202 protein-coding genes and 1 pseudogene (1 of these 203 cut by a window edge) are annotated in these 230,686 nt (G+C 49.0%); 97 read left to right on the forward strand and 106 right to left on the reverse strand.

The features are described from left to right. From BGO59_RS22805 to BGO59_RS22815, 3 genes are all read right to left on the reverse strand, one after another. Positions 1–1,656: SusC/RagA family TonB-linked outer membrane protein (locus BGO59_RS22805; protein ID WP_293687053.1), on the reverse strand; the 1,656-nt coding region annotated here is incomplete at its 3' end. Between the two features lie 193 nt (positions 1,657–1,849). Continuing rightward, a complete protein-coding gene (locus BGO59_RS22810; RefSeq protein ID WP_293687055.1) occupies positions 1,850–2,977 on the reverse strand; it encodes a FecR family protein in 1,128 nt (375 codons plus the stop codon). 132 nt (positions 2,978–3,109) lie between these two features. Beyond that, positions 3,110–3,736 carry a sigma-70 family RNA polymerase sigma factor gene (locus BGO59_RS22815; RefSeq protein ID WP_293687057.1) on the reverse strand — a complete coding sequence of 209 codons (627 nt, stop codon included), beginning with the start codon at positions 3,734–3,736 and terminating at the stop codon, positions 3,110–3,112. Between the two features lie 688 nt (positions 3,737–4,424). Between BGO59_RS22815 and BGO59_RS22820 the strand changes: the two genes are divergently transcribed. Continuing rightward, a complete protein-coding gene (locus BGO59_RS22820) occupies positions 4,425–5,837 on the forward strand; it encodes a sensor histidine kinase (protein WP_293687059.1) in 1,413 nt (470 codons plus the stop codon). Between the two features lie 137 nt (positions 5,838–5,974). On the opposite strand, the gene BGO59_RS22825 is transcribed toward BGO59_RS22820, so the two are convergent. Beyond that, entirely contained in the window at positions 5,975–8,044 is a 2,070-nt protein-coding gene (locus tag BGO59_RS22825) for a tetratricopeptide repeat protein (RefSeq protein ID WP_293687061.1), read from the reverse strand. A 282-nt stretch (positions 8,045–8,326) separates the two neighbouring features. On the opposite strand from BGO59_RS22825, the gene BGO59_RS22830 reads away from it, so the two are divergent. From BGO59_RS22830 to BGO59_RS22850, 5 genes are all read left to right on the forward strand, one after another. Continuing rightward, entirely contained in the window at positions 8,327–10,033 is a 1,707-nt protein-coding gene (locus BGO59_RS22830) for a trypsin-like peptidase domain-containing protein (protein ID WP_293687063.1), read from the forward strand. A gap of 88 nt (positions 10,034–10,121) precedes the next feature. Then, complete coding sequence (locus BGO59_RS22835; RefSeq protein ID WP_293687065.1) at positions 10,122–11,336, forward strand: serine/threonine-protein kinase; 1,215 nt, start codon at positions 10,122–10,124, stop codon at positions 11,334–11,336. 13 nt (positions 11,337–11,349) lie between these two features. Beyond that, complete coding sequence (locus BGO59_RS22840) at positions 11,350–12,294, forward strand: Stp1/IreP family PP2C-type Ser/Thr phosphatase (protein WP_293687067.1); 945 nt, start codon at positions 11,350–11,352, stop codon at positions 12,292–12,294. A 20-nt stretch (positions 12,295–12,314) separates the two neighbouring features. Continuing rightward, entirely contained in the window at positions 12,315–14,117 is a 1,803-nt protein-coding gene (locus tag BGO59_RS22845) for a serine/threonine-protein kinase (RefSeq protein WP_293687068.1), read from the forward strand. Positions 14,118–14,156: 39 nt separating this feature from the next. Next, positions 14,157–14,795 carry an outer membrane beta-barrel protein gene (locus tag BGO59_RS22850; protein WP_293687070.1) on the forward strand — a complete coding sequence of 213 codons (639 nt, stop codon included), beginning with the start codon at positions 14,157–14,159 and terminating at the stop codon, positions 14,793–14,795. Between the two features lie 190 nt (positions 14,796–14,985). Here BGO59_RS22850 and BGO59_RS22855 read toward each other — a convergent pair whose 3' ends face one another. From BGO59_RS22855 to zwf, 4 genes are all read right to left on the reverse strand, one after another. Then, entirely contained in the window at positions 14,986–15,489 is a 504-nt protein-coding gene (locus BGO59_RS22855) for a methylated-DNA--[protein]-cysteine S-methyltransferase (RefSeq protein ID WP_293687072.1), read from the reverse strand. A gap of 118 nt (positions 15,490–15,607) precedes the next feature. Beyond that, a complete protein-coding gene (gene pgl / locus BGO59_RS22860; protein WP_293687074.1) occupies positions 15,608–16,336 on the reverse strand; it encodes a 6-phosphogluconolactonase in 729 nt (242 codons plus the stop codon). Positions 16,337–16,431: 95 nt separating this feature from the next. Then, on the reverse strand, positions 16,432–16,779 hold the full coding sequence (locus BGO59_RS22865; RefSeq protein WP_293687076.1) for a cupin domain-containing protein: 348 nt from the start codon (positions 16,777–16,779) through the stop codon (positions 16,432–16,434). A gap of 60 nt (positions 16,780–16,839) precedes the next feature. After that, positions 16,840–18,339: a glucose-6-phosphate dehydrogenase gene (gene zwf, locus BGO59_RS22870; RefSeq protein ID WP_293687078.1), complete on the reverse strand. Its 1,500-nt coding sequence runs from the start codon at positions 18,337–18,339 to the stop codon at positions 16,840–16,842. Between the two features lie 241 nt (positions 18,340–18,580). Here zwf and BGO59_RS22875 point away from each other — a divergent pair, with 241 nt between their 5' ends. From BGO59_RS22875 to BGO59_RS22900, 6 genes are all read left to right on the forward strand, one after another. Next, positions 18,581–19,744, forward strand: a complete 1,164-nt coding sequence (locus BGO59_RS22875) for an ATP-binding protein (protein ID WP_293687080.1) — start codon at positions 18,581–18,583, stop codon at positions 19,742–19,744. Continuing rightward, positions 19,710–20,120 carry a response regulator gene (locus BGO59_RS22880; protein WP_293687082.1) on the forward strand — a complete coding sequence of 137 codons (411 nt, stop codon included), beginning with the start codon at positions 19,710–19,712 and terminating at the stop codon, positions 20,118–20,120. Before BGO59_RS22875 ends, BGO59_RS22880 begins: the two co-directional genes overlap by 35 nt. 154 nt (positions 20,121–20,274) lie before the next feature. Next, a complete protein-coding gene (locus tag BGO59_RS22885; protein ID WP_293687084.1) occupies positions 20,275–20,709 on the forward strand; it encodes a ribose-5-phosphate isomerase in 435 nt (144 codons plus the stop codon). A gap of 103 nt (positions 20,710–20,812) precedes the next feature. Beyond that, the gene (locus tag BGO59_RS22890; RefSeq protein ID WP_293687086.1) at positions 20,813–22,576 is read left to right on the forward strand and encodes an ABC transporter ATP-binding protein; all 1,764 of its coding nucleotides are present in this window, start codon (positions 20,813–20,815) and stop codon (positions 22,574–22,576) included. 15 nt (positions 22,577–22,591) lie between these two features. Beyond that, complete coding sequence (locus tag BGO59_RS22895; protein ID WP_293687088.1) at positions 22,592–24,724, forward strand: FUSC family membrane protein; 2,133 nt, start codon at positions 22,592–22,594, stop codon at positions 24,722–24,724. A gap of 86 nt (positions 24,725–24,810) precedes the next feature. Beyond that, positions 24,811–26,784, forward strand: a complete 1,974-nt coding sequence (locus tag BGO59_RS22900; RefSeq protein WP_293687090.1) for a S9 family peptidase — start codon at positions 24,811–24,813, stop codon at positions 26,782–26,784. A 47-nt stretch (positions 26,785–26,831) separates the two neighbouring features. Here BGO59_RS22900 and BGO59_RS22905 read toward each other — a convergent pair whose 3' ends face one another. The 4 genes from BGO59_RS22905 to BGO59_RS22920 all read right to left on the reverse strand — a co-directional run bounded on the left by BGO59_RS22905 (position 26,832) and on the right by BGO59_RS22920 (position 31,237). Then, positions 26,832–27,983: a site-2 protease family protein gene (locus BGO59_RS22905; protein WP_293687092.1), complete on the reverse strand. Its 1,152-nt coding sequence runs from the start codon at positions 27,981–27,983 to the stop codon at positions 26,832–26,834. A gap of 81 nt (positions 27,984–28,064) precedes the next feature. After that, positions 28,065–28,676 (reverse strand): HAD family phosphatase, encoded by a 612-nt coding sequence (locus BGO59_RS22910; RefSeq protein WP_293687094.1) that lies wholly within the window; start codon positions 28,674–28,676, stop codon positions 28,065–28,067. A gap of 69 nt (positions 28,677–28,745) precedes the next feature. Then, positions 28,746–29,699, reverse strand: a complete 954-nt coding sequence (locus BGO59_RS22915; protein WP_293687096.1) for an acetyl-CoA carboxylase carboxyltransferase subunit alpha — start codon at positions 29,697–29,699, stop codon at positions 28,746–28,748. 107 nt (positions 29,700–29,806) lie between these two features. Further along, entirely contained in the window at positions 29,807–31,237 is a 1,431-nt protein-coding gene (locus tag BGO59_RS22920; protein WP_293687098.1) for an MBL fold metallo-hydrolase, read from the reverse strand. A 133-nt stretch (positions 31,238–31,370) separates the two neighbouring features. Between BGO59_RS22920 and dacB the strand changes: the two genes are divergently transcribed. Next, entirely contained in the window at positions 31,371–32,918 is a 1,548-nt protein-coding gene (dacB, locus tag BGO59_RS22925) for a D-alanyl-D-alanine carboxypeptidase/D-alanyl-D-alanine-endopeptidase (protein ID WP_293687100.1), read from the forward strand. A 67-nt stretch (positions 32,919–32,985) separates the two neighbouring features. Here the strand turns inward: dacB and BGO59_RS22930 are convergent, their stop codons facing one another. From BGO59_RS22930 to BGO59_RS22945, 4 genes are all read right to left on the reverse strand, one after another. Further along, positions 32,986–33,447, reverse strand: a complete 462-nt coding sequence (locus BGO59_RS22930; protein WP_293687102.1) for a response regulator — start codon at positions 33,445–33,447, stop codon at positions 32,986–32,988. Then, positions 33,398–34,846, reverse strand: a complete 1,449-nt coding sequence (locus BGO59_RS22935) for a sensor histidine kinase (RefSeq protein ID WP_293687104.1) — start codon at positions 34,844–34,846, stop codon at positions 33,398–33,400. Before BGO59_RS22935 ends, BGO59_RS22930 begins: the two co-directional genes overlap by 50 nt. A 163-nt stretch (positions 34,847–35,009) precedes the next feature. Continuing rightward, positions 35,010–35,549: an ATP-dependent protease subunit HslV gene (gene hslV / locus BGO59_RS22940; protein WP_080057510.1), complete on the reverse strand. Its 540-nt coding sequence runs from the start codon at positions 35,547–35,549 to the stop codon at positions 35,010–35,012. Between the two features lie 125 nt (positions 35,550–35,674). Further along, entirely contained in the window at positions 35,675–36,148 is a 474-nt protein-coding gene (locus tag BGO59_RS22945; protein WP_080057511.1) for an Lrp/AsnC ligand binding domain-containing protein, read from the reverse strand. Between the two features lie 549 nt (positions 36,149–36,697). On the opposite strand from BGO59_RS22945, the gene lepA reads away from it, so the two are divergent. The 5 genes from lepA to BGO59_RS22970 all read left to right on the forward strand — a co-directional run bounded on the left by lepA (position 36,698) and on the right by BGO59_RS22970 (position 42,867). Then, positions 36,698–38,485, forward strand: a complete 1,788-nt coding sequence (lepA, locus tag BGO59_RS22950) for a translation elongation factor 4 (RefSeq protein WP_293687108.1) — start codon at positions 36,698–36,700, stop codon at positions 38,483–38,485. Between the two features lie 142 nt (positions 38,486–38,627). Then, the gene (locus BGO59_RS22955) at positions 38,628–39,359 is read left to right on the forward strand and encodes an OmpA family protein (protein ID WP_293687110.1); all 732 of its coding nucleotides are present in this window, start codon (positions 38,628–38,630) and stop codon (positions 39,357–39,359) included. A gap of 86 nt (positions 39,360–39,445) precedes the next feature. After that, entirely contained in the window at positions 39,446–40,201 is a 756-nt protein-coding gene (locus tag BGO59_RS22960) for an oxygenase MpaB family protein (RefSeq protein WP_293687112.1), read from the forward strand. Between the two features lie 42 nt (positions 40,202–40,243). Next, positions 40,244–41,626 carry an L-serine ammonia-lyase gene (locus BGO59_RS22965; RefSeq protein ID WP_293687114.1) on the forward strand — a complete coding sequence of 461 codons (1,383 nt, stop codon included), beginning with the start codon at positions 40,244–40,246 and terminating at the stop codon, positions 41,624–41,626. 161 nt (positions 41,627–41,787) lie between these two features. Continuing rightward, the gene (locus BGO59_RS22970; protein WP_293687116.1) at positions 41,788–42,867 is read left to right on the forward strand and encodes an AI-2E family transporter; all 1,080 of its coding nucleotides are present in this window, start codon (positions 41,788–41,790) and stop codon (positions 42,865–42,867) included. Positions 42,868–42,937: 70 nt separating this feature from the next. Here BGO59_RS22970 and BGO59_RS22975 read toward each other — a convergent pair whose 3' ends face one another. Beyond that, on the reverse strand, positions 42,938–45,442 hold the full coding sequence (locus BGO59_RS22975; RefSeq protein ID WP_293687118.1) for a PspC domain-containing protein: 2,505 nt from the start codon (positions 45,440–45,442) through the stop codon (positions 42,938–42,940). Between the two features lie 21 nt (positions 45,443–45,463). Then, positions 45,464–45,868: a PadR family transcriptional regulator gene (locus BGO59_RS22980; RefSeq protein ID WP_080057517.1), complete on the reverse strand. Its 405-nt coding sequence runs from the start codon at positions 45,866–45,868 to the stop codon at positions 45,464–45,466. 429 nt (positions 45,869–46,297) lie between these two features. Between BGO59_RS22980 and BGO59_RS22985 the strand changes: the two genes are divergently transcribed. Continuing rightward, positions 46,298–46,687: a hypothetical protein gene (locus tag BGO59_RS22985; protein WP_293687121.1), complete on the forward strand. Its 390-nt coding sequence runs from the start codon at positions 46,298–46,300 to the stop codon at positions 46,685–46,687. A 54-nt stretch (positions 46,688–46,741) separates the two neighbouring features. Here the strand turns inward: BGO59_RS22985 and BGO59_RS22990 are convergent, their stop codons facing one another. From BGO59_RS22990 to BGO59_RS23005, 4 genes are all read right to left on the reverse strand, one after another. After that, positions 46,742–47,806 (reverse strand): alpha/beta hydrolase-fold protein, encoded by a 1,065-nt coding sequence (locus tag BGO59_RS22990; protein WP_293687123.1) that lies wholly within the window; start codon positions 47,804–47,806, stop codon positions 46,742–46,744. 80 nt (positions 47,807–47,886) lie between these two features. After that, a complete protein-coding gene (locus BGO59_RS22995; RefSeq protein ID WP_293687125.1) occupies positions 47,887–50,295 on the reverse strand; it encodes a TonB-dependent receptor in 2,409 nt (802 codons plus the stop codon). Between the two features lie 178 nt (positions 50,296–50,473). Continuing rightward, positions 50,474–50,830, reverse strand: a complete 357-nt coding sequence (locus BGO59_RS23000) for a nuclear transport factor 2 family protein (RefSeq protein ID WP_293687127.1) — start codon at positions 50,828–50,830, stop codon at positions 50,474–50,476. Between the two features lie 118 nt (positions 50,831–50,948). Then, a complete protein-coding gene (locus BGO59_RS23005; RefSeq protein WP_293687129.1) occupies positions 50,949–51,968 on the reverse strand; it encodes a proline iminopeptidase-family hydrolase in 1,020 nt (339 codons plus the stop codon). Positions 51,969–52,177: 209 nt separating this feature from the next. On the opposite strand from BGO59_RS23005, the gene BGO59_RS23010 reads away from it, so the two are divergent. Then, positions 52,178–53,020: an aspartyl protease family protein gene (locus BGO59_RS23010; protein ID WP_293687131.1), complete on the forward strand. Its 843-nt coding sequence runs from the start codon at positions 52,178–52,180 to the stop codon at positions 53,018–53,020. A gap of 38 nt (positions 53,021–53,058) precedes the next feature. On the opposite strand, the gene BGO59_RS23015 is transcribed toward BGO59_RS23010, so the two are convergent. Together BGO59_RS23015 and BGO59_RS23020 are read right to left on the reverse strand one after the other, a co-directional pair. After that, positions 53,059–53,970, reverse strand: a complete 912-nt coding sequence (locus tag BGO59_RS23015; protein WP_293687133.1) for a cation diffusion facilitator family transporter — start codon at positions 53,968–53,970, stop codon at positions 53,059–53,061. A 433-nt stretch (positions 53,971–54,403) separates the two neighbouring features. Then, positions 54,404–54,817 carry a hypothetical protein gene (locus BGO59_RS23020; protein WP_293687135.1) on the reverse strand — a complete coding sequence of 138 codons (414 nt, stop codon included), beginning with the start codon at positions 54,815–54,817 and terminating at the stop codon, positions 54,404–54,406. 163 nt (positions 54,818–54,980) lie between these two features. On the opposite strand from BGO59_RS23020, the gene BGO59_RS23025 reads away from it, so the two are divergent. Together BGO59_RS23025 and BGO59_RS23030 are read left to right on the forward strand one after the other, a co-directional pair. Beyond that, positions 54,981–59,021, forward strand: coding sequence for a C25 family cysteine peptidase (locus tag BGO59_RS23025; protein ID WP_293687137.1), 4,041 nt, complete (start codon positions 54,981–54,983; stop codon positions 59,019–59,021). Continuing rightward, positions 59,021–60,136: an acyltransferase gene (locus BGO59_RS23030; protein WP_293687139.1), complete on the forward strand. Its 1,116-nt coding sequence runs from the start codon at positions 59,021–59,023 to the stop codon at positions 60,134–60,136. The genes BGO59_RS23025 and BGO59_RS23030 overlap by 1 nt, the downstream gene beginning before the upstream one ends. A 64-nt stretch (positions 60,137–60,200) precedes the next feature. Here BGO59_RS23030 and BGO59_RS23035 read toward each other — a convergent pair whose 3' ends face one another. Next, positions 60,201–60,863, reverse strand: coding sequence for a thiamine diphosphokinase (locus BGO59_RS23035; RefSeq protein WP_293687141.1), 663 nt, complete (start codon positions 60,861–60,863; stop codon positions 60,201–60,203). Between the two features lie 147 nt (positions 60,864–61,010). Here BGO59_RS23035 and BGO59_RS23040 point away from each other — a divergent pair, with 147 nt between their 5' ends. Then, positions 61,011–62,180 (forward strand): glycosyltransferase family 87 protein, encoded by a 1,170-nt coding sequence (locus BGO59_RS23040; protein WP_293687143.1) that lies wholly within the window; start codon positions 61,011–61,013, stop codon positions 62,178–62,180. Here the strand turns inward: BGO59_RS23040 and kdsB are convergent. The 10 genes from kdsB to BGO59_RS23090 all read right to left on the reverse strand — a co-directional run bounded on the left by kdsB (position 62,166) and on the right by BGO59_RS23090 (position 69,612). Next, entirely contained in the window at positions 62,166–62,915 is a 750-nt protein-coding gene (kdsB, locus tag BGO59_RS23045) for a 3-deoxy-manno-octulosonate cytidylyltransferase (RefSeq protein ID WP_293687145.1), read from the reverse strand. The genes BGO59_RS23040 and kdsB overlap by 15 nt on opposite strands. A 109-nt stretch (positions 62,916–63,024) precedes the next feature. After that, positions 63,025–63,726: a phosphatase gene (locus BGO59_RS23050; RefSeq protein WP_293687147.1), complete on the reverse strand. Its 702-nt coding sequence runs from the start codon at positions 63,724–63,726 to the stop codon at positions 63,025–63,027. A 91-nt stretch (positions 63,727–63,817) separates the two neighbouring features. After that, complete coding sequence (kdsA, locus tag BGO59_RS23055; RefSeq protein ID WP_020600802.1) at positions 63,818–64,669, reverse strand: 3-deoxy-8-phosphooctulonate synthase; 852 nt, start codon at positions 64,667–64,669, stop codon at positions 63,818–63,820. 14 nt (positions 64,670–64,683) lie between these two features. Next, the gene (gene lspA / locus BGO59_RS23060) at positions 64,684–65,181 is read right to left on the reverse strand and encodes a signal peptidase II (protein ID WP_293687151.1); all 498 of its coding nucleotides are present in this window, start codon (positions 65,179–65,181) and stop codon (positions 64,684–64,686) included. A gap of 28 nt (positions 65,182–65,209) precedes the next feature. Next, complete coding sequence (locus tag BGO59_RS23065) at positions 65,210–66,313, reverse strand: iron-containing alcohol dehydrogenase family protein (RefSeq protein ID WP_293687153.1); 1,104 nt, start codon at positions 66,311–66,313, stop codon at positions 65,210–65,212. Next, positions 66,307–66,690, reverse strand: a complete 384-nt coding sequence (locus BGO59_RS23070) for a type II toxin-antitoxin system VapC family toxin (RefSeq protein ID WP_293687155.1) — start codon at positions 66,688–66,690, stop codon at positions 66,307–66,309. The genes BGO59_RS23065 and BGO59_RS23070 overlap by 7 nt, the downstream gene beginning before the upstream one ends. Continuing rightward, positions 66,690–66,893, reverse strand: coding sequence for a DUF2281 domain-containing protein (locus BGO59_RS23075; protein ID WP_293687157.1), 204 nt, complete (start codon positions 66,891–66,893; stop codon positions 66,690–66,692). The genes BGO59_RS23070 and BGO59_RS23075 overlap by 1 nt, the downstream gene beginning before the upstream one ends. A gap of 19 nt (positions 66,894–66,912) precedes the next feature. Further along, a complete protein-coding gene (locus BGO59_RS23080) occupies positions 66,913–68,118 on the reverse strand; it encodes a DegT/DnrJ/EryC1/StrS aminotransferase family protein (RefSeq protein WP_293687159.1) in 1,206 nt (401 codons plus the stop codon). Between the two features lie 126 nt (positions 68,119–68,244). Next, a complete protein-coding gene (locus BGO59_RS23085; protein WP_218919492.1) occupies positions 68,245–68,724 on the reverse strand; it encodes a nucleoside deaminase in 480 nt (159 codons plus the stop codon). 102 nt (positions 68,725–68,826) lie between these two features. Further along, positions 68,827–69,612, reverse strand: a complete 786-nt coding sequence (locus BGO59_RS23090) for an aminoglycoside 6-adenylyltransferase (protein ID WP_293687162.1) — start codon at positions 69,610–69,612, stop codon at positions 68,827–68,829. 211 nt (positions 69,613–69,823) lie between these two features. Between BGO59_RS23090 and BGO59_RS23095 the strand changes: the two genes are divergently transcribed. Then, positions 69,824–70,270 (forward strand): hypothetical protein, encoded by a 447-nt coding sequence (locus tag BGO59_RS23095; protein ID WP_293687164.1) that lies wholly within the window; start codon positions 69,824–69,826, stop codon positions 70,268–70,270. A gap of 23 nt (positions 70,271–70,293) precedes the next feature. Here the strand turns inward: BGO59_RS23095 and BGO59_RS23100 are convergent, their stop codons facing one another. From BGO59_RS23100 to moaC, 3 genes are read right to left on the reverse strand one after another with little or no spacing between them, the layout of a single operon-like run. Beyond that, entirely contained in the window at positions 70,294–70,896 is a 603-nt protein-coding gene (locus tag BGO59_RS23100; protein ID WP_293687166.1) for a hypothetical protein, read from the reverse strand. Between the two features lie 42 nt (positions 70,897–70,938). Beyond that, the gene (locus BGO59_RS23105) at positions 70,939–71,517 is read right to left on the reverse strand and encodes an NTP transferase domain-containing protein (protein WP_293687168.1); all 579 of its coding nucleotides are present in this window, start codon (positions 71,515–71,517) and stop codon (positions 70,939–70,941) included. Further along, on the reverse strand, positions 71,510–71,992 hold the full coding sequence (gene moaC, locus BGO59_RS23110) for a cyclic pyranopterin monophosphate synthase MoaC (protein WP_293687170.1): 483 nt from the start codon (positions 71,990–71,992) through the stop codon (positions 71,510–71,512). The genes BGO59_RS23105 and moaC overlap by 8 nt, the downstream gene beginning before the upstream one ends. A 124-nt stretch (positions 71,993–72,116) precedes the next feature. On the opposite strand from moaC, the gene BGO59_RS23115 reads away from it, so the two are divergent. Both BGO59_RS23115 and BGO59_RS23120 read left to right on the forward strand, forming a co-directional pair. Then, positions 72,117–73,328 (forward strand): molybdopterin molybdotransferase MoeA, encoded by a 1,212-nt coding sequence (locus tag BGO59_RS23115; RefSeq protein ID WP_293687172.1) that lies wholly within the window; start codon positions 72,117–72,119, stop codon positions 73,326–73,328. A gap of 233 nt (positions 73,329–73,561) precedes the next feature. Further along, positions 73,562–74,461, forward strand: coding sequence for a hypothetical protein (locus BGO59_RS23120; protein WP_293687174.1), 900 nt, complete (start codon positions 73,562–73,564; stop codon positions 74,459–74,461). Between the two features lie 81 nt (positions 74,462–74,542). On the opposite strand, the gene BGO59_RS23125 is transcribed toward BGO59_RS23120, so the two are convergent. The 4 genes from BGO59_RS23125 to BGO59_RS23140 all read right to left on the reverse strand — a co-directional run bounded on the left by BGO59_RS23125 (position 74,543) and on the right by BGO59_RS23140 (position 82,636). Next, positions 74,543–75,817: a Pycsar system effector family protein gene (locus BGO59_RS23125; RefSeq protein WP_293687176.1), complete on the reverse strand. Its 1,275-nt coding sequence runs from the start codon at positions 75,815–75,817 to the stop codon at positions 74,543–74,545. A gap of 23 nt (positions 75,818–75,840) precedes the next feature. Continuing rightward, positions 75,841–79,521 carry a BamA/TamA family outer membrane protein gene (locus tag BGO59_RS23130; protein WP_293687178.1) on the reverse strand — a complete coding sequence of 1,227 codons (3,681 nt, stop codon included), beginning with the start codon at positions 79,519–79,521 and terminating at the stop codon, positions 75,841–75,843. Positions 79,522–79,536: 15 nt separating this feature from the next. After that, positions 79,537–81,864, reverse strand: a complete 2,328-nt coding sequence (locus BGO59_RS23135) for a GAF domain-containing protein (protein WP_293687180.1) — start codon at positions 81,862–81,864, stop codon at positions 79,537–79,539. A gap of 148 nt (positions 81,865–82,012) precedes the next feature. Next, positions 82,013–82,636, reverse strand: coding sequence for a TetR/AcrR family transcriptional regulator (locus tag BGO59_RS23140; protein ID WP_293687182.1), 624 nt, complete (start codon positions 82,634–82,636; stop codon positions 82,013–82,015). 264 nt (positions 82,637–82,900) lie between these two features. On the opposite strand from BGO59_RS23140, the gene BGO59_RS23145 reads away from it, so the two are divergent. After that, positions 82,901–83,503 (forward strand): DUF4254 domain-containing protein, encoded by a 603-nt coding sequence (locus BGO59_RS23145; RefSeq protein WP_293687184.1) that lies wholly within the window; start codon positions 82,901–82,903, stop codon positions 83,501–83,503. Between the two features lie 111 nt (positions 83,504–83,614). Beyond that, the gene (locus BGO59_RS23150; protein WP_293687185.1) at positions 83,615–84,676 is read left to right on the forward strand and encodes a glycosyltransferase family 9 protein; all 1,062 of its coding nucleotides are present in this window, start codon (positions 83,615–83,617) and stop codon (positions 84,674–84,676) included. 18 nt (positions 84,677–84,694) lie between these two features. Here the strand turns inward: BGO59_RS23150 and BGO59_RS23155 are convergent, their stop codons facing one another. The 5 genes from BGO59_RS23155 to BGO59_RS23175 form a co-directional block, all read right to left on the reverse strand. Then, the gene (locus tag BGO59_RS23155) at positions 84,695–85,291 is read right to left on the reverse strand and encodes a hypothetical protein (RefSeq protein WP_293687186.1); all 597 of its coding nucleotides are present in this window, start codon (positions 85,289–85,291) and stop codon (positions 84,695–84,697) included. A gap of 106 nt (positions 85,292–85,397) precedes the next feature. Continuing rightward, on the reverse strand, positions 85,398–86,390 hold the full coding sequence (locus tag BGO59_RS23160) for a glycosyltransferase family 9 protein (RefSeq protein ID WP_293687187.1): 993 nt from the start codon (positions 86,388–86,390) through the stop codon (positions 85,398–85,400). 72 nt (positions 86,391–86,462) lie between these two features. Then, positions 86,463–87,599, reverse strand: a complete 1,137-nt coding sequence (locus tag BGO59_RS23165; RefSeq protein ID WP_293687189.1) for a DUF4249 domain-containing protein — start codon at positions 87,597–87,599, stop codon at positions 86,463–86,465. Next, positions 87,599–90,010, reverse strand: a complete 2,412-nt coding sequence (locus BGO59_RS23170) for a TonB-dependent receptor (protein ID WP_293687191.1) — start codon at positions 90,008–90,010, stop codon at positions 87,599–87,601. Before BGO59_RS23170 ends, BGO59_RS23165 begins: the two co-directional genes overlap by 1 nt. Before the next feature lie 140 nt (positions 90,011–90,150). Further along, a complete protein-coding gene (locus BGO59_RS23175) occupies positions 90,151–91,881 on the reverse strand; it encodes a helix-hairpin-helix domain-containing protein (RefSeq protein WP_293687193.1) in 1,731 nt (576 codons plus the stop codon). Between the two features lie 128 nt (positions 91,882–92,009). Between BGO59_RS23175 and BGO59_RS23180 the strand changes: the two genes are divergently transcribed. Next, positions 92,010–92,318 (forward strand): 2TM domain-containing protein, encoded by a 309-nt coding sequence (locus BGO59_RS23180; RefSeq protein ID WP_293687195.1) that lies wholly within the window; start codon positions 92,010–92,012, stop codon positions 92,316–92,318. Positions 92,319–92,428: 110 nt separating this feature from the next. Here the strand turns inward: BGO59_RS23180 and BGO59_RS23185 are convergent, their stop codons facing one another. The 4 genes from BGO59_RS23185 to BGO59_RS23200 form a co-directional block, all read right to left on the reverse strand. Continuing rightward, positions 92,429–92,995 (reverse strand): pentapeptide repeat-containing protein, encoded by a 567-nt coding sequence (locus BGO59_RS23185; protein ID WP_293687197.1) that lies wholly within the window; start codon positions 92,993–92,995, stop codon positions 92,429–92,431. Positions 92,996–93,006: 11 nt separating this feature from the next. Beyond that, positions 93,007–93,801: a thymidylate synthase gene (locus BGO59_RS23190; RefSeq protein WP_293687199.1), complete on the reverse strand. Its 795-nt coding sequence runs from the start codon at positions 93,799–93,801 to the stop codon at positions 93,007–93,009. Positions 93,802–94,101: 300 nt separating this feature from the next. Continuing rightward, complete coding sequence (locus tag BGO59_RS23195; RefSeq protein ID WP_293687201.1) at positions 94,102–94,269, reverse strand: hypothetical protein; 168 nt, start codon at positions 94,267–94,269, stop codon at positions 94,102–94,104. Between the two features lie 82 nt (positions 94,270–94,351). Then, complete coding sequence (locus BGO59_RS23200) at positions 94,352–94,813, reverse strand: OsmC family protein (RefSeq protein ID WP_293687203.1); 462 nt, start codon at positions 94,811–94,813, stop codon at positions 94,352–94,354. 61 nt (positions 94,814–94,874) lie between these two features. Between BGO59_RS23200 and BGO59_RS23205 the strand changes: the two genes are divergently transcribed. Further along, entirely contained in the window at positions 94,875–95,228 is a 354-nt protein-coding gene (locus BGO59_RS23205; protein ID WP_293687205.1) for a hypothetical protein, read from the forward strand. A 67-nt stretch (positions 95,229–95,295) separates the two neighbouring features. On the opposite strand, the gene BGO59_RS23210 is transcribed toward BGO59_RS23205, so the two are convergent. From BGO59_RS23210 to BGO59_RS23265, 12 genes are all read right to left on the reverse strand, one after another. Further along, the gene (locus BGO59_RS23210) at positions 95,296–96,795 is read right to left on the reverse strand and encodes a glycerol kinase GlpK (protein ID WP_293687207.1); all 1,500 of its coding nucleotides are present in this window, start codon (positions 96,793–96,795) and stop codon (positions 95,296–95,298) included. Between the two features lie 95 nt (positions 96,796–96,890). After that, positions 96,891–97,871, reverse strand: a complete 981-nt coding sequence (locus BGO59_RS23215; RefSeq protein ID WP_293687209.1) for a ribose ABC transporter permease — start codon at positions 97,869–97,871, stop codon at positions 96,891–96,893. A 65-nt stretch (positions 97,872–97,936) separates the two neighbouring features. After that, positions 97,937–99,460: a sugar ABC transporter ATP-binding protein gene (locus tag BGO59_RS23220; protein ID WP_293687211.1), complete on the reverse strand. Its 1,524-nt coding sequence runs from the start codon at positions 99,458–99,460 to the stop codon at positions 97,937–97,939. A 90-nt stretch (positions 99,461–99,550) separates the two neighbouring features. After that, positions 99,551–100,186, reverse strand: a complete 636-nt coding sequence (locus BGO59_RS23225; RefSeq protein ID WP_293687213.1) for a DUF2291 domain-containing protein — start codon at positions 100,184–100,186, stop codon at positions 99,551–99,553. 6 nt (positions 100,187–100,192) lie between these two features. Further along, the gene (locus BGO59_RS23230) at positions 100,193–101,161 is read right to left on the reverse strand and encodes a D-ribose ABC transporter substrate-binding protein (RefSeq protein WP_293687215.1); all 969 of its coding nucleotides are present in this window, start codon (positions 101,159–101,161) and stop codon (positions 100,193–100,195) included. Positions 101,162–101,258: 97 nt separating this feature from the next. Continuing rightward, positions 101,259–102,671, reverse strand: coding sequence for a DUF1593 domain-containing protein (locus BGO59_RS23235; protein WP_293687217.1), 1,413 nt, complete (start codon positions 102,669–102,671; stop codon positions 101,259–101,261). A 24-nt stretch (positions 102,672–102,695) separates the two neighbouring features. Next, complete coding sequence (locus BGO59_RS23240) at positions 102,696–104,135, reverse strand: DUF1593 domain-containing protein (RefSeq protein ID WP_293687218.1); 1,440 nt, start codon at positions 104,133–104,135, stop codon at positions 102,696–102,698. Positions 104,136–104,226: 91 nt separating this feature from the next. Beyond that, positions 104,227–105,192 carry a transketolase C-terminal domain-containing protein gene (locus BGO59_RS23245; RefSeq protein ID WP_293687220.1) on the reverse strand — a complete coding sequence of 322 codons (966 nt, stop codon included), beginning with the start codon at positions 105,190–105,192 and terminating at the stop codon, positions 104,227–104,229. Positions 105,193–105,303: 111 nt separating this feature from the next. After that, positions 105,304–106,281, reverse strand: coding sequence for a nucleoside hydrolase (locus BGO59_RS23250; RefSeq protein ID WP_293687222.1), 978 nt, complete (start codon positions 106,279–106,281; stop codon positions 105,304–105,306). 82 nt (positions 106,282–106,363) lie between these two features. Beyond that, the gene (locus tag BGO59_RS23255; RefSeq protein WP_293687223.1) at positions 106,364–107,173 is read right to left on the reverse strand and encodes a transketolase; all 810 of its coding nucleotides are present in this window, start codon (positions 107,171–107,173) and stop codon (positions 106,364–106,366) included. A 72-nt stretch (positions 107,174–107,245) separates the two neighbouring features. After that, the gene (locus BGO59_RS23260) at positions 107,246–108,421 is read right to left on the reverse strand and encodes an esterase (RefSeq protein ID WP_293687225.1); all 1,176 of its coding nucleotides are present in this window, start codon (positions 108,419–108,421) and stop codon (positions 107,246–107,248) included. A gap of 39 nt (positions 108,422–108,460) precedes the next feature. Beyond that, on the reverse strand, positions 108,461–109,879 hold the full coding sequence (locus BGO59_RS23265; RefSeq protein ID WP_293687227.1) for an L-fucose/L-arabinose isomerase family protein: 1,419 nt from the start codon (positions 109,877–109,879) through the stop codon (positions 108,461–108,463). Positions 109,880–110,458: 579 nt separating this feature from the next. On the opposite strand from BGO59_RS23265, the gene BGO59_RS23270 reads away from it, so the two are divergent. The 12 genes from BGO59_RS23270 (at position 110,459) to BGO59_RS23325 (ending at position 122,099) form a co-directional block, all read left to right on the forward strand. Beyond that, on the forward strand, positions 110,459–111,769 hold the full coding sequence (locus BGO59_RS23270; RefSeq protein WP_293687229.1) for a hypothetical protein: 1,311 nt from the start codon (positions 110,459–110,461) through the stop codon (positions 111,767–111,769). Between the two features lie 248 nt (positions 111,770–112,017). Continuing rightward, positions 112,018–112,836: a GrpB family protein gene (locus BGO59_RS23275; RefSeq protein WP_293687231.1), complete on the forward strand. Its 819-nt coding sequence runs from the start codon at positions 112,018–112,020 to the stop codon at positions 112,834–112,836. Positions 112,837–112,968: 132 nt separating this feature from the next. Beyond that, a complete protein-coding gene (locus BGO59_RS23280; RefSeq protein WP_293687233.1) occupies positions 112,969–113,862 on the forward strand; it encodes an SDR family oxidoreductase in 894 nt (297 codons plus the stop codon). Between the two features lie 144 nt (positions 113,863–114,006). Continuing rightward, positions 114,007–114,930 (forward strand): AraC family transcriptional regulator, encoded by a 924-nt coding sequence (locus BGO59_RS23285; RefSeq protein WP_293687235.1) that lies wholly within the window; start codon positions 114,007–114,009, stop codon positions 114,928–114,930. Positions 114,931–115,122: 192 nt separating this feature from the next. Next, on the forward strand, positions 115,123–115,899 hold the full coding sequence (locus BGO59_RS23290; RefSeq protein WP_293687237.1) for an SDR family oxidoreductase: 777 nt from the start codon (positions 115,123–115,125) through the stop codon (positions 115,897–115,899). Positions 115,900–115,904: 5 nt separating this feature from the next. Continuing rightward, a complete protein-coding gene (locus BGO59_RS23295) occupies positions 115,905–116,264 on the forward strand; it encodes a hypothetical protein (RefSeq protein ID WP_293687239.1) in 360 nt (119 codons plus the stop codon). 6 nt (positions 116,265–116,270) lie between these two features. Then, positions 116,271–117,179 (forward strand): AraC family transcriptional regulator, encoded by a 909-nt coding sequence (locus BGO59_RS23300; protein WP_293687240.1) that lies wholly within the window; start codon positions 116,271–116,273, stop codon positions 117,177–117,179. A 161-nt stretch (positions 117,180–117,340) separates the two neighbouring features. Next, positions 117,341–118,201, forward strand: coding sequence for an SDR family NAD(P)-dependent oxidoreductase (locus BGO59_RS23305; RefSeq protein ID WP_293687242.1), 861 nt, complete (start codon positions 117,341–117,343; stop codon positions 118,199–118,201). Positions 118,202–118,288: 87 nt separating this feature from the next. Next, positions 118,289–119,227, forward strand: a complete 939-nt coding sequence (locus BGO59_RS23310) for an AraC family transcriptional regulator (RefSeq protein ID WP_293687244.1) — start codon at positions 118,289–118,291, stop codon at positions 119,225–119,227. A 157-nt stretch (positions 119,228–119,384) separates the two neighbouring features. After that, positions 119,385–120,281: an AraC family transcriptional regulator gene (locus tag BGO59_RS23315; protein ID WP_293687246.1), complete on the forward strand. Its 897-nt coding sequence runs from the start codon at positions 119,385–119,387 to the stop codon at positions 120,279–120,281. A gap of 71 nt (positions 120,282–120,352) precedes the next feature. Next, entirely contained in the window at positions 120,353–121,156 is an 804-nt protein-coding gene (locus BGO59_RS23320) for an enoyl-CoA hydratase/isomerase family protein (RefSeq protein WP_293687248.1), read from the forward strand. 7 nt (positions 121,157–121,163) lie between these two features. Then, positions 121,164–122,099: an NADP-dependent oxidoreductase gene (locus BGO59_RS23325; protein WP_293687250.1), complete on the forward strand. Its 936-nt coding sequence runs from the start codon at positions 121,164–121,166 to the stop codon at positions 122,097–122,099. A 56-nt stretch (positions 122,100–122,155) separates the two neighbouring features. Here the strand turns inward: BGO59_RS23325 and BGO59_RS23330 are convergent, their stop codons facing one another. Both BGO59_RS23330 and BGO59_RS23335 read right to left on the reverse strand, forming a co-directional pair. Next, the gene (locus BGO59_RS23330; RefSeq protein ID WP_293687252.1) at positions 122,156–122,740 is read right to left on the reverse strand and encodes a TetR/AcrR family transcriptional regulator; all 585 of its coding nucleotides are present in this window, start codon (positions 122,738–122,740) and stop codon (positions 122,156–122,158) included. Between the two features lie 77 nt (positions 122,741–122,817). Further along, positions 122,818–123,576 (reverse strand): glucose 1-dehydrogenase, encoded by a 759-nt coding sequence (locus tag BGO59_RS23335; protein ID WP_293687254.1) that lies wholly within the window; start codon positions 123,574–123,576, stop codon positions 122,818–122,820. 185 nt (positions 123,577–123,761) lie between these two features. Here BGO59_RS23335 and BGO59_RS23340 point away from each other — a divergent pair, with 185 nt between their 5' ends. Further along, complete coding sequence (locus tag BGO59_RS23340) at positions 123,762–124,214, forward strand: MarR family transcriptional regulator (RefSeq protein ID WP_293687547.1); 453 nt, start codon at positions 123,762–123,764, stop codon at positions 124,212–124,214. A gap of 82 nt (positions 124,215–124,296) precedes the next feature. Then, complete coding sequence (gene ppsA, locus BGO59_RS23345; RefSeq protein WP_293687256.1) at positions 124,297–126,924, forward strand: phosphoenolpyruvate synthase; 2,628 nt, start codon at positions 124,297–124,299, stop codon at positions 126,922–126,924. A gap of 170 nt (positions 126,925–127,094) precedes the next feature. On the opposite strand, the gene BGO59_RS23350 is transcribed toward ppsA, so the two are convergent. Continuing rightward, positions 127,095–127,313, reverse strand: coding sequence for a hypothetical protein (locus tag BGO59_RS23350; protein WP_293687258.1), 219 nt, complete (start codon positions 127,311–127,313; stop codon positions 127,095–127,097). On the opposite strand from BGO59_RS23350, the gene BGO59_RS23355 reads away from it, so the two are divergent. Then, positions 127,312–129,066 (forward strand): CocE/NonD family hydrolase, encoded by a 1,755-nt coding sequence (locus tag BGO59_RS23355; protein WP_293687260.1) that lies wholly within the window; start codon positions 127,312–127,314, stop codon positions 129,064–129,066. The genes BGO59_RS23350 and BGO59_RS23355 overlap by 2 nt on opposite strands. A gap of 24 nt (positions 129,067–129,090) precedes the next feature. Here the strand turns inward: BGO59_RS23355 and BGO59_RS23360 are convergent, their stop codons facing one another. The 3 genes from BGO59_RS23360 to BGO59_RS23370 all read right to left on the reverse strand — a co-directional run bounded on the left by BGO59_RS23360 (position 129,091) and on the right by BGO59_RS23370 (position 134,939). Beyond that, a complete protein-coding gene (locus tag BGO59_RS23360) occupies positions 129,091–130,518 on the reverse strand; it encodes an efflux transporter outer membrane subunit (protein WP_293687262.1) in 1,428 nt (475 codons plus the stop codon). 3 nt (positions 130,519–130,521) lie between these two features. After that, a complete protein-coding gene (locus BGO59_RS23365; RefSeq protein WP_293687263.1) occupies positions 130,522–133,707 on the reverse strand; it encodes an efflux RND transporter permease subunit in 3,186 nt (1,061 codons plus the stop codon). Positions 133,708–133,769: 62 nt separating this feature from the next. Further along, the gene (locus BGO59_RS23370) at positions 133,770–134,939 is read right to left on the reverse strand and encodes an efflux RND transporter periplasmic adaptor subunit (RefSeq protein ID WP_293687265.1); all 1,170 of its coding nucleotides are present in this window, start codon (positions 134,937–134,939) and stop codon (positions 133,770–133,772) included. Positions 134,940–135,389: 450 nt separating this feature from the next. Here BGO59_RS23370 and BGO59_RS23375 point away from each other — a divergent pair, with 450 nt between their 5' ends. Genes BGO59_RS23375 through BGO59_RS23385 form a run of 3 tightly spaced genes read left to right on the forward strand, consistent with a single transcriptional unit; the run spans position 135,390 to position 136,757 of the window. Beyond that, on the forward strand, positions 135,390–135,713 hold the full coding sequence (locus BGO59_RS23375) for a helix-turn-helix transcriptional regulator (protein WP_293687266.1): 324 nt from the start codon (positions 135,390–135,392) through the stop codon (positions 135,711–135,713). 7 nt (positions 135,714–135,720) lie between these two features. Next, positions 135,721–136,197, forward strand: coding sequence for an SRPBCC domain-containing protein (locus BGO59_RS23380; protein WP_293687268.1), 477 nt, complete (start codon positions 135,721–135,723; stop codon positions 136,195–136,197). Then, positions 136,194–136,757, forward strand: a complete 564-nt coding sequence (locus tag BGO59_RS23385) for a DUF4256 domain-containing protein (RefSeq protein WP_293687270.1) — start codon at positions 136,194–136,196, stop codon at positions 136,755–136,757. The genes BGO59_RS23380 and BGO59_RS23385 overlap by 4 nt, the downstream gene beginning before the upstream one ends. Before the next feature lie 106 nt (positions 136,758–136,863). Here the strand turns inward: BGO59_RS23385 and BGO59_RS23390 are convergent, their stop codons facing one another. Both BGO59_RS23390 and BGO59_RS23395 read right to left on the reverse strand, forming a co-directional pair. Further along, a complete protein-coding gene (locus BGO59_RS23390) occupies positions 136,864–137,154 on the reverse strand; it encodes a hypothetical protein (RefSeq protein ID WP_293687272.1) in 291 nt (96 codons plus the stop codon). Positions 137,155–137,282: 128 nt separating this feature from the next. Next, positions 137,283–138,098: a hypothetical protein gene (locus tag BGO59_RS23395; protein ID WP_293687274.1), complete on the reverse strand. Its 816-nt coding sequence runs from the start codon at positions 138,096–138,098 to the stop codon at positions 137,283–137,285. A gap of 146 nt (positions 138,099–138,244) precedes the next feature. On the opposite strand from BGO59_RS23395, the gene BGO59_RS23400 reads away from it, so the two are divergent. Together BGO59_RS23400 and BGO59_RS23405 are read left to right on the forward strand one after the other, a co-directional pair. Continuing rightward, a complete protein-coding gene (locus tag BGO59_RS23400) occupies positions 138,245–140,356 on the forward strand; it encodes a glycoside hydrolase family 127 protein (RefSeq protein WP_293687276.1) in 2,112 nt (703 codons plus the stop codon). A 76-nt stretch (positions 140,357–140,432) separates the two neighbouring features. Beyond that, the gene (locus tag BGO59_RS23405; RefSeq protein WP_293687278.1) at positions 140,433–141,113 is read left to right on the forward strand and encodes a GNAT family N-acetyltransferase; all 681 of its coding nucleotides are present in this window, start codon (positions 140,433–140,435) and stop codon (positions 141,111–141,113) included. Between the two features lie 367 nt (positions 141,114–141,480). Here the strand turns inward: BGO59_RS23405 and BGO59_RS23410 are convergent, their stop codons facing one another. Continuing rightward, positions 141,481–142,245 carry a DeoR/GlpR family DNA-binding transcription regulator gene (locus BGO59_RS23410; RefSeq protein ID WP_365981588.1) on the reverse strand — a complete coding sequence of 255 codons (765 nt, stop codon included), beginning with the start codon at positions 142,243–142,245 and terminating at the stop codon, positions 141,481–141,483. Between the two features lie 287 nt (positions 142,246–142,532). Between BGO59_RS23410 and BGO59_RS23415 the strand changes: the two genes are divergently transcribed. The 5 genes and pseudogenes from BGO59_RS23415 to BGO59_RS23430 all read left to right on the forward strand — a co-directional run. Next, a complete protein-coding gene (locus BGO59_RS23415) occupies positions 142,533–143,273 on the forward strand; it encodes a DUF4038 domain-containing protein (protein ID WP_293687282.1) in 741 nt (246 codons plus the stop codon). After that, on the forward strand, positions 143,251–143,358 hold the full coding sequence (locus tag BGO59_RS36460) for a putative collagen-binding domain-containing protein (RefSeq protein WP_365981589.1): 108 nt from the start codon (positions 143,251–143,253) through the stop codon (positions 143,356–143,358). Before BGO59_RS23415 ends, BGO59_RS36460 begins: the two co-directional genes overlap by 23 nt. Positions 143,359–143,483: 125 nt before the next feature. Further along, positions 143,484–143,648 (forward strand): hypothetical protein, encoded by a 165-nt coding sequence (locus tag BGO59_RS23420; RefSeq protein WP_293687283.1) that lies wholly within the window; start codon positions 143,484–143,486, stop codon positions 143,646–143,648. Between the two features lie 64 nt (positions 143,649–143,712). Then, positions 143,713–144,003, forward strand: coding sequence for an L-rhamnose mutarotase (locus BGO59_RS23425; RefSeq protein WP_293687549.1), 291 nt, complete (start codon positions 143,713–143,715; stop codon positions 144,001–144,003). 113 nt (positions 144,004–144,116) lie between these two features. Continuing rightward, a pseudogene (locus tag BGO59_RS23430) lies at positions 144,117–144,230 on the forward strand (dienelactone hydrolase family protein); the annotation flags it as partial. 75 nt (positions 144,231–144,305) lie between these two features. On the opposite strand, the gene BGO59_RS23435 reads toward BGO59_RS23430, so the two are convergent. After that, the gene (locus tag BGO59_RS23435) at positions 144,306–145,691 is read right to left on the reverse strand and encodes a hypothetical protein (protein ID WP_293687285.1); all 1,386 of its coding nucleotides are present in this window, start codon (positions 145,689–145,691) and stop codon (positions 144,306–144,308) included. A gap of 390 nt (positions 145,692–146,081) precedes the next feature. On the opposite strand from BGO59_RS23435, the gene BGO59_RS23440 reads away from it, so the two are divergent. Both BGO59_RS23440 and BGO59_RS23445 read left to right on the forward strand, forming a co-directional pair. Next, positions 146,082–146,243 (forward strand): hypothetical protein, encoded by a 162-nt coding sequence (locus BGO59_RS23440; protein WP_293687288.1) that lies wholly within the window; start codon positions 146,082–146,084, stop codon positions 146,241–146,243. A 143-nt stretch (positions 146,244–146,386) separates the two neighbouring features. Then, a complete protein-coding gene (locus tag BGO59_RS23445) occupies positions 146,387–148,297 on the forward strand; it encodes a putative Ig domain-containing protein (RefSeq protein WP_293687290.1) in 1,911 nt (636 codons plus the stop codon). Between the two features lie 218 nt (positions 148,298–148,515). Here the strand turns inward: BGO59_RS23445 and BGO59_RS23450 are convergent, their stop codons facing one another. Further along, positions 148,516–149,244, reverse strand: coding sequence for a DUF1080 domain-containing protein (locus tag BGO59_RS23450; RefSeq protein ID WP_293687292.1), 729 nt, complete (start codon positions 149,242–149,244; stop codon positions 148,516–148,518). Between the two features lie 246 nt (positions 149,245–149,490). On the opposite strand from BGO59_RS23450, the gene BGO59_RS23455 reads away from it, so the two are divergent. Then, positions 149,491–149,961 carry a DoxX family protein gene (locus tag BGO59_RS23455; RefSeq protein ID WP_293687294.1) on the forward strand — a complete coding sequence of 157 codons (471 nt, stop codon included), beginning with the start codon at positions 149,491–149,493 and terminating at the stop codon, positions 149,959–149,961. A gap of 60 nt (positions 149,962–150,021) precedes the next feature. On the opposite strand, the gene BGO59_RS23460 is transcribed toward BGO59_RS23455, so the two are convergent. Continuing rightward, positions 150,022–150,192 (reverse strand): hypothetical protein, encoded by a 171-nt coding sequence (locus BGO59_RS23460; RefSeq protein WP_293687296.1) that lies wholly within the window; start codon positions 150,190–150,192, stop codon positions 150,022–150,024. Positions 150,193–150,194: 2 nt separating this feature from the next. Then, a complete protein-coding gene (locus tag BGO59_RS23465) occupies positions 150,195–150,491 on the reverse strand; it encodes a hypothetical protein (RefSeq protein WP_293687298.1) in 297 nt (98 codons plus the stop codon). Positions 150,492–150,705: 214 nt separating this feature from the next. On the opposite strand from BGO59_RS23465, the gene BGO59_RS23470 reads away from it, so the two are divergent. Next, positions 150,706–151,596, forward strand: coding sequence for an AraC family transcriptional regulator (locus tag BGO59_RS23470; protein WP_293687300.1), 891 nt, complete (start codon positions 150,706–150,708; stop codon positions 151,594–151,596). 31 nt (positions 151,597–151,627) lie between these two features. Further along, positions 151,628–153,202 carry a glycoside hydrolase family 43 protein gene (locus BGO59_RS23475; RefSeq protein WP_293687302.1) on the forward strand — a complete coding sequence of 525 codons (1,575 nt, stop codon included), beginning with the start codon at positions 151,628–151,630 and terminating at the stop codon, positions 153,200–153,202. A 293-nt stretch (positions 153,203–153,495) separates the two neighbouring features. On the opposite strand, the gene BGO59_RS23480 is transcribed toward BGO59_RS23475, so the two are convergent. Next, the gene (locus BGO59_RS23480; protein WP_293687304.1) at positions 153,496–154,713 is read right to left on the reverse strand and encodes a serine hydrolase; all 1,218 of its coding nucleotides are present in this window, start codon (positions 154,711–154,713) and stop codon (positions 153,496–153,498) included. A 271-nt stretch (positions 154,714–154,984) separates the two neighbouring features. Then, positions 154,985–155,383 (reverse strand): IS200/IS605 family transposase, encoded by a 399-nt coding sequence (gene tnpA, locus BGO59_RS23485; RefSeq protein WP_293687306.1) that lies wholly within the window; start codon positions 155,381–155,383, stop codon positions 154,985–154,987. Between the two features lie 51 nt (positions 155,384–155,434). Between tnpA and BGO59_RS23490 the strand changes: the two genes are divergently transcribed. Next, positions 155,435–156,586, forward strand: a complete 1,152-nt coding sequence (locus tag BGO59_RS23490; protein ID WP_293687308.1) for an RNA-guided endonuclease TnpB family protein — start codon at positions 155,435–155,437, stop codon at positions 156,584–156,586. Positions 156,587–156,794: 208 nt separating this feature from the next. Here BGO59_RS23490 and BGO59_RS23495 read toward each other — a convergent pair whose 3' ends face one another. The 3 genes from BGO59_RS23495 to BGO59_RS23505 all read right to left on the reverse strand — a co-directional run bounded on the left by BGO59_RS23495 (position 156,795) and on the right by BGO59_RS23505 (position 160,964). After that, a complete protein-coding gene (locus tag BGO59_RS23495) occupies positions 156,795–157,730 on the reverse strand; it encodes a dihydrodipicolinate synthase family protein (protein ID WP_293687310.1) in 936 nt (311 codons plus the stop codon). Continuing rightward, the gene (locus BGO59_RS23500) at positions 157,723–159,315 is read right to left on the reverse strand and encodes a sodium:solute symporter (protein WP_293687312.1); all 1,593 of its coding nucleotides are present in this window, start codon (positions 159,313–159,315) and stop codon (positions 157,723–157,725) included. The genes BGO59_RS23495 and BGO59_RS23500 overlap by 8 nt, the downstream gene beginning before the upstream one ends. Positions 159,316–159,395: 80 nt before the next feature. Continuing rightward, entirely contained in the window at positions 159,396–160,964 is a 1,569-nt protein-coding gene (locus tag BGO59_RS23505; protein WP_293687314.1) for a glycosyl hydrolase family 65 protein, read from the reverse strand. A 286-nt stretch (positions 160,965–161,250) separates the two neighbouring features. Here BGO59_RS23505 and BGO59_RS23510 point away from each other — a divergent pair, with 286 nt between their 5' ends. Then, complete coding sequence (locus BGO59_RS23510) at positions 161,251–163,164, forward strand: hypothetical protein (RefSeq protein ID WP_293687316.1); 1,914 nt, start codon at positions 161,251–161,253, stop codon at positions 163,162–163,164. A gap of 128 nt (positions 163,165–163,292) precedes the next feature. Here the strand turns inward: BGO59_RS23510 and BGO59_RS23515 are convergent, their stop codons facing one another. The 5 genes from BGO59_RS23515 to BGO59_RS23535 form a co-directional block, all read right to left on the reverse strand. Beyond that, positions 163,293–163,688: an RICIN domain-containing protein gene (locus BGO59_RS23515; RefSeq protein ID WP_293687317.1), complete on the reverse strand. Its 396-nt coding sequence runs from the start codon at positions 163,686–163,688 to the stop codon at positions 163,293–163,295. 3 nt (positions 163,689–163,691) lie between these two features. Further along, positions 163,692–163,862, reverse strand: a complete 171-nt coding sequence (locus BGO59_RS23520) for a hypothetical protein (protein WP_293687319.1) — start codon at positions 163,860–163,862, stop codon at positions 163,692–163,694. A 28-nt stretch (positions 163,863–163,890) separates the two neighbouring features. Beyond that, positions 163,891–164,331 carry a hypothetical protein gene (locus BGO59_RS23525; RefSeq protein ID WP_293687321.1) on the reverse strand — a complete coding sequence of 147 codons (441 nt, stop codon included), beginning with the start codon at positions 164,329–164,331 and terminating at the stop codon, positions 163,891–163,893. A gap of 96 nt (positions 164,332–164,427) precedes the next feature. After that, on the reverse strand, positions 164,428–165,807 hold the full coding sequence (locus BGO59_RS23530) for a hypothetical protein (protein WP_293687323.1): 1,380 nt from the start codon (positions 165,805–165,807) through the stop codon (positions 164,428–164,430). A gap of 399 nt (positions 165,808–166,206) precedes the next feature. Next, positions 166,207–167,331, reverse strand: a complete 1,125-nt coding sequence (locus tag BGO59_RS23535) for a glycosylase (RefSeq protein WP_293687325.1) — start codon at positions 167,329–167,331, stop codon at positions 166,207–166,209. Positions 167,332–167,857: 526 nt separating this feature from the next. On the opposite strand from BGO59_RS23535, the gene BGO59_RS23540 reads away from it, so the two are divergent. Beyond that, the gene (locus BGO59_RS23540; RefSeq protein WP_293687327.1) at positions 167,858–169,006 is read left to right on the forward strand and encodes an aldose epimerase family protein; all 1,149 of its coding nucleotides are present in this window, start codon (positions 167,858–167,860) and stop codon (positions 169,004–169,006) included. A 186-nt stretch (positions 169,007–169,192) separates the two neighbouring features. Here the strand turns inward: BGO59_RS23540 and mtgA are convergent, their stop codons facing one another. The 8 genes from mtgA to BGO59_RS23580 all read right to left on the reverse strand — a co-directional run bounded on the left by mtgA (position 169,193) and on the right by BGO59_RS23580 (position 174,586). Then, on the reverse strand, positions 169,193–170,053 hold the full coding sequence (gene mtgA, locus BGO59_RS23545; RefSeq protein ID WP_293687329.1) for a monofunctional biosynthetic peptidoglycan transglycosylase: 861 nt from the start codon (positions 170,051–170,053) through the stop codon (positions 169,193–169,195). 114 nt (positions 170,054–170,167) lie between these two features. Further along, the gene (gene hemW, locus BGO59_RS23550) at positions 170,168–171,304 is read right to left on the reverse strand and encodes a radical SAM family heme chaperone HemW (RefSeq protein WP_293687331.1); all 1,137 of its coding nucleotides are present in this window, start codon (positions 171,302–171,304) and stop codon (positions 170,168–170,170) included. Between the two features lie 84 nt (positions 171,305–171,388). Further along, positions 171,389–171,841 (reverse strand): GNAT family N-acetyltransferase, encoded by a 453-nt coding sequence (locus tag BGO59_RS23555; protein WP_293687333.1) that lies wholly within the window; start codon positions 171,839–171,841, stop codon positions 171,389–171,391. Positions 171,842–171,886: 45 nt separating this feature from the next. Beyond that, positions 171,887–172,042, reverse strand: a complete 156-nt coding sequence (locus BGO59_RS23560) for a hypothetical protein (protein WP_293687335.1) — start codon at positions 172,040–172,042, stop codon at positions 171,887–171,889. 148 nt (positions 172,043–172,190) lie between these two features. Beyond that, positions 172,191–173,006 carry a PhzF family phenazine biosynthesis protein gene (locus BGO59_RS23565; RefSeq protein ID WP_293687337.1) on the reverse strand — a complete coding sequence of 272 codons (816 nt, stop codon included), beginning with the start codon at positions 173,004–173,006 and terminating at the stop codon, positions 172,191–172,193. 35 nt (positions 173,007–173,041) lie between these two features. After that, complete coding sequence (hxpB, locus tag BGO59_RS23570; protein WP_293687339.1) at positions 173,042–173,731, reverse strand: hexitol phosphatase HxpB; 690 nt, start codon at positions 173,729–173,731, stop codon at positions 173,042–173,044. A 113-nt stretch (positions 173,732–173,844) separates the two neighbouring features. Further along, positions 173,845–174,132 (reverse strand): YciI family protein, encoded by a 288-nt coding sequence (locus tag BGO59_RS23575; RefSeq protein WP_293687341.1) that lies wholly within the window; start codon positions 174,130–174,132, stop codon positions 173,845–173,847. A 118-nt stretch (positions 174,133–174,250) separates the two neighbouring features. Then, positions 174,251–174,586, reverse strand: coding sequence for a nucleotidyltransferase domain-containing protein (locus tag BGO59_RS23580; protein WP_293687343.1), 336 nt, complete (start codon positions 174,584–174,586; stop codon positions 174,251–174,253). A gap of 73 nt (positions 174,587–174,659) precedes the next feature. On the opposite strand from BGO59_RS23580, the gene BGO59_RS23585 reads away from it, so the two are divergent. Further along, complete coding sequence (locus BGO59_RS23585) at positions 174,660–177,092, forward strand: prolyl oligopeptidase family serine peptidase (protein WP_293687345.1); 2,433 nt, start codon at positions 174,660–174,662, stop codon at positions 177,090–177,092. A gap of 74 nt (positions 177,093–177,166) precedes the next feature. Here BGO59_RS23585 and BGO59_RS23590 read toward each other — a convergent pair whose 3' ends face one another. Further along, positions 177,167–178,660, reverse strand: coding sequence for a serine hydrolase (locus BGO59_RS23590; protein WP_293687346.1), 1,494 nt, complete (start codon positions 178,658–178,660; stop codon positions 177,167–177,169). A gap of 72 nt (positions 178,661–178,732) precedes the next feature. Next, on the reverse strand, positions 178,733–179,959 hold the full coding sequence (locus BGO59_RS23595; protein ID WP_293687348.1) for an FtsX-like permease family protein: 1,227 nt from the start codon (positions 179,957–179,959) through the stop codon (positions 178,733–178,735). Between the two features lie 160 nt (positions 179,960–180,119). Between BGO59_RS23595 and BGO59_RS23600 the strand changes: the two genes are divergently transcribed. The 3 genes from BGO59_RS23600 (at position 180,120) to BGO59_RS23610 (ending at position 184,787) form a co-directional block, all read left to right on the forward strand. Next, positions 180,120–182,327: an ATP-binding protein gene (locus tag BGO59_RS23600; protein ID WP_293687350.1), complete on the forward strand. Its 2,208-nt coding sequence runs from the start codon at positions 180,120–180,122 to the stop codon at positions 182,325–182,327. A 194-nt stretch (positions 182,328–182,521) separates the two neighbouring features. Further along, on the forward strand, positions 182,522–184,054 hold the full coding sequence (gene guaA / locus BGO59_RS23605; RefSeq protein WP_293687352.1) for a glutamine-hydrolyzing GMP synthase: 1,533 nt from the start codon (positions 182,522–182,524) through the stop codon (positions 184,052–184,054). Between the two features lie 187 nt (positions 184,055–184,241). Beyond that, complete coding sequence (locus BGO59_RS23610) at positions 184,242–184,787, forward strand: DUF2911 domain-containing protein (RefSeq protein WP_293687354.1); 546 nt, start codon at positions 184,242–184,244, stop codon at positions 184,785–184,787. An 82-nt stretch (positions 184,788–184,869) separates the two neighbouring features. On the opposite strand, the gene BGO59_RS23615 is transcribed toward BGO59_RS23610, so the two are convergent. The 4 genes from BGO59_RS23615 to BGO59_RS23630 form a co-directional block, all read right to left on the reverse strand. After that, complete coding sequence (locus BGO59_RS23615; RefSeq protein ID WP_293687355.1) at positions 184,870–185,220, reverse strand: YtxH domain-containing protein; 351 nt, start codon at positions 185,218–185,220, stop codon at positions 184,870–184,872. A 258-nt stretch (positions 185,221–185,478) separates the two neighbouring features. Next, a complete protein-coding gene (glmM, locus tag BGO59_RS23620) occupies positions 185,479–186,891 on the reverse strand; it encodes a phosphoglucosamine mutase (RefSeq protein ID WP_293687357.1) in 1,413 nt (470 codons plus the stop codon). Positions 186,892–187,059: 168 nt separating this feature from the next. Then, positions 187,060–187,890 carry a transglutaminase family protein gene (locus BGO59_RS23625; protein ID WP_293687359.1) on the reverse strand — a complete coding sequence of 277 codons (831 nt, stop codon included), beginning with the start codon at positions 187,888–187,890 and terminating at the stop codon, positions 187,060–187,062. Between the two features lie 79 nt (positions 187,891–187,969). Then, positions 187,970–188,710, reverse strand: coding sequence for a peptidase (locus BGO59_RS23630; protein ID WP_026262289.1), 741 nt, complete (start codon positions 188,708–188,710; stop codon positions 187,970–187,972). 334 nt (positions 188,711–189,044) lie between these two features. Here BGO59_RS23630 and BGO59_RS23635 point away from each other — a divergent pair, with 334 nt between their 5' ends. Continuing rightward, positions 189,045–189,539, forward strand: coding sequence for a hypothetical protein (locus BGO59_RS23635; protein ID WP_026262290.1), 495 nt, complete (start codon positions 189,045–189,047; stop codon positions 189,537–189,539). A 238-nt stretch (positions 189,540–189,777) separates the two neighbouring features. Further along, positions 189,778–192,000, forward strand: a complete 2,223-nt coding sequence (locus BGO59_RS23640; RefSeq protein WP_293687361.1) for a hypothetical protein — start codon at positions 189,778–189,780, stop codon at positions 191,998–192,000. 83 nt (positions 192,001–192,083) lie between these two features. Here BGO59_RS23640 and BGO59_RS23645 read toward each other — a convergent pair whose 3' ends face one another. Next, a complete protein-coding gene (locus tag BGO59_RS23645; protein WP_293687363.1) occupies positions 192,084–192,680 on the reverse strand; it encodes an NAD(P)H-dependent oxidoreductase in 597 nt (198 codons plus the stop codon). Between the two features lie 137 nt (positions 192,681–192,817). Between BGO59_RS23645 and BGO59_RS23650 the strand changes: the two genes are divergently transcribed. After that, a complete protein-coding gene (locus tag BGO59_RS23650) occupies positions 192,818–193,129 on the forward strand; it encodes a hypothetical protein (protein WP_293687365.1) in 312 nt (103 codons plus the stop codon). Here the strand turns inward: BGO59_RS23650 and BGO59_RS23655 are convergent, their stop codons facing one another. Next, entirely contained in the window at positions 193,130–194,251 is a 1,122-nt protein-coding gene (locus BGO59_RS23655; RefSeq protein WP_293687366.1) for an aminotransferase class I/II-fold pyridoxal phosphate-dependent enzyme, read from the reverse strand. Between the two features lie 191 nt (positions 194,252–194,442). On the opposite strand from BGO59_RS23655, the gene BGO59_RS23660 reads away from it, so the two are divergent. The 15 genes from BGO59_RS23660 to BGO59_RS23730 all read left to right on the forward strand — a co-directional run bounded on the left by BGO59_RS23660 (position 194,443) and on the right by BGO59_RS23730 (position 211,276). Beyond that, the gene (locus tag BGO59_RS23660) at positions 194,443–196,080 is read left to right on the forward strand and encodes a DUF1800 domain-containing protein (protein ID WP_293687368.1); all 1,638 of its coding nucleotides are present in this window, start codon (positions 194,443–194,445) and stop codon (positions 196,078–196,080) included. 131 nt (positions 196,081–196,211) lie between these two features. After that, a complete protein-coding gene (locus tag BGO59_RS23665) occupies positions 196,212–197,840 on the forward strand; it encodes a DUF1800 domain-containing protein (protein ID WP_293687370.1) in 1,629 nt (542 codons plus the stop codon). Between the two features lie 89 nt (positions 197,841–197,929). Next, the gene (locus tag BGO59_RS23670) at positions 197,930–199,438 is read left to right on the forward strand and encodes a DUF1501 domain-containing protein (RefSeq protein WP_293687372.1); all 1,509 of its coding nucleotides are present in this window, start codon (positions 197,930–197,932) and stop codon (positions 199,436–199,438) included. A 153-nt stretch (positions 199,439–199,591) separates the two neighbouring features. Further along, positions 199,592–200,431, forward strand: a complete 840-nt coding sequence (locus tag BGO59_RS23675) for a crotonase/enoyl-CoA hydratase family protein (protein ID WP_293687374.1) — start codon at positions 199,592–199,594, stop codon at positions 200,429–200,431. Between the two features lie 84 nt (positions 200,432–200,515). Then, complete coding sequence (locus tag BGO59_RS23680; RefSeq protein ID WP_293687376.1) at positions 200,516–201,403, forward strand: SDR family oxidoreductase; 888 nt, start codon at positions 200,516–200,518, stop codon at positions 201,401–201,403. Positions 201,404–201,522: 119 nt separating this feature from the next. Continuing rightward, the gene (locus tag BGO59_RS23685) at positions 201,523–202,041 is read left to right on the forward strand and encodes a DUF4494 domain-containing protein (protein ID WP_293687378.1); all 519 of its coding nucleotides are present in this window, start codon (positions 201,523–201,525) and stop codon (positions 202,039–202,041) included. 65 nt (positions 202,042–202,106) lie between these two features. Further along, a complete protein-coding gene (locus BGO59_RS23690) occupies positions 202,107–202,940 on the forward strand; it encodes a hypothetical protein (RefSeq protein ID WP_293687380.1) in 834 nt (277 codons plus the stop codon). Between the two features lie 110 nt (positions 202,941–203,050). Beyond that, positions 203,051–203,500 (forward strand): hypothetical protein, encoded by a 450-nt coding sequence (locus BGO59_RS23695; RefSeq protein WP_293687382.1) that lies wholly within the window; start codon positions 203,051–203,053, stop codon positions 203,498–203,500. Between the two features lie 78 nt (positions 203,501–203,578). After that, on the forward strand, positions 203,579–205,924 hold the full coding sequence (locus BGO59_RS23700) for a TonB-dependent receptor (RefSeq protein ID WP_293687384.1): 2,346 nt from the start codon (positions 203,579–203,581) through the stop codon (positions 205,922–205,924). An 8-nt stretch (positions 205,925–205,932) separates the two neighbouring features. Further along, entirely contained in the window at positions 205,933–206,499 is a 567-nt protein-coding gene (locus tag BGO59_RS23705) for an AraC family transcriptional regulator (protein ID WP_293687386.1), read from the forward strand. An 81-nt stretch (positions 206,500–206,580) separates the two neighbouring features. Beyond that, the gene (locus BGO59_RS23710) at positions 206,581–207,714 is read left to right on the forward strand and encodes a glycosyltransferase family 61 protein (RefSeq protein ID WP_293687387.1); all 1,134 of its coding nucleotides are present in this window, start codon (positions 206,581–206,583) and stop codon (positions 207,712–207,714) included. A 110-nt stretch (positions 207,715–207,824) separates the two neighbouring features. After that, positions 207,825–208,175, forward strand: coding sequence for a four-helix bundle copper-binding protein (locus BGO59_RS23715; protein ID WP_293687389.1), 351 nt, complete (start codon positions 207,825–207,827; stop codon positions 208,173–208,175). A 99-nt stretch (positions 208,176–208,274) separates the two neighbouring features. Next, the gene (locus BGO59_RS23720) at positions 208,275–209,318 is read left to right on the forward strand and encodes a sialidase family protein (protein ID WP_293687391.1); all 1,044 of its coding nucleotides are present in this window, start codon (positions 208,275–208,277) and stop codon (positions 209,316–209,318) included. Between the two features lie 50 nt (positions 209,319–209,368). Then, positions 209,369–210,847 (forward strand): hypothetical protein, encoded by a 1,479-nt coding sequence (locus tag BGO59_RS23725; RefSeq protein ID WP_293687393.1) that lies wholly within the window; start codon positions 209,369–209,371, stop codon positions 210,845–210,847. Between the two features lie 63 nt (positions 210,848–210,910). Next, positions 210,911–211,276, forward strand: a complete 366-nt coding sequence (locus tag BGO59_RS23730; protein ID WP_293687394.1) for a heavy metal-associated domain-containing protein — start codon at positions 210,911–210,913, stop codon at positions 211,274–211,276. 156 nt (positions 211,277–211,432) lie between these two features. Here BGO59_RS23730 and BGO59_RS23735 read toward each other — a convergent pair whose 3' ends face one another. After that, positions 211,433–212,113: a response regulator transcription factor gene (locus BGO59_RS23735; RefSeq protein WP_293687396.1), complete on the reverse strand. Its 681-nt coding sequence runs from the start codon at positions 212,111–212,113 to the stop codon at positions 211,433–211,435. 225 nt (positions 212,114–212,338) lie between these two features. Between BGO59_RS23735 and BGO59_RS23740 the strand changes: the two genes are divergently transcribed. The 5 genes from BGO59_RS23740 (at position 212,339) to BGO59_RS23760 (ending at position 219,952) form a co-directional block, all read left to right on the forward strand. Beyond that, positions 212,339–213,715 carry a TolC family protein gene (locus BGO59_RS23740; protein ID WP_293687398.1) on the forward strand — a complete coding sequence of 459 codons (1,377 nt, stop codon included), beginning with the start codon at positions 212,339–212,341 and terminating at the stop codon, positions 213,713–213,715. A gap of 3 nt (positions 213,716–213,718) precedes the next feature. Continuing rightward, positions 213,719–214,831, forward strand: a complete 1,113-nt coding sequence (locus tag BGO59_RS23745) for an efflux RND transporter periplasmic adaptor subunit (RefSeq protein WP_293687399.1) — start codon at positions 213,719–213,721, stop codon at positions 214,829–214,831. Between the two features lie 113 nt (positions 214,832–214,944). Further along, complete coding sequence (locus BGO59_RS23750) at positions 214,945–218,091, forward strand: CusA/CzcA family heavy metal efflux RND transporter (protein WP_293687400.1); 3,147 nt, start codon at positions 214,945–214,947, stop codon at positions 218,089–218,091. A 24-nt stretch (positions 218,092–218,115) separates the two neighbouring features. Further along, positions 218,116–219,072, forward strand: a complete 957-nt coding sequence (locus BGO59_RS23755; protein ID WP_293687402.1) for a tartrate-resistant acid phosphatase type 5 family protein — start codon at positions 218,116–218,118, stop codon at positions 219,070–219,072. Positions 219,073–219,265: 193 nt separating this feature from the next. Then, positions 219,266–219,952, forward strand: coding sequence for a PHB depolymerase family esterase (locus BGO59_RS23760; RefSeq protein ID WP_293687403.1), 687 nt, complete (start codon positions 219,266–219,268; stop codon positions 219,950–219,952). Between the two features lie 4 nt (positions 219,953–219,956). Here BGO59_RS23760 and BGO59_RS23765 read toward each other — a convergent pair whose 3' ends face one another. Next, positions 219,957–221,180 (reverse strand): sialidase family protein, encoded by a 1,224-nt coding sequence (locus BGO59_RS23765; RefSeq protein ID WP_293687404.1) that lies wholly within the window; start codon positions 221,178–221,180, stop codon positions 219,957–219,959. 192 nt (positions 221,181–221,372) lie between these two features. Here BGO59_RS23765 and kynU point away from each other — a divergent pair, with 192 nt between their 5' ends. Next, complete coding sequence (gene kynU / locus BGO59_RS23770) at positions 221,373–222,641, forward strand: kynureninase (RefSeq protein ID WP_293687405.1); 1,269 nt, start codon at positions 221,373–221,375, stop codon at positions 222,639–222,641. Between the two features lie 88 nt (positions 222,642–222,729). Here the strand turns inward: kynU and queG are convergent, their stop codons facing one another. Next, positions 222,730–223,665: a tRNA epoxyqueuosine(34) reductase QueG gene (queG, locus tag BGO59_RS23775; RefSeq protein ID WP_293687407.1), complete on the reverse strand. Its 936-nt coding sequence runs from the start codon at positions 223,663–223,665 to the stop codon at positions 222,730–222,732. Positions 223,666–223,899: 234 nt separating this feature from the next. Here queG and BGO59_RS23780 point away from each other — a divergent pair, with 234 nt between their 5' ends. The 3 genes from BGO59_RS23780 (at position 223,900) to BGO59_RS23790 (ending at position 226,623) form a co-directional block, all read left to right on the forward strand. Next, the gene (locus BGO59_RS23780) at positions 223,900–224,490 is read left to right on the forward strand and encodes a nucleotide exchange factor GrpE (RefSeq protein ID WP_293687408.1); all 591 of its coding nucleotides are present in this window, start codon (positions 223,900–223,902) and stop codon (positions 224,488–224,490) included. Positions 224,491–224,587: 97 nt separating this feature from the next. Beyond that, entirely contained in the window at positions 224,588–225,748 is a 1,161-nt protein-coding gene (dnaJ, locus tag BGO59_RS23785) for a molecular chaperone DnaJ (protein ID WP_293687409.1), read from the forward strand. 233 nt (positions 225,749–225,981) lie between these two features. Next, positions 225,982–226,623, forward strand: coding sequence for a hypothetical protein (locus BGO59_RS23790; RefSeq protein ID WP_293687411.1), 642 nt, complete (start codon positions 225,982–225,984; stop codon positions 226,621–226,623). A gap of 22 nt (positions 226,624–226,645) precedes the next feature. Here BGO59_RS23790 and BGO59_RS23795 read toward each other — a convergent pair whose 3' ends face one another. Continuing rightward, a complete protein-coding gene (locus BGO59_RS23795) occupies positions 226,646–227,248 on the reverse strand; it encodes a hypothetical protein (protein ID WP_293687413.1) in 603 nt (200 codons plus the stop codon). 306 nt (positions 227,249–227,554) lie between these two features. Here BGO59_RS23795 and BGO59_RS23800 point away from each other — a divergent pair, with 306 nt between their 5' ends. From BGO59_RS23800 to BGO59_RS23810, 3 genes are all read left to right on the forward strand, one after another. Then, positions 227,555–227,731 carry a hypothetical protein gene (locus BGO59_RS23800; RefSeq protein WP_293687415.1) on the forward strand — a complete coding sequence of 59 codons (177 nt, stop codon included), beginning with the start codon at positions 227,555–227,557 and terminating at the stop codon, positions 227,729–227,731. A 609-nt stretch (positions 227,732–228,340) separates the two neighbouring features. Next, a complete protein-coding gene (locus tag BGO59_RS23805; protein WP_293687417.1) occupies positions 228,341–229,939 on the forward strand; it encodes a Na+/H+ antiporter in 1,599 nt (532 codons plus the stop codon). A 20-nt stretch (positions 229,940–229,959) separates the two neighbouring features. Beyond that, a protein-coding gene (locus BGO59_RS23810) for a winged helix DNA-binding domain-containing protein (RefSeq protein WP_293687419.1) crosses the window boundary here: on the forward strand, positions 229,960–230,686 show its 5' portion. Its footprint extends 371 nt past the window's final position; only the first 727 of its 1,098 coding nucleotides appear in the window; it begins with the start codon at positions 229,960–229,962; the stop codon falls past the right edge of the window.

Consider the following 230,686-nt stretch of genomic DNA (forward strand, 5'->3'; position numbering starts at 1 on the left):
GAGTGGGTTGCCTTCTACGGATAATTCGGGTTCATCATCCGTACCGGGCGCAAAGGGTACAACAAGGGGGCGGAACCGTAAGGCTCCCGTAATGGCCGATCCCGACTGGTCGCCATTTGAGTTTGATTGCTGGGTGGATCGGTTTTCGTTGATCGTGCCACTAAAGCTTCCAAACACTTTCAGCCTGGGCAGAACCTGCCGATCAATATTGATTCGGATTGAGCCCCGGTCAAAGGAAGAGTTCTTGATAATCCCCTGCTGGCTGAAATAATTGCCAGAGATTGAATATTTCGTTTTCTCGTCGCCCCCAGAGAACGACAGCTGATGATCTTTCGTAATACCCTGTTGAATAATAAGATCCTGCCAGAAATAATCGGTTTTCAACAGATCCGGAATTTGGGCCGACTTATAGACGGAGTCTCGCTTGCTATTGATGGCTCCTTCATTCGCATATTGGATAAAGTCAGGCGTATGGAGCACATCAATTTTCTTGGGCAGGTAACTAAAGTCCATCCGAAACGAGTAGTTGAACTGATCTCTTTTCAACTTTCCCCGCTTCGTCGTTATCAATACCACCCCATTGGCCCCGCGCGACCCATAGATGGCCGTTGACGAGGCATCTTTCAGAATTTCAATGGATTCAATGTCGTTGGGATTGATGGCAGCCAACGGATTCGTGGGAGGAACTGAGGACTCCCAGAAGCTGGTGCCGGTGTTAGGCGAAAGACTCCGTTGGTCGGTTTCCACAGGATAGCCGTCCAGAATGATGAGTGGCTGGTTGGAGCCCGTTACCGAAGTCGCCCCACGGATCAGGAAGGTCATGCCAGATCCGGGCGCACCCGAATTCTGAGTTATCTGTACCCCGGATACGCGCCCTTGTATGAGTTGATCGACCGATGTTAACGGTTTGTCTTCATTGCCTTCTACCTTCAAACTGGCTACTGAACCTGTCACATCGCTTTTCTTCAATTCGCCGTATCCAACAACCACTACCTCATCCAGTGATTTCTCATCTTCCAGGAGCGTCACATTGACCAGAATACGGTTTCCGACCGCAACTTCTTTGGGCGTGTATCCAACAAAACTGAAAACGAGCGTGGCATTGCCGTTGGGGATACTCAGGCTATATTTCCCTTTATTATTGGTCGTAGTACCCCGTGACGTTCCCTTAACGACGACACTGACGCCCGGTAATTCTTCGCCTTTTGCATCCGTAACCGACCCTGTTACGGTAATATCGGTAGCGAGGAGCGGGTCCAGTTCTTGTTCTGGCGTATCGATAAAACCCGTATCCGGTGCCCGGCTCAGCAAAATCTGGCTACCCGAAACCTCGTATTTGATCCTGAGCGGAGTTAAGATTTCGAGAAGGACGTCAGAAAGCCGCTTTTGCTGGGCCAGGATGGTGATTTTACGGGCTGACTGAATCAGCTCAGGGCTATACATAAAACTGACACCAGCTACTTTTTCAATCTTTGTCAACACCGCCGATATCGGCTGTTGTCGACTTTGCAGGGTTACCGTCCGCTCAAGCACTTCCTGAGCATGACTATCGTGGGCCAGTGCCATGCCCCCCACCAGCATGGTTATTAGGAGTTGAAGAAGACTGATCTTCATGATTTTTTTAACAAAATCACCCGGAGGTATCGTTAATTTCATACTTTTGATTGTTTTGCTGGATTCTGGAAAATTTGGCAAAATGAAACCCTGCATCCTTAACAGGACGTTCGTTTAGCTGCGACAAATGGGGCTTCGGGGTGAATGATGCTGGAACATCATTCACCTTTTTTTATGGTGTCTGATCAGGAGGAGTTCGTCTGTATGGTCATGCCAATGGTAAGGTCAGGTTCAGTTAGTTGCACGGTTTGCCGCTGACAACAATCTGGCCATCGGTCACTACGTACTTGGCCTCAATGATCGAGCAAATCCAGTTTAGTTTTGTAAAAAGAGGTTCATCCTCGAGGGTAGCCGTGATGCTGCAGGAGGCCATTACTTCTTCGTCGAAGACGATATCGACTCCGTAAGCATTTTCCAGTGTCGCAAAGACCTGGTTGATAGGCGTTCCTGAAAATTTAAAATGCTGGTTTTCAATTGGGATGGACAGTAACGTTGGCGAATCGACAAGGTTTCGGGTAAGGCGTACCTCCGATCGGTGGAACGTTGCCTGCTGATTCGGTAAAAGAACCATTCCTGTAAGCTCCCGGCTATTTTTCAGAACAGGTGCCCGCTGATCGCTCTGGGCGAAAACAGCTACTTTGCCACTCTTGACCACGACGTCTACATTGGCCTGGCTGGCAAAAGCGCGAATGCTGAAGCTGGTACCCAGCACCTTGGTTACCAGCTCATTGGCATATACGAAAAACGGTTTATTTGCATTTTTGGCCACTTCAAAGAACGCTTCACCACTCAGGTAGACTTCCCGATTGGGGCCCTTAAATTCGGGTGGGTAGCTTAAGCGGCTATTGGTGAATAAAACGACCGAGCTATGATCTGGAAGCCATACGGTCATGGGCTTACTTCGCTCATTGACGACTTCCTTTAGGACGCCCTTGTGGCGGGCAATCTGATCTGCGTAAACATAAGTCGAGACGCCCTGCTGTGTTTGCCAGAAATAAATAAGGCCAGTTCCGATAATAAGAATGATTGATGCGGCAGCAACCCAGGCCGACTGTTTTCGGTTGATCCAGCTCCAGAACGGATAAATCGTTGCAGATGATTGTTTTTCCGAGTCGACAAGCTGTTCTTTGGCTTTGGCCAATGCCAGCTCTACCCGCTGGCTGATGTAGTCATCCGAGTAAGAAACAGGCTTGTCCTGCAGGCTGATCAGAATGGTACGGGCTTCATCTACTAACGTTATACGGGTAGGGTCTGTGTTCAGCCATTGTTCCCAGTACGCGTTATCGACTTGTCCAGCACTTAATACCCAATCCCGAAAACGAGGATTTTCCAGTAAATGCTGTAATTCTACAAGGTTCTTCATAATAGCCGAAGACGCTCAATGGGCCTTCAATAGCTATTATCCGATTTGCAGCTACTGGATACTCACTTTTTTGTCTGTTTTTTTCAAAAAATAGCACGAAAGCATCAAACAAGGCAGGACTAACCCGTTGGCTTACTCAAACAGAAGAAGTATCAGCGAAAGTAATACGGGTACTGGCCAATGCTGCCGAAGCTTGATTAACGCTCGTTGCAGCAGATTGCTCACTGACTGGGGCTGAATAACCAGCAGTTGGGCAATCTCATCGACGGAAAGCCCCTGGTAATAGCGAAGGTAGAGCACCTCTCGCTGCCTTGCCGGTACTAATGATAACAAATAGTCGAAAGTGTTTTCCCCTTCCTGATTCTCTACCTGGCTGATCCCTGTGTTTTCAACCCAGCTGTCAGGTGTCGAAAAATCAGTTGTCCAGTCGGTAAGCTGTTCGGAGCCCAGCCGTTTCAAATTTTTAAATAGCTGATGCCGGAAGGCCTTCATCAGATAGAACTTCACGGATGCTGTAGGGCCAATAGAGTCGTGGTGCACCCAAAGGTGAATCAGTAAATCCTGTAGAGCATCTTCAACAAACTGGACATTAGGTGTAAATTTAAGTCCGTAGTGAATGAGTTGCCGGTAGTACGTGACGGAAATACGTGTAAAGGCCTGCTCATTTCCCGATCGAAAACTATCCCAGCAAAGCTGCTCATCATTTCTGGAAGGTCTGATACCACTTTGGTTGCCATCATGCTGCTCAGATGCTTCCATACTTTTCAAGATCATTCAGTGTCCTACAAAATAACTATCTTTTTAGAAATATACTCCTATTCTTTTGGCTTTTTCTACAGTAAAGATTCCTGTTTGTTCCCGCTTTTTGCAGGTCACAATGCCATTAACAGGCTATGTTCGTCGATTATATGCCTAGATATCTTTTCAATTTTATACACTTAGTCATAGGATCAGGGAGCTGATTTCAGACTCAATCCGGGGGCGCCGACGCTTACTTTTCCTCCTTTTAACGTCGTTTTTATTACTCCTTCGCAACCCCACAAGTTCACTTATGCTCCCGCTGAAATTACTTCAACAGTACCTGCCACTTTGTTATTATTTAGATAGAGATCACTGCTTTTCGGACGAAGCTAAGTTTTCCTGTTTTTATCAATATTGTAGTATGATCCCATTTTCGGAACTTCTATACCTCAAGTCAGTTGCCCAGAACCGTCAGCCATTATTACATCATGACCGGGGTAAACCCATGGGCGGTAGGCCCTGCACAAGAGCTTCCCCAGAAAGCTATTTTATTAATCAAAGCTGTTCATCGTATCTGGAGAATTTCTAATTAATCATTCCAAAAATTACTCCGGTTTAAATAGTGGCACCATCTCTGTAAGATTCCCCTAGAAACTTTATATTGCTGGTTATTCGACCAGATTCTGCAACAAATCAAGTTCATTTCATGCATTTTACGACCTGGAACCTGCTGTTTACAGGCATGGTCAGCTCGATTTTATTGCTTAACCTCGTGCAGTGGAATATCTACCGCGAACGGATCTATGGGTTGTATGCCGTTTATATGCTGGCCTGGCTGGTGTACTTCGGTCTTCGGCTCAACGGCATTTATGTATATACTTCACCCAGTATGCAGAATTTCGTTCGTGGCACTGCTCCCATGCTGGCGTATGTTATCTACTTCGATTTCATCGATGCACTGGTCAACCTACAGAGCACCATTCCGTTTCTGTTGAAACTGTTTCGGATTGGCCGGATTGTCATTCTAGCCTACGTCTTACTAATTGGCCTTCTGTGTTTTGGTTACTGGAATGAGGCTATCTTCAATAGTGCACACACGGTCATCCGGTTGCTCATCATTGCTTTAGCCACCTACGCCATTCCCAAAATCAATCGGCTGGAAGGCACCGTGCCCCGCTACCTGGCCCTGGGCTCTGGTTTACTTCTACTAGGAGCGATTGCCTCCATGGTTATGTCAATTGGTGAAGTGTATAAGCTGAACCCGGATTCGTTCCTATACTCGCCGTTGAGCTATCTGGAGTTTGGAATTCTTGGCGAATTGATCTGTTTTACTCTCCTTCTGGGCTACCGTCAGCGACGGGGAGCTATCCAAAGTGCCATCATCGAACAGGAGCTAGCTCGCGAACGGGAACAACACCACCGGGAGCAGGTTGAAGCCGAACTGGAGAACGAAAAACTCCAACAGCAGATGTCGGCCGTTCAAATGAAGGCCCTTCGGTCGCAGATGAACCCCCACTTTCTGTATAACTCACTGAATGCCATCCGCTTGTTCGTTCTCCAAAACGATAGCGACAATGCCGACAAGTTTCTGGTAAAGTTTTCCCGGTTGATGCGGCTGATTCTGGAAAACTCCCGCCAGGAGTGGGTGACCCTGGCCAGCGAACTCGAACAGTTGGAACTTTACCTCGAACTCGAACAGCTTCGGTTTGACAATAAGTTCGATTTTTCAGTTGAAACCGATGCGACAATTGCGCAGGAGAGCGTTTCAATTCCTCCCATGATTATTCAGCCGTATATCGAAAACTCGATCCTGCATGGTATCGCGCATAAACCCAGCAGAGGACATATACACGTCTCCGTTCGACAGAATGGAGCAGGGTTACAATGTATTGTCGAAGATGATGGGGTCGGGCGCCAGAAAGCGAGTGAGTTAAAAAGCCGAACGGTTTCGTCGCACAAAAGTGTTGGCCTGAAAGTAACCGAAGAACGGCTCCAGCTCATCAGTCAGCAGACAGGCAAGCAAAGTGCTGTAACCATCATCGATAAAGCAAGCGCAGAAAATCAACCAACTGGCACCATCGTTGCTATTCAATTGCCCCTGATGACTGTAAAAGTTTGATTAAATCTGCAGTAAAAACTATCCAATAAAAACGTTTAAAGCACATTGTCTAGAATACCTTAGAAAATGCCATAAAAATCCGTATTTCAAGCGAACAGTCAATCAGCAGAAGCAATTGATCTATGAGCGATGACATACTACGCAGCCAACGGAATTTGTACGTTTACCTGCGTGCCGCCCTGTTCGCGGTTGGCGATCTGGCAGGTGCCACCCAGCCGCTCCAGACGCGATTGAATGTTCTGTAGGCCAATACCGTTTCTCGCTTTTCCAGAAACAATACCCTGTCCATCGTCCTGAACGGTTAGGGCCAGAATTCCATTCTGACGGGCCAGCGTAATATCGGCCTGACGCGCTTTGGCATGCTTAAGAATGTTGTTGACCAGTTCGAGCGTGATGGCGTAGAGTTCATAAGCCGTTTTCCCGCGCACATCCTCCCCCGACTCTTCTACAGCTAGCTGAAACTTCGTACGATTCTGGACATTCAATGTATCGGTCAGCTTGATAAGGGCAGCCTGCAATCCCTGCTTTTCCAGAATTTCCGGCATGAGATTATGCGAGATCGCCCGAATATCGTCGTACACCTCACCCAGATGATCCAGCAACCGGTTGTGCTCTCGAAGTTGCTGATCGTCGAAGCTGTCGGTATCGAAGGCCTCAAATCGCCATTTCAGGGCCGACACTTTGGCGGCTACACTGTCGTGCAATTCACTGGCTACCCGCTTCCGTTCGATGGTCTGGCCGCGATAAAGGGCCGCTTCAATCTCTGCGTTCTTTTGCGAAAGTTCTTCATTTTTAACCTTCAACTGCCGATTCGACCAGAACACATACCCCAGAATACCCGCAGCCGCAACCAGCAGGGCAATCAGAAAATTGCGGAGTTGTTCGAGTTTATCGTTTTCCAGCGACTGAATCCGGGCTTCCTGCTCGGCCTGTTTCAGCCGAACCCCCTGCTGTTTTTTCTCAAATTCATAGGTCATGCTGGCAACCGTTGCCTTTTGCATAGCCTCTTCATTGAGCATGGTATCAGCTTCTGCCTTGTACCATTTATAATACGTAAGTGCCTTCACTGGCTGGCCCAAGTGGTCGTAGGCTTCGGCCAATTGCCGGATATATTCCGTTCGTTCGGGACGCATCTCTTTCACGCCCTTTGTCCAGTCGAGACCAACTTTAGCCGAAGCAGCCGCTTTATCGTACTGTTTTAAAGCCAGATATATCTTCCCGAAATTACTCTGCGCGTTGTGCTCAACAGCATCCTGGACATCTTCCACGGTCTTCCGATAAGTTTCCTGGGCCCGTTTGCTGTACGCTAGTGCCTTATCATACTGCTTAAGCTCAATATACAACCGTCCGGTTATGCCATAGGCTCTGGCCAGTGAAGCTGGCTGATAGGGGTCAGAGTAGGCCTTTACCAACCCTAGCATGAGCGGTAACGCTTTGGCATACTGCCCTTTGCGTTCCATAATTTCCGCCTGCCGACCCGTCAGGAAGTACTGTACCATCTGATCGTTTAATCGCTTGGCAACGGCCTTAGCTTCGGTAAAACAGGCCATAGCTTCGTCGTAGCGATTGAGTTTAATGTATACAGCCCCCAGATTGGGCAACGTCGACCGTAAGCCTTTCCAGTCCTGAATCTTCTCCTGAAGGCGTCGGGCATTCAGCCAGAGGTTAATAGCTCCTACATAGTTTCCTTCGCCCATTTTCATGATCGCCATTTCGTTGTAAGCTTGCGCTTCCCATTTCTGGTCGTGTCCCTGCTGAAATTTTTTCAACGACTGCTCCAGAAGAGTCCGCGCCTGAGGCAGCTTGTCCATGATGTTTTCATAGAGTTGCGCCCGTCGTAAATACACTTGCCCCTCCAGCGATAAATCATGAATGGTCGTAGCCATTTTCAACGCTGTGTCCAACTGAGCATGGGCCGATTTAGTATTGGACAGGTAATCAGCTTCGATTCGGGCCAGCGCGAGTCGGGCGCGGATCTCTCCTGGCTTATAAGCTACTTTTTGGGCCACCTGCATCGCCTGCATGAGTGTTTGTCGAGCTAGTGAATCGTACCCATTCCACCACAGGTTGGTTGCCAGTTCGTGCATCGTTTTTACACGATTACTATCGGCAGGCAATTTGGTTAGCTGGGTCTTTAACGAATCAATGATAGGATTCTGTGCAACAGCCATCGTACAGCTCAGGCAGAGAAAGAAGAGGTAGCGCATGGGGGAAAAGAGCGAAGGAGCGAACGAGTGAACGAGCGGATGGAGGGTGCGCGATAAGGCCAATAAGCTAGACAACTACCTCATTAGTAAAGCCTTTCCGTTCTTTCACTCGTTCGCTCTTTCACTCTTTACGTAAATCTACAGGTTTTCCTATAGATACAAAATATAGGTTTTTCTGAACGGAAATCCGGGCATTTCCCGATTTCCCACCGAGGCCCCATCCGCCAACTTTGTATCAGTCAAAACGACAACAACTTTTCACCTCAAGATAGATACGAAATCATGGCAACGATTGTAAACCGCTACGTAATCCGCCACCTCTCTGGCACCAAAGCTAATCAAGTCGAAGAGTTCGATTACAAGAAGTACAATGAACTAACCTTCGGCCGGGCGTCTACCAATGTGGTGCGGTTCGACCCCGAACGCGACGCAGCCGTCTCTCGCGAACATGGCAAAATTGTCCGGGAAGCGGGTAAAGAGTTCACCTTCACGGTCGTTGATAACAGTTCACGGAATGGAATTTTCGTCAACAAAAGCCGCATTGCTGGTTCGGCCCCGATTCAACCCGGCGACGAAATCCAGTTAGGTCAGGGAGGCCCGGTATTCCAGTTCGATCTGAACCCTCGTCCGGCTGAGCTGATGATGAGCACTCGTGTAGTCGATATTCCAACGTCTATCAAACCCACTACCGAACTGAGCCTTGCCGAAACCGTTGCGGCTGCTTCTGCAAATGACAATGATGTGGCGGTTCCACAGAAAGTAGGCCTGGGCAAACAAACGGTGGAGCGGATGATGATGACCGAGCGCCGGAAAACCAATAAGTCGGTGCTGGTAGGCGTTGCCGCTCTGCTGGTTGTCCTCTCTGGCCTAGCCTATGCATTCAAAGACAAAATCAAGCCGGAAGTTAAAACGATAACGATTCACCAGCACGACACCACGAAAATTATCGAACCCGTTAAAGATGGGCTGAGCCCCGAACAGATCGCTTCGGAAAATACGGCTAAAGTTGTGTTCATTGAATTTGGCTACAAACTGGTTCATACCACGGGCGAAGACATTTACCACGAGTATATGCCGATCAAACAACAAGATGGTTCGATCATTAACAAAGCCGTTTACATTGAAACTGCACCGGGCAAAATTGAACCGCTGCTGGGCCTGAAACGCGATGTGGCCGTTGGAAAACCCATTGCAATGGTGGGCGCCAGCGGAACCGGATTTGTGATGTCGCCACAGGGGCATATTATGACGAACCGGCACGTAGCAGCCGCCTGGAATTCATACTATAGCTTTCCACAGGATGCTTTCCCTGGTATTCTGCTGGTTCAGGGAGCCAAAGGATGGGAAATCAGTGCTCAGCCCGTTCAGGAATTCCGGTGGGTACCCGGCGAAACCCAGTTCTTCGGCAAGAAACCGATGTCGGGGAAAATCATCGATGGCGTCAACACGTACATGGATGTCACCTTCAACAAAAACGAACAGCGGTTTCCGGCGCAGGGTAAGCCCATCGTTTCGCAGAAGCATGATGTGGCCGTCATCAAGATCGACATTGGCGAATCGCTCACACCTGTAAAAGTGCTCGATGCCGATAAAACGATTGCTCCAGGTCAGCCAATAACGGTAATGGGTTACCCCGGCATCTCGCCTGATGTGTTCGTCGGTGAGTACTCGTCCGACTTCTCGAATCGTAATCCACAAATTGTGAAAGTCCCTGATGCAACGGTAACTCCCGGCTACATTGGCAAGCTGATTCGTGGTCAGGCCGCCGGTAAAGCAGCCGCTTACTACAGCGAATTTGGCGACTACTATCAATTGACCGCCAACGCAACAGGAGCAGGTAACAGCGGTGGCCCTGTATTCGACAAAAATGGCAATACAATCGGGATCTTCTCTGCCAGCACCAACAGTGGCGATGCCACACGCATCACCTTCGCTATCCCCATCAAATACGGACTGGAATTAATGGGCCGTCGGCAAGTGGTTGAATAGAAACAGTGAACAGTAAACGGCTTATGGTAGCGCAACGGCATTCGCTACCATAAGCCGAAATCAAACAACCGAAAATCCTACCAACGTCATGTCACCCACTCACTCCTTCCTAAATCGCACTGTTGCTGGCTACCGCCTGACTGAGTATGTAGGGGCCGGTGGTATGGGTGAAGTGTTCAAGGGCACTCATGGTGAAACAGGCCGACAGGCAGCCATCAAAGTGTTGTATCGGCCCGAATTTGCCGCCCGGTTCCGCAACGAAGCCCTGGTACAAGCCTCGATCTCGCATCCGAACATTGCTGCGCTGTACGATTTCAGCTTGTTAGATGATCGTCCGGCTTTGGTTATTGAATGGATTAACGGTCTGTCGCTTGATGCGCTGATTCAACGGAAAGGCCGACTGAGTAATGAAGAAGCCACCCGCATTATTAGACAAATTGCTAACGCCATGGCTTACCTGCACCAAACGGGCATTGTACACCGAGATCTGAAACCTTCCAATGTTCAGATCCAGCCCAACGGTCAGGTCAAGCTAGTCGATTTCGGGATTGCCAAAGGCCAGTACAGCCCTCAGTTAACGAAAGTAGGGTATGCCGTTGGAACCACCGAATTTATGGCCCCTGAGCAGTTCCGGGGGCAGGTCGATTCCAAATCGGATATGTGGGCACTGGGCGTTATGCTTTACGAAATGACAACCGGCCATTTACCGTTCAACTCAGCCAATCCGCTTCTGCTACGTCAACAAATCGAACGAGCACAATTCACACGCCCTCAATTACTTAACCCGACCATTTCACCCGCGCTATCCAACTTGATTTGCCAGTGTTTATCTGTAAATTCGGCCAAAAGACCGGCCGCCGATACGATTGAATCACTGCTGGATCACCCGGTTGAATCGGGCTTTATGCTCGAAAAAGCGTTGGCCCAATTCAGCCTGCCCCCCGTCGACTGGTCTTTTGCCAGTCAATCGTTTCGGTACTGGCTGGTTGCAATTGTAGCAGGGATCGGTCTAGTGGTTTGGCTGAATAGTCCGCAGAACGAGCCCGAATTAATCAATCGCCCAAAGGATACACCTGTAAAACCGCCTGTTCGGTATGAGCAGGTAAAAGTCGAAGTACTTAACGCTGATTATGAGCTTGAACTGGTTTCGCCCGACGGCAGCGTGCAATCGCAGGAGCCATTTGTGGTAAACCGAACCCCTGGTCAGCCTACACCCATTACCATTCGTTACCGGGGTGTTGAACAGCAATACACCATACCACCCCAAGTTAAAGACATTTATCAGTGTTATTTCGACCGATAGCAACGACATCAGCATGAAAAATTTCTTCAAATGGCTATTTGGGCAAGACGAGCCAACAACGATGCCGGAAACAGCCGAATCGGAACTTGAACAACCAGCTCAGGAAGCCACGCCACCAGCCCCTACGCCGTCGGCCGATGAGATCAACGCTGTGGTGGTTTCCGACCTGGGGAATGTCCGCCAGAATAATGAAGATACCGGGTTGTTTGTCCGGCTGGCCGATGAAGGGCTTCGGCGAATAAAAGGGCACCTGCTGCTAGTCGCTGACGGCATGGGTGGCCATCTGGCCGGTGAAGTGGCGAGTCAGATGGCCGCCGAAATCATAAACCGGGAATATTTTCAGCATGCCGAAACCATCGAGAAAAGCCTGGGCCGGGCGTTTCAGGTGGCCAACCGCCAGATTTTTGACGAGGCCCGACTGCACGATACGTTCCGGGGTATGGGCACCACCTGCACAGCCATCGTTGTCCACGACCACCAGATTTATTTTGCCCATGTTGGCGATAGTCGGGCTTATCTGTTCAAATCGGGTCAGTTGATTCAGTTAACCCAGGATCACACCTATATTCAGGAATTACTGCGAAAAGGCGGTATAACGCCCGAAGCCGCAGCCAGTCATCCGGAACGTAACGTACTCACCCAGGCCATGGGCACCAAAGCCGATATTCGGGTCGATCTAGGGCGCTGCATTCTCCCGTTCGATCAGGGCGATCGACTGATGCTCTGTTCCGATGGCCTGTATGAATACTGCCTGGAAGCCGATTTTATCCGCGTGTTGCAACAGGCCGACCTCCACGATGCTGCTGACGAGCTGGTGGCTATGGCCAAGAACCGGGGAGGGCATGACAACATCACGATTGTACTGGCCGAGCGCATCGACGCCGACGCAGGGGCCACCCCCAAAGAAACCCGCGAATTCGATTTACCTTTCACTCGTGATGTCGAACTTCCTCAATGACTACGACCATGCAATCTCCCATGAGAGGCCGCTTAATCCACCACTACCGCGTTGAATCGCTGCTGGGCGAGGGCGGGATGGGTACCGTTTATCAGGCCATCGATACACATCTCGAACGTCCCGTAGCCGTCAAGATGTTGCATACACACCTCGTCAGCCAGACCTCGTTTATGGAGCGCTTCCGCAACGAAGCGCTGATTCTGGCCCGGCTCAACCATCCCAACATAGCCGTCGTTTACAACTTTTTGCAGGATGGGTCGGACTATTTCATGGCCATGGAATTTGTGGAGGGCGACAGCCTGGAAGCGCTGATCCGTAAAGCAGGGGCTTTACCCGCTCCAGTAGCCGCCGAAATTGTCAGACAAGGTCTTGAGGGCCTTTCTCATGCCCACCGGAAAGGTATCTTACACCGTGATATCAAACCTGCCAATCTGATGCTGACCCCCGAAGGGACGGTAAAGCTGATGGATTTTGGCATTGCCCGCGTGATCGGCAACCAACGACTGACTCAGGTAAACCGTATTGTCGGCACGCTCGAATACATGGCTCCCGAACTAGTACAGGGAGAAGCTCCCTCAGCCGCTTCCGACATCTACGCGATGGGGATTCTCCTGTATGAATTACTTTCTGGAAAACTCCCGTTTGCCAGCCGTACCGATTATGCGCTGATGCAGGCTATCGTTCAGGAAAAACCTACTGCGCTTCGGAAGCTGAATCCACAGGTTCCCAAAGAACTGGAAGCCATTGTCCACAAAGCCCTCGATAAAAATCCAACCAAACGGTTTGCCGATGCTAAGGAGTTTCAGAAGGCGCTTCAACCGTATTATTCGCAACTGGCCATCCTCGATCCCTCCAAACTGGCCGCTTCAACGCCCGCACCAACAACCGATGTGTGGAATATCCAGCCTGTTCGGCAAACGGTACTGGCCGCAACAAAAGTAACGCCAGCCGCCACCGAGTCTGGCAGGATTCAACCAGTTATGCGCTGGGCTTCCGACAACTGGCAAACCTTACTGGCGGGTGGCCTTACGCTGGTGGCGTTTCTGTTCATTGGTCTGATCGTTTTCGACCAGACCGATAAACCACAAACCACAGCCGATCAAACGCAGACAATTGTGCCGAAAGAGGACATAAAACTGAAGCCCAAGCAACCCGAAACGACGACCGATCAACATCTGACTGAGGTTACACTAGCTCAGGAAACACCAACCACCGTTTCAGTTCCTCCACCTACACAACCCAAAACAGTAACGCCCGCTCCGGTAGAGACGAAAGAGAAAGCTCCACAACCGAAAACGGTAGCCCCAAGGCACTATATAGCCGGGCCTGTAGAGGTAAAAAAATCGGTGGCTGGATCGCCAGTTGCACCATCCGAAACGCCTGCCAATACAGCCACCCCAGTTACCAAATCCGAATCGGCCCCCGAGACAGTTGCGCCGAAAACAACGGCTCGAAAATCAATTGCCATCCGACGCCTTCGGGTCAATCTGGCGCTGGTAGAAGGGCTGTCGTCGGATGCCTCACAGGAGGGCCAATCCATTCGTTTTCGGGTTACTGAACCGGTCATTAGCGATGGCGAAGTCGTTATCCAGAGTGGGGCTACTGCCTATGGCGAAGTAAGTCGCATCAAACGAGCCGATGGCGAAATGTTCCGCAAACGAAGTTTACTGGAGTTTCGTATTAATAGCGTTGACGCCATCAATGGCAAACGAATTGCCCTCCGATCAGCCACTATCAGCGACGAAGCCAAAGGACAGGCGGTTGTGTTTCGCCCCGGCCAAACCTTCGAGGTTCGCACTGGCGACGATGTTCTGAATTTTTAGCTCTAACCATTTATTCACCTGATTTAACGCATCATCCTCATGCAATTCCTTCGCTTTTCTTGTTTACTTCTCTGCCTGAGTTTTCTTTCATTCAGCAACCTTCAGGCGCAAACCATCCGCCAGCGGTCAACTACCGAAGGGCTGAGTCTGAGTTTACAGGGGCATTACATGGGCTGGTCGTCGGATTACTTTCAATTTCTGGACGAAAATGCAGGCTCCGGGCCCGGCATTGGTGGGCGGATTGGCTATGGTCTGAACCAACGCTATGAAGTATTCGGCCAGTACGATTACACAAGCCTGAACCCGGATAAAATTGCGGGTAAATCGTTTCATTTTTCCCACCTGACGGGCGGAGTTCGTTTTAATTTCTCGGCCACTACGCGTGCCCTGCGTCCTTATGCCGAACTTGGCTATGTATACCAAACGGGCAAAGCCGATCAGGTACTCAACGTAAGTGGTGGGCGGGATAATTTGCTTTTTAAAGGCGGAGGCTTACATGTGGGCGCTGGCCTTCAATATTTTGTATCGCTTCCGGTAGCCATCACCTTAAACGGCAGCTTTCAGACCCTGGGCAAATACCCTGTCTCGTTGAATGGCTTCGATCTCAATCAAAAGGCAGATGTAACCTCATTCCGAATCTCAGCAGGGGTAGCCGTCTATTTAAGTGAATTGTTTTAGGGGTACAGCCCGTAGAGACGCCATACCTGGCGTCTCCCATGCGCCAGCTATACCTGTCATACCTGGCGTCTCCTATGCGCCAGCCATACCTGTCATACCTGGCGTCTTCTTTGGGCCAGTCATGTCTCCTGCGCGTCAACGAAACCGTAAGACCATCCGGTCAGGAGACGCCAGGTATGGCGTCTCTACGTTAGAACAGACTCAACTGCGACGATTTGGCGAAGGCTCCTTCGTGTTCCAGCAACCACTTCTTCCGCCATAGTCCACCGGCATATCCTGTTAATGATCCGTCTGAACCAATGATCCGATGACAGGGAACAACTATCCAGAGAGGATTGCGTCCGTTAGCGGCTGCTACGGCCCGAATCGCTTTTTCATCGCCAATACGTCGTGATAAGGCCAGGTAGGATTGTGTTGTCCCAAACGGTACATTGAGCAACGCCTTCCAAACCGTTTGCTGAAATTCGGTTCCTGCCGGATTCAGCAGAAAGTCAAACGATTGCCTCGTCCCGGCAAAATATTCCTGCAATTGCTGTACTGCCTGCTGAACCGGCTCAGCGATTGCCAGATCTGCCTTGTCTACCGATGCTTCTTCGGTTTGAGAGACATCAGTACAGGATATTACCGAGACGCCATCGACATCACCCGAAATGCGAACTAAACCCAGCGGTGACTCAAAAACGACGGTATTCATGGCAGATAGGCTTGTAACCCGTTGCAAATGATTGAACCGCAAGGACGCGAGGGCACAAAGAACCGTTTATTATTTTCCAATTCTTTGCGTCTTCGCGTCCTGGCGGTTCAATTTCAGTTTATTTCTTTGTTATCAATTCAGCCGCCTGGGCATCGACCAGCCAGACGAGTTCACCCTGCGTTGGTTTGATAACCTGCGATGGATATTGATCGGGGTTGTATTCACCTTCCAGTACTTCCTTAAGCGGTACCGCTTTCTTGGGCCCAGCTACCAGAAACGCTATGCAACTGGCCCGGTTCACAATAGGCGCGGTCAGCGTAAGCCGGTACATAGTCTGCTGAGTCAGGAAATAGGCTTTTGTCCAGGCCGTTTGTTCATGTACGACTTCGGTGCCGGGAAACAGGGAGAGTGTATGTCCATCGTCGCCCATACCGAGCAGTACCAGATCGAACGTTGGGCCAGATTCCCCGAAATAGTCATGTAAAACCCGGTCGTAATCGGCCGCAGCCGCATCAGGCTCCAGGTCGGTGCGCCAAACGTGTATCTGCGATTCAGGTGTGTAGACGTGACCCAGCAATGTATCATAAGCCATACCGGCATTGTTCTGTGGATCATCGATCGGTACGTAGCGTTCGTCGCCCCAGAAGACATGCAACTGTAACCACGGAATTTGCTCGACATAAGGCGATTTGGCCAGCAGTTCATGTAAGGCTTTGGGTGTGCTGCCCCCCGATAACGCAATCGTAAACCGATCCTGTTTTTTAAGTACGTCCTTGATCCGCTTTGTAATAAACTCGGCCGCTGCTTTTGCCAGATCGGCTGGATTCTTTTTTACAATCAGTTGCATAAATTAATAGTTTGGGGTCAAACACGGAGGCACAGCGAACACAGGGTTTCAGTTTCAACCGCTCTGTGTTTGCTGTGCCTCCGTGTTTAAAAGCCTTATTTACTCACGAAATCTTCGCGCATAGGCGTAAAAATATCGACCAGTACACCCGCGTCGACGCAGACAGCGCCGTGCCAGACATTCGATGGAATGTAATAGGCATCACCTTCTCGAACCGTTCGAGTTTCGTCACCGATGGTAATATCGAAAGCTCCACTGGCCACATAACTCATCTGCGTATGATGGTGGCTGTGTGGGGTACCGATACCACCCGTCTCGAAGGCTACTTTGACCATCATCAGGTTGGCATCGTAGGTCATAATTTTACGCTTCACCCCCTCGCCTACCGTTTCCCACGGTAGCGTCTGATCATCGACAAAAAGGGCAGCAAGTTGGCTGGTCATAGTAACAGTTTACAATTTTCTGTTCATAGTTCACAGTTGGCTGACGCGTGAACTGTTTACTTATTTCATCATCCAGTGAAATCCATCTTTCTCAACGAGTTGCATAGCTGCTTCGGGCCCCCATGAACCAGGCGTGTAGTTAGGAAAATCGGGCGTTTCGGACTCCCAGGCATCGAGAATGGGCGTAACGACTTTCCAGGCAGCTTCGACCTGATCGGCCCGCATAAACAGGGTGGCATCGCCCGTCATTACATCAAGTAGCAACGTCTCGTATGCTTCGGGTTCCTGACCAGCATAGGCATCTTTGTAGCTAAACACCATTTCGACTGGATCGATAGCGAGTGTCTGACCGGGCCGCTTGGCCTGGAACCGCAAGCGAATATCCATACCAGGCTGAATACCGATCGTCAGCCGATTCGACTGCCAGCTATGGGTGGCCTCGGATGGGAAAGCGTAATAGGGAGCAGGCTTGAACTGAATGGTAATGACTGTCGCTTTTTCGGGCAACGACTTCCCCGTTCGCAGGTAGAAAGGCACATCCTCCCACCGCCAGTTGTCGACAAACAGCTTGACAGCCGCAAACGTTTCGGTCGTCGAATCGGGTTTAACCCCTTCCTCCTCCCGGTAACCTGGAATCGGCTTGCCGTCTTTTTCGCCGGGACCATATTGTCCACGCACAGCCACATCTTTTACCTCTTCGGGCTTTATGCGACGAATGGCGTTCAGCACATCCACTTTTTTGTTTCGCACCTCGTTGGCATCAAACGAGATCGGTGCTTCCGTAGCGACCATGCACAAGACCTGAAGCAGGTGGTTCTGAATCATATCGCGCAGCGCACCAGAGCCTTCATAGTACCCGCCACGGCCTTCCAGCCCTACGGTTTCAGCCGCAGTAATCTGTACATAATCGACATAACGACGGTTCCAGATCGGCTCGAACAGAGAGTTGGCAAACCGAAGCGCCAGAATATTCTGAACCGTTTCCTTGCCCAGATAATGGTCGATGCGGTAAATCTGCTCTTCGGCAAACAACCCACCTAGCAAGGCATTCAATTCCTGGGCAGTCTTGAGATCACGTCCGAACGGTTTCTCAACCACAATACGAACCCGCGATTTATCCCCGCAAAGTGGAAGTTTCCCCAAATTGGTGGCAATGCCCGGCACCAGTTGAGGAGCTACGGCCAGGTAAAACACCACATTGGCCTGAACGCCCCATTCCTTCTCCCGGTCAGCGACAAAATCTGACAACTTCGTGTAGGAAGCTTTATCCCCAGCATCCATCTGAAGATACGATACCATTGGAGCAAACGACTTCCAGGCATCGTCAGGGCCATTCTTCCGCCGGGAGAACGATTGGACCCCTTCGAGCAGGCGCTCCCGAAACGACTCATCTGTATAATTACTCCGACCAAGCCCAACAACGGCGAACCGATCGGACAGGTATTTGTCGAGGTATAGATTGTAGAGAGCGGGAGTAAGTTTACGCAGGTTCAAATCGCCACTGCCGCCGAATATAAACAGTATAGTAGCAGCCGGACGCTGGTTAGTTGCAGGAATCATTAGAAAACGGATTGTTGTCTGACAGAAAGACGGTGCAAGTTACCCGCCTTCCCGTTGTCGAACAAGTTTAAATGTGTTTGCGTTGTGCAGAGCATCGGCATGACCTTTGCACTTATTCCCTCAAACCGATTCAATTAACTTTTTTGTTCATTCTGCCCTCAATTATTTAATTTACCGAAGTACCTTTAACGGTTAAAACCAAGTCTACCGTTTACGTAAACTGTACTTTTAAGGTCTTCTTATGGAGCAGGTCATTGACTTTTTCCGACGACTCACTGACTCGAGCGACTGGCCTCCCCGCTGGTTTTGCGGCAACTGGACCGATTTTCATGGCTGGCTCTATATTGGCTCCGATCTCATGATCTGGCTGGCCTATATGGTCATTCCACTCATTCTGGTTCGGTATCTGTTTGTTAAAAAAGGAGTACCACTACCCGGCGTTTTCTGGCTCTTCGGTGCGTTTATTCTACTCTGCGGGCTAACCCATCTGCTGGATGCGATCATTTTCTGGGTACCCATTTACCGGATCAGCGCCCTGGTACGCTTTCTGACGGGCCTTGTTTCCATTGCTACAGTCCTGGCGCTATTCCGGTATTTCAACGAAGCTGTGGGCCTCCGGACATCAAAAGAATACGAGCGTGAGTTATCCTTTCGGCAACAGGCCGTTCTGGAACTGACCCGATCGAACGAAGAGTTGCAGCAGTTTGCCTACGTGGCATCGCACGATTTGCAGTCGCCTTTAAAAACTATTTTCAATTACCTAAATTTATTAAACAATAAGTATACACCGCAGCTTTCTGAAGATGCCCGCAAACTGATCACCATTTCGATGAGTGCGGCCGAACGGATGCGTACCTTAATTGACGACCTGCTTGACTTTTCGCGCGTGGGTTCAAATGTAGTTTTTACACAGGTTCATCTGAATCAGATCGTAGCAGATATACTGGAAGAACAACAGGAAGAAATTCAGGCGAGTGGAGCCAAACTGGATGTTGGGCCGCTTCCTATCCTTACGGCCCATCCCACTGATCTGAAACAGGTATTTCAAAATCTGATATCGAACAGTCTGAAATATCGTAAACCGGGTGTGTCACCACAGATTACAATCCGGGCTGTTGACGAGTCGGATCAGTTCTGTTTTGCAATTCGGGACAATGGTATTGGGATTGAGCCTCAGTATTTCGATCGGGTTTTTCAGATTTTCCAACGGCTGCACGGGCGACATGAATATTCAGGCACGGGTATCGGATTAGCAACCTGTAAAAAAGTTGTCCATATTTACGGTGGGCAAATCTGGATTGAGAGTGAGCCTAACGTAGGCTCGACCTTTTTCTTTACTATTCCTAAAAACATTAAAACGACGCATCATTATGCCCAAACCGATTCGGTGCATTCTACTGGTTGACGACGACCCCGACGATAACTTTCTGCATCAAATCGTGATCGACGACTCTGGTTTGTGCGATCAGGTACGGATTACTACAACCGGTACAGAAGCTCTGCGGTACCTGACCGATACCGCCCATCCTGACTATGTACGCCCTGATTTTATTCTGACAGATATTAACCTGCCGGGCATGAATGGATTCGAGTTTCTGGAACGATATCAGCAGCTGGATGATCAACTGAAATGCCAGCATGCCGTTCTGGTGCTGACTACCTCACTCAACCCGCTCGATACCAAACGGGCAGCGCTGTTGCCAGATATTAAGGGGTATTACGCCAAGCCTCTTTCTGAGTCTATTTTACAATCAATTGTAAATCAGCACATCCGTCAATAACGCGTTGCTCCAACTTAATCAAAAGTCTTGCACTATAATGAACCTCAGAAATTCATCATAGTGCAAGACTTTTCTTCGTATGCATGCCTAAGCCATCAAACTACAGGCTAATTTTGCAGGAATACATTTACTTTTTACTAATCAAGCTTACCAGATGAAAATTGCCATTGGCTCCGATCATGCCGGTTTCCAGTACAAAGAAGCCATCAAACAAATGCTTATCGACCTGGGTCACGACGTAATCGATAAGGGAACCTATGCCGCCACGCCTTCTGTCGATTATCCCCTGTTTATCCGTCCGGTTGCCGAAGCCGTTGCCGCTGGTGAGGTCGAACGTGGTGTTGTACTGGGTGGCTCAGGCAATGGAGAAGCCATAGCCGCCAACCGGGTTCGGGGTGTTCGTTGTGGGCTATGCTGGAATGAAGAGTCGGCCCGGCTGTGTCGGCAGCATAACGATGCCAATGTGATTTCGCTGGGCGAACGGATGATGAGCCAGGAAACGGCGCTGAAGCTGGTTCAGATCTGGCTGGATACGCCATTTGAAGGTGGTCGCCACCTGGCCCGTATTCAGGAACTGGACAATTATTAATGAATACTGAACAATGTAAAATGAATAATGGATAAGTAAAGTGTGAAGAGACTCTTTCTCTCACGCCATTATTCATTTTACATTATCCAGTATTCATTCTTGTATGCGCATTCTCTGGCAGTATCTAAGGCCTTATCGGTGGTTGGCGCTGGCTGCGCTGGCACTGGCAGGTGTTGCACAGATTCTTGCTCTGGTCGATCCCATCATTTTCGGTAAAATCATTGACCAGTACGCCACCCATCCCGGTCAGAAAACTGAGTCGGAAAAAGTCAACGGCGTACTCCACTTGCTGGCTATTGCTGTTGGCGTAGCCATTCTGTCGAACATCACCAAAGCGTTTCAGGAATACTTCACCCGTCTGGTCGTTCAGCGATTCGGAACCGATATTTTCGATGCGGGGCTGCGCCAAACGCTCCGGCTATCGTACCAGGAATTTGGTGATCAAAGCAGTGGGGCTACGCTATCGACACTTCAAAAGGTTCGGACCGACACCGAGAAGTTTATCAACTCCTTCGTCAATGTGCTGTTTTCGTCCGTTGTCGGTATGGGGTTTCTGATCTGGTACGCCATCACGAAACACTGGGCGCTTATACCCGTCTTTCTGATTGGGGTATTACTCCTGGGCGGCCTGACTGGCCTGCTCAGCAAACAAATCAAAACCACGCAGCGTACTATCAATCGGGAAACGGCGCTGCTTTCGGGTGTCATTACGGAATCGCTGCGCAATATCGAACTAATAAAAAGCCTTGGTCTGACCTTTCCTGAAATTCGTCGGCTGAAAGGCTTGACAGCCCGCATTTTTGACCTGGAAATGACCAAGGTCCGTCGAGTCAGACTGCTGACGTTCTGGCAAAGTACGACGCTGAATGTGCTGAAACAGTCGGTTTTATTCACCCTTTTGTGGCTTATTTTTCGGAACGTGCTCAGCACCGGCGAGTTGATTTCCATGCAGTTCATTTCTGTCTCGATCTTCAACCCGCTACAGGATCTGGGTAACATCATTCTGGCCTATCGGGAAGCCGAAGCGGGCTTGAACAGCTTCGAAAAACTAATGGAGAAACCCATCGAGCGGAACCCGGAAGCTGCCGTCGAAGTAGGTCCTATCGAACACCTGCGCTTTGAGAATGTGGTTTTCCGGCATACAGGAGCCAATCAGAACGCGATCGATGGGGTCTCGTTCGAAGCATCATTAGGCGACACCATTGCGTTTGTTGGGCCGTCGGGCTCAGGGAAATCGACGATGGTCAAACTGCTGGTTGGCCTGTATCGACCCGTCGACGGTGACATTTATTACAACGACATTTCTACCAAAGATCTTCGATTTAACCCCATGCGTCGGCAAATTGGGTTTGTTACGCAGGAAACGCATTTATTTTCGGGCACTATCCGCGAAAACCTGGTTTTCGTCAAACCCGACGCTACCGAGGCCGACATGCTCGATGCGCTGGATAAAGCAGCCGCAGAGCATCTGTTAACCCGATCCGGGAAGGGGCTCGATACCCCCATTGGCGAAGGCGGACTGAAGATGTCGGGTGGGGAAAAACAGCGGCTGTCAATTGCGAGGGCCTTGGTTCGGCATCCCCGTCTGCTGATTTTTGACGAAGCAACTTCGGCCCTTGATTCACTGACCGAAGAAGAAATTACCGATACCGTTCGAAGCGTTTCGGCACTTCATGAGCAAATTACAATTTTAATTGCTCACCGTTTATCAACAATTATGCACGCCAACACCATTTTTGTCCTTGAAAAAGGGAAGATCGTTGAGACGGGTAGCCACGATGCATTGTTAACGCAGAAAGGTCTATATTACGCCATGTGGCGGCAACAGATTGGTGAACGCAAGTCCGATGTTGCCCCAACGATTTAACCAATTACTCACCGCATGAACAAACGCACCCGGCAGGTTAGTTACTTCTTGTCCAGTCAGTACTTTTCTGACGGGTTGCGTACTACGCTCTCTATTTTGCTGCCTTCGCTGCTGTTCATGCAGTTTGGTCAGCTTCAGACGGGCCTGGCTATGTCGCTGGGCGCTTTAAATGTCAGTATCAGCGATGCTCCGGGCCCGGTTGCCCACCGACGTAATGGCATGACCGTTACCGTTCTGTTTGCGTTTCTGGTGACGCTCATCACAGGTTTCGCCCGGATGAATTCATATAGTCTGGGGGTTGAAATTCTGCTGTTCAGTTTTTTCTTTTCCATGCTGGGCATCTATGGTAATCGGGCGACCTCGGTCGGAACGGCGGCTGTACTGATCATGATTCTGATGCTCGATCGCCCCCTTGATGCGGCCGGGGTTATCCACGAAAGCCTTTTCGTACTTATCGGTGGGCTGTGGTATACCGGAATCAGTCTATTGGCAACCCGATTACAACCGTACCGTCTGGCGCAACAGGCACTCGGCCAATGCATTCATGAGATGGCAAAGCTAATGGCCATCAAAGCCGATTTTTACACCATTTCGACCGATCTGGACGAAGACTATCGACGACTCATTACCCAGCAGGTCGTGGTGAGTGAAAAGCAGGATGCCGTTCGGGAAGTCTTGTTCAAAAGTCGTCGTATTGTAGCCGAATCGACCCGGACGGGCCGCCTGCTCTTGCTTACCTTTGTGGATGTAGTCGATCTGTACGAACAGATTACCGCCATGTACTACGACTATGCCGCCATTCGCGAACGGTTTGGTGGGTCGGGGGTGCTGGAAAAGATTGCCCGGCTGATTCGTCATTTATCCGTTTCCCTCGACCATATTGGGTTAGCCATTCAGTCGCCGGTTCCAATTCCTATGCATCAGGCCGATGATATGACCCTCGCCCTGGATCGGTTAAAACGGCGGATCGATTCGCTGGGCGATCAGGAAGGTAGTACTCTGGTTCTAAAAAAAGTGCTGGTTAGCCTGCGGAATGTCAGTCAACGATTGGCAACCTTACAGAACAACCTGGCGATGCCCGTTATTGACCCTGTTCAGGCTGATAATCTGGAATATGGTCGATTTGTATCGCACCAGGAAATTGACCTCAAATCGTTTCGGGACAATCTTACATTCGACTCGGCCGTATTCCGGCATGCCGTGCGATTATCGCTGGCGATGCTGATTGGTTTCGTCCTGACCAAGCTCCTACCCTACGGCCACCATAGCTACTGGGTGCTACTGACCATCGCCGTTATTTTAAAGCCAGCTTTTAGCCTGACCAAACAGCGAAATATCGAACGCATCATCGGTACGCTAGTCGGTGGTCTGATGGGCGTTCTGGTACTCACATTCATCCCCGACAAAACCATTCATTTCTGGTTCATGGTGCTGTTTATGCTGGGCACCTACAGTACGCAGCGAACCTACTATATTGTGATGGTGATCTGCGTCACGCCGTTTGTGCTCATCCTATTCAGCTTTCTGGGAGTCAGCCATTTAGGCGTAGCCGAAGAGCGTTTATTTGATACATTTCTGGGGGGAACGATTGCCCTGATAGCTGGGTATCTGCTCTTTCCGCAATGGGAGTCGGACCAGCTTCTAAAGCCGATGAAAGCGGTACTAAAGGCCAACATTCGGTATATTCAGCTCCTGCTCGATAGCCTGTCAGGACGCCCAATTGCGCTGGTTGATTACAAACTAGCCCGAAAAGAGGTTTACGTCACTTCAGCCAACCTGGGGTCTGCCTTCGAGCGTATGCTTTCAGAACCTAAACACAAACAACGCAACGAAAAACTGATCTACGAATTTGTTGTGCTGAACCATGTGTTATCGGCCAATGTCGCTACCATTACCTCGGCTCAACTCAACGGAGAGACCAAAACGTACCCAGCTCCGGTCTTACGCCCAGTTAAGCGGGCTCTGCATACCTTAACCGAAAGCCTGCGCCGTTTAGACTCTGCCGAAACGAAACCCGTTTCTGAGGCCATTGCACTGGACTCCGCATCGTCGGTTGCTCCCATAAACGACACATCCCTACAAGAGCAGCTCAACTTCATCCAACAAATCAGTAGTGACATAGGTAAGCTCGTTGAACGAGCGAAATGAAGCCCCCTTCAAACCTATACAAAAGTTTCTTATTTTCAGGGCGTTATCGCAGTCACTGAATAAAACTCTTTTTGACCACATTACTTATGAAACCATTCTACTCGCTTCTTTTGCTGAGCAGCCTTCTATGGGCTACCCGAACGTTGGCACAAGCACCTACGATCGATCAATCCATTTCGCTGAAAAGTGTATCAAACCCTCAGCTATCGCCCGATGGCAAATGGGTTGCTTACACCGTTACCCGAACCAACTGGGACGAAAATGCCTACGATACCGACATCTGGCTGGCCAATACCGCTACCAGTGAACGCTATCAACTGACCCGATCCAAAAAATCAAATAGTAGCCCGGCCTGGTCGCCAGATGGGAAATGGATCGCGTTCCTGTCAACCCGCGACGATAAATCTCAGCTCTACCTGATCAGCCCCTATGGTGGCGAAGCTCGTCCGCTTACGAAATTCGAAACGGGCGTTACGGCATTCAAATGGTCGCCAACGGGTAAACAGCTTATTTTCTCAGCTACCGTGCCCGATGCCAAGGCCGACAAGGATCGAAAAGACAAGTATAGCGATTACGAGGTGGTTCGGGACGATTACAAAATGGTTCACCTCTACCTGCTCGACAGCCTGGACAATGAGAAACCCATGCAGCCGAAACCGCTAACCAAAGGCATCGGCTTTTCGGTTGGCAACTTTGTGGTTTCGCCCGATGGCAGGAAGATCGCCTTCGATGCCTCGAAAAATCCAGATCTGATCAATAATCATACATCCGATTTATATGTGCTAACCCTTGGCGATACGGTAACGCACAAAATAGTATCGCTGAAAGGCCCTGATCTGGATCCTGTCTGGTCGCCGGATGGGCAGCAAATCGCCTTTATCACAGCCAACGAAAATGAGTTTTTTTTCTATAGCAACCGACTAATTGCGACAGTACCGGCAACGGGGGGCACCCCTAAGATCTTGACCAATACGTTCGATGAAAATGCCAACCTACTGGTATGGACACCGACGGGCATTTTGTTCAGTGGATATCAGAAAACAACAGCCCATCTGTTTCGACTGGAACCCGCCACGCAAAAGATCACCCGGATCACGAAGCCAGACAACCTGATTGCCACTCAGTTTTCCTTCAGCAAGGATGGCCAACAGATGGCCTTCGTAGCAGCCTTACCCAATCAATACGCTGAGGTACAGGTATCTCCTGTTCAGTCGTTTGTCCCTAAAACGCTAACGGATATGGGTAGCCAATTGGCTGCGTTCAAAACAGCCAGGCGCGAAGTGATTAGCTGGCAATCAGTCGATGGGAATACGATTGAAGGCATTCTGATTAAGCCCATTAACTTCGATCCGGCCCGTAAGTACCCCTTATTGGTGGTTATCCACGGTGGACCTACCGGCATCGACCTGCCCTCCGTCACAGCGGATCGCTACTATCCAGTTGAGCAGTTCATCGCCAAAGGTGCTCTGGTGCTTCGCCCCAACTACCGGGGCTCGGCGGGCTATGGTAGTAAATTCAGAGCCCTCAATGTAAAGAACTTAGGGCTGGGCGATTATGACGATGTGATTTCGGGTGTCGATTATTTAATCAGTAAGGGCATGGTCGATAAAGACAAAGTGGGGGCAATGGGCTGGAGTCAGGGAGGCTATATTTCGGCTTTCATCACAACGTATAGCGACCGCTTCAAAGCTACGTCGGTAGGTGCCGGTATTTCGAACTGGGCAACCTATTATCAGAATACGGACATCACGCCGTTTACGCGCCAGTATTTACAAGGTACTCCCTGGGACAATGCCGCTATTTACCAGAAAACATCCCCGATCAGTTATATCAACCGTGCCAAAACGCCTACCCTCATTCAACATGGCGAGCTGGACAAGCGCGTACCGATTGCCAATGCCTATGAACTTCGATTAGCGCTGGAAGATAAAGGAGTTCCCGTGAAAATGGTGGTCTACAAAGGCTTTGGTCATGGCATAACCAAACCCAAATCGATGCGGCAGGTGATGGAAGAAAATTACCGCTGGTTCAGCAAGTACATCTGGGGAGAAACCATGTAATCCTGCTCCTGAGCAATCCCGATTGCGGTTTATCCAACCGGGATTGCTCAGGAAATCAAAAACGGCTGTGGACTAAAACAGATTACGAAGATTAGCAGAGCTATCCAGCCGAGCACCTGCCGCTTTCCATCCAGTGGCTCTTCCAGCTCCGTTTCGGGGTGATAAACGCCCAGAAACCGACCCAATACAAACACAAATACGGTAAAACCAAAGTAGCCGTTCACGGTTGGCATCATCCATGACACAATCAATTGCCCCACCACCACACTCAGTGTAATCAGCAGGTTTGTGGTTCGGTTATCGCTGATACGGCCAAAAGCCAGATACAAGAAGATGATATACAGTGCAAAATTGCCCAATTGCGCGAAAAAGGCCTCATCGGTTGGTACGGCAAAATCGGCTGGTTTAAAGGCCCCTAATCCGGCGTAAAACGCGAACCCAATAAACAGCACAGGCGCTACCCACTGAAACCGCTTACGCCCAATCAGCGCGTACAGAATATGCCCTCCATCCAGTTGACCTATCGGAATGAGGTTGAGTGACGTAAAAAATAACGCCAGATAGCCCGCCAGTATGTATGGATAATGCACCATCTCGTACGGGTGCGGCACACGGGCCGGATCGGCAACATAGGTTTTGAAGAAATGAAATAATAGGTTATCCCCTAACCCTATAGCAGCCCCTTCCGGTAAGTTCTGGTAAGCATATAACCCATAATCGAGTCCCCATTTCTGGTATTCTGGATGGATTGTAAAAATAAATTCGGGTGGGGGCAAGTGCGTAAACCCATACCAAAGCACAACCAATGCCAGTACAAATCCGGCCAATGGCCCTGCAATTCCAATATCGAAGTATTTCCGACGGCTATTGATATAGTCCTGAATCCGAATGAAAGCACCCAGCGTACCGATGCTTTGCCCAATACCAATCCAAAGTGGAATATAAAAGGGTAACGTTACCCGTACACGATTGGCCTTGGCGGTGAAATAATGCCCAAACTCATGCACAGTCAAAATAGCCAGAAACGGTATCGAAAACTGAAACCCAGCTAGAAATTCATTCCAGCCCAGCGAAGGCATTCCTTCAGATGGAATAAAAAATCGCCCAAACATCCATTCGGCTCCCGCCAAGGTGGTGGTAATGAGCGTGATTAAAAAAAGACCTCCATGCAGGAGGTAGGTACGGGTGCGAGGGCTCATGATCGTTTATGTATGCTGTATGCTATAGGATGTATGGTTGACCGTTTGGTAGCTACATCCTATAGCATACAGCATACATACTTATATATCCTTTAAATAGTCTATAATCGTTTTAGGCGGCTGTACATGCACAGCCTGAATACCTAACGCAGCGGCTGCTTTGATGTTCGACGCATTATCGTCAAAAAAAGCAGTTTCTGAGGCAACAAGTCCTGATTCGGCTAAGACATGCTGGTAGATGTCGGGCGACGGTTTAGCCATGCCTACTTCATAGGAATAGAACACACGCTCGAAAAGATCTTCCAGCGTTGGCTGATTCAAGCCAGCCAGCACACCATTCACATGCTTGATATGGATAGGGCTGGTATTACTGAGCAGAAATAACCGATAGTCTTTTTTCAGTTCTTTAATACGCTCAACACGCTCAACGGGGAGTTCCAGCAAAACCGTATTCCAGGCTGTATCGATCACCTCATTGGCCCAACTATCGTTCTTCAGTAACTGACGAATCTGCGCTCGAAAGGCCATATCATCAATTAGCCCCGTTTCGTATCGATTGATAAAATCGTGCTGCTTCCAGATGGCCCAGACTTCATCTTCCGGTAAATTGGCCAGCATAGCAAAATTCCGAACGGGGGCCGTCAAATCAATCGGGATGATCACATCGCCGAGGTCGAAAATTAAATTTTTCACAGCTATATGACTTAAGGTTTCAACTTGACCGATTCAAAACAGTCTGTAAATCAGCCAACCCGAAACAATTTATTCAACAACGACCCCCATTTCGCAGAACTTCTCAATCCGTTGATTGATGCGCTCTTCGGGCGATAGGGCATTCAGCTCGGCCAGAGCCGACAGGATAACCTCTTTGAGGTGGTTGGCCATTGCCTGATGATCATTATGGGCTCCCCCAACAGGCTCTTCGATAATTTCATCGACCAGTTTGTTGAGCTGCATGTCACGGGCGGTCAGTTTCATGGCCTCGGCTGCCTGCTCCTTAAAGTTCCAGCTCCGCCACAAAATCGTTGAGCAGTTTTCCGGCGAGATCACCGAGTACCAGGTATTTTCAAGCATCCATACCCGGTCGCCAATGGCAATACCGAGGGCACCACCCGACGCCCCTTCGCCAATGACGATGCAGATCACCGGAACGGACAGCATGAACATCTCTTTCAGGTTCCGGGCAATGGCTTCACCCTGACCACGTTCTTCAGCTTCTAACCCCGGAAAAGCCCCCGGTGTATCGATCATGGTGATGATCGGCTTGTTGAATTTTTCGGCTAGTTTCATCAGCCGTAGAGCTTTTCGATAGCCTTCGGGGTTTGGCATACCAAAATTACGGTGCTGACGCTGCTTCGTATTCCGCCCTTTCTGCTGACCAATGATCATTACTGTCTGGCCTCCCAACTCACAAAAACCGCCCACCATGGCCGGATCGTCGCGAACCGTACGGTCGCCATGCAGCTCGATAAACTGATCGCACATGAGCGAAATGTAGTCGAGTGTATAAGGCCGATCAGGATGCCGAGACAGTTGAACCCGTTGCCAGCGTGTCAGATTCTGGAAAATCTCCTGCCGGAGTTTGTCGATACTTTGTTCCAGAATAGCCACCGCTTCACTCACATCCACGTTGCTGCTCTGAGCCAGTTTTTTCGTTTCTTCCAGCCGTGATTCGAGGTCGGCAATGGGTTTTTCAAAATCAAGATACGTTCTCATGAAGTATTAATTAGGAGCGAGGAGCGAGGAGCTAGGAGTGAGAATGCTGACGCACTTAGAAAAACATGCGTCAGCATTCTCACTCCTAGCTCCTAACTACTCACTTCTTAAAGTTCATATTTCTCTCCTTTCTTCGGAATAATCACCTGTGGGTAACCTTCTTCGGCTAGTGTGTCGCGGAAGAACTCCATACTCTCAAATTCACCATGAACCAGAAAAATCGATTTGAGCGTGTCGGGCGATTGCATTCCAACAAAATTAATCAGATCGTTTCGGTCGCCATGACCACTAAACACATCTATTTTCTCAATGTTTGCCAGCACCTGATGATCTTTCCCTTTGATACTCAGGGTCTGCTGTCCGTTTAACAGCCGCCAGCCAAGAGTTCCTTCTGCACAATAGCCAATGATCAGAATGGTGGCATAGGGGTTACTGATATTCTCGGCGACATGGTATTCGACCCGGCCACCCTGCACCATACCCGACGATGAAATGATAATGCAGGGTTCATTATAATTCGAAACGGCTTTGCTGGCTTTCGACGACTCCAGAAACTGAAAATTCTCAAAGTCGAACAGGGTCTCGTTTTCTTTGTAAAACTCCCGGGCCTCTGTGTTCAGCATACGCACGTGCTGCATGTAAATCTTGGAGCTTTCGAACGCCATCGGGCTATCCGAAAATACCTTGATGGGCGGGAAATTACGCTCGGTATACAATCGGTTGAGCGTATAGAGCAATGCCTGTGTACGACCTACACTGAACGAGGGGATAATGAGTCGACCCGGCATATCGATACAGGTCCGCTGAATAATATCGGCTAGCGTATCTTCGGGCGAGAGGTGATTATCGTGCAGGCGGTTGCCATACGTACTCTCGCAAATTAAATAATCGACTGGAGGTACAGGAGCCGGATCGACCAGCAGTGGGTAATTCTTGCGGCCAATATCGCCCGAAAAACAGATACTTTTCCGAACGCCCCCTTCTACTATATTGATCAGTATGTGAGCAGCGCCCAGCAGGTGCCCGGCCGGAATAAAGGTAACGTCGACCCCATCGGCCACCCGGAATTTTCGGTTGAAAGCAATCGGGACAACATTTTCCATCGACTCCCGAACCTGCCTATCCAGATACAAATCTTTCTGTAGCTGCAATTGGCGTTCCTTTACCCGTTGCTTTTTGCTGGCATTCAGATCATTGATGCGTTTCTGATTCAGCGAAGCTGCATCTTTGAGCAATACATTCGTGAGTGCAAAGGTTGGCTCCGTGCACAGTATTTGCCCTTCATACCCTTCCCGATACAGGTTAGGCAGATTTCCCGAATGGTCGACGTGCGCGTGTGTCAGCAGGACCAGGTTGATACTTGAAGCCTCAAACGGAAAAAATCCCGGATGAGTAACGGCGGGGGCCGTCTGACCGTTCGAACTGGATCGCTCCATGTCCGAACCACAGTCAATCAGGATGCGGTAGTCATCCTCCAGTTCCAGCAGATACATACTACCCGTTACCTGCCGGGCTGCCCCCAGAAATGATAATTTCATGCGTACAACTTTAACTTACCAGTGTTCTTTCTTACGAAGGTTTGCGAAGGTGGCTTAACGTAAACTGGATGGCTCGTATTTTGTAAGTTTGCAAAGGTAAGCAATACCCATCGAATCGCCTAACCGTTCTTAAATGCGCTTTCTTCACCGTTTTCCTGTACAGTCTGCATTTGTTATTATCGTCTGTTTGTTTGTCGGTTACACCCCGTCGAGCGCACAGACGCGCCCCAGGCAAACCATCGATTCACTGGCAACGCAAAAACTGCTGGCTCAGGTAGAAGCTTTTCAGGCCAGCCCAACTACTCGATTCGGGACAATTGCGTTATCAGTCCGGCGGGTACGGGACAGCGAAGAACTCATTGGCTACAATGCTCGGCTTAGTTTACCTTCGGCCTCCACACTCAAGCTCATCACCACTGCCACGGCATTGGCCGTACTAGGTCCAAATTATACCTACACGACAACCCTCGAATACGATGGCACGATCAAAGACAGTGTACTGACGGGTAATCTCTACCTGCGCGGCACTGGCGACCCATCGCTGGGGAGTTGGCGATTTCCTGGCTATTCCGATGTAACAGCGCTCGTAACAAGTTGGAGCGAAGCTGTCAAAGCTGCGGGGATTCAACGAATAGAGGGCATGGTGGTCGGCGATGCCAGTCTGTACGACGACATTACTACACCTGATACCTGGCCCTTTGGCGACCTGGGCAATTATTACGGGGCCAGTCTCAGTGCGCTGAATATCAATGAAAATTTATACCGTGTATTTTTCAGACCGGGCAAATCCGTCAAGGCACCGGCAAATGTTCTACGCACCGACCCGCCTGTACCATACATTGCTTTTCGAAATACAGTCTCAACCGACGCGGCCAATACAGGCGATCAGGTCAATATTTATGGGGTACCGTTTATGAACCAGCAGTGGCTAACGGGCAAAGTACCTCTCGGCGAGCCAGGTAACGAGTTCAGTGTTAAAGGAGCCCTGCCCGACCCGGCCTACTTTGCAGCTTATGCCTTGCACAACCAGCTTGTTCAGAACAACATTACGGTCAGCCGCCCACCTCTTTCGATTGGCGGGGGCTTGCCAACAACGATACCGATTGGTGCCAAACGCACCGTGATCAACCAGTATAAATCACCCACTTTACCCCAACTGATCCAGCAAACTAACTTCCAGAGTATAAACCTGTATGCTGAGGCCCTCCTGCGAACAACAGCGTTAGCGGTCAATAAACACGTACGAACAACAGAAGAAAGTGTAGAAGCCATTACGTCGTTCTGGAAAGCCAAAGGGGTCAATCTGGATGGCTTCCGCATTCGCGATGGCAGTGGTTTATCGACTGTTGGTGCGCTCACGGCTGATAATATGACTGGTATTCTAAGCGCTATGGGCCGCGATAAAAACTTTCCGCAATTCTACGAGACCATCCCGATTGTAGGGCAAACTGGCACCGTCCGAAGCCTGGCTCGTGGAACGGCAGCCGCTGGAAACATCCGGGCTAAAAGCGGTTCCATTGAGGGTGTCCGGGCCTATGCGGGGTATTTTACAGCCGTCGATGGCGAGCCCATGACCTTCTGCATTCTGGTGAACAAATTCACACCTGGCCAAAGCCGCGCCGTCACCAATGAGCTGGAAAAGATCTTTGTCAGTCTGGTCGGATTGAAAGGAGGAGACTAATGTGGAAACTGTCTAAACTCGTGCATTATAACCTAATCAGTCAGCATTTAAACAGCTCCACTATTTACTAAAACTCAGGATGCTCGCAAAAGGTAACGATACTGAACCAGTATTGGCCAATAGCTTTAGTGACTTCACTCAGACGCTGAAACGTCGAAGGCTTGGTAATGAAGCTATTGGCCCCATTAAAATACGACGTTTCGATATCTTCTTTAGCGTCCGAAGTTGTCAGGACAATGATTGGAATATGCTTGAACTGGTCGCTTGATTTAATTTCACGCAACACTTCACGCCCATCTTTACGGGGCATATTCAAGTCCAGCAAAATCAGCTCAGGGATCGAGTGCGTCGATCCGGTATACCGACCGCTATAGTTCAGAAAATCCAGCAAGTCCTCCCCGTCTTCAGCAAACGAAATACGACTAGCTGGGTAATGCTGATGAAAAGCTTCACGTGTTAAATAACGATCATCTTCGTCGTCATCGACCAGCAGTATATGAATAGGTTTCGGCTGAAGTTGGTCTGTCATAATGTTGTAGTAATTGGCTTTCTGGTAAAACAACCACAAATGTGGTGCCCTCGTTTGGTTGACTCCGTGCTGTGATAAAGCCGTGATGGCGCATAACAACCCGTTTACAAATGGCTAGCCCGATACCAGTACCTTCGAAAGCGGTTTTGCCATGCAATCGTTGAAAAACTTTAAAGATGTGATCTAAATATTTCTCCTCAAACCCTATCCCGTTGTCTTCAATGGTGATTTCAAAATACGGCCTGCCCGGAATTAATTCAGAATACGCTTCCCCGTAAATTGGCTGCGCCATGATCCGAAGCAGCGGCCTAACATCGGGTCTGGTAAATTTAAGGGCATTCGAAATTAAATTATTAAAAAGATGGTCCATTTGGCTAGGAACGGCCTGAATCGTGGGCAATTCGCCTACGTCAAGTTGCACATTCAAGCCTTTGATCCGCAACTCCTGATCGTCGAGAATTCGCTGCACAATATCGGCCAGCGATACGGCTCTGAATCCCTCCTGATGGTTTGATATCCGTGAGAAATTCAATAAATCCTTTATCAGTTTCGACATACGTTCGGCCGAATTTGAAATCTTGCTCATAAACATCAGGCTATCCGCATCGAACAAACTGCTATAGCGATCCGTAATCAGATTGGCAAAGGACTGAATTTTCCGTAGCGGCTCCTGCAAATCGTGACTGGCCACGAATGCAAATCGTTCCAGTTCTTCATTCGATGTTTCGAGTTGCCGGATTTGCCCTTTTAGTTGATTCTCATACTCGCGAAGCTGATCTTCTGTTTCCTGACGACGAATCAGTTCCTGCTCCAGCAATCGATATGAGATCACCAACGCCATGAATGTTAGCAACGACAGCAAAAAAATTACAGTCAACGTGTTTCGAAACGAACGGACGGCCAGGTTATTCCGCATCTCCATCAACGACTGCTCTGTCTCGACCATGATCGACACATGCTGCCGAATGATATTCATAAGCCGCTTGTTTTGCGCACTAATGGCCAGGTTCGTCTTATCGGCAATGCTCGTTGCTATTCGAACCTGCGTAGCCGCCAGCTTATCGCTGATTAGCTCAGCCAGCACTTGTTGACGGTGTTGTTGGAGTCGATTATCGGTACTTAACTCTTTCAGCTTTTTAAGTTCAACTGGTAATTGACTAACCGCCTTATGGTAGGGCTGCAAATAGGACGTATCGTTGGTAATCAGGTAGCCACGCGAACCCGTTTCCAGGTCTTTAACCAGCGATAGAATCCGTTCAAGCGTGCCCGTCACTTCGTAGGTATGCCGAACCCGCTGCGTATCCTCGCCATGCTTGTTGTAGCTATAAAACGAGATGATAAACCCCGACGCAATCAATACCATAGCTATGATGAATCCCAGGGCTATTCGCCGGTTCATAGGTCTGGGTCCAAACTGTGGTGCAATCTTCATAACGTCAGAATTCTCGTGCAGCAAATGTAAGGAATAGGGCCAGAATTAGTGAAACTATAGACATATATCGATGTATTATGAATACATGGCCACGCTTCGCTTGTTTTACACTCCACTGGTTTTACTATCCTTATAACGATTCAACCACCAAATTATGGTTTGTATAAATACATACATCGGCTGCAATGTGCAGGCTTTCCCGAACCATCTCCTCGGCAGATAGGTCTGAAGCATGCTTTTTCAGCGCAATAGCTGCCGATTGAGCGTACATACCACCGGAACCAATGGCTGCAATATCGCTATCGGGTTCGATTACATCGCCTGTGCCCGATACGATGAGCAGATCATCTTTCGAGGCCACAATAAGCATAGCTTCAAGCTTTCGCAAATAACGGTCTGTACGCCAGTCTTTTGCCAGTTCAATAGCTGCCCGCTTCAGATTACCTCCGTAGGCATTCAATTTTTCTTCAAAGCGCTCGATAAGTGTAAATGCATCAGCGGTTGACCCGGCAAAACCCGCCAGCACTTTCCCCCCCATCAATACCCGAACTTTTCGGACATTACTCTTGGCAATGGTATTTCCCATCGTAGCCTGCCCATCGGCACCCAGGGCCACATGACCATTGTGCCGAATGCCAACTACGGTTGTTGCATGAATTGTAGGTTGCATAAATTAACTTGTATTGGTGGGTATAACACACGTGAAGCCGTTTAGGGTTCACAGCTTGGAGCAAGGAGCGTGGAGCTGGAGCAGGGAAGCACTTTTCCTGCTCCAAGCTCCACGCTCCTTGCCCGTCACTCTTCCGAAAACGGGATTGAGCGGTTAATGCTCTCTTCGAGTGAGATAAAGGTTTCCGTACGCTGTACTCCACTCACCTTCTGAATTTTATCGTGAAGTACTTCCCGCAGATGCTGGGTATCACGACAAACGATTTTAGCGAATATGCTGTAAATACCCGTTGTATAATGCACATTGACGACTTCAGGAATTTTTTCCAATTGCCTAGATACATCTTCGTACAATGAGCTTTTATCCAGATAAATGCCCAGAAAGGCACTGATATCCCAACCTAGTTTGGCGTGATCGATCACCAATTGTGAACCACGGACAATACCCATTTGCCGAAGTTTGTTCATCCGAACATGCACCGTTCCACCCGATACGAAGATTCGTTTTCCAATTTCGGTATACGGCATATTGGCATCCTGCATTAGCAGGCTCAATATTTTCAGATCAGTATTATCAATTTCTAAATTTTTTTCCGCCATTTCAATTTATTTTTCGATGAAGTGCAACAAATCTACTCCATTTTTAAACGAATTATAAATTTTAAGAAATTTTTATGTGAAATTTGCAACAAATATCAACTATTGCTTAACTTTGCAATGTCAAGTTGATCGAGCGGGGTCACACGCCGATCTTCTTGATAACTTTTCTCACACTGTAGGATGTCGAAATTGGCAGACGTGCCCTCCTGTCTCGGGGGTGGTGATAAAGGATAAACGCAGCATAATGCCGCCTGCAAAGGCGACTGGGGTTGACCACCAGAGATTGTACTGTAGCTAACTGCACCGTGGGCGGTTCGAGTCCCCCTCCTACAGCATTTGGTTTTTAGTTTGTTGATGAAGTGTAATTGAACACGCCGGCTCCTGGATGAGACCGGCGTTTGTTTTTTATGCGTATTTTTGCCGTTTAAACGTGGTATACGGTTTACAGATTTCGGTTTTACACTGACGTACATCATCCCTGGCGTCAGTCAGGTTTGCGCCAGTTCACTGAAAGCCGTAGACTCCAAACCTCAAACAGGATTTTCCTACGTGAAACACATCCGTAATTTTTGCATTATTGCTCATATCGACCACGGCAAAAGCACCCTGGCCGACCGATTGTTAGAATTTACCAAGACAGTAGGCGCCCGCGATATGCAGGCTCAACTGCTCGATGATATGGATCTGGAACGAGAGCGCGGTATTACCATCAAGAGCCATGCTATCCAGATGGAATATATGCACAAGGGTGAGCTTTACACCCTGAACCTGATCGATACACCAGGGCACGTTGACTTTTCCTATGAGGTTTCGCGATCCATTGCCGCCTGCGAAGGTGCTTTGCTCCTGGTCGATGCATCGCAGGGAACCGAGGCTCAAACGATCTCCAATCTCTATCTGGCCCTGAATAACGATCTGGTTATTATCCCTGTCCTGAACAAGATCGACCTTCCGGGAGCTATGCCCGAAGAAATTAAGGACGAGATGGTTGACCTGTTGGGTTGCGATCGGGACGACATTATTCCGGCATCGGGTAAAGAAGGCATTGGTGTTCCTGAAATTCTGGCCGCTATAGTCGAGCGGATTCCAGCCCCAACCGGCGATCCTGACGGAGCCTTACAGGCACTGATTTTCGATTCCCATTTCAATTCCTACCGTGGTATTGAAGTTATTTTCCGGGTTAAGAACGGACGGATTCGGAAAGGCGACAAGGTTAAATTTATGAATACCGGCAAAGAATATATTGCCGACGAGGTAGGCACACTCGGGTTGGATCAGGTACCTAAACCTGTGATCGAATGTGGCGATGTAGGCTACCTCATCTCAGGAATTAAAGTAGCCAAAGAAGTAAAAGTCGGCGATACCGTTACCACCGTCGACAACCCAGCCAGTTCGGCCATTCAAGGTTTTTCGGAAGTGAAGCCAATGGTATTTGCGGGTATTTATCCGGTTGAAACCAGTGAGTTCGAAGACCTCCGCGATGCCATGGAGAAGCTCCAGCTCAATGATGCTGCTCTTGTATGGGAACCCGAAACATCGGCGGCTTTGGGTTTTGGTTTCCGTTGTGGCTTCCTGGGGATGCTTCATATGGAAATTGTGCAGGAGCGTCTGGAGCGTGAATTCGACATGACGGTCATCACTACTGTGCCCTCGGTGCGCTTCGAGGTAATGACGACCAAAGGGGAGGATATTCAGGTATCGGCCCCCGCTGATATGCCCGACCCAAACCTCATCGACTATATTGAAGAGCCATTTATCCGGGCGCAGATCATTACGAAGGCCGAGTATGTGGGTGGTATCATGAGCCTGTGTATGGATAAGCGGAGTATACTTAAAAACCAGGTATACCTTACCGCCGAACGGGTTGAACTCCAGTTCGAGATGCCACTGGCCGAAGTCGTATTCGACTTTTTCGATAAGCTCAAAACGATCTCGCGCGGGTATGCTTCGCTCGACTATGAGTTTATGGACAACCGGGAATCGGACATGGTCAAGCTCGATGTTATGCTCAACGGCGATAAAGTCGATGCCCTCTCGGCCATCGTGCACCGCTCGAAGTCGTACGAATGGGGTAAAAAACTGTGCGAAAAACTCAAGGAATTAATTCCTCGCCAACAGTTCGAAATCGCGATTCAGGCGGCTATTGGCCAGAAAATCATTGCTCGCGAAACCCTGAGCGCCCTGCGCAAAGACGTACTGGCCAAGTGTTATGGTGGCGATATTTCCCGAAAACGTAAACTGCTCGAAAAGCAGAAAAAAGGGAAGAAACGCATGCGTCAGGTCGGCAACGTCGAAATCCCGCAGGAAGCGTTTATGGCTGTTCTGAAAATCAACTAATAAAAAAGCCAGCTCATTACTGAGCTGGCTTTTTTATTATCAAAACAGTCAGCCTATAGATACACTATCGACAGTTTAGATACTTAACAAAAGCGGCATTTTTTTTGCGTTGTGGTTACACAATTGAACAACCATAACCCAAATGCGTGCTTTACTGTCTTTATTCTTAGTCCTGGCGTTTGTGTCAACAACATACAGCCAGAACCTGGCTGTTGCCCGAACCCAGAAAACGCTGTTCACCATTTCGGCAGTTGATGAGAAAACATCCCAGGAAATTCCGGCTCAGTTTACCATTCAGGCGAAACAGGCCAAGAAAAAGTTTGTGGGAAAAAGCGTAGCTGATGGAAAGCCATTTGCCTTCGTACTCACCCGTACCGACACCCTGAATGTAATAGCCAGTTCGCCCGGTTATTACGAAGCCGAAGAACTCATGGTCGTTTCGTGCGATACCTGTACCGATTACGGCTATGTGATCCGACTGGAAAAAGAAGAACCCAAGCCGGATAGTATATTCCGAAATTTACAGGTCAATCAGGCTTTTCGGCTCGACAACGTGTATTTCGATCAGAGTAGCTATGTTCTTCGACCAGAATCGTACCCTCAATTAAATAAGCTCATCAAGACACTGGTTTCGACACCCAAGCTAGTTATTGAAATTGCAGGCCATACCGATAACGTTGGTGATCGACGGCTGAACCAGGCCCTTTCCGAAAATCGAGCCAAGATTATTACTAATTACCTGGTACGTAATGGCATCCCGGAAAACCGTCTTCGCCATAATGGATATGGGGATACACACCCGGCGGCTCCCAACGATACGGAAGAGAATAAACGAAAGAACCGTCGCGTCGAATTTGTTGTATTAGCTATGTAAGTAGGTCATTCTTTGTCATAAATTGCCAGTGAACTGTTTACAGTGAACAACAAGGTGATTCTGAATGACCACGAAATGGCTTTCCGATGACGTATTTCGTAAAACCTGGTTCTATCGTTCGTCAGATATGGGGCGATGCCGATGTAATCTTGCTTGTGTTTGCCGGATCGGCGGCTGAGTTCGCCCTCAACCGAGCTGTCGACTGGTTATTTTATACCGGGAAACTGCCTGCTGACCCAATTGGCCGCTTATTTTCAACCGTGCGCTATGCGCAGGAGATTGTATTTACTCCTGATGAAAAAGCTCGCCAGGCTATTGCCCGAATGGGGTCTATTCATCAGGGAATTGAGCAAAAACGAGGCTATCAGATTCCGGCCTGGGCCTACCGCGACGTGCTCTATATGCTCATCGACTATTCGCAGCGTGCTTTCGAATTATTGAAACGTCCGCTTACTGATACTGAGCGCGAAGAACTATTTACCACCTTTCGGGAAGTAGGTGCCGGTATGGGCGTTCCTGATTTACCAACCACGTATACCGACTGGCAGAAAGATAGGGACTTGCATCTGAACCGTGACCTGGTTCATAGTGAGTTTACGGATCGGCTGTTTCAGCGGTACCGGGAAGAGCTGGGAAACTGGCGCTACGATCTACTCCGACAGGTACAGGGTATTCTGGTTCCTAAACAGGTCCGTCAGTTGCTCGCACTACCCCAGAAGCCTCTCCTTACTTATTCACTGGGGCTATACGGCCTTCTCAATGCGATTGGCTTACGCTCATTTGTGCAGCGGGTTCTTTTGCCAACCGACTATTTGCAGCAGATTCGCGCATTGGATAAATAGAGTACGGTGTACCGTAAACCGAAACTAAACCCTTCATCAACAATGCCCTCCTCGCCTATTACTACATCTGTATTCGATCTGTTCAAAGTTGGGCCGGGGCCATCCAGTTCGCATACCATTGGTCCTATGAAGGCCGCCTTCGATTTTAGGCAGCGACTCGCGCAACTCCCATCCGATAGTCAACAACGGGCCGATACGATTCAAATTCATCTCTACGGCTCATTGAGTGCAACCGGCAAAGGGCATGGTACCGACCGGGCTATTGTGGCGGGTTTGCTTGGCTGGCAACCCGAAACGACCGATCCCGATGCTTTGCTAAAGCTCTTACGGGACGACTCGGTCACGTATTCTGTATCAGTTGGCGCCCAAACGATTGGTATTGGCTCAAAAGATATTTTCTTTCATAAGAAACGCTATGATTCGCCTTATGCCAATACCATGGTACTGAAGTTGGTATCGGACGAGGAAATACTAGCCGAGGAAGAATATTATTCCATTGGAGGAGGGTTTATCCTACGAAAAGGGGAGCCAGACGCTGTCGCGAGTCCGCAGTCGGTCCCCTACCCATACGGGACTATGGCCGAGCTGAAAGCACAGCTTACCAGCCAACAGATAGATTTAGATGAACTGTTGCTGGCCAACGAAATGGCCGTTACAGGGCGTAGTCGTGCAGAGGTCAATCAGCGACTCGACCAGATTCTGGACTTTATGCACAAAGCCGTACGGCGTGGGCTGCGCCACAAGGGTACGTTGCCGGGCTCGATCAGACTGAGCCGTAAAGCGCCGATTCTGTTCAATCAGGCGAAGGAAATGAGCCAGTCTTCCGATAGTTTCCTGATTTTCCTAAATGCGTATTGTCTGGCCGCATCGGAAGAAAATGCAGCTGGTGGCATCGTCGTTACAGCCCCGACTTCAGGCGCATCGGGCGTAATTCCGGGATTGACGTATTTAGCCAAGCATCATTTTCATTACGACAAAGCTACCTTACGAGCGGGTATGCTGGCGGCAGCCGCCATTGGCTTTCTGGTCAAGCACAACGCCAGTATTTCGGGAGCCGAAATGGGTTGCATGGGTGAAATCGGTACGGCTTCGGCCATGGGGGCTGCTTTCCTGACCCGTTGTGCACAGGACAAGGCCAATATTGGCCCGATTGAAGCGGCTGCCGAAATTGCCATCGAACATCACCTCGGCATGACCTGTGACCCAATAGGCGGCTATGTTCAGATTCCGTGCATCGAACGCAATGCAATGGGCGCCGTAAAAGCGTATAATGCGTATTTGCTAGCCACGTCGGGAGCGGCTTCGTTCCAGAAAATCTCGCTCGATGCGGTCATCAAAGTCATGAAAGCTACCGGCCGCGATATGTCGACCAAATACAAAGAGACCTCCGAAGCCGGTTTAGCCCTCAGCGCGACAGAGTGTTAAACAGAGGAGAAAAGCAGGAAGGGAAGAAGGCAGGAAAGGGTTGAGGCTATTCATTCTTTCCTCCTTTCTTCCCTTCCTGCTTTTCTCCTTCCAAAACATTTCCACACCTTTAACATGTTTTTAATGACATACCGTCAACGTATACGGTACCATTCTCTGAAATGAATTCAATTTATACACCCCAACAGCAACGCATTTTATTGATTGCAAGCCTGCTCATTATTGCTGGCTTCATTCTGTTTGGCTTAAGCGGATATACAACGGCTTTCCTGGGAGCAGGCATTTTATATGTAGTTTTCCGCCCCTGGTTTACGGCACTGGCTATTAAACGGAACTGGAACCGATCACTAGTGGCTTCCCTCCTGATTGTTTTTTCGTTAGTGGTCATCATTATGCCCTTCCTGACGCTTAGCCTATTGCTGATCGACCGCATTCAGTATTATAGTCAGCATACTGAAGTGATTCTGAATCTGGTAAAAAAACTTGAAGAGCTTACGGGTTATAAAATTACCAGCCAGCAGAATATTCAGACAATTCTTCGACAGGGCGGTACCTATGCAAGCCGACTGTTGCCATCCATAGCGGGTGGAGCGCTCGATTTTATCGTGATCATCGGCCTGATGCTCTTTACCCTGTATTTCATGTTTGTGCAACAGGAATCGTTTCAGAAAGGCCTCCAGAAATACTTGCCCTTTAAGCGGGATACACAAAAAGAGTTGGCAGAGTCACTTAAAAACAACGTGAATGCCAATGTACTGGGGCAAGCACTGGTTAGTCTGGTTCAGGGAGTTCTGACGGGCCTGACCCTCTGGATTTTCGGCGTACCTGACTCCCTCTTTTGGGGTACCGTTGCCTTTTTTATGGCGTTTATCCCGGTTCTGGGCACACCGCTGGTCTGGGCTCCTGCCGGTCTGATCCAGTTATCGCAGGGCAATACGGGTCAGGGTGTAGGCATTTTGCTGGTTGGTGTGATCGTCATTATCAACATCGACAATCTGCTTCGTATCATGCTCGCCAAACGGATGGGCGATATCCATCCGCTCGTTACACTGGCAGGTATCGTACTCGGCGTTCCTATCTTCGGCATTATCGGTCTGGTCATCGGCCCTCTACTCGTCTCCTATTTCATCGTACTGATTCAGGTGTTCGAACGAGAGAATAAGAAGCAGGAAAAAGAAGCCGCCCTAGCCGAAGAACGCCTGGAGAAGGCCGCAGAAAAGAGTGAAAGAGCGAAAGAGTGAAAGAGCGAAAGAGCGAAAGAGCGAAAGCAGACTTACGTCAGCTCACTCTTTCGCTCTTTCACTCTTTATTTTACTGCCGCGTCACCTTACTAGCTCCTGAAGTTTCGGAATCGAGGGAACCAACATGACCCAGATCCGCGTGGCTGGCCCCGTTAGCATCAACAGAGGCTCGATCGATGTTCATTCCAGTAGCTTCCAGTTTGCAGGCTCCGCTCAGCTCGGCATCCAGTTGGTTGGCATGTCCGTGCAGTACGGTATTGGAAGCCCCCGACATATCGAGATCCAGTTTATCCACTTCACCATCGAATACGGTACGACAGGCCCCGCTCATACCGATGGTCAAATGGCCGTACCGCTCGAATCCGGTCAGACTGGCTTTCGATGCCCCTGACAACTGTAGTTCATCGATCGCCTTGGGAAGCGTGATAGTCAATCCTATGCGCTTACGATTATTCCAGTCGAATATACCGCGCCGATCAATGAATACTTTTAAGGTATTCCCCTCTACTTTGACGGTAACATCCTCTAGATCTTTTTCACGACCATCAGCCACCACTTTGTAAGTATCCCCCTTTCGGAAACGTACGACAAATGCCCCACCGACATCGACTTTCGAAAAATCACTGACGTTGAACTGTCGGGTATGATCGCCGATATGGTCGAAATCGTCCCCTAGTTCACTGGCAACGGCATTCTGTACATCTTCCGTCAGATCGGTCACGTCGTTGTCTTCATCATTAGCATCACGATCTTTTTCCCGTGGGTAGTTGATGCAAACCAATCCTTCAACTTTGGTGAACTTCCAGATACTCGATTCCATCCGATCAAACTCTTTTCCGCCAAACTCATTACGGATAAATCGGGCAAACTCGCGGGTCATTCGGAATGGCTTCTCGTAAGGCACCAACAGTTCCATGTCCAGATCCTGACCCCGGAAACGGGATTTGGGCGCTAACTCAATGGTTTCATCGAAACGAACTGTCGAATCCTTAATGGTATATACATACCGGATCTGGCGGGCGTTGGCCTGGGCATCGGTCCGAGAACGGCCCTGGGCTCGGAAATACTGCACCAGATTCAATGTAGTGCCTTCGTATCCTTTTAATTCAATAGATGGTCGCCAATTATCGTCGTTTTCCACATCGTTCATCGCGAAGGTCGGAATAGCCGCCGGAACGTTCAATACCTTGGTTTCTTCAACCGTACCCCGGCGCTGGAAGCTGCTGAACAAAGGGGTTACAGTGCCGCCAAAGATGACCAGACTCACCAGCCAGACACCCGCCAGAGTCAGGGCTGTACGGCTGCTCAACACACTACGCATTACAATCAGCATGATCCCAAGTATGGCCAATCCAAAAGCAGGAATAAACCCGACCAGAAAAGCCGCCAGCACCATGGGGGCCGTAATGTCATCCCGAATCATATCGATAGGCAGGTTACCCAGATGAGCGCCCGATTCAAACCCGATGAACGCTCCTGCTACCGCCAGACAGCCGATCATCAAGGCAAAGGCAAGAATCAGCATGAGTACGCCCGCAAAAATCCGAATGACAGCCACAACCGCATTCAGAAACGGCCCTAAAGCACTACCCAGTCCACCGATAATGGTTGCGATAGCCCGGAACGGAAACAGCAAAATACGAGTCAGTGTACTTTCGTTATTCGGCGATTCGTTGATATTCAGGTTCTGCTTAATGCTGTGCTCGATATTCGACAGCGTAATGGGTTGCCCCTGCATTTCCATCTTTTCGGTAAGCGTATTGGCTTGCGGAGCAATCATCCAAAGAACGATGTAAAGCAGAAACCCAACGCCAAACAGGATAATGCCCAGCACAAAAAGCAATCGGATAATTCCGGTATCGACGCCGAAGTAGGCCGCAATCCCTGATGCTACCCCGCCCAGTACTTTATCTTCGGGGTTCCGAAAGAATTTCTTGACGGTTTTATCATCTTCAATCGTGCTAACCCCCGGCAGAGCAATCCACATAGCAATGTATACAATCAGGGTAAAGCTCGAAACACCGGCTCCGAATTCATGACCGAGTGGGGGCAAGGCCAAAAACAAGGTCAGAAAAATCAGGCGTACCCATACAACGTCGATGTTGAAGTAATGCGCCAGACCGGCACACACCCCACCCAGGGTTTTCCGGCGTAGATCACGCACCAGCCGACGTGGTTCAAGAGATGGGCTTGGAGCGAAGGGCTTAGGGTCTTGCGCAGTGCTCTGACTTCCTGTGTTTTTGGGCCCCTGCCCCATGCTGCTAGCCGAGTTACGTCCGCCAGTGGTTACGAGAACTTCCTCCTCCTCCACAGCTTCGAAATCGGCAACGGTACCCATGGCAGCCACGAGTTCGTTGACATCTTCCAGTGAAACAGCCTGCTTATCAGCCGCTTTCAATTTCACCAGCAGCTTTTCGGCAATTCGATTTTCGATGTCGGTCACGATTTCCTGGCTATCCTCGTAGGTGGAAAAGTACTGCTGTACCGACGTGAGGTAATTTTTAAGCTTGTCGTAGCCATCCTCTTCAATATGGAAGATGACGCCACTAATATTAATACTTATTGTCTTTTTCATGGCTATTGAGAAGAGAATAGGTTAAGCGTTGGCAGATGGAGTGGTTGGATCGGATGGTAGAACAGGCGACGCACCATTAGCCGGTTTCTTGTGCTGCTCCGCTTTCCCAACAATGGCATTGACTGATTCGGCCAGTTCCTGCCAGGTTTCGTTGAGGGCATCCAGCGAAGAGCGACCCAGCTCGGTCAGGATATAATATTTACGAGGGGGCCCTGACGTCGACTCTACCCATTTGTAATCGAGCAGACCGGCATTTTTCAATCGGGTTAGCAGTGGGTACAGGGTACCTTCCACAACCATGATTCGGGCGGAGGTCAGCTCGTCGAGCATATCGGAGGCATAGACTTCGCCCCGCGATATGATGTGCAAGATGCAGAACTCCAGGATGCCCTTCCGCATTTGCACTTGAGCGTTTTCAATATTCATTGGTATATAGAATTTCGTTAATTTCTTAATTCAAAGGTAGTAAAAGGTACTATGCGATGCAAGGTACTTTGCTTTTTTTCAGATGCGATACTGGACCAGTGGTAAAAAAGACGGGCTGAATGGTTATTTTATTCGTATTCTTTTTACAGCATTCAGAATCGTTACAGGTAAAATACATTCATTGCAGACATTCCACCAACCTCACGCCTGATACATTCATGACAAACTCTACCAGTTCTTACTATTCTACCAAGAAACGCATTATCGGATCGTATTAAATGGGGAGCATACTCGTGTGCGGAATAGTCGATCAAGCGATACTTTCTTAAACTAATAACCGTAGAGGCAGTTATTTCATTAAGAAACAAAAACATAGCCTGTTCCAGGAGATAGAAACAGTTGTCTGTTCCTAGTCAACATTGCATGATCATGACCGATAAAACACTAAAAAAAGTAGCCCGAATTGCCCTGGGAGGTAGTTTGATAGCCGCCGGTATAAGCCACCTTACAGTTGCCCGCAAGGAATTTCAAGCCCAGGTGCCTGATCCGATCCCTTTACCGAAAGACGATACCGTTGTGTACTCGGGCATTGCCGAAATTGCCTTAGGAAGCAGTCTTATCCTGGCCAACAAAGCCCGTCAGAAAGCAATCGGAAAAATAGCCGCTACATTTTTTACCGCTGTTTTTCCTGGTAATATCTCCCAGTACGTCAATAAACGGAGTGCGTTTGGTCTGGATACCGACACAAAGCGATTTGCCCGCTTATTTTTTCAGCCGGTACTGGTGTATTGGGCGCTGAAAAGTACAAATAATGTGTAATCGCAACGATCGGTTGTTAGAGCCTAACTAGCTTCATCGCCAGCATTCAGGCAATTACTTTTTTGCGGATAAATGCTTCGAAAAGAAAGGAAGCATTTTCTGCTCGATTCGCTCGGCAATGCGATTGATGTGATCGCCTTCATATTCTTCGTACGTGTGCGTGATCTGATAACTAGTCAGGATCTGATCCAGGACCTTATTACTGGCGGCAATGCTCTGGTCACGATTGCCCGCATCGAAGGCCAGCGCATTCAGCTGCTTTATATTCATGATGTACTGGTCGATCATGGCTAGAGGGGCATTAGCGGCCCATTTAGCGGCAACAGCGGGCTGGGGTTGGCCGTTTTCAATCGGCAGATCAATAAAAAACGGCGATTTAGTTGGATTGGGCGACCAGGCTGCCGCCGACGCAAACATAGCCTGCGTGCCAAAATCAGCCTTCGCAACATCATCGGGTGTTTTTATCGCTTCGATTTTGGTAATCAGTTCGGGAGTGAACGTCCGATTCGGATTGGCCGTCATGCAACACGGGCTTAGCAGGTACAGGCTCGAAAAGATTTCCGGGTGCTTTTGCCCAATTCGTATGGTACCATATCCACCCATGGAATGCCCTGCTAATCCACGACTGGCTGCTTTCGGGATGGTCCGGTAATGCTGGTCAATGTAACTGACCAATTCTTTCGCCACAAAATCCTCCCAGTTACCTGTCGTTACCGAGTTGGAGTACATGCTTCCCCGATAGCGAGTGTAAGCATTGGGCGTAACGATGATCATTTCCTGTGCCTGCCCACTGGTAAATACCTTATCGACTACTGTTGGCAAGTTGATCCAGTGCTTGGTTACACCGTACCATTGACCATCGTTGTCGGTAAAGCCATGCAGAAAATACACAACCGGATACCGTCGTTTCGACTCTTTTTTATAGCTGGGAGGTAAGTAAATCGATACGTCCCGGTCGGGCGAATCCCCTTCCAGGTTGCCCTCCAGACCTTTCCCATGTACCTTAATACGCTCTACAGTACCTTGTAAGGTAGTCTGGCCGTAAACTTGTGTACAGACGATCAGACCAAATAGGCTCGCGAAAACCCAGAAATAATTAACAAACCGGACTCGATTCATGAGAGGGATTTAGGCTAGTTTATGTATCTAACCAAAGACTAAACCCCTCTTTTTTTAACTAATAAGGTTCTGAGCGTTCCTTAATTATTACCATCTCCGCCTTTCTTATCGTCGTTACTAATCCGCTTTTTCTGGCGCTGGCTGCTGGACATTTTCCCGAATTCATATTTCAGGTTCAGCCGCCAGCCCCGACGATACATGGATATATCCTGAGTTTGAACAAAATTGGGCCCTACGAAGTCATTCCGCCAGCTAATGGTTTCGTTGAATGGGTTATCGTAGCCAAAGCCAATAGTGCCTTTCTTTTTCAGGACTTCCTTCTGCACCACGATGTTGTAGAAGCCAAAGCCGCCGTATGAACCTTGCAGGTTTACCCGCGCCGAATTGTAAAAGCCGAAGAACTGAGCTTTGATTCCTTTCCCGAAATCAACGGAGGAGTTCAGATTGATCCGATACATCCAGTCTGCGTTGCGGGTTTTCAGTTCAGCGCTTTCCAGCACATTGTAGAACACGTTGAGCGATCCGTTCACCGACCACTGCTTCGTTAGTTTTGTGTTGGCACTCAGGTTAAAGCCATAGGCTGAGTTCTGGGCCACATTCTGAAAAATCTGCTTCAAAACCCCCTGATCATCAACTGTGTTGATGCTTTCGATAGCGTTGTTGGTCTGCCGCAGAAATGCCGACAGGTTAAGGCTTGTTTGCTTGATGGAAATGCTGTAATTGGCTTCTACGGAGTGGGTTAACTCCGGCTTTAGATACGGGTTGCCCCCATACAGGTTTTTCGAGTCGGATTGATTGACGTAGGGATTCAGGTAGTAAAATTGTGGTCGCTGTATCCGTTGCGAATAATTGAACCGGATTTGCTGCTCCTTTTTGAGCGACCGCGACAGACTGACGCTGGGGATGAAATTGCCATATGTGCTCGAAAAAGGGGCAGTACCATTCAGGAAATTGGCCTGAATAAAGGTATGCTCGTAACGGGCTCCCAGGTTGATTCCCCAGTTCTTCTTAGGGGTTCGGCTGTACACGACATAACCCGCTACCACCTGTTGGGCGTAATCGAATACATTGGCCAGCGATGGCTGATCCGAAAAGTTGGTCGAACCGTCAACGGCATTGGCTATACGATAGTCGCTGAGGATCTGTCGAAAGATGGTTTTGGTGCCCAGTTCGAGTTTACTGATGCTATCGAGCGGATTCGTAAAATCGAGCTGAATCGTCCCTTCTTTATTGTTATTGATGTTGTAGCTTTTCTCGCGATAATAAACGGTATTCTCCCGGTTTAACAGATTCGACCAATAGTCACTGTCTTCCCCTTCAAAGGAGTACATCATCAGGAAGTTGAGTTCCTTTTTGGGCTTTTTGAACAGCCGTGTATAGTCAAGGTTCAGTGTGGCACCCGCCCAGTCGTAGGTACGGCTCATATCCCGATGAAAATACTGGCTGATAACGCCCTGGCGGCTTTCTTCAAAGTCAATGTTAAAGCCATTGGTGTTATCACCATTGTAGTAGTTTATGCCAGCCCCCATCCGGTTCAGCGAATCAATGTCCCAATCGGCATTGAAATTGGCATAGACGTTTTGACCATTGCCGATGACCCATTGTGGCTGGCGTTGATTCGTGGTCACGCCTTCGGCGGAGAATGACCGCAGTAATTCAATGTATCGCTTATTTTTCCAGTCGCTGTATCCCCCATTGGCCGACAGGCTGAGGTTCTTCATGCGGTGGTTGATGCTGGCATTCTGCCAGTTGTTCCACTGACTGAAATTGGGGCTAATAGAGCCATTGGTCCCCTGCAAACTGTTTTTCTTTGTAATGATGTTAATGATACCAGCTGTTCCTTCGGCATCGTATTTAGCTGATGGCGACGTAATTACTTCGACCTGCTTGATAATATCGGCTGGTATCTGCTTCAACGCATCGGATATACTCCGGGCAACTATACTCGATGGTTTGTTATTGATCAGAACCTTGATGTTGGAGCTTCCCCGTAGTTGTACGTTCCCCTCAATATCGACGGCTATCGACGGAATTTTCTTCAGCACATCGGTCGCATCGCCCCCTTTCACGCTGATGTCTTTTTCGGCGTTATAAACCATCCGATCCGATTTTTCCTCAAACAGAGATTTTTGCTCCGTCACGGTTACTTCGGCCAGTTTCTGTACGGCCTGGCTCAGTTTGATCACACCTACGTCCAGATCCTGCCCAGCCACAACGTTAATCCCCTCAACGATTTTGGGCGTATACCCAACAAATGTAAACTGAAGGCCATACTTGCCAGCCGAAGCCTTTGTGAACACGAACTTACCACTGGCATCGGCCGTAGCGCCATCGACAATTTTACCCTCTTTCAGCAGGGCAACCGTAGCAAATTCAACGGGTTTATTCGCTGCTGAGTCGAGTAGCGAGCCCGAAATTTTGGTTTGTTGAGCCAACAAGATTCCTGTACTCGACGCAAGCGCGAGCAGCGTAAGTAAAAACGATTTCATAGGATATGTCGATTAACGACGAGGTCTTTTGTGTAAGGAGTGCTGAGAGAGGTTGCTGTGCATTAAAGTCACATTAAAGACGACTGAGCAGGCAAAACGTTGCAACCGTTTTCATTTTTTCTATAAAATAAAAAAGCCGCTGGCTGTCCAGCGGCTATAGTAACTAACACAAATACAGCTAGATGCGTTGAATATCCATCCGTTTAATCAGGCCATTTTCAAATTCATAGATATGCTGTATCTGTTCATCGGCCAGCGTATGTCCTGCATAATCGCCAACTACCTGATGCACATCGACAGTCACCCGCCCATCGTCATCGGTTGTACAGCGCTGGGGTTCCACATGCGGATTGAGCTCCTCCCATTGCTGTGTCCAATAAGCTCGTATGGCGTCATGCCCAATCACTCGCCCCCCTTTCCAGCCGTTGGGCCAATCAATGTCCGGGTGCATGGTAGCCAGGGCAGCATCAATTGCCCGTGCATTAAACGCTGCATAGGCAGCTATCAGAACTAAACGATGGTCAAAATCAGCCATATACGAGGAAGTCGATTGTCCTCGTAAAGATCACCTCTCCTCACTATAGATGCGTGTCGGTTTACGTTGAGATTTTCTCGGAAATAACGCAGATTACCAGGCATATCCTAAAGGAGAATTAAAAACGGCCTGCATCCACATCATGAATAAACTGGATTACGCCAGTCATAAATACCTTCTGATCATCCCACATGGATAGATGGCTTCCGTTGGGGCAATACAGGTAACGCCCTTTTTTGACCAGCTTGCTTTGTTCTTCCATCGCCTTGGGGTCCATGGTATCATGTTTAGCTCCAATCATCAACGTCGGAATGGTGATTTCGTGCAATCGATTTTTTATGTCCCACTTTGCCAAGCGCCCACTGATACCAAACTCGCTTGGTCCCTGCATCAGGGTATACACGTAATTGTTGGCGTGTTTCATAGTTCGGTTGAGCCCATCTGGCAATTCGGCCAATCGGCATAAATGTTCGTGATAGAAATTCGGAATCAGCAGTTCCATATAACGCGGATTCGCGAAATCCTTTTTGGCTTCGATGGCCCGAACTTCGGCCAATACCTCGGGTTTCATTTGCTTGGCCAGTACATCCTCCGCGTATTTTCCATACTCGGTGGCACTGGCCATCATATTGGCTACCAGCAATGCTTTCAGGTTTTTCTGGTATTTCAGCGCATATTCCATGCCCAGAAGCCCACCCCATGAATTGCCTAGTATATAAAAGTTGGTACTATCGGCCCCAATAGCCTGACGCACCTGTTCCACCTCTTCAACAAACCGTTCGGTTGTCCAGAGTCGGTCGTCTTTAGGCTGATCGCTGTAGTAGGACCCCAGCTGATCGTATTCATAAAATTCAAACCCTTCCCGGCCAAAAAATGTCTCGAAACATTCCATGTACTCATGGGTCATGGCGGGGCCACCGTGTAGCAGCAGAATTTTTAATTTCGGATTGTTGCCGAACCGTTTTGTCCAGACCTTGAAATCGCCTACAGGCGTTTTAATAGGAATCAGTCTTACCCCGCCTGATTCAAGTGAATCACCGTATGTAAAATAGTTAGCGACTGAGGGCGATGTTGCTGTATTGGTCGATTGGCAGGAAAGGAGAACGCTAATGGCAAAAAAGAGATAGAGTAGACGCATAGATTTGACAGGATAAGGCAACCAGAATCAGTTGATTAGCCCAAGATAGCTGATTCCTTTCGATTATCTGAATACACGGCCTATGGCGACCCTAAAACTGAGTCCTCCAGCCTGATTTACTCCAACTGATTTCGTAGTTTTATATGCGTTCGACTCCAATTCACGTTTTGACGTAAACCACTGTACCTATCGAGTTCCCGATTATTTATATGCATCCTAAACGTTTACGCCGGTTCTTTACGCTGCTTTTTACTGTTTTTTCACTAGTTCCTCTTATCGGCTTAGCGCAATCTACAGGGCAGCCCCTTCCCATTATCATTCAGGATAATCTGATCTATGTTCAGGTACGGGTCAATGGGCGAGGTCCCTATAATTTCATGCTCAATTCGGGCATAAGCGGGCTGGGACATATTGATCAGCAGTTGGCAAAAGAACTGAATCTGAACATCGTTGGCTTTCAGGAAAACCGGGAAGGGACACAGATTAAACGCGAATTTCTGGTAGCGGTCGATAAGCTCAGCATAGGTCAGGTAACCCATACCAACCTGAAACTGACCGTTCGCAACGACAATGAACACGCGCATCAACTCCCAATTAGCGGAGTAATTGGGCGAGACTTCTTCAGTCGTTACCTTATTACAGTCGATGGGCCAAACCAGCGGTTGCGTATATCCCAGGATACACTGGCCAGTAAAAACAAAGGGGTCGTTCGCTACACAAATCCGTTTCTTGTTCTGGGGAAACTGGGTCCGCGAGAGGTGTTGTTTAATCTGGATGTAGGCTCGGCCTTACCCCTGCTAGTCCCTAAGGGCTTGTTAATGGGTATTCGCTATACCGACACCGCTAACCAGCGAACGGTTACCCAGGCTAACTCCACCTTTACACTACAGGAAGCCGTTATTCATGATGAACTGACTGTGGGAGGAATTTTGCTGAAGGATCAAACGATTTACTATTCCGATAAAGCGCATCAGATTAACGTGGGCGTCGATTTTTTAAAGAATCATACCGTTTCATTCGACCAGCGTAAAAAGCTGATTCGCCTTGAATAAGGTAAACCTGATCAATCGCCACCGCAGATTTGAAACGCTTAAGCCGAAGCAGGCAAGGCAACGGGCTGTATATACGCATGTTTGATAGCCGGAAAGTGCGCCTGTATTGAGTGGTGTACACGAACAATGGTTTTGTTGATATCGTCGGTTGTCAGTTCGGGTTGAAAAGCCACGCCTTGCACCAGCGTAATTTCTTCGGGCCCCAGGTAGATTGTGGCGATGTTAACCACTTTCTGCACGGCTACATCTGACTCTGTAATGGCAATCAATTGCTGTCGGGTATCCGCATCAACCCCTTCACCCAGCAACAGACTCTTGCTTTCGCGGGCCAGTACACCGGCTACCATCACCAGCAGCAGACCAATCAGAATCGAGGCTGTTCCATCCAGATACGGATTTTGCAAGGTATGCCCCAGAAAGACCCCCAGAAATGCGATAATCAGCCCCAGCACATCAGATACATCTTCGAACAGTACCGTAAACGTAGCCGAGTCTTTACTGTCTTTTACGGCTGCCCAGAACGGCTGCGAACCGCGTTGTGCATTAAATGCCCGCAGCGCCGTCAGCATCGAATAGCCATCCAGCGCAAAGGCCACACCCAGTACGATGTAGTTCCAAAAAGGATCGCGAATCAGTTCTGGATGTTGTAAATGGGTAATGCCCTCATAGAGCGAAACGCCCCCACCCACGGCGAAAATCAGCAGGGCCACTACGTACGACCAGAAATATTGTTCCCGGCCATAGCCAAACGGACGTTTCTGATCGGGAGGTCGCTGACTACGGGCAAGTCCCAGCAGCAAAAGTAACTCATTGAGGGTATCGACCAGCGAGTGAATTCCTTCCGAAATCATGGCCGAGCTACCCGTTACACCAGCCGCTACGAATTTGGTTGCGGCAATACCCAGATTAGCCGCCAGTGCGGTATAGAGTGGGGTTTTCGATGAAGCCATGTCAGTAAAACTACTGTTTTGTAAGGATGTTCAACAGAATATTCTTTTGTATTCTGGTCTCAACCTCTACCATAAATAAATTCCCGAAAAAACCTGAAAAAACCCTGCCACGACCAAATAATGATTGATCGCAACAGGGTCAATTAGTGAATAGTGAGTGGTCGTGCTTAGCCTAGTAGATGCCAGAGCTCCCGAACACAGATGCCAACTAATGTTGTGGCAACAATCAGGGCAGGCAACAGAGAGAGTTGTATCGAATCGTGTTTCATAGCCAGAGTTATTAAGCGTGTATCTACTAGACGCCGAAACCAAAAGAAGTCACGCCCAAAACAAGTAATTCTACCTAACTAATGGAATAAATAAATTATACGGGCAGTTTAGTGAACCTCTGGCAGATTTTAACCGACATGATTTACATGATACACCCTGTTTCTTATTTGGGCTTTTCCTCTTTAGCCTGCAAACTTCCCTGAACAATAGGCTCTGGTTTAGATTTCGGTGTCGTATAGCGCACCAGGGTAGCCGTTGGGTACGACGACCGGGGTGGGCGTCTGATCACGAGTTGATAAGAACGGGTACCAATCACCAGATTTGAATAGGCCATTTCACCCGACTCCTGCATCAAACTCCAGTTGGCAATTGGCTCTTTGCTTAGCAAGGCCTCATCTTCGGCCGCCAGGCTGGCATACACGGTGTCGGGCACAAAATGTTTGCCGGAAACACTTTCAATAACCGAGACAATCGAAGGCGGTGCTGTAGCCGTCGATTTGTTTTGTGCACTGGCCAACGGCAGACTCAGTAAGCACAGACTCAATAGTCCATATAGTACTTTAACTAGTTGTGTCATCGTATTGCAGTTGTTGTTCTTTAGATAAACTAAACTGAGGGCCGTTGGTTAGTTCACCACCCGGTCACGGGCTTCATCTCCTACATTAAGTAGCCATTATTCGAAAAAGTATGATACTTACCAACCCGTGTATTCGTCTAATACAGATTCTGCCGGTTGTATCATGTTTCGCTTATTCATTTACCTCATCGTTGTCTTCCTGATTGGCTCGTCATTTCCTATAAAAGCACAGGCTATTGACCCCAACCTTACCCAGTGGATTTCCTACGACCAGACTTATTATAAAATTCCAGTAGCTGAGCCGGGCATTTATCGCCTTACGGCCGCCGAATTAGTCCGAGCTGGAATTCCCGTACATCAACTCGATCCGACCACCATACAGCTTTTTCACCGGGGTATCGAACAGGCCATTTTCGTAGAAGGTGAAGCCGATCATCGGTTCGATCCCACCGACTTTCTGGAATTTTATGGGCAGCAAAATGATGGTGCTCAGGATTCGCTGCTCTATCGACCCCATTCTGCTCAGCCCCATCGCTATTACAGTTTATTCAATGACACCACGACCTATTTCCTAACCTGGCGACTGAATGGGAAGACTGGCAAACGCATGGCCATCCAGACCGATACTACCGCTACTGGCCTGGCACCGGAAGCCTATCATTGGGCCGAAGAACTGCGTCTGTTCACATCCGACTATCCTGGCTGGGCAGCTGGGTTACCTGGCAAAACGGAGTATAGTTATTACGAAGCGGGTGAAGGCTATACGGGTCCGAGACAGCAGAAAAATCAACCTTATTTCATACCCTTCCAGCTAACAGACCCTGCACGATATGGCCCTAATCCACAAGTCGATGTTCTGGTCGTTGGCCGGGAAGTGTCCAACCATTGGGTAACCTGTTTGATTGGCTCAACAGCCGACCATCAGCAACTTCAGGACAGTGTTCGTTTTTCTGGTTACGCGAATGCTCATTTGCAGTTTCGTATAGACTGGTCAGCCATTGATACCAACGGCGACGTAATGGTGTCGACCGTTTCAGGCAACGAAACCACGGCCAGCGATGCGTATTCAGTATCGTACATCCGGCTTCGGTATCCACAACAACTTACGGCCAACAGCCAGTCATTCAAGCGTTTCGAACTTCAACCCAATTTCACTGGACGATCGCTACTTACCATCAGCGATGTGCTGCCCAATACAAGTTTCTGGGATATTACCGACCCAGATATGCCCATCCGGTTGCGAGTACTAAGTGATTCTTCTACATCTCTCCGGCTGGTTGTTTTGGGTACTACCCGCCCCCGAATCTTGCTGAGTACCACCGCTCGAAAATCAATAGTAGGCTTGTATCGGGTTACTTTCACCGACTGGTCAGGCCGAAAGCCATCCTACGTGATTATCAGCCATGAATCATTGATGAAACCCGCTTCCAGCACAGCTGGTGATACGCCGTCGAATGCCGTTCGGGCTTATGCGGCTTACCGAGCTTCAAAAGCGGGGGGTAGTTTCGATACGCTGACGGTCACCATGCAGCAACTCATCGACCAATACAGCTATGGGGAGCGCCATCCGTTGTCGATTCGACGTTTTATCCGCCAATTTCTTCATGCAAACACCGTCAATCCTTATCTGCTGTTGATGGGTCGGGGACGCAGCACACCCGGTATTCGAAAAGACCCACAGCAAGCGATGATCGACATGGTTATGACGGCTGGTTACCCTGGCTCTGATACCTGGTTCAGCGCCGAACTGATACCTGAAGAACCTAATCTACCGGCTATTCCGACTGGCCGAATCAATGCTTCTACTCCTCAGGAGGTTATGAACTATCTGGCCAAAGTGAAGGAATACGAAAACCCTTCCAGCGAACAATTATGGCGTAAGCACATGCTGCATCTGAGCGGGGGCCTGTCTCCGAACGAACTCAGTCTGTTTCGTCAGCTCGTCGATGCGTATCGGACTCAGGCAGTTGGTCCTGCACTAGGTGCTTTCGTGACCACCGTTTCCAAACGAAGCGACCAGCCTGTTGAAATACCTGGCATAGCCAAAACTGTAAATAATGGTGTTGGGTTAGTTACCTTTTTCGGCCATTCGGGCCTGGACGTTACCGATCTGGATATTGGCTTTTGCTCAAACGAAGCGCTTGGCTATCGGAACAAAGGCAAATACCCGCTCCTGCTCGTCAACGGTTGCGCTATCGGAAACATTTTCTATGGTCGTCCAACACTGTCAACGGATTGGGTACTGACCGCCGATCGGGGAGCGATTGCCGCCCTTGCGCATAGTCACCTTGGTACAGTCGACGCACTGCATCAGTACACATCGACGTTTTATAACCTCCTGACCGATAGCATACAGCTCAACAAATCCATTGGATTACTCCAGTTAGAAACCATTCGCCGGGTGTTGGCGCAAACCACCGATGGGCAGGCATTGGCGACCTGTCAGCAGATGGTTTTGCAGGGCGACCCAGCCATTCGTCTGTTCCCGTTCTCTACTCCCGACTACGTCCTGAACAACAATAGCCTGACTGTAGAAGCGCCCACTGGTCAACCTTTGACTCTACTCAGCGATTCAATTCAAATTCGCGTGGTGGTTGACAACATTGGCCAATTTCGCCCCGGATTACTGCCTTTTCGGGTGCGTCGATGGGTAAATGGGCAGGAAACGGGCGTATTCAACCTGACCCTGGTCCATACCATCGCCTATCGGGACACCTTAACCCTGACCCTTCCAACGGATCGGACAGCCGAAGGAGTGAACCGCTTTGAGGTAACCATCAATCCAATTGGCCTGCCAGCCACGCAACCGGAAAGCGATCATACGAATAATCAGGCCCAGATCGAGCTTACCCTTATCAGTCCAAAACCGGTGCTGATTTATCCGCCACTCAGTGCTACGCTGACCAAAACATCGGTTCAGCTAACGGCTCAATACATCCGTGATGGACCACACCGCTTCGAGCTGGAACTGGATAGCACAGCTCAGTTCGATAGTCCTTTTCGCACAACCCAACTCCTGACAGCCCATCAATTCATCAGCTATTCAACCGTTCTGCCCAATCGACCAAACGTAACCTATTTCTGGCGGGTACGGCTGTCCGACAATCCAGGGCCTCCTTCCGATACAACGGCCTGGTCTGTCGGCTCGTTTGTATATGCGCCTTTTACCTCATCAACTGGTTTACCCGAAGGACAGCTTCAGGCCATTTCCCAATTGCCCGCCGATAGTCAGCAAGGCGACATCGTTTCAATTCCCGTCCAGCTTACGAACCTGAGCCCTTATCCTTTTTCCGACTCACTTGTCGTACAGCAAACCGTTTATGCAACTGCCTTATCGACACCACAACTGACCCAATGGCGCATCGAACCGCCAACGCAGACCGATACGGTTCGCTTTTCGATCACGATCCCGACCGAACACCTGCCGGGCAGGAACCGGGTACGGCTAACTGTAAATCCACATCTCCAACCCGAATACTCATACCTGAACAACACGCTCGATCTGTCACTGACTGTCAATCCTGATGTATTGAGCCCACTGCTCGAAGTTGCTTTCGATGGTGCCCGTATTGCCGATGGAGCCGTTGTTTCGTCTCACCCTATCCTTGACATTCTGGTAGCGGACGATAATCGATCCCTTATACGACGGGATACGACGGGGCTGGATATATACCTGCAAAAACCCGGAAAGAACGCACCCTTTGTACGGCTTAACTGGCACAACATCATTCGGCAATCGATGGAGAAAGGCAATATCTTTCGGCTTCAGTATCCGTTACCACCACTTACCGATGGTTTGCATCACCTGACTGTCACGGCCCGCGATGCGGTCGGTAATGCAGCCGTTCCCTATCAGGTTGGTTTCCGGGTCGAAACCGAAACGTTACTGGATCAACTCTCGGTATCGCCCAACCCATTCCAGCATCAGGTTGTGTTCAGTTTTGTACTCACGGGAAAACAAGCCCCCAGCACAATGACGCTTACTATTACCGATCTGAACGGGCAGCTTGTTCGAACCCTATCCCCTACTGCCCGAATTGGGCTGAATCAACTGGTTTGGGACGGTCGGGATGAAACGGGCACCCTGCTCCCAGCCGGTATATATCTCTACCAGCTTACGGTGCTGGATACCCAGGGTGAAGCCTGGCCAGTAGCTGATCGCGAAAGAGGGCATCTACGTGGTCGAATTGTATTTATCCGCTAATGAAGCCAACCATCCATGGCCAGACTACCAGTATGACCCGCCACTACGTTCCTGCCCTAACCGGTTTGCGGGCTGTAGCAGCTTATATGGTCTTTTTTCACCACCACAATCCGATGCCGCCCAATACAGCCGCCTATCATCTTATCAATCAGGGCTATACGGGCGTAGCCATCTTTTTTGTACTTAGCGGTTTCCTGATTTACCACCACTATGCCGATAGCTATTTCTCTGACCAAAACTGGTCATGGCGTACGTATGTAGGGAACCGCTTTGCTCGTATTTTCCCGCTGTACATCCTGCTCTACTTGCTGACTCTGGCGGTAAAAGTTCTAGACGAACAACCTATCAGCCGGCCTGTTGTACTACTGAATACTAGCCTACTAAAAGGTTTTTTTGACACCTATAAGTTTACGGGTATTGCTCAAAGCTGGAGCCTGACGGTTGAACTTTGCTTCTATCTTTCGGCTCCTTTTTTGTTCACCGCCCTTAACCGATTCGGCCCTTTCTGGCTTACCCTAAGTCTGGTCGGCAGTGGGTTGATTCTCTGGCAAACATTGGGGCAATCGGTCTTGTTGAATGCACAAGCATCAGGATTTTTCGATAGTCTGCCTTTCGTCCAATTTTATACCTTCTTCGGGCGAGCTTTCGAGTTTGTGGTGGGTATGTGGCTGGCTCAACGGTGGCATCAAAACCAATTGCCTAACCTAACGAATGCGACGTTTCTGGGCTTCTTGGTACTAGTTGGTTGTCTGTTCTGGCAAGCGGCCCTATCCATTTTTACCACGCAGGCCAATAGCTTATTCTGGAGTGAACTCATTGTTTACAATTACCTTCTCCCCATCGGAATCGGCCTGTTTTTCATAGGCGTATTGACTCACCCATCCGGCACCAGCCGATTCCTATCCAATTCATTTTTACAAACAGCCGGTAAAAGCTCGTATGCATTCTTTCTCATTCATAATGGAGTGGTAGCGAATGGTCTACAAAAAATAGGAATCAGCAACGTATGGATACTGTTCGTGTTGCTGATCGGAATAAGCTATGGCTTATACAACTATCTTGAACGACCCGTGTACAACTGGCTAAAGAAAGAAATTGAGCGATTGAGTGAATGAGTAATTGAGCGAATTATCCGGCAGGTTTTCGCTCAATCACTCATTCACTCAATCGCTCAATCAATTAGTCCCAACACTCCATTATCAGCAGATCGCCGGTTTGCGCTTCGATGCGAACAAAGCCATCTTGAGCCGCTTCGTTGCTGCTGCTGGTAAAGTAGCCAAGCTGGAGCGTTGCATCCTGAAGGTTGTATTTGAGGCCATCGGACGTAAAGCCGGTTACGGTGCCAACTGGAATCAATGAAATAGGCGTTCCGGCTTCATACCATTTTTCAAATTGGCCGACTAGCGGAAAAATTCGGGAGTGGTCGTCGAGGATCGTGATCCGAATCTGGTCTTTGTACCGCACGATATTGGTCATGTTCGTGAGTGTATGATCGGCCCGACGACCCGTTGCCCAGATGATATTGACAGCCGGATAGCCCCGTTCGATCAGAAATTCAATACCTTTATCGAGGTCCGTTTTATTCTGGTCGGGCGTATGAACGATTTCCAGCGGATACTGCTCCGCCATAATTGCTTCCAGATCCAGCCCCCGGTCAAAATCCCCCAGCAGCACATCGACCTTAATGCCCAGCTCGAATACGCGCCAGATAGCCCGGTCGAGCACCACGACCGTCGGGCTCCACTCTAAAAGCTGCCCAATCAGTTCGGGCTGGCAGGCTTCGCCATTGGCAATCAATAGAGCCGGTTCCTGTTTTTCGCGAACGATATGATGTGATGACATAACTGGGCAAATATAGTTTACCGTATACGGCTTTCGATGTGCTGACGCATCATTGAACTGGCATTAGCTCAATGAATACTGAATACCGTAAACTGTAAACCGAAAACCACTTATCCTGTTTAATTTTACAGAACGTAAACAGTCCCGATGTTGCAACGCGTTTTTCAATTTCTGACCTTACCCCGACTGATGGGGTTATTTATCGTCCTGTTTTGTTTGGTTGCCCTCCAGAACTACCTACTTGGGTATGGCAATTATAACAACTACCTGATGTTTGCCCGCCCGTTCGACAACCTGCTTAAAGACAGAAGTATCTACGGCCTTCATCCGCATCTCTATTTCGACAATTATAAATACAGCCCAACATTTGCCTGGCTGATGGGGCCGTTTTATTATATGCCCGATCTGTTGGGTATGACCCTCTGGAATTTACTGAACACAGTTGCACTGCTCGCGGGTGTCTGGTATTACCTATCCGACGAAAAAGACCCTGATCGCCAGCGCCGTACCGCCTTACTGATCATCCTTCTGGAAGCACTCATTACGGCTCAGAATCTGCAAAGCAACAACCTCATTGTCGGCGCCATACTCCTGGGGCTTTATCATTTGCGTAACGAACGGGTTTGGCAGGCGGCCTTTTTCTTCGTGCTGTGCGGCTTCATCAAGTTTTACGGGGCTGCGGCTGCGGGCTTCTTTCTCTTTTACCCAAAAAAGCCACAGTTCATTTTAGCGATGCTAGGCTGGACACTAGTATTTGCCATTGCCCCGGTAACGATGATCCCATTCGACCATCTGCTGGCCGAATATAAAGAATGGTTTAGTGTCATCGTTGTTAGTAAATTGGGACTACAGGTATCGGTGATGGGGATTGCCGAAGCCTGGTTTGGCATGGCGAAAACGGACAGCAACTACCGTATCATCGAACTGATTGGTGCTACGCTGTTTCTGCTACCCTTTTTGCGATTTGGCCTCTGGTCGGATCGACTATTCCAGCGTCGGATGGTGGCCTACTTCCTGTTGTTTATGATTGTATTCAACAAAATGGCCGAGTCGCCAACCTATGTCATGGCCGTAACGGGTGTGGCGCTGTGGTGGGTAACCCTTAGCGAACCTGCTCAGTTAGATAAAATCCTGCTGGCACTGGTCATTATTTTTACCTCTCTTTCGCCAACCGATATTTTCCCACAGGTTGTCCAAAAGCAGTTTTTCCAGCCGTACAACATTAAAGCGATTCCTTGCCTACTGGTATGGGCACGGATTCAGTACCAGATCTGGACGCAACCCAATTCTGCTCATCGCACCTTACAGACCACCTAGAATCTTCTCAATATCGGCTGGGCTATCGACACTGGGCGTTTGATAGGTTGTTGCGACGAGTTTGATACGGTAACCAGCTTCCAGCCACCGCAATTGTTCCAGTGATTCGGCTTTCTCCAGGGGCGACGGGGGCAATTGAGTGATTTTAGCCAGAATATCAGCCCGGTATGCGTATAAACCTACATGTCGGTGATATGCGTGATGCAAATGCCACTGGTCAGGTTCAATATCCCACAGATATGGAATGGGTAACCGACTGAAGTAGAGCACTTCATTCTGCCCATTGACGACAATTTTGGCTTCTTTGGGATCATGCAGTATAGCGGCCGAATCGACAGTAGCCATCTGCGTTGCCAATTCAACCGATCCGTCCAGAATAGCAGCCAGTTCGTCAATTTGTGCCGGATCAATGAAGGGTTCATCACCCTGAATATTGATGATATAATCGTTCTCGCTCGGCTCAAGCCCCTCGGCAACCAACCGGTCGTAGGCTTCCCAGCAACGGTCGGTTCCGCTAGGGTGATCGGTGCGGGTCAAAACTACCTCTTCCCCTAACCGACGCACCGCTTCCGCAATCCGTTCATCGTCGGTGGCGACAACTACTTTGCTTAATGAAGTTGCCTTTTTTGCCTGCTCCAGCACCCGCTGAATCATGGATTTACCGCCAATATCGGCCAAGGGTTTTCCGGGAAACCGGGTAGAAGCATAACGAGCGGGGATGATGCCGATAATCATTATAAAGAGTGAAAGAGTGAAAGAGTGAAAGAGCGACGGGAGATTCACCGAGTTTTAGTTGATTCTCTCTGTGTATCTTCGTGTTTCTTTGCGCATCTCCGTGTTATCATTATTTAGGCTCGGGCCCATTCGAGCCCACTATCCAGTACGTAGGTTCGATGGCCTGGCGTTGTTGGTAATACGCATCATAAACCGGCTTATAGCGGAGTCGTTCGGCCATCACGGTTTCAAATTGACCTAATAAACCCAGCAGTAATTCGCTGCTCTCGCGCACGGCAAACTGACCACTTTGACTACCCGTCACATAGTCGGCAAGACCGTTTCGGATGACATACTCCATAAACAACGGATTGGCGTCCCGCCGAATCATGATCCGAACCCCTGCTACTTCGGCTACGGACAGGTCGAGGGCATCATCGAAGAAAAAGGCTACTTCCGATGGCTTGAGCTGGTGCTGATCCAGCAAATGATGCAATACGTCGATCTTGTGCTTGGCCTGCGCGTAGTAGGCATGAAAATGTTCCCGACGCACAAGCATTTCGGCCAGATCGTTCGTTACCCCCGTAATGACAGCGGCAACGGGTAATTGCTGGTTATGCTGCAACCAAAGGCCAAACCGGAGCAGGTTCGTACCCATTGAATCGACTTCGCTGAACGAACTGCTACCCGATGCGGTCTTAATCCCGTTATTAAACACACCGTCCCAGTCGAACACGATGGCCTTCACCGATAGAAGTTTCTTCGCAATCTGGTCGGCAGGCGTAACAAATTTTCCACCCAGGGCGGTAAAGGCAGTTTCGATTTCAGTCATTCATTGTGGTGTCGGGTTCTCAAACCCGACACTATTGCTGACGCGAGTGGTGTCGGGTTTGAGAACCCGACACCACTCACTTTATAGATTATTACGCCAATTCTGGCAGTGTATTCCGGTATTTAACTTCAACGGCATGGAGTTCGAGCAGGGGCTTCAGGAACTCTTCCAGGTATCGGATGTCGAGTTGGCTGGCTGCGTCGCAAAGGGCTTCGGATGGGCAGGTATGCGTTTCCACAAACAGGCCATCAACACCCGCAGCGACACCTGCACGAGCCAATACAGGCAGGTATTCACGAGCGCCCCCTTTGGCATCGGCCGAAGGAATACCATACTTCCGAATAGCATGGGTTACGTCGAATACTACCGGATAATTGGTGCGCGCCATGTGATAAAAACTACGTGGATCGACTACCAGATCGTTATAGCCAAACGTGTAACCGCGCTCGGTCAGGATGATTTGGTCGTTGCCCGAATCCTCAATTTTTTTGACCGGGTGTTTCATATTTTCCGGTGCCAGAAACTGTCCGTGTTTGATATTAACCACCCGTCCGGTTTTAGCAGCCGCCGTAACCAGCATGGTTTGCATACATAGGTAAGCCGGAATCTGAATCACATCGACCACTTCGGCAACCGGAGCACACTGGTCCGGATAATGAACGTCGGTCAGCAGCGGAAAACCGAACTGCTCTTTTACTTTAGCCAGCACCTGAATCCCTTTTTCCAGACCAGGGCCATTATAATAGTTCAGGCTGGAGCGATTGTCCTTCTGAAACGATGATTTATAAATGATTTTGATACCGACCCGCTCCTGAATTTCGCGGAGTTGTTCGGCAACAGTCATCATGATTTTTTCGTCTTCGATTACGCAGGGACCACTGATGAGAAATAGGTCATCAGTCCCGCACTCGATGTCGCCAACGCGAACGATTTTTTGTGACATTTTTTTCTGTCGTTTTAAGTAAACTGGCTCTTATCCTTCTTCAGGAAAGCATCCAATAAAATAAGTCCGGCTCCCACCATGACCGATACGTCAGCCATGTTGAAAATACCGGTTTGCAACAAACCCAAACGGATATGCAAGAAGTCGGTTACCGAACCGTAAGCTGCCCGGTCGATGAGATTGCCAATACCTCCTCCTATAATAAAGCTGGCTCCCAGCGCCAGAAGCCGGGTAGCCTTTGCCGAAAGAATCAGATAAGCAAACCCCACCAAAAGCGCCAATATCGGCAGTATCAGTAATAGAATGTTCTTAATCAGCGGAGGCCATGTGTTACCTAAACTTAAAAACGCGCCCGTATTCTCAACGTTAGTCAATGTCAGATGACGTTGTACCAACGAGATACGTTCGCCATAACTTACCTTGTCGCGTACGATGGTTTTCGATACCTGATCGCAGCCGATATTGACCGAAACGGTAAGAATAATGAGGAAGATTCGGATTGCGTTTTTCATGCTTAGTAGTAACCAGAATACCTTCTATTTACAGCCGACGGAACAAATCTTTCAGCAGATCGATGGTAATAACCTCCTGCCAGTTGTCGCCGATCGCGTGTAACCACATATGCGGCAGGTTGTACGATACATGCGCCATTTTCGTAATGGTGTCGTCGTCCCAGTCTTTTGCCAGCCCTTGTGGAAGGTCGATCTGGTGATAGGCTACCATCTGCTTGAACTCGGCCACGCCCTCTGGATAATAGTCTTCCAGATGATTCATGATCAGGCAATTGGCATAACAATGGCGAGTTCCCAGAATTTTCGACAGGCCATAGCTCAGTGCATGACACACGCCCACTTCCGAATAGGTCAGGCTCAATCCACCCATCAGGGAGGCTACCATCAGCTTGTCATCGTTTTCGGGGGTCTGGCCTGAGCTTTCTCCCAGATACACCTCCCGGCACAGCTTCATGGCCTGCTCGGCATAGGCGTGCGAATAGGCATTATTCATCCGACCGTTTTCCGACTCTACGCAGTGGATATAGGTATCCATACCCGTGTAAAACCACCAGTTGCGCGGCACCGTCACAATGAGTTCAGGGTCGAGAACAACCTGATTAAATACCGTCCATTCACATTTGAGACCGAGTTTTTTTACCGGTCCCGTCAAGACAGCCGTCATCGACACCTCAGCCCCAGTACCCGAAATAGTTGGTACGCCAACGTGGTAAATACCCGGCTTTTTGATCAGGTTCAGACCCTGATACAGCGTAGAAGACCCTTCGTTGGTAAACATCAGCGACAGGGCTTTGGCAATGTCCATGATGCTACCACCTCCAATGCCTACTACACCCGAAGGAAGACCTTTCTTAGCCAGAATTTCGTCGCGGAGCTGGTCGATCTGGTCGGTGGTTGGCTCATGCTCTTCAACACTGATGTAATAGGTCAGGTCTTCAGGATGTGCCGGAACCCGTTCCTGGAGCGGTTTGCCTTCGAAATACTTATCGACCAGAAAAACGAAATAGTGTTCATTTTCGGCCCGGTGCGGAGCCAGAATGTCATCGAGTTGGGAAAAGCTCCCCCGACCAAACACGGTCTTTTCGATGCCTTTAAAATTTTTATGCGTGGTTTGTGTCTGTGCAGTTACCATATTATACGTAAGCCATATGTACTAAAAACAGAGTCTCTTGTAGCAATAGATATATTTTCGGATAAAGCCTGTGCTATAATGAGCCTGTCGAAAGGGTCTTTATGATGATAAGGTAATCCTTGAAGTTGTACTAAATGCTCCAATTCTATTGGCATTACCCAAAACCGATTACGATCCAAAAAACTAAACAGTTCGGTTATTGGCGAATCAATCTCCAATTTCCCAATACCCATCTTGATCGTAATCTCCCACAAGCTGGCAATGCTAATAAAACACAAGTTATCAGGATTGCTTATTATTCGTCGAAGACTGTCTGGTAAAGATTCATCTCCGCTATAAAACCAGAGCAGCGTGTGCGTGTCCAGCAACAACCTCATTACATATATTCATTAAACTCGTCCAATGGCTCATCAAAGTCTTTAGCCAATCGCACCTTACCTTTTGCATAACCGAATTCCCGCTCTTTTATAGCTGAAGTTCGTTGGGATTTCGTTCGCAAAAACGCAACAAAATCTTCTACTTCCTGACGCAGTTCGGGAGGCAGAGCCGTTATTTCCGTTAGTAAGGCTGTTGTTGACATTTGTGGTGCTTGTTAAAAATTACGCTTCTACCAGTGTTGCTTTCCGAACGGCGGCTTCAATGACAGCGGCTAGCTTTTCTACTTCGTCTGTGGTCCACGATGCCCGAATACCGAACGAAATCAACCGGCCAATAACGGCCTGCGCACGCGGAATGTCGAGGTTTTTATAATCCTGAGGGGCACCGAACTTCTCAACTGCCAATGCCGATGCGGTCCGCATTTCCTTGATATGATCCCACTGATTGATGAAGTGATACATATTGACGAACCAGTAATTGAACCCACCAACACCAGCCGCATTCAGCTCGGCAACGGTACGCTGGGCCGACTGCGTATCTTCCAGAAACAGGTTCAAGAACGTAGCCGAATCGCCGTCAGCGTCAGGAATACGGGCAAACGATACCCCCGGCACATTCGCCAGCCGTTCCATCAACCGCTTTTTGTGGGTGTTGTTTTTCTGGACGATTTCAGGGACCCGACGGGTTTGTACCAGACCTACAGCCGCATGCAGTTCGCTGATCCGGTAGTTGAAGCCCAGAATCGGGTGCTGCTCCATACCCCTATTGGTGCCAATGTGGTCGTGTCCATGATCGGAATAGGAATCAGCGTGTTTATAGGCCGTTTCGTCGTTGGTAACCATAATACCCCCTTCGCCTGCCGTTGCGATTTTGAAGAAATCGAACGAATACGCGCCCGTTTTACCCCAAAGCCCTGTCGAAACACCTTTAAACGATGCACCCATCGCCTGACCAGCATCTTCAACGAGTACCAGATTATGTTCAGTAATAACAGCCATGATCGCATCCATATCGGCCATTTGTCCGCACATATGGACCAGGCAAACGGCTTTGGTCTTAGGGGTGATGGCTTTACGAATCCCATCGGCACTCAGGCAAAGCGTTTCGTCGATGTCGGCAAAAACCGGTAAGGCACCAATCATCAGAACCGCTTCGACGGTAGCGATGTAGGTAAAGGGCGGCACAATGACCTCGTCACCTGCACCAATCCCAGCGGCTGCCAATGCACAGAGTACGGCCGTTGAGCCACTCGATACCGCATGAGCATATTTCGCCCCTACGACCTTAGAAACCTCGGCCTCAAATTCGCGGGCTTTGTAGATATTGTTCCGCTGCGCTTCGTGATTATACCGAAACAGGATGCCGGTCTCGAGCACATCGTTGATTTCCTTGCGCTCAGCCGCTCCAAAAAATTCCATTCCTGGCATGACGTAGTCTATTTTTTTACAAAAGTACAGCTTTTTCTCTCTGACAGGATTTACCGGATGAACAGGATTTAAGCTAGACCAATAAATCCTGTTCATCCGGTAAATCCTGTCGAAAAAATTCACGTATCAATAGGGCATCCGTTTCTCCAGAGCCACCCACTCCCGAAACACCTGTCCGGCTTCGTTGCGCAGCAGTTGTTGCATCGGGATGTGGCGCTCTTCGTGCTTTTTTTCCAACTCTTTGTAAATAAACGAATCATCGAAACCAGCGTCGGCCGCATCGGTATGCTCGGCTGCATACACAATCCGACTGGGTCGGGCCCAGTAAATAGCCCCCAGGCACATGGGGCAGGGTTCGCAAGAGGCATAGAGTGTACAGCCATCCAGTTGAAACGAATCCAGATTCTGGCAGGCATCACGGATGGCCACTACTTCGGCATGAGCCGTTGGGTCGTTGGTTGAGGTAACCCGATTGCAGCCTTTCCCAACAATTTCACCATCCCGAACAATCACGCAACCAAATGGTCCTCCCTGATTGCTGTTCATACCTTCGCGGGCCAGCTGGATAGCCTCGCGCAAAAAACGTTCGTCCTCAATTGTTGTCATATACGGGTCATTCATTGTTATTGAGTGGTCATTCATTATCATTCACAGCCTCAACAATAAATGATTACTGTATGGCGGCTTACTGACAATGAATGACAAATTTTAAAGGGCAGCAAGATACTTGGTAACAGCCAGTTGGGCAGCACTGTTTTTACGAAACGTGTCGGGTGCCAGTGCATCGCGCAGGGATTCATACATATACATTACCTCCCACAAACTACTCAACAGTGTCATTCGGTCGGGCATCGAAACCGTTTTACGCAGTCGGGTTAACTCATCGGTTCCGAACGTTGTTTCAGCCCGACGAACCCCTCGTGGTAAACTGGCATTTTTCAGATGAAGCAGCGGCCCGATGACGGCATTTCGAACAAAGGCAAGAAAATCAATAGCTTCGAAATACTCCCCGCGACCCACTTTCAGGGCAGCATAATGGGCCCAAATCCAGAAACGATCTTCGGCCCACTGAAAATCAAAAGGCGGATAATGAGCCGTAGTTTGTTCCATAATTGATGTCAGCATGCCGTCCTTTTCCCAAAGAATTGTCGGGTTTTCAACGCGGTGATGGAACTCGTCGGGGGTTAGGAATTTAATATCAACATGCAACAAGGCCGACTCATAGAGGGCGATCAACAAACGGGGTTCGCCTACGTGGTCGCCCCGAAAGGAAGCCAGCATCGATCCGAATCGGGCAGCAACGACCTGCATGTTGGCCAGTTCAGGCGCAATTTGCTGGTTACTGACCAGAACCAGATCGAGGTCGGAGTAGGCGTCCAGCTCACCCGATGCCCAGGAACCGCCAACGGCTAGTCCAACGGCATCGGGGTCCTGCTGAATGACGGTAATGGCGTTTGTAAGGAATGACTGAAAGGGTTGTAACGGTACCTGCATAAAGTAGTGGCGCCGAGCTACCGGTGCGATTAGTAAATTACCGCAGAACGATCAGTACAGGGGATTGGTTCGGGTTTATGCTCCTATTTCATCGGCTCAATCCAAAACAGAGAAATTGAGCCGCAACAATTGGATTCACAAGTACATTACGAAGTCAGCAATACATACTTTACAATTCCGTTATTGGCTCAAAACCCCTTCACACGTAGCTATGCGACCCTTATTAATCGTTTTTATGCTGGTATCTCTGAACAGCCTGCCACAACGTACACTAGCACAGGCCATAGCTGACCCTCCCGTTCAGTTTACTATTCTGGCCGATGGAAAACCCGTTGGGCCAACCAGTAAAGTCCCAATTTCTTCACAAACCATTACCCTCACCTGCCAGCTTACGCCAGAGGCTCATCGGCAACACCCAGAGCTAGATTCCAACGTGATCATTAAAAATGCTGTCATCAATCGAGTGCGGGGCACAACACGAGTCGGTTTTTTGAACTGGTCAGGTTCAGGTAATGATTTATCTATCGCCTTTGCTCCTGCTGAAGCTCCGGGCGACCGATACATTATTCAACTAGAGGATGCCCGCATTCAATACAAGAATGGTACAAGTATGAGGTTGCAAAAACCCATCTTTTATACCATCTCGTTTCGGGATTAATGCGAGGATTATCAATACCCTGTTTACCGAATCGGCCACATCAATCCGACACCCGATGGACTTGATGAGAGCAATAAACGCTCCTGCTTGTCGCCCCTTTTTTTGAAGATCAGGTAATTGACCAGATCGAAAGCCAGCAGAAATCCACCCTGCACCATGATGGACTTCCCGTAACCTCGCAGTTGGTCGGCCTGGTCGGGTCGGGTTTCTGCCCGTTCACGCAGATAAGCTCCGCCAATCACGTAAGCTACATCGAGTCCGGTATTGAGCAGCAAAATCTGTTTCATGGTTTCGTGTTTCCGAACTGCATCGCTCAGCGTTTCATTGCCTTTTTGAGGCCTGCGGGAGCCTAGCAAACCTACTCCGGCAATACCGAGGTTAACCAGATTCCAATACACGTTCATCCGGTGAAAATACTTCGTTTCGCCCGATGTTTGTCCAGCGGCAATACTGCCAACAGCTATGTTTGCGAGCGCATACCCGCCTAATGTAAGGCCAAGTGTTTTCTGATGCTGAATCCGTTCATTCGAAAATACCTGCAAATCAACGGCATTCGATTGGGCCGTAGCCGGAATGCCCAGCAGCACCGAGCCAGCGGCCAGGAGAAAATGGCGAAATATGGTCATAGCGAATTGGTTTGATTATCTGTTTTTCGACAAACCAATTGTTTATAGTCCAAGTTTTTGGCGCTCTTCAGGATTATTAATATTTGTCAGTTCGCGAAGGTCAGGTGCCGTCAACAGAAGAATATCATTCTGGAGAAGAATCTGGCGAGGGGAATAAGCCCCTTCAGCAACAGCCTGATGCAAAACAGGGCCAAAAGCAGGTTCGTAAATACCCAACAGCGGTTCAGGCAACTGACCATCTGAATCGTAAAATACGGTAGCCAGTTTGGCCGGATTTCGCCCTTTCACCAGTGCATCAATGGATTTAGGCGATACAAGTGGCATGTCGCAAGCTACGACAAACCAGGCAGCCTGTGGATCATAGGCAAACGCCGACAAAATACCGTTAATCGGCCCCGGCAGATCATACCGATCCACTAGCCGAAGCTGAAGTTGCCCAGCCACCTCCAGTTCGGCTTCCTGCGTGCTATTCACCGACCAGAATACCACGCTGCAATACGGTCGGAGCAATTCGGTTAAATGATCGCGCTGGGATTTTCCGTGATAGATCAACTGCGATTTATCCGTACCCATACGCGTGCTACGCCCGCCCGTCAGGATGAGTCCATTGATTTTACTCACGTCGAAAGTCTCGTTTACCGCCCGTTTTTTCCATGAGCTTGGTTTCTTTGATCACAATGTCGTGCGAGAAGGCTTTACACATATCATAGATTGTCAAAGCCGCTACCGATGCTCCAACCAGCGCTTCCATCTCAACCCCGGTTTTGCCCTCGGTCGACACCAGACAGTCTACAATGGCATCAGTCCCTTCGGTGGTTACGGTAATCTGGCAATTGTCGAGCCCCAGTGAATGACAGAGCGGGATTAGGTCATCGGTCCGTTTAGCAGCCATCGTTCCAGCAATAATCGCCGTTTGAAAAACAGGACCTTTTTTGGTCGTAATCTCCGTTCCATTCGAGCCTGACGGAGCCAGATGCTGCATAATATCAGGTCCAAGTGCCACAACACTGCGGGCACGGGCCGTTCGACGCGAAACGGTTTTACCGCCCACATCAACCATAGCGGGATTTCCTTCGGCGTTAAGGTGCGAAAACATAACTGTACGAGTAATGAACAATGGACAATGACTAATGGGTAATGTAAAGGTACAAAGAGAGGAACCGTATTAGGTATTTTCATTGTACATTGTCCATTATTCATTACCCATTAGTCATTCAGTTATGTTTTCTGTTGCCGAAGCCTTTGCCGTTACTCAACAACACCTGCTTACGCTGCCTACTGAGGCTATTTCCCTAAACGATTCGTTAGGCCGTGTGCTGCGCGAACCGGTGTATGCCGACCGTGACTTCCCACCGTTCAATCGTGTGTCGATGGATGGCATTGGGATTGCATATGCCGCTTATGCTTCTGGTCAGCGAACCTTTACGATTATTGGACAACAATTTGCTGGTCAGCCTCAGCAAACTCTCGCTGACTCAACAGCCTGTCTGGAAGTGATGACGGGCGCCATGCTACCTGCGGGAATCGATACGATTGTTCGGTATGAAGACATAACGGTTGCCAACGGTCAGGCTACCATTACAATTGACGATGTAGTGTTAGGTCAGCACGTCCATGCTCAGGCTATCGACCGACAGGCGGGTGATGAATTGCTGCCTACGGGCACTCGGCTGAGTCCATCCGCCATTGCTGTAGCCGCTTCGGTGGGCCAATCAACCATTGTGGTTTCCGCATTACCCCGCGTGGCGCTCATATCAACAGGCGATGAACTAGTCGATGTGGGTGACACACCCCTCCCCCATCAGATTCGCCGGTCGAATACCTACATGCTGCGAGCGGCCCTTATGTCAGTGGGTATTTCGGCTACCCTGCATCACATTGTCGATGATGAATACCAGTTACAGACAGCCATTCAGGCGTTATTGGTACAAAATGATGTTCTGATTCTGAGCGGGGGCGTGTCGGCTGGGAAAGCCGATTTTGTACCAGATGTACTGGCGCGACTGGGTATTCAGAAGCATTTCCATAAGATTGAACAACGACCGGGAAAGCCACTCTGGTTTGGAACCTCTTCAGCCGATACGGCCTATCCGAATCGAACCGTTTTTGCGCTTCCCGGCAACCCGGTTTCGACCGTTTTATGTGCGTATCGGTATGTGATACCCTACCTAAGGGCATCGCTCGGACTAGGCCCGGCTCCTGCACACTATGCCCAGCTCACTCAACCCGTTGTTTTCAAACCGGCTATCACCTATTTCCTGCCTGTCCGGCTTATCTCTGAACCTGACGGACGAACACTGGCTCACCCCCTACCCGGCTCCGGCTCTGCCGATTTTGCGAATCTGTTAGCCGCTGATGGCTTCATGGAGCTTCCTGCCGACCGATCGGAATTTGGGGTTGGTGAAGCCTTTCAGGTATGGCCAACGGTTTAAAACAGCACTGCATCTGATGCGCTATTGATCAAACTGAATGACCTTGTATGGCTTTTATGTCATAATAGGCAATCGTCAAACTATCCAATTTCCCCCGCTAGTTATTCAGTCAGCGCTACCCGTTGTTGACTGAAGCTGGCAGGCCGCCCACCGATCCCTCTACCTTTGTTGTGTTCAATCGATACAATGGTTGACAACCATTCACTAATTCTATTTCAAACACAACAAATCCAATGAATTCCGCTTTTAAGATTACCCTGTGTGCTGTAAGTTTTGCCGTAAGTACCAGTCTGGTTTCCTGCCAAAAAGATGCCCTCCCTACCCCTGTAGGCCCAGAAGTAACCAATACCCATGCCGGGTCCGATGTCGCTGTACAAAGTAACTTGCTGGCAGCTACCAAGAAATATACGCTGGTAAAAGAAGGACCGTATGAGCTATCATATAACGCCGATGGTAAGATTGTAAAAGTTAAACGCAGCAACTTTTACACGGACTATGAGCACAGTGTAAGCCCCGCTTACGTAAAAGCTACCAGCTATTCGACCAACAGTGGTGTACCGGTAAAATACAAAGTCAATGTGATCAGCCTCAATCCCGATTACACTGCCAACACGGGTTGGGTCCGCTTTTACGACAACACCGGCGCCGTTTCAATGGAGTATTATGTAGATTATGACTTTGTGAACCAGCACCTGGTTAAATACCGGGAAGATGGCGGTTCAGCCCGCTCTACTGAATTCACTTACGATGGCGATGGCGAACTATCGATGGTGACGCAGAAGTTCAACGGAACGATTGAGTATCAAAATCTATACAGCTATACGGGATATGGCCCTATGCAGACGGACTACCATCCTCAGAACCCATTGCATACCACATTCGACAGCAACCTTGACCAGGGCACCGAGTTATTGTTCCTCCCCATTTTCGGAAAATTTCACAAACATCTGGTTCAGAGTATCAGCCGTATTCAGAGCAGCCCCTATAAAGTTCTATTCAACTACCGATACAAATACACACTAAACGCCGATGGCCGAGTTACTGAACGCGAACGGTGGGACCAAACCATCAACCAGAAATTAACCACCGACTCCTACCAATACATCGTCGAACTGCTGGTTGGCCGGATGTAGTTGTAAATCGAGATAAGCCATTTTTCCGTGATGTCAGCTTCCCGAGGGTTTGCAACCTTCGGGAAGTTTTATGTTTTGCTTTTACTTTTTAATGAAAAACACAACCAGAAAGGCCAGAATGGAAATGATAAAGCCAAACATGAATATGTTGTAGGCCACCCGAAGTAGTTTATATTTTCTAGCCAGCACTAGCCCCAGGTAATAAATGTCGCGGGCCATTGAGTTGTAGAGATAGGTACTGTCGTTCATTAACTGCTGGATACCCCATTCATACTCGCCTAAACTCATCTGGTAGAAATTACCGAAAAATAGCAGATTCCCCTTGCCCTGCTCAATGTCGCTGTGGCTAAAGGTACCATGACTGACGTTGGGCCGGGTAGTCAGGATAGCAAACACGATGGTTAGTACCGACGTAATCAAAAATAAAGTGGTAGGAACCATCAAATATGGGTTTTCCTCGATCCGGCGCGGCAATATCGACACAAGTACCGATACCATGATCGAGTTTACCGAAATCATAATATTGGCCTTGCTATCGGCAATTTCGCTCAGGCGCATGTGATTAGTCGAGGTGGTTCGAAACATGGTTTCGATGCCACGCTCTGAACGTTTATCCTTCTCTTTTTTCTTTTCCTTTGGCTCCTTCCAACTCAATGGGTCTGACATTGGCGGTTCAACCGTATCAGAAGCAGGTTTCTCAGCAACAACGGTATGTTCTTTGGGGCTATTTTTCTCCTGCTTAGCCTCTTTTCCGGTGGCCTTTTCGGCTTGCTTTTCCAGCAATTGACGAAGGTTCTCAGCCTGGCCGGCCGCCAGTTTCTCCTGGGCATAGTCAGTAAAGTAGCGATGACTTTCGAGTAAGGAAATGTTCTGTTGCCGCCAAACTTTCCCCGAAATCTCCAGACCCGTCCGGTTTTCCTGCTCTTTCCGAAGTCGTTTCTGGTAATCAGGATAATCTTCGCTACCCAAGTGAAACAGATCGGCATCACACAGGATTTCCTCCAGACGATTGGTAGGCGATTGCGGCATTTTAGTAGCCCGAATACAGGCCTGAACATTCCTGATAATCTCCGTCGAAACACCCAGCTTTGTTAAAAAATCAGCGGCTAATCCGACGCTTCGTTCTTCATGCCCACCAGATGGCCCGGTCAGATTCCCCAGGTCATGTAACCAGGCCGCTACCATAACCGTCGTATAGTCCGACTCAGACAATTTATAAAATCGGGCCATTTGATCGACAGCCTGTACGACCTCCTGCGTATGTTCCCGATTGTGATAGGTAAAATCGGGGCTTAGGTGATCGACAAAAAATTGAATAGCGTAGGTTTCGGTCTGTGTTAAGAGGTCAGGAAGCATTGGGTTGCAGTTTTTCAGTGAAATCAGAATCGGAAACCAAGCGACACGTAAGGTAAGGTTGATTCATCGGAAAAACCAACGGATGCCGTTATCGTAAGTAATTGAGCTGGATTCATATAGAGCCCTGCTCCATAGCCGTCATGCCAGCGATGCGACGATTCTCCGTTGAGCCATACCCGACCTACATCATTGAACGCCAGTAAGCCTACACTGGCTGGAAACAGAAAGGACCGAAAACTAAACAGCTTCAGCCGGGCTTCGATGTTATGATAGATCAGGTGATTTCCCGCAAATCGATACGTCCGAAACCCGCGAAGGTTGTCTTGGCCACCCAGGTAGAGCAACTGGTAAAAAGCAGGGTTTCCGTACGTCAGTCCGCCACCAATTCGGTTGGAAATGACAAACCGGGCGGCTGGGCTGAAACTGGTATAGATGCTTAGATCGGTGCGGAATTGCAACAGGTTATTGCTTTTTTCGTCGAACCCCTGCAAAGCCAGGACCGTCGTGTTCCAGTGCAGGCCCCGCGAAGGTTGTACAGGGTTATTCCGGTTGTTGATCAATAGTCCAGCCTGTAGCCCTACGTAGCTCTCCTGCTGCAGAAAACGTTCCTGAGGAGGCAAATCGGCCAGGTACTTCTCAATAAATCGACCGCCATTATCGCCTTGGTTAAGGCTGAAATGCTGAAAAACAGGACCAACCGACAATTCCATATGGTTGCCGGTTTGGGGTTTTAGCAAGGCCGCAATATTAATCAGATCGTAGCGAGTACGGTAATACCGGATCGAATGACTTTTGTCGTAGGCCGTTTCGTTGCCAGGGCCGAAAAAGTTGGTTACGTTGTCGGGAGCTTTCGAAAAGGCACTGAGCCATAGATCATTTTTGCCGATCAGGTCTGTAAAAATACCGTCGTATTTGATCGACATGGCTTCGGTAGCCAGTGAACGGGTTATCATCAGGCGGTTCATGGCCGCATAAGGCGCTTTACGAAACCCCTGTTTGGTCCACTGAACCCCTGCCCCCAGAATCAGGCCATCGTCCGGGTTAAAACCGATCGTTGCTAACGGAGCCACCCGATCATACTTGAAAGCATGCGAGTCGTACTGGTTTACGGCCTTATCCGTCGAACGGCGGTCGATCAGCTTACCCGCTTCGGGCAGTACATTGGCTTCGGTACGTACGTCATAGATATGTGGTTTTCCCGGCTGCCCTTCTACGGTAAACACATCTTCGCCTTTGCCGCCGATAAGCCGCACCCGAATATGAGCAGGCTGGGTGCCAACGACCTCGAACCGATCATCGCCTTTACGACCGTACAACCGAACCTCATCCGTTACCCGTCCATCAAACTCCCGACGATACAGTGGCGAATCGTCTACCCCATTTCGGGTGATTTTGAAGATGGAAACCGTCAGCTTATTGTCGGGCAGGTGTTCGATGCGGAACAGTTCGGCCTTATCCGAACCGGGAATATCGACTACTTTGGCTAAAAAGCGATAATAGGTTAGCCCTTCTTTCAGAAGCCATTCCCGCCGACTTTTCAGCGTTTCCAGCAATTTCTGTCCAGTTTTTTTCTGAGATGCTTCGGGCAACTGCCGGATAGCCTGTTCCAGTACCTCGTCCGTTAAGGCATCGTGCAGTTTCTTTAGCTCCACCGTCCAATCTTGTTCGGTCAGGCTGTGTAAAAATAACCGGTCGAAATAGCGGCCATTAAACATAAACCCATTTACATTTGGCAGCTTAGCGGTAAACCCCTGAAACTTAGGCTGTATCCAGGGTAGTGAGCCAATCGTTGGCAGGAGTCCGTTTGCCCGAAAAAACACCTGGTCACGGTCGCGGGGGATGGGGTAATAGAGCTTACCTTTATCCTGTTTTCGACTTCCCCAGCGCCATTGATCTTCGTGACGGTCCCAGTCGCCCATGAACAAATCGAGCATCCGCGCCCGCAGTACCGCCTTCTCATCGACCCGATTGTCATTATCGTTTTCCAGTGCGTCCAATACTTTGGGCGTACTGACCGACTTACTATCGCCAGGATTTCGCTCTTCGAACAGGAAAACACCATTCCCAAAATCAGCCTGATAAATACCCAGAGCAGGATCGTCGGGTAGATACACCACACGAGGATTGGCATGGGGAACCCCAGCCGCCTGCGCCAGAATGGGGACAGCTAAGGGCGCGAATGGATAACCCGCCGATATTTCGTCTTGTAAGACATCTTTGGCAATGGTCTGCTGCAGGATACGAGGAAGTGCTTTTGCCGGGTCCTTCTGAATACTTCGTAATACCCACTCCCGGCCAATAGAGTCCTCGATTCGTAGCGATTTGGTTTGGAAACCTCCCCCACGCTGTAAAATTTTGAATCCGCCCATCGTGCGCCTGATATCGAAAACCGGCAACTTCACGGTCGAAGCCCACTCCGTCCGGTAATTCGTACCCAGCAACCAACGATGGACGCGTCCAACACGTTCGTATTCAGGCGCAATGGCTACTTGTACGCTATCGGGCCAGTTGGGTCGTTGCCCATTTGCTGTTACGGTATCGACTTTCGTTGGAACTGTAAACAACGTAGCGGTATGCGCTTCAGTAGCCTTTGCCTGTTCATCGACGGTATAAAAAGTAGCGTTCAGCCTGCCATTAGCCAGTAAGTCCAGTACGACATACCCCCAATCGCTGCTGACAAACTGAGCTAGCTTACCCTGCTTTACGCGTTCACGATTTATGCCTGATCCACTCACAATGTAGTTTCGCGACCCATCCACAATATGCTGTAAAGCATGATCATGCCCGGCTACGAACACCACATTTGGCGCAGGAGCCATTGCCCGCTCAAACGCTTTCACCATCAGTTGATAGCTGGGGTTGGGAAGGTCCTGAATATTACCGAACACACCCCGCACCAACGGATAAATGGAGCCGATTACGGGTAAGGGAATATACAACCCCGACGAGAACTCGGTGAGCGGAAAAATGTGCTGTTTCAGCGTATAGTAGCCACCGTGAATACCATAGCTGCGCATGGGATGGTGCGTTGCCAGAATGATTCCCTTGCCCTTGTTCCGGTAGGCAATATCCGACAGGCGGGCCAACACTTCGTCCTCACTTTTGCAGGCGCAATCCGACTCAACCCCCGGTTTGGCATACGGATGCAGCCACCATTGCGTATCGACCACCACCAGCACCAGATTAGCCCCCAGAGGGATTTCTTCCGGTCCGGGACAACCGCCCGATGGTACCATTCGGATGGTAGGCACCTGTAAACTATCGAGCCATTCGCCCTGCCGTTTGATACGCTCCCAACCATCCGGCCGCCCCTTCGACCAGTCGTGATTGCCGGGAATAAAAAGTACGTTTCCAGCTTTACCCAATCCAGGCCGGGCCAATCCAGGCCGGGCCTGATACGCCAGTACAGCGACAAGTGAATCATAACCGGGACTGCCTTTCTCGGGAAGACCGTAGGTATACACATTATCGCCCAGATATAGCAGCGTTGTGCGGGAATCGTTCAGGTTATAGCGGCTGGATACGGCATCCACGACCGGATTTTTACCGTTTCGTAAACGACCGGCATCGCCAATCAGGATCACCCGCTGCCGGATCGAATCGCCAGCAGGGGTTGTCTTTACCTGTGCGTACGTTGCAATAACACTACTACAAAGGCATAGCAAACCCATCAGCCCATACCCTGCTTTTTGTACTCGTTTCATGGTTCTGGCCTGTTGTTACGCCTTGTAATTGATACCCACCCGAAGCGCTTTCAGGTTAAATACGCCCTGCATGGGTTGCAGATTGAGGAATTCTATCTCTGGCTTCAAGTCGCCACTCGCCTGTAACCGTTCGATTTGTGCGATGTAATCACCAATTTCAGAGATATGGCTATAGACCAGCGCGATGGTGTCGGGTTGGGTCAGCCGTTGGCCGGTCCCTTCTACCAAGGCTTTATCGATTCGCTTTTTAACAACCTCATACCGAATGCTATAGGATCCTTCCACATCAAATCGGCGTTCATCCTGCCGAAAACCAATATCGACCGGGTGCGCATGCGCCAGAATGAGTTGCGTCGTTTTCAGCGGTAAAGGTAACTCAGGAAGTAGCTTCTGCGTCAGACGGGCCGTTTTTACCATCGATGACAATTGCCATTCGATCAACTGCCGATGAATCGGACGTGCAAACGGTTTATCGGGGGCAATAGACTGACCTATATAGATCGTATACTCAGTGCCATCAGTACGATAGCGCTCAAAGTAGTGCGGATAAATTGTCTGTAGCTGTTTTTCTTCCTGATTAATATAGTCGTTTACAGTTGCGTTGAGTTTATCCATCGTCAGCTCATACCGTTTCAACGCCCGGTTGAATAACCCGGTCAAGGGATCGATTTGCGCAAAATAAGCTTCCAGATCAGGCAATAATGGATGATGCTCCAGCATAAGCTGACGCAGATACGGATTTATGGTATTGACCAAAAAGAGACCTATCTCCTGCTCATCCTCAGCAGCCATCCCCTCTTGTAGCCGTTTCTGACAGGCATAGTTTTCGAGCCGGAGTTGTTCGGGGCGCTCCTGCTGAGGAGGGAAATGGGCGTGCATAAAAATAGCCTCCACCGCCAGCAACTGATCGGCTAAATCCTTCCGAACCGACTTGTGCCGCTCAACCGACGAATTCCGAATATCGACTGCCCCGTAGAGCGGATAGACCTGTTCGAACCGTACGGGTGTCAGTTGCTCCGTCGAATCGCCCGATCGGCTGCGTCGTAGTTCTTCCCAGGCTTCTTTATAAAACCGCCACTCGACAGCAGGTTGCAACGACGTGAACTTCGTCCGAACCAACTGCTCAATTTCAGCCTTGAACTGATTTAGTTGATAGCGGAGCAGTTCCTGCACCAGCGGCTTAATGCGCTCGATGATCTTCAACACTTTATCGTCAAAGGCATCCGGCTGCGAACTGGCCATTTCCAGAATCCCCAGCTCTTCGTTGGCCATCACGATGGGGTATACCAGCAAACTCCGAATATTCCGTTCGGTCAATGCCTTAGTCTCCGCTTCGGGCAATCCCTGCAAACCCGCAAATACATACGGCACCGGATTCTTCATTAGTTTAGCCGCCAGCGCCTGCGTATCCGGATCGTTAAACTCATCCATCACATTGACCGCATTGCGCATAAAAATGCTGCGTTTTTTCCCTTCAGGATGTTGGACAAAATGTCCGTTTATTTGCGGCAGCGGCATCAGACTAATCTGCAAATCCGGTCGGCCACACAGATTCCGCATCGCCGTTTCGAACCGACGGTAAATCACTGGCTCCGTATCCGACTGAAGGTGTACAAACACATCCTCCAACTGCCGGATGGTTTCCGTTTCGGTGATGTCTTCGATTCGAAAAAAGGAAAATCCTTCGAATATAAATCGGTCCAGCGGCAGGGCATCGTCCCCTTGTGGCAACGGTCCTAGTCCGTTCGCAAAATCAACCCAGGCCGATTTTAAGGGCGGTAATTCCCCTTCGATGCGCGGTTCGAAAAACGACGCGTCGACCTCCATCTGGTAATAACGCATCAAGCTGTCCTGCTCTTTTTCAAAATGCATGGTCGGCCCGCAGGCTTCATTGGTTTTGATTCCGTAACACCTGTCGAGAATGAGTTGATAGAGGTAAAATTTCTTTTTCTCCCACTGAATCTGATCAGGCGCTTTGTGAAGAAAATCAGGCGTCTTTCTAATCAACGCTTCAAAAGCCGATGAATAGTAAAAAAACGTGAGCGGCAACGGGAGTCCAAACGCAAAGGGAATTGGTCGGGTCTGCGAGAGCGGGAGCATTGCCATACTCACCAACTGAAATAACTCCGTTAACTGCACTTCGCTCAATCGAAGCTCCGGTGAGTCGGTCAGCGCATCTGCCGCCATAAATCGGTCGATCAGATATGTATACAACCGGGATAACTCCGTAGCGGAGGAAAATTTTTGTTGCTGTGCTTTCAGAAACGCCACAAAGGGTCGAAACGAAAGCCGAAAATCAACCGGCAGATCAACAACCGGCGGAATGGTAAAAATTGCTTCCATAGAGGATGTATGGTTACGAACCAGACGTTTGTACACACTAGCCGGGTTCGGTTCATTGACTGAGTTGGCGCTAAACCCGTCTGATCGTATACGACGACAGCATTCAGCCTTGGCAATTCATAGATACATGTGGATTATGCACTAAAAATCAGACGCTTTCAAATGCAAATAAGTAATTAGTAATCATGTCGATAACTATGCCTTTGTGCCGATTGGCAAAAGCATCGAACGCTTCTTCGCTCATGTGCCAGATTCGGATATGCATCGCCTTACTGATGAATAGGAACTGAATATTAGACACAATCATCACCATGAGGTGCATAGCTTCGATAGAGCGAATGTGCCCAAGTGCCGCTTCCCGGCGAAGCTGTTCATCAAATACGGATTGCTGAAATTGCTTTCGGGCTTCCACGGCATTCGCCATACGTTCGGGATTCCGATGAATCTCGTTCATGACAAAAATGCAGAGACTGGGGTTGCTCTTCATCAGTTGAAAATCATGCTCCACTAGCTCAGTAATTTTCTCACGCAAGCCAATCGGCTTGTTCAGAATGCAGAACATGCCTTCGAAAAACAACTGGATCAGTTCATCGAAAATGCTGATAAATAGCTTTTCCTTGCTACGGAAATAATAGTTAGTCAGCGCGATATTGATACCGGCAGCTTCGGCAATGTCCCTTGAGGTAGTACCGTCAAACCCTTTCTCCAGAAAGACCTGGCGGGCCGCTTCCCGAATTCGCTCTTCCGTATTTTTTGAGGGGCTACAACGCATAATCGTACTAGTTTTTAGGTCAGGACAAGGGAGTTAAGCATTTTAAATCCTGTTTTAAACAAACGTTTAAATTTTAAGGAAAGGTTCACTCCCGCTAGGCTATCAGGGATCGATGGTCGATTTCACCCGCAAACGGCACATTGACTCCCCATAAGTCCTCAGGGGTAATTGTAGCTCGTTGTGCTGGGTTGTTCGGGTATGCCTGTCGTCTGCTGCTGGGCATAACCCACGAAAAGCTGTATCTTTGCAAATGATTGATTGCTTATGAACGCCACTTTTGCTACTACCATTTTTCGCCAGAGTATTCAGGACTATCACCTGACCGATCAGGTCGATACGCCTATCAACAACCCCTATTCATCCAACGATGTCGCGCATTTGCTATATCAGAAAAACTGGATCGATACCGTCCAATGGCATCTTGAAGACATCATTCGCAGCCCAACGATAAGCCCGAGCGAGTTAGTAGCGATTAAACGCCGAATCGACCAGTCGAATCAGGATCGTACGGACACAGTAGAACTCATCGATAGCTGGTTCTCAGCACGTTTTGCTGGCATTACTCCCAAATCGTCGGCCCGAATGAATTCTGAAACACCGGCCTGGCTCCTTGACCGCATGTCGATTCTCCAATTGAAGCTTTACCACTTCAACGAGCAAGTCGACCGTCCGGACGTATCAGAAGAGCATCGCCAGAAAGCACAACAGAAACTGACTGTGCTCCTTGAACAGGAAGGTGATCTGGCCCGCTGCTTCGACGAGCTTCTGGAAGATATTCAGAACGGCGATCGGTATATGAAAGTGTACCGGCAAATGAAAATGTACAACGACCCGACGCTGAATCCGATCTTATACGGACAAGCGTAAGGTATAGGATGTATGCTAGAGGGTATATGATGTAAGTCGGATGAGCATGACTTGATACTGGTTCATACATCATACTTCATACATCCTGTACCATATAGCCTATACTATACATTGAAAAAGAGTCTGCTCCTGCTTCGGTTTTCGGCTATGGGTGATGTAGCCTTACTAACCCCTGTCATTCAAGCGTTTACATCACGCTATCCCGACGTAGGCATTACCCTGGTGACTCGGCAGAAGTTTGCCGTTTTTTTTGCCCAGTTTCCGAACGTACGTGTGGTTGGGGCTGATTTCGATGGCCGACATAAGGGGTTGAAAGGTCTGGTTCAACTATTTACTGAACTCCGTGCGCTAGGGCCGTTCGATACCTTGGTCGATGCCCATCAGAATTTACGATCTGGTGTCCTGAAGGCTCTTTTCCAGGCAGTTGGTACGCCCTCGGCAACCATCGATAAAGGGCGAAGCGAAAAAAAGGAACTGACTCGAAAGGAAGGAAAAATACGTCGTCAACTTCTACATACTGTTGAACGCTACGCCCAGGTTTTCGACATAGCCGGATTTACTCTCCAACCTGCAAAACCATTCCGATTCCAACTCGTAGCCTCTGCCAGCGACGAACTGGCCTCGTTTCTGGCCCAACAATCGATTCAGTCTGGCACACGCTGGTTAGGTATTGCGCCTTTTGCACAACACGAACAAAAGATGTGGCCATTCGAACGGTTGGCTCCTTTGCTCAACCAACTGTATACAGACACACCGGTTACTGTTTTTCTGTTTGGAGGTGGCTCACAGGAAATCACCCAACTGGAAACACTACAGCAACAATACCCACAAGCCATTCTGGTAGCTGGTAAACTTGGTCTGGCGGCTGAGCTAATGCTTATCCAACGATTGAACGGGATGCTATGCATGGATTCGGGCAATATGCACCTGGCGGCCCTAAGCGGTGTACCCGTCCTGTCAATCTGGGGCGCTACGCATCCTGATGCGGGTTTTGGCCCCTGGGGGCAGGGGGATGACGCCATTCTGCAAGTTTCTACCGAAATACTTCCCTGCCGACCCTGTTCTGTTTTTGGCAATAAGCCCTGCTGGCGTGGCGATTTAGCCTGCCTCCACATGATTGCCGTAGAGACAGTGGCCGATCGGGTAAAACAGATGCTTAATCAGGAAAAATGATTGACCCTAACATATCCGCTAAGGAAGTTTCTCACGTAAAATTTGTAAAATCAACGCCTGGCCCATTTTAAGTTCGGCTATTTCCTGACGCATTTCGTTTTGATTAGCTTCAAACTGACCAAAGCGGGTATTCACCTCATCAAAGCGAGCATTTACTTCGCCAAAGTGAGTATCCACTTCGTTAAACCGAGCATCTACTCCGTCAAACCGAGTATCTACTCCATTAAAACGAGCATCTACTCCGTCAAAACGAGCATCTACTCCGTCAAAACGAGCATCTACTCCATCAAAACGAGTACTCACTTCATTAAATCGGGTATCTACCCACTCAAACTGTTGTTTTGTAGTTACTGTTAGATTAGCAATCGCTCTGGCTGTTCTATCACTAGCTACTTTAAGAACAGCTACGTCGCTATCAATCCTGCTGACTGTACTATCAAGCCGCACGACCGTATCAACAACTTGAACCAGTGTCTCTTTAGTTAAATTAAGTTCAGCTTTCGTATCGATAACCAGATCAATAATCTTTCCATTCGATTCAATTAATCGATCCACTTTCTGGATAACTTCAGCCAGTTCAGGTTCAATCTGATCAAGTCTTTTTTCAGGCGTCATAGGGTGATTAGGTATATTAATCCTATACTTTAAGATTAATGCCTTAAATATAGACAATAAATACAAAATCGCCTACAAAAGGCTGCTTATCATGAATCTTTTCATCTCAAAAATTCTTCTTTATCCGCAGTTCTTTTACTTCGAAATCGAACGAAAGGTTATTCATACACTTGAAGTGCTTCATAGGGCAAGTGCCCGAGCTACCCGTTGTGCAGGGACGACAGGGCAGGCCAAGCGTTTCGAGCCGAACGTGCGGAGTTTTATATGGATAATAGCCAAATTGAGGAGTGGTGCCACCCCAAATTGAGTACACTTTTTTACGAAAGGCAGCCGCTATGTGCATCAGTCCCGTATCATGGCTAAACACAACCCGCGCCCGCTGAATAAGCGACGCTGATTGGTTCAGGTTGTAATGACCACAGGCGTTATAAATCTGCCGTTCACCAATCGCCTTTACGATCTGGTCACCAATTTTACGATCGTTTTTATCGCCCAGTAGAACAATGGGATAATTGATTTTCAGGCACAATTCAATCATCCGTAACACAGGCAGCCGACACGTTGGGCTCTGTCCACCAATAGCATACGCAACAAAGTCGTGCTGATGCGTTTCGGGAAGCCAGTCGATTTCGACCTCATCCTTGTACGGGATAAAGTAATTCAGCCCCCGACCATCATTCTCAACACCAAGTGGCAGAACGGTGGCCATATACCGATCTACGATGTGTTGCTCCGTCATGGCGTTGATCTTCCATCGCACATACAACCACTGTCGGAACGTCTGCTTTTCAACACTAAAGGAACGACACCCTACAGCTACCTTGATCAGGCTGGTCAGGAACGTATTTTGCAGGTCGATTATATAATCGAATTGCTCAGCCCGCAGCTCCCGAATCAGCGCGTACAGGTTTCCATCGTAATAATGATGACCAGTAAGGTAGGGGTTGTAATCGATAATAGCTTGATACGACTGTCTTGTACAAAAATGCAGGTCCACCTGAGAGAGCTGGCGCTTCAGACAACGCACAACAGGACTCGTCAGCACAACATCGCCGATTGAAGAAAGCTGCAAAATTAGTAGTTTAACCGGGCGCGTCATGCTGTTGTCATTTGCACAAAAATATCTGATTTACACGAAGTCACCAAACCGGTTGCTAAGTCAGATATGGCCCTAAAATTGCCACCAGCGCGGCTGATTAGGCGTCCGGTATAAACTATTTTCGCATACTACACAGTTCGAAGGAATAGGGATATTGACTGGCGGATCGGCGTCGGGAGGCCCTTGCCCATTGCTTCTGTCAATATTGACATACTGTTCCGAAAGTCCGGTAGCACCGAAGTATCCATACACTATGGTCGTCGGATCATTCACGCAATGCAGATTACTGGGAGCCGAGGCAGGAGCTGCATCAAACAAACCACCCGTATTATTCACCAGACCGCGAACACTCTTCCAGAAATCATACGCCCCCTTACTCAACGATTGCTGCTGGATTTCCAGATAATACTTACTTTTTGATTTATACGGCACGCGCATAATAAACTGCCGACTGATGGACTGCCCGTTAATATTGGCATCTGAAATCACATTAATACAATTGTAACAGCGGGTAATGTCCCAGCAATTTGAGCAACAGCCCAAGCCCGTTACAGTATTCGTATTGGGCACTTCTCGCTTGTAACAGACGGCCGTGAATTCATAATGAGTCCAGTCCCACCGATAGAAGTTCCCCGCAGCTTCCGGGTCTTTTGTGTCCAGGTATACATTCCACCCCTGTCGTTTTGCCAGACTGCTCGTTCCGGGTTCAACTGTATACTCGTAATATACTTTCTGAATGGGTGGTGCTGCCGTCAGCACTTCAGGCTCCGATTCGTATTTTTTTCCTGATTTTGTTTGAATGGTTAGTTTATAACTACGCCCTACTACCCCCTTGATACCCGTCGCCGATGTCACATAGACCCCGCCCGAGCTTTGCTCTTTCAGCACCTCCTGATTACCCTGATTATCCGAAATGGTTACCGTAGCGCCCGTTTCGAGTAGGTTCAGGCTTTTATACGAATAATCGGCCGTTCGGGTCAATTTAACCGAGTAAGGCCCTGGCTGATCGGTAATTTGCCCCTCCACAACAAGCGAAGCCGGTATACTGACCGCATCGGGCTGGAACTCTGTTACGCAGGAAGCCACAAATACCAGCCAAAAGAAAGAGCGAAAGAGTGACTGAGTGAACGAGCGAACGGCTGACGCACCAGCAAAAACCATTCGCTCGTTTACCATCCGTTGCCGCACTCGTTTAGTGAATCGTTTCATCAGAATTTGAAATTATAGGTCAGAGATGGAAACGCGGTGCCGAAAATGGATAGTTTATACGCATCACTGGCCGAAGCTGGACTTAGCTTATAAAAAATGGAATAGGCATTTTTATGGGCGTATACATTATATACCGAAAACACCCAGCTACTCTGATTCCGCTTTTTCTTGTCCGGGTTTTGCTCAAACGTCATGGAGAAATCAAGGCGGTGATAATCTGGTACGCGCTGCTGATTTCGATCCAGGTATATTGGAACCTGTACGCCACCGATTCGGGAAATTGCTGCGGGTTGCGTGGTTGGACGTCCAGTGCTGTACGTAAAATTGAGCGACATACTGAACCAGGCTGTCGGGCGATGCGTGGCCAGAATGTTGATCGTATGCGGTTTATCGTAATTGGCTGGATACGGATTGCCGTTGTTCACCCGTTCGCTGGCAAAAGGGCTGTCCATCGTGAGGAAGGTCCGGGCAAAGGTGTAGCTCATAAAGCCTGTCCAGCGCCCCTTATTTTTCCGTAACAGCCCTTCCAATCCATATGCGTGACCACTTCCCTGCACAATCTGGGTTTCAACCGCCTGGGCCAGTTGAAGTTCGGCCCCATCCCGATAGTCGATGGCATTGGTCAGCGTCTTGTAATACACCTCTCCCGAAACTTCGAACGCATTGTCGGGTGTATTCCGAAAATACCCCAGCGACCATTGATCAGCAATGACAGGTTTGGTATACAGATCGCTCAGGTGCCAGCGCGACGTAGGCAGGGCGGCTGTTGTATTGGTTACCTGCTGAATATATTGTCGTAAACGGCTATAGCCCGCTTTTATTGATTTTCCCTCGCCTACCGACCACCGTAATGCCAGCCGAGGCTCCAGCCCGCCCATTGTATTATAAATTTTACCAGCCCCGTATGTCTTTGTCGACGTTACAGTCTCGTCCTGACGCGGGCCATTTTCCTGGTACGTTCGTACGGTAGCCGGTCCTCGATTCAGCAAGGTAGAATACCGCAACCCGGCAATGAGCGATACGTCGGCATTCAGCTTCCATTCGTCCTGAATGTAAGCGGCTAGTTCATAGGCCTGTTCCTGGGCTATATCGATCGGCAAAATGTTGGAGTACGGCCCCGGAATTCGGGTATTGGGCTGGATGGAATAGTCAATAGCACTAATCCCTCCCTGCCACTGATGGGTCTCATTCAGTGTATAGGTCAGATCTGATTTGATTTGCCGATGCCAAACGCCCGATTTTAAATCAAACGCGTTGGCCGAATCGGGTACCGACAAATCGGCCTTGTAGTGGCTAAAAATGACCGATGTAGCCAGGTTCAGTTGCTTACTCATAAAGTAATTCCAGCGAACCGAGCCAGTCATTGTCTGGTAATTGAACTTCGTTGACGACGCATTGATCTCCTGACCCGATAGCGAATCGGATGCTAGTTTGAACACATCTGTACTGACATAGCCCGTAAATGTGATCGTATTTTTCTCGCTGGGCTGGTACTTAAGCTTGGTCGTTACATCGTAGAAATTAGCCGTTGTGCCGCGTAAATTGGGGGGAGCCAGCTTAAAAAGGAAGTCGTTGAACGAGGCCCGGACGGCAGCCAGAAATGAGAGTTTATTCTTGACAATAGGCCCTTCTACGCCCAGACGGCTCGAAATAAGACCAATACCGCCATTGATTCCCCACTTCTGCGCATCCGGCTCTTTGATTTTCACATCCAGCACCGACGAGGCCCGGCCACCATAGGCTGCCGCAACCCCTCCCCGATTCAGCGTTACGTCGCGCACGACGTCGGGGTTAAACACTGAGAAGAATCCCATCAAATGCCCTGAATTGAATACCGGGGCATCATCGAACAAAATCAGGTTCTGATCCGTACTTCCTCCACGCACGTTGAAACCAGGCGCTCCCTCACCCACGGTTGTGACCCCAGGTAGCAGCAGCAGACTTCGCACAACATCGACCTCACCCATCAGTGGCGGAATTCGTCGAATGCTTCGGATGGTCAACTGCGAGACTCCCATTTCAACCTTTCGCACATTCCGGTCGGGGGCTTCGCTCGTCACGACGACCTCCTCCAGATCTTTGGAGTCATCATCCATCATTACTTCGCGAAAAAGGGTACTATTCAGCACGATTGTATCCTGACGCGATCGGTAGCCTACATGGGAAAACCGCAGAACGTACTTGCCAGGTGGAAGTTGTACGGTGTAGAATCCATCTTTAGCGGTCACATACCCTTTCGATACATTCAGTACAACGATGTTTACCCCCTGAATGGGTTTGCTGGTTTTGGCATCCTTAACATAACCCGTAGCTGAAAAGGTTGCTGAAGCGCTATTGGTGTTTGGCCTTTGCTGGGCAAAAGCCCCGTTGAGTACACAATAGAAAACGAACAGTACAGGTAATAACCGCATAGAGCCGGGTTTAGGATGCGCAGGATAGAATCAGATTAGTTATCGGGGAACCTTACAAACATAAAGAGCTAATTCGCTGGATTTACCCTCTTTACGTTCTTATTAACTGATAATTAATCCTAATCGATCCTGCCTTTCTCCTACTTACGCAACCGCTCCCGACGCCGTTGCAGGTAGTCGGTCATTTCCTGAAGGGTAAGCGCATTAAATGTCATAGCTTTCGTCAGGCCACCTTTTCGACCAACGGCGACACCGTAATGCATATCCAAGAGACCGGCCAGATCATGTGCGTCGGGGTTGATACTTAACATCACTCCCTGCTGCATGGCGTAGTCGATCCAGCGCCAGTCGATGTCGAGTCGGTAGGGGCTTGCGTTGATTTCAATAACAACGTTATGCTCGGCACAGGCATCAATGATGGCCCGGTGATCGATGGGATACCCTTCGCGGGCAAGCAGCAGACGACCTGTCGGGTGGCCCAGAATGGTTGTGTATGGATTTTCGATAGCCTTCAATAAACGCGTGGTGGCTTTTTCGAGCGACATGGTCAGGGTCTGGTGTACCGAAGCGACGACATAATCAAATGTAGCCAGGGTAGCGTCGTCGTAATCGAGTGAGCCATCGCCCAGAATATCGGATTCGATACCTTTGAAAATGTGAAAGTCAGCCCCAAAACCGGCGTTTAGCTGATCAATTTCGGCCTGCTGTTGTCGAACCCGATCAGCATCGAGGCCATTGGCGTACGAAGCCGTTTTGGAATGATCGGCAATACCAAAATAAGTCAGACCTAATTCACGGCAATAGGCAGCCATATCGGCTACCGACTGCTTGCCATCCGACCAGGTACTGTGATTATGAAGGGTTCCACGCAGATCATCCCAGGTTACTAACTCATCGCTCTGATGGTTAGCCGCCCAGCGAAACGCAAAGGCATCCTCCCGCATCTCAGGGACGATATAAGGCAATCCAGCACGGGCGTAAATAGCTTTCTCCAGTTCATCCGTTGTGCCCGTTGCGACTTCCGATAATACGCTGGAATAGGCCACCTGCAACAGCGATGCGCCCCCTGCCCCAACCTGCTGCAAATGCGATTCGGTAGCCGTTTGAATAAACAACTGCCGGTTCATCTGCTCGGCCGGATATAGGAGTAGCTCAACCTGCACATCAAAACCAGCGAGCTTTCCCCGCCAAACGAATGGCGACGACTCCTGTTGATTCTGCTCCAGATTAGGGAGGCTTTGCAGAGTCAGCATGGCCGAAAGCGGATCATTGGTTTGCACAAGCAGTTGCACGGTATCCACCTCCTGCGCTTTCCGACGTACCTGCCCACTGATTTCAACCCGCTCAAAATGGGCCGATAGCTGGTCATCTAATAGCTTTGCGATCAGGGCCGCTTTATCCATCCTGACCTTTCCCTGTTGTTCCTGTAAGAATTCCAGAGCCGCCAGAATTTTCTCCTGCGTACTGGCTCCAAAACCTTTTATTTTAGCAATCTCGCCATTCTCCCCCGCCCGTTGCAAGTCACGCAGGTTATCGATGCCCAATTCGCGCCAGAGCGTTCGTACCTTCTTAACACCCAGGCCTTTAATGCGAAACATATCCAAGACCCCTTCCGGTGTTTGGGCCAGCAATTCGTCTAGCTCTGTCAGACGGCCCGTTTCGGCAATTTCCCGGATTTTCTGGGCGACTGATTTGCCCACTCCCTGCAATTTGACCAACTCCTCAACGGGTAAATTGGCTAAATCGGCGGTCGATTTATCAAGATTGAACGCGGCTGTCTGATACGACCGGGTTTTAAATGCATCGCGGTCATGGAGTTCCATTAATCGGCCCGTCAGTTCGAGCAGATCAACGATTTCGGAATTAGTCATACAAAAAGGGCAATTTACTCCGCAAGTTAGGCAATCGGTCAGATTTCAGCAGCGCTCCGGACATGGCCAGCCTACCTTTACCCCATCAAAACCAATTAACCGATTCAACCTTAGGTCACTAATAAGTTATGGAACCGACTCAATCTAAATCCGAATACGATCCTTACCTGTGGAAACAAGCCAAAGCCCGCGCTGGTTTTCAGATGCATCTGCGTTCTTATTTCATCATCAATGCCGGATTATGGCTAATCTGGATTGTCAGTAATGTTACGATCCAGTCGTTTACGCGCTTTAGTTACCTATTCCCCTGGCCTATTTTCCCGATGCTGGGTTGGGGCATTGGCCTTGCCTCCCACTATTTCCATGTGTATCATGGTGGCAGCGAACGGTCGATGGTTGAAAAAGAATACCAGAAACTAGTACGGCAACAGGGGTAATAGTTACCGGACGCTCAAGAAGGTATCTGAATGAGTAAGGGCAGGTTTAAGAACCTGACTCCACGATGTGAGTCGAACTACACGTTAAGGGTTCGACTCACTTGTGTTGTTCACTGGTTAATCACCAGGCCATACTTTGTGAGCAGCCCCGGCAGATTGTGTAGTGAGAAACGCGCCTTTTTGAGTTTATTTTCTTCGGGGTCAATCACCAGATTGTATGAACTGGAAAAATCAGTCTGTGTCAGATCATTACCTTCGAACTTGGTCAGCTCCAGATTACAGTTTGTGAAGGCAGTTCCGGTCAATTCACAGTTTAGAAAAAAGGCTTCCCGTATCGAGCAATCGATAAACGAAGCCTTTTTTAATTTTCGGTTCAGAAAAACGGTGTAATCGAGTTGACACGCCTGAAAATCGACATGAAAACCAAATGGATTGCACACTCCGAAATCAACGTGAGCAAGCTGACAATTCGAGAACCGAACTTCGTAGAGCTTTGTGTTTTTCAATTGAACCCGCGTCAGGTTACAGGCTTCAAACCGACAATCAACAAAGCTGGCATTGTTGAGCATGGCCTGGGTCAAATCCAGCTTTCTGAACGTACACTGCTCAAACTCATGTCCAGACCACTGTTCAATCACCTTTGTCAGTGGGTCGAAAATCTGATCGTAGTATTCCATTTACCCGAATGCTAAACGGCTACCGGAGCTTTAATCGCTGGATAAGGATTGTAGTTTTCGAGTGTAAAATCGCCGTAACTGAAGTCGAAAATAGACCTTATGTCGGGGTTCAGGCGCATGGTTGGTAACGGACGAGGCTCACGGGAAAGCTGCGTTTCGACCTGCTCCAGATGGTTCAGGTATAGGTGCGTATCTCCGCCTGTCCAGATAAATTCGTGGGCAATATAACCGCACTCCTGCGCGATCATCATGGTCAGCAGGGCGTAGCTGGCGATATTAAAAGGGACACCTAGAAAGACGTCGGCACTACGCTGATAAAGCTGGCAGGAAAGCCTCCCATCGGCTACGTAAAACTGCATCAGCAAGTGGCAGGGGGGTAAAGCCATACTCGGTACGTCGGCGGGATTCCAGGCCGAAATAATCATCCGTCGGGAATCGGGTGAGTTTTTAAGTTGCTTCAGCACTTCCTGCAACTGATCGATGACTCGTCCGTCGGGAGCGGCCCAGCTTCGCCATTGTTTGCCATAAACAGGCCCCAGGTCGCCATTTTCGTCGGCCCATTCATCCCAGATCGATACACCATTGTCTTTCAGGTACTTGATATTCGTATCTCCTTTGATGAACCAGAGCAGTTCATGAATAATGGATTTGGTATGAACCTTTTTAGTGGTCAGGAGTGGGAAGCCATCTTCCAGATTGAAACGCATCTGATAGCCAAATACGCTGATCGTGCCGGTGCCGGTACGGTCTGTTTTGCGCGTGCCATGCTGAAGAATATGGCGAAGGAGGTCGTGATACTGTTGCATAATCAAAAGTCGGAAGTCGGAAGGGATAAGTCAACCGTTAGGCAAAAATAAACCCCTCAACCAACGAAGGCGAGGGGTTTATTTTTAGGCATTGGCTGCGCGTCATTCGGTCATTACAGTTTGAGCGAACAATCGTTAGTTTAGGCTTGTGCTTTTTTCATGCAGCAGGCATAGAGTGAGGGCAGATTCTCAAATCTGCCCTGGTGAGGTTTCTCAAAACCGAACGGTTGGTCTGGCTCGGTTTTGAGAAACCTCACCAGGCAGGTTGTAAGAACCTGCCGCCACGAATGAAAACAGTTCTTAGGCTTGTGCTTTTTTCATGCAGCAGGCATGGCTGCCTTTTTCGCAGGATTTTTCGCAGTTTTCTGATTTCGCCTTTTTGGCTTTTTTCTCTTTACGAATTTCTCCGGCGAACGAAACAGTAGTCAGGGTGGTCAGCAGGGCCAACCCGAGCAGGGCTTTTTTCATGGTCAATGTAGTTTAGCAGGGTTTTTATGCGATAACGCATCTTTCCCAATTTTATGCAAAAACTACGCCATTGCGTTGAAAATCATTCCTGAATATCGAAAGAGTAAGTAATATCGGCAGACGGGCGAAACTGAGCTGTTGCGGAGCAATACTTATCCATCGACAGGTCGATTGCCCGTTTTACCTTGTCTGTATCAAGTTTGCCCTTCAATAAGTACGTAATATGTATTTTGCGGAATGGAGCTGGATGGGCATCTTTTTCACGCATCCCATCGACCTTCAGCCGGAAATCTTCGATCACATACTTTTGTTTTTGCAGAATCAAAATGACATCGATAGCGGTACAGCCAGCCAGTCCCATCAGCAGCATTTCCATTGGTCGGGCCCCGGCATTATGTCCGCCAATATCGGTAGCCGCATCCATATGCTGGGCAACTCCCGATTTGCCGATGGCTTCAAAATGGAAAGCATCATCGACGCGCACCAGTTCGATCTGCATTGTGTTAAATTCCTGAGTAGCAGTAACGGGTTGTGAATCAAGCATTGTCTTTTTTGCGTTTATAAGCTAAACTGTTTATATTCACCATCTCAAAGTAAATAAAACCATGTCCGAAAAATTCACCGACGATCTTTTCGATCTTAAAAACGACCGCCGGTTAAGCGTTTACTTGTACCGGGCAGGGTTCGGCGCCTGGTTACTTTATATTGTTTCGGGAGCACGATTTATGCAATCGGTGAGTATGTACCGAACAGATTTCGGCGTGTTCTCGTTCTTTCTGATGGTCATGGGTTTGTCGGCTTCCATGATTTATGATTACCATCATCACCGGAACGAGTTCGATCAGAAGAAAAAATGGCTGGCCATCAGTTATTTAGTCCTGGCGGCACTCGTCTATTTTTTCATCCTACACAACGAGCCTATCAATCTGGATCATCTTTTCGGGAAAGGTTTATTTTAGATAGAACACGGATTGTTGTGATGATTATGATTTACACAGATCATACGAATCATAAAACAGTGTTTTATTACGCCTTGAGAGCAGCCTGCCAGCCCGCATACGCTTTTTCTACAGCCGACCGTTCGACATTGGGCGTTATGGAAACTTTACCCGCGTTTAATGTCTGTAAATGATCGAGGCTTTTAAACAGTCCGGTTTTCAGGCCAGCCAGATAAGCCGCTCCCAAAGCCGATACGTCAGGCATGTCGCGGTTGACAACCGGCTTCCCAAGCAAATCGGCCAAAAACTGTACAACAAACTGATTGGCACTAATTCCACCGTGTACCATTAGTTCGTCTAACGGTATTCCGGTATCCTGCTCCATAGCTACGAGCACATCCTTGATCTGATAGGGAATGGATTCCAGGGCCGCTCTGACTACATGATTTTTCGTTGAACCGAAAGTCAGCCCGGAGATCGACGCTTTGCGGGTCATTTGCCAGTGAGGAGCCCCTAAACCGCTAAAGGCTGGAACAATATAAACGCCACCATTGTCGGGTACAGCCGTTGCCATCTCTTCCGTTTCGCGGCTCTCCGCAAAAAGTCCCAGGCTGTTCTTAAGCCATTCAATGGTAGCGCCACAGGTCACGATCACTCCTTCCAGAGCATAGTCTACCGAACGTCGGCCCGGCCGCTCTTCAGTGCTCCAGCAAATGGTCGTGACCATACCCTGTTGCGATGTAATAGGCTCCTCTCCAATATTCATCATGATCGAGCAGCCCGTTCCTAAAGTAGCTTTTGCCGTTCCCGGTGCAAAACAACCTTCGCCAAAGGCGGCCGCGTGTGAGTCACCAATCAGGCTGGTAATGGGTAAGGTTTGATCGAATAACCCGTTGAAATTCGATTCTCCGAAAAAGGTCGAAGACGGTTTGGGTTCAGGCAGATTTAGTGTCGAGAGCCCAAACGCAGCGAGCAGTTCCTGATCCCAGCTTAACGTTTTTAGGTTAAAAAACAGTGTGCGGGATGCATTGGTATAATCGGTAAGGTAGTGCTGGCCATTGGTCAGTTTATAAAGCAGCCACGTATCGACCGTACCAAAGTACGCTTTTCCGGCATCGACGGCCTGCCGAACCTTCTCGTCATTCTCGTATAGCCAGATCAACTTGGTTCCCGAAAAATACGGGTCGATGAATAGCCCGGTTTTTTCCTGAATGCGTTGCTCAAGCCCTTCTGCTTTCAATCGCTCACAGATTTGAATAGAGCGTTTACACTGCCAGACAATGGCATTATGGAACGGAACGCCTGTTTCATCCCAAACGACAAATGTTTCGCGCTGATTCGAAATACCACAGGCGCCAATAGCCTTCAGATCACCGCCTTCAGCCGCGAAACTTCCGATGCATTTTCCCACCGAAATCAGTACGTTTCGGACTAGCTCTTCCGGGTCCTGCTCAACGAATCCATCACCAAAATAGCTGGTTATCAACGGCTCCGAAGCCCGTGCGGCTACCTGCCCGTTCTGGTCAAATAAAAGCGTTTTGGTGCTGCTCGTCCCCTGGTCAATGGCAAGAATGTAGGAATTGGTCATTTAACTTAATGAATAATGGATAATGAATAACGCAAAATGAATAATGGAGCGAATAGATGGATTCCCTAATCACATTATCCATTGTTCATTTTACATTATTCATTTTTCTCTGTTCGTTTATCAATGATTACGGCCAGTAGGATGACGAATCCTTTTACCACCTGTTGCCAGAAAGGCGATACGTTCAGAAGGACCAGGCCGTTGTTCAGCACACCGATGATAATAGCCCCCTGCACCGTACCGAGTATGCTACCCCGTCCGCCAGAGAGGGATGTACCCCCGATGACAACAGCCGCTATCGAATCGAGTTCATAACTAGTTCCGGCGTTAGGCTGAGCCGAATCCAGTCGTGAAGTGACGAGCAGGCCCCCAATAGCCGCTAGTCCTCCGGCAATGGTATACACGGCCATTTTGATCCTGTCGATATTCACGCCCGACAACCGGGCTGCGCTTTCGCTACCACCGATGGCATAGATGTAGCGACCCAACCGGGTTTTATTGGTGACCAGAACGGCCATAGCGACAATAAGGCCCGATAACCAGACCGGAACCGGGATGCCTAAAAACCAGCCCGTTCCCAGGAAGGTAAACGAGTCGCCAAGTCCTGTGATTGGAAACCCTTCCGTCCAGAGCATCGTCAGGCCACGGGCAATGGTCAGCATCGCCAGTGTGGCCACAAAGGGCGGCAATTTAAAGCGTGTAATAGCCCAGCCATTGAACCAACCCAGCGCCGAACCCGTCAGGATACCAGCCAGCATTGCTCCCAATAAGGTAAAACCAATGTATAAATTGGCCGACGGAATAGGAATACCGTTGCGCAGAAGGCCAGCCGTAATCGCCCCCGACAGAGCCAAAACGGAACCTACCGACAGGTCAATACCGGCTGTCAGCACCACCAGCGTCATACCCGTTGAGATGCATACATTGACGGAAATCTGCCGGAGCACATTCCAGAAATTGGCCACAGTCAGAAACTTATCCGATAGCAGACTGATCCCCAGGCAGAGAATGAACAGCGCAATCAGCGATTGAAATCGCGTTAGGAAAGGTCGATAGGTAGTTGCGGTTAGGTGCATAAGTTAAAGGGAGAAAGAGTGAATGAGTGAAAGAGTGATTGGGCGAAATGACTTTATTCGCTCAATCACTCTTTCACTCTTTCGCTCATTGATTTTGGTATCGCAGCCTTCAGAATCACATCTTCAGTGGCTTCGCTGACAGCTATCTCGGCAGTTAAAATACCTTCGCTCATAACCAGAACGCGATCCGAAATAGCCAGGATTTCGGGCAGTTCCGACGAAACCACCAGAATCCCCATGCCTTCATCGGCCAGTTGCAGAATGAGCTTATAAATTTCGTTTTTGGCATTTACGTCGATACCCCGTGTGGGTTCATCGAGCATCAGCAACTTTGGATTTGTCGCCAGCCACTTCGAAAGCACAATTTTCTGCTGATTGCCACCGCTCAGGTTTTTGGCCGTCTGCTTTTCTGAAGGCGTTTTAATTTTCAGATCGGCTACGTATTTCTTTGCCAGTGTGGTTTCTTTAACCTGACTCAGCAAACCAGCGTGTTCAATTTTTTCGAGGACTGTCAGGCTGATGTTGGTTTGCACGTCCATGCCCAGCACCAGGCCATCCTTTTTACGGTCTTCCGGCACCAACGCCATACCCGAACGGATTGCATCAGCCGGAGTTTTCGGCAGAATCGACTTTCCATCGAGGTATACCGCTCCCGAACAACGCTTTGGATGAAGCCCGAAAAGGGATTCCAATAGCTCCGTCCGCCCGGCCCCCATCAACCCAAACAGTCCGACCACCTCACCCCGCCTTACGCTGAACGAGATGTTTTTGAGCTGATTTTCCTGCACGCGGACCGGGTGTTTCAGGCACAGGTTTTCGACCGACAGCAATGATTGAAAAGCATGACCCGTCGTTCTCCGGCGAATCGTGTTAATGTCGCGACCCACCATCTTCCGAATGAGTGTATCATGGTCAATGCCCTGCATACTACCCGATTCAATGGATTTACCGTCACGCAAAACAACGTATTGGTCAGCAATGGTAAATAGTTCGTCTAGTTTATGCGAGATATAAACAATGGCTTTGTTTTCCTTCCTCAGATCGTCGATAATCGTGAACAGAACCGCTACCTCGCTCTCGCTGATCGCCGACGTCGGCTCATCCATAATGATCACGTCCGACTCAACGAGCAACGCTTTTGCCATTTCGACTACCTGCTGCTGACCCACTTTCAGTTCAGACACCCGTGTTTCAGGATCGATTGGCAGTTTGAGTCTGGCCAGTAATTCCTGCGTTTTGATCCGCATCGCGTTCTTGTCTAGCGTACCCCAGCGCGTGGTGATTTCGCGGCCCAGAAAGATATTTTCCGTGATAGTAAGATACGGAATCAGATTCAGTTCCTGATGGATAATAGCAATACCACAAGCCTGCGCATCGCGGATGGAGCTGAACCGAACAGGCTCCCCATTGAACCGAATTTGTCCTTCGTAATCCGGGTAAACGCCCGAAAGAATTTTCATCAGCGTGGATTTCCCGGCTCCGTTCTCACCGATTACGGCGGTTACTGCGCCTGCCCGAAACTCCAGACAAACCCCGTCCAGCGCCGTTACGCCCGCAAATCGTTTGGTGATATTTTCGGCTATTAACATGGGGTAGCTTTTTTGTCATTGATGGTCATTTGATAGTCATTGGTTTTTTTTTGAGCCCCAGTGTTAGTGACTATGAATGACAATTAATGCCTATCTAATGACCTCTACTGAAATCGGAATCACCTCTATAGTCTCCAGATGCAAATGCGCTTTGTTTAGCTCGATGGCACCGACGAAGTTGATTGTTGCGCCCGGTTTGGCGTTAGCTTTCAGCGGTGGCACCACCTTGTTTCGAATAATCGTATTCAGTTCGGCCGATACATTGTTGAGATCCATTGTATTATCAAATTCCGTAATCTGGATCAGGCCGGAGGCATCGCGAACGGCATTTCCGAAAATGTACTCCGTCGCCAGCTTAACCGATTCACCTGAGGGCAGTAAGATGGTAATGTCGTTGTCGCCAACGGCTGTTACGTTGCCCGTCCCTTTCACCAGAAAATAGCGGATGTTGCCAATGCCCAGCGCGTGCGAGTGGGTGTTGAATGCCTTCTCCTTGTCGGTTTTTAACAATGAAAGAAGCGCGTCGAACTCAGTAGCTTTTGCTGTTGCGGGTAGGAGCTTGTTGGTCCAGAATGCACTGGCGTAGGAAGCCGCATCAAATGGCTGACCAGCATTGGGTCCTGCCGATGCCTTTACTTCGTCCAGTCGTTTGAAATAAACCGAGTTATAAGCCACAACCGCCAGCAGGACGAGCAGCATGGTGTATTTCAGTGTGTTTTTCGGCATTGTTGGTCAGGATTTTTTAGTGGCCGGATAATCCTTGATATTCCCCTGATCAATCAACTCAACGGCCACGGGGATCTTTTTAGCGAAGTCGCGTTTACCCTTGAAGTACGCATCGGCAAACTGAGCGGCTGTTTTAGCCATCGTCTGGGGCGATTGCAATCCGGTTGCCTTGATCTTTCCATCGCGGATGGAGTTCATCACATCGTCGGCCCCGTCGAAGCCAAACACACCCACATCGTTCGCTTTGCCAGCCGCTACCAACGCCTGATACGCACCCATAGCCATCGCATCGTTTCCGCAAAAAACCGCATTGATGTCGGGATGCGCCTGAAGAATGGACTCCAGCACCTCCATTGCCTTATTCCGGTCGAAATCGGCGCTTTGCTGGGCCACCATCTTAAAATTCCTGTACTGATCAACCACACTATGAAAGCCTTTCGAACGGTTCCAGGTGTTGTTGTCGCCCACTAATCCCAGAATCTCAACGTAGTTGATCGGTGTGTTAGACGCTTTGGCGCGTAAGGTCTGAACGAAGTACTTGCCGATAGCCACGCAGCCCGAATAGTTGTCGGACAGAATCTGGCAGGTTGCCGCCCTGGGCGAATTGACTTCCCGGTCCATACAGAACACGGGGATACCGGCTTCAATGGCTTTGCGTGCGTTGACAATGGAGCCGTCGGAATCGGTTGGATTCAAGAGAATAGCGTTGAAACCCGACACGATGGCGTTCTCAAAGTGATCGCTTTCGAGGGCCGTGTTGTTCTGCGAATCGAAGATTTTGGTTTCGTAACCCAACGCTTTGGCTTCAGCAGCCGCTGTTTCGGCCAGCACCACAAACCACGGATTATTGAGTGTTGACACGATGACGGCTACCTTCTTCGGGCCATTAGCGTCCGTTTTACTCGTACAGCTTCCTGCCAGTAGCAGCAGGAGTAGCAGGACGAATAAGCGACTGTATGTGAGTAAATTATTCATATAGTTTAGTTTTTTTGTCATTCCGACGATAGGAGGAATCTCAGGTCTGAGTAATAGTCAAGTTTGAGCTTCCTCCTATCGTCGGAATGACAAAATACTACGGCATTACTGTTACGATAACGCGCTGATAGCGAGTCAGTGACGGTGTTCCGGTGTCGGTCACAGCCAGGATGACATGAAACGTTTCGGGCTTCGTCACGGTCGGCGCTATGATGAAGGCATTTTTTTTCCGTTTATCCTGTATCTCCAACGCCCGACTACTTTCGAACGTACCTGGTTCCCGGTAATAAATCCATTCGTAGGTCAGCGTATTGCCATCGGGGTCGGAAGAGCCGTCGGCGCTCAGCATGACTTTCTCACCGCTTTTTGCCTGTACCTGATTTGGATGACCTAATTTGGCAATGGGTGGATGATTGGCCTCTTTGTAGGGCTTGATGGTCCAGTCGATGCGGGCAGCAAAATCGTGTTGATACGCTTTCCGCCACCGCCAGATCGTCGCTTTATTGCTGGTGTACCAACCACTGTCGACACCCATCACTTCATCCTCGGCATCGGACCAGAACGGACGAGTTTCGGGTTCGTAAAACCACTTGCGCATACGGGGGGTATAGAACTCGTAGCGGCCACCCCAACTACCATAATTCGGATGTTCAGGATCACTTAAGCCATTGTCGATCAGAAACAAAAACGTCGGCGTATCGCCTTCCATCAGGAATTTTGTAAACGGATGTTCGGCTCCCAACGGCCCGTGATTTTTACGGATGTTTTCGTCAAGCCAGGGGTTATCGACCAGACTGAAATCTGCGCCCTGGAACCGCCCGTGAAACTTATCGCCACTGATCCCGCTCCACGTTGCCTGATGATAGGCTCCCCCGGCATGAAAACCGGGGCTGGCAATGTAAAACAGATTCGGAAAGGTCTTCCGAAGCCAGGGCCCCGTATCGTCCTGGTCGGAAATGGTATAAACCCGGAGCTTGGCCACAAATTTCTCGACATCGTCGGGTGCACGCGTTTGCCGTACTTTCCAGAGCGCCTGCGCCAGACAGTTGGCCCCTCCCCAAACCGGAATCCAGACGGGCCGATCATCTTTTTTATCGACAACCGAAATAATCCAGTCCGAGCCTTCCGAATCTTTCCCCGGCCCAACGGCACCCATGCCAAAATTAGGATAGCCCGACTTGATGATGCTGGTCAGATACTGCGTTTCGGGATAGCCTTTTTCGTGCAGCAATAAATTCGACCGGACCTTCCCGTAGGCCGTTACAATCTGCCGGATACGCTCTGGCGCCACCCGATCTTTCTGATGAACCGAGGTAGTGGCTATCAGACCCTCTACATCCCATTGATTGGAATACGTCAGGAAACGAACCATCGACTGGGCATCATCGGGTTCATTTTCGATATCCGTCAGCACCAGTACCCGTAATTTTTGCCCGGCTTGTTGAGCCTGACTCGGCACAGTTGGCAGCCCGAGCAGCAGGAGCCATATAACTAGATAAGCAGGTTTCATGGGTTTATTCGTATTGGGTTCACGCTACGGAACAACGGTAACAATGACTCGCTTGTACCGCGTTAAGGCGGGTGTGCCTTTGTCGGTCACTTTCAGGATGAAATGAATGGTTTGCGGACTGGTCACTTTGGGAGCGATTGGCCGGGCCTCGTAGATGTTCGTGACAAAATTTTCGTACAAAATAACCCCCTGGTACGTTCCCACTTCGGGGTATTGCATCCAGCGAAAACTCATCGAATCGCCGTCGGGGTCGGTAGAGTCGGATGCCCGCAGGTAAAACATCTCTCCCGATTTCACGGTCAGATTTTCGGGATGCGACAAACGGGGCACAGGTGGGTGATTCGCTTCCTGATACGATTTGGTACACCAGTCCATCCGGGCCGCAAAATCATTCTGAAATTCAGTACGCCAACGCCAGATGGTAGCCATCGTGCTTTTTGCTGGCTTTGGCCCACTGGTCGAAGGAGCCGCCATAAAGGTTCTTGGGGTTAAGACCGAATCGGATGCATTGGTCCAGATGGGGCGCGTTTCAGGCTCCTCAGCCGGAGCACTGGCGGGCTTGTTCCGACTGGGCACTAGGTTAGGCTGTTGCAGAATATAGCGTCCTCCCCAGCCACCCCAGTCGGGATGCTCTGGTGCATTCAGTCCATTAGGAATCAGGCCCAGAAAAGAGGGCGTATCCCCTTCCATGCCAAAGGCCACGTCGGGATACATCGCCCCCAAGGGACCATGCCCTTGTTGAATATTTTCGGCTATCCACGCATCACTGACATATTCCGGGCGCGTACCGGGTTCGTTGGTGTTGATACCGCGCCAGGTAGCAAATTCATACCCATAACCGGGACTGACGACATAGAACACGCTCGGAAAGGTCTTACGAATCCAGGGGCCACTATCGTCCTGATCCGAAATAGTATATACGCGAAGTTTGCGGTAAAGCCGTTCCGCCTGCTCTGGCGTTCGGCTCTTCTGAATCGTCCAGAGGGCCTGGGCTAGCGTGTTGACGCCCCCCCATGCCGACACCCATAGTGGGCGGCTGTCGGGTTTTTCCAGTTGCCGGATAATCCACGACGACCCTTCGGAGTCTTTACCGTCGCCCACTCCACCCATGCCATACACGGGCAATCCTTTCTTGATAAGCGTTTTGAGCACCTGCGCCGTTGGGTAACCCGGTTCATGTTTCAGCAAATTGGGCTGCACCTTTCCATAGGCATCCACAATCCGATGAATGGTTTCGGGAGCCACCCGTTTTTGCAGGTGAATGGAGGTTGTCGCTACCAGTCCTTCAATGTCCAGTTGATTGGCATAGGTGAGCAGGCGAACCAGAGACTCCGAATCATCCGGCTCATTTTCAATGTCGGTCAGAATCAGTACCCGCTGTTTATTTTCCGGTGACTGGCCATGGCTAGACGAAGGTAAACTCGCCAACAGGCATAGAGTGATTAAACAAAGAATATGTTTCATGTATGGTTTAGGATAATTTGTAGAGACGCCATACCTGGCGTCTCCTGACCGGATGGTTGCTGTCGCCAATGAGACGCCAGGTATGGCGTCTCTACAGATCCAGCAAGATCTGTGCTTCGTTCGCAATGCCTTCTTCGGATAGGCCGTAGTGATTGAAAATCTCAATCTGCGAGCCAGTAACCGTGTATTCATCGGGGATACCCATGATTCTGAATCGATTACAAAAACCGTTCTGGATCAGAAACGACGCACAGGCTTCCCCTAACCCACCAAATACGCTATGTTCTTCCACCGTCAGGATGGGGCATCCTTTGGCCGCAACTGTCGCCAGCAGGTCATAGTCCAGTGGTTTGATGGTGTGCATACTGATCACCGTTGTCTTAATGCCGTGCAGGGCTTCCAGCTTATGAGCTGCCAGCAGAGCCGGATAGACCGTTTCACCCGTTGCGATCAGTACCAGATCGTCGCCCTCGCTGATGATTCGCCCTCTACCAAATTCAAATTCCTGATTCGCTTCCGACAGTAAGGGCATGGGCTTTTTGCCAAATCGAATGTAAATCGGATGGTCGAGTTCGGCCGCTTGCCGGATCGCCTGTTCGGTCTCGAAATTATCGGCAGGAGCCACAATGATCAGGTTATGAACGGCCCGCAAAGCCGCAAAATCGTGCAGGCTGTGGTGGGTCGATCCCAATGCACCATAACTCACCCCAGCGCTGATACCGATCAGTTTTACCGGATTATCGGAGTAGGCCACGTCGGTTTTGATCTGCTCGAACGACCGTGCCGTTAGAAAACAGGCAGGCGAAACGGCAAATACCGTCTTACCCGTCGATGCCAGACCAGCGGCAACGCCCACCAGGTTTTGTTCAGCAATGCCAATTTCGATATGCTGCGTCGGGTACTTCTGCCCAAACGGCACCAGTTTACCCGAACCTCGCGAATCGCTGGTCACCACCAGAATTTGCCGGTCGGTACTAGCCAGTTCCTGAAGCGTATTCGAAAATACATCCAGATTGGCAAGGGCTCTTTGATCGACTATAGTACTTACTTCTCCCATGGTTGTATTTTATTTCTCACTGCAAGGGCACAAAGAATTGGTTGTTAAGACTTTATACCCTGGCGTCTTTGCGTCCTCGCGGTTAATTGAACGTAACTTAGCCTTCTGTCACTAATGGCTGTTCATCAGTTCGAGCTTGGCGAAAAAATCTGCGAACATCAGGTTCGTATCCAGTTGGGTATACACCCGAATCGGCCTACCAGCGTGGTTGTGAGCGTAGATTCCGGCCTGATTGATGCGGGGTGCCTGCCGAACGACGTACTGACTCGACGAAGGATCGGGCTCAAACGACGACTGTAGCGCTGTAAGCAGCACCAGCGGACTATCGCCCAGAATATAGGTTTCCCCAATGTTGATAAACCGCTGAATGCGCGCCATCAGCGTCTCCAGTGTTTCACTCAGATAAGCGCCAATTTTGCCGTGTGGCTTCACCTTCGTCAGCAATTGGGCATACGACAATAGGCACTGTCGATACACATTTCGCGGGATTTGCCACAAACGCAATGCCGACCGATTAAATACGGCTCGTGCTGCTGCCTGATCGATGTTCAGGTTGTACTCAACTTCCGAATAACCCGGTGGCGGAAGGGCCAGATCGCTGTATTCAGGGCCACCAATCCAGATGAGTGTCAGTTTGTCGGCAATTCGTGGATCGGTCAGGGCAGCCGACGCGATTTCGGTCAGTCCAGCTCCGCAAACCACGTAAAGTGGCGTTTTGGTATCGGTCCGTAAGGCTTCCTGAATGATGAAATTGACGGCGTCGTTTTTAACGGGCGTGCTATCGTTCACCATCGCCGTATTCGACCCGGCAAAGACAGGAATAGCCTTCGTTACGTTCATAGCCTGTAGGACTTCCTTCGCTTTTTTAGCCGCATTATCGGCCTGTGTTTTCGAGCGATCGAACCCATCGTTCACATGGAGATGCGAGCCGATAATAGCCCGAATTTCTACCGATGGCGACATCAGCAAATGAGCTAGTTGAAACAGCCCGTCGGGATCACCACTAAAATCATTGTCCACAATGACCCGCATCCGAGGCTCCACGCCCGCCAATCCCTTCGATTGCCCGAAGGCAGTGAATGAGAGCATTAGGCTGAGGCAAAACAGAAAGCTCCTTATTTCTATTTTTTTCATTGATTTTATTTGACAAATCGCTCTTTCGCTCAATCATTCATTCACTCAATTCCACCAGCGCCTGTTCGTACTGTTCTTTATTGGGTACACCGTGATGCCATTTTAGCTGGTTTTCCATGTAGCTGACCCCCTTCCCTTTTACGGTATGGGCAATGATCACACTGGGCTTGCCGGGTTCGAAGGGTAACGCATTGAACGCGTCGATCAGTTGGCCGAAATCATGCCCGTCAATTTCCCGGACAGCCCAGCCAAACGCATCAAATTTTTTGTCGAGGGGATCGGTGCTACACACGTCGGCAGTAGGCGCCGTAATCTGTAATCCATTTTTATCGACGATGGCGCAGAGGTTATCAAGCTTATACTGAGCCGCCAGCAGGGCCGCTTCCCAGTTTGACCCTTCGGGTAATTCCCCATCACCCAGCAACGTAAACACCCGAAATGGTTTCGCATCCAGCTTAGCCGAGATGGCCGTACCAACACTCAGCGACAGCCCATGCCCCAGCGATCCTGTATTCTGCTCAATACCGGCAATTTTTTTTGTTGGGTGACCGATATAGTGCGATTTGTAGCGGCAAAGCGTTTCCAGATCCGATTCGGGAAAGAAACCCCGGTCGGCCAGAACCACGTAGAGAGCCTCAACCGTATGCCCTTTGCTCTGAATATATCGATCACGGTCGGGCGATTTAGCCGTTTCGGGGCTAACATTCAGAACGTTGTTGTAAAGCACATTCAGGATGTCGATGCAGGATAAACTACCACCTGTGTGACCGGCATTTGCTCCAACAATATATTTCAGTATTGTTCGGCGGTATTGCGCCGACTTCTGCGCTAATTCACTGACAGTCATACCTATTAAAATCACATATTTCGTACCGTATTAATCACCCGATGATCGCTGTGGCGCTGGTATCTTATTGGGCTATTTGAAGAGCTTAGGCGCTAATTCCGTTAGATACAGCCGCCAGTTCACCCATGTATGACCACCTTCACTTTCCCGATAGGTATAGGGTAAGCCGATCTGATCGTACAAGGCCCGTAGCTTTGTGACGCTAGCATACAGGAAGTCATCTTTCCCACAGCCAATCCAGTAGAGTTTGGGTTTAGCCTGTTTCAGCGCGTTGAGTTGTTTGATGTGCTCCTCCTTATTGTAGTTCCGGGCATTTGGCCCATCGAAAAGACCCATGCTCATCACACCGATGTAGCTGAACGTACCGGGGTTGGCATTGGTAATCTGCTGTGTATGATACCCGCCCATCGACAGACCAGCAATCGCGCGGTGTGCCGGGTCTGCGATCACCCGATAGTTTGCTTCAACGAATGGAATCACATCCTTCATCAGACTGGCTTCAAACTTTCCACTGGTCATCGCCTGAACACCCGACGGACTATTGGTAGCCGCGTTGGCAAAAGCGGGTCGCTCGCCCGGAGCAGCCGCCACACTGGGCACGCCATTCGTTATCACCACAATCATCGGTTCTGCCTTGCCAGCCGCGATCAGGTTATCCAGAATATAATTGGTCCTCCCCCGGCTAACCCATCCCTCTTCGTCACCACCGGCCCCATGAAACAGATACAGCACCGGATATTTTTTTCCACTTTTCTCATAGCCGGGTGGGGTGTAAATCTCCATCCGTCGATCCATCCCTATTGTCGGCGAGGGGTACCAGACGGCCGACAAAACCCCATGCGGCACCGGCTGTACATCATAGAGTTGCGTTAGCGGTCCTGGCAACATCAACCGACTTTCGATATACGAGCCGTCGCGGGTAGCAATGGTATTGACAGGGTCGAGAATAGGAATCCCATCGACAATAAAGCGGTACTCATACATATCGGCCGGCAGTGGCCCCACCTTCGTTTCGAACAGACTCGAATCTTTAGGCGTCATCTCGATGGTATTTCGTAAATCCTTCAGCCAGGTTCCAAACAAGCGGACCGATTTGGCATTGGGTGCTTTAATGCGGAAAATCACCGAGTTATCGGGGAGTATTTCGGGCGACACTACGGGAGTTGGGCGTTGCTGCGCCCACGAACCAGCAATCAGCCCAACGTACATCAGGCCGATCAGCGCAATAAGGGTTAGAGTAGGTTTCATTGTATAGCGGTTAAGAGGGTAGACATCAGGCAAGTACGATCAATGCTTGTATACGTCCCAGCCCATGTAGTTGTGCATGGCTTCCTCCAGAATTCCGGCAGTTTTGGACGCATTCATGACGACATGGTGTTCGAACCCATTCCGACAGACGTACTGCATCAGCCCTTGCAGGTTATCGATCTGCGCCACCGCCCGGTTGCCGAACGTGTTCAACGGGTCGTTGGTCAGAACACCTTCGCCAATATAGGCTTTCATTACCCCTTTCGGGTCATCGGTGCTGATGCGTCCGAAGGTCAACGGGTTAGCGGGTGTACGACCGGCCAGCGCACCATAGGTGTTTTCTTCGCCTACGGTTGTACCGAGAATGGGGGCCGTACTGATTTCAATGTCGGGCAGAAACGACTTGGCCCAGTTGCCGCAGTGGAACAGTACACACTTATTTTCGTCGTCAGCATAGTTGTTGTTCCAGTCGACCAGGGCGCTGGGTGAACCCGAAGCCAGTTGCATGGCGTACATGCTGAGTGTACCCGTTACATCGACCTCACAGGCACTAGGAAGCATGTTCTCGCTCATGATGCTCATGCTGGTACAGACGTTACAACCGTAGTTTTGTTGAAGCGAGGTCCAGCACTGAATGGCCGTAGCGTCCAGGGCGTGTTCCTGCATGAAATCGTTCAGTACGACGTCCAGTTTGGCAATCTGTACCAGTTTATCGTCGGGTGTGCGGCCTGTGGGCGTATAGGCTTTGATGGCGTCGAGCCGATCTTTTACTGACTGATCGGCAGCCGTCAGTTTATTAGCGTTGCCCAGAATCTGAGACAGGTCTATGGTCACCACCGAAATCCCGTTGCGCTGGAGGATTTTTTCGCTGTACCGAACCGTATTGAAGGCCCCCGGTCGTGCGCCCACAGCGCCAATCCGAACATTCCGAAGCCCTTTTACGACCCGGCATACCGCCATAAAGTTTTTCAGGTCGGCTTCAAAACTAGGGTCGGATGGGTGGACAACGTGCTTGGTAGTCAGCGAGTAGTTGATCCCGAATTGGTAAAGGTTGTTACAAACTGAAATTTTGCCGCACCATGCATCCCGCCGACGGGCTACATCCATCCGGTTGAGGTCGTCAGGATAAGCCTGTATCAATACCGGCACATCCAGCCGGGCAAGTTTCAGGGTTTCGGCTACCCCCTTTTCATCGCCAAAGTTAGGCAGCACCACCAGCACGCCCATGATCTCATCGGCATGTTTTCGGAACAGTTCAGCACAGCGCTGGGCTTCCTGAAACGTCTCAACCCCACCCAGCTTGGTTGCTGATTCGTCCAGCATAATGGGATTGACGCCTACTTTCTGAAACACATCCAGCAGATCGGAGCGACACTCGCCAACGAGTTTGTCGGGAAAGAAGTCGCGGTTTCCAATGATAACACCTAAAGAGATGGGAGTACCTGTTTTTACGCTCATGGTAGATTCAAAAATTCATTGGCCGATGTAGTTAAGAATCTAAAAATCTGAACCCGACGAAGCCAAACAAAATTAAAAGCAAAAAATAAAAAACAAAAGAAATAATTCGAAAATATAGAGAAATTAACTACTAGATCTTTTCCACGAATTGTCAGAACCAATAGGTAATGAAAGCTTTATCGTAAATCGAGAGATATTACGTAAGCTTTATACAGCCCCTATTCACTAGTACTAAAGCAATTATTCTCTATAACCTACCTTTATCTTAAGCAAAAAAGAGTGAAACAACTTTCGTTTACTTTCTAAAAGACACCTACTTTTTCTTTCTATTTCGATTCTATCGCGCTCTGTATGAAAAGGGATTTCGATTATCGGTCTGCTTTTTGTTCCTGCGTTTACCCAATCCAGACCCAACGGCAAACAAGCTGAATGTCAGCCAACCAACCCAATTCAATCCAGCAAACAGCCAATTGGCGTTTATAATCATACAGTTGATACAGGTCGTTCTGAACGAAGGCCGATTCGGGAAGCAATTTTGTCCTGTCAATCGACACAAAACCCCTTACTGGCTTCTTCCTCATGAACCGATTTCGCCTACTTCCTCTGCTACTCACCGGCCTGCTGGCCTGTAGTGAACCCAATACCAATGTTACACCAACCGATCCATCTCCAGATAACCCATCAGGTTCTGCGGGCGGGCTACAGACTGAAGTAGGTGCTCCCACTGGTGCAGCCATTTCGCAAACTATTGGCCCGGATGGCGGTACCCTAACCACCTCCGATGGTAGCCTAAAACTGACTATTCCGGCCGGTGCCCTCGCTTCCTCGATCACCATTACCGCACAGCCCGTTGAAAACAAAGCTCCCGGTGGCACGGGCACAGCCTACGCACTGAGCGTAGTGGCCGCACAGGGTCGGCTGAATGCCGAGGCCCCGTTACTGACCGAAGCCCAACTAACCTTAACCTACACCGCTGACGATATCGACGGATCGGCCCCCGAAGCCCTGGGTATAGCCTATCAGGATAAGAACGGAATATGGCAGGGACAGCGCAAAGTAAAACTCGATCAAACGCATAAGACTGTAACCGTGCCCATCGATCGCCTGGCGCCGTATGCCTTCTACGAGCAGTTTGAGCTTCACACCAACAAACGCGTGCTGGCACCAGGAGAGCAGGCGCAGCTAACCGTCTATTATCAGGAAGGCGCTGAAGACAATCCTGACGTAGCGTTGGTGCCACTTACTCCCTTAAAAATCGTGTCGGCCAGTCGGCTGGTGCGCTGGACAATCAATGGCGTAACGGATGGAACCGCCCAGGGCGACAACTATGGGAACGTGGGCCAGATTACTGAAGACCGGACCCAGGCCAAAGCAAGTTACGACGCCCCCATCCGCGAGCCAGATACTAATCCAGTAATGATCGGAGCCGAACTGGATGTACACCCCTTCGGACGGGTCACCGTACTACGATCCATCCGGGTAGAATCGGCGGCACGCTTAACTGTGGGCGGTGCCACAGACAACAACCCGAATGTTGCGCTCACCATCATGGGCAACAAGCTCATGGGTACCCTTGTATCGGCCTCCCCCACGGCACGCCCATTTGTCTCCTTCATCATCGACGATTTTCGTGGAAAAGGCACCTACAGCTTCCCTAAAGACGGACCGAATCAAACCACAGCATCTGGCGCATCGGGCGAGGGCTACGCGCATGGCTACTATAAACCATATAGCACAGAATGGGTGTCGGGCAATATCCTGTTAACCATTACCGAATACAGTGGTGCCGGAAAACCCATACGCGGTACCTTAGCGGGCACTTACTACAAAGAACTAACCCCGATCGCTGTATCGGCCCGATTCCAGGGTGTTCCCTCACTCATTCCTTAGGCGGTAGAAGCCAATCGCTGATAAACGACCGGGGACAGGAGCATTTTACAGCCAGTTAAAAGCTGTAAAGTAGCTCCTCAGCCACCAAATTACCGATGTATGAATCATTTACTCCCGATACGAATAGACTTTATGATGCCTGCTTTGTAGTTGGGTATTGAGTCTATTGGCGTCAAAATGTTCTTACATTTACGTATAGTGGTTGGCCTACCAGACGACTTGATAAATCAGGAATAACCAATAAGAGCATGGAATTAATCAAGCTGCAACAACACGATGACCAATGGGCGGCAATTTTCAAGGTAGAGCAACAGAAACTTTTCAATGTATTGGCGCATCACGTCGCTGAAATCCATCACGTAGGTAGTACAGCCGTACCAGACTTACTGGCAAAACCGATTATTGACATCGCTATTGAAGCCAACACATTTCCTCCCTCACAGGCCATCATTGACCAGCTTGCTACAATCGACTATGAATACAAAGGCGAAGCAGGTATTGAAGGGCGTCATTGGTTCATAAAAGGGCATCCAAGAACATTCAATCTTCACTATTGCGCAATACGGTCGGAGGTGGTGACGAATCAACTAAAACTGCGAGATAAACTAATCGAGAACGAATCGTTTCGAAGAGACTATGAACGCATAAAGCTCGAAAACCTGACAAATAAAGACATCGACAGTTCGGACTATGCGTTAGCAAAATCAGATTTCATTCAAAAGGTAATTACTTCTAACATGGCTATACTGGATACTGGTGAACTAATCCGAACGGTGACGACCAACTACGCGAATTTCCTGGTAGCCGAGGTGAATGACCACGTCGTTAGATTAAGCGTGATGACCGAGCCTTATTTCTGGCATTACCATCCCAACTCCGACGAGACCTTTATGACAGTGGAGGGCGTTTTAATCATTGAACTGGAAACCGAAACGATTGAGTTGTTACCCGGCCAGCTCGTTACGATTCCTAAAAACGTTGCCCACCGAACCCTACCCAAGGGCGAACGGTCGGTCAACATCACATTCGAACATAGCCAGATTGAAACGGTACGGATTGACCACTAAGCAGTTAGGCTGACGCTTTTACCAACAGGGAATTACGAGCCATTTTTTCGGTTACAACAACCTGCGTTTCGGCTACGCCTTCCGAACGACGATGACTGAACTTTGTGACACCAAAAAGCAAAGAACAGTACCATGAACGTATTCGTAACAGGCGCAACCGGATTCATTGGATCGGCCGTCGTAAAAGAATTAATGGCCGCCGGGCATCAGGTAACGGGACTTGCCCGTTCGGAAGCAGCCGCTCAGAAACTCCTATCGCTCGGCGTGACACCCCACCCCGGCGACCTAACCGATCTGGATAGCCTGAAAGCCGGAGCCACAGCGGCAGATGGCATCATTCATTTAGGCTTTATCCACGATTTTACGCGATTTGCGGAAGTATGTGCGATCGATAAGACAGCTATCGAGACGATGGGGCAGGCACTACTGGGCACCGAAAAGCCGTTTGTGGTCACCTCCGGCACAGCCGTAATCAATGGCAACCAATTGCTGACCGAAGAGATGCGTTTGCAGGGACCTACGCACAATCCGCGTACGGCTACTGAACTAGCCGTAGATGCCGTGGCTGCTCAGGGGATTCGCGTATCGGTGGTGAGGCTGTCTCCCTCGGTGCATGGCGACGGCGATGTGTACGGATTCATCCCTATTTTGATTAACCTGGCCCGCGAAAACGGTAAAGTAGCTGTAATCAACGGAGGGACCAACGTGTGGCCAGGTGTACACAGACTGGATGCCGCCCGGCTCTATCGCTTGGCGCTGGAAAAAACAGCCCCCAGCGGCACCCGATACCATGCCGTGGCCGATCAGGGGGTATCAACGCGCCAGATCGCGGAGGCCATTTCGGCAAAACTCAACTTGCCTGTGGTATCATTAACGATTGAAGAAGCGCCAGCCTATTTCAACTGGTTCCAGCATTTCGCGTCGTTCAACAATCCATCGTCCAGTGCCATCACGCAGGCCATGCTGGATTGGCACCCCACCCATCCGAGCCTGATGGACGACTTGCAGGGCGATGTGTATTTTTAATGAACAATGGATAATGAATAATGTGTAATGGAGCGCAGGCAAGCTTCCAATTATTAACGCATTATACATTTCCATTACACATTATCCATTGTTCATTGTTCATTGTTCATTATGCATTATCCATTCACTTGCTATCTTTAAGCTATGAATAGCCTAGGGCCTCACCGGATCAAGACCGTTACCGAGTTTCACCAGTTGCGGGAGCTATCGAAACCGAAGCATCCACTTATCAGTGTGGTTCATTTTGACGTGTTCAAAAAACGGCAGGGAAAAGGTGTTGAACACCTGCTATTCGACTTTTACGCCATTTCGCTGAAGCGGGGCATGAACCATACCTACAAATATGGCCAGCAAACGTATCAGTATGATTTCAACGATGGCGTGATGTTCTTCATGGCACCGAATCAGGTGTTCAGCGTTCAGTTCGACGAAGATACCCGAGGACCGTCTGGCTGGATGCTCCTGATCCATCCCGATTTCCTATGGAATACGTCGCTGGCATCGACCATAAAGAAGTACGCCTTTTTCGATTACACGGTCAACGAAGCGTTGTTTTTGTCGGAAGCGGAAGAGCAGAAAATGAACCAGATCATCCGCATCATTGACGACGAATACCAGGACCGGATCGACGCGTTTAGTCAGTCCATCATTGTGTCGCAACTGGAAACGCTGCTGCACTACTCCGACCGCTTCTACCAGCGGCAGTTTATTACCCGCCAAAAGGTAAACCACGAAATTCTGGAACGGCTGGAAATCATCCTGAACGAGTACATCAACAGCGAAAAGCTCATGCTGCACGGGCTTCCTTCGGTGCAGTATATTGCGGAGAATCTGCACGTTTCACCCGGCTACCTGCGTAGTCTGCTGAAACAACTGACCGGCCAGTCGACGCAGCAAATGATCCACGAAAAACTCATTGAGAAAGCGAAGGAAAAACTCTCTACCACCCAACTATCGATATCAGAAATCGCCTACGAGTTGGGTTTCGAGCAGCCGCAGTCCTTCAGCCGCCTATTCAAAAGCAAGACCCACCAAAGCCCATTGGAATTTCGGGAGCGGTTTAACTAAGGTTTCCCAGGCGCGCTACTCCCTTACCGTGCGAAGACCAATAGACATTTAATTGGCATTGGCACTGAATACGATCTCTGCCACAGGATCTCAAATTCACCATTTCACTTTTGACTACAGCAAAAGTCGCTTTGGCTACGTCGTTGTCTGGGTGCGTGCAGACCTTTGTCTCATCAACCAATAGGGCAGAAAATGGACTTAAAAAACAGTACCGTACTCATTACGGGTGGTACCAGTGGTATCGGTCTGGAACTGGTGAAACAACTGACCGACCAGGGCGCAACCCTCATCATCACGGGCCGCAATCCTGACGCTTTACTCCGAACAAAAGCTCAGTTCCCCAACATACAAACGTTTCAGAGCGATGTCAGTAACCCACAAGACATTGAGCAATTGTATAACGAGGTAACCAAACAATTTCCGGCCCTCAACATCATCGTCAACAATGCGGGAGCCATGCGACTGATTGACCTGCAAGACCGTTCGATGGATCTGGAAAATATTACCCGCGAAATCGATACCAACCTGTCGGGAACGATCCAGATGGTACATCAATTTCTCCCTCATTTGCTGAAACAAACATCAGCGGCCATCGTCAACGTTTCGTCGGGCATTGCCTTTATGTCCTATTCGTCGGCTCCCGTTTATAGTGCGACCAAAGCTGGCGTTCGGGCCTACACCCAAGCGCTACGATTGCAGTTGGAGGATACGAATGTAAAGGTGTTTGAAATGATACCGCCGGGTGTAAACACCAACCTACAAAATGACTGGGCCGTACAGCCTAATCCAGCTATGATGATGGATGTAGATAAGATGGTACATGTGGTGGTGAACGCGTTAAAAAACGATACCTTAGAGATCAAACCGTTTCTAATTAACGTAATCAAGGCAATGAGCCGGATTGCGCCCGGCCTGATGATCAAATTCGGCCACCGGGAATTTGCAAAGCTTAAAACACAAACCAACTGATAGTCATGGTAAAAAATATCATTTCCTTAGTCTTACTGGCCGTGTCGGTCGTGCTGGCATTCAAACACGGCTGGGACACGTTCAATTACCGCAACCACCCCGAATCACTGAAAATGATGAATGAGCTGGGCATCAACGAATCGGTGATTCCGTTCTTCGGGGCCTTAACGATTCTGATAGGGGTGCTACTACTCATTCCGCAAACCTTTTTCCTGGGTAATGTACTGAATGCCATGTCGATCGTGCTTATTATGGCATTAGCGGTGAGAGCCGGTCATTTCAGCATGGCCTTGATGGAAATTCCGTTTTTGATTATGCCGCTGGTCATGATCTGGCTGCGCTATCCATTCGTCAAAAACGCCTGATACGATATGACACCCCTGAAAATAAAAACCATAACCGAAGCTCACCGTATTTTGGGGTTACCCGCTCCCGAACACCCCCTCATCAGCCTGTTGAACTACGCCGATTTGAAGATGCCTGACTATACCAGCGAGCTGAGTGCACTGTTCGACTTCTATTATATATCGCTGAAAAAAGGGTTTACGAATAAACTCTTTTACGGGCAACAGACCTACGACTTCGATGAAGGTATGCTCTATTTTGTAGCTCCCAACCAGATTCTGCGCGGTGCCGGTCCCGAACCGGACGATGACCTTTCGGGTTGGGTTTTGCTCATCCATCCCGATTTTTTGTGGGGCACGTCCCTGGCGAAGACCATCAGGAAGTATGATTTTTTTAGCTATACCGTACACGAAGCGTTGTTTCTGTCCGAAAAAGAGAAATCGATCGTAAATGGCATTGTCGCAAACATTCAGACGGAGTATCGCAACAACATCGACACCTTCAGTCAGAACATTATCATTTCGCACCTTGAAACCTTACTCAACTACGCTGAACGCTTTTATCAACGGCAATTCCTGACCCGAAAAAAGTCGAACCACCAGGTACTCGACCGATTGGAGCAACTAATGACGGATTATTTCCATAACGAAGCGTTACTGTCCAAAGGGTTACCTACCGTGCAGTACATCTCCGACAATCTGAACATTTCGCAAAGCTATCTGAGAGGGTTACTGAAAACCTTAACCGGACTAAGTACGCAGCAATACATTCACGAGAAACTGATCGAAAAAGCCAAAGAAAAGCTCTCCACGACCAGCCTATCCGTCAGTGAAATCGCTTATGAACTAGGCTTCGAGCACCCACAATCGTTCAGTAAGCTGTTTAAAGACAAAACCAGCCAAACTCCGCTGGCATTCCGGGAACAGTTTAACTGATGGTCGTCTGCAATTGATATCGCGGGCGAGCCTTTTGATGATTCGCAAATCGACACAGAAGCTAACCCGCAAATCGACTACAACGAACCGCATTTAGACTACATCCGCCCACAGGCCCCCTGCTGACCTTTGTACCGTAGTTCATTTAACGAGAAGCAATCATGGTACAACAAGAGAAAAATGCAGTCGGTGGCGGCAATAAAGCAGAAAAAGTATGGTTCATCACCGGATCTTCCAGAGGGTTTGGGCGGGTATGGACCGAATCGGCTCTGCAACGGGGGGATAAGGTAGCGGCCACCGCCCGAAATGTTGAAAGCCTGGCCGACCTGAACGAGAAATACGGTGATCGTGTGTTGACATTAGCTTTAGACGTGACCAACGCTGACCAGGTTAAATCGGCCGTTGACACAGCACATGCCCATTTTGGCAGGCTGGATATTGTTTTCAATAATGCCGGTTATTCGCTGATCGGAACCATTGAAGAGGCCTCCGCCGATAACATACGGGCGCTGTACGAGACGAATGTGCTAGGACCCGTTTCGGTTATTCAGGCCGCCTTGCCTCTGTTACGCCAACAGAGTAAAGGGCATATTCTGGGTACGTCCAGTTCGTTAGGGCATCTCACCTACCCGGTCATTGGCTACTACTGTTCTTCGAAATGGGCGTTCGAAGCCATTCACGAAAGTCTGGCAGCGGAGGTCAAGCAATTTGGCATCGACGTGACCATTATTGAACCCGGAGCCTATGCCACGGAGTTTGGTAGTCAGGACTCGTTGAAGTTTGCGGAAGGTATGCCCGTTTACGATGACTTTAAAGCGGCCTTCTTCGGCAACCTTCGGGGGTTGGAGCGCGGTAATCCTGAAGCCACACCCGAAGCGATCTTCAGCGTAGTCGATACCCCAAATCCGCCGTTGCGGCTGTTCCTGGGAAGTCATACGTTACCGGAAGTTCGCAACGCGTATGCCCAACGCATGGCAACCTGGGAAGCCTGGGCAAGTATTTCGAATGCGGCACAAGGGTAATTATGTTCTAATTTTTTTGTCATCCCTCCTGCCGCACCGGCGGACCGGTCGGGATGACAGAATACTACTCGTTATTCCGTTGTGTTTATGAAAAAAACAGAAACCGCCCCCATACGATTTGAATCACTGTCCGAAGCCTCAAAAGCGACCGGGCTTCCGGCTCCACTACATCCCCTGATCACCCTTTTTAACGGTGTCGATAAGCCAATGGAAGGGCCTGTACCCCTGCCCAGACACGTGCTGAGCTTTTACAAAATCTCGTTTCGGCCTTATTTGGGAGGTATCCTGCGGTATGGCCAGACCCATTTTGATTACAACGAGGGCGGATTATTCTTTGCGGCTCCCAACCAGCTTATCGGCAGTAGCGACGATGAAACCAGCAATGATGCGAAAAGGTGTACCAATCAGCAGATTTCGTTGCTGATCCATCCCGATTTTTTACTCAACTATCCGCTTGCCGAAAAAATCAGGCAGTATACTTTTTTCTCGTACTCTGTTCAGGAAGCCCTCCACCTGTCGGACAAGGAAAAAGAGGTTATTCTGGCCCTTTTCCGAAATCTGGAAGAAGAATTAAACAACCGGCTCGACGAGTTCAGTCAGGATGTGATCATCTCCCAGATCGAGCTGTTGCTAAGTTATGCCCATCGCTTTTATAAACGGCAATTCATCACCCGAAAGCCTGTCCACCATACGGTATTAGAAAATCTGGAGGTGTTGCTGAACAATTATTTTGATGGGCTCAACTCACTGGAAAAGGGTATTCCAACAGTTCAATACTTCGCCGACCAGCTGAACCTCTCTCCTGGCTATTTAAGTGATTTGCTACGTTCGCTAACCGGCCTGAACACCCAGCAACTGATCCACGAAAAACTCATCGAAAAAGCGAAGGAAAAGCTCTCCACGACCAACCTGTCCGTCAGCGAAATCGCTTACGAACTTGGTTTCGAACACCCTCAATCGTTCAGCAAACTATTCAAGGAAAAGACCCGGCAAACACCGCTGTCGTTTCGGGAACAGTTTAATTGATGAGTTGCTTGCGAAGGAGTTGGGCAATCAAGCAGAAAGTGATCAGAAACCAATACCTGTTTTAACTTGCAATTGAATTAGCATGGTTGAGTACAGTCACGCTAAGCCCCCCCCTTCAGAGGTAAAATACCTTATTTAAGAATCTGTCACTTTGCCCATGAACGTATTCAACGACCTGACCGCTTACAATAAATACCTGAACCTCGCCGAACCGCTTCATCCGCTGATGGACAGTCGAGTTTGCAAACAGGCTATTCCGAACTTCCCGCCATCCAGCAACGAGATACAGGTCAATCTTTATAAGATTTCGCTAAAGAAAAATTTCACTGGCGATATCAAATACGGTAAGGCCAGCTACAAAACCGATAACGGATTAATGCTTTTGAGCGAACCGGGCCAGGTCGTATCCTGGGATGCGCTTACCTTCTGGGACGGCTACGCCTTTGTGTTCCATCCCGACCTCATCAAAAAACATTCAGTAGCTACCAAGATCACCCAGTACAAGTATTTCAGCTACGAAATTAATGATGCGCTGTTTATGACAGCTGAGGAAGAACAGACGATTACCTGGCTGTTCACTAAAATCCATTACGAACTGGTCGATAACAAAAACAAGACAAATGAAGATATTATTCTGTCGCTATTAAACGTCATTCTCACCTATGCTGATCTCTATTATAAGCGGCAGTTCAGCGAAACGGAAAGCCATCAGACGTCAGTTTCTTCGAAAGTTAAAATGCTCTTACAGCGTCACTACAATGACCTATCAAAACCTGTAGCAAACCTGCCAAGTGTTTCGTCCATTGCCAGAGAGCTCCATCTGTCACCCAATTACCTTACAGATCTGGTTCGGACCGAAACCGGGAAAAGTACCATCCAGCTAATCCACGACTATATACTTGAACAGGCCGAAATTTTACTACTACAAACAAATCTGAATGTGAGCGACATAGCGTACCAACTCGGGTTTGAGAACGTACCGTACTTTTCGAAGTTATTCAAAAAAAACAAAGGTTTTTCTCCTACTGAAATCAGGAATCAGGGAAATGGATAAGCCTTTCCGGGCTTTGTGTTACTGGTCAAAAAAGTTGTCAATCAATTTTGTGCCCACAACATGCACGAATTATGATTTTCACAACGAACAAAGTAAGCGACGCCTACTGGAAGGTCATCATTAATAATCCACCTATCAATTTATTTGATGCCGAGTTTTCCCGACAATTGGCTGTATTGATGGACGAACTGGAAGCCAGTGAAGACCTGAAGGTTGTTGTTTTTGAAACAGCTAATCCTGACTTTTTTGTCGCCCACATTGAGCTACTACATGCCGCTGATTTTCCGAAAGGAATTGGTAAAACTGGCCTCCCGGTAGCTTGGCCCGACCTTGCCAAACGATTAGAACAGGCCCCATTTGTTAGCATAGCCTCTATTCGGGGGAGGGCCAGAGCCATAGGCAGTGAGTTTGTTCAGGCTTTTGATATTCGATTCGCCAGTAAAGAAAAAACGATTTTATCTCAGCCAGAGATTGGTATTGGCTCATTTCCCGGCGGAGGTGGGCTAGAACGGCTACATCTATTAACGGGCAAAGCCCGAGCCCTGGAAATTATTCTGAGTGGCGATGATTATGATGCAGAAACTGCAGCGTTGTATGGGTGGATAAATCGGGCAATACCAGACAATGAGTTGGATAGCTTCGTAGACAACTTTGCCAAACGAATTGCCTCTTTCGACAGGCAGGCCATTGTTTCGGTCAAGTCCATCATGAACCAACGAGCACCTCTACCCCAAAATGAACATATACTGGATACTCAGCAACGTTTCTTTGCCGCCCTCGGCTGGCAAGAAAGCCAGGAACGGGTAAAATCGCTGTTTGGCAAGGGCTTACAACAATATAGCGATGTGGAACTGAACCTGGGCCGTTATCTCTAAATCGACAATGAAAGCAATACGCTTAAAAGCACCCGGAGACACCACTCAACTGGAACAGATAGAACTCGAGAAACCAAAGATCAGCACTGGGGACGTGCTCATACGGATCAAAGCGATTAGCATCAATCCTATTGATGTGAAAACACGAGCAGGCCATGGTTTATACGGGATGATCAAAGACCAGAATCCGCTCATTATCGGTTGGGATATTTCCGGCGAAGTGGTCGAAACACAGTCAGAATTGTTTACTGTAGGCGATCAGGTGTTCGGCATGATCAACTTCCCTGGTCATGGGAAAGCCTATGCAGAGTATGTGTCAGCACCGGCCTCGCAGCTCGCTCTAAAACCCACGACGATTTCCCATGAAGAAGCCGCAGCAACTACATTGACGGCACTTACAGCCTGGCAGGCTTTGGTAAAAAAAGCGCAGGTGAAAGTTGGTCAAAAGGTACTTATCCATGCGGCATCAGGAGGAGTTGGCCATCTGGCGGTTCAGCTAGCCAAGCACCTGGGCGCTTATGTTACGGGTACGTCGTCGGGAGCCAACAAAGATTTTGTGCTAAGCCTTGGAGCCGATACACACATTGACTACCAGAATTACGACTGGGACAATACTCTGGACGAATTCGATTTCGTACTCGATACGATAGGCGGAGATAACCTCAATCGGTCTATAGATGCGACAAAAAAAGGCGGTACTATTATCAGTATATCTACCAGTATAAGCGATGTAGCCGCAGAAAAGGCGAAGCAAAAAGGGGTTAATGCTTCCTTTATGCTGGTCCAGTCAAATGGCGATGATATGCATCAGGTAGCTTCACTACTGAAGAGCGGGGCAATCCATAGTACCCTTTTCAGGACATTTCCTTTCGTAGAAATGGCGGCAGCGAATCGGCTGGTTGAAAGTGGCCGAACGGTCGGCAAGATAGTGGTAACAGTTTGAAAATAAGCCCCATACGATTTAACTAATACTCATTCGACTAAGGTATCGAATGAGTATTATATTTTCAAGGCAGCCAGACTCACATCGACAATATCTTCGAACATGCGTTTGTCCGTATCAAACTTAACGGTAACGCGTAACCCGTTCAGGGCGTTAAAAACAAACCTCGCTAACGACTGAGCCGAATGTCTGGTGGAGAATAAACCCCGCTCCTGCCCTAGGGTTATAGCCTGCGTAATGGTCTTTTCTGTATCGACCATAATGCCCTGTACAATCGATGCAATTTCTGGATCGGTGGGAGCCATCTCTACGGCCGAATTGACCATAAAACATCCTTTTGAACAGGCATCGTTCAGGGCATCTTCTTTAACCGTGGTAAACACATCCCGGATATATTGCTCCATATCGTTGGCCGACGCCAGCCCGTTGAGTACGGGATCGATCCGCTCTTCCCGGTATAATTTCAGGGCTTTTACAAACAGCGAATGTTTGTCGCCAAACGTATCGTACAAGCTCGAACGGCTGATGTTCAGCCCGTCTACTAAATCCTGCGCCGACGTGGCGTTATAGCCCTTTTCCCAAAACAAATTCATGGCTTTGTTCAGGATAAGCGCTTCGTCAAACAATTTTGTTCTTGCCATAAAAAACCTTTGTGAAGAAAATCCTCTTCACAAAGGTATAACACCGGAACGATCGTTCCAGTTTATGGTAAAAAAATTTACACTCTAAACGGCTCATTAACAGAAGCGGCTCCATCAATCACGTATTCACTACCCGAAATAAAGGAGGCATCGTCGGAAGCCAGGAAAACCGCCAGTTTTGCCACTTCGGCTGGATGGCCGTAGCGTTTAAACGGCATTTTGTTTTTGGTAAACGCAATCATATCTGCCGTAAAAGTCCCGTTTCCTTTATGGAAGATTTCGGTTTCGGTCATAGCTGGGGCAATGGTATTGACCCGGATTTTTCGGGGAGCCAACTCGATGGCGGCCGTTCGGCTGTACGCGGTGAGCGCGGCTTTACTGGCTGCGTATACCGTCGTTCCCATACCAACGACAAATGCGCTAACGGAGGTGATATTGATAACGGAAGCGCCTTCGGCCAGGATGGGGATAAACTTCTCGACGGTGAAAATAGCCCCTTTCAGGTTAATGTTGGCAATATAGTCGAAGCCTTTTTCGGTAATCTGGCCTACTGGCTCCATAAAATTAACCCCGGCGTTAACGACCAGTACATCGACCCGACCATACCGTGCCTTTACCGTTTCGACCAGTGCTTCCGTGTCGCTGATGCTGGACGCGTCCGAAAGAATACCGATGGCCTTGTCACCTAGTTTTTTTACCGCTTCATCAATGGCCTGCTGGTTACGTCCGGTGATAATGACGTTGGCTCCTTCTGCAATAAATTGTTGGGCGGTGGCAAAACCGATCCCCGAATTTCCGCCGGTAATCACGGCGATCTTATTACTTAGTCTACTCATTTTTTCATCAATTTAGGTCCAATACTGGAACAATCGTTCCGCAAACATAGTCATAACGGAACGATTGTTCCAAATAAATTTAAAAAAATCAGGCGCCCAATCGATAAGCTCTTGCACATGAGTAGTGAATTTTCAATTTATCCAATTATCTTTGTTTCTAAGATATTCAGATACTAAGATATATGATGCTTAATGATGCTGTTAAAACCACAAGAAAACTTAGCCAGCTATACGCCTTCACCTCTATTCAGATGCACGAAGCCGTGGCCCGTAAGGCTGGAATTTCGGGTACTGACCATAAATACCTGGGCTTCCTGATCGAAAAAGGGCAGATGACAGCGGGGGAACTGGCGACGTTGACGGGTCTGACAACGGGAGCTGTTACGGGCTTGATCGATCGATTTGAAAAGAAAGGGCTGGTAAGCCGCAAGTTTGCCGCCGACGATCGACGGAAGGTTTTCATTATACCCAACACGGAAACGATCATGGCGTTGCTGGAACCCCTTTACCGAGACTTCCGCAGCCAGTCGCAACAGCTTCTGGCTTCCTTTTCGGACGAGGAGCGTGCCATCATTGACACCTATTTTACAAAAGCGATTGCCCTGATGAATGAAATGATTGACTTGTTGAATGATTGACTTGTCGATTGACAGAGTGAAACATATACAGTATTCCATACAACCATTCAACAATTCAACCATTCAATCATTCGACCCTTACATGAACCATTACACCATTGATTTTCAACATATAGACAGAACAAAGCTCAACGTTGTCGGGGGCAAAGGGGCTAACCTGGGAGAGTTGTCTCGGATGCCGGGCATAAACGTACCCGCAGGCTTTTGCATAACGACGGAAGCCTATAACGAGCTTGTGGCACAGAACGAAACTGCCCATTCACTGCTCAGCCAACTGGCGCTTCTATCCATCGACAAGCGGAATGAGATCAGTGCACTCAGCGCCCAACTCCGCGCGGCTATTGAAGCCATTCCCATTCCCCAGGCTCTGGCCGGAGCGATTACGGAACACCTCAAAACGTATGGTGAACAGGAGGCTTATGCGGTACGGTCCAGCGCCACCGCCGAGGATTTGCCTACCGCTTCCTTTGCCGGTCAGCAGGATACGTATCTTAATATCATTGGTGCGGAAGCCATTCTACGGCATATGAGTAAATGCTGGGCATCGCTGTTCACCGAGCGGGCCGTAACCTACCGCATTCAGCATGGCTTCGACCACCGCAACATCCGGCTGGCGGTGGTGGTTCAGAAGATGGTTTTTCCGCAGACAGCGGGCATTCTGTTTACGGCCGATCCGGTTTCGGGTAATCGTAAGATCGTATCCATCGACGCCAGTTTCGGACTTGGTGAAGCCTTGGTCGCGGGTCTGGTCAATGCTGATACGTATAAAGTGCGTAATGGCGAAGTGATCGAGAAAAAAATCCCGGCTAAGAAACTGGCTATTTATGCTGCCGAAAAGGGGGGCACAATCGAAAAAGCCGTTGAAGCAGAGCAACAATACCAGTCAGCGCTAACGGACGAGCAGGTTTTGCAGTTAGAACGCATCGGCCGTACAGTTGAAGCCCATTTCGGCCAGTCGCAGGACATCGAATGGTGTCTAGTAGACCAGTCGGTTTACGTTGTCCAGAGTCGGCCCATCACGACTTTGTTTCCCCTCCCGGAAGTGGCTGATAAAGCCCCCCATGTGTATGTATCGGTTGGACACCAGCAAATGATGACCGATGCCATGAAGCCGTTAGGCATAGCTATGTGGCAACTGACGGCGGGCCGACCGATGCCCACGGCGGGTGGACGGATTTTCGTGGATGTGGCCGATGATCTGGCATCGCCTGTCAAACGACACATGCTGGTTAATGTATTAGGCAAATCGGACCCGCTTATCAGAGACGCGTTTATGACCCTGCTGGAGCGTGGCGATTTCATCAAATCGGTGCCAGAGCAGCCGGAAGCGGTTCCAGCCCAAAGTCCTCCAGGCCCACCGCCCGTCGATTACCAAACCCTGGCCGACTACGATCCGGCTATTGTTTCGGAATTGATCGGTCGCAGTGAAACAGCCATAGCGGAACTAAAACAGGCGATTCAATCAAAATCGGGCACAGACCTGATCGATTTTATTCAGGAAACAACCCAACAGTCGAAACGAGGTGCGGCTGATTCGCAAAGTTTCGGGGTTATCATGACAGGCATGAACGCGGCCTCCTGGCTCAACGAACATATGGAGATGTGGTTGGGTGAAAAAGCCGTAGCCGACACACTGACGCAATCGGTGCCGAACAATATCACATCCGAAATGGGACTGGCCTTGCTGGATGTGGCCGATGCCATTCGCCCTTATCCTGACGTAATTGCCTATTTACAACGGGGTAACCTTGCGCAGGAACAAGACGCTCATTTCCTGGATGAGCTGGCTACGGTGGCCGGTGGACCAGAAGCCCGTAACGCCATCAACATTTTTCTGACCAGATACGGCATGCGATGTGCCGGAGAAATCGACATTACGAGACCCCGATGGAGCGAAAAACCGGCTACGCTTATCCCGCTGATTCTAAGCAACATCAAAAACTTTGAACCGGGCGAAAGTAGTCGGCGGTTTGAGCGGGGGTTGCGGGAAGCGATGGCCAAAAAACAGGAGATTCTGGCCCGGCTGAAGCAATTACCGGATGGCGACGAGAAAGTGAACGAAACGAGCCGCATGATCGACCTGGTTCGTAACCTGGCCGGGTATCGGGAGTATCCTAAATACGGCATCGTCAGTCGCTATTTCGTTTTTAAACAGGCGCTGTTAAAAGAAGCCGGGCGACTCGTGCAGGCGGGCGTTCTTCACGAAAAAGAAGACCTGTTTTACCTCAGATTGGACGAACTCCGCGAAGTCATCCGCACCCATACGCTGGGCTATGACCTGATCAATCAGCGAAAAGACGACTACAAACGCTTTGAAAAACTAACACCTCCACGGGTGATGACATCCGACGGTGAAATCATTACGGGTCAGTACAAACGCGACAATCTCCCGGCCGATGCTATTGTCGGATTACCCGTTTCGGCGGGCGTGATTGAGGGACGGGCGCGGGTCATTCTGAAGATGGAAGATGCCGAGCTGGAAGAAGGCGATATTCTCGTCACGCCCTTTACCGACCCGAGCTGGACACCCCTGTTTGTCGCCATCAAAGGGCTGGTTACTGAAGTCGGTGGCCTGATGACCCACGGAGCCGTTATAGCCCGTGAGTATGGCTTACCCGCCGTTGTGGGCATCGATCAGGCAACGAAGTTGATCAAAGATGAGCAACGAATCCGGCTAAACGGCACCGAGGGGTATATTGAAATCCTGTAAGCCGGAGAGGGTATAAGTCTTTTTGAAAGCTGAACCTGTTTTAATTTTTTTGCGATAGACGTTTTTGTCATTGCGACGCAGGAGCAATCTTCGGACACTCATAAAAGCTACTATTCCGAAGATTGCTCCTGCGTCGCAATGACAAAAAACACACTTGCTGTAGCCCAGTTTCAGAAAGTTAATCCAGGTTCGCTGTTAAAACCTTCCATAATCAAATCATAATGAATGTTTTTATCTTCCCGGCGGACCGGTCGGGATGAAAAAAAGACATTGATAAAACGTTTCTCCCATTTAGCCTGCTTTTGCAGCTTCTTATCCAAAAACGCGTCCTTGTATCGTGTCATTGGCTGGTAACGGCTGATAATACGATACAACGAATCGTCAATCATGCGAATAATCCGTAAACGCCTTCTTTACCTCTCGCTTCTGTTTTTATCGTCCTTCATCAGCATTGCCCAACAAACAGTCAGCACAAAAGCCAATGACGCAACCAGCCCATACGACATTCAGGATAACGTATTGATTACTACCCAGGATGGAGCCAGCATATCGGCAATGGTTGTCCGAAAGAAAGGCGTAACCGAGCCCCTGCCCGTCGTCCTACAGTTTACGATTTATGTACGGGATAAAGGACGAGACATGAAGTCGTTGAAAGAGTCGGCCGACCGGGGGTATGTGGGCGTCATTGCCTATACCCGCGGAAAACGGTTTAGTCCCAACGCCATCTATCCGTATGAACATGAAGCAACCGACACCTACGACGTAATCGACTGGATTAGCCGACAGCCCTGGTGCAACGGCAGCGTCGGTATGTTTGGCGGCAGCTATAACGGTTTCTCGCAATGGGCAGCCTGCAAAAAACTACACCCTGCCCTTAAAACCATCGTACCGTATGTAGCCAACCGGCCGGGCATGGGGTTGCCGATGGAGAACAACGTATTCGTCAATCCTAATTACGAATGGTCGTTCTATGTAGGCAACAACAAATACCTCGACACCCTGGTCGGCAATGACCGGAAGCGGTTCCGAAAAATGATGTTCGACTGGTGGCAAAGTGGTGTGGCTTACAACAGGATGGATAGCCTCGACGGAACGCCCAACAAGTGGTTTCAGCGCTGGATCAGCCACCCCAACTTCGACCGCTACTGGCAGAAAATGGCACCCTACGAACGTGATTTTGCCAGCATAAACATCCCCATTCTGGCTTTCGACGGCTACTATAACGACTCCCAGAATTCGAGTCTGTATTACCTGCGGGAGCTTCAGAAGTATGCCCCCCAAACACCCTGTTACCTGGTCATTGGTCCTTACGGCCATTTTGGAACACAGATTGGTGGCGAGCGCGTAATCAATGGCTATTCGGTCGATTCGGTTGCGTTGTTCGACATCAAAAAAATAACCTATCAGTGGTTCGACCACATCCTGAAACAGGGACCAAAGCCTGAAATGCTGGCCGATAAAATCAATTACGAAGTGATGGGTGCCAATAGCTGGCGTAGTGCGCCTTCGCTCGACAAGATGCACAATGCCTACTTAACCTTTTACCTGACCGACCAGAAAACAGGCGATTTTTATGCCTTACGCCCTACGAAGCCCGCTAAAACAGGCTATTTGTCGCAGCAGGTTGATTTCGCAGACCGGCAAACCAGCACTAACAACTACTACCCCGACCCCATTTCGCGGAAAGAGATCGACACCAGCAATGGGTTTGTTTTCATCAGCGAACCGTTGTCGGAGTCGATGCTCATCAATGGCTCCTTTCTGGCCCAACTGAATATCAGCATCAACAAAAAGGATGTAGACCTTGGCGTTACACTTTACGAACTGACTCCGGCTGGCGATTACTTTCACCTGTCGTATTACATCGGTCGGGCGAGTTATGCAAACGACATCACCAAACGAACCTTGCTGACACCTAATGCCCAAACGACCATTGACGTATCAAACACGCACCTGGTCAGTAAACAACTGAGCAAAGGCAGTCGGCTGGTGGTGGCGATCAACGTCAACAAAAATCCCTTTTCGCAACTGAACTATGGGACCGGCAACGACGTAAGCACGGAGTCCATACACGATGCCAAAGAGCCGCTACGAATAAACTGGTACACGAACAGCTACATCCGCATACCAGTCTGGCGATGATGTTCGTCTGCGCGAATGGCGACTTTACCGCCACCCGCCACCCAAAGATCGGTAGACGTCGACCATGGCACTAAGCCGCTGTCGTTTGATATCGGCTACGGCCAGCTCGGCCTGAAGGGCATTGCTCTGGGCCGTGATGACTTCCAGATAGGTTGCCATTCCACTTTTGAACAGTAGTTTGGCATTGTTGATGGCCCCCTGCAAGGTTTGGGCACGTGCCGTGGCAATCCGTTCCTGCTCCTGTACTTTCTCGTGCCGCACCAGCGCGTTCGATACGTCGGTGACGGCCGTATTCAAACTCTGCCGAAACTGAACCAATGCGGCCTCCCGCTGAATCTGACTCACTTCCAGTTGGGTTCGAAGCTGACGACGCTGGAATATGGGTTGTACCAGACCAGCCGCCAGGTTATAGAACAGGGAGTTGGGTAGTGCAAACCAGTTGCTGGCCTGAAAGGAATTTAGACCAGCACTACCGGTGATAGTCAGAGCGGGATACAGACTCGCTTCGGCCACACCAGCCCGGGCATTGGCAGCCACCAGGCTCAATTCACTCACCCGAACATCGGGTCGGTTGGCCAGCAACTGGGCCGGTACGCCCGTCAGCAACGTATCCGCCACCGGGTAGGTGGCGAGTCGGCTGCTACGGGCAATGGTGCCGGGCCAGTCGCCCAGTAGTTGCCGGATTCCGTTCTGTTCAATCGCCAGCGCCTGTTCCAGCTGCGACCGAAGCAGATCGGCATTCTGACGCTGGGCTTCGGCCTGTTGCACCGCCAATTCGGTTACGTCGCCCGACTGTTTCTGAAGTCGGATCAGCCGCACAATGGAATCCCCCAGGGCAACGTTCCGCTTTGCAATCTCCAGTTGAGCGTCGAGCAGCAAGACGTTGAAGTAGCCCGTTGCTACGCTGGCTACCAGATTCGTACGCACCGCTTTGGCCGCTTCTTCGGTTTGCAGGAATTGGGCCCGTGTGGCTTCATTCTGCCGCCGGATGCGTCCCCAGATGTCGGCCTCCCAGGATAACGCCAGGTTGGCCGAGTAGTCTTCCAGATGCCGGGTACCAATAAAATTTTCCAGGCTCAGACCGTTCAGGCTGTTACGCGAGGGCGTAACGGTCGATGCAGCTACTTGCCCGTTGACGGCAGGTAACAGCGCATAGCGTGTCTGCCGAACATAGGCCTGATTTTCCTCGATTCGTTTGATAGCTACCTGTAAATCGAAGTTGTTCGTCAGCGCCGTGCTGATCAGGTTCTGCAAGTCGGTATCCCGAAAAAACTGCCGCCAAGGCATCAGCGCTACGCTGGACGTGTCGACCAATGGGCGCTCTGCGTATTGTTCCGGTAGCTGAACGGTCGGGCGTCGGTAGTTCTGCCCTACTTTACAGCCCGAAACGAGCAGGGTAAGTATGAGTATGCCAATGAAAAGGCGAGACGACGAAAAATAAGGTCGTGTCATGATTTAATTACGAGTTATGGGGTGGCTGGCGAAGGCTTCTTCGGCCAGCGCTTTGCGTTCTTCGGGCGTTTTAGGCCGTTTGATCTTCTCCTGAATCCCCTGAAAAATGACAAACAGCACAGGAATGATAAACAGCCCCAGCAGAACGCCGGTCAGCATTCCCCCCGCCGTACCGATGCTAATTGAGTGATTTCCCTTGGCCGATGCGCCCGTGGCTCCCATCAGCGGAATCAGACCGACGATAAACGCAAACGAAGTCATCAGAATCGGGCGTAGCCGTAGCCGGGCCGCATCGAGCGCCGATGCCAGCAGACCCATCCCCGCCTGTCGGCGCTGGGTGGCGTATTCAACAATCAGAATCGCATTTTTCGCCAGCAACCCAATAAGCATAATCAGACCGACCTGCACGTAAATGTTGTTGTCGATACCTGCCAGATTGATAAACAGGAACACGCCCAGAATCCCCGTCGGAATGGAGAGCAGCACCGCCCAGGGCAATACGTAGCTTTCGTACTGAGCCGCCAGCAGAAAATAGACAAAGACCAGGCTAAGCCCGAAAATCAGACTCGACTGACCACCAGCCGCAATTTCTTCCCGCGTCATGCCCGTCCACTCGTAGGTGTAGCCCACGGGTAGTTTGGTCTTCGCCACTTCCTCCACCGCCCGGATGGCATCGCCCGTGCTGTAGCCCGGCTTAGCCTGTCCGTTGATGGCCACCGAAGTGAAGAGGTTGTTACGGGTGATGGCTTCGGGTCCGTATACGCGTTTCAACCTAGCCACCGTCGTCATGGGGACCATCTGACCAACGGAGTTTTTCACGTAAATACTGTTCAGCGACGCCGGATCGGCCCGATACGGCGCGTCGGCCTGGGCAATAACGCGGTAGAATTTACCAAATCGGTTGAAGTCCGACGCGAACGAACTACCGTAGTATACCTGCATCGTTTGCAGAATATCATTGGTCGAAATGCCGAGCTGCTTGGCTTTCTTCACGTCCAGTTCCAGTTCGAACTGGGGCGTCTGCGTGTCGAAGGTCGTGAAAGCAGCTGCGATTTCGGGGCGTTTTTGCAGTTCTTCGATGAAGGCATTGGCCGTCGCGCTGAGCTTGTCGAGCTTACCGCCAGTCCGATCCTGCAACAGCAATTCAAACCCATCCACGTTACTGAAACCCGGCACCGTAGGCATGGTAAACACATCGACCCGGCCTTCTTCCACACCCGCTACCTGCCTGCTCACCGTATCGACCACCTGCTGCAACTCTTTCACGGCACCCCGCTCTTCATACGGTTTCATCTTGACGAATCCGGCCGCATAGGACGGACTTGCCGAGTTGGCGATCATGTTGAATCCGCTGATTTCAATATGCTGCTCAACGGCCTGCGTTTTGTGCAGAATCCCTTCAATTTTATCGGCCACTTTCTGCGTTCGCTGTAGGGATGCCCCCGCCGGAAGCTTCAGCGAATACGCGATGAACCCCTGATCTTCGGAAGGAATAAAACCCGTAGGCGTGGTCCGCATCAGGAAAACGGTTAGGGCCGTTACCAGCGCCAATCCGCTTAACCCAACCCATTTATTCTGAATCAGAAACCGCAGGCTACCCACGTATTTGTTTGTCAGCGATGCAAAACCCGCGTTGAAGGCATCGAAGAAGCGGTTCAGAAATCCTTTTTTCGGATGATGCGTATCGTCGCCATGCGGATTTTTCAGCAGTAGGGCGCATAAAGCCGGACTCAGCGTTAGCGCATTGACCGCCGAAATCAGAATGGCGATGGCTAGCGTGAATGCAAACTGCTGGTAGAAAACCCCTGCCGGACCGTTCATAAACCCGACTGGCACGAACACGGCGGCCATGACCAGCGTAATAGAGACGATAGCTCCCGAAATTTCCTGCATGGACTGGAGCGTGGCCGACCGGGCCGACTGCCGACTCTTTTCCATTTTGGCGTGAACCGCTTCAACCACGACAATCGCATCATCGACCACAATCCCAATGGCCAGCACCAGCGCGAAGAGCGTCAGCAGGTTGATCGTAAAGCCGAACAGTTGCATGAAAAAGAACGTACCGATAATGGCCACCGGCACCGCAATGGCCGGAATGAGCGTTGAACGGAAGTCCTGCAAAAACAGAAACACCACGATGAACACCAGAATAAACGCTTCGATCAGTGTGTGCGTCACCTGGTCGATGGATTCGTCCAGAAACGTTTTGGTGCTATAGCCAATGGTGTAGTTGATCCCTTTAGGAAACGCCCCGGCGGCTTTGTCCATGATTGCCAGAATAGCCACCTGGATGTCGTTGGCATTCGATCCCGCCATCTGGTTGATGGCGATTCCGACACTGGGTTTCCCATTCACCCTGGTATCACCACTGTACGTAAACGACCCAAATTCAATCCGTGCTACGTCCTTGAGCTGCACCATCGACCCATCGGCGTTGGCTTTCAGGATAATGTTTTCGTACTGCTCCGGCTGGTTGAGTTTACCCTTGTATTTAATGACGTACTCAAAAGCTTCCTCACTTTTCTCCCCGATTTTACCGGGGGCTGCTTCCAGATTCTGCTCCCGAATGGCGCCAATAACCTCCTGGGGCGACAAACCGAGCGCCACCAGCCGATCTGGCTTTAGCCAGATTCGCATGGAGTAATCCTTCACACCGAAGACCATCACCTGCCCTACCCCATTCACCCGCTGTAACTCTGGAATCAGGTTAATTTTGGCATAGTTCTGCAAAAACGTTTCGTCATAAACGGCCGCATTGCTGTTCAGGTTGAGGATCATGATCATGCTGTTCTGCTGTTTCTGCGTCGAAATACCAGCCTGAATCACTTCGGTAGGCAGCAGACTCGTCGCTTTGGCAACCCGGTTCTGCACGTTTACAGCAGCCAGGTCGGGGTTGGTGCCCAGCTTGAAATAAATGTTGATCGCCACCGACCCATCGTTACCCGACGACGACGTCATATAGGTCATGTTTTCGACCCCGTTGATAGCCTCTTCGAGCGGTGTCGCCACGGAGCGGGCCACCACTTCGGCATTGGCACCGGGATACGATGCGGCTACCTGCACACTGGGTGGGGCGATTTCGGGAAACTGCGTGACGGGTAGTGTCACCAGAGAAATCCCTCCCAGAATGACCAGCAATATGGAAATAACTGTGGCCAGAACCGGGCGTTCGATGAATAATTTAAGCATAGTTTTACCAGAAACGGGCCAATTAGATCAGGTTGATCAGCCCGATGAATGGATCTGAATTCTTACAGTGAACGACTGACCAGACTATCGCTGGCAATCAGTCGGGGCGTGATAGCATCGCCATCGCGAAGTCGATCGATTCCCTCCCGCACAATGCGCTCGCCCGGCCGAATCCCGTTGTCGATCAGGTAGAAATTGCCGCTCTTCCCGGCAATCTGGAGCGGTTTGCTCACCACCTTGTTACTGTCGGCAACGGCAAACACAAACACACGGTCCTGCCGCTCGAAGGTTGCTTCCTGTGGTACGACCACCGCCGACGGGTGTTGCTCGGGAATGCGGACACGACCCGTAATGCCCGACCGCAGAAGACCCTGCGCATTCGGAAACACGGCGCGGAAGCTAATGGCCCCCATCGTTTTGTCGAACTGCCCGGATACCATTTCGATCCGGCCTTTCTGTCCGTAGGCTTTGCCGTCGGCCAGCACCAGCTCAACCGGGGGCAACTTCCGAATCTTATCGGCCAGACTTCCGCCCGCAGCCTGCCGGGTAAACCGCAGGAAATCAACTTCGCCCATCGAGAAATACGCGTAGATGTCGTGAACATCCGACACCGTCGTCAGGGGCAGCGCTTCCGAACGCCCTACCAGGCTCCCCGCTTTATAGGGCAACCGACCAATAAACCCACTGGCTGGCGACGTAATGAGTGTGCGGTTCAGGTTAACATTGGCGTTCCCCACCATCGAGCGGGCCTGTTCGACATTGGCTTTCGCAGCCGCATAGGCCGACTGCGCGGCTTTGAGCTGCACATCCGACACAACGTTGTTTTCGACCAGGGGGGTCAGCCGGGCCACTTCCAGCGCGGCTTTATCCAGATTAGCCTTGGCCGCCAGTAAGGTGGCATCGGCATTGCCAACCTGCTGCTGGTAGGTGCGGGTATCGATGCGGAACAGAGGCTGGCCTTTCCGAACGGCAGCACCTTCATCGACGTATATTTTTTCCAGATACCCTTCCACCTGTGGCCGGATATCGACATTAACGCGCCCTTCCAGCGTAGCCGAAAATTCCTGATACGTCGTTACCGAGGCCGTTCTGACCTGCACGACTGGCAGGGTCGGAATCTGCGTGGGAGCTGACGTTTCATTCGTTGAGGAACCACAACCAAACTGGCTCATAACCAGTATCAACGCCAGATAACGCGACGATTGCTTGTGGATAGTTTTAGTAACTTTCATCAGATTGTAAAACAGTGGTTGATGGGTGGTTTTTGATAGGCTGTCAAAAACTACCCGTCAACTGGGAACAGCAATTTGGCCTGAACTATTCCAGCCACATTAAAAATTAATTAAATCACAACCCACGCTTACTGTAGGTCGGCGGGGATCTAGTCCATAAATGACTGATCATCTGAGAACAAAATACGCTCCTATCTTCGTGATAAAACGACTAAAAATGACCAACCTCTTTTTTTCGATGACCAATTCGGTTGGTCACTTTGGCCTGAAAACTGGATTATTGTCGTTGAAGCTCCCGAGGAAACCGGCAGAAATCTTCCTTACGACTTAACGTATCAACCGTTGCCCCTGACAACCCAGCAGATAGCCGAGGAACAAACGCAAAATCGTTACCCAACTATTTGTGTAGTCAAATAACTACATGTATATTTGTAGTCAAATAGCTACACGATGAATTTACGACGAGATGTATTTCAGGCCATAGCCGACCCGACCCGACGGGCAATCCTGCTGCTGGTAGCCTCGCAGGCGATGACAGCCGGTGCCATTGCCGCCAACTTCGATACGGCCCGGCCAACCGTTTCCAAACACCTGCACATTCTTACCGAATGTGAATTACTGCGTCAGGAGCAGGCAGGGCGGGAAATCTACTACCATTTAAATCCCAAAAAGATGAAAGAAATAGCGGATTTTATCGAGCCGTTCCGCCAGATGTGGGATGATCGATTCAACAAACTGGAAGCCATCATGAAGAACTATCAAGCCAACCAATAGAAACCACATGGAGCCAAAAACCAAAGTCCATGCCGAAGCAGGCAAACAGGAGTTAGTGATCACACGGGAGTTTGACCTGCCGCTCGAACTAGTATTTAAAGCGCATGTAGAACCCGACCTGGTGGAGCAATGGATGGGGACGAAAGTGCTGAAACTGGAACCTAAAAAACACGGTAGCTGGCAATTCGAAACCACTGACCCCATAGGGAATAAACACGGCTTCAACGGAGTTTTTCACGAGTTTGTCCCGAACCGGAAAATCACCCGAACCTTCGAAATGGAGAGTGCCCCCTTTGGCGCTCAGCTTGAGTTTCTGGCGTTTGACGAACTCTCACCGACTACCAGCCAACTAACGATGCATGTCATATACCGATCCGTCGGGATCAGAGATCAGGTATTACAACTGCCCTTTGCCAAAGGCATCAATATGGCTCACAATCGCTTACAGGACACCGTAAACAAGTTGATCACTAACTCCTTATGAACAATAAACAGCAATTATCGCCCGATCAGCAGACTGAACTCCTCAATACGTTAAACGTGCGTTTTGCAAAAAATAGTAATCGTCATACAGGCCTTGATTGGACAGCCGTACTGGCAAAGCTGGAAGCAGCTCCCGAAAAACTTTGGTCGCTGTATGAAATGGAGCGTACGGGTGGTGAGCCAGATGTGGTCGGTCAGGATACGGGCACGGGTGAGTACATTTTTTTCGATTGTTCGCCCGAAACCCCTAAAGGTCGCCGGAGTGTTTGCTTTGATCGGGAAGCACTGGACTCCAGAAAAGAAAACAAACCAGCCAACACCGCTCTGGATATGGCGGTGGAAATGGGCGTTGAACTGTTGACAGAAGAGCAGTATCGGCTGCTACAGACACTCGGAAAGTTCGACCTGAAAACATCGAGCTGGATCGCTACCCCTCCGGCCATCCGAAAACTGGGCGGAGCACTCTTTTGCGACCGTCGCTACGATACGGTTTTTGTGTACCACAATGGCGCCGAATCCTATTATGGCGTTCGGGGTTTCCGGGGCTCGCTTCGGGTTTAGGGCTTAATTAAACCGCAAGGACGCTAAAGCCGCTAAGAAGTATCATAACTCTCTTTGCGTCTATAGAGTCCTTGCGGTTTTAGAAACCAAGTTTATATTTCTTCCACTAACTCCCGGCAATCGGGCTTCCGAAAATACCGACGGCCAGTTCGATCCAGATCAGCACCAGCGCCAGCAGAATGGCACCGCAGAGGGCAAGTCGGTATTCGCGTTTGCGTACCGTTCGCAAAACCAGCTCACACATCAACCCAGTACCGAGCAGCAGCGTACCCGCTACGATAAAATCAAAAAGGCTCCAGTTCACCTCATTCGTAAACTGCATGGCAATAAAGGGAATCGATAATAGAATAACTACTGCCCCCAAAATCCCGGTAAGTCTTGTGTTCTGAGTGATCATGTCTGTACTGTTTTAAAGTCTGGAAGCAAATTTACCAAAGAACTTTGTATTACAAAGTAAATAGATAAAAAAATGATTTATCTCTCGCAAGTGTATATACTGTATTCCCATGAGTACACCATTCATACTTACTTAGCATTCGTTAACCTTTGCTGTATATCGTTCACAAATTCGACGGAGACGCCTGCAATATCGGCAACTTCCTCAAGTGATAGGGATAGCTTAGTAAGCAGATTTTTTACAACCCGCTCTTCAGCTTTCTCTTCACCTTTGTCGAATCCACGCAAATAGAGGACATCCCTTTCTTCGCTGATAAACTTGGCAATACTATCCATAGTTGTCTTTAATACAAGCTCTAAATTACGTAATTGGGCTAATACCCGCAATTGACTGAAGTATCTCCTCAACGAAAAATCACCTTTAGCTGTTTCTTCAATACGTTCAATGATACTTTTCAGAACTGCTTCTGGACTACTAGTGTTAAAATTGGCTAACACGGCTAAAAGGATTTCTTCCGGTTTATTCGCTTTTAGGAAAAGCCGGTAATCGATCTGGATAAATGAAATCAGAGGAAAACGGAATCGCAGAACGTCTACATCTAGCTGGGTTGGCATTTGCGGTTGATTTGCTCCAAGAAAGATTACGAACTGCCGAACAGCAGTTTTATATTTTCTCACCAGCATAATAAAATATTCAGCCATTCGGTAAACCATCTCTGGCTCATCTACTAGCTGAAATTCGATGTGAAGTACGAATGTAGTCCCGTGCACATCAGTAATCTTTTTTAGGACATCAGGCTTGCGTTCTTTAGTATGCTGAATATCGTCTGGCAACTCCTCAAGTTCAACGGCGGTGATACCAAGAATGGTATCCATCAAACTTGGCAGCACAGCTTCTATATTCTCCCTGAAAATCTTGTCATATTGATTCACCTGCTTAGCCATGTAACAAAAATAACTAAAAAGAATAGTTATTTCCTGAATAACCCGAGATTCGTTTACATGCTAACATGCTATAACCAACGGAGAAAATCGCATAGTTAACAGTGGATTATTACTATTAATTTTGTCTTTTATGCAATCCGTCTGTCATGAGCGCCTGCCGATTCCTGATCCGATATACGTTACTAGCTACTGCGGTGGCATCACTTTCACCCGTGTGGGGCCAAACGAACGCCTTGGTCAATACGTCGAAAAGTTCGTTTGCCCGGCTGGAAAGTACAGACCTCAACGCCGTAAAATGGACAACCGGTTTCTGGGCCGACCGCTTTGCCGTTTGTCGCGATTCGATGGTGCCGCATCTGTGGGATACGTATACCAATCCGAACGTAAGTCATGCCTTCCGCAATTTTGAAATAGCCGCTGGTCTGGAATCGGGGAACTTCAAAGGGCCATCGTTTCACGACGGGGATTTCTACAAAACGCTGGAGTCGGTGGCGAGTATGTATGCACTCACGAAGGATAAAAAGCTGGACGAGCAGATGGATAGGGCCATTGCCGTAATCGCCAAAGCACAGGCCCCCGATGGCTACGTATACACCAAAGCGATCATCCAGCAAAAGAAGACCGGCGAATCCACGCTGGGCGAATCCACGCCGGGCGAATCCACGCCGGGCGAATCCACGCTGGGCGAGAAAAAGATGTCCGATGGGGCAGCCTTCCGCGATAAGCTTAGCTTTGAAGCCTACAACTTCGGTCATCTGATGACAGCCGCCTGTGTGCATTACCGCGCAACGGGCAAAACCTCCCTCCTGAACATTGCTAAAAAAGCTACTGATTTTCTGATTGGGTTTTACGATACGGCTACCCCCGAACAGGCCCGCAATGCCATTTGCCCGTCGCATTATATGGGCATTACCGAAATGTACCGGACAACCCACGACCCACGCTACCTGACACTCGCCAAAAAGCTGATCGACATTCGGGGCCTGACCGAAGGCACCGACGATAACTCCGACCGGGTTCCGTTTCGGCAAATGAAAAAAGTGATCGGACATGCCGTTCGGGCCAATTACCTGTTTGCCGGAGCCGCCGATGTCTTTGCCGAAACCGGCGACAGCACGCTACTGGCTACGCTCGATCTGATGTGGAACGATGTCGTAAATCGGAAAATGTATGTAACGGGTGGCTGCGGGGCGCTATACGACGGTGTTTCGCCGGAAGGAACGTCGTATAAACCTGATACAGTCCAAAAAATTCATCAGGCTTATGGCAAGGCGTATCAGTTACCCAACCATTCGGCCCATAACGAAACCTGCGCCAACATCGGCAACCTGCTCTGGAATTACCGGATGCTTCAGATTACGGGTCAGGCCAAATATGCCGACGTGATGGAACTGGAGTTATACAACGCTATCCTGTCGGGCGTAAACCTGGGCGGTACGACGTTTTTCTATACGAATCCGCTCAGTGCGTCAGACGATTATCCCTATCAGCTGCGCTGGATGGGCGGTCGGCAGTCGTATATCCGACTCTCGAACTGCTGTCCACCAAACACGGTACGGACAATGGCCGAAGTGAGCAGCTATGCCTACAGCATTTCAGATAAAGGACTGTGGGTAAACCTCTTTGGCGGTAGCCAGTTGACGGCCACACTGAAGGACGGTGCCCCTATTCGCCTGACACAAACGACCAATTACCCCTGGGATGGTGTCATTAGCCTTCAACTGGAACAGGCTCCGGCAAAACCCTTCTCTGTTTTTGTCCGGATTCCAGGCTGGTGTCAGGGGGCCACCATCAAGATAAATGGCGTAACCGTCTCAACGCCTATCCGTTCGGGCGAATATGCCGAGATCAACCGTGTCTGGAAAGCCGGGGACAAGCTCGACATTAACCTACCGATGCCCGTAAAACTGATCGAATCGAATCCGCTGGTTGAGGAAAACCGTAATCAGGTAGCCGTTAAGCGTGGCCCCCTCGTCTACTGTCTGGAATCGGTCGACAATCCAAAAACGAAGTTGACGAGCGTAGCCCTATCGCTGAGAAATACCTTAAAACCTATACCCATCACGATCAAGAATAGTCCGCTGCTGGCACTGGAAGGCGATGCCAGCCTTTTGACTGAAAGCAACTGGACTAACCAGCTCTACCGGGAGGTCTCCGAAAAAGCACCGGCCTCCACGCGCGTACGACTGATTCCGTACTACGCCTGGGCCAACCGGGGCCATTCGGAAATGGAAGTCTGGATTCCGTTTATTCGATAATCTGAACGGTTCAAAACGCATTCGGGAACATGTTTACGCCTAAAATTGCTTCTCTTCTAGATAGCCGTAGCAATTGATGGAGCATGTATTAGACAATCCCGCCTGGAACGCCCTGGTATCGGGCAACAAACACTTAGGTGATGGTACAGACAACGTAAAGTACTTTATGCCTGAGGTATCGCCGTTCGTTGCCCTGCAAGAAAACACAGCACAGAATCTTCACCTGCTCGATGCGGCAATTCCCTTTAACAGTCCGATTGGGTTTATTACGACAATTCAATTACCCATTCCTACCCCCTGGACGCTTTTGCAGCGGGTAGATGGCTTACAGATGGTTTACGATTCCGTTGCCGAAAAGCCCCAAACCAACCTGCCGATCAGACCCTTGACAAGCGCGGATGTTCCCGACATGCTTGCCCTGACTCAGTTAACCCGCCCCGGCCCCTTCTCAACCCGGACAATCGAATTCGGCCATTATGAAGGAATCTTCGACGAAGATAAACTAGTGGCTATGACCGGACAGCGATTGAATCCGTTCAACTATGCTGAAGTCAGTGCCGTCTGTACTCATCCCGACCATCTGGGCAAGGGCTACGCCCGGCAACTGATCTCGAATCAGCTCTACCGAATCCAGCAGAGCGATGGTGTTCCTTTCCTGCATGTGCGCTCCGATAACAAGCGGGCTATCCAGATTTACGAAGCAATGGGTTTCAAGGTCAGGACTGAAATTTATTTCTGCTTTATCAAACGCAGCTAAACGAATAACCAAGTGCTAACTTTTTAGAGCGAAATTCGCCCAGCACTTTGTGTATACATCGTCTCTACCTGGATAAACAGTGCCGAATTAACAATAATAAACACGATAGAATACCAAAATCCATAATGGGGCGTAAGTAAATGAGCGGAACTAGTTTAGAGTATGCAGCAAGGACGTTTCTCCATACCCTATTCCGCTACTATGCTACAACTTCCAGAAAAAATGATGGAGATGACGAATCTCACCAAAAGAATATCGACTGGCTGTTTGAGTAAGCTGTTTTCTGACAGGATTTACAGGATGAACAGGATTCTTCTGGGCATATAATCCTGTTCATCCTGTAAATCCTGTCAGAAAAACGTACTCCCTAGGTAGCAATAATCAGCTCGATTTCGTTGTCGTGAAACACCTGCTTGTGTTTCTCTTCGATACCCGCATCTGTAATAATGTAATCGATCAGCGACAAAGCACCCAGACTGGCGAAAGCGCTTTTACCGATCTTGGTCGAATCAGCGACTAGATAGGTCGTGTCGGCCGCGTCGATCATCGCTTTTTTGACGACCAGATCACTGATACTCGGATAGGTCAGACCCGATTTGAGGGAGATACCTGCCGTAGCCAAAAACAACTTCTGCACATTGATTCCCTTGAAGAAATCGGCGGCTTTCTGCCCGGTCAGCGACAAGGTAGGCGGCTTAAACTCGCCCCCGGTCATAATCACCTCGATACCGGGTTCGGCTCCCAGAATCAGCGCAATATTCAGGGCGTTGGTAATGACTGTCAGGTTTTTGTAGCCCCGCAGCTTTTTAGCGATCTCGGTCGTTGTCGAACCGGAGTCCAGAATGATGCTGTCGCCACTTTCGATAAACTCCAGGCATTTGTTGGCAATGGCTTCTTTCTTATCAATATTCTCCTGGTTGCCGAGCGAAAACGTACGCACCTGATCTTCGACGTTTTTCAGATAAGCACCCCCATGTTCTTTAATGACCAGACCGTCTTTTTCCAGTTTCTCCAGGTCCTGACGAATCGTCACTTCGGTCACTTTGAAGATCCGGGCCAGGTCGACCACCTTGGCAGATCCGTCTTCCTTTAACAGTTCGAGTATTTTATCCCGGCGTTGGTTCGGCAGCATACTGACTTCTTTCATATCGAAAACAATCAAAAGTAAAGAAAAGAATCATTCCCTTCGGCAATCTGGTGAGGCCATCGACACAAGCTCAGTGCATTAGTCCTGTTCCTTCGTCTATCAATGAACCATAGCCACCCACTCTAAACCGAAAACGGCTAATCGGAACGCATCAGGCACGTTGCTAAAATCATACAAACCGCCGAAAAAATCATACAAGTTACCGGACTGGAAAATCTCATTCTTTGTACATGCTAAACCCACTGGTTAAAACCCTGTTTCCTGTATACCTTATGTTGGTCCTCTTTCTGACCTGTGGTTACCCAGGGGAAGCCCAAAAAATCGATTCGCCTAAACTTTCTGTCTCCCAAAATGGCCGATTTCTGGCCATTGGTACTAACAAACCCTTTTTCTGGTTGGGCGATACGGGCTGGCTGTTGTTTACCCGACTGACGCGCGACGAAACCGAACAGTATCTCGAAAACCGAAAGCAGAAAGGCTTCAACGTTGTGCAGGTCATGGTTTTGCATACGCTGGCAGCCGCCAATGTCTATGGCGATTCGGCCCTCATCAATAAAAACATCGCAACCCCGAAACTCACTGATGGGGCCTCTTTCAGTGACGCGACCCAATACGATTTCTGGGACCATGTTGATTTTGTAGTCAACAAAGCTGCTGAAAAGGGCATATATATAGCGATGGTGCCGCTTTGGGGCAACAATGTCAAGAGCAAACTGGTCGATCAGCAACGGGCGAAAACCTTCGCCGAGTTCCTCGCAAAACGCTACCAAAACCGACCGAACATCATCTGGCTAAACGGGGGCGACATCAAAGGCAGCGACTTACTGGAAGTGTGGAAAACCATCGGCCAAACCCTCAATCGGATCGACACAACTCACCTGATCACCTTTCATCCACGCGGTCGTTCATCGTCGTCGGAGTGGTTTCATAATGAACCCTGGATGTCCCGACCAGTCGCTCATCGCCAATCAGGACAATCGGTACGAGTATCTGGTCGCCAGTCGCGGCCCTGATTACGCGCTGGTTTATACGTACACTGGGCACACCATCAGGCTGAACATGGGCAAACTGCCAGGCAATACGATAGCGGCTTCGTAGTACAGCCCCCACGACGGGTAAACAACTGCCATAAGCTCCTGCACGAAAGAGATGTATCTATTCAGTTCATAAACTGGCTAACGAGGGACTGCATTCACTGATCGCTGGAGCGGTTTATTCCGCTGATGGAACACGAACAGACAACGGTAATCATCTGGACACCCGAACTGTTTTACGACGACGTAGCCGACCAGTTCGTGATTAGCTGGGCTTCTACCATTCTCGGCCGATTCAAACGCGGCCCAACCCCAACGGTCAAAACCTATTATTATCTGTTTCCACGAATTTAACCGGAGTCGATGTTCAACAGGCCCTATAGCCGGTGAGTAGACTCATACGATTCTTACGGCCAATCTGGTTGCTGACCCCAGGCTCCTAAATGAATACCTGGATTACCACGCCACACAGTTTGAGAAATGGTCGAAGGTGTCGGACGGGTTCTTCAATGCACAGTTTCAGCAGCTGCTGTTATACCGAAACGGTCGGCAACTGATGCTGGTAATCAGCATTCGGAAGCATAAAAGTCTGGATAAACTTAATACCAAAACCACCGAAAACAATCCACGTGTCGATGGCTGGAACACCCGCATGAAGAAATACCAAGAAGGCATTTCCGGTACGAGCCCAGGAGAAGTTTGGGTGTAATTAAAGATACTACCTGAGTAAGGCCTTTATCCGATCCGACAAAGCAAAGACAATAAACTTGCCTATTATTCCGGCCCGACGCTTCAAATCGTAGAATTCAGGCTGGCAATTTCTACGTTCATGCCAATCACGGTTTTCATAACGACACAACTCCACGTTATGACAATGCAGCAGCTGAGTTAGCCAGGAAACGTACGATTGCCTTTTTCAACGCAAAATCAACATAACATTAAGTATAATGATTAAAGCAGGGCTGAAGGCTTTAAAAAGCAACAGCCCTGCTTTAATTAACCATAACCCCGTTACTTGACGGTTATAGACAGTGTACAGGTCTGCCCGCCAAAACTGAGCGCAAAATTGGCCGTACCCGCTGCTGATGGTGTTCCAGTGATGGTATAGACAATAGTCCCATCCCCTTTAGCCAGACTACCTGATACCAAAGTTGCATTCAGGCCTGTCACACCAGTCGATGCGATAGCAGTGCCCGCGGCATACGATCCTCCATTGCCACCTATATAGGGCACCGTAGCGGTCGCGGTATAAGCTGTACCACTAACGGCAGAAGCAGAAAGCACGGCTGATCCGCAAGTAAGACCAGAAACCGCTGGTGATACGGTAGTCGAACCGGGTGAAGTGACAGGTAGAGACACCGTACAGGTCTGTCCGCCAAAACTGATAGCGAAATTGGCCGTACCCGCGGCTGATGGCGTTCCCGTGATGTTATAGACGATACTTCCATCACCACTGGCCAGTTTACCTGATACCAAGGTCGCATTCAGGCCTGTCACACCGCTTGATGCGATGGCAGTGCCTGCGGCATACGCTCCTCCATTGCCACTTGTATAGGGCACCGTAGCGGTAGCGGTGTAAGAAGTGCCGCTAACGGCAGAAGCCGAAAATACGGCTGATCCGCAGGTAAGGCCAGAAACCGCTGGTGATACGGTAGTCGAACCGGGTGAAGCGACGGGTAGAGACACCGTACAGGTCTGTCCGCCAAAATTGATAGCAAAATTGGCCGTACCCGCTGCTGATGGCGTTCCCGTGATGTTATAGACAATACTCCCATCCCCTTTGGCCAGATTGCCTGATAGTAAGGTTGCATTCAGGCCTGTCACACCGCTTGATGCGATGGCAGTGCCCGCGGCATACGATCCTCCATTGCCACCTGTATAGGGCACCGTAACGGTCGCAGTATAAGAAGTGCCGCTAACGGCAGTAGCAGAAAACGTGGCTGATCCGCAGGTAAGGCCAGAAACAGCTGGTGATACAGTAGTCGAACCGGGTGCAGTGACGGGTAGAGACAGTGTGCAGGTCTGCCCACCAAAATTGAGCGCAAAATTGGCCGTGCCAGTTCCCGATGGTGTTCCGGTGATAGTATAGACGATACTTCCATCCCCATTGGCCAGATTACCTGATACTAAGGTCGCATTCAGACCTGTCACACCGCTTGATGCGATGGCACTGCCCGTGGCATAAGAGGCCCCATTGCCACCCCTATAGGGCACCGTAGCGGTAGCGGTGTAAGAAGTACCGCTAACGGCAGAGGCAGAAAACGTGGCTGATCCGCAGGTAAGGCCAGAAATTGACGCCGAACTGGGCGTTAAGTCAGTGTCTGTTTTTTTGCACGAGATCACCGTCACGAGCCCCAGCAGAAGGGCTATCAAAATTGATAAATACGTGGTTCTCATTTTTACAATCTGGTAATATGATTAGTTATTAGTACGATGAGATAAACTCCATTTTGGCAAAAGTGTTAGACACCTTGTTTACCCACTGAGGTGCTTTTGGAGCCTAGGTAAGTAGACAGCTTGCTTTAGTTTGCGAGATGAGCTGACCCTCTTGTCCCATTAAACCCCTGAATATCATTGACACAACCTCATACGTTTAGCGAACACGTTCCTCAATCGAGTAGCAGACCGCAACGCAACTAATTCAAGATTGTAGAATGATTTGCTAAGAACCTACAAGGTCTTTGAGAGCTTGTAGGTTTATTTTTGTTCTACTTATGAAACGTACCCGTCTTCTGCTCCCTGCACTTTTCTTAGAAAGAAGCCGCTCGTTTTTTTGTCGATTTTCGGGTGAAAGACCCGAAGACTGGCTGGCTAATCAGCACCCCATCGAACTCACCCGAACATGGTGGACTACTGGCGGGTCCAACGATGGCTCACCAGATCATTCGTGATCTGTTTAAAAACTGCATAGCAGCCAGCGAACTCTTGAAGACAATGGATGGCAGATAGTAATCTTCGAAGTAACTGAAACTATTCGGTTAAGGCTATGATATATAATTAAAATACTTACTTCCTAGAGTACGTATAGGTAAATATTCAGATTGTTAATCTTTTGGGATTGCTCTAGTTACAATTTTTACACCTATTAGCATATGAAAACAAATATACCACGCTATTACTTCCGAATTTTTAAGGCAAACACGACCATTTTTATTAGCCTATTTTTTCTATTAACTCTTGGGGGGCATTATTATTTAGGTGCTACCCCTACACACATCCATAACGAAGAAGACAGTATATTACTGAATACACTTACTGATGCTAGCCTATCAAGTGAAATAGGTGTGCTCGAGAATATGCCTCCCGTTGTTGTAAGTGGAGGGCTAACTTCTCCAATTAAAGTTACAGTAGGTGTTGCCGTTACCATTGCTACTGCCTACGCATTTAATGACCCCGAAGGGCATCCATTAACCTACATATCCAGTCCTTTACCGACTGGATTAAGTATTAATGCTGCTACGGGTGTTATCTCGGGGACTCCTACAACTCCTTCATATAAAGCAGGGATTACAGTAGGTGCTGTAGACGATGCAGGAGCCACTGCGTACAGTGGCTTTTATATGACTGTTAGCAACCCTTTGCAAAGTGTAATAGCGACACCACAATCGGCTACAGTAGGAATACCTTTTTCAACTACAACAGCCTATGCATTTTATGGAGGAGATTTACCTGCCTATAATAAATATAGCTCTTATAGCTTACCCACTGGATTAACTATCAACGACATTACAGGAGTTATATCGGGTACGCCTACCACTCGGGGCTTGTTTGGGGTTACTATAGTAGCCCGCGACTTATATGGAGAAGAATCTTACCAAGGTTTTTATTTAAATATTCAAGGTAATCCATCTATCAACGAACCACCGGGAGTAGTTGGAAGCGGATTGATTTCCCCCCAATCCGTCAGCATTGGTCAAGGCCTTTCAATTCCTAGTGCCTATGCGTTTACTGACCCGGAAGGACACGCCTTAACGTATTCGTCCAGTAGCCTACCTCAAGGGTTAACCTTGAATACTGTTACAGGCGTTATATCCGGTACACTTACTACCATGGGCCGCTTCGGTATTACGATTGGCGCTACAGATGATGGAGGTTCAACAGTATATAGTGGCTTTTATCTATTAGCGGGTTTAGATCCATCAGTTAACCTTCCCCCAATAGTGGTTGGCAGTGGTATACAATCGCCACAATCAACTACGCTAGGCACAGCCGTTTCAATTCCTACTGCTTATGCATTTTCAGATCCTGAAGGTAGGCCTTTGGTTTATTCTTCCAGCAGCCTCCCTGCCGGCTTGACCCTTAACACAAGTACAGGGATTATTTCAGGGACAGCTGTTAATGGGGGCACAGCAGGTATTACGATTGGCGCTACAGATGATGGAGGTTCAACAGTATATAGTGGCTTTTATTTTAACGTTAATGAGCCTCCTTATGTAGTCGGCACCGGCCTAACTTCTCCTATACGATTAACTTTAGGTGTATCGGTAACTATAGCAACCGCTTACGCTTTTAATGATCCAGAAGGGGCAACACTACAGTATTCGGCCTCTAACACCATTCCAACCGGATTAAGTATCAATCCGGCTACAGGCGTTATTTCGGGCACGCCCACAATCCCTACTCCGCGAGCTGGTGTCACCATAGCTGCTACTGACCCGGAAGGAGCCTCTGCCTATAGTGGTTTTTATATAACGGTGAGTGGCCCTGAAGGTGGACGCTTAAGTGAGCAGTCGCTCAACGACTTGGGAGATTATTTACAGGTAAAAGTGCTAAGTAACCCTACAACATCCGAACAAATAGAACTGGAGATTCGAGGAGCTGATGGCCAGCCTGTAATGTTACGTAGTTTTAATGCTCAAGGCACGCTACTCAGCGATTACTCACTTAACAAAGCTGGTTTTGTAGAACAGCAACGGATCCATATAGGATCGGTAGCCGGATTGTATTACCTACAGGTCAGTACGGCCAATCAACAAAAGGTTATAAGAGTTTTAAAGAACTAGTTTATACTATCTACAGATCGTTATGCCTGATGAATACAAAAACGGTTAACGTTATAAAGCACTAATTGAGAGAGAAATGTAGCAATAGAATCTATCTCGCTCCAGGCTATTATTAGTTTGAGACAGTTGTCTATTCTGAAGCTGACGCATAAACGTTACCCCCGAAATAATTGATTTCGGGGGTAACGGCACATTTGTCTTTAAAATACCAGAATCCTCTAAAGCGTTCTCAGCTTAATATTACGGAACCAGACACTCGTATTCCAATCCTGAAGACCAATGCGTCCGCTGTATTTGCCTTTGCCAACAGGGGCATCTTTCAGCTTACTGGCGGCCATCCGCTTTTTCCAGTCGGCACTGGTCAGGTCGTGTTCCTGCACCACATACCCATTGATCGTGACGGTCAGTTTATTTTTTTTCAGCATCACCTCCACTTTATTCCAGGTCCCTAGCGGTTGAGGCTCCTGAATACGGACATCAGCGATGCCAAAGAGGTCGCCGGAGTTGTGCGGATGTTCTACCGCTTTCTGATACAACACATCATCGCCCACCTGCACCTCCAGACCCGTGTTATAGATCTTCTCGTTCTTAGGCGCTTCCTCGACGAAGAAAAAGAAACCACTATTGGTGTACTTCTCAATTTTATACTCCGCCTTAAAGGCAAAATCGCCGGATATAACAGCATCAGTGACTAAATCGCCACCGTCGCGAACCGTACCAGTTGCCGTTTTGGGCACATCCAGATGCAAAACGCCCTGTTCTACTTTCCAGGAAGACGGCACACCTTTACCATTGTATTTATGCCAGCCTTTGAGATCCTGGCCATCAAAAAGCAGCTTCCATCCCTCTTTTTTCTCCTGTGCCGACAAGGTATTAAGCGACTGGGCCTGCACACCAGCAAAAGCCAGCATCAGGAGCAAACTGCAAACAGATCTTTTCAAAAACATAGTGATTAGGATTGAATCTACATAAGCCAATCGCCCGACGAAACTCCTCATTCCACACTCGTTTTCACCTCGTCCACCTAACCTACTATACCAGCTGAAACAGGCCATCGAATTATGATTTTGCGGCTAAACTTTACGGACTAAATTATGCCGCAAACGACCCATTTATTGCCGTTTTTACCCCCCATTGATCAGCCCGAAAAGCGGTAAATTTGATCTATCAAATCAACCAAACAACAACGACAAATGACACACATCCAGATTAACACTACCAATCGGAAAGCCCTTAAAAAGACGAATATCCTATACTGGATACTAACTGGTTTATTTGCATTTGTAATGGCAGGCTCGGCCATTCCCAACATCATGGTCAATCCCATGTCGGTGCAGGGGTTTCATGAAATGGGGTATCCAACCTACATCATTCCGTTTCTGGGTTGGGCTAAGTTGCTGGGTGTGGTGGCGATTCTGGTTCCGGGCTTTCCTAGGCTTAAAGAATGGGCGTATGCCGGACTCATCTTTGATTTGCTGGGGGCTACGTATTCCGTCGCGAATAGCGGTAAAGAGCTTGTCCAGTGGGCGCCGATTTTTATTTTTGTGGCGCTGGGCTTTGGTTCGTATTATGCCTATCACAAAAAACGGAAAGTTTTGGCACTCCAGCATCCTGCGGCAACTCAGCGCGATTTCCAACGCAACGACCCTGCTCAGGTAGCCTAAGCTCCATATATTTTTCAAGCATGTATGCCCGTAGTCTGATTGGCTACGGGCATTTCTATTTTATACAAAGGCAGCAGCCGCATCTTTCAGTACCGGTATCTGATCCTCTTCCGATACGTCAAGCGCGTTGAAATCATCGCCCGAGCGAACCACATTGTCGATGACATACAAGGGTTGCAGCGTACCGCTGGTTCGCAATGCGTTCCTCCCATTCTTTGCTGGCTTTTCCATGTCTATTCCAGGTCGCGATATTGCTGCACGATGGTTTGCTGCACATGGGCTGTTTTGTTCACATCGGTCAGGCCCAGCGAAGCCACTATTTTAGCAGCCCGTTCATTCAATACACGTGTATAGGCAGCTTCTTTTTCCTCGCTCGTCTGCTCCTGTCCTACAGCCAACCCCACGCTTAAGAAGGCAATCAGGGTGCCCAATAAGGTATTTTGCAGCCCAGAACGTAGTGCAAAAAACAGGCTTTTCGACGCTGGCTGACCTAACATTCGACAACTGCCTAGCTGAGCAAAATCCTTCATGAGAGAGTCTGTAGAAACTGGCAAAAACACGGTTAAACAATACTTTTCTATAACACGATACAAAAATAGGCTACGACCAGGGGTAACAACTGTATTTTTTCGCCAATTTATTGTAGGAAATTATCATAGAGAAAATGTGAATAATTTGGATTATTTCGTTTAGGTTTGTAATCAGGTTCCCGCCAACCTATGTAATGAAGCGCCTTCTCTTGCCATGAAACCTCTATTTCGAAAAGTAACGGCCAACCTCGAAACGTCGTACACGGTTCGGCACGACGTTTTACCGCATTTCAAGAACATCTGGCATTACCACCCTGAACTCGAACTACACTATATTATCAAGGGCGAAGGGGTGCGGTTTATTGGGGATAAGATCAGCAACTTTTCACCGGGGGAGATTGTGCTGGTCGGCGAAAACTTACCGCATACCTGGCGAAGCAGTGATGAGTATTTTCAAAACGATCCCGATCTACATATTGAAATCATCGTCATTCACTTTTTGCCCAATTGCTTGGGTGAGCATCTGCTGAAACTTCCCGAGGCCTACCTGCTGCCCCGGCTTTTTGAAAAGGCAAAAAGTGGTATGGTCATCAATGGAAAAGCGAATACCAAACTGGCCGAACTGATGCAGCAGGCCATCGATGCTACGAATCTGGATAAGATTCTGATTTTGTTTTCGATCCTGAAAACACTGGCTGAAACCGAAGAATACGAACCGATTGTGAATGGTCAGGCTGCTTTTTACCAATCGAACGAAACCGATACGCTTCGCCTAAACAAAGTGTGCAACTACACGCTTACTAACTACCGGAAAGACATTACCCTGGATGAAATTTCGTCCATCAGCAACCTGAGTGTCACTTCGTTTTGTCGCTATTTTAAGCTGATGACCAATAAAACGTACTACGATTTTCTGATTGAAATACGCATCAGTCATGCCTGCCGGGCACTGATTGACGATAAAATACCGACGGAAGTCATCTGCTTTGACTGCGGCTTCAACAACGTGTCGAATTTTTACCGCCATTTCAAGAAAGTTACCGGTCTGACACCCCTGGAATACAAGCGTCAGTATTTGAAAAAAGGCCGTATGGCAGTTGCCTAACCTAACAAAGCTGCATTTTTTAAACCTATCTATGCCCTCCCTTTTCGTACGAATCGTGCTGTGTTTACTGATTTCGGTACACAGTCTGGCTCAGTCCACAAAACCTTCGGGAATAACAACTACATACCGCAATCCGGTTATTCCGGGCGATTTTGCCGATCCATCCATCATTCGCGTTGGGGATACGTATTATGCCGTTGGCACCTCGTCGGAATGGGGGCCTGCTTTTCCAATCTATACGTCAAAAGACCTGGTCAACTGGACGTACGTTGGCCCTGTTTTTCATAAACTCCCGTCTTGGACCATGGGCAGTTTCTGGGCTCCCGAACTTGTCTATCGGCAGGGCACTTACTATGTTTATTATACAGCCCGCCGAAAGTCGGACAAGCACTCGTTTATAGGCGTAGCTACGGCCCGCAACCTACGAAGCGGCTTTACCGATCATGGGCTGCTACTGGAATGGACAAGCGAAGCCATTGACCCATTTATCATTGAAGATAAGGGTAAACCGTATATAACCTGGAAAGCCTACGGCCTCGATAAGGGCAAAGCCATTGAATTGCTGGGCGCGGAATTATCGGCCGATGGCTTAAAAGTAATCGGCCAGCACTTTTCCTTATTAACGGCTGACCGTTCGGGTTGGGAAGCGGGCGGCATGGAAGGCCAGGCTATTTTCAAACGGGGTATGTATTACTACATGACCTATTCAGGGAACACCTGCTGCGGAACTGGCTGTAACTATCAGGTTGGTCTGGCCCGTGCGGTGAACCTGCGAGGCCCTTGGGAGAAATTTTCCGGCAACCCGGTTTTGGTGAGTGACGACACCTGGAAATGCCCCGGCCATGGAACGGTAGTGACCACGCCCGATAATCGGTATGTCTATCTGCACCATGCGTATAACGGAACAGACTTTACGTTTACCGGTCGTCAGGGTGTGTTGAGTGAGCTGGTCTGGAACGACAAAACGCAGTGGCCCACCTTTCGGTATGGTACTACCGTTCCGGCACAGGCCGAAGCCTTCGGTGGCGCTTCCCAGAAACCTATTTCTCCGCAAACCGTTCACTTTACCAACCCAGGCGCTGCTCTTCCCTGGGTTTGGGATGTCAGTCAGACCGAACCTCCGACTACGATTCAGGCTGGTCAACTACAGCTTTCTAGCGTATCGACCAGCCCAACGGGAAGTTTTCTGGGGCTGGTCATTCAAAAAGGTACGTATACGTTTTCGGCCGACATAACTCCGCAGCCCGGTATTCTGCAAAGCATTTGTGTGTATGGCGATGCGAACAATTCGCTAGGTTTTGGCATTCGCAACGATTCGCTCGAATTGTGGCAGGTGAAAGACGGCGTTCGACAAGTATTGAAAAACCATCGCTTAACCGAAAACGTATCGGAATCGGACATTACCTTGCAGGTACACAGCCATGTTGGGCAATATTATACTTATAGCTGGCAAACCTCCGGTGGAAAGCCGCAACAGATAACGACCAATCCCGTCAACGGCTCCTTTCTTCCCCGTTGGGACCGTGCCCCCCGTATCGGTATCAGCGTGTCAGGGCCTCCGCATACGCACAGCCTGATTCGGACTGTATCGCTAACCTATCCCTGACATTGATCAATCTCTATACACTATAAAGCACCGTATATATTGTGACAAGGACGAAATACAAAATGCCCCGAAGGAATTTATTTGGTGTTCTTTCAAAAGAGCGTTTTCCTGAGATTGGATGAAGTTTAACTAGGTAAGACGTCTCTTCTGCTCACTGTCGTTTAATAGAGTGGCTGGCTAAATACATCTATAGCTTACTCATCAGTTGGTTGTACTGACATCAAATTCTTTTGTTTTTGACTCCACCAGAATCTGTGTGTGGCATTGCTCAATAAGCTGAAGAATTTACTCGACTAGTGGCCACTCAATTTAAGGGCATACTTCTTGAGGATGCTTTTAAATTCGGCCATATCAGTAGATGCATTACACAGAAACACAATGCCAACCTCATGGTTGAATTCAATCAAACTGGAAACGCCTGGGTCACTACCCGGGTGACCAATAAAACCGTCCGGGTAAAGCTCCCAGAATACCCCGTTATTATACTTAGTTACATCGTAATTGCCAATTTTATCCCTGTTCGTGAAAAAAGGCCTTACCATTCTTTGCACCATTTTCTTCGGTAAAATACGGGATGAGTTGTTTAGAGACTTAATCATTTCTTGCACAAACTGACTTAATTCCCCAGCGGATGTGACCAGTCCACCGTCAGGATAGGTGACTGAAGTGTAAAAAGGAAATGCCAGATCGGCATTATAGTAGGGTATAGCTCGGCTACGTAGTGTTTTAGGATTGATAAACCAATCGGATTGGCTCATTTTTAAGGGCGCAAAAATGTATTTATGCGTAAAATCCGAAAAACTCATCTTCGCCTTTGTTTCAATTAAATAGGCTGCCAAGGCGGAGCCAATATTACTGTAGCTATAGTATGTTCCTGGTTTTTGGTTTAAGAAATTACGGGTAGAATAGAGGTTTCCCTGGGTGGACAGATAGCTAACCATAAACTCATGTAATGTTGTATCGGTTAAGTCACCGCCCAAATCGGCTTCTTTGATGAGTGCGATTGAAGATGCGTCTGTATGGTCGGTAATTACGAACCGATAGGTCTTAGCATAAACGCTGTCATTATCAGTAATTCCCGAAGTATGAGTGACTAAGTGTTTAATACGAATGGTTTCAGCCGGAAAATACGGGTTATAAATGGTAAATGGCAGTAGTTTGTTGATATCCGATTCTAAATTAAAATAGCCCAGTTGAATCGCTTTTATTAAGGCTAACGAGATAAACGCCTTACTGACGGAGGCAATGTTGATGGTGGTGTTCAAGTCGAACGGTTTTTGGTTTTTGATATCCGCATACCCCAGCGACTTTTGATAAAGTATCCTCTTACTATTTAGAATTGTCACCGCACATCCGGGAATAGCTGATTGTTCAAAACGAGCCGTTAAGTCTCGGTCTAAACTGTCCAAATACTTGTGCTGTCCTGTTGCTTTTGTAGCTAGTCCTAAAACGGAAACAAATACGAGCAGGATAAAGAGAATTTTAGGTAAACTGGAGGTTGATCCGTTCATAGTTCTAGTCAGCTTCAGGCATTTTGACCAAGCAACAATCGGCGAGTTGCTCCCAAGTAGCCAAACGAACATTTAGTTACCCACTAACGCTCTTGTTTGCGTGGGTCTACTCTACTGATGCCTAATCTAATCCAAGGGTTGTCGGCTTGAGCGGAGCTTAACAAATTTTAACGGATGATACTTGGGTAGCTGTACTAACGACTCATTAAAGGCCCGGTTTTACGATATAAAAGCGGCTAATGCTCCCGGCTTTAGCCGGGGGATACAGCCGCTAATTGTTTTTCTGGTCCTGAATATACCGTTTGATGGTTTCTTCTGAGATATGCCCAACCGATTCAGCATAATACGAACGAGTCCACAAGGTAGGCAATCTGGTACGAAGGCTGATATATTCCTGCCTGAGTATTCGGCTTGTATAGCCCTTGATTTGTCCGGCAATGTTGTGTACGCTATCGATTGGCCGGGCCTCTACAAACAAATGTACATGGTCTGGCATCACTTCCATTTCATGTACCGTCAACCCCATCGCAAACGCTTTTTCCATAATCAGTTCTTTGAGCCTGACTTCAATGTCTGGTATCAGCACCTTGCGCCGGTATTTGGTACACCAAATAATATGATACTTGAGATTGTGGACAACGTGCGACGAATAAGAATATCTGTCTGCCATTTTTATAATTATTTATTAGGCAAATATATATCTATTTTGTAGATTCGCCTAATGATTCAGGTCAAGACATACCGTTACAAACTGGCCCCTAATTTGTCCCAACAGAGGGCATTAGGCCAATGGCTTGGTGCGTGTCGATACGTCTATAACCTGTCGTTGTCCTACAAAAAGACCTTATGGGAGCAATATAAAATCAGTATTGGCAAGAACGACATTCAGAAAGAGTTAGCAAGCATTGCTAAAGATACCGACTGGTTAGGCTGTGTGCATTCTCAAGTGTTGCAGGAAGTCACTGACCGCGTATTCAATGCGTTTGATGGTTTCTTTAACCGGGCCGCCGGGCGGCCGGGCAAGGGCTTTCCAAAGTTCGCCCGGAAGGGTCAATATCAGTCGTTTAGCTTTAAACAGGGCGTTAAAATCAACAATACCCATGTACAGTTGCCCAAATTCGGCAAGATAAAATACCGCAACAGTCGAGATTGCACGGGAACAATAAAACGGGCAACGGTTCGTGAATGTGCTGACGGTTGGTATGTGTGTCTGTGTGTAGAAACGGACATTGAATCACTACCTATCAATCAGAACAGCATTGGTATTGATGTAGGTATCAAATCGCTTCTTGTTACTTCAGACGGCGAAACGATTGATAACCCCAAACATCTCTACAAAGCGGAGAAAAAGTTAAAGAGACTACAACGAAGCGTTAGCCGCAAAAAGAAGGGCAGTGCTAACAGGAAGAAAGCGGTAAAAAAGTTAGCGCGTCAGCATCAGAAAGTAGCCAATACCCGGAACGATTTTCAGCATAAAGTAACGACTCGGCTCATTCGTGAAAACCAAGCGATTGCCTGTGAATCGTTGCAGATTCAAAATATGTTAGCCAATCACAATCTGGCAAAGTCCATCTCGGATGCTGGTTGGTATAGCCTAACCCAAATGCTTGAGTATAAAGCGAAATGGTATGGTCGAACGTTTGAGAAAGTGTCTGCCCGGCATACTTCGCAAGACTGTTCAGCGTGTGGCTACCGTAATACCGAACTAACGCTTGCGGTTAGGTTGTGGACGTGTCCGAGTTGTGGCAATATCCACGACCGTGACCAGAATGCGGCCCAGAATATCAAGAAAAAGGCGGTAGGGCATACCGTGTCAGCTTGGGAAGTATACACGCCGGTTGCGGTGGTAGCCCAAGAATCTCCCGGGCTTTAGCCGGGAGAGTGTCAAAAACGTATGATGTTGGTCGTACGTTTGTAAAATGAGATTTGGGTAACCTATAAATGTTAGTTTATAGTGGGACATGAAAAGTCTTTAAATGACAATGCCCACGACATGACTAAGTAACGACGAAGGACAATATTGTTAACAGCCTCTCTTTCTTAAAGATGCCTTGTGACCATTAAAGAGAAAGGGCAGTAGCTTACAAAACCTCCAACGCCAGTTTATCCTGCAAGCGGGTATAATCGGCCAATAAGCCTTCCACTTGTTTAGCGATTTCGGGCGTAAATGTGCCTACCTCACGACGGGTATAGGTCGATATGTCGAAGCCACGCAGTTGCAGGAAGTATTTCGACACGGTTGGGTACACGTTATGAATCACATCCATACTGTCGATCAGAAACTGCTGTACCTCCCCTACTTCCTGCTGTAAATCCGTGTGATTATAATGCTGGCACAACCAGACAATCAGCTCAGGGAAGAAGTTGCCCTGAATGCAGGAAAGTCCGGCCGAACCGGCCTTGAGCGATTCGACGGCATGAACCATATAAGCATCGTACAACCCGAAACCAGGTCGGTTGGCCAGTCGTATCTTCTCCCGGATCTGATCAATGTCCAGGCAGGTATCTTTATGGTAGATCACCCGACCCGTATCGACAAACAGCTTCAACTGCTCAGGCGAAATCAGGCGTTTATACGGTACCGGACACTCGTAAAAGCCAACCGGAACCGTATCCGTTTGATCCAGCAATTGAAAAACGCGGTCGTTGAACACGTCATCCGAATCGGTTTGTTCGGCTAGTAGCCCCGTAATCAGGATAACGGCATCCGTCCCTTTATCGGCAACCTGCTTCACAAAATCAGCTTGCTGAGCAATAGGTCCACCAAATGTACCCGTAGCCACAACAGGCACTCGACCATTGGTTACCTTGATGACGTGTTCGATGATCTGAAGCCGCTCCTGCTCGCTCAGTTCAAACATTTCGCTCGACAGGCAATTGGCAAACAACCCAGCGGCACCGGCTTGTAAGTATAGCTCCGTCAGTCGGGTAAGCGAGTCGAAATCAATAGCGCCACTGTCCGTGAACGGCGTGAGCATTACAGGGATAAAGCCCTTTTGCGAAGTTTTGTTAGTCATTGGTAAATACACTGGCCTCTTTGGTTTGCTCCGAAGGTCGGCCTTTAAGTTTAGTCAGTACAACACCCACCAGGAAAATAGTGAGCGTACCGACGACAATAATCATGTTGCTGTGTAATGGATTGCGAAGGTATCCGTACTCGTCGGGTAGCTTGGGCGAAAACGTCAGCCAGACAATGACGAGTACCCCGATCACGACGGCTGTCAACGCTTCTGCACTCTTCGTTTGTCGACTGATTAGCCCTAGCAGAAAGAGACCCAGCATACCAGCCGCAAAAATACCCGATAATGTCCACCAGGTATCCAGAATGCTTTTCACACCGATCATAGCCAGTCCGGCGGTCAAGCCAAATACACCTACCACAACCGTGGAAATGTGTAACAACCGAAGCTGTTTCTGGCTCGATGGATTCGAATTAATGTACCGCTTGTAAATATCTTCGGTAAAGACGGTGGCCGATGCATTCATCCCCGAACTGATGGTACTCATCGCTGCCGACAGAATGGCCGAAATAATGAGCCCCATCAGGCCAACTGGCACATTGGTAACCATGAAATTAGGCATCACCTTATCGCCATAGTCGGCAGGTTGCAGCGTCGATGCCAGTTGGTTCACTTCAGCAGCCGATGCACCGGCTGGTAATCGTTCAAGTGCGACATTATGCCGAATGACCTCAAGGAGCTGAGGGTACTGCTGATAATAGCCAAACAGGCAGGCACCAATGATAAAAAACAGCAGCGAAGCCGGTACATACAACCAAACGCAGAGCCAAAGCGATTTCGACGCTTCTTTCTCCGATGCCGTCGTATGGTAGCGCTGGATGTAGTTCTGGTCCATGCCAAAATTGTTCAGGTTGATGAAGAAGCCATAGAACAGCACGACCCAGAATGTCGATTGCGTAAAATCGGGGGAGAGACTACCCAGGCTGAATTTGTCGTGCGCTTTACCGATCTCGATAATGGATGAAATGCCCCCCGGCATCGCCTGCACAATGAGGTACATAATCAGCAAAGCCCCAAACGTTTTGATGACGCCCTGCACAACTTCGGTCCAGATCACGGCTTCCATTCCACCCATCACGGTGTAAATGATGATACAAACGCCCATCACCACCATAATGGTCTGCATCGAATACCCCGTAAGCGCCTGTAAACTCAACGCAATACCCAGAAAGATCGACCCCATCCGCGCCAGTTGGGTCAGCAGGAAACAGACGACGGCATAAGTTCGCGCCCATGAACCAAACCGATGCTCGAAATGCGTGTAGGCCGACACTTCGCCCGAACGCCTATAAAACGGAATAAAATACCGGGATGCCACAAAAGCCGCCAGCGGCATGGATAAACTGAATACAAACGAATTCCAGTTACCCCCGAAGGCTTTGCCCGGCACACCCAGAAACGTATTGCTGCTCAAGAACGTCGCGTAGATGGATAAGCCAGTAGCCCAGCCCGGTATTAAGCCGGAAGCGGTCGTAAACTGGTCGGCATTCTTGTTCTTTCGGGAGAAATACACGCCCACCAGCACCATGGCTACGAGGTACACAGCAATAACGCCAAGGTCGATCAGGGGTAAGTTTTTCATAGTTTTTTCTGGCATCCCAACGCAATCGGAATGGCAAGGTAAGGGTGTCTATTCAAAAATCCTTTCTCAGGCAGGGTCTTTTAAAACCTTCGGACCGCCACCGGAGCCAGTGTATTGCTTTTAAATACTTGTTTTCCGTTCGAAAGGACTATGAATCCCTTGCCTTTTCCGTAATGCTTCCCGGTTTTGTCGTACAGAATAGTCAGTATCTTTCCGTGATACAATACGTTGTCCAGACAAAACCAGTCCCATTTGCCCTCAGGAATGAGGGGATGAATTTCCAGAACGTTATCTGAACGGGGCTTGAGACCGATCAAATCGTTGATGATCAGATCAGCAAAGCCCGAATGGTTATAGAATTTACTCCGTGGATTGTCGCCTTTCAACCATTCTCCGGTCTTCTCGTCCTGATACTCACCCAGATAAATCGCTCCGTTCATTGTATGGGAGCGAGCATATTTCAGCAGTTCATCGTAAAACCCCGACTTGTTCATGCGCCCCTGATTTTTATAATCCGTCAGCAGGTTCGACAGTCCTTTCAGCGTTTGTGTAGTCGCAAATGGCCACACCGCCCCATCCCATTCGCAGCCATGCCCCGACCCATGCGTACGAAATCCTGGATGCCTGCGTTCAGCGGTCGTAATTCCCCAGGGAGCGTCGAAGCCACTTGTATCCGTTAGCTGATCCCATTGTCGGGCATAGTCCGATGTATCGTCGGGTAAATTAAAATACCAGGGAATAAAGCCAATGGCCTCACGTGCGTTAGCAAAAGCCCCATTCGGATACCTGACCTCGAAAAAATGAGCTTCTTTATTCCACAGGCTATCGAGCGTCAGCTTTTTCAGTTCAGTGGCCTGTTGCTCATACCGACGCTGAAGCGTATCGTTTTTAACCAGAGCGGCCATGGCTGCCAGAGCTTTGGCATTGCCATACATGTAGCTGTTGATGGTTGGGCGACGATTTTTGTCTTTCCGCGAGCCACTGATGGATTCTTCCATCGCATCGCGCACATCGAACTGCCAGAACAGGCCGCTGGGCAACTGTTTTTCCTGCTGCCATTTCCGATAATCGGCATCGAGTGTCAGCAGGTTTTTCTGAACAAACGGCTTGTCGAGGTTGACCAGATAACGTTTATACACTGCATCATCGACCCAGCTGCTGAATGCGTGAAACCGCTGCACTGTATGTTTAGGGTCGACGTACAACCAGAACGAAATATAGTCATCGATGTATTCCGGCGTATGTAGCCAGCGCCCTTCGTAAATATGATGACCAAGGGCGCTGCTGATGGCATTATACTTTCCCGCATGGTTCATCTTGGTGATGAACTCTGTGAAAATGAACCCTTCCGGTGTTTCTTTCAGGTGCTTCCGAAACGCCCACCAACGATAATAGTAGATCGTATTCAGGGCTGAGTCCGGGCAGTCGAACAGGGGGATATTTTTCGACAGCCACTCAAACGACTGATCGTTGGGCACGTAATTTTTGACAGCCTCCTCCTGATCGACTGTGTTGAAATAGTTGACGTATTGCTTCAGTTTATGAGTTGTCAGCACTTTAGCCGACTGAGCCTCCGCCCAATTGGCAGTCAGACAGGTCAGTAGCCATAAACAAGGTACGATTAAACAACGTTTATGGAGTGAGTTCATGCACTATAAAGCATATCGAAACGGGCCGTATCGGAAGAAAATTCAAAATTAATTAGAATAAACCGCTACGGAATATGCTATTTTCACAAGCCATTATAGGATGTTAGCGTGTTTGAGAAACGCATGAGCGAACAGTTCGTCTGCAATTGTATCGCGGATAGGCAATGGACTAAAGAGAGTTGGAGTCTTAAAAACATATTTTTATTAAGCCGTAAATTAGTTTACAATAAAATTTACAGTTTATCAAATTTTGACAATACGATCATTAATGGGACTGTAATGCGTCATGAATAAAGTGGAAATAATAGTAAATATTGCTCTTACCGAAGAATATGATAAACCAGCTACTATTGACTTGATCAATAAATATAAAGCTAACTGTATCGAACTTGCTAATGCTGTCATTGATGATCTTGATAATCATGAAGAATTAGATCCTTCGATTAAAAAAATTATCATTACTGATAATTACGAAACGGCTGTACAAGAGCAAGCTAATCTATGGAATCTCAGGACATATTATCATACTATAGGCAGAGGTTATCGCGGTGTTGGTAAAGTCGTCTATAATGAGCAAGAAAATAGACCAGAACGTTATATTTTTATTCCTAGCCACCTAGGAACCGAACAAATTTTCCCACTTGTTCTATACGGACTTGCCCTTGAGGTTTATTCAACGAGTATATTACCCAAACGGCTTCAATCTATCCGATTAATTAACCTCCCTTGGACTTTTCATAGCCATATAGAAGCTACTTTGCCAAGGTGGATTAAAACCTATTGGACACGCAGCAAAATTGCGGAGCGATTTGATCGTGAATTATTCGTTTATCGATCACCCGACGACTGCTACTCTGCTTTCTCACGTGATCTCAAAAAATTCCTTTTTGAGTATAATTGCTATATAGGTGACGGACAATCAGATAATACGCAAAGAATAGGTATATTTTGGGAGAAGCTTTTCATGTCAACCGAATTCTTAATTGCAGGATTATTAGAAGCGGCTCCTTACTATGATGGTGATTTACCATTTACAAATCCCGAGATTGCTCCCATTTTGAATAATATTGTTATAGAAGCAAAAATTCTTACTCAGGCTATATCACATCAAGAGCCATACTCAATTGAAAAGCTCAAATTAGGTCTACACGAATTCTATAAGCAACTCGGTATAAATATTATAGAGCATCCTTCTGCTATTGAAATTCGTCTGGTAAAGAATCCAAAACGTTACCCCAAGAGTGATATAGTAGATGTGGAGCCACGTTTCGTCTGCTTCATGGATATTCTTGGCTTTTCGGCAATGGTTGATGAGTACGACCAAGATTCATCATCTAATGTCCTTCAGAAACTTCAAACTGCTTTCAAAGAAGCTCTCCTAGTATTAACCTCGTATTCACAGTTTCAGAACATAGATGAAGATGAATCGGAAATTGAACATTTAGAATATCGCGTTTTCTCAGATTGCATTTGTATATCACTACCTTATTTTGACAATGAAGTCAATTACACTACGAATCTAACGCTGCTACTCACCTATGCACGAGGACTTCAAACCGCCTTAATGACCAAGGGGGTATTTACACGCGGTGGAATTGCATCTGGCCCATATTATATGGATGATAACATTTTGTTTTCTAAGGCAATGATCCGAGCATATATTATTGAAAGTAAAGAGGCTATTTATCCAAGAATTGTACTTGATAAAGCTATCATTGAGAAATTAAGTACTTACTCAGCTACATCGCTATATCTTCAATCAGTCTTAGCCTTACTAGCTAAAGACACTAGTGGCATTATATTTCTCAATCCGTTCAATTCTTCACAGAACTCTGTTAATCAGTTTAAGCATTCAATGGATAGTATTCAGACTTCACTAAATAATATCGCTGATATAGATGACGGATTTTCCAAAATAGAAGATAGTGTCATCCAAAATATAAGGGACTGGAGCCTTTCTCTTGTTGAGAATAATATTGATACTGAAGCTGACAAAATGCTTAATGAAGTTATACGAAGAGAAATACAACACCAGCGTTGGAGGTTAGAAATCCAAAAAAGTGAAGTATCTGTTGATTCTAATGCTTTTAAAAACATTGAAAAATCTTTATCGAAATACAATTGGTTAGAAAGTTTTATGAATTGGGCTACTGGCACATCTTTGACCAATTCTGCCGAATTTGAGTATTGCAAATTTTAGAAGGCAAAACACTCGTCAGCGACGTAAAACAAACTATTAAGCGGCCTTAAAGGTATTTTTTGCGTCATAGACCCGGACCTCAGACATCCGCGATTCAATCGCGGACAAGCTGAAGAGCAGTTTATAGTTTATATCTGCGGGTCCTGCTCGTAGATAGTCCACAACTGCGCTTGCGATGCAGATTTTTTAGCCAGTATAATTCGGGAGTTAACAGACCCTTTACTATCGACGGGCGTGATGTACAGGTCTGACCCTTTGAGTTTGATACGATAGGTGTCTTTTCCGGCGGAGATAAATTCATATTCCTGGTTGTCCTGTGAAGACACCAGCGGCTGCTGTTCCAGGTTAGCTCCCTCACATACCTTCCCGCTTTCAGGCTGCAACGTTTTGCTGGTGAACAAATTACGGAGTTGATAGGTATCGCCCTCTACATGCACGAAATCCCAGGTAACGCATTTCCAATTCACGGGCGAATAGGCAACGATGGGCGTTCCATCTGCTTTTCGGGCATCCTGAACCCGCAACAACTACCCAGTCTGAACATTTTTGATAGCATAGTGCCCCCGAATTGACGGCGGAAAGGCACTACCAAGACCCATATACAGGTCGATCAGAAGCAGGAAAATGAGTTTGTTTTTCATCTTGAGGAGCGTACCGTTTGTGTAACTTTCCGAATCGGCATGGTTTGCACAACGCATAATGCTTCGGAAAGTTACACAAACTTCGCTATTTGGTAAGCGTCAGATGCTCATTTTCAGCGGGATTACTATTATCCAGCTTGATGGCCGACGAATTGGCATCCATAATGGTCCAGGTCTTACTCAACTTGTCATAAGGCGTTTTTATACCAAAGCTGAGCGTTACCGTTTTAGAATCGGCGGGTGTCCCATAGTAGCTGTTTCCGCCCCACGACCAGGAACCTACGGTCGTCTGCCCACCTTGTGTTGCGGTAGCTTTTCCATCACTGGTGAAATTAATGCTGATGCTTCCCAGCGCTTTCAGTTTATCTTCGGTTCCCTGTACATAAGAACTAATTACCCAGGTACCGGGTGCCAGTATCTGAGGAAATGTAGTAGCCGTCGTGGCAGGCGCTACATCATCCGTACTTTTCTTACAACCCACAGTCAACGTCACAACCAGCAGCAGAGCAAACAGAATCGGTTTCATAGTAGCGTACAATTTTGAGGTGAATGATGCTACTAATACGAAAAAGTAGTGTGGCAGGTTGCGTTGATGCTACAATCGCGGACGAGCAACGACTCTTTAGTTTTCAGGAATGTACCAGAATGGAATCTGATAATACGGCTGGGACTTATTGACCGAATCGGGTACGGTGATGCGAAGTAGATTCCGGCCGGCTTTCAACCCACTGGTCATTAAAACGGTAGTCAGTCCGCGCTGCCCGTTGTCGGCACGTTGGGTGAACAGGAAACCCGGAGCCCGATAGAGCGAGTCATTTACATAGACACCAAAATACGACTCCAGTGATTTCAGATACCAGGCAGCCCGCTTCTCGCGTTTTTCTTTCTTCGACAGACTAGCCGGCCATTGAGGTTCTTTGAATCGCTTCGTTAGTTCGCTATCCAGCAGTTTGGGATAACTGACAAACAACCGAATATAGGGCTCACGAATTACGTCGGACTGGATACGGGCCTGATCGATCAGTTGATCGGCTGTTCGTAAATTATCGAATGCATTTGCATCAACTAGTCGGTTTGGGTCACGCGTCGACATAAACGACCGACTATCAAACACGTCGGTTGCATTCCTGACCTGAACAAGTTGGCCTGTCATAAATACGATTTCTATGAGCAAACCCAGACCGATTATCCATACATATCGTTTTTGCAGGATGTTTTGCGGAATCTGGCTGGTGAAGGTAAGGCTGATGTACTGCGCCGGTCGATACAGGCCCAGGAATACAATGGAAAATCCTTCGCTCATCCGAAAGACAATCGGCGCGAATCGATCGTCATTACGAAACCGAGGTAAATTAAGAATAGTATATACAATGATAAATACTGACACAAGAGTCGCCAGTGACCAGCCTACTACTGTACGAACGGTTTCATACAGATGATCAGGTACCAGCAGTTGCAGGCTAGCCTCAACCAGGACAAAAATTGCGTAAAAACCAGTAATGCCAAATAAGAAAAATACCAAACTGAAGGCCAGCGCAAAAACAACATTGCATCGCTTATCCAGCCGGATTATGTAGTCGGATAACGTACCCATTTCGCCAGCCAATCGTTGCTGGGCATACCGGCTCAGCTTATAGATGCGATCATACCGAATGCCATCTGGATAAACAGCCAGCAGCCCCACGAGCCCAATCCAGAAAGCCCGCATAACAAAATTGGCCAGAAAAGCGCCAAACAATACGTAACAGGCCCCTTTCATGATCCCAAACATTTCTGCGGGCATCATCTCATGAATTAAATCGGCATCGGTCATCAGGTTATACCGATAATAGGTCAGTGCACTTTCCAGTAGATCGGGCAGGCTGAGCGTAGCAAACATAGCGGCTCCTGAAACAATTAATTCCAAGTTCCAGCTCTGGGCCGTTAACTCACGAAGCTTATCCTGAATCTCCGGTTCAGCAGACGGTTGGGGTTCTATGGGAGTTTCATCGGGAAGGGTCATATTCCTAACACGGTGGTTTATCGGCAAAATAGCGCTTTTCGCCAATTCTTCGCACCGTTGGTTCGCAATTGTATCCTAGTCGAACCATAAAAAAATAATCCCCTGATTTGTAACCATTCAGACTATCTATCTAATGAATTAGCAATGTCCAGATAACGATCATCTGTTACCCATGAACGATTCGTAGCCTAAGCTTACGTAAAAGCCTTACGTTCATGAATCTTCAGGAAAAATTCACGGCAACCAATTTCATAAATGAATATTTATCAATATTTGATTACTAAATGTACTTTTGGAGCGCGTTTAAGGCCTGCCCAAACAGCTTCCTATGACGAAACTATTCAAGCCCGGTCGGTTGCTACTAACCAACACGTGCGGTTTTTCAGAACCGCTTATACATCATAGCTTTTTCTTCGGAGGGGACGCGACAAACTCTTTATTACTTTTCCCCAAATCGACAGACGTAGCCACGGCAATGCCACGCTGATCGGCTTTGTTGACAGCACAATAGAAGTGGTATACAATACCTTTATGCTTAACGACGAATGACTTATGGGCGTATAAGTCATCATACGGTCCCGACGGCTCAATCAGATTAGCCCCCGTCCAGTCGGTCCAGTTGACTAGATCGGTCGATACGGCAAAACGGTTAAATGCCCCCTTTCGATCCTCCCAAAACGCGCCGAAATAGAACATAACATACAGGTCACCCATTTTCTGAATCACCGCATCGCCCGTAATTCCGGCCGAATGCATCAGCACGGGTTCTTTATGGAAGCGTTGCCAATTCAGCATATCGTCGGAAACGGCCATACCAATCCGCTCATATCCACGGTATTTCGGCACTCCGGTCGTATCGCCGTTGGCATTGTAGTACATCACAAACCGATAGCCCGTTTTTTTCTGCTGATCCTCAATGATTGTACTTTTGTACAACTTCCGATTCTCCCACCAGCGCGTATCCGGGTCTTTAGCGGTCAATACGGGTTTAGGATTCCGTTGCCATTCATGCGCTTTTGTAGGGTCATCTGAAGTATAGGCAATGCCAATCGACAGGTCACCAGCTTCGTACCCTTTGCCATTGCCTCCGATGTACGACATCCAGTAGTTGCCGTTGTATTTGTTCAGGGCATAACTGCCACCCCATTTCAGGTCCTGCAACGCGTTATAGCCTGCCTTCTGATTAGCGTCCCAGCGAGTGGTTTTGGTTGTATCCGAAAACGACATAAGCCGACCGAGCGTATCCCAATGCAGCAGGTCGTTGCTTTTGGCCAGCCAGGTTTCGTAGCCGCGACCGTCGTAGATCAGGTAAGTCATATACCACTGGTTGCCTTTCTGAAAGATTGTTGGGCAGTCCATTTTATGCTCATTATCGGCGGGGGTCATCACCAGCCCGTATTTGAATGGGGTTTTCACCTCGTTATACACATGTTGCATCTGCATATCGGATACGCGGCTGATCTGCGCAAACAGCGATGTAGGGAGAAGACAAAAAAGTACAATTCGGATGTTTAGGAACGTCATAGCAGCTTATAGATAAACCACTCAGCCACTTCATTCAGCCGAATGGTTATCCAAGAGTACAAAACTATCCGTGATAAAGACTATAGGTATCTATAATTTCCCCGAAAGATTGTCTGATGTTAGCGTGTGCAGCATCAGCCTGCCTAAAAAATGCATTTCAAATAGGTCATGTTGGCACCGAAGTTATTCCTAACAAACAGAATTTTAAACAATCTGAACATTACCAGCGCCTGGCAAATAGCCATATTGCATATTAATCTCAAAATAAATCTAAAAACGCGCCCAATGTCTATATCATTTTCTCGGCAATGTATAGGATATTATCATCCTCTATTAAATTCACGTAATCTCTCTGCTTAAATGCTACAATTGTGTTGTTAGTATGCTAAACAAGTTGCGTTTCCTGACCTTAAAACTCCTATCCCTCCTGTATCTCACACGCTTTATCGGGTAAAATGAAGCCTTTCCTGACTTATGGGTAGTAGGTCTGTATCTTTACATCGACCTGCCTAAACCACCCGTTTACATGAAACGTGTTCTCTTTTTGTTAGCTGGATCGCTTTTTTTTAGTAGTATGACGCCTGGATTCTCCACCAACACAACAACTGAGCCTCCCAAAGCCGGTATTGAAAAAACACGCTTCGGTACGTTTCCCGACGGGCGCGAAGCTGATCTGTTTACGCTTCGGAATGCTACTGGCATGACCGTCAAAATTACCAATTATGGCGGCTATATCGTGTCGATTGCCACGCCTGATAAATCGGGAAAACTGGACGACATAACATTGGGGGTTCCTACTTTCGATGATTACATAAAAGGAACACCCAGCTTAGGGCCGATTATTGGCCGGTATGGTAATCGGATTGCCAACGGAAAATTTACCCTGGATGGCCAGGAGTATACATTAGCCCAGAACAACAATGGCAACCACATTCATGGTGGGCCTACTGGTTTTGATAAGCGGCTCTGGAAAGCGACGCCTAAGGATGGGGCCGAACCTGCCGTTGTGCTGGAATACACCGCAAAGGATGGCGAAGAAGGGTATCCAGGGAATCTGGCGGTTACGGTAACTTACACGTTACAAAAAGATAACGGTCTTCGGATCGACTACAAAGCGACAACCGATAAACCCACGGTGTTTAACCCAACGAATCACGCGTATTTCAACCTGAGCGGTATGAAACATGATGTGATGAATCATGTGCTGATGGTAGCCGCCAACAACGTGCTGGCAACCGATCCTAAACAGATTCCGACGGGAGAGATAGTACCCGTTGCCGGTACGCCGTTCGACTTTACAAAGCCAACCCCCATCGGCGAACGCATCAACGATACCACCAATATTCAGATCAAATACGGCAAAGGATATGACCATTGCTGGGTATTCACCGATCAGTCAAAAAAACTAAAGCTGGGCGCTACGTTATATGACCCTACTACCGGGCGTTTTATGGAAACGTTTACGACTGAACCGGCAGTACAGGTGTATACGGCTAACAACCTGAACGGCAAACTGCAAAACAAAGATGGAGTGCCACTGAGCCGTCGGTTTGGGGTATGTCTGGAAACCCAGCACTTCCCCGATTCGCCTAACCATTCGAATTTCCCCAGTACCGTTCTGCGGCCTGGCCAGACGTTTTCCAGTACAACCGTGTATCGCTTCTCGGTAAAATGACCACAAGCATCAAGCTATTCCCTTTTCTAAAACTTCCTATTTGAAGCTTTTTTGGTTCGTGGTGGCAGGCTCTTACAACCTGCCACCACGAACAGAACCTGCCCTCACCCTACCTGAGCAAAACGCTGTAAGTTGATTAACGCAAACAACTTTTTAGGTTTTAGAAAAGGGAACAGGCTGAGATAATCACAAATTCCGAATATACTTCTGCCCACCCAAGTAGCGCATCTGACGGGCAATCTGACGGGTTCTTCGCTGAACGTAATTAGAGGGGTGAGCAATCGAAAACTTACGCGGATTGGGCAATACGGCCGCTATCCGGGCGGCTTCATCACGCGAAAGAGATGCCGCTGCATGATGGTAAAAGCGTTCTGATGCGGCCTCAACGCCAAACGTCATGGGTCCGGTTTCAGCCACATTCAGGTACACTTCCAGAATCCGCTTTTTACCCCAGATTAGCTCAATCAGTACTGTAAAGTAGACTTCAAGCCCTTTTCGAATGTAGCTGCGCCCGTTCCAGAGAAATACATTTTTGGCGACCTGCTGCGAAATGGTACTGGCTCCCCGTGGGCGTTTGCGGGTTTTGTTTTCTTTAATTGCATCCTGGATTTCATCGAAATCAAAGCCCCAATGAGTCGGAAACGCCTGATCTTCCGACGATACAACCGCCAATGCCGCTTCCTTGCTGATTTCGTCGTAGGAACGCCATTTTTTGTAAATATGACTGCTATGGGTGGTACTATCGCCCTCCATCCAGCGCGAAACCATCAGAGGGGTTACCACAACCGGAACGTATTTCAAGGAAATAACATAACCCAGCGAACCAAAGAAAATCCATAGGAACGCTTTCAGGCAAAACCAGTACGCACGTTCCAGAAAAGGTCGTTCGCGGATAAATTGACGGGTTTGCCCCCAACGCGACGAATCCTGCTGATTCGACCGACGGGAACGGCGGGTTTCCGGTTGTGGACTAGGTTGATTGACTTTAGGTCGTGGTATTCGGGGACCACTATCACGGAATCTATTGACAGGTTGCTGAGGATTCATAGGTGTAGGCGCATTCCGCGAAAATACTAGTAAGGCTGGTGGAAACCCGTTCTTTTTAGCGAATAAAACCAAAATCCCCGAAAAAGCGAGGCCCTACGGCACGACACACTCCCCTTACTCCACAAATAAAGTTGCAGCAACCCGATCGGCAAACAACTTGCCCGCCTGGGTCAGACGCAGCCAATCGCCCTCGCGGATAAGCCAGCCCGATGCGTACATGGCCGACAACTCATCAGCCTGTTGACAGGTAAAATCCATTCCCAGCAATTTGTTCAATTCAGTTAGTGAGCAGCCCCACTGAGTCCGTAATCCAGTCAGCAGATAGTCGTTTACCTGATCAGCAATGGTTAGTTCTTCACGTTCAGCAGGGATTTGCCCCTGCTGAATGACAGCGATATAACGTGCATTGTTGGCAATATTGTATTGCCTCGAAAAACCATTGTAGGAATGGGCACTAGGACCTACGCCCAGATAGGGCTTACGTTGCCAATAGGCGGTATTATGCCGGGCATATTGAACGACACCTTCCTGATCGGCACGGGCAAAATTCGAGATTTCGTAATGTTCGTATCCGGTCTGAATCAATGCCTGAGTCAACTCCTCAAACTGATCGGCAGCCAACGCTTCATCGGCCGGGGGTAGTTTTCCTTTCTGTTGCCAGCGCCCAAAAGCAGTGTCGGGTTCAATGGTCAGGGCATAAGCCGAGAGATGTGGTATGTTCAAGGCCAGCATCTTTTCCATATCCTGTTTCCAGCACGATTCATGGCGGTTCGGTATCCCATAAATCAAATCAACACTCAGGTTTTCAAACCCCACTTCTCGGGCCAGTCCAACGCAATTTTCAGCTTCCGTTGCCGAATGAGCGCGGTTCATCCAGCGAAGTGTTGCCTCGTCAAATGTCTGAATGCCAATACTCAACCGATTTACGTATCGACGGAGCATCGCTAATTTTTCGCGACTCAGATCATCCGGATTAGCCTCTAGCGTTATTTCCGCGTTGGGTGCTATGACAAACTGATTGTTGATCGTCTCAAAAAGCTGAGCCAGTTCATTCTCCGTCAGGATTGAGGGCGTTCCACCACCCAAATAAACCGTTTCCAGAACCGAGGTTGGCAAATACGCTTTCTGAAGGCGGATTTCAGTGCAAATGGCCTCAACCAAAGCTGGTTTCAGGCGCATGCTCGTACTAAAATGGAAGTCGCAGTAGTGGCAGGCCTGCTTACAAAACGGTATGTGCAAATAAAGGTGCATCGCTCTTAGAGACAACAAAACGGGGAGTTGGGTTCAAAAGAGAGAGGAAGAGGGCAATCAGAAACGACAACTTCGCTTCTCCTTTTATAACTTTTTCTCCAGCACAATCGCCAGTCCACGCTTTCCCTGCGTGACGCCAATGATGTCGAAGCCAACGTGTATGTTCAGGCTAAGCATGGAACGCCACTGATTGTAAGTCTGCGTTCGGATGGTATGGTACTTCTGGGTTCGGCACCACTCGTGTTGCCGGCGCATCAGTTCTGACGCAATACCGTGCCCTCTGAAATCGAGATGAACCCCACCGAGCCAGCTATAGTAGTGACCCTTCTTCCGTTCATAGCCCAGTTTACACCCAACAACCCGACCATCAGCCAGGGCTAGTTGCATTTGCAACCCTGTTCGGGATTGCTGATACGTCAGTTCAGCGAGTAGTTTGGAGCGGGATCGATTGGAAAAAACAACGGTAAGCAGATCGATCAGTGACGACAGGAGAGGTTCCTGGGGAAGCTCAGAAACGGATGTATACTGTATGTCCATCCGGCGAAGATGGACAAAAGACCCTATCGGGCAAAATCGGCCGGATCAGTCCGGGCACTTTTTACAGCGTTTGCCCTTCTTATATTTCTTGCAGCATTTCTTCAACACACACTCATAGCCCACAAAAGGGTTGGTCTGAATCAGTGTTTTAGCATCGTTCGAAGCAAGGGTATAATCAGTAGCCAGCAAATCCGTACTCATGAATCATTGTTGTTTTCTGCCACAAAGGTAAGCTTGTTTAGATTTATTACAAATTAAAATAATTGATTTCTTTTAAAAGCAATAGCCCGAAGGCGTTGGTGCTTTCGGGCTATGGATTCGTAATTAATGAATTGAAGAGCAGACTATTTTAGTGATGAATTTCTCCAGTCATATACAACTGTACCTGTCCGGAAATATCGACCCGAACGGGGTTCGTACCATCATCATTGAGTTTACACCGAATGTAGCCCCCTCGCTTTGACAACTGACGGGCCGATAGCTCCGTTTTCCCTAATCGCTCGGCCCAGTACGGCATAAGCGTCGTATAGGCAGATCCCGTTACCGGATCTTCGTCGATACCTGCCTGTGGACCAAAAAAGCGGGCTACAAAATCAATCCCAGAATCCTCATTGGCGGGTGCGGTCACAATGACTCCCCGCGCGGGTACGGTATTCATTTCCCGAAAATCAGGTTCCAGCGCTTCGATCTGCTCCTGCGTTTTGTATACCAGCATGTAATCAGTTTTGCCTTTGTAAATTTCCAGCGGTCTTTCCTTTACACTACTGATCAAGGCAGGCGGTTGGAGGTTAGCTTTGTGAACCACATCGGCCGGGAAATCGAGCGTTAACCAGCCATCCTCGCTCCGGCACACTTTCAGCATACCCGATCGGGACGTAAAAAATACCTGATCACCTAGTCCGGTATTTTCCAGGAAAAATAACACATACCCCGTAGCAAGGGTAGCATGCCCGCACAGGTCGACTTCGATAGTGGGCGTGAACCAGCGAATATGATACGTGTCTTTCTGATCGGTTTTTACATAAAATGCGGTTTCTGCCAGGTTATTTTCCGTCGCGATTTGCTGTAGTCGTTCGTCAGGAAGCCAATCGGTCAACGGTATAACAGCCGCTGGATTACCGGCAAACAATTGATCGGTAAACGCGTCAAGTTGATAAATACGCATGAGGGTTTAGGGATGTGCCAGGCACTATTAACACGTTAGGAATAGTTTTCTGTGGTTTGTAGGGTATCAAATAGGGTTGCCGAAAATTCCGTCAGTGAAGGTAGAATTACATCGGCTATTGCAAATTTAGGGTCGTTCAACTCAAAGGCTCCGGGCACTGCTATCGTTCGCATTCCTGCACTATGAGCCGATTTCAGCCCATTGCCTGAATCTTCAAAAGCCAGACAGTCGGCGGGTAATACCCCCAGCTTTCGGGCCGTTCCCAAATATACATCAGGAGCCGGTTTATTACGCGCTTCCAGCGTAGCCGAATGCCAGAGTGTGAGCGATTGGCGGATACCTAGTCGGTCGACAACCACTTCAATCAGACTCATGGGCGATGCTGAAGCAATGGCCGTTGGTATGCCCTGATGAGCGAAAAAATTCAGCGTTTCAACAGCCCCCGGCATTGGCTCAGCCATGTGCGCAATTCGCTCATGAACCCCTTCGGTAATGGCGTCGGCCAGTTCCTGAAACCCTCGCCCTGGTGCTGCCGGATCAGCCCACGGACGGCGGGCAAACCAGTAATGTACCACATCCAGAATGGGCAATCCGGTCGTTTGTTTGCACTCTTCGTCGGTCAGGTATAGCCCAACCGTGGCAAATACCTCACGTTCCATAGCTCGCCAGTGGGGTTCCGAATCCACCAGAAGGCCATCCATATCAAATATTGCTGCCTGTATCAAAATAGGTTGTAAGTCATTAAGTGGATGAATAATGTAAAATGAGCAATTAACAATTGAACATCAGTTAGGGAATCACATTATCCATTGTTCATCTTAAATTATCCATTATTCATTTACACACTCGCCTGACGGAAGGGTTTTATATCGATAGTTTCCCAAACGCCCTGCACAATATACGGGTCATTTTGCAAGTAATCATCCAGTCGGTCCTGCGATTCGAGATTTAGCAAAAGCATCGAACCAATCATTTTTCCGTCGGGATCGAGCAGGGCACCGCCCAAAATGAACTCTCCTTTTTCTTTCAGTTGACGAACGTACTCAAAATGAGCCGGACGGGCGGCCATCCGCCGATCCAGCGCGTCGGGGTCGGTATGGTCGTATGCGTGAACAACGTATTGCATAAGTGTTATGAATGTATTGACCAGCTAGGACTGGATTAAGCTAATGGGTTTGCTGTAAAATAAGCGATCGTTAATTCATAGAAGGTCCGGGCATCATCTAACAGGAGTTTTGCTTCTTTCATACCAATACTCCTTCTCTGCGAGCATTTTGATACACAGACCCAAACGATTGTTGATACCGCTTAACGGAAGCGGGTAAAACCGATACTGCCTTACCATACCGAAGAATAAAATCCATCGTAATATCACTTAATCGGAATAGCTCGGCATATGTATTTACGGTTTCGTCGTTCAGTAGTACCATCAGGTCAATGTCCGACTCCTCGTCGTAGTCGCCCCTGGCATACGAACCATACAACACCACATCATGCAGACGGTCGCCGTACAGCGTCTGCAGCGAGGTTTTAAACTCCCTCACGATGGGTTCTATGACCGGATTAATGCGCGTTTTCACGCCGAAAAGTAAGCGATTCGCCCTTTTCTTCCTAATTTCAGGCTTTCCCTTCATCTGCTTACGCTATTTTTTCATGAAACACCTCTTTTACTGGCCACTCACACTTCTTACGGCATCGGCGCTTGCCCAATCAGCGCCCAAAGCGTCGGGAACGCCGGAGCTTCCGCAACTCACCGTCGAAACCATTATGCAGGACCCTAAAAATTGGGTCGGCACATCCCCTTCCAATCCATTCTGGTCCGAAGACTCGCAGACACTTTACTTTAACTGGAACCCTGAAAAAGCAAAAAGTGATTCGCTCTACAAGGTAACGTTCACACCAACCACCAAAGGCAAAGTACTGACAGCCTCAAAACCTGTAAAGGTTAGCCCAGCCGAGCGTCGGGCGCTGCCCACGCCACCTGTAGCCGCCTACAACCGGGCGTATACCCAACGACTGTTCGAACGGCAGGGCGATTTGTATGTACTCGACGTAAAAACGGGTGCCATCCGGCAACTGACGAATACGGTTGAGGTCGAAAATGATCCGAACTTTTCAGGAGACGAACAACGGGCGGTCTTCCGTCGTAGCAACAACCTCTTCAGCATCGATCTGAAAACGGGCCAACTGGACCAGCTAACCGACTTCCGGCCCGGCTCGAAAAAACCCGACCCCAAACCTACCGACGAAGAGAAATTTCTGAAACAGGACGCGTTACGACTTTCGACAGTGCTGACGGAACGAAAGGAGAAGAAGGACGAAGGCGAACGGATCAGCAAAGCCGACCGTCCTAAACGCCCGAAGGAGATTTACCTGGAAGAACGACAATTACTCAGCCCGCAACTCAGCCCCGATGGACGGTTTATTACGTATCGGCTTTCCAAAAGTGCGTCGAATGCTAAAACCGCTCAGGTTCCTAATTACGTGACCGAATCGGGCTACACCGAAGAAATTGCGGCTCGTACCAAAGTAGGGGCTCCAGCCGCTACGCAGGAGTTTTTTGTTTACGACCGCATAAAAGATACCATACGAACTGTCAGCCTGAAAGCGATTCCCGGAATTTATGACCAACCCGCCTATCTGAAAACGACGGCAAAATCCAAAGCCGATACCAGCAGGAAAATACGCCCAGTAACCATGACTAGTGTGCTTTGGTCGGATGATGGCAAACTGGCTGTAGTAACCGCCCGGTCGTTTGATAATAAAGATCGCTGGATCATGCGGCTCGACTTGGAAACCCAGAAACTCACCGTTCTGGATCGGCAGCACGACGATGCCTGGATTGGCGGTCCGGGTATTCAGGGCTTCGGCCCATCGGCTGGTAACATGAACTTTCTGGCCGACAATCAAACGATCTGGTTCCAGTCGGAAGCAGACGGCTATTCGCACATCTACACGGTTAATATACTGACGGGCGAGAAAAAGCAACTGACATCGGGAAAGTTTGAAGTACAGCAGGTGCAGTTATCGAAAGACAAAAAATACTTTTTCCTGCAAACCAACGAAGTCCATCCTGGCGAACAGCATTATTACCGGATGGCCGTTACGGGTGGTGAACGGGTAAAACTCACCACTATGCCGGGAGCCAACGACGTAACCCTGGCCCCTAATGAAACCCGGATGGCCATTCGCTACTCGTCGAGCAATCAGCCCTGGGAGCTTTACGTAACCGATATCAAGGCTGATGTAAAAAAGGGAGATATTGGGAAAGACGCGCTCAAACTGACCGACTCCCCTACCGCCGATTTCAAAAAATATCCCTGGCGCGAACCGGCACTGGTAACCATTCCCGCCCGCGATGGCCAAACGATTTATGCCCGACTATATAAACCGACAAAGCCGAGTGGGAAAGCGGTTGTGTTTGTACATGGCGCAGGGTATTTACAGAATGCGCATAAATGGTGGAGCCAGTATTTCCGCGAATACATGTTCCATAACTTACTCACTGACAAGGGGTATACGGTACTGGATATTGACTATCGGGCCAGCGCTGGCTACGGTCGTGACTGGCGAACGGGCATCTATCGGCACATGGGTGGTAAGGATTTAGATGACCATGTCGATGCAGCCAAATGGCTGGTGCAGAACCATGGTGTGGATGCGAACCGAATTGGGATTTATGGCGGATCGTATGGCGGGTTTATTACGCTGATGGCGATGTTTACCACACCCGATGTGTTCAAAGCCGGTGCCGCGCTCCGTCCCGTAACCGACTGGGCGGCCTATAACCACGGGTATACGGCTAACATCCTGAATGAACCCCAATCAGATTCGCTTTCGTATCGCCTGTCGTCGCCCATTAATTTTGCCGAAGGGCTGAAAAACTACCTGCTCATCTGCCACGGTATGGTCGATGTAAACGTTCATTTTCAGGACACTGTCCGGCTCATTCAGCGACTAATCGAGCTTCGAAAAGAGAATTGGGAAGTAGCCGCTTATCCTGTCGAAGATCACGGTTTTGTGGAGCCTACCAGTTGGATGGACGAATACAAGCGTATTCTGAAATTGTTCGAAGAGCGATTATAAATTGAACCCATAGACGCAGAGCGCACAGAGGAAATATAAATTTTCTGTGCGCTCTGCGTCTATGGGTTAAATACTTATTTCATCATCCGTTCCAGCATTTTTTTTCCGTTCTGATTATCAGGATTGAGGGCAACGGATTTCTGGTACATGCTGATGGCTTCTTCTTTTTTCCCGTTCTTCAACAGCGCTTCTCCGAGACTATCGTAGGCATTCCAGCTATCAGGGTATTGGTTTACGATGAGTTTAAATACTGCCAGCGCTTCCTTCGGTTTTCCCTGACCATTCAGGAGTCGATAACCCCAATCGTTCAGATCGTTCTCGGTTGGCTGAAAACCCGCATTTGTTCGTTTCAGCTCGGCAAAGGTGGCTGGTGCCTGATCGAAGCCCCGTTTCTCCAGTTGCATACGCAAAGCCGTAATCGGATCCGACAAAGGGATTGCCGGATTAAAGAAACCAGCCAGTTCATCCACAAACTCCTCGGGATACGAGCCTGCCAGATTCGTCAAAACCACAATGGCCAGATCATCATCGGGATACACGCACATAGCCGAACGTCCTCCTCCTGTAATCAGAACAGCATCATGCTTAGGCCGTGGCTTCACCGTCCAGCCAAGCGCCCACTGAGTAGGGTTTCCGTTATTGTAAGAACCTGGCGTCCAGAGCGTTTTTAAGGCTTCTTTTGTTTTCAGCAATTTGCCCTGTTGCAATACTATAATCCAGCGGGCCATATCTTCGGCAGTACTGTTCATACCCGAAGCGGTTCGGCGCATGGGCGGGAATTCCGCATAATTGGTAATCAGTTTTTCTTCGCCCAGCGATTTACCGTCCAGACTAGTCACATACCGATACGATTGCACCATACCCGGAATAACATCGCGTGAATCACCAAAAACAGTACCAGGCATATCGGCTACATCGAACTGACGTTCTTTGAATACCTGGGCAAAGGGTTTGCCCCGAAATTTGTCAATAATTTTACCAAGCAGCAGATAGTTGGTTTGATTGTAGCTAAACTGCGTTCCGGTTGGAAAATCCATCGGGAAGGTCTGAATTTTAGCAAAAGCCGCTTCTTCTGTGCCAACGCCTTCCAGCCCATATGTGCCGGGATTGAGTAGTCGGTTGATGTCGGGCAGACCCGAAACGTGGGTCAATAGCTGACGAATCGTGACGGGTCGCCAGGATTGAGGAAGGCTATCCAGATACCGGGATACCGGGGCCGAAAGGTCTATTTTCCCTTCTTCCACAAGTTGCATGATCGCCACACCTGTAAACGCTTTGGTACAGGAGTTGATCGGGAAAATACTTCGATTAGTAACAGGTACGTCATCCTGCACATTCGCCATACCATACGACTTCGACAGCACCAGCTTCCCATGCTGAACCACCGCTGCCTGTAGCCCGGTTATCCGACGTTCGCTTAGTTTTTTCCGCAGAAAGGCATCGACCTCACTGGGTGTTTTGGATGTTCTTTCCTTCGCTGGCCCCTGCTGACCGAAGGTCTGTGCATAAACCAATACAATTAAATAAGCTGCCCATACAGCCCATGTCTGCTTCCTTTGTACGTGCATAAACGTTCCGTTTCGCTGGAAACTTCAACGAGTCGCGAAGGTTACAGCGAAACGGAAACCCTGGGAACAGGCTTATTTTTTAAAGGCCAGTGCTTTTACCGGCTGAATCCGGTTAATGATAAATGTCGGGAACCAGAGCACCAGTGCAATCAGCAAGATGGTTCCGCCATTCAAGGCCAGAATAGTCGGCCAGTCCCACACAATGGGCACGTAATTCATGAAGTAATTTTTAGGGTCGAGTGGAATCAGTTTGAAGCGGTCCTGTAGGTAGCAAAGCCCCAACCCGACTACGTTGCCGATTAGCAGCCCCCAGCTAACCATGTTGAGCCCAACAAATACAAACATGCGTCGTATGAGCGGATTAGCGGCTCCCAGCGCTTTCAACAGACCAATCATAGGTGTTCGCTCCATCATCAGCACCAGCAACACCGAAATCATATTGAACGAAGCAATGAACGTAATCAGGCTCAGCAGAATAACCATATTTCGGTCGAGCAGAAGCATCCAGTCGAACAAGGGTCGGTATTGGTCGGTTACGCGCGTCAGGCGCATATCGGGCGACAGGGCTTGAAAAACGTTGGCGGCCGTCTGGTCGAGTCGGGCAAAATCATTAACAAAGATCTCGTAACTACCCACGGAATCGGGTCCCCAGCGATTCAGCCGCTGAATGAGCCGGATATCACCCAGGGCAATGGTTTTATCGACTTCTTCCAAGCCGGTATCATAAATACCAACTACAGTCATTTTTCGGGCACGGGGCGCATTGCCCAGAAAATACAACGGCACACTTTCGCCCACACTTACGCCCAGTTGGTTGGCCATGTACTGACTCAGCAACAGTTGAGTTGATCCGGAACCGGTATCGGCCCCAACAACGGGTATCTTTCCAGCGACCAGCGATCCCTGAAACAGATTCCAGTCGTAATCCCGACCTACGCCTTTCAGAATCACCCCACTCAACTCCTCTTTAGTTTTGAGGATACCCGCCTTCAGCGCTACCGCCTGAATATGCCGAACACCCGGAATTTTCGTACTGTCGTCGTACAGCCTGGAGCGTAGAGGCAGGGCCGTTTCTTCGTACGACATATTATTGGTGAATTTACTCACGCCCAGATGCGCCCCAAACAGAAAAATCTTCTGCTGAATCGTATGTTTAAACCCATAAAGGACCGCAAAGGCTACAATCAGAATGGCTAACCCCAGCGCAATACTGCCAATGCCGATTCGAGTAACCGTAGCCGAAAAACTGCCCTCGGGCGCGTGGCGAACCTTACGGGCTAAAAAAACAGGGACGTTCAAGTTGAGTGGTTCGCCGTTTGTCGATAATTGTTCATTGTAGGTCGTATAAAAAAGATGTTTTTAGCCGTGAATCCTACCGATAAACTGACTACTATTGACTAGCGACTGTTATTTTGTTCTACAACGTAAAAGTAAGAGTTTTACAGTGATTAACTGGCCAATGATTACAATCGATACGACACATCAGCCAATTTGGACAACGAATCGACTACGTACCCATACTCTATCTCTGCTATTGGTGCTGTCTATGTTGGGGGCACTGACCACGTATGCTCAATCGGTAACCCGAATCGACAGCCTGCCCGCAGATGGATTGTCGCTCGTGAAGGGCTGGCGCTGGCATACCGGCGATAACCCGGCCTGGGCTAATACCTCGTTCGATGACAGCCGATGGGATACCATCCGGCCAGGACGTCCGATAACGCGCCTGGACAACGTCAAAAACCATCCTCTTGGCTGGCTGCGCTATACCTTCACGCTTAATACAGATACGCTGCCTGTTTCTCTGGCAGCTACGCTCAATCAGGCCGGGGCTTCGGACATCTATATAGACGGGTCACGATGGCAACAACTGGGGCGTGTCGGGTCAACCTATCAGACTCAGCGGTCTTATACGCCATCCGATCATGCGATCTACCTTCTGCCCCCCTTAGCTCCCGGTCGTCATGTACTGGCTGTACGGCTTTCGCAGCTATCGCCCCCCTGGTATTCGCCTAAGTTCCTTTATTTTACCCTGCCTGTTTTCCGAATTACGTTGTTCGAAGCGCAGCACCTGGCCACGAGTCAGTTTAACCGACTGTATACCCAGGCGCTTGGCAATTACCTGCTGGTCGGTATCTTCTTCATGCTGGCGGTTATCCACTTTCTTTATTATTACTACCGCCGAAAGCGGGTCAATCTGGTATTCGGGCTAACCATGCTTTCAGGGGCCTTCTGCATTACACTAGTCGAATTGCTGGGCCTCATCACTGATCCATCAATTGGCGAATGGCTTATTGTAAGCCAGGGCTTACTCGTATCCCTCTTTATGCTGATGCTCCTGATCACCTATTACGTCTACCTGGATCAGCCCTTACCCTGGTTTTTAGTCATTGAGGGTATTTTGCTGATTACCCCCCGGTGTATAATGTCCTTATCGTCATCCTGGCAAGTCGCCAGCATTTTATCCATTCTGGCCATTACTGGGCTATTTGCCGATGGCATACGGGTCAGCATCAATGCCATTCGGGCCAAACAAATAAATGCCCGGTTCATGCTCAGTAGTATTCTTGTCATGCTGGTCATCCTGCTGCTGGGTGGCTTTATAAGCTGGTGGTTATCGATCCACTTCCCAGCTTATAATGCAATTTTGTCAGCCATGACGAATCTGCTTTTCTTCCTGACACTACCGATCACATTTGCTATCATACTAGCCCGTGAACATGCCCAGACGAACAAAACGCTGGAAGAACGACTGGTACAGGTGCAACAGCTATCTGCCGAAAAAGAAAATATTCTGACCCAGCAAAACGAAACCCTCGAACAACAGGTGACCCAGCGCACATCTGAACTGACGCAATCGTTGACCGAACTTCGCGAGACACAGCAACAGCTAATTCAACGCGAAAAAATGGCTAGCCTGGGCGAGCTTACAGCGGGTATAGCCCACGAAATACAAAACCCTCTCAACTTCGTCAATAACTTTGCCGAGGTATCGGGCGAGTTACTGGTCGAACTTCGGGACGAACAACAAAAAGGGGCGAACCGCGACCTGACACTGGAAGAAGAACTGCTGGACGATCTGACGGGTAATCTGCAAAAGATTCGGCAACACGGTAGTCGGGCAGCAAGTATTATCAAAGGCATGCTGGGTCATGCCCGCACCAGTACTGGTCAGCGGGAGCCAACCGACCTGAATACCCTCTGTAACGAATACCTTCGGTTGGCCTATCATGGCCTCCTGGCAACAGACAAGCAGTTTAACGCCCAACTGGAAACTCATTTCGACCCCAATCTGAAAGAGGTAACTGTAGTGCCTCAGGATATGGGACGCGTACTACTCAATTTATTCAGCAATGCGTTCCATGCCGTTCGCGAAAAAGCGACTAAGGCTACTGGAGCATACCAGCCAACCGTCGTTGTACGTACGTATCAGGAAGATACTGGGATCAGAATCACAATTCATGACAATGGTACGGGCATCCCCGATCAGGTCCGGGCTAAAGTATTCAATCCTTTTTTTACGACCAAACCTACCGGGCAGGGAACTGGCTTAGGCTTATCACTCAGTTACGACATCGTCACCAAAGGGCATGCTGGCTCGCTAACCTTCGATACGGTCCCCGACCAGGGAACAACATTTACCATTTGGCTACCCATCAAACAGTAGCTGGCCGGTTAGTAGCTCCAAGAGCCGCAGACGTTCTAAACATCCTATTTCACGGTGTCGGTTATTAGTAACCGACACCACCGCCAAACCATAGTGCCGCCACTACAGTGTCTAAAGCCTTAATCGCTTTTTGTGGTGAAAATTGAGTTGGTCAAACGAAAAATGCTCTAACTTTGCATTTTAGAGACCAATTCATGGCCACCGAACAAATTCTGATTCTGGATTTTGGTTCGCAATACACCCAACTCATTGCCCGCCGGGTGCGCGAACTGAACGTTTACTGCGAAATCCATCCGTATAATCACATTCCCACAATCACGGCTGACGTCAAGGGCATTATTCTTTCAGGTAGTCCATCATCCGTTCGTGATATCGATGCACCTGAAGTTCATCTGGCAGCTTTTCGGCATAAACTCCCCATTTTAGGGGTATGCTATGGTGCTCAGTTACTGGCGCATACCAGCGGGGGCGAAGTACAGCCTTCTTCCATTCGCGAATATGGTCGGGCCAAACTCGGTACAGTCGATACCGAAAGTCCACTGCTAAAAGGTATTGACCAGCATTCGCAGGTCTGGATGTCGCATGCCGACACCATCACCAGCGTTCCCGATAATTTCACCATCATTGCTTCAACCGATACCGTTCGGGTAGCGGCTTTCCATATTGAGGGCGAGCCTACGTACGGGATTCAGTTCCACCCCGAAGTGACGCACTCGTTACAGGGCAAAACCTTGCTTCACAACTTTGTTGTCGACATTTGCGGCTGTGCCCAGAACTGGACATCTGAGTCGTTTGTCGAAAGTACAGTAGCCCAGCTAAAGCAAAAGCTAGGGAACGACAAAGTCGTGCTGGGCCTGTCGGGTGGAGTTGACTCGTCGGTTGCCGCCATGCTGATTCACCAGGCTATTGGCAGCAATCTCTACTGTATTTTTGTCGATAACGGTGTACTGCGGAAAGACGAATTCGAAACGGTACTCGAATCGTACAAAACGCTGGGGCTTAACGTGAAAGGCGTCGATGCCAAAGACCGATTCTATACCGCGCTGGAGGGCCTGACCGACCCCGAAGCCAAGCGGAAAGCCATTGGCAAAACCTTTATTGATGTATTTGACCATGAAGCGCACCTGATTGAAGGGGTTTCGTGGCTGGGACAAGGGACTATTTACCCGGACGTGATCGAATCCGTATCCGTAAAAGGTCCTTCGGCTACCATCAAATCGCACCATAATGTGGGCGGCCTCCCCGATTTCATGAAGCTCAAAGTCGTGGAACCGTTAAATACCCTTTTCAAAGACGAAGTGCGGTCCGTTGGTCGAACACTCGGTCTACCCGATTTCATTCTTGGGCGCCACCCATTCCCCGGACCAGGGTTGGCGATACGGATTCTGGGTGATATCACACCTGAAAAAGTAGCGATTCTGCAACAGGTCGATGCCCTGTTCATCGACGGTCTGAAGCGCGAAGGGCTGTACGACAAGGTATGGCAGGCGGGTGCGATTCTGCTGCCAGTTCAATCGGTTGGGGTTATGGGCGATGAGCGTACGTACGAGCGTGTCGTTGCCCTACGGGCTGTAACCTCTGTCGATGGAATGACCGCCGACTGGGCGCATCTGCCTTACGAATTTCTGGCCGATATATCGAACGAAATCATTAACCGGGTAAAGGGGGTTAACCGTGTGGTGTATGATATTTCCTCCAAACCGCCTGCAACCATCGAGTGGGAATAAATGGACTAAACCGCCAGGACGCTAAGGCGCAAAGAATAAATGAATGTTTTTTTGTCTCCTGGCGTCCCTGCTGGTTGGTATCCGGTTCATAATTAACATTTCTCGCAAACGCCCGACTTACTGATCGGGCGTTTTATTTTAGAAAAAATGCATACTTTCGCCCGCAATTCTAACCTTTTGTTTCTGTATGAAAACCTTACAAATGACTCGGGTTCTGGCCCTCACGCTAGCCGGTGTATGTATGACTATGATCAGCTTCGCACAAGGCGACAAAGCCAGCCGCCCCAGCCCTCCCGCTACCGCCAGCGGCAAAATTGGAGGAGCAACAATTACCATCAACTATGGCAGCCCATCGGTGAAAGGAAGAAATGTGTGGGACCCCGCTGGAACGCTGGCCCCATATGGTAAAGTATGGCGGGCCGGTGCCAACGAAGCCACCATCTTCGAAACCGATAAAGACATCAAAGTAGAAGGTAAAACCTTAGCTGCCGGCAAATACAGCCTGTTTGCCACGCCAGGCGAAAAAGAGTGGAAAATTATTTTCAACTCACAAACCGGACAATGGGGCATCAAACGGGGTGGTGAAGCCAACCGCGACCCAGCCAACGACGTGCTGACGGTAGACGTTAAGCCCAAGAAAACGGCCATGACCGAAAAACTGGTCTATGAGGTAAATGGCAAGGGGGTTGATCTGAAATGGGATACCGTCGATGTTCCCATCTCGATCAAATAACCCTATTACTGACCTACATGCAGAAAGGACCTGAACAGTTGTTCAGGTCCTTTCTGCATGTAGGTCGATACACGTTCGGCTTTTAGTCAATTTTCAGCGCTTCCTGAGCCCGATCGATTCCTTCTTCGGCTGAGTTAGCAGCCCTGTCGACGGTGTTGTTGAACGCTCTTTTTGCCTGGCCTGCTTTAGCCTGTCCATCCTCTTTGTATTTGTCGAATATCTGTTCAGCCTCGTTGGCGTACTGATTGGCAGAATTGCTTGCTTTCCCAACCACTCGGTCGACCTGAGATTTTACCTGATCAACACCATCTTCCCATTGACGTTGTAAATCGTCCATTCCCTGCGATAGTTTTTCGCGTGTTTCTTTTCCGCTGCGGGGGGCTGTCAGATAACCAATGGCCAGACCTGCTAATACTCCTCTTAGAAAGCTCATATTCGTGTTTGTTTTCAGTTTTGATTAACGATTGGTGATTCTTTTAAAAAAAGTATGCCATTTCATCTACCTGACCCCTAACCAACTGGCTATCAATAACAAATTTCTTTTTCCGCAGGTACAGGCATCCCTAATTACATAAGTTATGAGTATTTTTTTCTACAGGATAGGGCAAACAAAGGGCCACTAGTTTCCTAGTGGCCCGGCAATAAAAGAGAGATATATGCCTGAAAATCGGTCTGACTGCTGCGGTAGTGCTTACCGATTCTCAGCGATGACCTCCCGAATGTCGCTAATGATCTTACCAGCCAGGTAGTCGGCCGTGGCTAGCGTATCTGATTCGGAGTAAATTCGGATAATAGGCTCTGTGTTGGATTTACGCAAGTGTACCCACTCTTTATTAAACTCGATTTTCACCCCATCGATAGTATTGATCGGATTTCGGGCATATTTGGCCTGGATGCGATCAAGGACAGCATCGACGTTTATATCGGGGGTAAGCTCAATCTTATTTTTCGAGATATAATAATTGGGATACGTCCGCCGGAGAATAGAGGCCAGTTTACCCGACTTGGCCAGATGGGTCAGGAACAGCGCAACCCCTACCAGTGCATCACGGCCATAATGGAGGTCTGGGTAAATAATGCCCCCATTGCCTTCGCCCCCAATTACAGCGTCTTTTTCTTTCATCATGTCTACCACGTTCACCTCTCCAACAGCCGATGCAAAATGCTGCCCACTATATTTCTGAGTGACATCCCGCAAAGCGATTGTACTCGACATATTCGACACGGTATTGCTCGACCGGGGGCTTCCTGCTGGATTATTTTTCAGGACATAATCTGCAACGGCTACCAGCGTATATTCTTCGCCAAAGGGGGAACCATCTTCGCAAATCAGGGCCAACCGATCAACATCGGGGTCGACAACAATGCCGAGATCTGCTTTACCTTTCTGCATTTCCTTGATGATATCCCGGAGATTCTCTGGTAATGGTTCAGGATTATGGGCAAAATTTCCGGTTGGTTCGCAGTGCAGTTTGGTCACCTGTTCGACACCCAAAGCTTCCAGCAACATCGGAACGGCCAGACCACCCGTTGAGTTAACGGCATCCACCACAATACGGAAGTTCCGGGCGGCAATCGCTTCCTTATCGACTAACGGTAAAGCCAGAATCTGATCGATATGTTTCTGAAGCCAGGTCGAATCGGCCCGGTACTGGCCTAACTTTCGTACCTCGGCAAAATCGAACGACTCAGCTTCGGCAATGGCTAAGACCTCGGCTCCGTCCTGTGCCGAAATAAACTCACCGGCTTCATTGAGTAGTTTAAGGGCGTTCCACTGAATGGGGTTATGGCTGGCGGTTAAGATAATACCTCCCGAAGCCACTTCGCCAGGTACCGCCAGTTCGACAGTGGGTGTCGTAGATAGGCCCAGGTCAATTACGTTAAGTCCAAGTCCCTGCAAGGTAGCAGCCACCAATTTAGAAATCATTTCGCCCGACAGCCGACCATCCCGGCCAATGACCACCGTCTGACGGTCGGGGTTACGCTGTCGCAGCCACTGCCCAAAGGCGGCTGTAAATTTAACTACATCTAAAGGTGTCAGGCCTTCTCCACTTTGTCCTCCAATCGTTCCTCGAATGCCGGAAATAGACTTTATTAATGCCACGTGACGGGTTGGATAATTGTTTTGGTTAAATTGTAAAAATAGTTGATCGTGGTCAGTCGTCGATTACTTACCATTACTTATTTAATAGTAAGTTGTCAATTTCCGATAAAGAGCCGGGTTTAGTAGTAACCACGTACCTGTATAAACGAAAGACCCTACGTGACTAGTTTAGATGAATGTCAATTCTGATCGTAAAGTAGAATTAGCCCGTCCCATAAACGTACCGCTGATTGGCGCTGCCAGCTCGGGTTTGGCCGTTGATGTCAGAAAAACATGCCGATTCACAACCAGTGTGCCTTCGGTCGGGTCGAAACCACGCCAGCCTGCTCCGGGCAGATATGCTTCAGCCCAGGCATGAAGCTGATGCTCCTGCTGAGGGTTTCCCAGCAGATAGCCACTTACAAAGCGGGAAGCTATTCCTAAACTCCGGCAGGCTGCCATAAACAGGGTCGTATAATCACGACAGGAGCCCTTCCGTTGGCGCAGCGTTTGTTCGGGTGGTAATGGCAGACCTTCTTCACGAACTTCATAGGTAAATTTCCAGATCGTCTGATTAAGCGCCATCAAAAACGCTGTGGTCTGCCAGTTGGCCTGCGCTGCTAATTCTCTGGCCCAGCTTTCGACCTGCTCTGTTACACCCAGTTTGTCCAGGTACGGACGCAGTAATTCGTCTTCTGCTTTAGGGTACTGGAAAGGAACCTGCTGGGTATCAAAGGGGAACAATACAAAATCGAACGAGTTGAATTCGTCGGATTCCAGTTCCATTTCAACAGTTACCCGCAAATGTGAGGTCAAATGACTGAAGTACACGACCTGCTGTACATTACCTTCTACATCCACATTACGGACAATGCGTGCTGGTTCGGGATCAATCTGCAAGGTGTACGCTAGTAGCCGCTGATATGGATACATACGCGGATACAGGTACAGCGTTTGTGGTCCTAATGCCACAGGTGCATCGTATGTATACTCAGATTCGTGCCGGACGTGCAGACGCATGGGAATGTATATAGGGTGTATGACGTATCATGTATGATTCTGACGGAGAAAATTTACAGCCTATATCCTACAATTAACCTCATACATTTTTTACGGCGCGAACTTTTTCAAAGATGGGGTCCATCCAGTAGGAAGGCAGTTTCCGGACGGAGTTGCTCAGCAGGGCGCTCCACTGGTGTGATATTTCGTCCATATCTTCCTTATCGAGCCGGTATTCCGTCATGTGGAAGCTGTTTTTAGGATAGATCACCACATCGAGCGGATAATCGACATCGTTGGCACTAACCCGCGTGGCATCGAAAGCCAGAAAGCCAATTTTAAGCGCATCCTGCATGCTGGACTCATACGACAGGTTTCGGAATAACAACGGCTTGCCATAGCCCGAATTGCCAATAATTTTAAACGGCGATCCCTGATCTACCTCTACCCAGTTACCCTCGGGATACAGCAAGAACAACTTGTGTTCGGTGTCATCTTCAAGTTGGCCACCCACAATAGCATTCAGATTGAAATTCAGCCCGTTAGCAATAATCGACGCTTTATCCTCCTGGGCTACGCGTTTCACCTGCTCACCGAATGCATTAACGGCTTTGTAGAGTTTATTGAATGACCTATCCTGTTCAGTAAGCACTTCACTAAAATAGGTAATGGCTTTATCACGGACAGATCGTAGCCCCGAAGTCATGATAAACAGGGAGTGATTCTCAACTTCATGAACTGAGATTTTTCGGTTCGAGGACACTTCCGTACCCGAAGTCAATCGTCTGTCGGCAATAGCAACCAGGCCCGACGCCACCTTAACACCTAAGCAATACGTCATTCTATACAGTGGGAAAAGCAAATCGTAAACCCGACAAATATACAGGTTACCCTAATTTTTGTTCGATTTACAGGTCGGTTTTTCTTCAAAAAGAAGGTAGGATGTCGACAGGCGCTCTTGTTTCACCAGATTCGGCAGATGTACTCAGCTTTACATTTTAGGTTCCCGCCTGTTATAGCCAGCAACTACTAACCCCATACCCATGTATCTATAGCCGAAGCGTGGACAATTATTGGCCGAACTTCAAAGGGTTTTTGGGAAAAAAGGTTTGTTTTTGGGAAACGTTTGTGTTACTTTGGCAAGCGAAGGTGATATTCCCTTTGCCCATTTTGCAATGAACTTTGACGACGAAGACGACGACGATAGCTTTCTGGATTGGGATGGCTTCGATGAGGATTATGACCCGGAAGAGGCTCGTGCCGAAATGGAAGCAGAGAACCGACGCATCAAGAATCTGCCTATTCTGCGGAAAGCCAACGAATTGATGGAACTCACACAGGCTATTGTGGAAACCATCAACAAGGAGGACGATGTGCTGATGATGCATGAACAGATGCTGGCCAATGCAATGATGCTGGCCCCCAAAATTGTTGGAGCCGAAGGGGGCGATTTATACACCCTTCGTATGGAAAATGCCGTCATCATCAAAATGCATGCCCGCGAACTGTTGGCGCAAACATCTTACTGCAAAGCTGAAAAGCTAGCGGCAACCGCTTATTTGAACCTGCTTCGGGACGAAATTGAACAGTTTCGCATCCTCTTTGTAGAATGGGTGAATAGTTTCGATAAGGACAATGATGCCCCAGATGATTGGGGACTCTTTTACTAACGCTTGTTGAGAACGTAAACCTCCTAGTCAGACACGCCCAGCTTCGTGACATATAGTCTCGCCTGGAAGCTTCCACAGGATAAATTGCTGTTGATCCCATCTGAATACTGATCCCACAATATAGGTTTCGTAACTGAACAAACTATCTTTGTTTGTGAGGCTATGATACCTAATTATGATCTATTCTATACGCCCTTTTTCTTCGTTTCCAGTACACCCCAGTCGATTGATCCTATGTATGCTCATAGGACTTATTTTCTGGTCCCCTGCCTGGGCCAATGATCTGACCACTGCCAATGCCCCGACCGATCTGGTCGTGACGGTAAGCGGAACGGCATCCGTTTGCGCTGGCACCAGTACAACCCTCACCGCGTCAGGCTGTCCAACAGCAGGTACCGTTCGCTGGTCAACAACGCAAACGGGAGCTAGTATCGTTGTTGCTCCTCAACAGACAACTTCCTATACGGCCATTTGTCAGGTAGCAGGCTCAGGTAGTACCACCGCCGTAACCACAACTACTGCCGTAGGAACCGTTCGGGTTTACCGCCCTATCGTCATTTCATTTGACTACCGCCCCCCCTCCTGCAATAACCTGCTGGACGGTGGTATCGTGATCAATGGAAGCGGTGGCGTTGGTTTGCTACAGTATCAACTTGGCGATTTCCCTTTCCAGACGTTCAATGCCTTTGGCCCCTTCAAAGCAGGTACTTATCCGGTTGTGGTAAAAGATTCGGCTGGCTGTATGCTAAAAACAACCGCAGAATTACCGCAGCCTCCTCCCTTAACGGCAAACGTCATGGTCGCCAATGCTAAATGTGTGGGCAGTCGGGATGGTCAATTGGTGGCAGTAGCATCAGGGGGCGTCGGCGATTATCGCTACGCACTTCAGGGAACTCCCCCACAGGAAAGTAATGCCTTCTATGGACTTAAAGCTGATTCTACGTACACGTTGATCGTATCGGATAAAAATAACTGTGTCTTATACAAACCTGTTTATATTGGCCAGCCTACTCCTTTTTCCATCAAACTGACGCCCGCACCAACACGCTGCACGGGCTCGATCGATGGAAGCATCAGCGTTTCGGCAACAGGAGGCTTATCGCCTTATCAATATCAACTTGGCACTGGAACCTTCCAATCGGGCACTCAATTTACAGGGCTAGCAGCTACCAGCTATGATATAACGGTAATGGATGCGAACGGCTGTAAGGGCAAACAAAGTGTATCTGTTCCGCAACCAGCGCCCCTCGTTCTTAAAGCAACAGCACGACCTGTTCTGTGTTCAGGTCCCAACACTGGAGCCATTGCTATAACACCGTCTGGTGGAACCGGAACCGTTCTTTATCAGGCCACCAGTAGTTCTACCCCTCAGAATACCAGTGTCCTGACGGGGCTTGCAACTGGCGTCTACACTGTAGTAGGCACCGACGCGAATGGCTGCACGGGTATCGTATCTGTAACAATTGGCAACATTACACCCGTAAAAATACAGGCTACGCCCATACCCGCTACATGTTGCACCTGCCCAACGGGGGGGGTTAAACTAGCAGCTACAGGTGGAACAGGTACAGGGCTGCGTTTTCAGATACTTGGGCAGGCCTTACAAACCAGTAGCCAGATTAATAACCTGACCCCCAGCCCGTATCGGGTTCGGGTAGTCGACGATGGTGGATGTAGTGACACCACAACAGCTATTGTCACGGATGGAGGAGCCCTGACTCTATCGACAGGTACGTTAAAAAATGTAAGTTGTCCGGGTTTACGCAATGGCGAAGCGACCGTGCAGGTGGCCGGTGGAGCCAAACCGTTTACGTATTTCTGGACAACAGAACGCCTGGACACATTAAAGCCCTACACAGCTACCCAGATCAATTTACCGGAAGGGACCTACACGGTCAGCGTTCGGGACAGCAATCGCTGTACAACCTCTACCTTGTTTGTCACAATAAAAGCACAGAATCCGACACCTGCTAAACCAATTATCAGTTCGGTATCCAATAGCAGTCTGGTTGTCAATCAAACGAGTGGCATCCAATGGTATTTGCAAACGGGAACGAATTCGGCAACTGCCATTTCGAATGCAACCAGTGCTACGCTGGTCCCCTACGCAAGTGGCCTGTATACGGTAATTGTAACGATCAATGGCTGTGCTTCTCCCCCATCTGATGCATTAAACTTTGTGCTGACGGCCCTGGATGAGCCTACTGCCAATTTAACGGTACGAATAGTGCCGAATCCTGTGGTTGACATCCTGCGTCTGGAGATTGAGCAGTTGGAACGATCGGCTATTCAGATTCACCTGCTCGATGCAGCAGGACGAGCGATTCGAATGTATCAGATACCGGCTTTCAGCGGTAAAAAACTGGTTGAGTGGCCCATTGATGGTATAGCCACGGGTACATACCTGCTAAAAGCAACGACCGAATCACGCCAGTCGTTAATGCGGGTAGCTGTAGAATGAAATGGCCCACAAACGCATCGTCAGGCTAATAGGGAGGGATTTAACAAGCGAGCCGCCGAGATTATCTCGGCGGCTCGTCGTTTCTATTTCTCAATTAAAGTGGGACTCGTCCATCGCTGTGCTACATTCAGCGTATAGTCGACAAAGGCCCGCACGGTTCGCTGATAGACCTCATGCCCAATAAAATAGCCGTGTTCGTCCAGATTGATCGCCGTTTCGTGCGACTCGTACAACTTGGGCGATACAATCGAATAGCTGTTGGTAAAGCTGATAATTTTGTTCACCACGGTAGTCATATCCAGCGCAGGCTGTCGGCCACCGCGTCCGTTCGAAACGCCCACCATGGCAAACACCTTATTATCGAATAAGTGCTTGAAAGCAGGGCCACCCAACTGATGAATCGTGTTGGTTGCCTGTGGCGGAGCGGTCCAGTTATACTCAGGCATGGCAAAAATCACCAAGTCGGCATCCTCCCAGTTGCTGATGAGTTTCTCCTGAAATGGTGTCAGTTCATCTTTTTTGACTACACCCTGCCCCACAAATGGGATGTCGTATTCCTCAAAATCTATAATCGAAACCTCGTGGTCACCTTCTTCGGCCAACAGATGGCGAAGGTAGGTCACAAAGCGCAACGAATTACTGTTCTTGCGCGACGAGGTGGCTATAAGCGCAATTTTCATCGTAGTGAGCTAATTCAATTCGTCTAGAGAACCCCGACACTGTTGCTTTAGTTCGTACTCTTTTGTGGGGCATATTGCAACGCTACTGGTAGGTATGGAGTCTATTCAATAGTGTATGAATCAAATTACTATCAGCCATGAAACTCGTCGGCATCCTCACCCTGTTCAGCATAACCTGCGCGATGGCTCAGGTACCAACCACTCGAATCCGAAATGATTCGGTACCTTCTGTTTTCCCTCCCGACCTTATGCCAAATGTGCTGCCGAATAATTCATTTTACCGGCATCCCATGGACCCCAAAAACGTTGTGCGAGCCACCCTGGATAATATGCCGATAAAAGTGCCCGACTCGTCTACATCCTACACAATCCAGCTTAAGAATCTGGACACTAAAAAGCTGTATTACTGGAATCCCGGCACTCAACCCATTCCCAAAAAACGGCGGTAATTAGTAGCCCAGAGCCTGAGCCAGATCGGCCAGCAAATCGTCGGCATGTTCAAGACCGACAGAAATACGTAACAGATTTTTCGGCGTTATCGAGTTTGGCCCTTCGGCTGTGGCCCGATGCTCGATCAACGATTCAACACCACCCAGGCTTGTGGCTCGCGTAAACAGCTTTAGCTTCCCGATGAAGCGAAGCGCTTCGTCGGCTCCACCCTTTACCTGCACCGACAGCATAGCTCCGGGGCCTTTCATCTGTTGCTGAATCACTGACCGTTGTGGGTGATTTTCCAGACCAGGATAATGTACGCTCTCAACCGCCGAATGATTTACCAGGAACTCCGCAATACGCTGTGCGGTAGCACTTTGGGCACGCACCCGTACACCCAACGTTTTGATTCCCCGACTAACCAGCCAGCAATCGAATGGAGATGGCACAGCACCCGACAAACCCTGTAACAGCCGCACGCGCTGGGTAAACTCATTCTCTTCCTTAAAAATCAACGCTCCGCCCAGCACATCGCTATGGCCACTCAAATATTTTGTAGTCGAGTGCATGACAACATCACAGCCTAGCTCAATAGGTCGCTGAAGAACGGGGGTCGCCCAGGTATTGTCGCATACGCAAATCGCCCCAACTTCGTGAGCCAGTTGACTAATTAATTGCAAATCGGCAATATCGAGCATGGGGTTAGAAGGCGTTTCGCACCAGATCACACGGGTATTTTCGTGGATCGACGAGCGTACGGCCCCCAGATCACGCATATCTACACGCGTATAGGTAAGCCCCCACGGATGAAACACCTGTTCGAGCAGGGCGGGAGTGCCATAATACGCATCAGTCGATAACAATACGTGATCACCGGGGCTGAGCGCCTGAAACAAGGTCATTGTAGCGGCCTGTCCCGAACCAAATGCCATACCGACAGCTCCCCCTTCGAGGGTTGCAAGGGCTTTTTCCAAAGCCTCGCGCGTTGGGTTGTTTGGGCGGGTATAGATGAAACTACCCGGTAACTCATTGGCTTCGTTTCGAGCGTAGGTTGTCGACAAATGAATCGGTGGCACAACTACCCCGGTAATTGGGTCGGGCTGATGGGTAGCGCGGAGGGCGAGTGTATCGAAGTGCATAACTGATGAATTTTAAAGTAAACGGTCAACGGCAAACCAAATACGGTTGACTAAGCCTACCAAACCGTAAAAACGGCTCATTTTTTGTTATCGAAATTGCAGGTTTCTGCTGGTTCTTTTGCCATCAGTGCTTAAATTGTTTATCTCTCCTAACCCACTATGCTAGCTTTTCACTGGAACAGATGGATTAGATGCCTTCTCTGGCGACGTACACAACTCCGCTTACGGCTCAAACAGCCGCTCATTTGCTTCGGCGGGCAACCTTTGGGCCAACTCAGGCCGAAATTACCAGCTTTACTGGTCTGACGGCTATACAGGCTGTACAGCAGCTTATTGCCAATGCTACGTATTCGCCTGCCCCACCCGTTGATCTGGACGAGAATCAGCCAACAGCCGGGCAGACTTATCTGGATAAGCCGTTTAATCACAACCGAAACTTCGATTTCGGCCACTATTTGAGTTGCTGGTGGCTGGGGCTCATGGCCTCTCAAACCGCCCCACTCAGCCTGCTCGATAAGTTGACGCTGTTCTGGCAAAACCATTTCGTAACGACCCGGTCAACCGTTGGCGATTATCGGTTTCTGAATCAGTACCTGCTGTTGCTACGCAATAATGCCCTGGGAAACTTTCGGGATTTGGTTATTCAGGTTACCAAAGATCCGGCCATGCTGCGCTACCTGAATGGGAATGAGAACATTGTAGGACACCCTAATGAGAATTATGCCCGCGAACTTCAGGAGCTATTTACGGTTGGCGTTTTTGACTTCGCTGGGAATAAGAACTATACCGAAGATGACGTAAAAGCAGCCGCTAAAGTGCTGACCGGCTGGGAATACACAAACTACGAAGTTGACAATTCGACCAGTTTTACGACCATCTTTAATCTGGCCAACCACGATAGTACAAACAAAACCTTTTCGGCCAATTACAACAATACGGTAATTGTAGGTCGATCAGCCAACCCATCCCCTACGGTTACGGCAGGTGATGCCGAACTCAGCGATCTAATCAATATGCTGTTGAGTCACCCAGCGTCGGCCCGATTCATTTGCCGGAAACTATATCGGTGGTACGTCAACCCCAACGTTACACAGGCCGTTGAAGATGATATTATCATCCCACTCGCGCAGCTTTTCGTCTCCAATAATTTTGCCATTCAACCAGTCATCGAAAAACTGCTGACGAGTCAGGCATTTTTCGATACATCAACCATTGGTGCGCTGGTAAAGTCGCCAGTCGATCTGGCCGTTGGCTCGATGCGGTTCTTTAACCAGCCTGTTCCGGCGCTGCCAACGCATTATGTTGGTTTTCGGAATTATACCGATTTTATGTTCTACCGCATGCAGGACATGCTGATGCCTTTGCTGGATCAACCCTCGGTATTCGGCTATGAGCCTTATTACGATACTGGCTACACCAAAATCTGGATCAATACCACTACCATCGGTTATCGCTATGAGTATACGGATGCCTATGTGTTAAGGTATCTGCAGGTTGAACCCACGTATCTGATGGGGATTGATGTGCTGGCCTGGGCGACGGCACTCCAGCCAAACTTTTCGGATGTAGCTGGAACCCCTGCCATTTCCTGCGCCGATGTCCAGACCGGCTTTTCAACGAACCTGTTCGCCATTGATTTAAAGCAATCTCAAAAAGACTTTTTAATTGACACGATTATGATGCAGGGCCTGCCACGTACGTCCTGGACATTCCAATGGAACGCATACCGAACCAATATAAATGATGGAGGAGCCCGGTATGAGGTTCGCTCTCGTTTAGAGAATCTGATGAAGTATATGCTTCGGATGGCCGAGTACCATATTTGTTAATGCCTGCTTGTTTTAATAGGCAGCCCTATTGTATACCATCCAACAAATAAGTAAACTTGTTATTTTCCAGACGATTAAAGCTTACCCAAAATCAGTCCTGATCGTCTTCAAACGTAACACACTCATCGTAAATGCCTTACCTGGAGCCGTATACAATCCTGCTAACAGCCAAAACGGCTGCCCACTTGCTTCGGCGGGCAACCTTCGGGCCAACGCAGACCGAAATTACCAGTTTTACGGGCTTAACGGCTACGCAGGCAGTTCAGCAGCTTATCAGCAACGCCAATTACTCGCCACCGCCCCCCGTTGACCTGGATAGTAATAAAGCCACTGCTGGGCAGACGTACCTCGATAAACCGTTCAACGGTGACCGAAATTTTGATTTTGGCCATTATTTACGGTATTGGTGGTTAGGCCTCATGGCCTCCCAAACAGCCCCACCGAGCCTGCTTGATAAACTAACCCTGTTCTGGCAGAACCATTTCGTAACAACCCGCGAAGTTGTCGATGACTATCGCTTTGTCAATCAGTATATGCTCCTGCTGCGTAACAATGCTCTGGGAAATTTCCGTACGCTGGTCACTCAGATCAGTAAGGATCCGGCAATGCTACGCTACCTGAATGGCAACGAAAACGAGGTTGGCAAACCCAACGAGAATTATGCCCGTGAACTTCAGGAACTGTTTACAGTAGGCGCATTCGACTTTGCCGGAAATAAAAATTATACCGAAGACGATGTAAAAGCAGCCGCCCGGGTACTTACGGGCTGGAAGTACACCAATTATTGGGTGGTTGGCTCTACCAGTTTCGGCACGACATTTACTCTGTCGAAACACGACAAAACCAATAAAACTTTTTCGGCACAGTACAACAATACCACCATTACAGGTCGATCGACAACAACGGCGGGTGACGATGAACTAGCTGACCTGGTGACTATGCTGCTGAATCACCCACAAACGTCACGGTTTATCTGCCGGAAACTATATCGGTGGTATGTCAATCCTAACGTTACTCAGACCATCGAGGATAACGTCATTATTCCACTGGCCCAGTTTTTTGCCAGTCCATCAAATAACTACGCCATTCAGCCGGTCATTGTCAAGCTGCTAACCAGTCAGGTTTTTTTCGATGATGCCAATCGCGGATCACTGGTAAAATCGCCGGTCGACCTGGCTGTTGGGGCCATGCGTTTCTTCAATCAGCCTGTTCCGGATATGACAACCGATTATGCCGCCTTTAAGGTGTACTGCGATTTCATGTTCTGGCGTATGCGGGACATGCAGATGGCATTGGTCGATCAGCCGTCCGTTTTTGGGTATGACGCCTATTATCAGACCGGCTATTCGAAAATATGGATGAACACCACTACGCTGGCACTTCGGAGCGATTATACCGATGCCTATATCTGGCGCTGGCTCCAGGTAAAACCGAACTATAAAATGGGAATCGACCTCCTGGGTTGGGTTACATCACTTCAACCCAACTTTTCAGATGTAACCGGAACCCCTGCCATTTCCTGCGCTGATGTTCAGGCTGCCTTTTCCAAAAATCTGTTTGCTCTTGATCTCTTTCCGTCGCAGACCAACTTTTTGATCGACACCATCATGATGCAGGGCATTCCGCGTTCGTCCTGGATAGTTGAGTGGAACAATTATCGCTCAACGCCAACGAACACGAACCGAAAAAATGCAGTGCTGTATCGATTACAGAATTTAATGAAATACATGCTCCGCATGGCTGAATATCAACTCTTTTAATCCTGAATGAGTGAATGATAGAATGAGTGACTAAAACCTTAGGCCAATGATTCACTCGTTCACTCATTCGCTCTTTCACTCTTTGATCAATGAAACGTAGAGACTTTTTGGCAGCAGCCTCCGCAAGTCTGGTGCCTGTAATGCTGGATGGGTTTGGGCTGAAAGCCATGACGAGCCAATCGGCACTGGTTCAATCCCTGTTGCATACAGGAGCCCTGGCTACCGACCGGGTCCTGGTAATCGTGTATCTCAATGGCGGGAATGACGGCCTGAACACCGTGATTCCACGGGATCAGTACTCGCTTTATACAGGCTTACGAAGCAACATCGCCATTCCCGAAAGTGTCGTACTGGCATTAGATGGAAATCCGGCAACTGGCCTGCATCCGGCCATGACCGGCATGCGCGATCTGTATAATACCGGTAAGCTCTCCATTATCCACTCGGTTTCGTATCCCAACCCCGATCAGTCGCACTACCGCGCTACCGACATCTGGATGACCGCCGTCGACGCCAACGTTACCTCGGATTCAGGCTGGGCGGGGCGTTACCTCGAGAATCGGTTCCCTGGCTATCCCGTTGGCTATCCGAATGCGCAGATGGAGGACCCACTGGCGATTCAGATCGGCTATCTGACCTCAACGGCCTTGTTGGGTAGCCAGCAATCCATGGGTATCGCCCTTAGCGACCCCAATAGTTTTTACCAGTTGGTTGGGTCGGGAGGCACACCATCGCCTGATGATCTGCCCTGTTGCGATGCCGGTGAATTGATTGCGTTTATCCGGCAGCAACAGGTTCTGTCGGTTGGCTATGCGACCGAAATCAAGGCAGCGGCCGATGCAGGTCAAAACATGGCTACTTATCCCGATGCATCGGCTAAAAACTCACTGGCCGACCAGTTGAAAATCGTTGCCCGGCTAATTCACGGCGGTCTGAAAACGAAAATCTATTTTGTCTCGCTCAGTGGATTCGATACCCATTCTACTCAGGTCGACCCAACCAACGTACTGATCGGAACCCATGCCGACTTACTGGGTAAAGTATCGACGGCCATCAGTGCTTTTCAACAGGATTTAAAGTTGCAGGGCATTGAAGACAAAGTGGTTGGCATGACATTCTCCGAGTTTGGGCGACGGGCCAATTCCAACAATTCGCGCGGCACCGATCACGGCGTAGCGGCTCCCATGTTCGTTTTCGGCAGTAATCTCAAGCACCGTACCTTTGGTCAAAACCCCGACCTTGCCAATCTGACGGGTCAGACTGGCAACAAAGACATCACAATGCAGATCGATTTCCGGCGGGTTTATACCGACATCCTCAACGACTGGTTCGGTACCGCTTCCACCACCACAAACTCATTGCTTTTCCATCCGTTCCCCACCATATCGCTTTTCTCAGACACCGTCGAAACGGTAGCATCGGGCAACTGGCAGGACAAATCGATATGGACCGTTGGGCGCGTTCCGTTTGCCAACGAATACGTAAAAGTAAACGCTGGGCATACGGTCACGATCAGCCAAAATACGTCCGTCAAAAATATTCGTCTGGATGGCAAACTGGTCTATACCGGGCCTTATTCGGTTCAGGTTGCCGGCTGAGAATTTGTTCGTCAACCAAAAGGACTGTTGTGTTTCATTGAGCAATTCTGCTACCTTTACATCAACAGTATGCAAGCATACTAATTAGATTATTGTCTAATCCGTTCTTTTATGGTCACTAGAAAGAACGACTAGCCACTCAGCCTAAGCTCTATGGAACAAACCTATCAGTCACTATCCTTCGCACAGACCGATGGCGTGATGACCATTTCTTTACTTGGCCCTGGCAAAGGCAATGCAATGGGGCCTGAGTTTTGGGAAGAACTGCCCAGAGCTATGGACGAGCTAAACCGGATGTCCAACGTTCGGTGTATTGTATTTCGCGGCAGTGGCGACCACTTCAGCTATGGCCTCAATGTGATGCAGATGCTGCCGCGAATTGGCAAAATGACTACCGGCACCATACTGGCCCACCAGCGGGTCGACCTGATGGCGCAGATTCGGCACATGCAGTCGGGGTTTCAAAAAATGCATGAGTCGCCCAAACCCGTTATTGCGGCTGTGCATGGCTGGTGTATTGGCGGTGGCTTAAATATGATCGCAGCAGCCGATATCCGGCTATGCTCCCGCGATGCTAAATTCAGCCTCCGGGAAGTGAAACTGGCCATTACGCCCGATATTGGCGGTCTACAGTTTCTCCCCCAGATCATCGGTCAGGGCTTTACCCGCGAAATGGCCTTTACCGGAGCCGACTACGACGCGGCCTTTGCCGAACGGACTGGCCTGGTCAATCATGTTTACGATACGCCCGATCAGCTTTTTGAAGCCGCCGACAAACTAGCCCATCAAATAGCCGATAATCCGGCAACAGCCGTACAGGGAGCCAAACAAGTCCTGAATTACAGCCTCAATAAATCCATTGAAGACGGTTTGCAGTATGTGGCCGTCTGGAACTCCAGCCAACTCCAATCGACCGATTTTTCGGAAGCCATGCAAGCCACACAGGAAAAACGCAAAGCCGAATTCAACAAGAAAATAGACAGAGGATACTAAATGAGTAAATGATTGAATTGTTGAATGATTGAATGGGGTTCCTTCGATTATTCAATCATTCACTCATTCAACAATTCAATCATTATGACAACAGGCATGCTGCGCGATGATGCGCTTAAGGGAAAAACGATTATTGTTACCGGGGGAGGAACGGGACTGGGTAAGTCCATCAGTCGGTATCTGCTTCAGCTTGGGGCGAACATCACCATTTGTAGCCGTCGCCAGTCCGTGATCGATGAAACGGCGAAGGAATTAATGGACGAGACAGGCGGGCAAGTTCTGGCAGTTCCCTGTGATGTCCGGAATACAGCCGACATTGAAGCCGTCCTCGCAAAAACGATTGAGAAGTTTGGTAAAGTCGATGGGTTACTGAATAATTCGGCTGGTAATTTCATCAGTCCGACAGAGCGCCTGTCGTATAAAGCCTTCGATACTATTGTCGATATTGTGCTGCGCGGAACGTATTATTTTACCCTGGCCGTAGGCAAATACTGGATTGAAAACAACATTCCGGGAACGGTACTGAACATCTCAACAACTTACGCCACAACGGGTTCGGGCTATGTCGTTCCTTCGGCGGTAGCCAAGGGCGGAGCGCTTATCATGACCAAATCGCTGGCAGCCGAATGGGGTAAATACGGCATTCGCCTGAATGCCATTGCCCCTGGTCCGTTCCCGACCAAAGGTGCCTGGGACCGGCTTTTCCCGGAACCGTTGATGAAGATGATGGACCCCGTCAGCCGTATCCCGCTCAAACGCGTGGGCGAACATGGCGAACTGGCGAATCTGGCGGCCTACCTGTTGTCCGACTATTCGGGTTTTATCACTGGCGAGTGCATCACCATCGACGGAGGGGAGGTACTGGCAGCCGGGGAATTCAATCACCTCGAAGCCGTCTCGTCGGAACAGTGGGATATGATCGAGCAATCCATCAAACAGGCCAATCGAGATAGTAAACGGGCGAAAGAGTGAGCTGAAGAAAAGGCGGCCGATACCCGGAAATTCACTCGTTCATTCTTTCACTCTTTCGCCATTTTTCGGCACTTTTGCGGCCTCAAAAACGTTATCCTTACAGATCAAAATCTTAAAAAATGCCTAACTGGTTTCTAGGAAAAATCCGCTATCAGCAGCCCATCGACGACTCGAACGTCGGAAGCCGAAACGAAGAATTTATCAAGCAAAAGACGGTTACCGAAGCCTATCTGGTCGACGCCGTTAGCTACACGGATGCCGAAACCCGGCTTTATCAGGAGATTGCGGCCAACACCCCTGAGTTTGACATTACCAACATCTCGCGCATGAAACTGGCCGATGTGTTTCACCACGACGATGGTAGTGAAACCTGGTATAAAGTGAAAGCGATGTTCATCACCGACGACGAGAAAACGGGCAAACAGAAGAAAACGCCTAGTGTGATGCTCGTTAATGCCGACACACCCAAACAGGCCTATGAGCGGGTTGAACAAAGCCTGAAAACAGCGCTTGACCCATTCGAAATTACGGACGTGAACATTACCAAGATTCTGGAAATTTTCCCCTATAACGAAGAGGAAAAGCGTAACCTGCGTCCCTTAAGTGACGTCATAAGCCCTGAGCCAGAAACGGTTTAGGGTATCATTACAACCCCATACCGGTCAGTAGGGTCTTAGCCATAAAGAACGTCCATAGTACACCGATGAAACGACCTTTATTGCTGGTAGCCTTATTGGCCGGTATTGTTTTTGGGTGCCAGGAAGACACCAACATCGCGGCTGTTGCCAACGACGGCCTGAGCCTCTATTGGGACCATGAAATCTTTGGCGAAGAGGGCCGTCGATTTCGATTTGAATTTTCCAGCCAGAAAGCCCTCTCCGAACAATACCAGTTGGTTTTTCAAAAAACCATTACCGGCAACGTCATCACAGTCAGACTAACCAATACAACTAGTCAGGGGCCATGTCAGCCTTTTCCGGGAGACAAACCAAGCTGTATTTCCAAAGGCGGATTTTCTATTCCGGAAACAGACCTTCCTCCCGGCCCATACACCATCAATCTGATTACGCCCTCCTTTACAGAAAGTGGTCAACTAACCATTACCTCCGAAAAAGCAGTATTGGACCTGGGAGCGAACAAACAATTTACGAGTTCAATCGAACAAGTTTTCCCAATACCCCGTCAACTCCTTTTTGGCTCAATCGTTTATACAGGTTCCGATAAAACCCAGGCAGCTAACAACCTTATCGCCTACTTATCGACCCTTGGTGTAACTCCTGTTACCTTACCAGATCATCCCTACCGACACCTCAGCCGTGAGGCTTTGCATTTAGCTACCAAAGACTGGCCTGAAGATAATCACATGATATCGCTGCTCTATTCGATGAAGCGAAGTTTCCGGGATATTGTTGGTGATCTGAAACGGTACGTCGATCAAACAGGCCAGCCTTTGTCCATCTATCTGTATTCCAGTTTGGGCGGTGAAGTACGATTGGGTACGACAGATCCGCTTTTCATCTATGGGTCTGACCAATAGACCCTCTCAGGCGTTATTTTATAGAATAAAGACTGAGAATTACAGAATTTCGACCGTTGACAGATAATCACTTGCCTTGAATAGGTTCTATTGTAGATATTTGTGCCACGATGAAACGCACTCTGTTCAAATGGTTCAACTTACTGATGGCCTGCATCGTGCTGCTGAGCAGTACGGGGTTTGGGCTGGTTGAACATTCGTGCCAGATGCGTGGTAAGAAAAGAACAATGGTGGTTGCCTTTAGCGAGGTAAAAACCAAGCAGGGTTGCTCAGCCGATCAACAGTTGGTATCGACCAATGAACCAACTGTCAAAAAAATGGAATGCTGCCAGGACGATCAGCATTACGAAAATGTAGACATCTCGTCGTCGTTAAGCCAACTGGTTGCCAAGTTTGTTAAAACCCTCACTGAAACCATCTTTCACGGTGTAGCTACCGTTCTGGCCTGGCTTTTCAATTGGGTATTCGCGGGCAATTCATCGTCGGTTTCGGCATTCCCCTCTCCTCCTTCTCTTTCCGGGCGCGACATTCTCACGCTCGTTCGTTGCCTGCTTATTTGAGCTTGTTGATGCATGAATCATGGCTTGTGTCTTTTTGGCATTGGCCTGTTGTCCTGTTTTCAATAAATCAACGAACGCATGAAAGCCTTGTTCACCGGAATGATGCTGGTTATTAGTGGGTTACTACCCTCTTATCAGACAGAGGCCCAGACCGCACCTTCCCAATCGTCAACTATAGATTCCTCAAAAACACAACTTGTTCGGGGGCGCGTCAGTGAACTCGTCAATAGCAAAACCATACCGTTAGTGGGTGCCACTGTCATATGGGCAGGCACCTCTTCGGGTAGTGTAACCGACACCGACGGTCATTTCCAACTCCCAATTCATACCAACTCGAAGCAATTGGTTATCAGCTATGTCGGCTACCGCCCTGATACGCTTCTGGTAACCAATCCCGCGACACACCTGGACGTAACCCTTCGCAGCGAACGCACCTTGCAGGAAGTAACGGTATCCGGAGCACCGGGTCAGATTGACCGGATCAATCCGATTCAGACGGAGTTTATCAATCAGCGGACGCTGGCGAAAGCGGCCTGCTGCAATCTGTCGGAAAGTTTCGAAACCAACGCATCGGTAAGCGTGTCGTACAGCGATGCCGTTACCGGAGCGAAGCAAATTCAGTTTCTGGGCCTGGGTGGCCAGTACGTGCAAACCAATGTCGAAAATATTCCGAACGTTCGGGGCCTGGCAACCACCTTCGGCCTCAACTACATTCCGGGCACCTGGATTACGAGCATCGATGTGGGTAAAGGAGCCGGTTCGGTAGTCAATGGCTACGAGTCGATGAGCGGACAAATGAACGTCGAACTTCAGAAACCAGACGACAAGCAAACGCTTTTTCTGAACGGCTATATCAATAGTTTTGGCCGGGTCGAAGGAAACATCAACTGGTCGAAACCGCTGGTCAACAAACGAAACAGCTATAACTATCTCTGGCCGGGTCAAAAAGATCGGAGCGTCTCTGATCCGAAATGGAGTATGGGCGTGCTGGGACATGCGAGTACACTCCGTAATGAAATTGACCAGAACAATGACGGATTCCGCGATTTACCGCTCTACACCCAGGTCAATGTCATTAACCGCTATAAATACAACGGGGAGAAATATATGGCCCAGTTTGGGGTAAAGGCCCTTTATGAAGACCGCGATGGTGGCCAGTTGTCGTCATTTGGCGATACCCGTTATCGGTTTTTGAACACGACCAAACGGCTGGAATTTTTCTCAAAAACGGCAAAGTTATATCTCGACAAGCCATATAAGGGGCTTGGTCTTATTCTGAACGGAGTGCATCATGAGCAATCGGCCCGGTTTGGCTTTGCGCCTTATGAGGGTCGCCAGCAAACATTTTATGCCAACCTGATTTATCAGAGTATCATCGGCAATACCAACAATGCGTTCAAAGCGGGATTAAGCTATCTGCTCGATGATTATTCCGAACACTACAAAACCATTCAGACGGCCCGAACCGAGTCGGTGCCGGGAGCATTTGTCGAGTACACCTATACGTATCCCGAAAAGCTTACGCTGGTATTGGGCGGTCGACTCGACTTTCATAACCTGTTCGGTACCCAGCTTACACCACGCGCCCATCTGAAATACAATCCTAGCCAGCACATCACTTTCCGAGCATCGGCGGGCCGGGGATTTCGCGCAGCTAATCCATTTGCCGAAAACTTTGGGTATCTGGTTAGTTCACGGGCTGTATACCTGAACCAGCCTTTACAGTTTGAATCGTCATGGAATTATGGCGTTAGTCTGACGAATGATTTTCAGGTACTTGGCAAAAAAGCGTCGCTGGTGCTGGATTACCATCGGACCGATTTCCAGAACCAGCTTATCGTCGACATTGAACACCCCGGCAAACTCTATTTTTACAACCTTGCCGAAGCGGGCGGAAAAGCCCGTTCGTTTGCCAACAGTTTTCAGGCTGAGTTGAACGTACAGCCTGCCAGGCGGTTCGAGGTAAAAGCAGCCTACCGTCTGTTTGATGTGGAGCAAAGCATGGGTGGGCCTTTTGGTGAAGAACGACTGTTACCCAAAATGATGATTAGCCGCGAGCGCGTTTTGCTCAATGCGGGATATGCACTGCCATTCGACAAATGGAAATTCGACGCTACGCTTCAATGGAACGGTCCACGCCGGATCCCCTATCTGCGCGACGGTTATGTTCATACCAGCTATCAGAATATGCCTGTCGATATGGCGCCCAGCTTTTACAACCTCAATGCCCAGCTCAGCCGCGCTTTCCGCAGCGGTTGGGAAATCTACCTGGGTGGCGAAAACCTGACGGGCTTCCGGCAACTTAATCCGATTGTGGCCGCGAATGATCCCTTCGGCCCTCGTTTCGATGCCGGGTCGCAGGTGTGGGGGCCTATCACGGGCCGTATGGTGTACGCAGGCTTCCGTTTTAAACCTCAACCCTGACCTGGACCATGACACTAACCATTCGAAATATGGTGTGCGATCGTTGTAAGCGGGTTGTACGCGAAGAGCTGGAAGCCCTGGGCCTGACGGTGGCCCGGGTAGAGCTGGGAGAAGTTGACGTAGCCGAAATCCCTCCCAGGCTCACCCTGGATACTGTCCGCCAGACGTTACAGGCCAACGGCTTCGATCTGGTCGATGATAAAAAGCAGTCGCTGGTGGAGCACATCAAGATTCTGCTGATCAACGAAATCCAGCACCTGAAAAATGAGCGGCTGGCCTCAGAAAATTATTCGACATTTCTGGAGCGCAAGCTAGGCTATGAATACTCGTACCTGAGTGGCCTGTTTTCTACCAGCGAAGGGCACACTCTGGAAAAGTACATCATTGCCCTCAAAATCGAAAAAGTTAAAGAATGGCTTCGCTACGACGAACTGACACTCAGCGAAATAGCCTGGCGATTAGGGTATAGCAGTGTGCAGCATCTTTCGAATCAGTTCAGGCAGGTAACCGGGCAAACACCGGGTCAATTTCGGAAAGCGACTTATGTAGAACGACGTAACCTCGATTCGATTTGAGAGTCAAAATAACAGTTGAGGAGCATCTGCGTTTCGCATCGACCTCAGATAATCGTCGTTATTCAACCCAACCATAACGTTATGAAAAGCCGAGTTAAAGCCCTGATCAGCCGGTTGATTGAGTGGGTGTTACGCGTGCGCGGAATCCGGATTCTAACCAAAGAGCAAACCGAAGTTTTTCTAAAGCCATACCGGATCGCCAATCATCCGTCTGATCACATTCGCCTAACCAACGTTCCTAATGCGATCAATCCATCACAGTTAATTTTCCACCAATCTGACGCGATCACGGAGCCAGCCCAGGTTTGGGATTACAGTCAGACTAACCAGAAAATCCAGCTATTCCCGTATGGCAGCGCTTTAGTCAATCGTAATCTGCTCTGTACCAATTTTGGAAATCACCACCTGTTGGAAAATCTCCTTAGCTGGCGGAGTCGGAAACCATATTCTACCAAAACGGTCATCACTCCCTGGAGCCATTATCTGGATGGTATTGCGTATGGTGGTTATTATGATTTTGTGGTACTGGTAGCTGCTCAACTGTGCCGAATCAAAGACGCCCTGCCGGAGCCCGTATTTTCTGAAGCCATCGTTTCATATCCACTGTTCAATACGCCGTATGAACGGGAATACCTGAGCCTGATCGGTGTCGGAAACGACCAGCTTATCGACAGCAGCCACTATGCAGTTGAAGCGGATCGGTTTATTAGCGGCAATAATGGCCACTGGTTTTACCCGAATGTAGCGGACATTTTAGCCCTAAAAAGACAGGTTGAAGCCCAGCTAAAACCCGTTCGAAACGAACGCAACCGCATTTACATCAGTCGTTCGGGCAGACGTCGGATTGTTAATGAGTCCGACCTGATTTCCATGCTCAAAGGCTACGGATTCGTCATTGTTGACGACCAGCCCCGACCCGTAGCCGAACAGGTTGCGCTTTATAAAAATGCATCCTTTATTATAGGGCCTCACGGGGCTTCGTTCACTAATATTATCTGGTGCGAACCCGGCACGCATCTCTTTGAATTGTTTTCGCCTAGCTATGCCCCACCGCACTTCCAGTATCTGGCATCTGTACTACAAATAAACTACTCCGCTTATTATGAGGGCAATACAGGAGTAAATCAACACGCAGAGCTGGAAGGAAATATCCAGGTATCGGTCGATGAAGTAGAACGTTGCCTGAGCCAATTGCTTCGTAACGAATATGCCTGATCAGGTGTATTCTGCACATCTTACCCGGAATTTTGTAAAAACTCTATCGATTGTCCGTAGTTATTTTGACAGACCAATGGTGGTCGACCAACATATAGCTCAACATGACTATGGAAACGATGCAACACACTCACGTAGACACCTGTTTCGACTGCGCCGAAGCCTGCGAACGCTGTGCCACTGCCTGCCTGGAAATGGGCGACAAAGATGGGCGCGGCCACGACATGACCGCCTGTATTAAGCTCTGCCGGGACTGCGCCGATATTTGTACGCTTTGCGGCCGACTGGATGCCCGCGGCTCTGATTTCGCACGCGATTTCATGGCACTCTGCGCCGAAGTATGCGATGCCTGTGCCGAAGAATGTGAAAAACATGCCAGTCATGTTGCGCATTGCAAAGCCTGTGCTGAAGCCTGCCGTAAATGCGCAGAAGAGTGTCGGTCGATGTCGGCCAATGCGTAACCAATCATGCCGGGATTCTTTTGATTCTGTGGATTCGATTGGTTTACCAGCAAATCGTTACCACCATAAAATTCACTGAATTCAAAGAATCCGGCCTTTATGTTACCTTATCTGTTTACCCTTTTATCGATTGCCAACTGGCTGCTAATTTCTGAATCGGTTTCCGAAAAAAAGGTCGGTACAGGCCGACATCCATCAGCCGCAGCGGATCTGTCCGGAATGGTGCATGTGGTGTATGGTCGTGGTGAAAACCTCTATTACTCAACCACCCAAACCGGCGATCAATTTACGCCCGCCATTCGGGTCGATAGTCTACCCGGACTACAACTTGGTGCTTCACGTGGTCCACAGATTGCCGCTTCGACTAAATCAGTAGTGATTCTGGCGATCGATAAACCGGGAAATATCTGGGCCTATACGTTAGACCGGACTTCGGGCCAATGGCACAAACGCGTCCCCGTAAACGATGCGCCCGACATAGCCAAGGAAGGGTTTTTAGGGCTGACAGCCGAACCGGATAACAGCTATATGGCCGCCTGGCTCGACCTGAGAGGCAATAAGCGGAATAAGCTGGTCGGTGCGCGGTCAGTCGATGGCGGAAAGTCCTGGTCGGCCAATAAGGTATTATATGAATCGCCGGATGGGACAATCTGCGAATGTTGTCAGGTTTCGGTCGTTAGTCATGGAAAGCAGGTAGCTATCATGTTCCGTAACTTCCTCAACGGCTTCCGGGATATGTATCTACTGCAATCGACGGATGGCGGTCAAACCTTTGGCAAAGCCAAAAAATTAGGCAAAGGCACCTGGAAACTGGCTGCCTGCCCTATGGATGGCGGTGGGTTGTCGGTCGACCAAGCCGGTCATTTATCAACCGTCTGGCGACGGGCCGATACCTTGTATACAGCCCGGCCTGGGCAACCCGAAACGGAACTAACAACGGGAAAAAACGCAAAAATTGCCAGTACGTCCCACGGTGATTACCTGGTTTTTCAAAAGGCTGAACAGCTCTGGGCTGTTACACCTCAGCAAAAACAACCTGTAGCACTTGGGCCGGGAGCTTACGCCAAGCTCGCTCAGCTTAACAACAACCGTGTCTTGTGTATCTGGGAGCACGATGGTAATGTATGGGCAAAGATTCTCTGATTTTAGCGAGGTGATTAAGAACTATTGCCTTTGCTTTTACGACATACGTTATGAATAAGTTTATTTTCCTGATTCTGCTAGGTGCTCTAGCCGAACAAGCTTTTGCGCAACAGCAACACGAAGGCATGCCCATGACCAACAAATCGAAAGCGGACACAACCAAACCGATGGATCATTCGATGCATGAGATGGCCAAACCTCATCACGGAACTATGGATATGAGCGGCAGCGACATGCTGAACCATGGGCTTACCATGGATACAACCATGGGCATGACCCATTCCCTTTCACGCCATTTGCCCATGAATCGGAACGGGTCGGGTACCTCCTGGCATCCCGACAATACGCCGATGTACGCGTACATGACCCATCCATCACCCAGCGGTTGGAGCTATATGCTGCACTATGCGGTCTATCTACGCTACACCAGGCAGAATGCGAATAATGACGATAAACGAGGAGCTGGTCAACAATTTGGCGCACCGAACTGGTTCATGGGTATGGCTCAACGTAAAGTGGGCCAACGAGGCTTGTTTCAGATTCGGGCCATGATCTCACTCGATCCTCTAACAGTTGGTAATGGCGGTTATCCACTCCTTTTTCAAACGGGCGAAAGTTACAAGGGTCAGCCCCTGATCGATAAACAGCACCCGCACGATCTGGTTTCTGAGTTATCCGTCAGCTATAGCCATGCCTTCAGCAAAGACATTGATCTGTATGGATACGTTGGGTATCCCGGCGAACCCGCTCTGGGCCCTCCAGCCTTTATGCACCGGATTTCGGCCTTTAATTTGCCCGACGCTCCCCTAAGTCATCACTGGCAGGATGCTACGCATATTTTGTTCGGCGTGGCAACGGTCGGCTTCCGCTACAAATGGGCCAAACTGGAAGGCTCCACGTTTACGGGCCGGGAACCCGATGAAAACCGATATAATTTCGACAAACCCCGATTCGATAGCTATTCGTACCGACTATCCATCAATCCATCCCCGTCGTTGGCGTTACAGTTTTCTCAGGGATTTCTGCATAGCCCGGAAGACTTACATCCCAACGAAAACGTGACCCGCACTACGGCATCCATTTTGCATAGCAAAGGATTAGGTCCTGATCGCTACATAACATCGGCGTTTGTCTGGGGACGTAATACACATGACGGAGAGGGTGATAACTCCTTTCTGGCCGAGAGTAGTTTGCAACTGAAACGTATTGCTCTGTACGGCCGCTACGAAAATGTTGGAAAAACAGCAGAGGAGTTAGGCATTATTGATCCGGGTTTCAGTGGTATTCCCGCTCACACACCACTGGTTATAAACAACCTAACACTCGGCTTGAACTACCGAATAACCCGGCAACTTAATTCCGATCTGGTTCTGGGTGCGCAGGTAACTGGCAGTGTACCCGACAAATGGCTTCGGCCTTTATATGGTAAAACACCAATCTCCGGTGAAATTTATCTTCGTTTATCACCCAGCCTGATGACCATGCAGGGGATGAGCAGGATGCGTCACCGGCCAATGCAAAGAATGTAAGCCGTTTTGGCACCAAAGCCGTTAAATTTTCGTTTTCAATTCACTATAAACCAATTAAATACCATGATTCGTAGCCTGTTTCTAGCCGCCCTGACCTCACTTCTGCTCGTAGGTAACTCCTTTGCCAGCTCGCCTACCCGCGACGATAAGGAGAAAGAAGTAAAAATTAAAACTTCTGCCATCTGCGGTATGTGCAAAGCCCGTATCGAACGAAATCTATCATTCGAGAAAGGCGTCAAAGAAGCAGATCTGGATGTTAAAACGAAGGTTGTTACGATCAAATACAATCCTGCCAAAACGGATATTACCAAACTTAAATCGGTGATTAGTAAAACCGGTTACGATGCCGATGAAGTGGTAGCCGATGAAGCCGGGTACAACAAACTGCCAAGCTGCTGCAAAAAAGGTGGCGGCATGGATCATCAGTAACTGTAAGGTGGGCGGAAGCCCGCCATTCTCAGCCCCGGCGCGGGTTTCCACCCGCGTTACAAGTAAAAGCTCGGAATCAGATATTCCGAGCTTTTTACTTGGGCAAACCTGACGGCTGTCGATTAGACCGATTTAGTTAGGCGCTCCACGCAGGCATTATAAATCTGGCTTTAACAGATAGCCCAGCCCTATGAAGGTGTGAATCAGTTTATGATCGAACTCCCGATCAACCTTATTCCGCAAATAATTAATATATACTTCTACCTTATTGGAATTATGACGTTCGGTCATATTCCAGGCTTTCTCCAGAATCTGTGTCTTCGTCACCACACGCCCGGCATTTTCGATCAGGTATTCGAGAAGCTGGAACTCACGTACGGTGAGTTTAATTCGTTTATTATCCCGATAGGCCGCTTTTTCAGCAATATTCAATTCAAGATTATCAACGCGAAGGATCCTGGGGCCCGTAAAGCCACCTATCCGCCGTCGGTATAAGGCAAAAATGCGGGCCTGAAGCTCAGAGCTTTCTACCGACTTGACTACATAATCATCAGCCCCGGCATTAAGTCCTCTTACCTTACTGGCCGTATCGTTTTGATTAGACAGCAGCAATACCGGCGTAGAGTCGTTCTCCTGACGCAACCGCCTGACCAATTCAACACCATCTATTCCAGCGATCTGTGTATCGAGCAAAATCAGATCGAACTGAGCGTGTAGCGCCTGCGAAAATCCGAGTAAGCCATTACGGGCCAGTTGAATTGTATGTTGGTGATCGGGTAAGATCCGGGTCAGGAATTCAAGATAAGCAGGATCATCCTGGATGAGTAAAATAGTCATAAGTCACATAGCCTTACCGTACGTTTTGAGCCCGTACGTTTCTTGATTTGGCTACAAAAGACTCCGTTCGGCTTTAAAGCGATTTTAAAAGGCTATTAAATCTTCTTTAAAAAATTAAGTAGTAATACGTTGCTCACCTAAGCGGGAGTCGTATAAGTAAAGTTGTCGTTTTTTTAAGCAGATATTAATGATGGTTTAAGCGGCCCTTAACCAGAGCAGTGCTATTTGCAGCCCAAGCCAGTCGATTTTCTGGCCCTACTTTCCGTTTATTTTATGCCGAGTCCTCGATCCATTCGCTTTCACTATTATCTGGCCTTACTAGCCTGTCTAAGTATATTTCCATACGTAAATGCTCAGTCATTGAGCACTCCACCAGCCACCGATACCACCCGGCAAAGCCTTCCACAACTGGAACAGCAATTTCTGGAACGTAATTTTCAACTCCTTGCCCAGCGGTATCAGATCGACATGGCCGATGCCGCTATTACCCAGGCGGGCCTTCGCCCCAACCCTAACCTATGGTTTCAGGGTAATCTGTATAATCCACAAACCCATAAAGTACTACCTTTTGGCCGACCTTCGCAGGCCGATATTGATGCCGGAGTTTTTAACAGCGGCTACTACGCCGTGCAGCTACAACAGGTGATTTTGCTGGCCGGTAAACGCAGCAAACTGGTTGCGCTGGCCGAGAGCAACAAAGCGTTAACAAAGCTGGCTTTCCGTGATCTGATGCGGACACTTCATTACCAGTTATATACCACCTATGCCAACCTGTATTATGATTTACAGACACTTCGCCTGTTCGACGATGAGGTAACAAGGCAGCAGCGGTTGCTCGAATCGTATCGAATTGCCCTTCAATCGGGAGGGGTGGCTCCTTATGAAGTGACTCGGCTGGAAGTTGCCATCCGGGATTTGCAGGCCAATATCGCCAATTACCGAACCCAGATTGCTGATGAACAGGCAACCCTGCGCGTACTTCTTCGCCAGCCGGCCAATACCTTCATTCTGCCGACAGGGCTCCCCGATCGTCAACTGACGCTGCCCCCACTAGCCATAGCCCTGGATTCGGCCCAAACCAACAGACCCGACATTGGCCTTTCGCAGGAACAAATCAACAATGCACAGCGTAGCCTGGCGTTGGAAAAGGCCCGCCGGACACCCGACCTCACAACTGGACTCCTGTTTGAAAAATACGGAAACGCATATATTAATTTTCTGGGCTTTCAGGCATCGATGGACTTACCCCTTCTGAACCGCAATCAGGGGGCTATTCGGTCGGCCGAAACAACGTTGAAAGCAGCCTCCGGCGGCCTGGAGAACCAGCAGGTTGTGGTGCAGAGCGATGTATTGAATGCCTACGACAAGCTGAATACCTACTATCAGCAGTTCACCTCCCGCCCAGCCGGGTATCTGGACCGGATTCAGAATATTTCGATTGAAGCGACCAAAGCCTATAACGCCCGGACCATTGGCCTGCTGGATTATCTGGATAAGATCCGAACCTATCAACAGGCGCAACTCAACAACATCAATCTGCTAAATAACCTATTCAATACCCAGCAATTGCTCAACTACACTACCAATACCCGGTTCTTTTAGTCTATGAAAACATTCATTCAAGTTATGGCGCTTGGGCTACTCGTCGCTGCCTGCGGTCATAAAAATACAGAAGACGAAAAACTGCCTACCTCCAGTGCCGATTCATCCAGTAGTTACCTGACCGATTCGGTTCGCCAAATGAGCCCGGAAGATGAACTGACGCTGAATGGTACGGTTACGTTCGATCAGGATAATGTGGTACGCGTATTCCCGCTGGTGAGCGGAAACGTCGAAAAAACAAATGCATCGCTGGGAGCCTTTGTACAAAAAGGACAGGATCTTGCCTTGATTCGCTCTGGTGATATTTCGACGTATACGAATAACTATCAGGCCGACAAGTCGGATCTGGAAGTTGCGCAGCAGCAACTGAAAAATGTGTCGGCCCAGTTCAAATCAGGCTTTGCCTCGGAAACCGATCTTCTGACCGCCAAAAACAACGTCAAAAAAGCAGAAGACGAGTTGAGCAAATCGGCCAACATTTTACGCGTCTATGGCGGAACCTCGGGGAACACCAACGGAGCCAGTCAACCCTATTTCACCGTCAAGGCGCCAATTGCTGGCTATATCGTCGAAAAGAACGTCAACACGGGCCAGGATTTACGATCCGATAACCAGAACCCGCTCTATACCATCTCCAGCTTACAACAGATATGGGTACTGGCCAATGTGTATGAGCAGGATATTCCCGACATCAAGCAGGGACAACCCGTTGATATTCAAGTATTGGCATATCCCGACAAAGTATTTAAAGGCGTTATCAGCAACGTGAGCAGCGTACTCGACGAGCAGGCACGGGTGCTGAAAGTCCGTATTGTTCTGCCCAATAAAGACGGGCTGCTCAAACCCGACATGTTTGCCACGATCCACGTCCATCTACCCAATTCGAGTGGTGGAAATGGGGGAAAATCGCTGGCTGTTCCGCAAAAAGCCGTCGTCTTCGACCGTGACCATTATTACGTGATTGTACAGACCGGCAAAGACAAATATGAAGCCCGCGAGGTGACTGTCCTGAAAAACACCACCCGCTACGCTTTTATCGAAGGTGGCAACCTGAAACCGGGCGACATCGTCGTCACCGAAGGCAGCTTACTCCTCTACAACGATTTAACGGACTAAATCCAATGAGCGAAAGAGTGAAAGAGCGAAAGAGCGATTAGCTGGCGCATGCATATTTCACCAGTCCGGCGACCGCTCTTTCGCTCTTTCACTCTTTCACTCTTTCACTCACCATGAACAAGTTCATTCGTAGTATCATCACGTTCGCGCTGACCAATCGGTTTGCTATCTTTTTTGGGATTGCCCTGATTATCGTAGGTGGCGTTGTTTCGTTTCTGAATACTCCCGTCGAGACGTTTCCCGACGTGACCAATACCAACGTCATTGTCATTACCCAGTGGCCGGGCCGCTCGGCCGAAGAGGTGGAGCGCTTTGTGACGCTGCCACTCGAAACCGAACTAAACTCGGTTCCCCGCAAAAGCACGCTTCGGTCGGTATCCTTGTTCGGCCTGTCGGTTGTGACGATGATTTTCGAAGATGGCGTCGACAACTTTACAGCGCAAACCAACGTAGCCAACCGAATTGCCGACGTGGATTTGCCCGATGGTGTTTCGGCCGAGATCGAGCCGCCTTACGGACCAACCGGCGAAATTTATCGGTTCACGCTGGAGAGTAAAACCAAAGACGTTACCGAACTCAAAACCATACAGGACTGGGTCATCGAACGGCAGATCAAAAGCGTACCGGGTATTGCCGATGTAGTGAGTTTTGGGGGCAAGGTCAAAACGATTGAGGTGAGCCTGAACCCTACCCTGCTGGCAAATTACGGGTTTACCGCCCTCGACGTAGATGATGCCATTAAATCCAGCAATATCAACGTAGGTGGCGATGTGATCAAACAGGGAAACCAGTCGCTGGTTGTTCGGGGCATTGGCTTACTGACCAAACCCGAAGATGTAGCCGGCATTATTATCGACAACGTAAATGGTGTACCGATAAAAGTTCGGGATGTGGCCACGGTGAAAGAAGGTTTTCAGCCCCGACTGGGTATTGTAGGGCGCGACAAGCAGGATGATGTGGTAGAATGTATCGTTGTGATGCGGAAAGGCGAGAATCCCAACGATGTGATTCCGGCCCTGAAGGCAAAGATTGACGAGCTGAACACGAAAATCCTGCCGAAAGATGTCAAAATCAAGACCTTCTACGACCGCACCACGCTCAACAATTATACACTGCATACGGTGGGCGAAAATGTGCTGACGGGTATTTTCCTGGTGACGCTCATCCTGCTAATCTTCCTGGCCGACTGGCGTACAACGCTCACTGTAGCCATTGTGATTCCGCTGGCCCTGCTGTTTGCCTTTATCTGCCTCCGGGCCCGTGGCATGACGGCTAACCTGCTCAGTATCGGCGCCCTGGACTTTGGCATCATCATCGACGGAGCTGTGGTAATGGTCGAAGGGCTCTTTGTTATGCTGGCCCATAATGCCGAAAAAATGGGCATGATGAAATTTAACAAGCGAGCAAAACTGAGCTGGATCACCCAAAATGCAACGGAGTTGGGCAAATCCATTTTCACGTCCAAAATCATCATTATTACGGCCCTGCTTCCCATTTTCACCTTCCAGAAAGTAGAAGGCAAGCTGTTTAGTCCCTTAGCCTGGACCATTGGTTTTGCCCTGACCGGGTCGCTGATCGTTAGTCTTACCCTGATTCCTCTCCTCTGTAGCCTGTTGTTGAACAAAAACGTTCGCGAACGGCACAATCCTGTCGTAACGGGTCTGGAGAGAGCGTATGTTCCGGCCCTAAACTGGGCTATTCGAAAACCCGCAGCGATTATTTCAATTGCTATTGGGGCACTCGCTTTTTCGCTTTACCTGTTTCTGTTTCACATTGGCTCGGAGTTTCTACCGCAGTTGAATGAAGGGTCGATTTATGTGCGGGCCAGCCTCCCCTACTCGGTTGCGCTGGACGAAAGCTATGCCTATACCCGTAAGTTCCGGGCCATTTTTGAGGAGTTCCCCGAGGTTCGGGGCGTCATTTCGCAAACGGGCCGACCGAACGACGGCACTGACCCCACTGGATTTTTCAACAATGAATTTTTCGTTGATCTCTATCCGAAAGAAGAATGGAAACGGGATATTACCAAAGACGAACTTATCGCTCAGATGCAGCAGAAACTAGCTCGCTTCCGGGGTATTTCGTTCAACTTCTCGCAGCCCATTTCCGACAATGTTGAAGAAGCCGTGTCGGGGGTGAAAGGATCGATGGCGATCAAGATTATTGGCCAGGATTTAGATGTGCTTGATAAAGAAGCCACTAAAGTGTTCAACGTAATGAAAACCGTGCGGGGGGTTAGTGATTTGGGTGTCTTTCGTAACCTGGGCCAGCCGGAGTTCCGCATTCTGCTCGATCCGCAGAAACTGGCGCTGTACAACGTACCGACCGATGTGGCCCAGTCTGTCATTGAAACCGCTATCGGCGGCAAAACCGTGACCCAGTTCTACGAGGGCGAACGCCATTTCGACATAAAAGTGCGCTACGACGAACGGTTTCGGTATTCGCCCGAACTAATTGAGAACTTGCTGGTCCCTACGCGTTCGGGTAGTAAAATTCCCCTGAAAGAGTTGGCGTACATTGGCACTCGTTCGGGACCCGCGTTTGTTTACCGAGAAAACAACGCCCGGTTCATTGCCATCAAGTTTTCGGTGCGGGATCGCGACCTGGGCAGTACCATTGCCGAAGCACAGAAAAAAGTGGGCCAGCAGGTCAAACTTCCCGAAGGTTTTCAAATGCGCTGGGCGGGTGAATTCGAGAACCAGACCCGGGCCGAGCGCCAGTTGGCCATTGTGGTTCCGATTAGTATCACCATCATTTTTCTGATTCTGCTATTCACGTTTGGCAGCGCGCTGGATGCGGCCCTGATTATTCTGAACGTACCCTTTGCCCTGATTGGCGGTATGCTCGCCCTTTGGCTGACGGGCATTAACTTCAGCATTTCGGCTGGGGTGGGTTTCATCTGTTTGTTTGGCGTATCGGTGCAGGATGGGGTTATTTTGATTAACCGCTTCAAGGAAAACCTGCACAATAAACTGCCCATCAGTGAGGCCATTCGGGAAGGAGCCTTGACCAGGGTACGCCCGGTGGTGATGACAGCACTCATGGCGTCGCTTGGCCTGTTGCCAGCCGCCTTATCGACCGGCATTGGCTCCGAGACGCAGAAACCACTGGCGACCGTTATGATTGGTGGACTAATAACCTGTACGATTTTGTCGCTGCTGATCCTGCCGGTTACCTATGAGCTGATTCATAGCCGACGTGCCCGGAAAGAACTGGCTCGCCATGAGTCGAAAAAGGTCCAAATACCTCATCACCCGTAAGCACTACCCCACATCGATTTCGTTATGCTTTATCCAACGCGCCTTACCAGAATGATCGGGTACGCCCTTGTTTGCGGTGTGATCGCCTGCCGGGGAACCGAAACCCTGAACTCTACCAATTCGAACCAAACAGCATTAAATCTGCTGGTAATCGGCGATTGGGGTGTTCAGGGGCAGTTACACCAACAGGCAGTAGCCGATCAGATGGAGCAATACGCCAGGGTTACTCATCCCCAGTTTATTATTTCGACTGGGGATAACTTCTATCCCTATGGCGTTACCAGTGTGAACGATAGCCTGTGGAAGCAGTCGTTCGAACGGGTGTATACTGGCCCAGACCTCCAGATTCCATTTAAGGCTATCCTGGGCAATCATGATTATGAGCAGACGGCTAATCCGGCAGCACAACTTGCGTATTCGAAACGAAGCCCCCGCTGGCAAATGCCGTCTCGCTATTACACGGAAGTGGTTGCTGTAGATAACAAAACAAATCTGCGATTGATCTACCTGGATACCAATCCGTTCATCAAGGAATACCAGCAGAATCAGGCTGCGTATTCAGACCTGGCCAAACAGGATACCCAGCGGCAGTTGACCTGGCTCGATAGTACGCTAAGCCATTCGCCCGAACCCTGGAAAATCGTGATTGGGCACCACCCTCTCTACTCCGTCGGACTGGACCATGGCGATCAACCTGAGTTGCAGACTCTGCTACTACCCATGTTAACAAAGTATGGTGTTCAGCTATACCTCTGTGGTCATACCCATACCCTTCAGCACCTATCGCCCGGTGGACCAACCGATTTTGTTATTTCGGGTGGAGGGGGAGCCCCGCTCGGAAGCGTTACAACTGGATCGTCGGCCCGGTTTGCGACAGCTCAGGGTGGTTTTGCGGCTCTCTCCATTACCGCCGATAGTCTGAATCTACGTTTTATTAATTCGTCGGGGAGCCAGCTTTACCAACTAAAACGTGGGCGATAAATGGCTTTGCAGACGCTAATAAGCACACTAAATCAACCATCTTTGTGCATTGGCGATTAAGTAGATGTTGTTTGTGGTGTCAGGTTCTCAAACCTGACGCGATCGGTTTTGAGAAACACCCCCAAGGGCAAGTTTGAGAATCTGCATTCGCACTAACTGACCGCTGTAAATTGACTAACGCAAACAACGTCTTGTGAAATTATTCCTACTCTCCCTGTGCTTTTGTCTGTCGGGTCTCTGTTTTCAAACGCAAAGTCTTGCCCAAACCAAGTCTCGAGAACACTATAAGTACCTCCTCTACGTACCGAAAACCTACGCCACCGATCAGGCAGCGTATCCATTGGTTATTTACTTACATGGTGGTTCGCACCGGGGAGACGACCTGGCCAAATTGAAAGCCTATGGCTTACCTAACCAAGTTGAAAAAGGACAGGATTTTCCGTTTATCATCGCTTCGCCCCAATGTCCGGATGGTAAATTCTGGTCGACCGACAACTGGTTTGAGCCGCTGTATGACGAACTAAAAGCGAAATACCGTATCGACCCTAAACGGGTATACCTTACGGGTATCAGCATGGGTGGGTATGGAACCTGGCAAACCGCCGTAGCCTATCCCGACCGATTTGCAGCCATTGTTCCCTTATGCGGTGGTTGCGACGACTCGACCCAGATTTGCCGTATCAAACAGATTCCGGTCTGGACATTTCATGGTACAGCCGACGATATCATCCCTATCAGCGAAACCGAACGTCTGGTAAAGCGACTGGAACAGTGCGGTGGACAGGTAAAGTTCACCCGATTAGAGGCCGAAGGACATGGGATTCAATATCTCTATGGCGACAAATCCATCTATGAATGGTTGCTGAAACAGCACAAATAGCTGATCATTTCAACACAACAAAATCGGTAATTCCCTCTAGTAAGGGCCTCCATTCGGCAGGTGTACGGTAAGTTCTGAAATTTTTGACTCGGTGAAAAGTCAGGAAGTTGGAATTATGCTGATTATCGGCCCCGCCCATGCCATCGTCAAAAGCCGTCCGTGATGCAACGATAATATCGTTCCCATCGAATTGCCAGTCCAGGTACTGAAAACCAGTCGTCTCAATATCAGGATGGTATAGGATGATGCCGTGAATAGTCCAGGTTTCCAGATTGGGTGATGATAGCATTACCTGTGCATTACGGGCTCTTTCCCGCCTGAACGTCCGGTGGTTCGGTAATACATAGTTTGTGAAGGTAAAATACCGTTTGGTTTTCGGGTCGAACCGAATATTGAATTTCTTGCAGGCGCCGGGCAACTTTATAAAGGTCACAGTACTTGAATCGGCCGTTTGTCCATCGTCGCTTACCCGGTACATGGCTGCCTGATCGTCTTCCAGATTATTGACCCGAAGTAGATTCCAGATTTCACCTTTGGGGTTCATCACTACGTTACCTTCCAGCCAGGCATTACCCGGTCCCCAGGCCGATTTATTGTAGATCAGTCGGGGTGTAAATGCCCAGCTTTTCGGATCGAGCAGATCAGCATCTACAGGTGCAGAAGCCACAAAGCTTTGAAAATTTCCCCAGCTCGTTACGGGTACATTTCGCTCCATCCCTTTCCAGACACGTCCCTTAAATACCTGAACCGGCACCGACGCACAGTGATACCCATCTTCTTCGTTCAAAATCCCTTCGTCAACCCGGCTCCAGTTCCGTCCGCCATCCATCGAGCGTCGTATCGACATCCTGCCATACTCTCGGGTGGTGCCGAAAAGATACAAGGCGCCTTTGTTGATAAACAGGCTTGCCCACCACAGGCTGTCCAATTCAGCAATTTTCTGCCAGCTTTTGCCCCGGTCTGTCGACTCAAATACATGCGTATGCTGAGGGGTAGGCCCTTTGCCGAAAATATCGTGCGACGCGATGTAGTTTCCATTGGGCAAAATAACGAGGCTAGGCGAGCCAATAAAATTACGGGTCGATTTAGGCAAATGATCGATGACGACGCCCGGCACTTGCGAAAAATTCTGTGCCCAGGCACTTAGTATAACCCCTATCCAGAACAGCCAAATACACCCCAGTTGCTTGAAGCAGGCTAGTCTAAAAACAACCCGTTGATCGTTCATGCTTACTTTAACAGTTACTCTATTAATTCAATATAAGCCTACTTACTGCCCAATGTCTCAAAAAGCTATCTTTTGGAAAGAAATACCCAAATCAACGCCTACCCAATGTTCTGTTGATAGTAGATTAGATGGCTAGTAAAACAACAGACGTGAGTTAGTGATTAATTAATTTCGCACGACATCTCCAGCATCATGACCTACGACCGATCACTCACTTTTGCTCAACAACTCGATCAGAATGACCCGCTGCGTCACTTCCGGGAGCGTTTTCATATACCCCAACGGAACGGAAAGCCGTTGACTTATCTGTGCGGTAACTCATTAGGCCTACAGCCCAAAAGCGCCAGAGCCGCCCTGGAACAGGAATTAGCTACGTGGCAACATCTCGGTGTTGAAGGCTGGTTTGATAAACCGGAAAGCGGGGAACAACCGTGGCTTGGCTACCATACCACCTGCAAAGAAGCCTTGTCAGAACTAGTTGGGGCCGAACCTTCAGAGGTTTGTCCCATGAACGCCCTGACCGTCAACTTACATCTGCTGCTGACTTCCTTTTACCGACCGACCGGAAAGAAAGTCAAAATATTGACCATCAAAGGTGATTTTCCATCCGACCAATATGCACTAGAAACCCACATTAAGCACCGAGGGCTTTCGGTTGATGATGTTTTAGTTGAAATCGCTCCACACCCCGACGACAACCTCATCCATACGACCGATATTCAGAGAGCCATCATTGAACAGGCCGATTCGCTGGCCCTGATCTGGATGAGTGGCCTGAATTACTATACGGGTCAGGTCTATAACATGGCAACTCTAGCCGAAACGGCCCAAAAACATTGCATCCCCATTGGTTTCGATCTGGCCCATGCTATTGGTAACATACCGCTGCGGCTACACGACTGGGGTGTTGATTTTGCGACCTGGTGCTCGTATAAATACCTGAATGGCGGCCCCGGTGCAGTATCCGGCGTATTTATTCACCAGAAACACCACGAGCAGAACTTACCCCGACTGGCGGGTTGGTGGGGCTACCGGGAAGATCGGCGTTTCGAAATGACACCCGGTTTTCTGCCAGAGCACGGGGCTGATGGCTGGCAGGTAAGTACGCCCAATATTCTGGCGCTGGCGCTGCATCGGGCGGCTATTTCCATCACGGCAGAAGCAGGCATAGCAGCCCTCCGGCAAAAAAGCGAACACCTGACAGGCTATCTCGAATATCTATTAACACCCTTCAACGACATCCTTATCCTTACCCCCGACGATCCGAATCAACGCGGTTGCCAGCTTTCGTTACTGGTCCGGAAACAGGGAAAAAGTTTATTCAACTATCTAACCGAGCAGGGCATTATCGGCGACTGGCGTGAACCCGATTGCATTCGGCTGGCTCCTACTCCTTTGTACAATACCTTCGAAGATGTCTGGCGGGTTGGGGATGTATTAGCCCGCTTCTTTCAACAATAGCCTCGCCCGGGCGGCCCCGACGGATTGTTATGATTCTTATGATTTACACCGATCTTAATGAATCATAACAATCATAAAGATCTGTATTCTATTCACCTTGATTGAAGGCAATATTCCGCTTCAGCCCCTCTAATTTCGTCCGCTTTACGGCCGACCGACGGAAGATTTCCCGGAACACTTCTTCCGTGATTTCCTCCCAATCGGGCTTGGTGAAGGCAGATAATTCAGGATGTAGCTCAAAAGCAGGGGTCTGGTGTGGCCGGGCAAATCGATTCCAGGGGCAGACATCCTGACAGATATCACAGCCGAAAATCCAGTTGTCAAATTTCCCCCGCACCTCTTCGGGAATGGCCTCTTTCAGTTCAATCGTAAAGTAGGAAATGCACTTACTCCCGTCTACCACATAGGGGGCCACGATAGCATCCGTCGGGCAAGCATCAATGCAACGCGTGCAGGTACCGCAATAATCTGTGATGGGGCCGTCGGGCTCCAGTTCGAGGTCCAGAATTAGTTCACCAATAAAAAAGAACGAGCCAATCTCCCGATTAATCAGATTCGTGTGTTTACCAATCCAGCCTAAACCCGCACGTTTAGCCCAGGCTTTGTCCATCACCGGGGCCGAATCAACAAAAACCCGGCCATTTACCGCACCAATTTCTTCCTCAATAAAGGCTAGCAAGTCTTTCAGTTTGTCTTTAATAACGAAATGGTAATCGGTGCCATACGCATATTTCGACAGCTTGAAATCGTCGTCACCTTCGGGCAGACGTTGTTCGGGGTAATAGTTGAGTAGCACCGTGATGACTGACTTGGCCCCATCGACCAGTAATCGCGGGTCAAGTCGTTTATCGAAATGATTGGCCATGTAATTCATCTGGCCCTGCATCCCGTTTTTAAGCCAGGCTTCCAGCCGGGGCGCTTCCTCTTCCAGAAAGTCCGCTTTAGACACCCCACAAAAGTCAAAGCCTATTTCGGCCGCTTTCACTTTAATGCGTTGCGTATAGGCACGGGAGGGAGAATGCATTGAATTGTAGTATGAAGACTGACAATGGACTGTTGCCACTTACACAGTAAAACGAGATTCGGCACTTTTTAAATCCTGTGAATCGCTCAAATCTTGAAAATCCCGGTGCAAAATCATGACAGATTAAAAAATGACGGTGCAGAAATTGTGTCAACTTGGCAGAAAATACCGATTTGGCCGGGCTTTTGCGCATCTTTGCATATGAATTTCTGGAAGCGAAATAGAAGCTCATCAATGGAAAATAAAGACATTTTGGACGAACAAGCGTCTATGGATACCCCACAGCCTGACAACCTGACAAACGAAGAAGCGGTAACGGTCAATGGTGGAGAAACCGAAGACCCCAAACAGACGGCTCCAGCCGACGATTTTATTGCTGAAACCAACCGAATTGGCAGCGAATTAGCCGAACTGAAAGATAAATACCTGCGTTTATACGCTGATTTCGAGAACTTCCGCCGTCGTACAGCCAAGGAAAAGCTTGATCTGATCGGCAACGCCAACGAAAGTGTATTGCAGTCGATGATTCCTGTTGTCGATGATTTCGAACGGGCTTTGCAATCGATCGATAAGACCGACGATGTTGCTGCTGTCAAAGAAGGCGTATCGTTGATTTATAACAAGTTATTCAAGACCCTTGAAAGCAAAGGCCTGAAACCGATGGTCTCAAAAGGCGAGCCGTTCAATGCCGACCTGCACGAGTCCGTTACGCAATTTCCTGCCCCGAGCGAAGACCTTAAAGGTAAGGTGATCGACGAAATCGAAAAAGGATATTACCTGAATGACAAAGTCATCCGGTTCGCAAAAGTGATTGTAGGCAGTTAAAATCAATGATTGAATGACTGAATGGTTGAATGATTGAATAGGGTATAGATTAACTATTCAATCATTCAATCATTCAGTCATTCAATCATTCAAAGATATGGCAACGAAGCGCGATTATTACGAAATTCTGGGCGTCGATAAGAACGTCTCATCGGAAGACCTTAAGAAGGCCTATCGGAAAATGGCTATCAAATACCATCCCGATAAAAACCCCGATGATCCCACCGCTGAAGAGAAATTTAAGGAAGCTGCCGAGGCCTACGATGTGCTGAACGATCCCCAGAAGCGGGCTCGTTATGACCAGTTTGGGCATGCGGGTATGGGTGGTGCGGCCGGTGGATATGGCGCTGGTGGGCCAACTATGGAAGATATTTTCAGCCAGTTTGGCGACGTTTTCGGCGACGATTCTCCGTTTGGCAGCTTTTTCCGTGGAGCTAACGGTGGAGGAGGCCGTCAACGCGTTCGTCGTGGTTCCGACCTTCGCATCAAGCTAAAGCTGAACCTACAGGAAGTAGCCAATGGCGTTGAAAAGAAAATTAAGGTAAAACGCCATGTAACCTGTAACACCTGTGGCGGCAATGGCTCTAAAAATGGTACGGCGGTTCAAACCTGTTCGACCTGCCAGGGCACAGGCCAAACTCGCAAAGTGGTCAACACAATGCTGGGTCAGATGGTGTCTACCAGTACCTGCCCCACCTGTAATGGCGAAGGTAAAATTGTAACTGACCGTTGTGACGCCTGTTTTGGCGAAGGGCGCGTGTTGCAGGAAGATGTTATCCCGATCAAAATTCCGGCGGGTGTTGCCGAAGGTATTCAGCTATCGGTGGGTGGCAAAGGTAACGTTCCGCCACGCGGTGGTGTTGCTGGCGATCTGCTGATCGTGATTGAGGAAGAAGAAGATGCAGACCTGAAACGTGATGGCAACAACGTTGTGTTCGACCTATATGTCAGCTTCATCGATGCAGCCATCGGTACCAGTGTGGAAGTGCCAACGATTGATGGCAAAGCCCGCATTACCCTCGATCCGGGTACACAAAGTGGTAAAATCCTACGTCTGAAAGGAAAGGGAATTAAAGAACTCAATGGCTATGGCCGAGGGGACGAACTGGTTCATGTAAATGTCTGGACGCCCAAAACGCTTTCCTCCGAAGAACGGTCGATTCTGGAGAAGTTGCGCAACTCGCCCAATTTCCAGCCCAAACCCAACAAAAACGAAAAAGGGTTCTTCGATAAGATGAAAGACTTTTTTCATGGTTGATTACCAGCCAATCTGATACATAACAAAGGATCAAATTAGCCCCGAAAGGGGCTTTTTTGTTGCCCTTATTACTCCGCCAATAAAACATTGAGGCTCACTGCATGCCACCAAAGCACTTATGATTTTACCACAAATGAAAATAGTTACACTATTACTTGAAACAAAGGCTATTCCGCTTATATTCAGGCCGAAAAGATAACACCAGAGGTAATCATACGCCTAATAACCTTGTCATGAAAAAAGCTTTACTTTTCTGCCTCATTCAATGGTCTGTCTTAACGGCTTCCGGCCAATATTTACCTGTCAGAAATTCGTTTCGAGTGGGTATGAATATGATGACTTTGGGAGGTATCGATGCGATCGGCTTACACTACCAGGCCCGGTATGCCAGACATCTGGCCTCTGATCGATTGTTGCTAGCCCTCTCGGCTGGCTACTTCCAACGAAACAACCGAGAATCTATAGCCTCAGACCTCTATGCCGATAGCGACCAAAAGCAGCGGCTTACCACCGATTTTAGCGTTTTAGTTGATCTGTTACCCTCCAGCCGATCTGCATTACGTATAGGAGGTGGACTTTCGTACTGGTACCGTTCCGACAAGCTGATAACCGCCAGAAACTACAGCTGGTCCACCACCAGTGGTTATTATGACTTTCAAACCAGTTGGAGTGACGAAAAGGAATGGAACTTGGGCTATCACTTAACCCTGGAATACGAGACGCGGTTAAGCCCTCAATTGGCGCTTAATGGCCAGATTGGCTGGGCCAATTTCACGCGAGATCGACTCCGGCGCAATGGGGGCATATTTTCAGGAAACACGATTCCCGTTTTCCAGAGCGCACAGGCTGGCCTGGGGCTGAGTTATCTCTTTTAACGTGAGTCAGCACTAAATGAGATCACTTTATCATCGGCACAGAAGGCAGCCTGAACTGGGCTACCTCAGCAGATAAAGCCGTTCTGTTTTGTTTTAGGGAAGCAACAAACAAACTGGTATCAGAGCCATAACTACGTTGACAAACACCGAATAAAAGAACTCCCTGCTGGCCCGAAGCACTCGTAAACGGTTTATACCGATATACATTTCGTTCAACAATCTGCAGCGATCGGCCGTCGGGAGCGGGTTGGCTCATGACAAAGTCGAGTAAGATTTCTCCTGTTGCTGGCTGTTTGCTAAGCTGATACTTCACTAGGGGATTGGGCCCATTCTGCTGGTTAATTTCGGCTATTTTCGACGCTACCACCTGATTGAGGTCAACATGGCCGGTCACAACATCCAGCATAAGCATTGTTTTGAATGCGTTCGGATTCTCGCCTTTGCTAAGATATTCCTGCTTGTAGAAAGTCGAATTGGGGTGTGAACTCCAAGTCAGATGGTAAGGAACCCCTTTAAACAGAATCGGGCCAGGCACCTGTAAGTAGTTAGCAGGACCCGGCTGCGCTTGTGCCGGTGACCCCAGTAGGAACAGACTGGCAGCCAGTAATGAAAGATACGTGTTCATGTGTATGTCGTGTAGCCGACCTTGTATGGGGCCGTTTTAATGGCCCAAAAGTGGTAGTCTGGCTGTTGGTGAACAAGCCAGAATTTGTAACGAGCCTCAAAATGCCAACGATAGGCTGTTCCTCGACAATAACACGTAGCCGATTTGATCAGGCCAAATGGGTCAGCTTAGACTGTTCGATTCCCTAAGACACCATTTAGTAAATTTACGATAAAACAGATCGATACTAGAGTGACATCGATAAAACAGAAAAGTCTAATTCAGTAACATACGCAATTAGATACTAGAAAACCTATCAGCTATATTATGAATTACCAGACCAAACCCACTATTCAGGAAGTTATCGATCAGGCTAAATATTATTTTGACCAGGGAATTAGCCAGTCCGAAGCAATCCGGCTAGCTATTGCCGCCAGCACGCCCGGTTACTATACCAAACCTACTTCGAAGCCCGTGTTAGGCTACGTAGCTCGACCCAATTAAGAAGTAAGCCTTTACAGTATAGATCATCTACCTAGCTCCTATTTATTCCATCTTCTGACACACCCTCCCTGCGAATCATTACCAAATCAGAAGTACCATATTAATTGGGTTTGGATACCAAAGCTGTAAGATCTATACTGTGAGTAGGTATAAAAAGAATCATTAGCTGGCCGACAGAACGAGTAGCTGGCGGTGGGCTCAACCAAGATTGCTAATCCTGAATTAATTCGGTAATTTAACCCTATACCGACTACCCCCTCCGTGGTGATAGGGCATTCCGTGAACGTTTTACTCTTCGCCAAAATAGCCCCAACTGAAAAATAGGGAGATAATCGAGAGTCGGTTAACCGATGACTCAACAGAATCGGGAATTGCCAACCCTTGCTGATAAAGGGAGTATACTCACCATAAGGGCCTTGTGGACTTTTAATCATTCGGAAGCACAGGATTTTGAATGAATGCCTGGTCAGTTTGGGCCTTCTTATACATCAAGTTTTCGTACGAACGAATTGGTTATTGTAAAGCCGTTTCGGATTTGTTTTCTTTACTGATCAAGTTGAATCGACATGCGCTCAGGTTCAGCCAACTCCGTTATGTACGTATAGGCTTATGCACCAAACACTATTTCTTTGTATCTCGCTACTTCTCGCTGTCTCGCTACTGGTTATGGTTGGCCAGCGATTACACATCCCCACCCCTATTTTTCTGGTAATTAGTGGCCTGATCGTCAGCCTGATTCCCGGTATTCCACGCATTGAGATCGACCCTGAGCTTATTTTTATGATCTTCCTGCCGCCTTTGCTTTACGAAGCGGCCTGGTTCACGTCGTGGAAGGAGTTCTGGCGATGGCGACGGATCATTATTGTACTCGCCTTTGGTCTGGTCATCGTTACGGCCTTCGCCGTGGCTTACGTTTCGAGTGCTACGATGCCTGGTTTCACACTGGCGATGGGCTTTCTGCTCGGCGGTATCATCTCCCCCCCCGATGCCGTTGCCGCTACTTCGGTTTTAAAGAATATCAAGGTATCCAAAACCACGATTAGCATTCTAGAAGGCGAAAGTCTGGTTAACGATGCGGCCAGCCTGGTGGTATTTCGGTTTGCACTGGCTGCGGTTTTATCAGGAACCTTCGTATGGCAGAGTGCCTCCGTCGATTTCGTGCTGGTAACTTTACTGGGTATTGCTGTTGGATTAGGAGTAGCCTGCGTCTTTTACGCCATTCATCGCTGGTTACCAACTACTACCCGAATCAGTATTTTGCTAACCTTCATGGCGCCGTATATCATGTACATCGTTGCCGAAGAGTTCCACGTATCGGGGGTTATGGCGGTTGTCAGCGGAGGACTATTTCTGTCCAATCAGAGCCATGTCATTCTCAATCACAGCTCACGTATTCAGGGTACGGGTATGTGGGCCACCGTAGTTTTTGCCCTGAATGGTATTGTGTTTATTCTGATTGGCCTTGAGTTGCCTGTGATTATCAACGGACTTGACGGCTATTCGAAAACCGAAGCCATTTTATATGCCCTGATGATTACCGGAGTCATCATTGTTACGCGAATGGTATTTACCATTGCGTCCTCCTACTTCACCCAGTTTATTGGCCGGTACATTACCGTAGCCCGGCGTAATCCTGGCTTACGTGGGCCAATTGTTCTGGGTTGGGCCGGTATGCGTGGGGTTGTATCCTTAGCCTCTGCCCTATCCATTCCGTTGACATTACCCGACAACACACCATTTCCCCATCGGAATCTGATTCTGTTCATTACATTCGTCGTCATTCTGGTAACACTTGTCTTTCAGGGTTTAACCTTACCGTTTGTTATTCGCCTGGTAAAGCTTACAGACACCGACGAGGGTTTATCGGAAGATATGCAGGAATCAAAAATTCGCCTGAAAGTATTGAAAGTTGCCTTAAACCATCTCCGTGAAAACTATGCCGATCAGCTAAGTACCAATGAGTTGGTAGAAAATCTTAAGAATAGTATTGAAAGCGAACTCCACCAGACCAAACGGCACCTGGACTCGGTGGAAAACGATGGGGAGTCTCTGACCGAATATAACCAGATCATGGCCGATATTATCAGCGTAAAACGTGACGAACTCCACCGACTGCGTAATGTCCAGGAATTCGACGATGAAATTATTCGTAAAGAAGAGGCCCGGATTGATCTGGACGAAGAAAAAATCAATCACCCTATTCATTAATCCTTCTGCTCCATCCTCACATGCAGTTGTCCGACGTAGCCCACTACCGATTACATAACCAGCTGATTGCCCAACCAGCTCATACAACGATCAGCGCATTGGTGAGCTGGATGGGCGCTATGCAGGCGCAGGATGCTCATATGGTGAAATGGGCCATTGGCGTCAGATCTCCCGGTGTGACTGAAAGCCAGGTTGCAGCCGCATTGGATGCAGGAGCATTGATTCGGACGCATTTACTTCGGCCAACCTGGCATATTGTGGCCGCCGAAGATATTCACTGGCTGCTGGCTCTATCTGCTCCCCATGTGAAAGCGTCTATCCGATCAAGACTTAAGGAACTGGAAATCACAACCGACGTTCTGACGACATGTTATTCCATTCTTGAAAAAGCTTTATCGGAGCAGGTTCATTTGACCCGCCCGGAGCTGATGCTTGAACTCCAACAGGCAGGTATACCAACCGATAATAACCGATCGTCACATCTGATGATACTCGCTGAACTCGATGGCATCGTTTGCAATGGAATGACCAAAGGGAACCAGCTCACCTATGCCCTACTTCAGGAGCGTGTGCCCAAGCCCCAACCCCTACAACGGGAAGAAGCGCTGTTGAAATTGGCTCGTACTTACTTCTCCAGCCATGGGCCAGCTACGTTGTCCGATTTTGTCTGGTGGTCGGGCCTACCGATTACAGATGCCCGACGCGCCCTGTTGGCAATTCAATCGGACTTTGTTTCGGAAAACATCG

The sequence above is a fragment of the Spirosoma sp. 48-14 genome, assembly GCF_001898575.1.
Lineage (GTDB): Bacteria > Bacteroidota > Bacteroidia > Cytophagales > Spirosomataceae > Spirosoma.

What these genes read in the sequence shown, in the direction of transcription:
- BGO59_RS22810 (WP_293687055.1), bottom strand. Translation starts at nt 2,977, where the DNA reads ATGAAGAACCTTGTAGAATTACAGCATTTACTGGAAAATCCTCGTTTT.
- BGO59_RS22815 (WP_293687057.1), bottom strand. Translation starts at nt 3,736, where the DNA reads ATGGAAGCATCTGAGCAGCATGATGGCAACCAAAGTGGTATCAGACCT.
- BGO59_RS22820 (WP_293687059.1), top strand. Translation starts at nt 4,425, where the DNA reads ATGCATTTTACGACCTGGAACCTGCTGTTTACAGGCATGGTCAGCTCG.
- BGO59_RS22825 (WP_293687061.1), bottom strand. Translation starts at nt 8,044, where the DNA reads ATGCGCTACCTCTTCTTTCTCTGCCTGAGCTGTACGATGGCTGTTGCA.
- BGO59_RS22830 (WP_293687063.1), top strand. Translation starts at nt 8,327, where the DNA reads ATGGCAACGATTGTAAACCGCTACGTAATCCGCCACCTCTCTGGCACC.
- BGO59_RS22835 (WP_293687065.1), top strand. Translation starts at nt 10,122, where the DNA reads ATGTCACCCACTCACTCCTTCCTAAATCGCACTGTTGCTGGCTACCGC.
- BGO59_RS22840 (WP_293687067.1), top strand. Translation starts at nt 11,350, where the DNA reads ATGAAAAATTTCTTCAAATGGCTATTTGGGCAAGACGAGCCAACAACG.
- BGO59_RS22845 (WP_293687068.1), top strand. Translation starts at nt 12,315, where the DNA reads ATGAGAGGCCGCTTAATCCACCACTACCGCGTTGAATCGCTGCTGGGC.
- BGO59_RS22850 (WP_293687070.1), top strand. Translation starts at nt 14,157, where the DNA reads ATGCAATTCCTTCGCTTTTCTTGTTTACTTCTCTGCCTGAGTTTTCTT.
- BGO59_RS22855 (WP_293687072.1), bottom strand. Translation starts at nt 15,489, where the DNA reads ATGAATACCGTCGTTTTTGAGTCACCGCTGGGTTTAGTTCGCATTTCG.
- pgl (WP_293687074.1), bottom strand. Translation starts at nt 16,336, where the DNA reads ATGCAACTGATTGTAAAAAAGAATCCAGCCGATCTGGCAAAAGCAGCG.
- BGO59_RS22865 (WP_293687076.1), bottom strand. Translation starts at nt 16,779, where the DNA reads ATGACCAGCCAACTTGCTGCCCTTTTTGTCGATGATCAGACGCTACCG.
- zwf (WP_293687078.1), bottom strand. Translation starts at nt 18,339, where the DNA reads ATGATTCCTGCAACTAACCAGCGTCCGGCTGCTACTATACTGTTTATA.
- BGO59_RS22875 (WP_293687080.1), top strand. Translation starts at nt 18,581, where the DNA reads ATGGAGCAGGTCATTGACTTTTTCCGACGACTCACTGACTCGAGCGAC.
- BGO59_RS22880 (WP_293687082.1), top strand. Translation starts at nt 19,710, where the DNA reads ATGCCCAAACCGATTCGGTGCATTCTACTGGTTGACGACGACCCCGAC.
- BGO59_RS22885 (WP_293687084.1), top strand. Translation starts at nt 20,275, where the DNA reads ATGAAAATTGCCATTGGCTCCGATCATGCCGGTTTCCAGTACAAAGAA.
- BGO59_RS22890 (WP_293687086.1), top strand. Translation starts at nt 20,813, where the DNA reads ATGCGCATTCTCTGGCAGTATCTAAGGCCTTATCGGTGGTTGGCGCTG.
- BGO59_RS22895 (WP_293687088.1), top strand. Translation starts at nt 22,592, where the DNA reads ATGAACAAACGCACCCGGCAGGTTAGTTACTTCTTGTCCAGTCAGTAC.
- BGO59_RS22900 (WP_293687090.1), top strand. Translation starts at nt 24,811, where the DNA reads ATGAAACCATTCTACTCGCTTCTTTTGCTGAGCAGCCTTCTATGGGCT.
- BGO59_RS22905 (WP_293687092.1), bottom strand. Translation starts at nt 27,983, where the DNA reads ATGAGCCCTCGCACCCGTACCTACCTCCTGCATGGAGGTCTTTTTTTA.
- BGO59_RS22915 (WP_293687096.1), bottom strand. Translation starts at nt 29,699, where the DNA reads ATGAGAACGTATCTTGATTTTGAAAAACCCATTGCCGACCTCGAATCA.
- BGO59_RS22920 (WP_293687098.1), bottom strand. Translation starts at nt 31,237, where the DNA reads ATGAAATTATCATTTCTGGGGGCAGCCCGGCAGGTAACGGGTAGTATG.
- dacB (WP_293687100.1), top strand. Translation starts at nt 31,371, where the DNA reads ATGCGCTTTCTTCACCGTTTTCCTGTACAGTCTGCATTTGTTATTATC.
- BGO59_RS22930 (WP_293687102.1), bottom strand. Translation starts at nt 33,447, where the DNA reads ATGACAGACCAACTTCAGCCGAAACCTATTCATATACTGCTGGTCGAT.
- BGO59_RS22935 (WP_293687104.1), bottom strand. Translation starts at nt 34,846, where the DNA reads ATGAACCGGCGAATAGCCCTGGGATTCATCATAGCTATGGTATTGATT.
- hslV (WP_080057510.1), bottom strand. Translation starts at nt 35,549, where the DNA reads ATGCAACCTACAATTCATGCAACAACCGTAGTTGGCATTCGGCACAAT.
- BGO59_RS22945 (WP_080057511.1), bottom strand. Translation starts at nt 36,148, where the DNA reads ATGGCGGAAAAAAATTTAGAAATTGATAATACTGATCTGAAAATATTG.
- BGO59_RS22955 (WP_293687110.1), top strand. Translation starts at nt 38,628, where the DNA reads ATGCGTGCTTTACTGTCTTTATTCTTAGTCCTGGCGTTTGTGTCAACA.
- BGO59_RS22960 (WP_293687112.1), top strand. Translation starts at nt 39,446, where the DNA reads ATGACGTATTTCGTAAAACCTGGTTCTATCGTTCGTCAGATATGGGGC.
- BGO59_RS22965 (WP_293687114.1), top strand. Translation starts at nt 40,244, where the DNA reads ATGCCCTCCTCGCCTATTACTACATCTGTATTCGATCTGTTCAAAGTT.
- BGO59_RS22970 (WP_293687116.1), top strand. Translation starts at nt 41,788, where the DNA reads ATGAATTCAATTTATACACCCCAACAGCAACGCATTTTATTGATTGCA.
- BGO59_RS22975 (WP_293687118.1), bottom strand. Translation starts at nt 45,442, where the DNA reads ATGAAAAAGACAATAAGTATTAATATTAGTGGCGTCATCTTCCATATT.
- BGO59_RS22980 (WP_080057517.1), bottom strand. Translation starts at nt 45,868, where the DNA reads ATGAATATTGAAAACGCTCAAGTGCAAATGCGGAAGGGCATCCTGGAG.
- BGO59_RS22985 (WP_293687121.1), top strand. Translation starts at nt 46,298, where the DNA reads ATGACCGATAAAACACTAAAAAAAGTAGCCCGAATTGCCCTGGGAGGT.
- BGO59_RS22990 (WP_293687123.1), bottom strand. Translation starts at nt 47,806, where the DNA reads ATGAATCGAGTCCGGTTTGTTAATTATTTCTGGGTTTTCGCGAGCCTA.
- BGO59_RS22995 (WP_293687125.1), bottom strand. Translation starts at nt 50,295, where the DNA reads ATGAAATCGTTTTTACTTACGCTGCTCGCGCTTGCGTCGAGTACAGGA.
- BGO59_RS23000 (WP_293687127.1), bottom strand. Translation starts at nt 50,830, where the DNA reads ATGGCTGATTTTGACCATCGTTTAGTTCTGATAGCTGCCTATGCAGCG.
- BGO59_RS23005 (WP_293687129.1), bottom strand. Translation starts at nt 51,968, where the DNA reads ATGCGTCTACTCTATCTCTTTTTTGCCATTAGCGTTCTCCTTTCCTGC.
- BGO59_RS23010 (WP_293687131.1), top strand. Translation starts at nt 52,178, where the DNA reads ATGCATCCTAAACGTTTACGCCGGTTCTTTACGCTGCTTTTTACTGTT.
- BGO59_RS23015 (WP_293687133.1), bottom strand. Translation starts at nt 53,970, where the DNA reads ATGGCTTCATCGAAAACCCCACTCTATACCGCACTGGCGGCTAATCTG.
- BGO59_RS23020 (WP_293687135.1), bottom strand. Translation starts at nt 54,817, where the DNA reads ATGACACAACTAGTTAAAGTACTATATGGACTATTGAGTCTGTGCTTA.
- BGO59_RS23025 (WP_293687137.1), top strand. Translation starts at nt 54,981, where the DNA reads ATGTTTCGCTTATTCATTTACCTCATCGTTGTCTTCCTGATTGGCTCG.
- BGO59_RS23030 (WP_293687139.1), top strand. Translation starts at nt 59,021, where the DNA reads ATGAAGCCAACCATCCATGGCCAGACTACCAGTATGACCCGCCACTAC.
- BGO59_RS23035 (WP_293687141.1), bottom strand. Translation starts at nt 60,863, where the DNA reads ATGTCATCACATCATATCGTTCGCGAAAAACAGGAACCGGCTCTATTG.
- BGO59_RS23040 (WP_293687143.1), top strand. Translation starts at nt 61,011, where the DNA reads ATGTTGCAACGCGTTTTTCAATTTCTGACCTTACCCCGACTGATGGGG.
- kdsB (WP_293687145.1), bottom strand. Translation starts at nt 62,915, where the DNA reads ATGATTATCGGCATCATCCCCGCTCGTTATGCTTCTACCCGGTTTCCC.
- BGO59_RS23050 (WP_293687147.1), bottom strand. Translation starts at nt 63,726, where the DNA reads ATGACTGAAATCGAAACTGCCTTTACCGCCCTGGGTGGAAAATTTGTT.
- kdsA (WP_020600802.1), bottom strand. Translation starts at nt 64,669, where the DNA reads ATGTCACAAAAAATCGTTCGCGTTGGCGACATCGAGTGCGGGACTGAT.
- lspA (WP_293687151.1), bottom strand. Translation starts at nt 65,181, where the DNA reads ATGAAAAACGCAATCCGAATCTTCCTCATTATTCTTACCGTTTCGGTC.
- BGO59_RS23065 (WP_293687153.1), bottom strand. Translation starts at nt 66,313, where the DNA reads ATGGTAACTGCACAGACACAAACCACGCATAAAAATTTTAAAGGCATC.
- BGO59_RS23070 (WP_293687155.1), bottom strand. Translation starts at nt 66,690, where the DNA reads ATGAGGTTGTTGCTGGACACGCACACGCTGCTCTGGTTTTATAGCGGA.
- BGO59_RS23075 (WP_293687157.1), bottom strand. Translation starts at nt 66,893, where the DNA reads ATGTCAACAACAGCCTTACTAACGGAAATAACGGCTCTGCCTCCCGAA.
- BGO59_RS23080 (WP_293687159.1), bottom strand. Translation starts at nt 68,118, where the DNA reads ATGCCAGGAATGGAATTTTTTGGAGCGGCTGAGCGCAAGGAAATCAAC.
- BGO59_RS23085 (WP_218919492.1), bottom strand. Translation starts at nt 68,724, where the DNA reads ATGACAACAATTGAGGACGAACGTTTTTTGCGCGAGGCTATCCAGCTG.
- BGO59_RS23090 (WP_293687162.1), bottom strand. Translation starts at nt 69,612, where the DNA reads ATGCAGGTACCGTTACAACCCTTTCAGTCATTCCTTACAAACGCCATT.
- BGO59_RS23095 (WP_293687164.1), top strand. Translation starts at nt 69,824, where the DNA reads ATGCGACCCTTATTAATCGTTTTTATGCTGGTATCTCTGAACAGCCTG.
- BGO59_RS23100 (WP_293687166.1), bottom strand. Translation starts at nt 70,896, where the DNA reads ATGACCATATTTCGCCATTTTCTCCTGGCCGCTGGCTCGGTGCTGCTG.
- moaC (WP_293687170.1), bottom strand. Translation starts at nt 71,992, where the DNA reads ATGTTTTCGCACCTTAACGCCGAAGGAAATCCCGCTATGGTTGATGTG.
- BGO59_RS23115 (WP_293687172.1), top strand. Translation starts at nt 72,117, where the DNA reads ATGTTTTCTGTTGCCGAAGCCTTTGCCGTTACTCAACAACACCTGCTT.
- BGO59_RS23120 (WP_293687174.1), top strand. Translation starts at nt 73,562, where the DNA reads ATGAATTCCGCTTTTAAGATTACCCTGTGTGCTGTAAGTTTTGCCGTA.
- BGO59_RS23125 (WP_293687176.1), bottom strand. Translation starts at nt 75,817, where the DNA reads ATGCTTCCTGACCTCTTAACACAGACCGAAACCTACGCTATTCAATTT.
- BGO59_RS23130 (WP_293687178.1), bottom strand. Translation starts at nt 79,521, where the DNA reads ATGAAACGAGTACAAAAAGCAGGGTATGGGCTGATGGGTTTGCTATGC.
- BGO59_RS23135 (WP_293687180.1), bottom strand. Translation starts at nt 81,864, where the DNA reads ATGGAAGCAATTTTTACCATTCCGCCGGTTGTTGATCTGCCGGTTGAT.
- BGO59_RS23140 (WP_293687182.1), bottom strand. Translation starts at nt 82,636, where the DNA reads ATGCGTTGTAGCCCCTCAAAAAATACGGAAGAGCGAATTCGGGAAGCG.
- BGO59_RS23145 (WP_293687184.1), top strand. Translation starts at nt 82,901, where the DNA reads ATGAACGCCACTTTTGCTACTACCATTTTTCGCCAGAGTATTCAGGAC.
- BGO59_RS23155 (WP_293687186.1), bottom strand. Translation starts at nt 85,291, where the DNA reads ATGACGCCTGAAAAAAGACTTGATCAGATTGAACCTGAACTGGCTGAA.
- BGO59_RS23160 (WP_293687187.1), bottom strand. Translation starts at nt 86,390, where the DNA reads ATGACGCGCCCGGTTAAACTACTAATTTTGCAGCTTTCTTCAATCGGC.
- BGO59_RS23165 (WP_293687189.1), bottom strand. Translation starts at nt 87,599, where the DNA reads ATGAAACGATTCACTAAACGAGTGCGGCAACGGATGGTAAACGAGCGA.
- BGO59_RS23170 (WP_293687191.1), bottom strand. Translation starts at nt 90,010, where the DNA reads ATGCGGTTATTACCTGTACTGTTCGTTTTCTATTGTGTACTCAACGGG.
- BGO59_RS23175 (WP_293687193.1), bottom strand. Translation starts at nt 91,881, where the DNA reads ATGACTAATTCCGAAATCGTTGATCTGCTCGAACTGACGGGCCGATTA.
- BGO59_RS23180 (WP_293687195.1), top strand. Translation starts at nt 92,010, where the DNA reads ATGGAACCGACTCAATCTAAATCCGAATACGATCCTTACCTGTGGAAA.
- BGO59_RS23185 (WP_293687197.1), bottom strand. Translation starts at nt 92,995, where the DNA reads ATGGAATACTACGATCAGATTTTCGACCCACTGACAAAGGTGATTGAA.
- BGO59_RS23190 (WP_293687199.1), bottom strand. Translation starts at nt 93,801, where the DNA reads ATGCAACAGTATCACGACCTCCTTCGCCATATTCTTCAGCATGGCACG.
- BGO59_RS23195 (WP_293687201.1), bottom strand. Translation starts at nt 94,269, where the DNA reads ATGAAAAAAGCCCTGCTCGGGTTGGCCCTGCTGACCACCCTGACTACT.
- BGO59_RS23200 (WP_293687203.1), bottom strand. Translation starts at nt 94,813, where the DNA reads ATGCTTGATTCACAACCCGTTACTGCTACTCAGGAATTTAACACAATG.
- BGO59_RS23205 (WP_293687205.1), top strand. Translation starts at nt 94,875, where the DNA reads ATGTCCGAAAAATTCACCGACGATCTTTTCGATCTTAAAAACGACCGC.
- BGO59_RS23210 (WP_293687207.1), bottom strand. Translation starts at nt 96,795, where the DNA reads ATGACCAATTCCTACATTCTTGCCATTGACCAGGGGACGAGCAGCACC.
- BGO59_RS23215 (WP_293687209.1), bottom strand. Translation starts at nt 97,871, where the DNA reads ATGCACCTAACCGCAACTACCTATCGACCTTTCCTAACGCGATTTCAA.
- BGO59_RS23220 (WP_293687211.1), bottom strand. Translation starts at nt 99,460, where the DNA reads ATGTTAATAGCCGAAAATATCACCAAACGATTTGCGGGCGTAACGGCG.
- BGO59_RS23225 (WP_293687213.1), bottom strand. Translation starts at nt 100,186, where the DNA reads ATGCCGAAAAACACACTGAAATACACCATGCTGCTCGTCCTGCTGGCG.
- BGO59_RS23230 (WP_293687215.1), bottom strand. Translation starts at nt 101,161, where the DNA reads ATGAATAATTTACTCACATACAGTCGCTTATTCGTCCTGCTACTCCTG.
- BGO59_RS23235 (WP_293687217.1), bottom strand. Translation starts at nt 102,671, where the DNA reads ATGAAACCTGCTTATCTAGTTATATGGCTCCTGCTGCTCGGGCTGCCA.
- BGO59_RS23240 (WP_293687218.1), bottom strand. Translation starts at nt 104,135, where the DNA reads ATGAAACATATTCTTTGTTTAATCACTCTATGCCTGTTGGCGAGTTTA.
- BGO59_RS23245 (WP_293687220.1), bottom strand. Translation starts at nt 105,192, where the DNA reads ATGGGAGAAGTAAGTACTATAGTCGATCAAAGAGCCCTTGCCAATCTG.
- BGO59_RS23250 (WP_293687222.1), bottom strand. Translation starts at nt 106,281, where the DNA reads ATGCTCTCATTCACTGCCTTCGGGCAATCGAAGGGATTGGCGGGCGTG.
- BGO59_RS23255 (WP_293687223.1), bottom strand. Translation starts at nt 107,173, where the DNA reads ATGACTGTCAGTGAATTAGCGCAGAAGTCGGCGCAATACCGCCGAACA.
- BGO59_RS23260 (WP_293687225.1), bottom strand. Translation starts at nt 108,421, where the DNA reads ATGAAACCTACTCTAACCCTTATTGCGCTGATCGGCCTGATGTACGTT.
- BGO59_RS23265 (WP_293687227.1), bottom strand. Translation starts at nt 109,879, where the DNA reads ATGAGCGTAAAAACAGGTACTCCCATCTCTTTAGGTGTTATCATTGGA.
- BGO59_RS23270 (WP_293687229.1), top strand. Translation starts at nt 110,459, where the DNA reads ATGAACCGATTTCGCCTACTTCCTCTGCTACTCACCGGCCTGCTGGCC.
- BGO59_RS23275 (WP_293687231.1), top strand. Translation starts at nt 112,018, where the DNA reads ATGGAATTAATCAAGCTGCAACAACACGATGACCAATGGGCGGCAATT.
- BGO59_RS23280 (WP_293687233.1), top strand. Translation starts at nt 112,969, where the DNA reads ATGAACGTATTCGTAACAGGCGCAACCGGATTCATTGGATCGGCCGTC.
- BGO59_RS23285 (WP_293687235.1), top strand. Translation starts at nt 114,007, where the DNA reads ATGAATAGCCTAGGGCCTCACCGGATCAAGACCGTTACCGAGTTTCAC.
- BGO59_RS23290 (WP_293687237.1), top strand. Translation starts at nt 115,123, where the DNA reads ATGGACTTAAAAAACAGTACCGTACTCATTACGGGTGGTACCAGTGGT.
- BGO59_RS23295 (WP_293687239.1), top strand. Translation starts at nt 115,905, where the DNA reads ATGGTAAAAAATATCATTTCCTTAGTCTTACTGGCCGTGTCGGTCGTG.
- BGO59_RS23300 (WP_293687240.1), top strand. Translation starts at nt 116,271, where the DNA reads ATGACACCCCTGAAAATAAAAACCATAACCGAAGCTCACCGTATTTTG.
- BGO59_RS23305 (WP_293687242.1), top strand. Translation starts at nt 117,341, where the DNA reads ATGGTACAACAAGAGAAAAATGCAGTCGGTGGCGGCAATAAAGCAGAA.
- BGO59_RS23310 (WP_293687244.1), top strand. Translation starts at nt 118,289, where the DNA reads ATGAAAAAAACAGAAACCGCCCCCATACGATTTGAATCACTGTCCGAA.
- BGO59_RS23315 (WP_293687246.1), top strand. Translation starts at nt 119,385, where the DNA reads ATGAACGTATTCAACGACCTGACCGCTTACAATAAATACCTGAACCTC.
- BGO59_RS23320 (WP_293687248.1), top strand. Translation starts at nt 120,353, where the DNA reads ATGATTTTCACAACGAACAAAGTAAGCGACGCCTACTGGAAGGTCATC.
- BGO59_RS23325 (WP_293687250.1), top strand. Translation starts at nt 121,164, where the DNA reads ATGAAAGCAATACGCTTAAAAGCACCCGGAGACACCACTCAACTGGAA.
- BGO59_RS23330 (WP_293687252.1), bottom strand. Translation starts at nt 122,740, where the DNA reads ATGGCAAGAACAAAATTGTTTGACGAAGCGCTTATCCTGAACAAAGCC.
- BGO59_RS23335 (WP_293687254.1), bottom strand. Translation starts at nt 123,576, where the DNA reads ATGAGTAGACTAAGTAATAAGATCGCCGTGATTACCGGCGGAAATTCG.
- BGO59_RS23340 (WP_293687547.1), top strand. Translation starts at nt 123,762, where the DNA reads ATGCTTAATGATGCTGTTAAAACCACAAGAAAACTTAGCCAGCTATAC.
- ppsA (WP_293687256.1), top strand. Translation starts at nt 124,297, where the DNA reads ATGAACCATTACACCATTGATTTTCAACATATAGACAGAACAAAGCTC.
- BGO59_RS23355 (WP_293687260.1), top strand. Translation starts at nt 127,312, where the DNA reads ATGCGAATAATCCGTAAACGCCTTCTTTACCTCTCGCTTCTGTTTTTA.
- BGO59_RS23350 (WP_293687258.1), bottom strand. Translation starts at nt 127,313, where the DNA reads ATGATTGACGATTCGTTGTATCGTATTATCAGCCGTTACCAGCCAATG.
- BGO59_RS23360 (WP_293687262.1), bottom strand. Translation starts at nt 130,518, where the DNA reads ATGACACGACCTTATTTTTCGTCGTCTCGCCTTTTCATTGGCATACTC.
- BGO59_RS23365 (WP_293687263.1), bottom strand. Translation starts at nt 133,707, where the DNA reads ATGCTTAAATTATTCATCGAACGCCCGGTTCTGGCCACAGTTATTTCC.
- BGO59_RS23370 (WP_293687265.1), bottom strand. Translation starts at nt 134,939, where the DNA reads ATGAAAGTTACTAAAACTATCCACAAGCAATCGTCGCGTTATCTGGCG.
- BGO59_RS23375 (WP_293687266.1), top strand. Translation starts at nt 135,390, where the DNA reads ATGAATTTACGACGAGATGTATTTCAGGCCATAGCCGACCCGACCCGA.
- BGO59_RS23380 (WP_293687268.1), top strand. Translation starts at nt 135,721, where the DNA reads ATGGAGCCAAAAACCAAAGTCCATGCCGAAGCAGGCAAACAGGAGTTA.
- BGO59_RS23385 (WP_293687270.1), top strand. Translation starts at nt 136,194, where the DNA reads ATGAACAATAAACAGCAATTATCGCCCGATCAGCAGACTGAACTCCTC.
- BGO59_RS23390 (WP_293687272.1), bottom strand. Translation starts at nt 137,154, where the DNA reads ATGATCACTCAGAACACAAGACTTACCGGGATTTTGGGGGCAGTAGTT.
- BGO59_RS23395 (WP_293687274.1), bottom strand. Translation starts at nt 138,098, where the DNA reads ATGGCTAAGCAGGTGAATCAATATGACAAGATTTTCAGGGAGAATATA.
- BGO59_RS23400 (WP_293687276.1), top strand. Translation starts at nt 138,245, where the DNA reads ATGAGCGCCTGCCGATTCCTGATCCGATATACGTTACTAGCTACTGCG.
- BGO59_RS23405 (WP_293687278.1), top strand. Translation starts at nt 140,433, where the DNA reads ATGGAGCATGTATTAGACAATCCCGCCTGGAACGCCCTGGTATCGGGC.
- BGO59_RS23410 (WP_365981588.1), bottom strand. Translation starts at nt 142,245, where the DNA reads ATGCTGCCGAACCAACGCCGGGATAAAATACTCGAACTGTTAAAGGAA.
- BGO59_RS23415 (WP_293687282.1), top strand. Translation starts at nt 142,533, where the DNA reads ATGTTGGTCCTCTTTCTGACCTGTGGTTACCCAGGGGAAGCCCAAAAA.
- BGO59_RS23420 (WP_293687283.1), top strand. Translation starts at nt 143,484, where the DNA reads ATGGAACACGAACAGACAACGGTAATCATCTGGACACCCGAACTGTTT.
- BGO59_RS23435 (WP_293687285.1), bottom strand. Translation starts at nt 145,691, where the DNA reads ATGAGAACCACGTATTTATCAATTTTGATAGCCCTTCTGCTGGGGCTC.
- BGO59_RS23445 (WP_293687290.1), top strand. Translation starts at nt 146,387, where the DNA reads ATGAAAACAAATATACCACGCTATTACTTCCGAATTTTTAAGGCAAAC.
- BGO59_RS23450 (WP_293687292.1), bottom strand. Translation starts at nt 149,244, where the DNA reads ATGTTTTTGAAAAGATCTGTTTGCAGTTTGCTCCTGATGCTGGCTTTT.
- BGO59_RS23455 (WP_293687294.1), top strand. Translation starts at nt 149,491, where the DNA reads ATGACACACATCCAGATTAACACTACCAATCGGAAAGCCCTTAAAAAG.
- BGO59_RS23460 (WP_293687296.1), bottom strand. Translation starts at nt 150,192, where the DNA reads ATGGAAAAGCCAGCAAAGAATGGGAGGAACGCATTGCGAACCAGCGGT.
- BGO59_RS23465 (WP_293687298.1), bottom strand. Translation starts at nt 150,491, where the DNA reads ATGAAGGATTTTGCTCAGCTAGGCAGTTGTCGAATGTTAGGTCAGCCA.
- BGO59_RS23470 (WP_293687300.1), top strand. Translation starts at nt 150,706, where the DNA reads ATGAAACCTCTATTTCGAAAAGTAACGGCCAACCTCGAAACGTCGTAC.
- BGO59_RS23475 (WP_293687302.1), top strand. Translation starts at nt 151,628, where the DNA reads ATGCCCTCCCTTTTCGTACGAATCGTGCTGTGTTTACTGATTTCGGTA.
- BGO59_RS23480 (WP_293687304.1), bottom strand. Translation starts at nt 154,713, where the DNA reads ATGAACGGATCAACCTCCAGTTTACCTAAAATTCTCTTTATCCTGCTC.
- tnpA (WP_293687306.1), bottom strand. Translation starts at nt 155,383, where the DNA reads ATGGCAGACAGATATTCTTATTCGTCGCACGTTGTCCACAATCTCAAG.
- BGO59_RS23490 (WP_293687308.1), top strand. Translation starts at nt 155,435, where the DNA reads ATGATTCAGGTCAAGACATACCGTTACAAACTGGCCCCTAATTTGTCC.
- BGO59_RS23495 (WP_293687310.1), bottom strand. Translation starts at nt 157,730, where the DNA reads ATGACTAACAAAACTTCGCAAAAGGGCTTTATCCCTGTAATGCTCACG.
- BGO59_RS23500 (WP_293687312.1), bottom strand. Translation starts at nt 159,315, where the DNA reads ATGAAAAACTTACCCCTGATCGACCTTGGCGTTATTGCTGTGTACCTC.
- BGO59_RS23505 (WP_293687314.1), bottom strand. Translation starts at nt 160,964, where the DNA reads ATGAACTCACTCCATAAACGTTGTTTAATCGTACCTTGTTTATGGCTA.
- BGO59_RS23510 (WP_293687316.1), top strand. Translation starts at nt 161,251, where the DNA reads ATGAATAAAGTGGAAATAATAGTAAATATTGCTCTTACCGAAGAATAT.
- BGO59_RS23520 (WP_293687319.1), bottom strand. Translation starts at nt 163,862, where the DNA reads ATGCGTTGTGCAAACCATGCCGATTCGGAAAGTTACACAAACGGTACG.
- BGO59_RS23525 (WP_293687321.1), bottom strand. Translation starts at nt 164,331, where the DNA reads ATGAAACCGATTCTGTTTGCTCTGCTGCTGGTTGTGACGTTGACTGTG.
- BGO59_RS23530 (WP_293687323.1), bottom strand. Translation starts at nt 165,807, where the DNA reads ATGACCCTTCCCGATGAAACTCCCATAGAACCCCAACCGTCTGCTGAA.
- BGO59_RS23535 (WP_293687325.1), bottom strand. Translation starts at nt 167,331, where the DNA reads ATGACGTTCCTAAACATCCGAATTGTACTTTTTTGTCTTCTCCCTACA.
- BGO59_RS23540 (WP_293687327.1), top strand. Translation starts at nt 167,858, where the DNA reads ATGAAACGTGTTCTCTTTTTGTTAGCTGGATCGCTTTTTTTTAGTAGT.
- mtgA (WP_293687329.1), bottom strand. Translation starts at nt 170,053, where the DNA reads ATGAATCCTCAGCAACCTGTCAATAGATTCCGTGATAGTGGTCCCCGA.
- hemW (WP_293687331.1), bottom strand. Translation starts at nt 171,304, where the DNA reads ATGCACCTTTATTTGCACATACCGTTTTGTAAGCAGGCCTGCCACTAC.
- BGO59_RS23555 (WP_293687333.1), bottom strand. Translation starts at nt 171,841, where the DNA reads ATGGACATACAGTATACATCCGTTTCTGAGCTTCCCCAGGAACCTCTC.
- BGO59_RS23560 (WP_293687335.1), bottom strand. Translation starts at nt 172,042, where the DNA reads ATGAGTACGGATTTGCTGGCTACTGATTATACCCTTGCTTCGAACGAT.
- BGO59_RS23565 (WP_293687337.1), bottom strand. Translation starts at nt 173,006, where the DNA reads ATGCGTATTTATCAACTTGACGCGTTTACCGATCAATTGTTTGCCGGT.
- BGO59_RS23575 (WP_293687341.1), bottom strand. Translation starts at nt 174,132, where the DNA reads ATGCAATACGTTGTTCACGCATACGACCATACCGACCCCGACGCGCTG.
- BGO59_RS23585 (WP_293687345.1), top strand. Translation starts at nt 174,660, where the DNA reads ATGAAACACCTCTTTTACTGGCCACTCACACTTCTTACGGCATCGGCG.
- BGO59_RS23590 (WP_293687346.1), bottom strand. Translation starts at nt 178,660, where the DNA reads ATGCACGTACAAAGGAAGCAGACATGGGCTGTATGGGCAGCTTATTTA.
- BGO59_RS23600 (WP_293687350.1), top strand. Translation starts at nt 180,120, where the DNA reads ATGATTACAATCGATACGACACATCAGCCAATTTGGACAACGAATCGA.
- guaA (WP_293687352.1), top strand. Translation starts at nt 182,522, where the DNA reads ATGGCCACCGAACAAATTCTGATTCTGGATTTTGGTTCGCAATACACC.
- BGO59_RS23610 (WP_293687354.1), top strand. Translation starts at nt 184,242, where the DNA reads ATGAAAACCTTACAAATGACTCGGGTTCTGGCCCTCACGCTAGCCGGT.
- BGO59_RS23615 (WP_293687355.1), bottom strand. Translation starts at nt 185,220, where the DNA reads ATGAGCTTTCTAAGAGGAGTATTAGCAGGTCTGGCCATTGGTTATCTG.
- BGO59_RS23625 (WP_293687359.1), bottom strand. Translation starts at nt 187,890, where the DNA reads ATGCGTCTGCACGTCCGGCACGAATCTGAGTATACATACGATGCACCT.
- BGO59_RS23630 (WP_026262289.1), bottom strand. Translation starts at nt 188,710, where the DNA reads ATGACGTATTGCTTAGGTGTTAAGGTGGCGTCGGGCCTGGTTGCTATT.
- BGO59_RS23635 (WP_026262290.1), top strand. Translation starts at nt 189,045, where the DNA reads ATGAACTTTGACGACGAAGACGACGACGATAGCTTTCTGGATTGGGAT.
- BGO59_RS23640 (WP_293687361.1), top strand. Translation starts at nt 189,778, where the DNA reads ATGCTCATAGGACTTATTTTCTGGTCCCCTGCCTGGGCCAATGATCTG.
- BGO59_RS23645 (WP_293687363.1), bottom strand. Translation starts at nt 192,680, where the DNA reads ATGAAAATTGCGCTTATAGCCACCTCGTCGCGCAAGAACAGTAATTCG.
- BGO59_RS23650 (WP_293687365.1), top strand. Translation starts at nt 192,818, where the DNA reads ATGAAACTCGTCGGCATCCTCACCCTGTTCAGCATAACCTGCGCGATG.
- BGO59_RS23655 (WP_293687366.1), bottom strand. Translation starts at nt 194,251, where the DNA reads ATGCACTTCGATACACTCGCCCTCCGCGCTACCCATCAGCCCGACCCA.
- BGO59_RS23660 (WP_293687368.1), top strand. Translation starts at nt 194,443, where the DNA reads ATGCCTTCTCTGGCGACGTACACAACTCCGCTTACGGCTCAAACAGCC.
- BGO59_RS23665 (WP_293687370.1), top strand. Translation starts at nt 196,212, where the DNA reads ATGCCTTACCTGGAGCCGTATACAATCCTGCTAACAGCCAAAACGGCT.
- BGO59_RS23670 (WP_293687372.1), top strand. Translation starts at nt 197,930, where the DNA reads ATGAAACGTAGAGACTTTTTGGCAGCAGCCTCCGCAAGTCTGGTGCCT.
- BGO59_RS23675 (WP_293687374.1), top strand. Translation starts at nt 199,592, where the DNA reads ATGGAACAAACCTATCAGTCACTATCCTTCGCACAGACCGATGGCGTG.
- BGO59_RS23680 (WP_293687376.1), top strand. Translation starts at nt 200,516, where the DNA reads ATGACAACAGGCATGCTGCGCGATGATGCGCTTAAGGGAAAAACGATT.
- BGO59_RS23685 (WP_293687378.1), top strand. Translation starts at nt 201,523, where the DNA reads ATGCCTAACTGGTTTCTAGGAAAAATCCGCTATCAGCAGCCCATCGAC.
- BGO59_RS23690 (WP_293687380.1), top strand. Translation starts at nt 202,107, where the DNA reads ATGAAACGACCTTTATTGCTGGTAGCCTTATTGGCCGGTATTGTTTTT.
- BGO59_RS23695 (WP_293687382.1), top strand. Translation starts at nt 203,051, where the DNA reads ATGAAACGCACTCTGTTCAAATGGTTCAACTTACTGATGGCCTGCATC.
- BGO59_RS23700 (WP_293687384.1), top strand. Translation starts at nt 203,579, where the DNA reads ATGAAAGCCTTGTTCACCGGAATGATGCTGGTTATTAGTGGGTTACTA.
- BGO59_RS23705 (WP_293687386.1), top strand. Translation starts at nt 205,933, where the DNA reads ATGACACTAACCATTCGAAATATGGTGTGCGATCGTTGTAAGCGGGTT.
- BGO59_RS23710 (WP_293687387.1), top strand. Translation starts at nt 206,581, where the DNA reads ATGAAAAGCCGAGTTAAAGCCCTGATCAGCCGGTTGATTGAGTGGGTG.
- BGO59_RS23715 (WP_293687389.1), top strand. Translation starts at nt 207,825, where the DNA reads ATGGAAACGATGCAACACACTCACGTAGACACCTGTTTCGACTGCGCC.
- BGO59_RS23720 (WP_293687391.1), top strand. Translation starts at nt 208,275, where the DNA reads ATGTTACCTTATCTGTTTACCCTTTTATCGATTGCCAACTGGCTGCTA.
- BGO59_RS23725 (WP_293687393.1), top strand. Translation starts at nt 209,369, where the DNA reads ATGAATAAGTTTATTTTCCTGATTCTGCTAGGTGCTCTAGCCGAACAA.
- BGO59_RS23730 (WP_293687394.1), top strand. Translation starts at nt 210,911, where the DNA reads ATGATTCGTAGCCTGTTTCTAGCCGCCCTGACCTCACTTCTGCTCGTA.
- BGO59_RS23735 (WP_293687396.1), bottom strand. Translation starts at nt 212,113, where the DNA reads ATGACTATTTTACTCATCCAGGATGATCCTGCTTATCTTGAATTCCTG.
- BGO59_RS23745 (WP_293687399.1), top strand. Translation starts at nt 213,719, where the DNA reads ATGAAAACATTCATTCAAGTTATGGCGCTTGGGCTACTCGTCGCTGCC.
- BGO59_RS23750 (WP_293687400.1), top strand. Translation starts at nt 214,945, where the DNA reads ATGAACAAGTTCATTCGTAGTATCATCACGTTCGCGCTGACCAATCGG.
- BGO59_RS23755 (WP_293687402.1), top strand. Translation starts at nt 218,116, where the DNA reads ATGCTTTATCCAACGCGCCTTACCAGAATGATCGGGTACGCCCTTGTT.
- BGO59_RS23765 (WP_293687404.1), bottom strand. Translation starts at nt 221,180, where the DNA reads ATGAACGATCAACGGGTTGTTTTTAGACTAGCCTGCTTCAAGCAACTG.
- kynU (WP_293687405.1), top strand. Translation starts at nt 221,373, where the DNA reads ATGACCTACGACCGATCACTCACTTTTGCTCAACAACTCGATCAGAAT.
- queG (WP_293687407.1), bottom strand. Translation starts at nt 223,665, where the DNA reads ATGCATTCTCCCTCCCGTGCCTATACGCAACGCATTAAAGTGAAAGCG.
- BGO59_RS23780 (WP_293687408.1), top strand. Translation starts at nt 223,900, where the DNA reads ATGGAAAATAAAGACATTTTGGACGAACAAGCGTCTATGGATACCCCA.
- dnaJ (WP_293687409.1), top strand. Translation starts at nt 224,588, where the DNA reads ATGGCAACGAAGCGCGATTATTACGAAATTCTGGGCGTCGATAAGAAC.
- BGO59_RS23790 (WP_293687411.1), top strand. Translation starts at nt 225,982, where the DNA reads ATGAAAAAAGCTTTACTTTTCTGCCTCATTCAATGGTCTGTCTTAACG.
- BGO59_RS23795 (WP_293687413.1), bottom strand. Translation starts at nt 227,248, where the DNA reads ATGAACACGTATCTTTCATTACTGGCTGCCAGTCTGTTCCTACTGGGG.
- BGO59_RS23800 (WP_293687415.1), top strand. Translation starts at nt 227,555, where the DNA reads ATGAATTACCAGACCAAACCCACTATTCAGGAAGTTATCGATCAGGCT.
- BGO59_RS23805 (WP_293687417.1), top strand. Translation starts at nt 228,341, where the DNA reads ATGCACCAAACACTATTTCTTTGTATCTCGCTACTTCTCGCTGTCTCG.